This window comes from Atopomonas hussainii, assembly GCF_900109735.1.
Lineage (GTDB): Bacteria > Pseudomonadota > Gammaproteobacteria > Pseudomonadales > Pseudomonadaceae > Atopomonas > Atopomonas hussainii.
The window spans coordinates 1-215,245 of sequence record NZ_FOAS01000007.1 but is presented as its reverse complement, the minus strand read 5'-3'; the positions used below and the strand labels follow the sequence as shown (position 1 = coordinate 215,245).

The window sequence follows — 215,245 nt, the reverse complement described above, 5'->3', positions numbered from 1 at the left end:
CGCGAATAGCCTGACTGTCGTAAACCGCATCTTCTGTGCCTTCGTCCGAAAGACCAAAGCACTGCTGCACAACGTACAAGCGAAGCATGCGTGGCAAACCAATGCTGGGACGCCCACGCTTGCCCGTGTTGTCTGCATAGAAGGGGGCAATCTGAGCTTCAAGCAAGGTCCAAGGCGTGAGCTGCTCAAGATCGCTGAGAAATCGATCGCGGCGTGTCAGCTTTTTCTTGCCGGCATATTCGGCTTCGGAAAAGGTTTTTTGCATGCGGCTGACTCAGGCGATGGGCTTCCCGCGATTGTGCCAGCCAAGAGAGCTGCTGAGGAATAAATCAGCGTTTCCTTAGCTCCCGTGCAAGCTTTACGCTGGAGTTATTTGCGTAAGGCCTTGCGTTTGCTGCTCGGGGGCTGATATGCGAGTCCTGGTGCTGACCGCTGCTGCTCGTGAACCCGATTTCTCTGCAGTGTATCAGGGGCTCTCGGAGTGCTTGGACGTCGATCTGCGTGTGCTGGCTAAGCCACAGCAACGTCATTTAAGGCGCTACTTGAGGGGGCTTGAGCTGCAAAGCTATCAACGCATTTTGCTGGACCTGCCTTTCAAGCATGTAGTGTCTCAGGCGTCCCTTTTGGCGCGTTTACCTGGACTGCTGATTTATGAAGAGGACGCTTGTCAAAACTACTTGGCGACGTCTAAGTGGCGCGGCGAGTTTTCTCGGTTCTATCGACAGCTGCCTTCTGCACGTTTAGTAGTCACTGGGGCTTCGGTCGCTCAGCGGCTGCGTGCGGAAGGGTTTGATGCCGTGTTTATGCCTAAGGGCTATGCCGCGAGTCTTTTGTTTAATGAGCAGGGGGCTCGTGATATCGAGTTGGGCTTTGTCGGTCGCACTGCCAGTCGTGACTATGCTGGGCGCAAGGCCATGCTAGAAAGCCTTGCAGCGGTTGAGCCGTTGCAGTTGTTGCGTACCGAGCCAGGCGTTGATTATCGGCGAATACTTAACCGTATCCGCTACTTTGTCAGCGCGGATGTTGGTCTCGGAGAGTACATGGCTAAGAACTTTGAAGCGATGGCCTGTGGCTGCGTATTGCTGGCCTGGCGCCAAGGCGTCGAAGAAGAAATGATTGGCTTGCAACATAATGAGCACCTGCTGCTGTACTCCTCGCTGGATGAGCTGCGTGAGCAGCTGGAGCGCTTGCGCCGTGAGCCGCGCTTAGCTGAAAGGCTCGCCTGTGCCGGCCAGGCCTTCGTTGCTAGGGAGCTCAGTCATGAGCGCTTGGCGCGACGCTTGGCTCTTATGTTGCGGGAGCCTTGGCCAACGCTACCTGCTCTCCGGCGTTGGCAGCGTTTGCGCTCTTTATTTGTGTGGAGAAGTTGATGTTGCGGCCTAGTGAAGCGCCTTTGGTCAGTGTGATTATTGCCTCATACAACCATGCGCCTTATATCGAGGCGAGTATCGAGAGTGTACTGCGACAAAGTTACCCACATATTGAGCTGCTAGTGGTTGATGATGGGTCGCAGGATGAAAGTGTTGAGCGTATTCGGCGGCTGCAAGAGTTGCATGGCTTTGACTTCCGTATACAGAAAAATCAAGGGTTGTCGCGCACCCTGAATGAAGCCATAGAGCGGGCGAGTGGTAGCCTAATTGCGCCTTTTGGCTCCGACGATATTATGCTCCCGGAGCGTATAGCCAAACAGGTGGCCTATCTGGCCGATAAGCCAGAAGTGGGTATTTGTGCTGGCAATATTCAGGAGATAGATGAGCATGGAAAGCTTTGCCGCCTGCCCAAGGCGTTACCGCAGCGCCGTTTGAATTTTGAGGATGTCTTCCTCGATCGAAAGCCTGGTGCGCCGGCACCTACGTTGCTATTTCGCCGTGAAGCGCTGGAGTGCGTGGGCGGTTTCGATCCGCAGATTCGCTTAGAAGATCTGCTGATTGAGTTGAAAATAACCCGTGCCGGTTACAGTTTAGATATTTTGCCAGACGTGCTGGCCTTATATCGGGTGCATGGCCGCAATACCTATAAGAACTACCGATTCATGGTCGACAACGTACTGAAGACCTATGCACAGTTCGCTAGCCATCCCGCTTACCCTCAAGTGTGCGCACGCTTTCGCAACTCCATGCTGCTTAAGTGTGCAGCTAAAGATCGTCAGTTGGCCAGAGAGCTGTTGGATGACTTGCCATGGCGTTTTTGGCGAGTAAAAACGTTACGCGCTTTGTGGCGGATGCGACAAGCCGAACTTCGCTCGAAACATTAATCGGATGACTTGCCACTTATGAGCCATGCACATCAAGAATTGCATCTGATGATTATTTGGAATCGCGCGTCGGTGCTGCGCCAGAATATTCTTGCTGATCTAGCGGCGAACTTTCAGATCGTCGAAGTGTTTGACGTGGAATGGCCGCATAAAGATTTTTCTAGGAATATCAATCGATTCTATGGCAAGAAACTGCCAGATCTTGCGCGCAAGGTGCGGGAGTGTGGTAATGGCCCCTTTACGTTGATTACTTTTATAGATTCGGAGCCTTGTTATGAAGTGCGCGATACCACGGCAGGCGTAGAGTCGGTTAATACGCATGTTTTTGACTTCAAGAAATCTTATCGTGAGGGCAGAAACAGCCATTTCAGTGTGCATGCAACCAACAGTCCAGATGAGACGCGGCGAGATATCTATTTGTTGTTACAGGCTGATTATGATGACTACTTGGCCCAAGCCCTACCGTGGGAAGGGGTGGTGCGCCGCTGGCGAAAGAATACTGCGCATTTTTCAGGGTTTTCTAGTCTTGATGAGTTGTTCGCATTGTTAAATGCGTGCACTAGTTATGTAGTCTTGCACAGTGAAGAAGTGTTGCTTGAGTCGTTTTCGGGGGGCGATCATGGCGATATAGAGCTGCTGGTTGAGGCCGTCTCCGAAGTGGTGGCTTTACTGGGGTTGCATAAGGAGCGTGAGCAGGGGGTGCGGGCTCGCTATTATTTGACGCTGGATTCTGGTGAGGTTAAGTACTTTAACCTGCGTAGCCCAGAGGATGGTTACTACGATGTGGCTTGGAGTCAGCGCATCTTGCAGTACCGCCGCCTTGATGAGCGCGGTTTTTATGTGCCTGATGCCGAATCTTTTTGCTTTGCCCTCATGTATAGGGTCTTAGTCCATAGCGCACATCTTGCTGAAGACCACCTGCCTCAACTGCGTCAGGCCTATTCGCAGCTGTTTTCTGGACAAGAGCTGTCGGTGGAGTTAATGCCGAAAATTCTGGAGAGCTACATGCGAGAAAATGGTTTTTCTTACACGCAGCCCCAAGACCCTTCTGTGCACTTTAACGAGCAAAATATTTGTTCTGCCGAACTGATTAAGCGGTTGCCCGTTAGAGTCTTTAATTGGCGCGACTATGTTGACCTGCGGGTCAAGATGAACCGACTGCAGCTATATCTGCTGAAGGGGTGCGTACACAAAGCGAAACTCCGCCTTTATTTGTCGCTTGGCGGGATCTACAAGATTGATATCGCGATCGGTCGAGTTAAGGACCTTTAAGTGGCGTATTTGGTTTTCGAGGAGCAGGGAGAGTTCTATCTGCTGGTAGTCGCTGCGGCAGTACGCAGGCATCCGATTTTTTTCGCCAATCTACTATCGGGCTGCCTGCTAAAGGATGCGCAGGGGCGTCGACTGGACCCGTTAGATGTTTGGCAGGCAACCAAGGATGGGAGCTGGCCGGATTTTTTGGCGCGTTATCTGACACCGCATGTGCCTAGCGTAGTGCAGCAAGCGCTGCCCTCGGGCATGGTCGCAATTAAGCGGGCGGTATCGCGCCAAGATGGCGTCTGTACGATATTTCAGGAGCGGGATGCGGTGGTGTGGGTGCGTAAAAGCACTCTCGTGGAGGCGGCAGAGCAAGCAGTGGCTGGGCAGCCGATTTTTCCGGGAGTGGCTTACAATATTCATTTGCGTCAGCTGGCTGCGCGAGGTGACTGGACGGCTTGGCTTCAGGCGCTTGAGCATTTTGTAGAGACTGTTTTTATGCGCTTTGCCCTGTCTGGAGACGCTTTGCAGGGGCAAGCGATCGATGCGATTGCACGCAATGCCGTGCTGGACGAACGAGCAGGCATTACTTTTTTTGATCTGGAGTTTTCTAATTACACTGCGCCGGCTAAGACCTTCTTGATTTACCGTCTGTGCCTTTCACTGGTGGGGCGCCGGGGTGAATACCTGGCTGATAGTGGGTTTACCTGTTTATATGAGTTGTATTGCCACCTTTGCTCGCGCTTTGAGTTGGATCCTGCTGCTTATGTTGTGGATGTGCGGCGTGAAGCTGCTTTTCAGGCATGGGTCTGTGTTCAGCCGAGTAAGGCTGTGAAGTACTTTAAAGGCCTGCAAACCTTTGCGCCGCGACAATCGTTTACGCAAAGGTTGCGGCGGCTGAGGTATGCATTTCGGCTGTTGGTTCAGGCAGCAGTCAAAAGCTAGGCAGGTGGGCGGCGAAGACCCGGTTGCCTGCATTTTATGGCCGTTTAGCCACTCGTGGCGCCGTGTGAGTGACTGATTGCAGGCTTATGATCAGGTATGGGGGCGCCTGTCAGGCAAGCTCGGCAGTATCAGCTTTGCAGTGCAGTGGTTCAGCTGCTGATGGTAAGCAGGGTGATCGCGCTTAGTTGATTACCTAATATCGCTTCGGTGGGGATATAATTGCCGGTTTTACCCTGTCGCACGCCAACAGGCGGTAACGAATACGTTTTAGCGGTGGCCCAGCGGCCACACAACCAAGAGGCAAACCCAGTGGCATTGACCGTACTTGGCCTTTCCGGCGCCTTAAGTCACGACCCTTCCGCAGCCTTGTACATCGACGGCAAGTTGATTGCAGCGGTGGAAGAAGAGCGCTTTGTGCGCGACAAGCACGCCAAGAACCGCATGCCCTACGAGTCGGCCAAGTTCTGCTTAGAACAGGCCGGCATTAAGCCCAGCGATGTCGATGTGGTGGCGATTCCCTTCGCGCCCATCAGCCTGTTCGAGAAGGCCCGCTGGCACTACGCCAAGCGTTACTGGTATGCCCCAGACCGCGCGCTGGATGCCATCCTGATGGGTAACCGCCGCTACAAGCGCTACCACAAGAAAATTGTCTGGTGCCTCGAGCAGTTGGGCTTCGACACCAAGAAAGTCAAAATCCAGCCGGTGGAACACCACTTGGCCCACGCCGCGAGCGCTTACTTGTGCTCCGGTATTCAGGAAAAAACCGCGATCCTCGGTATCGACGGCAAAGGTGAATACGCCACTACCTTCTTCGGTTGGGGCGAAAACGGCCAGATCCACAAGATCAAAGAATTCTACGACCCGGATTCGCTCGGCGGTTTATACGGCGCGATGACCGAGTTCCTCGGCTTTGAGATGCTCGATGGCGAATTCAAAGTCATGGGCATGGCGCCCTACGGCGATGCGAGCAAGTACGATTTCTCGCGCTTGGCCAGCTTTGAGAATGGCGAGCTGGTGATCAACACCGACTACGCCAACGTGATCGGCCTGCGCCGTTATAAAGAGAAGGGCAAGGGCTTCTACTTCTCGCCCAAGCTGATCGAATGGCTCGGCCCCAAGCGCGAAGGCGATATCGCCGACGACCCGTACATTCATTACGCGGCCAGCATGCAGGCGCTGTTTGAAAAGCTCGCCCTGCAAATGATGGATTACTACTTAGGCGACATTCTTAAAGAAACCGGCAAGATCGCCTTTGCCGGCGGCTGCGCGCTGAACGTTAAGCTCAACCAGAAAATCATCGCCCGCGATGAGGTTAAAGAGCTGTTCGTGCAGCCCGCTTCGGGCGATGCCGGTACCGCCGTCGGTGCGGCGGCTTATGTGTCGCAGCAGCGCGGCGTGGCGGTGGAGAAGATGGAGCACGTCTATCTCGGCCCCGCGTACAGCAACGAAGACGTGATCGCCGCCTGCGCCCGTCACCCCAACAAGCCGGTGTTCAAGCAGATCGACAACGTCGAGCAGCGCATCGCCAAGATCATGGTCGAAGGCAATCCGGTGGCCTGGTTCCAAGGGCGTATGGAGTTTGGTCCGCGTGCTTTGGGTGGCCGCTCAATCATTGGCTGCCCCAGCGTGCCGGGCGTGGCTGACCGCATCAATGAACAGATTAAGTTCCGCGAGCGCTGGCGCCCCTTCTGCCCGTCGATGCTCGACACCGTGGCGCCGCAGATGCTCAAGGTCGATCATCCAAGCCCGTTCATGACCTTCACCTTCGAGGTCAATGAAGAGTGGAAAACCCGCGTCAGCGAAGTGGTGCACGAAGACGGCACATCGCGCGCGCAGGTGCTCAAACGCGAATACAACCCGCGCTGGTACGACCTGATGCTGGAGCTGGAAAAACACACCGGCAACGGCGTGTCGCTGAACACCTCGCTGAACCGTCGTGGCGAACCGATGGTGTGCTCGCCCACCGACGCGCTGAACATGTTCTATGGCTCCGACCTGCAGTACCTGATCATGGAAGATATCTTGGTGGTCAAGGACGGTTGTGATTGGTATGACAGCCTCTAATGCCGCCGAACACGCCCAGCCCGAGCGCTGGGTGTTGCAGTTCTGTCACGGCTACGATGGCCCTTTTATGGACTGCGCTCGGCAATACGCCGCGCTGTTTAAGGGCACGTCGTACAAGGTCTGTACCGTTTACCTAACGGGCAAACCGAGTGAGGCCGTGGTGCGCGGCTCGGCCTCCGACGAGGTGCTGTTTTTAGATTATTCCAGCCGTGATGTGCGCGGCCTTAAGCTCAAAGCGATTCGTGATATCCGCCGCATCGCCTCCAGCCGCGACTTTGCCTTGTGCATCGCGCACCGCTTTAAGCCTATTTATGTAGCGCTGCTGGGCACTAAGCTGCCGGTGATCGGCGTGCACCATGCTTTTGGCGATTACCAGCGTCGCTCGCGACAGTGGTTTGCCAATGCCTTTCGTGCGCGGTTGAAGTTGCTCGGCGTCTCCAATGCGGTGCGTGATGACATGCGTGCTTGCCTGCCTAATTGGCCGCAGGATGCCATCCAAACCTTGTATAACCGCATCGATGTCGCCGCTGTGCAGGCCGAGCAAGTCACTCGCCACCAGGCGCGTGAGCATCTCGGCTTGCCACAAGATGCTTGGGTGGTCGGCAATGTTGGCCGCCTGCACCCGGATAAAGACCAGGCCACTTTGATTCGCGGCTTTGCCCAAGCCTTGCCTAATCTGCCGGTCGGCAGCTTGTTGGCCATTATGGGCAGCGGGCGTTTAGAGGCCTCACTCAAGGCTTTGGCGGCAGAGCTGGGCGTGGCTGACTCGGTACGCTTTCTGGGGCAAGTCGCTCACGGGCTGCGCTACTTCAAAGCCTTCGATGTGTTCGCGTTAACCTCCGACCATGAACCTTTTGGCATGGTGCTACTCGAAGCCATGGCCGCTGGCGTGCCGGTGATCTGCAGCGATTGTGGTGGCGGCCGAGAGGTAGTGGAGGGCGTGGGGCAGTTGTTTGCGTTGGGTGATAGCGCTGCCTTGGCTGCCTGTATGCAAGCGGCCGTGTCTGTGCCGCCATCTGTGAGTTTTGATGTGCATTTGCAGGCCCTCTTTAGTGATCAGGCCGCGATTACGCGTTTCAAACCGTTGATCGACGCTATCGCGCCGCGCTCATCGTTTTCCTGAGGTTGGGTTGTGACTAACGTGCCAAGGATTTGTTTTGTAATTCCATACTTCGGGCGTTGGCCGTTCTGGATGCCGCTGTTTTTAGAAAGTTGTCGGCATAATGCAGACATTGATTGGTTGCTATTCAGTGACTGTGGCCAGCCAGAGAATGTGCCGGACAACGTGCGTATTGAGGCGATGGATTATGCAGCGTATTGCTCACTGGTATCCCAGCGCTTAGGTATAGCGTTTGCGCCGGAGAACCCTTACAAGCTCTGCGATATCAAGCCTGCCTTAGGGTTTATCCATGAGGAGCACTTGCGCGGTTATGACTTTTGGGCCTTTGGTGATCTTGATTTGATTTATGGCCGCCTGCGGGACTATTTCACGGCTAGCCGGCTAGCCCGTTATGACCTCTTAACCACCCATGCGCGCCGGGTTTCCGGGCACCTCACGCTATTGCGTAACACGCAAGCAATGCGCGAACTGTTCAAGCGAATGCCGCGCTGGCAAGAGCGCTTTGCTGATCAGCCCCATCATGCGCTTGACGAGGGGGCGTTCAGTCGATTGTTCCTGTGGCGGAAAAATTTCCCCAAACCGCTGTTTAACTTGGTTGGCTTTTTCAATCCATTACGTAGGCGCTCCGAGTTCGTGGAGGCCTTTAGTACGCCGGATGGTTGTATCCCCTGGATTGATGGCAGCTTTACGTTCCCGCGTCGCTGGTACTGGCGTGAAGGAAGTTTGACCAACGATCACGATGGCGATCGACAGTTTCCGTATTTTCACTTTGCTATTTGGAAACGAGGTGCGTGGAGTAAGAAAGCGCATCCGGCTGCGGAGGCGGTGCAGATCTTGGCTAAGGAGCAGGCGTGGATGATGGATGAGCAGGGTTTTTCTCGGTGGAAATAAACATGGCGCGGCGCATTAAAGTCCTGCAGTTACATCCCGACTACAACATTAAAGCGCATGACTTTGCTGATTTGGGGGAGCAGGTTTTTCATGCTCTTCCTGTGGATCGCTTTGAAACGGTTAATGCATTTTTGCGTGGTCGCCCAACTGCTGGGCAGCCCGAAAGCCGTGCGGACCGTTCAGTCTACTTTGAGTTTTCTGATGCTCAGCTTAAAGGGTTGCGCATTAAGGCCATGTGGGCTCTGTATCGCTACTGTCTGCAAGAACAGTTTGACGTGGTCATCTGTAATCGCTTTAAGCCGGTGAACATGCTGCTGATGCTCAATCGCTGGTTAAAAATTCCGCTGTGTATTGGTATCGCCCATGGCTTTGGTGAGTACGACCGCTCTTATCGCCGCTTTCAAACGGCCCGCCTTGTTACTAAGTCCTGGCGCTTCGTAGGGGTTTCTCCTGCGGTACGGGAGTATTTGCTGGGCTGCCAGTGCGGTTTTACTGAGGCCAATACGGTGGCAATTACCAACGCCATTGATATTGAACTAGCGGAGAGGCTGCAGCTTACGCGTGCTGAGGCTCGCGCGTCTCTGGGGCTGAATTCGCAGGCGCGATTGATTGGCGCGTTAGGCAGGCTTGTTCCTGTAAAAGGACATATTTACTTAATTCGCGCTTTTGCTCAGCTTGCGGAGAGCTATCCCGACGTGCAGCTAGCGATTATTGGGGCAGGGCGTGAACATGATCGCTTAGTTGAAGAGGTTAAAACCCTTGGTTTAGTTGGGCGTGTGCATCTTTTGGGGTTCCGAGAGAATGCGCTGCGCTATGTGCGTGCTTTTGATATTTGGGCTATGCCATCTTTGGCAGAGGGCTTGGGGCTGGCCCTCCTTGAGGGAATGAGTGGGCACTTGCCAGTGATAGCTAGTGATGTGCCGGCTATGCGCCCATTAATTCATGGTGCAGGAGGGCTCGCTGTGCCGCCTGCAGACGTCAGTGCGCTAAGGAATGCATTGGAACAATACCTTATGCTCAGTGCTGAGAGGCTGAGTGAGAAAGGTGAGCAAGCGTATCGCTATTTACAACAAGAGCATGATATTGAAGTGTTTCGTCAGCAATATCTTGATTTGATTGAGTCTGCACTAAGCGAGGTGCTGAAGTGACTGCGCAGCAGCCATTGGTTACCGTGATTATAGCTTCTTATAATCACGGTCCCTATATTGAACAATGTATTCTTAGTGTTGTTCAGCAAACGTACCCACATATTGAGCTGTTGGTTATTGATGATGGTTCTTCAGATGATAGTGTTTTAAGGATCGAGCGTCTGCGTGAGCAGTACGGGTTTGACTTTCGGGTGCAAAAGAATCAAGGACTTACGCATACGCTTAATGATGCTGTTGCTCGTTCAAAAGGCAGTCTGATTGCACCGTTTGGATCCGATGATGTGATGCTGCCCGAGCGTATCGCTAAGCAGGTTGCTTACATGCAGGATAAGCCAGAGGTTGGTATCTGTGCTGGTAATATTGAATTAATTGATTCTCAAGGGGGGCTTTACTCTGAAGATCGCCAGCGTAGAGATATTGCGTTTCGTCGCTTGGATTTCGATGATGTGTTTATGGAGCGCAAGTCTTACCCGCCGGCACCTACGTTATTATTTCGTAAGCAGGCATTGGAGCAGGTGGGGGGGTTCGATCCGGAAATTCGCTTAGAAGATTTGTTGATTGAACTTAAGATCACCCATGCGGGTTACTATATTGACTGCCTGGGCGAGGTGCTTGCTCAGTATCGTAAGCATGGTGCTAATTCTTCTAAGAATACGCCATTCATGGTTGATAGCATCTTGCGTAGCTATGCGCTCTTTAAAGAGCATCCGCAGTATGAGTTTGTAAGGACTCGTTTCCTTAGCTCTATGTTTTTAAAGTGTGCTAATCGTGATCGTTCTTATGCACGGCAGCTGCTTAAGCAGATACCTTTCCGTCACTGGAATAAGAAAACCTGGCGTGGTCTGGCGAGGCTTTACTTCGCTCCTTTAGAGCGGCGTTCGTAAGATGGCTTTTTGGGCGCGATTTCAAGAGCGGCGAATCAAGCGAGCGATTCGTAAGCTGCCGAAGATTTATCGTGGTCAGGCACGCTTTCTTCATCGCTACCCTCAATATTCGATGGGCGTGGGTAGCTATGGCTTGCCTCTCGTTCATGATTGGAATGAAGGCGCAGGGCTCAGTATTGGTTCGTATTGCTCCATTGCAGAGCAGGTTGAAATTTTTCTAGGCGGTCATCACCGTACGGACTGGGTAACGACCTACCCCTTCCCTGCTATGGTGGCAGAGGCGGCGAATGTAGAGGGCTATGCTTTTTCTCGAGGCGATGTGGTTATCGGGAATGATGTTTGGCTGTGCACTGGAGCGGTGATTCTCTCCGGTGTTACGGTTGGTGATGGAGCAGTCGTTGCGGCAGGGGCTGTAGTGAGCCAGAACGTTGCTCCGTATTCTATTGTGGCCGGAAATCCTGCAAGACATATCCGCTGGCGCTTTCCCGAGTCGGTCAGAGAGGCGCTGCTTGATGCGAAGTGGTGGAGCTGGCCTGAAGACGAAATACGTGAAATCAGCCCATTGTTATGTAGCAATGATTTGAGTGCGTTTTTTCAGTATGTTAAGCAGCGAGAAAACAAAGGGCTTGTTTAGTTAATTTCTGCGAACAGGCTCTGGGCATATTTCGCGGAGTGCAGGGTGTAGCCAGCAATAAGCGCAAGCTTATGTGATTCAAATAGCCAGTGTGTGTCCTGCTTGTATCGACGCATGTGCTTTAGGTTGCGTAGTCGCTTGGCGAGGCTGAGCGGTGTTCTTTGGATCTTCAGGTCAGCAATATCGATTAGGCCCAGTGTGCCGTCTGGTAGCAGCAGTACATTGCCGAGGTGGGCTGAGCGAAAGTAAACCCCCTTTTCGTGGAGAAGGGAAAGCAGCTGGCCAAGCTGATTGATTAGCGTGCTTTGTTGTTCTGCTTCAACTTGTTGCAGAGCATGCCTTAATGTGTTGCCGGGTAGGGGGGTGTAGCGTACCGCGGTGCCGTTGATGTCGTTTTCCAGGCGATAGACTTTGATTATTTCTGGGGTAATAAACCCAAGCTCTCTAAGTTTTTTTGCGTTTTCGGCAAAGCGCTTGGCATAAGGTTTCAGTGTTTCGCTTGAAAGCAGTCGGCGTTTGCGAAATAGTTTCAGAAAACTGCCGTCGCTTAAATGCAATACTTTAGGGCCTAAGCCATCTTTCTCAAGAACTTCTGCATTGAGAGTTAGTTCCTGAAGCTCTGCTGCGGATAAAGGGGTCATGTTAGCGCTGACCTAGCTTGTGTTGGGTGTTTACTGCGATCACTAATGCAAGCGGAATCCAGATTAGAAACCAGTGCTCTTTGGGGCGGGATAGTATGCCGCCACCCTCAGTCAATCCGGCGCCAAGACCATAAATTACCAATGCTCCGGCTACGGCAAAATAGGGGGCGGCTCGGTTTTTCCAGCATGCCCAAAGTGCAAAGGCGTGCATGCTCAGCCAGAAAATGGCTCCAATGACTCCTGTGTAGTAGAGGGTGCCTAGAAAAAAGCTGTGGGGTTCACTGAATACTGAGTTGAGTTCAGGCACTGGGATTGCCAGTGGACTGCCAAGGCCGTGTCCTGCCCAGGGGTGGATGCTGATTTGCTCTAGCGCAAATTGCCATATCTCGAACCGATAAGATGTTCCGCGGTTAAGTATTAGCTCAGGATAAATAATCAGTAGCGCGATGCCGGCGCATGTGCAAAGGGCCGCTAGAAGAAGAGCTCGCCTATTCCATAGGTTGATAGCGAGCCAGCCACACGCGAAAGCTATGGCAAGAAGAGGGGTGCGAGAGCCGGTAGCCAGCAGGGTGGCTAGAAGTAAGGCGAGGGCGGGGAGTGTTAATAGGCTTTTGTTATAGGGGGCCGTCATCGCATAGCCTAGCCATAAGATGAAAAATATACCGAATAGATGTGAGCTGAGTAGTGGATTGTCTAAGGCGCCACTGCCGACTAATCGGGCGCCATCCGTGTAGTTAAGAGTAAAGTCAGCCAGGGCATAAAGTGCTATAGGTAGAATGGTTAAAGCGGCTAAGCTGAGAACGCTTATAAAGCGCTGCCAGCTGTGCTTGACAATGATGAAAGTCGCCATGAATAGCATGAGTATATAGAGGGGTCTTTTGGCTTGGGAGCTGAATGAGTCTTCAGCTGCTGACCAGCTAAAGCTAATTAATGCCCAGCTTGAAAAAGCTAAAAAAGCTAGCACTACGGGATTTTTAAATAGACCTGCAATCTGCTTGGGGTGAATTAGAAATGCTATGAGTGCTGGGGCGGCTAACAATGCGTAAAACAATTTATGGTATTGGCTGCGTTCGTCTAGCCAAGCAAGGCCCGTCAATAGGCAGAAGTACCCTAGCGGTAAAACCCATGAGCTGATGAAAGTGAGTGATTTGTCGGGCCATGTATGCGTGGCAAATGACATGGAAAGGGTGTTCCTAACAGTTGAATCTGGCAGGGATTCTACGGGATACAGGCGTGCTTGCGTATGGCCAATCGCTTTAGCCAGCTGTGATAGCATGTGCGCCCGATCAGCCTGTGGTCTAACTCTTCCATGACTGGTGTTTCTGTGGATTCGCGATCGAGTTCAAGCTTAAAAATATACTTCCGCCTCCTGGGGTACGTCAGGCCTTACGTGGGGCTGTTTTTAATAAGCATCCTCGGCTTTCTGATCTTCGCCTCTACCCAGCCGATGCTGGGTTACATGCTCAAGTACTTCGTCGACGGGCTGTCGAACCCCGAGGCTAGCCTGTTCGCCAATGTGCCATGGGCGGTCGCGCATGCGCCTTGGCTGGCGGAGCTTAAGCTGCTGCAGGCGGTGCCTTTGCTGATTGTGTTGATTGCCGTGTGGCAGGGCTTGGGCTCGTTTTTGGGTAACTATTTTCTGGCTAAGGTGTCGCTGGGCTTAGTGCAGGACTTACGCATCGCCCTGTTCAACAACCTGATGACCTTGCCGAATCGTTACTTTGACACCCACAACTCCGGCCATCTGATCTCGCGCATCACCTACAACGTGACTATGGTCACCGGCGCGGCCACTGATGCGATCAAGGTGGTGGTGCGTGAAGGCATGACGGTGATTTTTCTGTTTGCCTCGCTGCTCTGGATGAACTGGAAGCTGACCATGGTGATGCTGGCGATTTTGCCGGTGATTGCCTTGATGGTCGGTAGCGCGAGTAAGAAATTCCGTAAGCAAAGTAAGAAGATTCAGGTAGCCATGGGCGATGTGACGCACGTGGCTTCCGAGGCCATTCAGGGCTATCGCGTGGTGCGTAGCTTTGGTGGCGAGCCTTACGAGCAGGCGCGCTTTTTGGCCTCTAGCAAAGACAACACCGCGAAGCAGCTGCGCATGGTGCGGACCGGCGCGGTGTATACCCCCAGCCTACAGTTGGTGATCTACAGCGCCATGGCGGTGCTGATGTTCTTGGTCTTGCTGTTGCGTGGTGATGCTTCGGCCGGTGATCTGGTCGCCTACATCACCTTGGCTGGCCTGCTGCCTAAGCCGATTCGCCAGCTCTCCGAAGTGAGCTCGACCATTCAAAAAGGCGTCGCCGGCGCGGAGAGCATCTTCGAGCAGCTGGATGAAGCGCCGGAAGTGGATCACGGCACGGTGGATAAAGACCGCGTTAGTGGTCGCCTTGAGGTGCAGAACCTCACCTTTGCCTATCCGGGCACCGACAAGCCGGTGCTGAAAGACATCAACTTCACCGTTGAGCCGGGGCAGATGGTGGCACTGGTGGGGCGTTCTGGCAGTGGTAAGTCGACACTGGCCAGTTTGATTCCGCGCTTCTATCACCACACTGAGGGCAAGATTTTGCTCGATGGCGTGGACGTTGAAGAGTTCACCCTGCGCAGCTTGCGCCGGCAGATTGCTTTGGTCAGCCAACAGGTCAACCTGTTTAACGACACGGTAGCCAACAATATTGCCTACGGTGACTTAGCCGGTGCCCCGCAGGCTGAGATCGAGCGCGCCGGCAAAGCGGCTTACGCCCATGAGTTTATCGAGCGTATGCCCAATGGCTATCAGACGTTGGTGGGCGAAAACGGCGTGCTGCTCTCCGGCGGGCAGCGTCAGCGCTTAGCCATTGCCCGTGCGCTACTCAAAGATGCGCCGCTGCTGATTCTTGATGAGGCGACCTCAGCGCTGGATACCGAGTCGGAACGGCATATCCAAAAAGCCCTAGAAACCGTGATGCAAGGTCGCACCACCTTAGTGATTGCCCATCGCCTATCGACCATCGAAAAGGCCGATCAGATCATCGTCATGGAAGATGGCTGCATCGTCGAGCAAGGCCCGCATGCTGAGCTGCTGGCTAAAGGCGGGGCCTATGCTCGCCTGCATGCCACGCAGTTGGAAGAAGAGCAGCAGGGCCATTTATGAGTTGGTTGAATCGCTTGCCAGCGTGGCGCGAGCGCGGTTGGCAGGCCATCGCGGCCAGCGACTATGCCGCCGCTTATGCTGAGTTTGGCGGTAGCGTACTGACCCATCCGCTGGTGGTGGCTGAGTTATCGCAGCTGGCCGACGTTACCCCGCGTTATCTGGGCTGGTATGCGGATGGCCAGCTGCAAGGCGCTATCGCCACCTGGGGGCGCTTTATCGCGTGTAGCAAAGAGGCGCTAAAAGCCCTCGGCAAGAAAGGCCTGTTTGACTTGGGTAATGGCGAAATTATTTTGCCGATTAGGCCAGCGGCTAACTTGCCGGTGCGGCATGCCGGGCGTTATTGCAGCGAGCTGAACCAAGGCAAGGTCGCCACCCTCAAGGCGCAGGCTGAAGAACTGGCCATGGCCCGTGCGCCAGAGGATTACAGCAAGAAATTTCGCTACAACCAGCGCCGTGAACTGCGCTTGCTGGAAGAGGCCGGCGGCTTGATCAAGCCCGTTGCGGACTACGGTCCCGAGCAGTTTGCGGCGATTTACTGCCAATTATTCGCCGAGCGTTGGGGCTTTACCGCCACCGGTGCGGCGGCCATGCCGGAGGTGCTAAGGCGCTTGTGGCCCTTGGTGACTGGGCATGTGCTAGAGCTGGACGGCCAGCCGATTGCCATTCAATTGCTCTACGCGGCTGAATCGCCCGCTTGGTTAAGCGTGGAGTATGTCAACGGCGGTGTTGATCCGCAGGCGCGCGACTTTAGCCCCGGTTCGGTACTGAGCTTTATCAATACCCAAGCCCTGTGGGAGCGCGCGCGTGCGGCCGGTAAGCCGCTGCGTTACTCGTTTGGCCGCGCCGACCGCGAATACAAAGAACGCTGGTGCCATCGCGTGCCGGTGTTTCAACTCTAAGTAGGTTCGTTATGCAGCAGCGCAAACAACAATTGCTCCGCCGTCACCGGCAGCGTAAACGCGTAGCGCTGTTGCTGGGCTTGCCGCTCTTATTCAGTAGCGCGTTGTGGTTCTGGTGGTTACCGCTGCCCTTGCTGCTCGCCGCTTGGGTGCTGCACGAAGCCTACTTTGCCGATCACCTGTTTTATGCGCCCGGCGATGACTATGACTACCGCTTTGCCGGGGCGGGCGTCAGCGTGTCAATTACTGCTGATGGGCGCTTAGGGCTGGCGCAGCTAGAGGGCATTGCTGAGGCCGACACGCTGTTGTTAGAGGTGACGATTAAGGCCGATTGGCGCGGATGCTGGGTCGACCCACGCGTGCTGATCGATGTGGCGCAGCCGCACGATCAACAAACCTTCGAGCGCGGCTGCGCCGGACGACGGGTGGTGAATCTGTCTGGTCTTGGGCCTGCACTGGCGGCAGGGCAGGTGCGACTGCGTGGGCGTTATTGTCGCCTTGCCGGGCAAGCCACGCTGCATGTGTTGCGTAATCCGGATTACGCCTGCCAGCGCATGCTGATTCTCGCCCCGCATGCCGACGATGCCGAGCTAGCCGCCTTTGCGCAGTATCAGCGCGGCGCAGAGGTGACCATCGCCACCCTCACCGTGGGTGAGCTAGAGGCAGAGCCTTATCAGCAGCTGGGCTTGAGCGCTATCGAAGCGGCACGCCTGAAAGCCCGCCTGCGCAGTTGGGATAGTCGTCATGCGGCGAGCTGGGGCGGGGTGCCGGCAGAGCGGTGCTTCCAGCTGGGCTATTTCTGTATGCAGTTACCGGCGATGCGCGCCGAACCGCTGTTGGGGCATCCGTCTAAGGTGGCGCAGACTGGCGATATTCGTCCGCTGCGCAAAGGCAACGCGCTGCCGCTGCCGGGCGATGTCGATGGTCAGCCGAGCTGGTTTAACTTGCTGGGGGATTTGCGTGGCCTGATTGAACACTATCAGCCGCAGGTGATTGTCACCCCGCATCCGCAGCTTGACCCGCACGCCGACCACCAAGCCACCACTGCCGCGCTGTATGAGGCCTTAGCCGTTAGCCATCACCAGCCGCAAACCCTGTTGTATTACGCCAACCATCTGCACGATAACGATCGCTGGCCGATGGGTGAGCAAGGCGAGGGCGTTGCCCTGCCGCCCGCGCTGGAGCCGCTTACTGTGGCCGGGGTGTGGAGCCCTAGCCTGAGCGGCGCCGCGCAAATCGATAAGAGCATGGCGCTGGGCCTGATGCACGACCTGCAAACCCCGCTGCCCGGCAAGAAAAAGCTCCGCCGCGTACTGCAGCATTACCTTGCCGGACGCCGCTGGCCGCGCTGGGGTGTCGATGAGTTTTATCGCAAGGCCATACGCCGGCATGAGCTGTTTTTCGTCCAGCCATGGCCGATCAAAGATCAGGCACAGCGGCCCGAGTAAGACACGCCTTAATCGTCACCCGCACTGAATATTTCGCAGAGCCCGCCGATACAGCCTAGAGTTCAAGAACAAGAACCGTGCGTGGTCGGCGCGGCAGCAGCGAAAGGGGTCAAGCATGTACAAGCGTGGCATGTGGGTGGTGAGTGCGGTGGTTGTGGTGCAGCTGATTTGGCTGTCATTAGCTGCCGAGGCGCCCTCTTTATGGCGGCAAGCACTGATGGCCGTGGTGCTCGGGGCCGTGGCGATGGTGGTGTGGTTATGGTTCGCCGGCCAAGGCGGCGGCGCCAATACCGCGCAGGTGCTGGCCAAGCTGCAACGCAATCAATTGACCAGTCGCGAGCTGGCGGCGGCGCTAGGCTGCGCCGAGGCCGAAGCGGCGCAGTGGTTAGCCGCTTGGCAAAGCTTGCAAAACGGCAGCAGTGCGGTGAAGGCGATCGCCGAAGAGGCCGGTAGCGGCATCGGCGAAATCATTCAGCGCTCGCAAAAGGCCGACCAGTCAGCCCGCCATCAACAGCAAGACGCCGAGCAGGTTCGCCATGCCCTAGAGGCCATGCATGTCAGCTTAGGTCGCGAAGGCGAGGCCGTGCAGCAAGCCCTCGAGCGGGTTAAAGACATCGCCCGCGACACGCAAAGCAACGAAGAAATCAGCCGCGAAGTCGCCCGCCTGATCGGCCAGTTAGTCACTATGGTGCAGGAGGCGGCGACCTCCGTGGGCAAGTTGGCCGAGCAAACCGAGCAAATTGAAGTGGTGCTGGATGTGATTAACGGCATCGCCGCACAAACCAACTTGTTGGCCTTGAACGCCGCAATTGAGGCGGCCCGTGCCGGTGAAACCGGGCGTGGCTTTGCCGTAGTGGCGGATGAAGTGCGTGCGCTGGCCAGTAAAACTCAGCAATCCACTGGCGATATTCAGCAGCACATTCGTGGCCTGCAAGATGGCGCGCAGCAAGCGGTGGAAATTATCGAAGAGGCCTCGCGGCAGGCCGACTCCAGCATCAAGAGTCTGCGCCGCTCTGATGAGCTGCAGCTGACCATTCACCAAGGCATTGACGACCTGCGCGCCGTGATTGGCAGCATCGCCGGCATGGCTGATGAACAAGCACAGACCTCTCGGACCATGGACCAGAGTGTGGCAACCTTATGCCAAACCGCTGTGCACACGGTGGAGCACACCGCGCAGGCGCTGGTCACGGCCCAGCACTTGCGTGAATTGGCCAAGCGTTTGGATACTGGCCGCCAGTAAGACTTGATGGAGTGGGTCAATGAGTAATCAGCGCAATCATCCGCGCACGTTGTTTCGCTGCCGCATTCGCTTGTGGCTGCCCGAAGGGGATGAGCTGGTGGTACACACGCGGGATATTTCCGACGGCGGCGTGTATATCCTCATCGACCAGCAAGCCCTGCCGGCTGGGCTGGGCTTGCGCCTTAAGGGGCAAGTGATCGACATGCCCATTGAAGCGCCAGTGGTGGATCTGGAAGTGGTGCGGATTGAGCCCGAGGGCCTCGGCCTGCGCTTTTTGCGCGACGAAGCATAGCGCCGGCTTAGCCGGCGGCCGGGCGCATAATGCTGGGGATGGGAATGCTCAGGCGCTCGGCAAACGCGGCGATCGACAGCGGTGGGCTGTACCAGAAGCCTTGCCCCAGCGGGCAGCCCATGTCGATCAAGAACGCCGCTGCTTCTGGGTCTTCAATGCCTTCGGCGACCACCTGCAGGCGCAAGTTTTCCGCCAAATTCATAATGCTGCGTGCAATGGCGCGCGCGTCATCGGCGCGGTTTAAATCGTGAATAAAGCTGCGGTCGATTTTCAGCACATCAATCGGTAGCCAGCGCAGGTAGTTCAGCGATGAATAGCCGGTGCCGAAGTCATCTACCGCCACCCGCACGCCAAAATTGCGCACTTGCTCTAGGAAGTGACTGGCTTGTTCGCGATTGCTCATCAGCATGCTTTCGGTGACTTCTAGCTCTAAGCGCTGCGGCTCGAGGTTGCGTAGGCTCAGCCAGCTCAAGAGCCGCTGGGGTAGTTGCGGGTCTTCCAGCTGCCGGGCCGACAGATTAACCGCCACGCTGAGCTGGCGATCATCTTGGCTGGCCAGCCATTCCAGCGCCTGCTGCAAAATCCAGTCACCCAGCTCAACGATGAGACCGGTTTGCTCGGCCACCGGAATAAAGTCCATGGGGCTCACGTGCTGGCCACTGGCGGTGGTCCAGCGCATTAACGCTTCGGCGCCGACAATGCGGCTATCGGCGAGGCTGATTTTCGGTTGCAGCACCATGCTGATTTCGTTGCGCAGCAGCGCGCCTTGCAGTTGGCTTTGCAGATCAACGCGGCGCAGCACTTGTTGCTCCAGCACCGGGGAGAAGGCTTGAGCGTTGTTTCGTCCGCGCGATTTGGCGTGGTACATGGCCATGTCGGCTCGGCTGATCAACTCGCTGGCGCTGCGGCCATCCTCGGGGTATTGCGCCAAACCGAGGCTGGCATGCACCCACAGGCGTTTACCGTCGACTAATAGCGGCTGGCGCAGTACGTCCAGCAAACGCTGCGCCACGCGCTGAGCCAAGTCGGGGTCATCTAGGCAGTCGATCAGCACTAAAAACTCGTCGCCGCCGACTCTGGCCAGCAGATCGTCTTCGCGCAGTGCGCCTTGCAGGCGCTCGGCCACGGCGCAGAGCAGCTTATCGCCAGTGTGATGGCCGGCGCTGTCGTTGATCAGCTTGAAGTTGTCGAGGTCAATAAACAGCACGCCCACTTGCCATTGGCGCTGCTCGGCGCGCTCCAGTGCGGCTTGCAGGCGCTGATTGAACAGGCCGCGATTAGCCAGCCCGGTAAGGCCGTCGTGCTCGGCTTGATGGCGGATCAGCAGCTCGTTTTGGTGCTGACTGCTGATGTCGCGAAAGCTCCACACGCGGCCAATTTCTTCGCCGTCCAGCACGTGCGGCTGGGTATGAAAGGCCAAGTGACGGCCGTCGCGCAGGCTAAGCTCGCCCGCGCTGCTGGCGCCGGCTTGATCCCACAGCTCGCGCAGATGACGCAGGTGGCGGGCCGGATGACGCAGTTGGCGCAAAATATGGCTGAGCAATTTTTGTGGGGTGAGTTGCCCGCCGGGCAGTTGGAACAGTTGCAGCAGTTGCGGGTTGTGCTGGCGCATGTGGCCGCGAGTATCGACCACCAGTACGCCTTCGCCGGTGGCTTCGAGCGTGGCGTGCAGAATGGACAGCGAATGCTGTAAATCCGCTTGGCTGCGTTCTAATTCTTGCAGGCTGTGCTGCGCCAGCTCGTAGCGCTCGATCAGCTCTTGCGAGGTGATATCCAGCGAGCGCTCCAGCAGTTCACGGTCGTAATCGCTCTGCGCATAAACCTGACTGATCGCTGCCAACAGCGGGGCCAACGCGGCTTGCTGGCTGGCATCGGGCAGGTGGCGGCGCAGCTGGCGTTGCAGCAGACGGTGATAACTCATGCTTCACCGAATAACGTGATGGTCATGGTTTGGTTGTGCAGCGAGCAGGTGGTGGTGTCTTGCAGTGGGGATATTTCCCCGTAGGAGTAAAACCCACACAACACGGGCTGCTCGCCTAGGGTGGCGCGTACGGCCTCGACTTCTTCTTCCACCGCTTGGCCAAGCACCACGCGCCGCCCCACGCACGAAATCAACAGGGCTAACTGCGCATTGCTGCCGCGCAGCGACTGCAAACTGTGTTCCGCTGCGCCGGCGGCGCCATCCAGCAAGCGCTCAAAGTTGGCGCGCATCAGACGGGCATAGGTGCCTTCGGGCATGTCGCCGGCAAAGGTCATGCTGCCGTCGCTTTCGTTCACCGCCAAAATGGCGCGCACCACGCCCGGTTTGCCGGCAGGGCCGCGCAAGCACAAGGGGAACTTCAAACCAATCGCCGGCAGCTCACTGGCATGTTCGCCCAAGTAGCGTTTGTACAGCTCCAGCGCGGGTTGCTCATCGAGGCTGTACAGCACATTGCCTTCGCTGCGGGTGATGAGTCGCTCGGGGCCAAAGCTGTCCCAGCCGCCTTGCGAGCCATGGCCAATCTGCAGTGCATCGCCATACAGGCCAACCGCCAACAAGGCGCGGCTGCCGACTTGCTCGTTGCAGTACACAAAGGTTTGCCCAAAACGTTCGCCATCGCCGGCTAAGCCGCCAGTCACCAGCACGCCTTCCGGCAGGGCGCTGAGCATGCCGCTCACAAGCGCAGAGCCATTCACCTGCAAGCCCTCGGCAAACAGCAGCACATGCCGTAAGTCGCTGTGGGGGAGTTGCGCCGCCAGTGCATGCCCGGCGCGTTGGCAGTCGTTCTGGTGATCGGTTAAATCAACCCACGCATGGCTGATCCGGCAGCGCTCAAACTGCACGGCAGTGGCCACCAGCGGAAAGTCATCCACCTGCTCGCCGGCAATTAACCCGGCGCTGCTACAACCGGCCAGCAGAGCATTGGGAAAGGCCGCACGCAGGTCGGCAACGCGGCTGCGATAAGCGTCGGGCTGGGCAAAGGCCAGTACGAGCTGAACATCAGGTTGGGCGTTGGCAGGTAGGTCGTTGAGGTACTGCATCACCTGCATGAGCGGCTCCTGCGAAGGCGTGATGGCGGAATGCTTTTAGTCTAGGAGTTGCGTGAGTAATCGTCGAGCCAAGGGCGGTGAGTGGTAGACGGGCGTGCTAACATGCCGGCACTTTTTTGCCGGCGCGGGCGATGCGCTTGGCCCGTTTTAGGAGTGGTTATGAAACTCAGCATGCCGCGCTTTGATCAGGCGCCTGTTTTAGTGGTTGGCGACGTGATGCTGGATCGCTATTGGCATGGCCCGACCCAGCGTATTTCGCCCGAGGCTCCGGTGCCGGTGGTGCGAGTCGACCAGCGCGAAGACCGCCCCGGTGGCGCGGCTAACGTGGCGCTGAATATTTCCGCCTTGGGCGCGCCGGCGTATTTAGTTGGCGTGACCGGTAACGACGAAGCCGCCGATGCGCTCACCGAGCGCCTTACTGCGGCCGGTGTGGCCAGCCAGTTTCAGCGTCGCAGCGAGCAGCCGACCATCGTTAAGTTGCGCGTGATGAGTCGTCATCAACAGCTGCTGCGCTTGGACTTCGAAGAGCCCTTCAATACCGACACCCAAGCCTTAGCGGGCGATGTCGAGCAGCTGCTGGATAAGGTCAAAGTGCTGATTTTGTCCGACTACGGCAAAGGCGCCCTGAAGAACCATCAGCAGCTGATTCAGCTGGCGCGCGCCCGTGGCATTACTGTGCTGGCCGACCCCAAAGGCAGCGATTTCAGCATCTACCGTGGCGCCAGCCTGATTACCCCCAACCTGCACGAGTTCGAAACCATTGTCGGCACCTGCCGCGATGAGGCCGAATTGGTCGCCAAGGGCGAGGCGCTGATGCAAGAGCTTGAGCTCGGCGCGCTGCTGATCACCCGTAGCGAGCAGGGCATGACCTTGCTGCGCCCCGGCCAGCCAGAGCTGCACCTGCCGGCGCGTGCGCGTGAAGTGTTCGACGTCACCGGCGCTGGCGATACCGTGATCTCCACCTTGGCCGCAGCCATTGCCGCCGGTGAAGAGCTGCCGCAAGCCGTGGCGCTGGCCAACTTGGCCGCCGGCATTGTGGTCGGCAAGCTCGGCACCGCAGCGATCAGTGCGCCAGAACTGCGCCGTGCCGTGCAGCGCGAGCAAGGCTCCGAGCGCGGCGTGATGAACGTCGAACAGCTGTTAGTGGCCATCGAAGATGCCCGCGCGCATGGCGAGAAGGTAGTGTTCACCAACGGCTGCTTCGACATCATTCATGCCGGTCACGTGGGCTATCTTGAAGACGCCCGCCGTGAGGGCGATCGCTTGATTGTGGCGATTAACGACGATGCTTCTGTGTCACGCCTAAAAGGCCCCGGGCGCCCAATTAACAGCGTCGACCGCCGCATGGCCGTGCTGGCTGGTTTGGGCGCGGTGGATTGGGTGGTGAGCTTTAGTGAAGACACCCCCGAGCGCCTGCTGGAAGTGATCCGCCCCGATGTGTTGGTTAAAGGCGGCGACTACGGCATCGACGGTGTGGTGGGCGCGCCGATTGTGCAGTCGTATGGCGGCACGGTGAAGGTGCTGAGTTTTGTCGATAGCTGCTCGACCACGGCGATTGTCGAGAAGATCAAAACCCAGCGCGATTAATCGCTGCGCGACACAATCACAACGCAGTCACGACGTTACGCGGTGATTGCGGTGTTCGTCGACGCAATCGACTTGCTGACGCAACACCACTGACTGCGCTGCCAAAGTAATTTGGCGGTGCGGTCATAGCCAGCGCGCCATCAGCTGCCACACTGCTTGCATCACCTGCGGAGGATTCAGGCATGTTGATGCAACTGCAAGGCCGCGCGCTGGCGCTGCTGAATAAAATCGCCGGCGCCCAATGGCCCGACCGACTGCGCTTACGCAAGCCCATCGAGCGCTGGCTGTATCAAGGCAGCAAAACCAGTTTTAGCCTGATGACTCAGCGCGGCGGCCAGTCGCGCCCGCGCCCGGCGAGCAGCGCTAACCCCAGCGGCCTGTTTGACCTAACCCTCAGTGAAGACCAGCGCCTGCTGCAAGACACCTTGCAGCAAGTAGCCGCCGAGCTGCTGCGCCCCGCTGCGGCGGATGCTGACCACAACGCCCGTTGCCCCGCTGAACTGCGCGCCAGTCTGGCCGAACTTGGCCTAACCCATTACGGCGTGCCGCAAGCGCACGGCGGTTTGGCCGATGACGCCGCCTGCGTGACCGGCGCCCTATTGACGGAAACATTGGCCCACGGCGATGTATCGCTGGCCTTAGTCAGCCTGCAAGGCTTGAGCGTGGCGAACCTGCTGCGCCGCTTCGCCACCGCCAGTGCACAAGCGCAGTGGTTGCCGGCGCTATTAACCGAGAATGCACCGCAGATCGCCTTGGCCTTGGCCGAGCAGCAGGTGTTGGCCGACCCGCATCGCCTGCGGTGCCGTGCCGAGCGTAAAGGCAAGGGCTATGTGCTAAGCGGCAGCAAGGCCATGCTGGTGGGTGGTGCCGAGGCCAGTCACCTGATTGTTAGCGCCTATGCCGATGGTGAGCCGGCGCTGTTTATCGTCGAGCGCAACAGCGCCGGGGTCAGCTGCCGTGCACAACCGGCGATGGGTCTTAAAGGCGCGGCGCTGGCGCAAGTTCAGCTGACCAAAGTGCGTGTACCGCAAGCGGCGCGGCTTACCGATCAGCACTTTGCCTATCAACAGTTGCTCGATGTGCTGGCGCTGGGCGGTTGCGCGCTGGCCGTGGGCGTGGCGCAAGCGGCGTTGGATTACGTGATTCCCTACGTCAACGATCGCCACGCCTTTGGCGAACCGATTAGCCATCGCCAAGGCGTGGCGTTTCCCGTCGCCAATATGGCTATCGAGCTGGAAGGCGTGCGCTTATTGCTCTGGCGTGCCTGTGCACGGATCGATCAGCAGCAAAGTTTCACCCGCGAGGCCTATCTGGCCCGCCTGCAAGCTGAAGACAAGCTGATGCGCATCGCCAGCGATGCGGTGCAATTACTCGGTGGCCACGGCTTTACCCAAGAGCACCCCGTCGAGCGCTGGTATCGCGATGTGCGCGGCTTTGCCGTGTTAGCCAACAGCTTAGTGTTGTAAGGAGCAGGCCATGATCAATCTGGAAACCCCGCGTAAATTCCGCGGCCTGATCGCCCAAGCGCGTCAAGTGGCAGGTCAGTATTACCGGCCCATCTCGCGCAAATACGACTTGGCCGAGCACGACTACCCGAAAGAGCTCGACATGCTCGCCGCGCTGCTCGACGGTATGAATGCCGGCAGCCCAGAAAGCGCCGGCGCGCGCACCAGCAAACGGCAAAGCAGCGAGCACGAAGAGGGCGTGCGCAACGGCAGCAACCTGTCGACCTGCTTAGGCATTATGGAGCTGTGCTGGGGCGATGTCGGCCTGCTGCTCGCCATGCCGCGCCAAGGCTTAGGCAACGCGGCGATTGCCGCCGTGGCCAACGACGAGCAGCTCAAACGCTTCGACGGCATTTGGGCGGCGATGGCGATTACCGAGCCGGACTGCGGCTCCGACTCGGCGGCGATTCGCACCACCGCCGTGCGCGATGGCGATCATTACGTGCTCAACGGCGAGAAGATTTTTGTTACCTCCGGCGCTCGTGCCGGTGCTGTGGTGGTGTGGGCGACCTTAGATAAAGGCTTAGGCCGTGCGGCGATCAAATCCTTTGTGGTCGAACACGGCACGCCGGGTATGGAAGTCACGCGGCTGGAGAAAAAGCTCGGCATCAAAGCCTCGGACACCGCAGCGATTCGCTTTAGCGATTGCCGCGTGCCAGCGGAAAACCTGCTCGGTAATCCCGAGGTCGACGTGGCCAAAGGTTTCGCCGGGGTGATGGAGACCTTCGATAACACCCGGCCCATGGTGGCGGCGATGGCCGTGGGCTTGGCCAAGGCCTCGCTGGATCGCGCCCGCGAACTGCTGCAAGACCACTGTGCGCTGGACTACCGCAAGCCGCTATTAAGCGTCAGCCATGCCGAAGCGCAGCTGTATCAGCTGGAAGCCGAATGGGAAGCCTCGCGCTTGCTCACCTTAAAAGCCGCGTGGATGGCCGATAACCGCCTGCCCAACTCCAAAGAAGCCTCCATGGCCAAAGCCAAGGCGGGGCGCATGGCCACCGATGTGGCACTTAAATGCGTGGAGCTGTGTGGGCTGAGTGGCTACGGCGAAGATGAGCTGCTGGAGAAATGGGCGCGCGACGCGAAGATTCTCGACATCTTCGAAGGCACCCAGCAAGTCCAGCTATTAATTGTGGCGCGCCGTTTGTTGGGGAAAAGCTCGAAAGAACTGAAATAAAAAACTAGCGGCTATTAACTCGGCGAGTGTTGTAAGCGCAAGGCGCCCGGCGCGCAGCAACCGAGACATACCGTCTGGTAGGCGAGGTTGTGAGCACCGCGTAACGCAGCGATTGCAGTACGCAGCCAGTTAATTAGTGTGCCCGCGCGTGATAATCAGCCCAATGAATATGACTGTCCTGCACCAGCCAATGCTGGCGCGGGGCAAACCCCTCGCTGAGCCAGATATCGCGGGTGTCGGCGGCAATCAGCTCGCCGTTGTGCAGGCTGAACAGCTGATTGGCCATGCCGTGTTCGGTCAGTGGGGCTAAAAACAGCTTGGGGTGGCGGCGGTCGAGGCGGGCGACTAAATGCTGGCCTTCTAAGTGCTCATCCACATGCCAGAGACTGATCGGCCCGAGGTTATCTGGCAGCTGCAGTTGCAGGTCATACACCAGTTGTAGCGAGGCCGTCGGGGTATGCACATAAGCGCTGGGGCGCTCTTGCAGGGTTTGTCGCTGGTTACGCACGGTGCGTGCGCTGCCGCACTTAGCCTGCAGCTGATAGCTGGCTTTTTTGTGGTGCGGCAAATGGTCGGCATAGGGCGTGGGCAGCCACACGCAGTCAAAACGCCCGGGCAGAAAGCCGTGCGGGGTTTCGATCAGGCATTCTTCGGCGACTTCTTCTAACGCGCACAGCAGGGGCAGCTCTAGCAGGTGCGAGGGCACGTAACCCGAGATCAGCTTGAGCACGCAGTCGCCACGGTCGGGGCGTTCTTGCTGCACCACGATGGCGTAATCCTGCCCTTGCCAGCGCAAGGTCAGGCGCACGGAGACGCCTAAATTGGCCACTTCGGTGGTGAACTGCTCGGCACAGGAAAGCTGCAGCGGCACGCGCCGCGCCTGCATTTGGCCAAAGCTCAGTGACTGCGCTAACGGCTGATACAACAACTGCTCGGCATTGGCCTCAACCAGCAAAGGCTGGGTGATAAAGCGCTGCGGGTCTTTGCTGAGCAGGAGTTCGGTCATAGGTAGTTAGGCGCTCATACAATGGCTGCACGAATCAAACGCAAGTCGCCGTTTGCCGATTGTCTAAGCGCTTCTAGTGTTAGTCCTTTACGTTTAGGAAAGGCGCGCCAACACCTGACACGCAGTAGTCACATTATGGGACAGGTGCGCGGGGGTGATGGTTCCGACGATCACGCTGCTGACCGACGGTTGGCGCAAGATCAGCTCGAAGCTGGCCTGCACAGGGTCTTGGCCGTCTTGCAGGCACACATGGCCGCTGGCTAAGGCTTTCTTAATCAAGATGCCTTTGTGGTGCGCGGCAGCGTAATCCAGCACGCCTTGCTCGCCTTGCTCGTTGAGGTTGAAGGTGACCATGGCACAGTCGCCGTCTTGCAGCGCGGCGATGCCGCCCGCCAGGGTTTTGCCAGAAAACCCAATGGCGCGAATCAGGCCTGCGGCTTTCAGTTCCAGCAGGGTGGGGTAGACGTCGGTCTGCTCAAGAATCGCCATGTCGTTGCCGTCGGAATGCACCAGCACCATGTCCAGATAGTCGGTGCCGAGGCGTTTTAGGCTGCGCTCGATGGAGTAGCGGGTGTGCGCGGCAGAAAAATCGAATGACGACTGCCCATCGGTGAACTCTTCACCAACTTTACTGCAAATCAGCCACTGCTCTCGTTGGCCTTTGAGCAGTGGGCCGAGGCGTTCTTCACTCTTGCCGTAGGCCGGTGCGGTGTCGAGCAGGTTGATGCCTAAATCGTGGGCTTGGGCGAGCAGGTTGCGCACCGCGTTGTCGTCGGGCAGCTCAAAGCCGGTTGGGTATTTCACCCCTTGGTTGCGGCCGATTTTTACTGTGCCTAAACCCAGCGGCGAAAGCTTAAGGCCAGTGTTGCCCAGTGCGCGGTAGTAAGGCTTAAGGCTCATGGCAACAGACGCTCCCACGGGGCTTGCGCCATCGGTGGCTGCGGCAAGTCGGGGCGCTGGCCGTTGGCCTGCGGGCAGATCTGTTGCTCATCAAGGGCAGCAAGCACTTGATCGGCCAAATTGGGCGTCAGCGCTAGCTTGGTCGGCCACGCCACCAGCAGTGCGTTGTCGCAGTGTAGGAAGGCGTTATCCGGGCGCATCAGGCTGTTTTGCGCAGGCTCGGCGCGCTCGACCCGCCATGTGGCGAAACGGGCGGCGCTTAAGTCGATCCACGGCAGCAGGTCAGCCAGTTCTTTTTGCGCTTGGGCAATTTGGCTCGCTTCATCGCGTGCTACGCCGTCGGCTTCGGCCAAATCCCCGCCTAAGTTCCACACGGTTTGCCCGTCGCTGGCGATATGTGTGGTGATGGTGGTGCGCGGCTTAGTGCCGGCGCCTAAGGCGTGGGCATAGAGCGCGGGCAGGTTGGGCGCTTTGACCAACACCTGATGCAGCGGACGTACTTGCTGCTGCGGCTGGCTAACGCCTAGCTCGCTGAGTAGCTGCGCATTGCCGCGCCCAGCAGTGCAGATTACTCGCTGCGCGCGAATCTCTACGCCATCGGCGCGCAGGCCACAGAGCACGCCGCCTTCGCGTAGCGGCAGCAATTGCTCGGCGTGTACAAAGGCATCGCCACCGAGGGCGACAAGGCACTCGACCAACTGCGGTACATCGATCACCACTTCGTTAAGGCGATAGGCCTTGCCTTTGAATTGCTTGTGCTGGAAGGCGCTGGGTAAGTCGGCCTTGCTGCACGCCTCGGCGCGGCCGCGTACGCTTTTGCTGGCAAAGAAGCCCGCCAAGCCGCTGACCAAGCTGCCTGGCGACCACAAATAATGTGCCTCGGACAAACGCCGCACACCTTGTAAATCCAGCTCGCCAGTGCCTTCTAAGCAGGCTCTCCAGCGGCTGGGCATATCGGCAATCGCCTCGCTGGCGCCGGTGAGGCCGCCGCTTAGGGTGTATTTGATGCCGCCGTGGATAATCCCTTGCGAGCCTAAAGTCTGCACGCCGCCTAAGCCGGTTTTTTCCACCAATACGGTGTGAAAGCCTGCGGCGCGTAAACGGGCGTTGAGCCATAAACCGGCGATGCCGCCGCCGACGAGCAGAATGTCGGTGGTTAAGACGGACGAGGATGCGTTGCCAACTGCGCTCATAACAGGCCCCAAAAAAATTTGCGCCAGTATACCGCGAACCGCTTAGTGCACCTGCCATCGATACAGGCAGCAATCTCGCATTGCCAAGCCGAAGCCGCTAAGCTGCGCGCCCATGAATAGAAGCCTTTACACCCTGATTTACTGTTTGCTGCTGCCGCTGATTGGCCTGCGTTTAGCGTGGCGTGCGTGGCGGGCGCCGGCCTATGCCAAGCGCGTGGCCGAGCGTTTTGCGCTCTATCAGCAAGCGTTTAAACCCGGCGGTATTTGGATTCACGCCGTGTCGGTGGGTGAGAGCATTGCCGCGGCGCCTATGCTGCGCGAATTAGCTAAGCGCCACCCGGACTTGCCGATTACCGTGACCTGCATGACGCCCACCGGCTCGGAGCGGATTCAGGCCATGTTTATGCAGGGTGAGCTGGCCGGGCGCGTGCAGCATGTCTATCTGCCCTATGACTTGCCGTGGCTGGCGCGGCGCTTTATTCGCCGTATCGCGCCGCGTGTGGCGATCATCATGGAAACCGAGCTGTGGCCGAACCATATTGCCGTGTGTGCCGAGCTGGGCGTGCCGGTGGTGTTGGCCAATGCGCGGCTGTCGGAGCGTTCGGCACGCGGTTATGCGCGCTTAGCCGGTTTGACCGCACCTATGCTGGCGAGCCTGTCGGCGATTGCCGTGCAGACACAAACCGAGGCTGAGCGCTTTCGCGCCTTGGGCGCCCGCGCTGAGGCGGTGCAGGTGACGGGCTCGATTAAGTTCGATATCAGCGTGGCCGAGAGCGTGTTGAATGCCGCGCAAGCACTGGCCGAGGCATGGCAACTGACTGAGCGCCCAGTGTGGATTGCCGCCAGCACCCATGCCGGTGAGGACGAACAAGTGCTCGCTGCGCATCAGCAGCTGCTCACGCAGTTCCCTAAAGCGCTGCTGCTCTTGGTGCCGCGTCACCCGGAGCGGTTTAGCGCTGTGGCGCAGTTGTGCCGTAGCGCGGGCTTAATCACCCGCTGTCGCAGCGAGAATGTGCCGGTCACAGCCGATACGCAGGTCTTTGTCGGCGACAGCATGGGCGAACTGATGCTGTTTTTCGCCTTGGCCCAGCAAGCGTTTGTTGGCGGCAGCTTGGTCGAGCGCGGCGGACATAACTTGCTCGAGCCAGCGGCCTTGGCGCTGCCGGTGCTCAGCGGCCCGCATGTGTTTAATTTCTTAGAAATTGCCGCGCTATTGAGTAGCGCCCATGGCCTGACCACAGTGCAGAATGCCGATGGCCTAGCGGCGGCGCTCATCGCCGGCTTTGCCGAACCCGCCAAAGCCCAGGCGCAAGGTCAGTGCGCGTTGGCGGTGGTCAAAGCCAATCAGGGAGCTTTGCAGCGCTTGTTGGCGATTATCGACCAGCAAATTGCCTAAAGCAGTCAGAAACAGCGAGCAAAGCAGTGCTGCTTAACGTGCAACATCCGTGGGGTACAGGCTTTGCCACAAGGTAAAGCCGCCATCCAAGCTGTACACCTCATCAAAGCCTTGCTCGGCTAAATAAGCGGCGGCCTGCTGGCTGGAGTTGCCGTGGTAGCAGACCACGATCAGCGGCCGATCGTGATCGGCTTCGATCAGGTAGCGGGCCAAGTTGGTATTGTCCAAATGCACGCACTCGGGGATATGCCCGGCGGCGAAGCTGGCTTCATCGCGAATATCCACCCACTGCGCTTCACGTTCACGCAGGGCTAGGGCTTGTTCGGGGCTGATGCGTTGGTAGTTCATCTTAGTCTCGGGTTGGGCAGTCGCAGGCGATGCGTTCTTCGCTGTGCAAGTTGAGTAAAGTCAGTTGGCCGCCCCATACGCAGCCGGTATCCAGCGCAAACAGGCCGGGCACTTCGCAGTGGCCCTCGAGCGCCGCCCAGTGGCCAAAAATAAGCCGTTCACCGGCCATTTTGTGCGGGTGGCTAAACCACGGGGCGAAACCTTCGGGCGCGCTGTCGAGGCCTTCCTTGCTGGTCAGGTCGAGGGTGCCGTCGGCTTGGGTAAAGCGCATGCGGGTGAAGTAGTTAGTGATCAGGCGCAGGCGGTCGAAGCCTTCAAGGGCGTTATCCCAGCAGGCCGGCTGATTGCCGTACATGTGGCGTAGAAAGTCGATGACGGTCGCGTCATCACGCAGCACGGCTTCGACTTCCGCCGCACGCTTGAGGGCTTTGTCGCGCGTCCAGATTGGCGGCACGCCGGCGTGGCTCATCGAGAAACCCAAGCGACGGTCGTCATGCATCAGCTTGTGTTGGCGCAGCCAGTGGATGAGCTCGTCGCCGTCGGGCGCTTGCAAAATCGGCGCTAGGGTGTCGCTGCGGCGCTGGCGCTCGTTGACCAAAGCGCAGGCGATCAGATGCAGGTCGTGATTGCCCAGCACGGCGATCACCGCGTCATCCATAGCGTGTAAAAAGCGTAAGGTTTCCAGCGACTGCGGGCCGCGATTAACCATGTCGCCGGCCACCCACAGAGTGTCGCGACTGGGGTTGAAGTCGACCTGTTTGAGTAAGCATTGCAGGGGCTTTAGGCAACCTTGGATGTCGCCCACTGCGTAATGCGCCATCAGTTTAAAACGCCGGGTTTAGCCAAGCGGAACGGCGCAATCGGTGCATCGAAGCCATGCTCGTCGCCGGCTTGCATGCGATAGCTGCCGTGCATGCTGCCGACCGGCGTATCCAGCAGGGTGCCGCTGGTGTAGGTGTGACTTTGCCCCGGTTGCAGTAACGGTTGTTCGCCGATCACCCCAGCGCCACGCACTTCCTGCACCTTGCCGTTGCCGTCGGTGATGATCCAGTGGCGGCTGAGCAGCTGCGCGGGCAACAGGCCCAAGTTGCGGATGGTCACTGTGTAAGCAAAGGCAAAGCGGTTGTCGTCCGGTTCGGACTGCTCGGCCAAGTAGCGGCTGACCACCGTTACATCGACGTGATAGCGCGGGTCGTTGCTCATTCGGGCTCCCCACTGCCGGCCGCGTTTTGCAGCGTGTGCAGGCGATTCGCTAAGGCAACAAAGTTGGCCAGCGAGAGTTGCTCGGGGCGCAGGCCCGGGTCGATATCGCAGGCCGCAATGTCATCGGCGCTGAGCAGGCTTTTGAGCGTGTTGCGCAGGGTTTTGCGGCGTTGGTTAAAGGCTTCGCGCACCAGGGTTTCCAGCAGCGCGGCGTCTTTGGCCGGGTGGGGCAGCTCAGTGTGTGGGGTTAAGCGCACGATGGCCGAGTCAACTTTAGGTGCCGGGTTAAACGCGCCGGGGCCCACGGTAAACAGGTAATCCACGCGGCAGTAGTACTGCACCATGATCGACAGACGGCCCCAGTCACCGCCGCCGGGGCTGGCAGCCATGCGCTCGACCACTTCTTTCTGCAGCATAAAGTGCATGTCGCGGATGATGCCGCTGAACGACAGCAGGTGAAAAATCAGCGGCGTAGAGATGTTGTACGGCAAGTTGCCGACCACGCGCAGCGGCTGCTCAGGGCTGCCGAGGCTGGCGAAGTCGAACTTCAGCGCATCGCCAGAATGCAGGGCAAAGTTGGGCTTTAAACCAAAGCGCAGCTTGAGCAGCGGGATCAGGTCTTGGTCGAGTTCGACCACATCGACTTGCGCGCCGGTGTCGATCAGCCCTTCGGTGATCGCCCCTTGGCCGGGGCCAATTTCGACCAAGCGCTCACTGTCTTTGGCGCTGATGGCGCGCAAGATGCGGTGGATGACGCCTGCGTCATGCAGGAAATTTTGCCCAAAACGCTTACGCGCGCGGTGTTGATACAGTTCTGCCATGTGAAGCTCCGCCAATTCGCCTCGTAGTGTAACCCACGTAGCGCCGCTTACGCGTGGCGGCGCTGGCTTTGCGCCATGTGGTAGGCGGTGTGCAGGGCGACTTTAAGGCTGCCGTCGTCGATCTTGCCGGTGCCGGCTAAATCCAGCGCGGTGCCGTGATCGACCGATGTGCGAATAATCGGCAGGCCCAAGGTGACATTCACCGCGCGGCCAAAACCTAAGTACTTGAGCACGGTCAGGCCCTGATCGTGGTACATGGCCAGCACCGCATCGGCGTGTTCGAGATATTTGGGCGTAAACAGGGTGTCGGCCGGCAGTGGGCCAATCAGGTTTAAGCCTTCTTCGCGCAGCTTGGCCAGCGTCGGTTCGATGACCTCGATTTCTTCACGGCCTAGATGGCCGCTTTCACCGGCGTGCGGGTTTAACCCACAGACCAAAATGCGTGGTGCGGCGATGCCGAACTTGGTCTTTAAGTCGTGATCGAGAATGCGTGCCACGTCGCTGAGCGTGTTGGGGGTGATGGCATCGGCCACCGCGCGCAAGGGCAGGTGAGTGGTGACTAAGCCAACGCGCAAGCCTTCAGTGGCCAGCAGCATGACCACTTGCGCGGTGTTGGTCTGCTCAGCAAGAAACTCGGTATGCCCGCTAAAAGCGATGCCGGCGTCGTTGATCACGCCTTTATGCACTGGCGCGGTGATCATCCCGGCGAAGTCGCCGTTCTGGCAGCCTTGGCAGGCGCGAGTCAGGGTGTCCAGCACGTACGGGCCGTTGCGTGTGTCTAATTGGCCGGGTTCTACAGGCGCGGCCAGTGGGGTGTCCCACACATACAGCTGGCCCGCTTGGGCAGGCTCGCTGGGCCAGTTAGCGGGGCTAACGTTGATCAGCTCGACGCTTAAGTTAAGCGCTTTGGCGCGCTCGGCGAGCATGTTCAGGTTGGCAATACAGATCAGCACATGCGACTGAGCCTGCTGGGTTAGCAGCAGGCTCAGGTCGGGGCCAATGCCCGCCGGCTCGCCGGCGGTTAAGGCAAAACGTAAGGCCATTAGAGCTTAACTTCGACGAAGGCCTCGTCGCGGATCTGCCGCAGCCACAGCGACAATTCTTCGTCGTATTTGCGGTTGCGCAGCGCGGTGCGAGCTTGGTGCTCGCGCAGGTCTTCACTGCGGTCGGTGGCGCGGCGGCCTTCAACACGCAGCACGTGCCAGCCAAATTGGCTGCGGAACGGCTTCGACACTTCGTTGACCGCAGTCTGCTGCATCATGGCGCGGAACTCCGGCACCATCGCATCGGGGCTAACCCAGTTCAGGTCGCCGCCATTTAAGGCGCTGCCCGGGTCTTCGGAGAAGTTTTTCGCCAGCTTGGCGAAGTCTTCACCGGCCATAATGCGGTCATAGACGCGCTGAGCTTGTTTCTCGGTCTCTTCTTCACTGCGAATCGCGCTGGGCTTGAGCAGAATGTGGCGGGCGCGAACCTCGTCCACCAACGCATTCACTTCGCCGCCGCGTTTCTCCAGCAGTTTGACCAGATAGAAACCGCCGGGCATGCGCACCGGTGCGGTGGTTTCGCCCACGGCCATTTTCGGCACGATTTCGCTGAATACGCCGGGCAGCTGCGCGGCTTTACGCCAGCCAATTTCGCCGCCTTCTAAGGCGTTCTCACCGGCTGAGCGGGCAATTGCCAGCTGAGCGAAGTCGGCGCCGTTCTGGATTTGTCGATACAGATCATCCGCGCCGCTTTCGGCTGCGCGGATTTGCTCCGGTGACGCGCCTTCCGGCAGTGGCAGGAAGATCAGCGCTAAACGCAGCTCTTCAGCCAGCTGGATTTGCCCCAAGTCAGAAGCGAGGAAGTTGGTGACTTCCTGATCGCTGATCTGAATGCGGTCGGCCACGCGGTATTCACGCACACGGCTGATAACCATCTCGCGACGCACTTGATCGCGCGCTTCTTCGTACGACACGCCGTCGTTAGACAGCGCCTGACGGAATTGCTCCAGCGTCATGCCGTTGCGCTGCGCGATGGTACCCAGCGCGCCGTTCAGTTCGTCATCGGCGATGCGAATGCCGGAGCGGTCGCCAATCTGCAGTTGGATGTTTTCGATAATCAGACGCTCGAGCACTTGCTGCTGCAGCACGTGCTCCGGCGGCAACGCATTGCCGCGCTTGGAGAGGGTCTGACGCACTTCGCGCATGCGGTCATCCAGTTGGCTCTGCATGATCACGTCGTTGTCGACAATCGCGACGACGCGGTCAATGCTCTGGAATTGTGCGTGTGCGCTGCCGGCCAATAGCGCAGAGGCCATGGCCAGCGGGGCAAAAATCTTAGAAAGCTTGTTCTTCACGTTCACGATAACCCTGAATACCTTGGTCAAGGAAAGATTCAACCTTGTTACCGACAACCCCGCCTAAGCCCTTGAGGACGATTTGCAGGAAGATGCCGCGGTCGCCTTCTTCGTTAAGCGCAGGCGAGAGGCTGAATTCGTCGTAATCCACCCAGTAGCGGTTGATCAGACGCAGTTTCCAGCAGCAGCTGTCGTACTCGAAACCACCGTAGGCTTCCAGCGTGCGGCTGCGGTTGTAGTCGTATTGCCAGCGAGCAATGGCGCTCCACTGCGGCACGATCGGCCAAATCACTGAGGCGTCGTGCTGCTCGACTTTGTAGTAGTCCTTGATCACACGGCCGGTGACCGGGTCGGTGTAATCGCCGCCAGTACGCCAGCTGCCTGTGGTGCTGTCGTAAATGACTGTGTCATTGCGGTAGCGGAAGCCTAGGTTAACCACCTTGTTGACTTCTTTTTCAGGCTGATAATGGAACATCAGGCTGCCCGAGCGGGTTGAGCCGGTGTCCGGGTCCCAGTTGAAGTCAGAGCTGACACGCCAGTCGCGGTTAAAGCGGTACAGGTAGTCCAGTGCGTAGGGCGAAACGTTGGCCTGCGAGGCTTCGACGTCTTTGAAGTTAACCCCGGGCATCTGCACTTCGCGGTCGCGGAAGTAGAAGATTTGCCCGATCGAGAAGCGCTGGCGCTCAAAGCCGTTGCTTTCGATCCAGCGGTTGGTCACGCCCAGCGACAGTTGGTTGGCATCGCCGATGCGGTCACGACCGTTGAAGCGGTTCTCACGGAACAGCGACGAATAGTTAAAGGTCGGCTCGCTGGAGTCGAAGTTCGGAATGTCTTCCTGATCTTCATGCGGTACGTACAGATAGAACAGGCGCGGTTCTAAGGTCTGGCGATAGTTGTTGCCGAACCACGTGCTGTTGCGGTCGAAGTACAGGCCGCCGTCGAGGCTCAACATCGGCAGGCCACGGCTTTGGCTGCTCTTGAAGTTTTCCCCAGCGCGCAGGGTGTTCTTGCCTTGCTGGTCGAGGTCTAGGTCGTAGCTGGTCGCCAGGTATTTGAGGCTTGGTTTGAAGAAACCGTAGCTCCAATCCATCGGCAAGCTGACGCCCGGCTCGGTGTGGAAGCGGCTGCCATCAGCACGGTCGAGACCGGTGATGCGGGTATCCGGGCGGGCGCTGACATTGCCATCCACGTCGGTGAAGTTGCCTTTACGCAGGCTGCGTTCGAAACGCACGGCTTCGGCGGCACCGGTAAAGTGCAGGCCCATAGGCTGATAAGGCAGGGCGCCTTTAATGCTCAGCTGTGGCATGCGGTTGTACGGGGTGACATCCACCACAGTGGCCATTTCGTAAGCATGCGCGTTGAGCTGGGCGGTGAAGTTGTCGCCGCGCCAAGTCAGGGTGCCACGCTGATCGATATAGCTTGGCGTGTTGATGCCCAGCTCGGTATCTAGGTCTTGGAAGTAGTACGGATCGCTGATGTCGGTGTAATCGACTTCGCCGAGCAGGCGGCTGTCGAGGCCGGTTTTGTGCTGCCAGCTGTACATCCAGCGGTCTTTGGAATAGTCGGACTGCTTTTTGCGCTCGTCTTCGCTGTCATTCAGCCAGCTAGCGCCGATTTGCCCTTCGCTGCTGCGCGTCAGGTAACGGCCTTCACCTTCTAGCTGCAGGCCGCGTTTGGCCATATAGCGGGGGTACAAAGTAGCGTCGTAGTTTGGCGCAAGGTTGAAGTAGTACGGCGTGACGAGGGTGAAACCGTTGTCACTGGAGCTGCCAATGCTCGGCGGCAAGAAGCCGGACTGACGACGGTCGTCAATCGGGAAATAAATGTACGGGGTGTAGAACACCGGAATGTCTTTCACCCGTAGGGTCACGTTGGTGGCGCTACCAAAGCCCGTGGCCGGGTTTAGGCGCACGTTATTGCCCTTCAGGTGCCAGGTGTTTTCGCCCGGCTCACAGCGGGTGTAGGTGCCGTCTTTGAGGCGGATGATGCCGTCTTCGTCGCGCTTGGCGTACAGCGCCGAACCACGAACGTGGCCTTCGTGCACGACGTATTCGGCGTTTTCGACTTCGGCTTCACCGTTGTCCAGTTGCAGGGTGGCTTTATCGCCGACCACCAGCATGCCTTGGTCGCGCAGTTTGACCTTGCCGATCAGCTCGCCACGGTTCTCCAGTTGCAGCAGACGCGCTTCGTCGGCCTCAACCTGCATGGTGCCTTGGCGTAGCACGACATCACCGGCCAAGGTGGCCACTTGCTGGTCTTGCTCGTAGCGCGAGGCTTTGGAGGAAGCAAACATCGGTGCTTCGTCCATCGGCGTGTCGCTATCGAGGCCAGCGCGCTGCGGCTCAACGTAGCTGCCTTTGCAGTACGGGCCGACTTCTGCCAGTTGCGAGGCGGTTAGTTGCTCGCGGGGCACCCAGTCCAGATAGGCGTAATTGCCACTTTGCGCAGCGGCTTGGGCCAGTGACGAGCCTTTGGCGGCGGCGCCATCGAGCTTCTTCGCCGGTTTGCCGGCGACCGCCTTGCTGCCTTGTGCCGGGCTGCTGACCGCGGTTGCGCTATGCTGCGGGCGCGGCGGCACCACATTGCTGCTTTGCTGTGTGCTACAGGCCCAGCCGCCGGTGGCGCTGGGTTTGCAGTCAAACTGCTCAGCAGCCTGCACGGATAGGCTGGTAAATGGCTGTAGAGCCAAGAGACTGCCGGTAATCAGCAGAGGGAACTTGCTGCGGAACTGTGGTTTCACTGCCATTGTTATGTGTGTCCGGGCTTCCTGCGCGCGACGGGCCAAAACGAGGCCTTGCGCCTTTCGCTGGGCTAAAAAGATTCTGGATAATAAAACAATGATGCATAAGGCGGCTAGGGCCGGGGGATTGATGACAACGTGTGAAGATGGCCGCGAGTTAGCGTGCCGGCAATGGGTAGAGGGCTGTTTAGCGCAGTTGTGGCCTGAACAAAATTGGACATTGGCGCAGGGCCGATGGACGCCAGCGAGCAGCGATGCGAGCTTTCGGCGCTATTTTCGCTGGGAGCACGCCGGGCAAACGCTGATCGTGATGGACGCCCCGCCGCCGCAAGAAGATTGCCGCCCCTTTGTGGCAGTGGCCGAGCTATTGGCGCAGGCCGAGGTGCCGGTGCCGCAGATTTTGGCCCAAGACCTAGAGCGTGGTTTTTTGTTGCTCAGCGATTTAGGCCGGCAGACCTATCTAGATGTGCTGACCGAAACCAACGCCGATTTGCTGTTTGCCGAAGCGGTACAAGCCCTGTTGGCGCAGCAAAAAAGCAGCGTGCCTGCAGGGTTTCCCGTCTATGACCGCGCCCTGCTAGAGCGCGAGCTGCAGTTATTCCCTGAGTGGTATCTCGGTCGCCATCTGGACTTGGATGTGGCGCAGTGGCAGGCGCGTTTGCGCCCGTTGTTTGATCTGCTGATTGATTCGGCACTGGCGCAGCCGCAAGTGTTGGTGCACCGCGATTTTATGCCGCGCAACCTGATGCTCAGCTCGCCCAACCCTGGCGTGTTGGACTTTCAAGACGCCGTGCTTGGGCCGGTGACCTATGACATCACCAGCCTGTTTAAAGATGCGTTCATTAGCTGGCCGGCAGAGCGCGTCGAGCGCTGGCTGCACAGTTATTGGCAGTTGGCGGGCGCTGCTGGCATTGCCGTAGGCGATGATTTTGCCGAGTTCTATCGCGCCTCCGACCTAATGGGTGCGCAGCGGCACTTAAAAGTGATCGGTATTTTTGCCCGTATCTGTCACCGCGATGGCAAGCCTAAGTACTTGGCCGATGTGCCACGCTTCTTTAATTATCTGCGCGAAGTCTGCGCGCGCCGCCCTGAGCTGGCCGAGCTGATGCCTTGGCTAGAAGAAATCGCCGCGCAGGCAGCGGCCGAGGCCAACGCATGAAGGCGATGATTCTCGCCGCCGGGAAAGGCGAGCGCATGCGCCCGCTGACCTTGCATACGCCCAAGCCTTTGCTGCCGGTGGCGGGTAAGCCGTTGATCGAGTACCACCTTGAGCGCTTAGCGGCGCTGGGTGTGCGCGAAGTGGTGATTAACCACGCTTGGTTGGGCGAGCAAATCGAGCAGCATTTGGGTGGTGGTGCGCGCTTTGGGCTGGTGATTGCCTATTCGCCCGAAGGCGAGCCGCTAGAGACCGGTGGCGGGATTTTTCGCGCCTTGGCGTTACTCGGCGATGCGCCGTTTTTGCTGATTAATGGCGACGTGTGGTGTGAAGAGTCGCTGGAAAACCTGCCGCAGCAGATAACGGGTTTGGCACATTTGTTGTTGGTGGATAACCCCGCGCACAACGGCAAAGGTGACTTTCATCTGCAAGCTGATGGTTGTGTGCGTCAAGCGCAAGCGGGCGACAGCACGCTGACCTACAGCGGCATCGCCGTGTTGCATCCGCAGTTGTTTGCCGGCTGTAAAGACGGCGCGTTTGCTTTGGCGCCCTTGCTGCGTGCGGCCATGGATCGGGGTTTAGTCACGGGGCAGCGTGCCACCGGTCACTGGGTGGATGTGGGCACGCCAGAGCGTTTGGCCGACATTGAACAGCGAGTGCTGGCAGCATGCCCTGGCCGCTGACTTGGCTAGGTGTGTTGCTCGGGGCTTGGTTGGCGAGCATTCCCGGCGCTTTGCTCGGTGCGCTGCTCGGCCATGCACTGGATCGGCGCTTGCGCTTTTCCAGCGCTGAGCGTGTGCAGTGGTTGTTGGCTAAGCGTGGTTTGTGGCCGGCGGGTAAATTGCAGTGGCAATTTCGCTTGCTCGGCGCGCTGGCTAAAGCCGATGGGCAGGTTAAGCCCGAGCATATCCAGCAGGCGCGGGAGGAAATGGCCACGCTTGGCCTCGATGCGCTGGGGCGTGAACTGGCCATGCATGCCTTTGCTGAAGGCAAGCGACGCGGCCTTAGCGTACTTGGTGGCTTGCGTCGTCGTGGTCGTTGGTTGAATGCCGAGCAACGTCAAGCTTGGCTGGCCAGCGCTTGGCGTATGGCGTGGGCCGATGGGCGGATTGCCGAAGGCGAGCGGCATTTGCTCGCCCGGGCCGGCGCAGCGCTGGGTGCCTCCGGCGAAGAGTTGCGCGCACAAGCGCAGCAAACCCGCCGCCAAGCCCAGCAACAACAGGCCAGCGGCGGCGCGGACAGCTTGACCGCCGCGCTGCATCTGCTCGGCGTACCGGCTGAGGCGGATGAAGCCGAGGTGAAGCAAGCCTATCGGCGTCTACTCAGCCGTCATCACCCGGACAAACAAGCGCAGCAGGGCGAGGCCGCCGTGCAGCAAGCCACTGAGCTGACCCGCCAGCTGCGCGAGGCGTATCAGCTGGTCTGTCAGCGCCGTGGTTGGCGCTGAGTGGTGCGCCGGTTATGGCGTGGCGCGGGTGGCTTGCAAGCGTAAGTCCAGCCAGCCGCGTACGCGCCGATAGAGCTGCTCTTGCTCGACTTTGGGGTTGCCGGGCAGTGCCTTCATGGCGATTTGAATGTAATTGGGCTGCGCCTGTTGCTTGGCAGCGTTCATGCGCAGGCGGGCGGCATTGCGGTCGGCGGGTTTGTCTTTGTAGTAGAAGTCGCCACTGACCACGTTTTTCAGTTCTTTCAGCGTTTCCGGCAGCGGCTCGCTGGCTTCGGCTGGCTGTTGCGCGGCGATTAGTAGCAGGTTAACCACGCCGCTGTTGGGGTTGCTTTTGAGATACTGCGCGGCCCAGTAAGCGCCGCTGCCATGCCCGAGCAGCACCACCGTCGGCAGGTTGCGCGCCATAGCGTGATCTATGCCGGCTTGAATGCGTGCCTGCACTAAGCTGCCGTAGTCGGCTTCTTCCATGCCGGCGCTTTCGCTGGCGTCGTTACCAGCCGTCGAGCCGCTTTGCACGCTGCTGGCTACTTCGGCGGCTATGTCGTCCGCCGCTTGGCTATCGTTGCTTGAGTCGGCGGCGCTGCTGGCAGGCGCTGGCTCATCGGCAGGGCGCGCTTGCGGCGCGTCGCTCGGGTCATCGGGCAGGCTCAGGCTGAGGGTTGCCCAGCTGTTGTCCGGCAGGCGTTGGCGCAGCGGCGCTATGGTTTTTGGCCAGTCGGCATGTTCGCCGGTGCCGGGCACCAGAATCACCACGCCAGCGGCTTGCGGGGCGTTGGCGGGTTTCCACAGGGCGAGAAACTCTTTGTGGCCATCGGAGAGGCGCTGCTGCTCGTCATCGGTAATCACGCGAGCGATTTCCACTTCGGCCACTTCGCTGCGCTCCGGAAGCTCTGCGCGCTCAACTTCAGCCTCAGTTTCAGTTTCCGTCCCAGCTTCTGGCTCTGCGGTGGTGCTTGCTGCGTCGCTATCGGGCTCTTGCGTGTCGCTGGTGCTGTTGGCATCGGCTGGCGCGGCGGTATCGGCACTGTCGGTGTTATCGGCCGGTGGCGCATCGGCACTTGGGCTGGGCGCGGCGGCGCTGCTGGCGTCGGCTGCGGCGGCAGGTTCCTCGCTCAGTGCGGTGGTGCCGTAAGCGAGCAAGCTCAAGGATAGGGTCAGTGGTAGCAAGCGAAGCGGTGACATGGCGAACTCCAAAGGGCCGATGGCAACAATGTCGGCCAAGTGGCGAAAAAATTGACCGGCATAAGGGTTAGAATAGCGGCCTTTTTCGTTGTGGAGCCGCCCATGCAACCCTTTGCCATTGCCCCGTCGATTCTTTCCGCCGACTTTGCCCGCCTAGGCGAAGACGTAGACAAGGTGCTGGCCGCCGGCGCGGATATCGTCCACTTCGACGTGATGGACAACCATTACGTGCCCAACCTGACCATCGGCCCGATGGTGTGCACCGCGCTACGCAAATACGGCGTGACTGCGCCGATTGACGTGCATCTGATGGTTAAGCCGGTGGATCGCATCATCGGCGACTTCTTGGAAGCTGGTGCCAGCTACATCACCTTCCATCCCGAAGGCAGCGAGCACATCGACCGCTCGTTGCAGCTGATTAAAGACGGCGGCGCCAAGGCCGGTTTGGTATTTAACCCGGCCACCTCGCTGGATTGTCTGAAATACGTGATGGACAAGGTCGATATGATCTTGCTGATGAGCGTGAACCCGGGCTTCGGCGGACAAAAATTTATCCCCGGTACTCTGGATAAGCTGCGTGAAGCGCGTGCGCTGATCGATGCCTCGGGCCGCGAGATTCGCTTAGAAATCGACGGCGGCGTGAATGTGCAGAACATCCGCGCGATTGCCGAGGCTGGTGCTGATACCTTTGTTGCTGGCTCGGCCATCTTCAATCAACCGGACTACAAAGCCGTGATCGACGCCATGCGCAGCGAGCTGGCACAAGCCCGCGTATGACCGCGATTGAGCGCTTATGTGGCGGCTGGCCTCAGTTGGTGATGTTTGATCTGGACGGCACCTTAGTGGATTCCGTGCCCGATCTGGCCGCAGCGGTCGACAGTATGCTGGCCCAGCTGGATCGCCCAGCGGCCGGCATCGACAAGGTGCGCGACTGGGTGGGCAATGGCGCAGTTGTGTTGGTGCGCCGTGCGCTGGCGGATGATTTACACGCGCAGGGCGTGGACGACGCGCTCGCCGCACAGGGCTTGGCGCTGTTTGAGGCGGCTTATGCCAGTAGCCACCACGCCACGCGGGTCTATCCCGGTGCGTTGGAATTCCTCCACGCACTGCATGCGCGCGGCACTCCGCTGGCCTTAGTGACGAACAAAACCAGCCGCTTCTTGCCCGAACTGCTCGCGCAGGTCGGTATGGCCGAGCTGTTCCGCTGGCAAATCGGCGGCGACACCTTCGCGCAGAAAAAGCCCGACCCGTATGCGCTGCACTGGTTGCTGCAGCAAGCCGGAGTGCGCGCCGAGCAGGCGCTGTTTATCGGTGATTCGCGCAATGACGTGCTCGCGGCTAAGGCCGCCCAGGTGCCGGTGGCGGCGGTTACGTATGGCTATAACCATGGTCAGTCGATTGCCAGCGAGGCGCCGGATTGGCTGGGCGATGATCTACGCCTGCTGTTGGCCGTTGCGTAAAGTGGGCGGCTTGGTTAGGGTTGAGCCCTACGCATCGGAGAACACCGCGTGGCTACCTTTCGCACTGCAATGATCCTACTGGCCTTACTCAAGGCCTTCGCGCGTTGGCGCTGGCGCGCCTAATCACGCCCGCCGGCTGTGCCGGATTGCTTTGCTCACGTTTCCGAACGCTTAGCGCGCCTTGCGCAAATACAGGCCGCGCCTGATCTCTGAGGTTGTTATGACTCGCGACGAATTTCTCCAGCTGGCCAGCGCCGGCTATACCCGTGCGCCGCTGGTGCGCGAAGTGCTGGCTGACTTAGATACCCCGTTATCCACCTATTTAAAGCTCGCCGACGGCCCGTATTCCTATTTGCTGGAGTCGGTACAAGGCGGTGAGAAATGGGGCCGTTACTCGATTATCGGCCTGCCGTGCCGCACGCGGATTCGCGTGCAAGGCCAGTGCGTGTTCTTAGAGCGCGACGGCGATGTGCTGGAGCAGTGCGAAGTGGCTGACCCGCTGGCGTGGATCGAAGCCTACCAAGCGCGCGAGAAAGTCGCGCCGCTGGCGCAGATGCCGCGTTTCTCCGGCGGTTTAGTGGGTTATTTCGGCTACGACACCGTGCGCTATATCGAGCCGCGCTTAAAAGACGGTGTGCCGGAAGATGTGCTCGGCACGCCGGATATCCTCTTGATGGTGTCGGACGAGCTGGTGGTGTTCGATAACCTCTCCGGCAAATTGCTGCTGATCGTGCATGCCGACCCGCGTGATGCGGCGAGCTTCGACGCGGCGCAAGCGCGCCTCGATGAACTGGTCACGCAGCTGCGCGATGCACGCATTCAGCGCCCCACGCATAGCCCGCGTGACGTCGCCGAAGATGCGTTTCGCTCCAGCACTGGCGAGCAGCCGTTCCATCAGGCCGTGGACACCATCAAAGACTACATTCTGGCCGGCGATGTGATGCAGGTGGTGGTCGCCCAGCGCATGAGCGTCGAGTACCAAGCGCCGCCGCTGGATTTGTACCGCGCGCTGCGTTCGCTGAATCCCTCGCCGTATATGTTCTATTTGAACTTGGACGGCTTCCACGTGGCTGGTTCGTCGCCAGAGATTTTGGCCCGCTTGGAAGACGGCATCGTCACTGTGCGACCGATTGCTGGCACGCGCAAACGCGGCGCCACGCCGGAGAAAGACAAAGCGTTAGAAGCCGACTTGCTCGCCGACCCGAAAGAAATCGCCGAGCACCTGATGCTGATCGACTTAGGCCGTAACGACGTGGGCCGTGTGGCGAAAACCGGCACCGTCGAACTCACCGACAAGATGGTGGTTGAGCGTTATTCGCACGTCATGCACATCGTCTCCAATGTCGAAGGTGAGCTGAAAGAGGGCATGGGCGCACTGGATGTGCTGCGTGCCACCTTCCCAGCCGGCACCTTGTCGGGCGCGCCGAAGATTCGCGCGATGGAAATCATCGACGAGCTGGAGCCGGTCAAGCGCGGCGTGTACGGCGGCGCGGTGGGTTACTTGGCCTACAACGGCAACATGGACACGGCGATTGCTATCCGCACCGCCGTGATCAAAGACGGTCAGCTGCATATCCAAGCCGGTGCCGGTGTGGTGGCCGACTCGGTGCCTGCACTGGAGTGGATGGAAACCCTCAACAAGGGCCGCGCCGTGTTCCGCGCGGTGAGCTTGGCTGAGCGTGGGTTGGACCAAGCGCAGTGAGTGACGCGCCCGCCAAACGTGGTCGTAAGGCGCTATTGCGCTCGACCATTATGGAGGCCGCCGTCAGCGTGCTGGCGGCGCAGCCGGCAGCCACCTTGCAAGAGGTGGCGGCTGCGGCTGGCGTCGGGCGGGCCACGCTGTACCGTTACTTTCCTAATCGTGAAGCGCTGATTTTGGCGCTGGCGCAGGCCAGCCTCGATGATGCGCAGGCGCTGAGCGATGAGCTGGCCGCGCAGCACGAAGATTTGCGCGAGTATTTTGAGGCGCTGCTTGGCGCCTTGATTGCCCAAGGCCAGCGCTATCACTACCTCGCCAGCGACAGCACCGCGCTGCAAGACCCGCAGATTCAACAAGCCTACGACGCGCAGCTGGCCAGCATGCACGACCTGCTTGCCGAGATGCAGACCGAAGGCTTGTTGGCCGCCGACCTGCCAACCGCGTGGCTTAACCAATGGCTCGACGGCTTGATCTACAGCGCTTGGCAATTTGCCCGCGAAAACCCCGCCGCCGATGTATTGGCTTTAACCCTGCGCAGCTTTTATCAAGGCGCCGCGCAGCAGTAAGCCATACTCAATCCGCCGTCTTTAGCGGTAGTGAAACAGGCGAATCTGCTCCACATGGCCTTGGGCTTCTAAACGAAACGCGCTTTCCTCAAAGGTCGGCATGCTCACGCGGCCGCGCTGTTTAGAAAAGCCAAACGGCTCGGCGGGAAAACCGCTGTCTTTTAAATCCACCTGCGCGTTGTCGTTGCTGTCCTGATACACCATCACGGCGTAGTGGCCGGCGGGTAAGTCATGCAGGGTGACTTTCTGGCTTGCCGTTTGCGGGCTGAACGACCACTCGTGCAGGCCTTGGCCCATGGCTTCAAAGTTGGCCTTGCCGTGATAGAGCATCAGCCAAACACGGCCCTGTTCGGGGATTAAGCGCTTGAGCTCAATGGTTAAGTCAGCCGCTTGCAGGGTGCTGCTTAGGCATAGGCCGTTGAGCAGAATGCTGAGGGATTTCAGACGGGCTAGCGTTTTCATCGGTTGGCCTTCATGTCTTTCAGGTAGCTCAAAATGGCTTGTTGGAAGTGCGCGAGCGGCGCTTCGAGCTCTTCGGCCAGTGCGCCGACTTGGTAGGCTGGGGAGTGCATAGAGCGCTGAATGGCCTCGCACACGGCGATGTCTTCGCCCATCAGGTCGCCGGTTTTCACCGGGTGGTCGGCGCTGCCGGGGCTTTTCGGCTCGCGCAGCATTAAGTAGCGCAGCGTGGACACCGGCATGGCCCAGCTGCGGATGGTCACCCGAGTGGTGAGCGCATCCAGCGGTTCGATGTGCAGTAGCGACCAGCTTTCCTCGCTGGCGGTAATGCCTAAATTGGGAAACAGCAAATGCACATAGGCACCTAAGTGCTTCGGGTCTTGGCCGGGAATCAGCGGGTAGCTGCTACTGCTTAAGGCTGCTTTATGGCCCTCGGCGGTTAGCGGCTGATAGAAGTACCAGTGCGGGCCGAGTTGGCCCTGTGCGATGGCGTCGTGGTCGTAGTGCTTGCCGAGACTCACCGAGTGCAAGTGGCGCAGGTGATAGCCGTCCATGTAGTTCTCAACAAACACTTTCCAGTTGGCCTTGAGGGTGTGTACCTCCACCGGTTGCTCTTCGCAGGCGCTTAAGTCGTGCGGGGCGAGGGTGTCTTCAAGGCCGGCAAACCACTGCGCCAGAGGCACGGCATCGGGTTGGGTGTGGCCAAACATCAAACCCTGCCATTCGTCCAAGGCGCCACGCTTTAACCCCATCTCTGCTTTATTCAAACAAGGGAAGCGCTCGGCTTGCGGTAGCGCACGCAGGCTGCCGTCTTGCTGATACGTCCAGCTGTGATACGGGCAGCGCAGGTGTTGCGGCAGTGCGCCGCTGCCTTCCAGTAGCGGCATGCCGCGGTGTCGGCAGAGGTTGTGCAGCAAACGCAGGGTGCCGTCTTGGTCGCGCAACAGCAGCATGGGGTAGCTACCCAGTTGCACGCAGCGGTAGTGGCCGGCGGCGGGCATTTCATCGGCAGGGCCGAGGTACTGCCAGCTGTGGCCAAACAGGTACTGCTGCTCGGCGGCGTACCACTCGGCGCTTAAATAGGCTTCGCGGGGTAGGGTTTGTTGGGGTTGCGACATAGGTCCTCCAAAAAAATAACGAGACATGCGTGTTTCAAATATATATGATGCACGCGTGTCTCACAATGAGGATAGGTTATGCAGGCCTTGAAGTACGTCTTAGGCACCGCCGCAATCGTGGCCTTGGTCGTGGCCTTGGTCGTGGGTTTGGTGTGGTTGCAGCCGCACAACACTGTGTTGCCGGTGACTGTCGCGCCAGAGGTGATCGTGCCGCAAACCGTGGCGCCGCAAGCCAGCGTGCCGGCAAAGCCCGCGGCGCAGCAGCCGGTGCGTCAGGCAGCTATCAATAGCCAGCAGGCTGCCGTGCAGACGGTAGTCGGGGTTACGCAAACCCTGTCGCTGGTGGCGGTAGATCAACTCTGGCAGCGCTTTGAAGACAACACGGCCTTGCATGCCGCGCTAAAGCCCGGTGAGGCCACGGTGTGGGTGTGGTATCGCGATTTCTCCGCCGACTTTGCACAAGCCAAAGTCACCATCGGTTATCCGCAAGAGCGCTTGTTTACCGCCAGTGAGCCTGCGGTGCAGGTGCCCAATGCGCGTTTGCAGAAGGTGGCCAGCAGCAGTGCGCAAGGCGTGTGGCAGCAGTTGGATTACGCTCGTGGAGTCATCGGCGTGGTGGAAAAACACCGCCTGGATTACCAAGGCGAGTTACTGAGTAGTGAGTTTTCGGTGTTGTACACCAGTGAGGTGCAGTGATGGAGTGGCTTAACGCGTTAGTCAGCCGCGTCAGCGAGCAAGAGCTGTTTGGTTGGGAGCTGTGGGTGGATGACGGCTTCTTTGTCGTGGCTATGTTGGTGTTTGTCGTCGAGCTGATTCGCTTGGCGATTAAACGCAAGCTGAGCTGGAACATGCTCGGCGACTCGGTCACCAACTTTATAACCTTGGCGGCGTTTATCACCCTTTCGGCGGTGTTGATTGCCGGCTTCTACACCACAGTGTTCTACGTGGTGTACGAGAACTTTAGTCTGTTCCAGCTGCCGATGACCTGGTGGACGGTGCTGGGCTGCTTGATTCTGGCCGACCTTGCCTATTACTGGGAGCACCGCTTTCTGCACCGCGTAGGCTTTGCCTGGGCCACGCACACGGTTCATCACAGCTCGCCGTATTTCAATATCTCGGTGGCTTATCGCTTTGGTCCGCTGGATGGTTTCTTCCCGCTGTTCTTCTACTTGCCGCTGGCGGCGTTGGGCTTTCACCCGGCGATGATCTTTCTCTGCGAAGTGGTGGTGCAGGTGTATCAAACCCTGCTGCACACCGAAGCCGTGGGCAAGCTGCCAAAGCCGATTGAGGCGGTGATGAACACCCCGTCGCACCATCGCGTGCACCACGCCACTAATCGTCAGTACTTGGACAAGAACTACGCCGGCATCCTAATTATTTGGGATCGCCTATTCGGCAGCTTTGCCGAAGAACAAGAGACTGTGCGTTATGGCGTGTATCCGCGCATCAACAGCATTAACCCGCTGGTGGTGTTCTTCCATGGTTACACCAAGCTATTGCGCCAAGTGGTGAATGCTAAAAGTGTCGGTGAGGCGATCAATTATCTGATCAAACCGCCGGGCTGGGCGTGGGAGCAAGCGCAGCTGCGCGAGCGTGAGGCGCAATCGGCCGCTGTGCATAAACCGATGTCCGCTGAGGCAAAGCAATAAATCCCAGCCTCTCTATACTGAACGCCAGTCATTATGGAGAGGTTTTCAATGAGCAATACTCACGTAGAAACCGCGCCCAAAGCGCGGTTTCACGCGCCGGTGTTCTATCCGGCGTCGGCTTTGGTGATAGTGCTGGTGTTGTTTGCCGCGCTGGCGCCAGAACTTGCGGACAGCCTGTTTAAGCAGCTGCAAGGCACGATTGTGACCAACGCCGGTTGGTTTTATGTGCTCGCCGTGGCGCTGATTCTGCTCACGGTGACCTTTCTCGGTTTGTCGCGCTATGGCGAGATCAAGCTAGGGCCAGATCACTCCACGCCGGATTACTCCAACGTCACTTGGTTTGCCATGCTGTTTTCTGCCGGTATGGGCATTGGCTTGATGTTCTTTGGTGTGGCCGAGCCGGTGATGCACTTTATGGCGCCGCCGGTGGGCGATGCGCAAACTGTGGCTGCCGCGCGTGAGGCGATGAAGATCACCTTCTTCCACTGGGGCCTGCATGCGTGGGCCATCTACGCGATTGTGGCGCTGATTCTGGCCTTTTTTAGCTATCGCCACGGCCTGCCGCTGACCCTGCGCTCGGCCTTGTACCCCTTAATTGGCGAGCGTATTTACGGGCCGATTGGCCACGCGGTGGATGTCTTCGCGGTGATCGGCACGGTGTTCGGTGTCGCCACTTCGCTGGGCTATGGCGTGATGCAGGTGAATGCCGGGCTTAACCATCTATTCGATGTCCCGGTGGGTGTGACCACGCAAATCATGCTGATTGCGGGCGTGACCTTGCTGGCGATTATCTCGGTGACCACCGGTTTGGATAAGGGCATTAAGCTGCTGTCTGAGCTCAATATGGGCTTGGCAGTGCTGTTGGTGGTGGTGATTCTGCTGCTCGGCCCCACGGTGTTTTTGCTGCAAGCCTTTGTGCAGAACACCGGTGCTTACGCGGCAGATATCGTCAGTCACACCTTTAACCTGTTCGCCTACGAGAAGACTGACTGGATTGGCGGCTGGACGATCCTCTACTGGGGCTGGTGGATGAGCTGGGCGCCGTTTGTCGGCCTGTTTATCGCGCGGGTTTCCCGTGGTCGCACCATTCGCGAGTTCGCCTTGGGCGTGCTGTTTGTGCCGACCGGCTTCACCTTGCTGTGGATGACTGTGTTCGGTAACTCCGCCATCGAGCTGATCCTCAATCAAGGTCAAGCGGCACTGGGGCAGGCGGTATCCAACGATGTGGCGCTGGCGCTGTTCGCCTTCTTAGAACACTTCCCCTTCTCGGGGCTGCTGTCGATTATCGCCATGGTCATGGTGGTGGTGTTCTTTGTTACCTCGTCGGACTCAGGCTCCATGGTGGTGGATATGCTTTGCTCGCGTGGGCACGACAACACCCCGCTGTGGCAGCGCGTGTACTGGGCCGCCGGCGAAGGCGTGGTGGCTGCTGTGCTACTGCTGGCCGGTGGTTTGGGAGCGCTGCAAACCATGACCATTGCCAGCGCCTTGCCGTTTGCCGTGGTGCTGTTGGTGGCCACTTACGGGCTGATTAAAGCGCTACGGGTCGACCTGTATAAGCGCGAAAGCTTGCAGCTCAACGTGCAGCCGATGGGGGCAGTGGCGAGCGGCGGCTCGTGGAAAGAGCGCCTGCACAGCATCATCGACTATCCCTCGCAGGATGTAGTAGTGCGCTATATCGAAGACACCGTGCGCCCAGCCATGGAAGAAATCGCCAGCGAACTCAACGGCAAAGGCATCGAGGCCCGCGTCAGCAGTGTCGGTGCCGGTCGCTACAGCTTAAATGTGGGCCACGGCGAAGAAATCGACTTCCTCTACCGCGTTTGGGCGCGTGGGCATATCAAGCCGGCGTTCTTAAACCCCGATGTAGCCGAAAGCGATGTCGACGAAGCGCAAAAATACTACCGCGCCGAAGTGCACCTGCGCGAAGGCGGGCAAGACTACGACATCATGGGTTGGTCAAAAGACGGCGTGATCAGCGATATCGTCGACCAGTACCACAAGCACCAGCATTTCTTGCATTTGCTGCGCTGATTAGCCTTGGCTTAGCCACAAGCCGCGTGCGTCCTGCGCGCGGCTTGTTTGCTTTAGGAGCGTGGGGTAAGGTTGCGCTGTTGAAGTGAGACTTTACCGTGACTGCGATTCGTAACTTCCCCTGCCTGTTCAAGGCTCTGGCGCGTTGGCGCTGGTGCGCCTGATCTCTCTTCGCCGCGCTCTGCGGCTCTCGTGTGTTGCCTGCCGTTTTGCCCGCTATTGAACAGTTCAGCGCCCAGCGCTGATGAGGAAGCCAGCATGTTGCTGATGATCGACAATTACGACTCTTTTACCTACAACGTGGTGCAGTACCTGGGCGAGTTGGGCGCCGAGGTCAAAGTGGTGCGCAATGACGAACTGAGCGTGGCGCAAATTGAAGCGCTGCAGCCTGAGCGCATTGTGATCTCCCCCGGCCCGTGTACCCCCAATGAAGCCGGCGTATCGCTGGCGGTGATCAAACACTTTGCCGGCAAGCTGCCGATTTTGGGCGTGTGCTTGGGCCATCAAAGTATTGGCCAAGCCTTTGGTGGCGAAGTGGTGCGTGCCCGCCAAGTGATGCACGGTAAAACCAGCCCTGTGCTGCATGCCGATCACGGCGTGTTTGCCGGTTTAAATAACCCGCTTACCGTGACGCGTTACCACTCGCTGGTGGTGAAGCGGGAAACCTTGCCCGATTGTTTAGAGATCACCGCGTGGACGGCCCATGAAGACGGCACGCCGGATGAAATCATGGGCTTGCGCCATCGCGACTACGTGATCGAGGGCGTGCAGTTTCACCCCGAGTCGATCCTCACCGAACAGGGCCACGAGCTGTTCGCTAACTTCTTAAAGCAAACCGGCGGCCGTCGCTAAGCGGCGCTGCGCACACAGGGGGCGCCCATGGATATCAAACAGGCACTGAGTCAGGTGGTCAGCGGGAAGAGTTTATTAACCGCCGACATGCAGATGGTGATGCGCCAGATCATGACCGGCCAATGCACCGATGCGCAGATTGGCGCCTTGCTAGTGGCGCTGCGCATGAAAGGCGAGAGCATCGACGAGATCGTCGGCGCTGCCAGCGTAATGCGTGAGCTGGCCCATCAAGTCAGCGTGCCCGGCACCGCCAAATTGGTGGATACCTGCGGCACCGGCGGCGATGGCGCGAATATCTTTAACGTGTCTACCGCAGCGGCGTTTGTAGTCGCGGCGGCGGGCGGCAAAGTTGCCAAGCACGGCAATCGGGCGATTTCCGGTAAGAGCGGCAGTGCCGACTTGCTAGAAGCCGCCGGCGTGTACCTAAACCTAACCCCCGAACAAGTGGCGCGTTGCATCGACACCGTTGGCGTCGGCTTTATGTTTGCCCCCGCGCACCACGGCGCGATGAAGCACGCCATCGGCCCGCGCCGCGAGCTGGGCCTGCGCACCGTATTCAATATGCTTGGCCCGATGACTAACCCGGCTGGGGTGAAGCACCAAGTGATTGGTGTGTTCGACAAAGCCCTGTGCCGCCCGATGGCCGAAGTGCTCGGTCGCTTGGGCAGTGAGCACGTGCTGGTGGTGCATGCCGAAGATGGTTTGGATGAGTTCACCTTGGCTGGCGCGACCTTTGTGGCTGAGCTAAAAAACGGCCAAGTCAGCGAATACAGTGTGCGCCCCGAAGACGTCGGTTTGCTCAGCCAAACCTTAGACGGCTTGGGTGTGGATGATGCGCAGGCCTCGCTGGCGCTGATCCGCGATGCGCTGGGCAAGCGCCAGAGCGATAAGGCGAAAAAAGCCGCCGATATGATCGCTCTCAATGCTGGTGCGGCCTTGTATGCCTGCGACTTGGCAGAAAGCCTGCGTGAAGGCGTGCACTTGGCCCAAGACGCCCTGCAAACCGGCCTGGCGCGCGAGAAGCTCGACGAGCTGGCGGCCTTTACCGAAGTATTCCGCGAGGAAGCGCAAGCATGAGCATGCCCACCGTGCTGGAAAAAATCGTTGCCCGTAAGCACGAAGAAATTGCCGCGCGCAGCGCCCGCGTGAGTCTTGCCGAGTTGGACGCGCAAGCCAAAGCCGCCGACCCGGTGCGCGGCTTTGCTGCTGCCTTGCAAGCGCGGGCGGACAAACAGCAGCCGGCGGTGATCGCCGAAATCAAAAAAGCCTCGCCGAGCAAAGGCGTGTTGCGTGAGCACTTTGTGCCCGCCGAGATTGCCCAGAGCTATGCCGCCGCCGGTGCGGCGTGCTTGTCGGTGCTTACCGATGTGGATTTCTTCCAAGGCGCCGATGCTTACCTGCAAGAGGCCCGCGCGGCCTGCAACCTGCCGGTGATTCGCAAAGACTTCTTGATCGACCCGTACCAAGTGGTTGAAGCCCGCGCCTTGGGCGCAGACTGCGTGCTGCTGATCGCCGCCTGCTTAGACGACGCGCAACTGGTGGATTTGTCGCAAGTGGCCAAAGACCAAGGCCTCGACGTGCTGGTGGAGGTGCACGATGGTGAAGAATTAGAGCGCGCCCTCAAGCACACCGACACGCCGCTCTTGGGCATCAATAACCGCAATCTGCATACCTTTGAGGTGAGCCTAGAAACCACCTTAGACCTGTTGCCACGTGTGCCGCGTGATCGCTTGCTGATCACCGAAAGCGGCATCCTCAACAAGGCCGATGTCGAGTTGATGCTGCTCAGCAATGTGTACGGTTTTTTGGTCGGTGAAGCCTTTATGCGCGCCGATAGCCCCGGTGATGAGCTGCAGCGTTTGTTCTTCGGTGGCCATAAGCCGGTGTTTGCGCCGGACGTCGGTTAATCGCATCACACTAAAGCATCAGGCCGCTCTCGTAGCGGCCTGATTGTTTTGGCTTAAGCGTTTTTCTGCTGCCGCCACAGCCAGCTGATCAGCAGCAGGGTGGGGATGCCTAGCACAGTGGTGAGCAAGAAGAAGTCGATGTAGCCCAGCTGCTCGACCATCACCCCTGAATAACCGCCTGCCAAGCGCGGCAACAGCAGCATAAACGAGCTGAACAAGGCGTATTGCGTGGCCGAGAACTGCACATTGGTCAGGCTCGACAGGTAAGCAATAAACGCTGCGCTGGCTAAGCCGCCGGAGAAGTTATCCGCGCTGATCGCCACCACCAAGCCTAAGGTGTCTGGGCCAAGATGCGCCAAATAAGCGAACAGCAAGTTGGTCAGCGCGCTGAGCAAGCCGCCGGCAAATAGAATCGGCAGAATGCCGTAGCGGGCAATCAATAAGCCGCCGGCTGCCGCGCCCACTAAGGTCATGATCAGGCCGAAGACCTTGCTCACGCTGGCGATGGTGTCTTTGCTGTAGCCAATGTCGATATAGAACACATTGCTCATCACGCCCATCACCGTATCGGACATCCGATAGGTGGCGATCAGCGCGAGCAGCAAGATTGCCTGCTTGCCGTAGCGCTGAATAAAGTCGCTAAACGGCGCGATGATGGTTTGCTGTATCCACTGTGCGCCGCTGCGTTTCTCCGGCGTGGGTGGTAGTGCAATGTTTGGCTCTTTGATCCACAAGGTGGTGGCGATGCCGGGAATCATCAGCAGAGCCAACACTAAATAGCTGCTCTGCCACGCGCTGGCGCTGTAGCTGCTGACACTGGAACCAAACCCCTCGGCCAGATACAAAGCCCCCGCGCCAGACACCAGCGCCGCCACGCGATAACCGGTCATGTAGGTGGCTGCCAAGGTGGCTTGCAGGCTGTCTTCGGCAATCTCGATACGGTAAGCGTCGATGGCGATATCTTGCGTGGCCGAAGCGAATGCCACTAGGACGGCTAAGCCAATCAAGGGCAGTAGTGCTTGTTGCGGGTCGAGTAAGGCCATGCCAGCCAGCCCGGCACTCACTAATAACTGGGCGAATAACAGCCATGAGCGGCGTCGGCCTAAACGGTGCAGCACGGGTAAACGCAGGTGGTCGAGTAACGGCGACCAGATCCATTTAAAGGCATAGGCCAAGCCAATCAGACTGGCGAAACCGATATGTTCGCGAGCGATGCCTGCCTCGCGCAGCCACACCGACAGGGTAGAAAACACCAGCATATACGGCAGGCCAGCGGCAAAGCCGAGGGCTAATAAGGCCAGTGCGGATGGGGATAAATAAGTACGGGCGGCTTCGCGCCAAGTGGTTTGCGTCATGCGGCGGGGCTTCCAAAGTCAGCGCGCACTGTAGCGTGCTCAGCCTGCTCAGGGCCAGCCGTAGCGGCGCAGGTTAACGCGGTCGTTGTGTAACACGATGCCCTCGGCAGCTAAGCGTTGGCGCTGTTCACTGCCGCTGGCGCTGCCGGCCGGCAGGCTAATGCGTCCGCCGGCGGCAATCACCCGGTGCCAGGGTAAGTGCGTGCCCTCGGGCAGGGTGCTTAAGGTGCGGCCTACCCAGCGCGCGGCGCGGCCTAACCCCGCTAGCTCGGCAACTTGGCCATAGGTGCACACGCGCCCCTCAGGAATCTGCGCTAACACGCTAAAGAGTGCTAAACGGCGTTCATCGGCGGCGGGCGGTAGTGGCTTTTGCATGCAATGGCTGGATAATTGGCGGCTGATTTTTTGGGGGGGCTTGGATGGTGCGGTATTGGATAGCCGGCTGGCTAGTGCTGGCGGCTACAGCGGTGAGCGCTGACACAGTGTGGTTAAAAAATGGCGATCGCCTAAGTGGCGAAGTGATTCTGCTTGATGGCGGCACGTTGGTATTTCGCACCCCCTATGCGGGGCGCCTGCAGATTGAGTGGGCAGACGTCGAAACCTTGAGCTCCAGTAAAGAGCTGCTGGTTAAAGAGGGCGTTGATGCCAGCGAGCGCAGCAAAGAGCTAGAAGCTGCCGGCAGCGGCATGGTGCGCGTAATGAATGGCGAGGCGCCACGCACGGTGCCCTTGGCCAGCATTACCCAGATGATGCCGCCTAAGCCTTTTGTGGAAGACTTCCTCTGGGAAGGCAATATCGATGGCTCGTTGGATGTGAAGCGCAAAGAAGACGACTCCGATAAGCTGCGCTTTAAAGCCAATAACCGCCTACAGCATGGGCGTTGGCGGCATCGCTTTAATGCAGAAACTGAATACGAAACCAAGAACAGCGAGAAGAAAGAAGACAACTACACGCTGGAATATAGCCTCGACCGCTTTTTGACCGATCAGTGGTTTTGGACCACCGGCTACAAATACCAGCGTGATCGCTTTGAGGAGCTGGAGCGCCAGCGCGAAATCGGTACCGGTCCCGGTTATCGCTTTTGGGATAACGAGCTAGGCCGCTTTGAACTGACCGCCGAACTGAATCGACTGATCTACGACCAGAATCTCGATGATGAAAACGGCCGACGGCACGAGCGCGAGTCTATCGATACCGGCAGTGTGAACTGGGATTACAAGCGTTTGCTGTGGGGCAGTCAGTTCGAATTAACCGCAACAGGGGTGATTCACTTCCCGTTCACCCAGCAAGTGGATTACGCCACGCGCGGCGATATGGGCTTGCGTTATCGGATTAACGATTGGGCGCGCCTGTCGCTGCTCTACGAGTTTGATCAGGTGCGCGGCTTAGAAGAAACCTACACCGAGAAACGCTACCTGTTGGGCCTAGGCGTGGGCTGGTAGCGTTTACCGTCGGGCATAAAAAACGCCGCTGGGGTCAACCGCAGCGGCGTTTTTTTATCGCGGGCGAATTACAGGCGCAGGCCGCCGTCGAGCTCCAGAATACGACCGGTGTAGTAGTCGTTTTCGAAGATGTAGGCCACCGAGTGGGCGATCTCAGCCGGCTTGCCCATGCGGCGCAGCGGGATGCCTGAGGTCATCTTCTCCAATGCCTCGGGCTTCATGCCAGCGGTCATTTCGGTTTCGATAAAGCCCGGCGCAACGCCTGCTACGCGAATGCCGTAGCGCGCCAGCTCTTTGGCCCACACCACCGTATCGGCAGCCACACCCGCCTTGGCGGCGGAGTAGTTGGCTTGGCCCATGTTGCCAGCGCGGGAGATCGAGGAAATATTCACGATCGCGCCTTGTTGCTTCAGTTCGATCATCTTCGCCGCGACTTCGCGGGTGCACAGGAACACGCCGGTCAGGTTGACGTCGATCACCGACTGCCACTGCGCCAACGGCATCTTGGTCAGCTCGCCGTCTTTCACTTTAATGGTCAGGCCGTCGCGCAGAATCCCAGCGTTGTTGACTAGGCCATTGATAGCGCCGAAGTCTTCAGCCACTTGCGCCACCATGTGGGTGACTTGCTCTTCGTTGGCCACGTTGCACAGGTAAGCACGGGCATCGCCACCGGCGGCTTTGCAGGCAGCCACGGCGTCGTCGAGCTTCTCTTGGTTGAGGTCGACCAGCGCCAGCTTGGCGCCTTTGCCGGCTAAGTATTCGCCCATAGCGCGACCTAAACCTTGGCAGCCGCCAGTGATAATGATGACTTTGTCGGTCAGATTCATACAGGTAACCTCACATGAGTTGGAACGGATGGTGCTGCCTGCGGGCGCTTGATAGTGCGTGACTGGCAAGGGTGCGCCGGTTCTTAATGAGTTCGAACCTATCGTCAGGAGTCAAAAGGTGAGCAATGCTGCGATCAAGGATGCCCGAGAATTCCTTCTGAAGGAATACCAAGGGGTGCTCAGCACCCACTCGCAAAAATTCCCCGGTTATCCGTTTGGCTCGGTCGCGCCGTACTGTTTGGATGCCCAAGGCTTGCCGCTGCTGCTGATTAGCCGCATCGCCCAGCACACCCATAACTTAACCGCTGATGCGCGCTGCTCGCTGTTGATTGGTCAGCGCGGCGCCGAAGACGCGCAAGCCGCCGGGCGGCTGACCTTGCTTGCCGATGCCGCCCCGTTAACAGCGGCAGAAGTGGATGCGGCAGCGGCGCGCTATTACCGGTTTTTCCCCGAGGCGCAGGATTTTCATCGCATCCACGACTTCGACTTCTGGCGCTTAACCCCAGTGGCATGGCGCTTTATCGGCGGCTTCGGCGCAATTCATTGGCTGCCTGCGACGGGCGTGGCCGAAGCCAACCCGTTCGCCGGCGAAGTGGAAGAGGGCATGCTGGCGCACATGAACAGCGACCATCAGACCGCGCTGGAGCACTATCGTCAGGTCGCCGGCTTGCCCGCCGGGGCGATCAGCTTGGTCGGGCTGGATAGTCGCGGCCTGCATCTGCGTATCGGTAAAGGCGTGCACCGGCTGGCCTTTGCCGAGGTCTGTGAGACGCCCATGGCCGTGCGCCAAGCGCTGGTGCACATGGCGCGCAGCGACGACTGGGCTTGATAACCCCCGGCGGCGCCCCCACTTAATAGGCATGACAATCGGGAGGCGCCAATGCCCTTAGTGATTTTTTTACTGCTGCCGCTGGTTGAGCTGGCTTTGTTGATCCAGCTCGGGCAGGCCTGGGGCGTGTCGGGCGTGCTGATCGAGATCGTCGTCAGTGGCTTTATCGGCGTGTGGTTTATGCGTAACGCGGGCCTAGCTACTTTGCTGCAGAGCCAGCAAATGTTCGCCCGGGGTTATTTCCCCGAGCAAACCTTGCTGCGCGGCCTGTTGGCGGCGCTGGGCGGCTGGCTGCTGTTTATGCCCGGCGTGCTGACCGACGTTATCGGTCTGCTGCTGGTGTTGCCGTTTGGTCAAGGCTGGCTGGGCGCCTGGTTGCTGCGGCGCATGCAGCAGCGTCGACCACAAGGGGCTTACCAGCAGGGCGAGCCGAATCGCAGCGGCCCGCAAACGCTGGATGGCGAGTGGCGCCGGCTCGACTAAAAACCACATTTTTTTTCCGGCTGCCCTTGAAATGTGCGGGGCTGGCCCCACCTATCAAACACCGTAAGGTCCTGTCCCGTTTTTGGCAGGCATATTTTGTGATGCGCTCAGCGTGTCACGACCGGCGCCAAGCCGGCATTTGACAGTACGGCCGGGTTATCCCGGCGCGACAAACTCATTGGGAGAAATCGAGTAATGAAAATCCGTCCTTTGCATGACCGTGTTGTCATTCGCCGCAGTGAAGAAGAAACCAAAACTGCAGGTGGCATCGTTCTGCCGGGTTCTGTGGCTGAAAAGCCCAACCAAGGCGAGATCGTGGCAGTGGGCAATGGCCGCGTGCTGGACAACGGCGAAGTGCGTCCGCTGGCGGTCAAGGTAGGCGACAAAGTGGTGTTTGGCCCCTACTCGGGCAGCAACACCATCAAGGTCGACGGTGAAGACCTGCTGGTGATGAGCGAAAGCGAAATCCTGGCGGTTGTTGAAGCCTAAGCGTCTGCCAACCTGATTGACTTGATTTAACGAGGATTAAAGAGAATGGCTGCTAAAGAAGTGAAATTTGGTGATTCCGCCCGCAAGAAAATGCTGGTGGGTGTAAACGTTCTGGCTGACGCTGTGAAAGCCACTCTGGGCCCAAAAGGCCGCAACGTGGTGCTGGACAAGTCTTTCGGCGCGCCGACCATCACCAAAGACGGTGTGTCCGTAGCCAAAGAAATCGAACTGAAAGACAAGTTCGAAAACATGGGCGCGCAGCTGGTTAAAGACGTTGCCTCTAAGGCCAACGACGCTGCCGGTGACGGCACCACCACCGCCACCGTACTGGCTCAAGCCATCGTGAACGAAGGCCTGAAAGCCGTTGCTGCTGGCATGAACCCGATGGATCTGAAGCGCGGCATCGACAAGGCCACCGTGGCCATCGTTGCTGAGCTGAAGCAGCTGGCTAAGCCGTGCACTGACACTAAGGCCATCGCTCAAGTCGGTTCGATCTCGGCTAACTCCGACAGCTCCATCGGCGACATCATTGCCGAGGCCATGGCTAAAGTCGGTAAAGAAGGCGTGATCACCGTTGAAGAAGGTTCGGGTCTGGAGAACGAGCTGTCTGTGGTTGAAGGCATGCAGTTCGACCGTGGCTACCTGTCGCCCTACTTCGTCAACAAGCCAGACACTATGGTGGCCGAGTTGGACAACCCGCTGCTGCTGCTGGTTGACAAGAAAATCTCCAACATCCGCGAACTGCTGCCGGTGCTGGAAGCCGTTGCCAAGGCTGGTCGCCCGCTGCTGATCGTTGCTGAAGATGTCGAAGGCGAAGCGCTGGCCACTCTGGTAGTGAACAACATGCGCGGCATCGTGAAAGTGGCTGCGGTTAAGGCCCCGGGCTTCGGCGATCGCCGTAAGGCCATGCTGCAAGACATCGCTGTGCTGACTGGCGCCACTGTGATCAGTGAAGAAATCGGTCTGAGCCTTGAATCCGCGACGCTGGAAACTCTGGGCAACGCCAAGCGCGTGGTGCTCAGCAAAGAAAACACCACCATCATCGACGGTGCTGGCGTGCAGGGCGACATCGAGTCGCGCGTACTGCAGATCCGCAAGCAAATCGAAGAAACCACCTCTGACTACGACAAAGAGAAACTGCAAGAGCGTCTGGCCAAGCTGGCTGGCGGTGTTGCCGTGATCAAGGTTGGCGCAGCCACCGAAGTCGAAATGAAAGAGAAGAAAGCCCGTGTCGACGACGCCCTGCACGCTACCCGTGCAGCCGTTGAAGAAGGCGTGGTGCCTGGCGGCGGCGTAGCGCTGGTGCGCGCTCTGCAAGCTATCAGCGAACTGAAAGGCGACAACGCCGATCAGGACGTGGGCATCGCTCTGCTGCGTCGTGCGGTAGAAGCTCCGCTGCGTCAAATCGTCGCCAACGCTGGCGACGAGCCGAGCGTCGTGGTCGACAAGGTCAAGGGCGGCGAAGGCAACTTCGGTTTCAACGCAGCCACTGGCGTGTACGGCGACATGATCGATATGGGTATTCTCGACCCGGCCAAAGTAACCCGCTCTGCGCTGCAGGCGGCCGCTTCTATCGGTGGTCTGATGATCACTACCGAAGCCATGGTTGCTGAGATCCCAGAAGAGAAGCCAGCCATGCCGGATATGGGCGGCATGGGTGGTATGGGCGGCATGGGCGGCATGATGTAAGCCGAGCCCCGCTCACGAAAAACCGCGCTTCGGCGCGGTTTTTTTATGCGCCAAGAGTTAGCGGGCTAACGCGTTTAAGTCGATGTGGGTTGAGTCAGCGGCGTAGCGGCTTAATACTCGGCGCGCTGTGGTGTTTTCAGGTTGGAGAGATGAGTGTGACTGCGTCGTTTTCCCCAAGCCGTTTATCGGCGGGTACGGTGGTGCTGCTGGCGTCTTTGTACTGCGCGCAGGGCTTGCCGTCGGGTTTTATCGCCCACGCGTTGCCGGTGCTGTTACGCCAGCAAGGCGTCGATTTGGCTTTGATCGGTTTGCTGAAGCTGCTGGCCTTGCCGTGGCTGCTGAAGGTGCTTTGGGCGCCGTGGGTCGACCGTATCAGCTCGGCGCGGTTCGGCCATCACCGCGGTTGGATTGTGCCGCTGCAAAGCACCTTGCTGCTGGCACTGTTGGCGATGGCGTTGATGACACCGAGCTTTTTATTCGGCACCGGTTTTTGGTTATTGCTCGGCCTGTTGCTACTGGTGAATGTGGCGGCTGCTACGCAAGATATCGCCACCGACGGCTTGGCGGTGCGCTTATTGCCGGAGCGTTGGCGTGGGCTGGGTAACAGCTTGCAGGTGGGTGGTTACAAGGTGGGCATGCTGGTCAGCGGTAGTGGCCTGTTATTGGCCATCGATGCGCTGGGTTGGCATGTCAGCGTGGGTGTGGTGGCGGGGCTCTTGCTACTGATGCTGCTGCCGGTGCTGCTCTTTAATGAAAAACGCCACTTACCGCGCCAAGCCCGGCACGCGGAAACCGCCTTAGGGCCGCGCTTGTTGTGGCAGCACTACCAAGGCTTGTTGGCGCAGCCGGGTATGTGGGCGTGGCTGGCGGTGGTGTTGAGCTTTAAGTTGGGCGATGCCTTGGGCTCGCCGATGCTCAAGCCCATGCTGGTGGACCAAGGTTGGAGTAACATCGCACTGGGCCAACTGACCCTGATCAGTAGCCTCGTGGGCATTGGTGGTGCGTTGTTAGGTGGCCTGCTCTACGCCCGCTTGGGCGCTAAACGCTCATTGCTGAGCTTTGGTGCGCTGCAAGGGTTGACGATTGCGGCGCTGGCACTACTGGTGAGTCGCGGCAGCGATGTGTATTGGGTGTATGGCTTAAGTCTTTTTGAGCAGTTGGCCGATGGCATGTCCACCGTGGCGCTGTTCGCGGTGATGATGAACCACTGCCGTCCCGAGCACGAAGGCGCCGACTTCACCCTGCAAGCCAGTGCGCAGCTGTTACTGGCCGGCGTGGTGGGTGCGCTGAGTGGGGTGGTGGCTGCGCAGTGGGGCTATGCCGCACTGTTCGTGCTGGCCGGGGGCTTAGGTTTGGCGGTGTTGGTGATTGTGCTGAGGTTTTTCAGTCGGCAGAGGTTGGCGCCGAGTCAGGCTTAGGCGCTGAGGTTGTTGGGCAGTCTGTGCAGGTGCGGGTTTTTACCGGTCGCCCTGCACGGTCAGCTCCATGCGGTGCAAGGTCTTCGTAGGGGAAAGAAAGGCCGACTGCTAAACTGCGCGGGAATTTTCTTAAGGTACGCCCCGTGACTGACGCTCTGGCTTTTGCCCAACTCCCGCTGTCTGCCGACCTGCTGGCCAATCTCGATGCTTTGGGTTTTGCCCAGATGACGCCGATTCAGGCCGCCAGCTTGCCGCTGATGCTCAAAGGCCGCGATGTGATCGCGCAGGGTAAAACCGGCAGCGGCAAAACCGTGGCCTTTGGTTTGGCCTTGCTGGCGCCGCTTAATCCGCGCTTTTTCGGTTGTCAGGCGCTGGTGTTGTGCCCCACCCGTGAGCTGGCCGACCAGGTGGCCAAGTCACTGCGCCAACTGGCGCGCGCCGCGGGCAATATCAAGATTCTCACTCTGTGCGGCGGTGTGCCGATTGGCCCGCAGATTGGCTCGCTAGAGCACGGCGCGCACATCATCGTCGGCACGCCCGGCCGTGTGCAGGAGCACCTGCGCAAAGGCACCTTGGTGGTCGATGGGCTGAACACCTTAGTGCTCGACGAAGCCGACCGCATGCTCGACATGGGTTTCTACGACAGCATCGCTGAGATCATCAATCAGACCCCCAGCCGCCGTCAGACCTTGCTGTTCTCGGCGACCTATCCCTCGGGCATCCAGCAGCTAGCAGCCAGCTTTATGCGCAACCCCGAGCAGGTCCAAGTGGCCAGCCAGCACGACGAGCAGCAGATTGAGCAGCGCTTTTACGAAATCGACCCGCGCGAGCGTCTGCCGATGGTGGCGCGCCTGCTAGAGAAAACTCGGCCAAGTTCATGCATTGCCTTCTGCCACACCCGTCAGCAGTGTCAAGAGTTGGTTGATGTGCTGCGCGCGCAGCATATCGCTGCCTTGGCGCTACACGGCGATTTGGAGCAGCGCGAGCGCGACGAAGTGCTCACCCTGTTCGCTAACCGCAGCTGCACGGTACTGGTGGCCACCGATGTGGCCGCGCGCGGGCTGGATATCGCCGAGCTGCAGTTGGTGATCAACGTCGAGCTGGCCCGTGACCCTGAAGTGCATGTGCACCGCATTGGTCGCAGCGGCCGCGCTGGCGCAACCGGCTTGGCGTTTAGCTTAGTGGCCCCAGCGGAAGGGCAGCGCGCCCAGGCGATTGAAGAACTGCAAAAGCGTCCGCTGAACTGGTGCGACGTGGCTAGCTTGCCTGCCGCCAGTGGTGCGGGCTTGGAGCCTGTGATGCAAACCTTGTGCATTGCCGCGGGGCGCAAAGACAAACTGCGCCCCGGCGATATTCTCGGCGCGCTCACCGGCGATGCCGGCCTTGCCGGCGCGCAAGTCGGCAAGATCGCCATCTTCAACTTTCAAGCCTATGTGGCCGTGGAGCGCAGCGTGGCCAAGCAGGCGCTGAAACGTCTGACTGCCGGCAAGATTAAAGGGCGTAACTTGAAGGTGCGTTTGCTGAGCGTATAAGCAGCCCGCCTTGTTCTTAAATCGGCGAGCGGCTTAAGCACAAGGCGCCCGGAGCGCAGCAAACGAGACATACCTTTAGGTAGGCGAGTTGTGAGTACCGCGTAACGCAGTGACTGAGCGGTGCAGCCATTTAAGCAGTGCCTGACTAAAGCCCGCCTTGCACACGCAAACCCACGCCCAACTCGGCGGCAATCGCAAAGGGCAGCAGCAAGGTATCCAGCAAGGCGCTGGCCGGTAGGTCGAGTGCCGGGTAGGTCGGTGCTTCGGCGCCGAAGCGGTCGAGCGGGCAGCAACCGCCATTGATGCCGTACCAGTCGAGGCGCGTGCCGGCATAGATAATCGGCGCGCCGTCTTTGCTGGCGTTTAAGGTGCTCACACTGGCGCAGCCGTTCAGCAGCAGGGCGGCGAGGGCGGCCAGCACGAAGCGCTTAGTCATCGTGACTGCCGAGGTTTTGCTCGCCCCAGCGCGGCAGCAAGTCTTGGCTGATGCCCAGCTGGTTGAGAATGCGCGCGACGATAAAGTCGACCAAGTCATCTACGCTTTGCGGCTGGTGATAGAAGCCCGGCGCGGCGGGCAGAATCACTGCGCCTAGGTTGGATAGCTTGAGCATATGCTCCAGATGAATGCTCGACAGCGGCGTTTCGCGCGGCACTAAGATCAGCTGGCGGCGCTCTTTTAACGCCACATCGGCGGCGCGTTCGATCAGGTTGTTGCAGGCGCCGGTGGCAATCGCCGACAGGGTGCCGGTCGAGCACGGGCACACCACCATCGGCGCCGGATGGCTGGAGCCACTGGCCGGCGGGGCCATCCAGTCATTGAGGCCAAACACGCGAATCTGCCCTTCATCGGCGCCGGTGTATTGGCTTAAAAACGCCTGCATGGCCTGCGGTTTGGGCGGCAGGGCGACGTCGGTTTCGGTGGCGATCACCAAGTGCGCGGCCTTGGAAACCATCACATGCACTTCGCATTCGGCCTGTACCAAACTGTCGAGCAAGCGCAGCGCGTACTGCGCGCCCGAGGCACCGGTGATCGCAAGGGTGATGCGTGGGCGCATGGAGCCTCCGTTAGGCGCTTAAGGCGCTGGCCAGTTTGCCGTGCAGGCCGCCAAAGCCGCCGTTACTCATAATCAGCACATGGCTGCCGGGCGTGGCGAGGGCTTGAATGGCGGCGATCAGGCTGTCGAGGTTGTCGTGCACTTGCGCGGGGCTGCTGCAGTCGCGGGTCACCTCGTTTAAGTCCCAACCCAAGTTAGCTGGGGCAAACCACAACACCTGATCGGCCTGCGCCACGCTGGCGGCTAAGCCGTCGCGGTGTGCGCCGAGTTTCATGCTGTTGGAGCGCGGCTCCAGCACGGCGATGATTGGCGCGTCGCCAACGTTTTTGCGCAGGCCATCCAGCGTGGTGGCAATTGCGGTGGGGTGATGGGCGAAGTCGTCGTACAGGCAGATGCCGCGCGGCTCGGCGTACTTTTCCATCCGTCGTTTTACGTTCTTAAAGCGGCTCAGTGCTTGGGTGCCGATATCGCCGGTCACGCCCACATGACGCGCGGCGGCAAGCGTCGCCAAGGCATTGGCCACGTTATGGGCGCCGTTCAGCGTCCAATGCACTTCGCCCTGTACTTGGCCGTTAAACAGCACGCGGAAGGCGCTGCCGTCGGCGGCCAGTAGCTCAGCTTGCCAATCACCCTCAGGGCCAGTGGTCTGGATCGGGCTCCAGCTGCCCATGTCTAGCGTGCGCTTCAGGTTGCCATCGTCGGCAGGGCGAATAATCAAGCCGTCACCGGGGATGGTGCGCACCAAGTGGTGGAATTGCCGCTCGATGGCCGCCAGATCCGGGAAAATGTCCGCATGATCGTATTCCAAGTTATTGAGGATGGCGGTGCGCGGGCGGTAGTGCACGAACTTGCTGCGCTTATCAAAGAAGGCACTGTCGTACTCGTCGGCCTCGACGACAAAAAACGGCGTGTCGCCTAAGCGTGCCGAGATGCCAAAGTTCTGCGGCACGCCGCCAATCAAGAAGCCCGGCGCCATGCCGGCGTCCTCCAATACCCACGCCAGCATGCTGCTGGTGGTGGTTTTGCCGTGCGTGCCGGCCACGCCCAGCACCCAACGGCCTTGCAGTACGTGATCGGCCAGCCACTGCGGGCCGCTGACATACGCCAAGCCTTGGTTAAGCACGTACTCCACCGCCGGGTTGCCGCGCGACAGGGCATTGCCGATTACTACTAAGTCCGGCGCGCTGGCCTTGATGTGTTCGGCGCTGTAGCCCTCCATCAAGGTGATGCCTTGGGCTTCCAGCTGGGTGCTCATGGGCGGGTAGACGTTGGCGTCGCTGCCGCCGACTTCGTGCCCCAGCTCTTTGGCCAGTACCGCCAAAGAGCCCATAAAAGTGCCGCAAATACCCAAAATATGCAGTCGCATGACAAGCCTTGTGTCGAGAGAAGTACGCGCCAGCGCGTGATGGCGGCAGGTTAGCACAGCCGCTAAGGGGCTGTTGAGCACCGTGCGGCAGCGTCATTCATCATATTGATGGCGGGTTATGGCGTAGAAAATGACGGAATGCGGCGGGGATTTTTTTATCAAACGCTTGTTTGGATTGTGCTTTCCATTGGCCATCGTGCAGGATTAGTTCGCCTCAGGCTTTTGCCTCGGGTACCTCTAACGTCCAAGAAGTAGAGATAGACCTATGAGAATCCTGCCCGCCACCTTTGAGCACTTGGATGCGCTCGCCCCGTTATTCGTGACGTATCGCGAGTTTTATCAGCAGTTACCGAGCCCCGAAGCTTCGCGGCGCTTTCTGGAAGAGCGCATCAAGAATCAGGACGCCCGCCTGTTTTTGGCCATGGCTGATGATGAAGACAAAATTCTCGGCTTTATTCAGCTGTTCCCCAGCTTGTCGTCGTTATCGCTGAAGCCGGTGTGGGTGCTGAACGATATTTACGTGATTCCTGAGGCGCGCCGTCAGTTGGTTGCCGATCGGTTGATCTTAAAGGCGCGTGAGTTAGCCCAGCGTGAAGGCGTGATCGGTTTGCGTGCGGCCACCCGACAAGACAACGAAGTCGGCCACGAGCTGTACCGCTCGATGGGTTTTCAGGACGACGATATGTTCAAGCATTTCTCGCTGACGTTCTAAGCATCGCGAGCTAACTAAAACGGCGAGCCTAGGCTCGCCGTTTTGCTGTGTGGCCGATTAAGCGAATTGCTTAAGGCAGCGGTGTCGGTTGAGCGCCCAGCGGGGCGTTGGCCGGTAGCGACTGCAATTCATCGAGGTAGCGGCGGAAGATATCGCCCAGCACTTGAGTAGCAATGGCCAACTCGCTGCGCTGCATTTGTTCGGCCAGATGATCGGCATCATCCATCGCTTGGTCGGAACCGTTGACGGCGGCCATCTTCAAAATCACATAGGCCTGCACGTTATTGCCGTCGACACCTTGGCCTTGCCAGTACATCAGGCCTAGCAAGCGCTGCGCTTCGGCGTGGCCTTGCAGTGAGGCGAGCTCTAGCCAGTGCAAAGCTTGCGGCAAGTCTTGGCGCTCTAGCGGCTGCTTAAGCCAGTATTGACCCAGTTCGAATTGCGCTTGGCGGTCACCTTGAGCGGCCCAGTCGCTGCACTGACTCAGCGCTTGGGCGGCGCTCTCGGTGCTGCTTAAGCTCAGCAGGCAGCGCTCATCGCTGGGCAGCAGCAAGGTGTTGCTGTCGTCCAAGGCAAACAGCTGTGCGCTAAAGCACAGGCTAACAGGGATGAGCAGGCGGCGAACCAAAGTCACAACAGGGGGTTCCACAGTTTGATTAATCAGGCTCGAATCCGTACGAGCCTGACCATTATGCGGCAATTAGTCGGTCGGTGACAGTTCTGCGGCAGGCAGTGCCGGCAGGCGCAGCAGCACCCATAGCCACAGCGGATAGGCCAGCGTCAGTAGCGCATGGAACACATCGACACTGTAAAACGGCCCAAAGGTGCCTTGTGTGCCAATCCATAGCCCAGCGACGCTCAATAGCCCAGCACAGCCGAGGGCCGCGCCAAGCAGTGCTTTGTCGCGCCCATGCAGTAGCGCTGCATAGAGCAATAAACCCAGCGTGAGCAGATTCAGCAGCAGGCGATAGTGTTCGAACACGCCCGCTTGCCGGGCCAATTCAAAGAAGGCGCACAGACCTAAGATGGCGCGCCCCCAGCTGGATTTCTCCCAGCGCCAACCCCGCGCCAACACTAACGCAGCTAAGCCCAGTAGCGGCAAACCGAGCAAACTGCTGGCTTGGCTTAGCCAGCTATGCGCTGCTTGCACCGGTAGCTGCGGGCCATAGCGCAGCGCGCCTAAGGTGGCCGCGCTGGCGGTGAGCGCAAAGGCGAGAAACACGCAGAACCACAGTGGCTGCTCTATGGCCGCACGGCGACTTTGCTGACGTAGGGCGAGCACCGCGCAGACGGCGCAGGCCAAGGCCAATACGCCGTCGCTCACAAAGGTGCTCCACTGGGCCATTGGCACCATTAGCTGTTCTGCAGTGCAGCGAAGGCGCGTTCGGCGGCATCCAAGGTCAGTTTCAGCTCCGCTTCGCCGTGGGCAATGGAGGTAAAGCCGGCCTCGAAGGCACTCGGGGCTAAATACACACCGCCGTCGAGCATCAGGTGGAAGAAGCGCTTGAAGCGCTCGACATCGCTGGCCATCACATCCTCAAAGGTGACGATATCGTCGGCACCGCTGAAGTACAGGCCAAACATGCCGCCGGCTTGTGTGGTGACAAACGGAATGCCCGCCGCATCGGCACGCTCTTGCAGGCCTTGCAGCATGCGCGTGGTGTAGGTCTCCAGCTCGGCGTGGAAGCCATCACGGCTGATCAGCTTGAGGGTGGTCAAGCCGGCAGCCATGGCCAGCGGATTGCCCGACAAGGTGCCGGCTTGATACACCGGCCCCAGCGGCGCGATGCATTCCATAATCGCGCGCTTACCGCCAAAGCAACCGACCGGCATGCCGCCGCCGATGATCTTGCCGAAGGTGGTCAGGTCGGGGTTCACGCCGTAACGCGCTTGCGCGCCACCTAAGGCGACGCGGAAGCCGGTCATGACTTCGTCAAAAATCAGCACCACGCCGTGCTGGTCGCACAGCGCGCGCAGGCCTTCCAAGAAGCCCGGTGCCGGCGGTACGCAGTTCATGTTGCCGGCCACCGGCTCGACGATGATGCAGGCCACGCTTTGGCCCACGTCGGCCAAGGCGTTGGCCACGGCGTCGATGTCGTTAAACGGCAGGGTCAGGGTGTGCTTGGCAAAGTCTGCCGGTACGCCAGCCGAGCTAGGCACACCTTGGGTGAGCAGGCCGGAGCCGGCTTTCACCAGCAGGCTGTCGGAGTGGCCGTGGTAGCAGCCTTCAAACTTGATGATCGCGTCGCGGCCGGTGTAGCCACGCGCTAAGCGAATCGCGCTCATGGTCGCTTCGGTGCCGGAGCTGACCATGCGCACCAGCTCCATCGACGGCACCAGCTCGCAGACCAGATCGGCCATTTGCACTTCCAGCGCGGTCGGCGCGCCGTAGGACAAACCGTGCTCCAGTTGCTTGCGCACCGCATCTAATACGTCAGGATGGCTGTGACCGAGGATCATCGGGCCCCATGAGCCGACGTAATCGACATAGCGCTTGTCATCTTCGTCAATCACATAGGCGCCTTGCGCGTGCTTAAAAAACAGCGGTGTGCCGCCGACGCTTTTAAACGCGCGTACCGGTGAGTTTACGCCACCGGGGATATGGGCTTGGGCTTGTTCAAACAGGCTGGCTGAGCGGGACATGGCAGTTCTCGTAAACGGTCAGGAATGAATCAGCTCGACAAACGCACGCGCGCGGCGTTCTACCTCGGCGGCGTTGTCGGCGGCGAATAGGCTGTTGACCACCGCAAGGTAGTCGGCGCCGGCATCGAGCAGGGATGCGGCATTATCCAAGCTCACGCCGCCAATCGCCACCTTAGGCAAACGGCTTTGTTGACCGGCGTCATGCAGAATCGACAGCGGCGCGGCGGCAGCGCCGGGCTTGGTTTTAGACAGAAAAAAACGCCCGAAGGCTAAGTAGTCGGCGCCAGCCTGCTCGGCAGCGGCGGCCAACTCCAGATTGGCGTGGCAGGTGGCGCCCAGCAACGCGCCTTGCGGCAAGCGCGCGCGGGCCTCGCTCAGCGAGCCATCGGTTTGCCCCAAGTGCACGCCGTGCGCTTCTACGGCTAAGGCCAGCGCCACGTCATCGTTAATAATTAGCTGCGCGCCGTAGCGTTCGCACAGTTCGCGTAGGCGCAGCGCTTCATCGTGGCGGCGAGCTTGGTCGCGGGTTTTATCGCGGTATTGCAGCAAGCTGGCGCCGCCTTTGAGCACCGCCTCGCAGTAGGGCAGCAAGCGGTCGTCGGCTAATAGAAGGCTGTCGGTGATGGCATACAGGCCGCGAGTGAGGCTCATGCTTGCTCCGGGCGAATACGCCGTGGCAGCCATTGGCCGCTGCCGGGTTGGTCGGCATTGAGTAAGCACTGCCAGGTGTAGTCCAGCGCTTGTTGGCAGGCGCTGGGCAGGCTAATGCCTTGGGCAATTAAACCGGCCACGCTGGCCGCTAAGGTGCAGCCGGAGCCGTGATAGCTGCCGGGCAGACGGGCGCAGTCCCAGCTGTGATTGCCATCGTGGCGGGTAAACAGGCGATTGGTGACGTTCACCGTGTCGTCATGCGCGCCGGTAATCAACACCGCTGGGGTGAGCTTAAGCAGTTGCTCGGCGCAGGCCTGTACACTGGCTTGCTCATCAAGGCCGGCGAGCTTTTGCGCTTCCGGCAGATTGGGGGTGATCAGCGTGGCGCGCGGTAGTAATTGCTCGCGCAGCACGCTTAGCAATTCGCTATCGGCCAAAGGCGTGCCGCCACCGGCGCGCAGCACCGGGTCGATAATCAGCGGTGCGTTAATGCCCTGCGCAATCTCAGCGACTTGCAGGGCCATGGCGGCGCTGCCGAGCATGCCAAGTTTTATCGTTGCGATCGGTTGATCGGCCTGCAACAGCGCCACACAGCGTGCCACCCATGCTGGGTCTTGCGGTAGCACGGCGGCGACATTGTGGGTGTCTTGGCAGGTGAGCGCGGTGATCACTGGCAGGGCGTGACAATTCAGCGCTGCCAGCGTTTCGATATCGGCTTGAATGCCGGCGCCGCCGCTGGGGTCGTGGCCGGATAAACACAGCACGCCGGGGCGGTGAGGGTAGTGATTGATCATGCCGCGCAGCTTATCACTTTGCGCGCGGCGGATGGCTCGCCAAAGCAAGCGCTGATTGAATCGCCGAACGGTTCAAGCACAGCGCAGTGATTGGATTAAATCAGTGCTTCCCTAACGCAAGCCGTGGCGCAGCAAGATGGCGTCTAGCTCGCCGCTGTCTTTGAGCTGTTGCAGGCCTTGGTCGAAGCTCTGCAGCACAGTTTGGCCGCGCGCTTGGTTTTTCATGGTGACTAAGTGCAGGGTTTTGCTTTCAAACGCGGGCTCCACGGCAATCAGCTCTTCGGCAAACCACGGGTAGCGACGGGCGATCCAATAGCGGGCGACGAAGAAGTCGATAAAGATCAGGTCGACACCGCCGCGAAACAACTTGGCGAGGTTTTGCTCGTCGGAGACGGCCAGATCACGCTCGAACAGTTCCGAGGCATCGAGCACCGGATGATTGATATAGCCACGAACCAAGCCGAGGGTTTTCCCTTGCAGTTCAGCCACTGCGGCGTTGGGGTCGCTTTGCGGGTTATGCACCAGCGTAAAGCCGCTGTCTTTGCGTGCATATAAGCCCACTGGGCCGCCGGGAAAGGCTTGTGAATAGCTCAGGCTGGGTCTTTGTTGCGGGTCGTAGTATTCGGGAAATAAGCCGTCGACTTCGCCTTTGCGCACCATGCGCAGCGCGCGTGCCCAAGGGGCGAAGCGGATCTCCACGGTTTGCCCGCTGGCGGCAAAGGCCAGTTGCATCACTTCGCTGGCGTAACCCTGCGCTGGCAGGGTTTGCCCCACATAAGGCGGCCAGTCGAGGGTGACTAAACGCACCGGCGCCGGCGTTTCGGCCCACGCCCAAGGGCTTAACAGCGCCACGCAGAGCAGATAGCAACAGCGGCGTAAGCGGATCATGCAAGCGAGCCTCTACGACAATGCTGGGGTGTTGAATCAAATAAAGTATAGCGCCTGCATTTTGGCCGGCAGGGACAGTTCATCGCACTTGAGCCAAGCCGCACCTGTGGCCAGACTGGAGGTATAACAACGCGACGAGGAGCCTTGTGATGCGAACCTTGGATCAATGGTTAGATGACTACGCCGATAGCCATCAAGACCCTGTCAATAAAGCCTTTCACTGGGTGTGCGTGCCGCTGATTACTTTCAGCTTGCTGGGCATGCTGTGGGCCTTGCACCCGGCGGTGATGCTGGCCTTTATCGGCGTGGCGCTGGCGTTTTATTTCAGTCTGTCGTGGCGGGTGGCCGTGGTGATGGCGGCGCTGAGCGTGCTGGTGATCGCTGTGCTAACCCAGCTGCAGCAGGTGTTTTGGCCGTCGTTGATTATCTTTGTGCTGGCTTGGGTGGGGCAATTTATTGGCCACCATGTGGAAGGTAAAAAGCCGTCGTTCTTTAAAGACGTGCAGTTTTTGCTGGTGGGGCCGGTGTGGTGTCTGACCTTTTTGTATCGCCGTATGGGCTGGCGCTACGCCTAAAGTCGCCTAGTTTTACCCCTGAAACGGCCCGCCTTGTGCGGGCCGTTGCGTTTATAGCCACGATTGGCCGTGCCGCCTGTGCTAGAGTCGCCTATCCTTTTATTGAACTAATCAGTCTGTTTGTGTGGTGGGGTGGCAATGGGTTTTCTCTGCAAGCGCGGGCTGGTGTTCGTGGCGTTATTGAGCCTGTTGCTGACTTTGCCGGCCAAGGCGTTGACCTTTGACGAGTTCTTGCAAAGCGAGCCCTTGGGCCAGCATGTGGAAGTGTTGGAGGATGTGCGCGGTGAGTGGACCATTACCGACGTGGCCTCGCCGCAGTTGCTGCGTAGTTTTCGCCCGCTCAGCCAGCCGGTGCTCAATGCCGGTTATTCAAACTCGGTGTTCTGGCTGCGCTTAGTGCTGGATTACCAGCCGGTGACCGAGCAACGCGATGCCCGCTGGTTGCTCGAACTCGCTTACCCGCCGCTGGACAGCGTTAAGCTGTATGTCACCCAAGAGGGCCAGTGGCGGGAGATTGCCAGCGGCGATAGCCTGCCGTTTGCCGCACGGCCGATCAAAGCGCATACCTATTTATTCCCCTTACCCTTAGCCGCCGGGCAGAGCGAGGTGGTGTACCTGCGCCTGCAGTCGGAGGGTTCGCTGCAGGCGCCGTTAACCTTGTGGTCGCCGATCAGTTACCTAGAAGAACAGCCCGGGCGCATCTATGCCTTGGGCATGATCTACGGCGTGCTGCTGGTGATGCTGGTGTACAACCTGTTCATCTTCATCAGTGTGCGCGACTGGTCGTACCTGTTTTACATCCTCTATATCGGCTCATTCGGGCTGTATCAGCTGTCGGTCAATGGCGCGGCAATCGAATACTTCTGGCCGGATAACCCCTGGTGGGCCAACGCCGCGACGCCGTTCTTGGTGGGGATGGCCGGGGTGTTTGGCAGCCAGTTCGCACGCAGCTTCTTGCACACCAGTGAGCACTCGCCGTGGCTCGACCGCCTGTTGCTGGCGTTGATGCTCTGGGCGGCCGGCTGCATGGTGCTGGCGCTGACCAGTAGTTACAGCGTCGCTATGCCATTGGCCACCTTAATGGCCTTGGTGTTCTCGGTGTTGGTGTTCACCGCCGGCTTAGTCGCCTTGTGGCGCGGCATGCGTGTGGCGCGCTACTTCTTATTTGCCTGGACGGCGTTCCTCTTGGGCGGGGTGATTAATACCCTGATGGTGATGGGCTATCTGCCCAACATGTTCCTCACCATGTACGCCAGCCAGATTGGCTCGGCAATTGAGGTGGCGCTGCTGTCGTTGGCCTTGGCCGACCGCATCAATGCACTGAAAGAAGAACGTGCGCGCATCCTGCATGAGGCCAGCGAAAAACTGCAGGTGCTGAACAAAGAGCTGGCCAACAGCAACCGCTTGAAGGACGAGTTTTTAAGCAACCTGACCCACGAGCTGCGCACGCCGATGAATGGGGTGATTGGCGCCTTGGAGCTGATGCAGACCGTGCCCATGAGCACGGAATTGCAGGAGTACCAACGCACCGCTACCGGCTCGGCGCGCGACATGCTGCGCATGGTGGATGACATTCTGGCCCTGACGCAGTTGCAGGCCAGCAAGCTATACGCCTTGCACGAGCCCTTTAGCCTGCGCAGTTTGCTCGATGGCTTGCGCCAAGACTTCGCCCCCAAAGCGCAAGCGCGCGGGCTGACCTTTACCGTGCAGCTGGATGAAAAGCTCCCCGATATCGTGGAAAGCGATGCCGGTAAGCTCGCTCAAGCGCTGAGCTATTTGCTCGATAACGCGCTGAAATTTACCCGCAAGGGCCATGTGCGCTTGCAGGTTAGCCAAGCCAGTGCCGAGCCCGGGCGTTCCCTCACCCTGCGTTTTGAGGTGAGCGATACAGGCATCGGTTTTGATGAAGAGTTTGGCCAGCGCATCTACGACAACTTCCGCCAAGCCGATGGCTCGCATTCGCGCGCCTATGCCGGGCTGGGCATTGGTTTGAGCCTGTGCCAGCAGCTGGTCGGTTTGCTGCGCGGCGAGCTGAGCCACACCTCGACGCCCAATGTGGGTAGCTGCTTTACCTTAAAGCTAAAGCTAGGTTTGCCGCACACCGGCCGGCCGCTGCACGAATTGCCCAAGCGACTGCCGGACGAGACCTTAACCCTGCACCGTGAACCGCACGAGTGCAAAGTGCTGTTGGTCGAGGACGACCCAGTGAACCAGCTGGTGATTCGCGGCATGCTGCTGCGTTTGGGCTATCAGGTGCGCACCGCCGATAACGGTGAAGAGGCGCTAACCATCGTCGGCCGTGAAGCCTTCGATGGCGTGCTGATGGATTGCCAAATGCCCTACATGGACGGCTTTGCCGCGTGTCGCGCCCTGCGTGAACTGCCCAGCGGCAAGCAGCTACCGGTGCTGGCGGTGACTGCTTACACACAAAACGCCGACCGTGAGCGCTGCTTGGCTGCTGGCATGGATGACTACTTGGCCAAGCCGGTGCGGCTAGAAGAGCTCAAGTTGCTCTTGCAGCGCTGGGTGTTGGCGCGGCCGCACGTGGGGCAATAAGTGCCGATGCTGCACAAACTTGGCCTTTTTGTCGCAATGACTGGCTGAACTCGCGCTTCTGTGAAAGTATGAATCCTGATTCACTTCTTGCCTCAAGAAACAGGATTCTCCATGGCTTATCGACACACCCCTGAACGCCAAGCGCGCGACCGTGCGCAGCGTGAGCATGTGCTGCAGTTGGCGCTGGCGCTGGTGGTAGAAGGCGGCTTTGCCAGCCTCACCATGCAGCGCTTGGCCAAGGCCGCTGACATGGCCACCGGCAGCTTATATCGGCATTTTGCCGGTAAAGGCGAGCTGGCGGCGGAAGTGTTTTGCTTGGCCAGCCAACGCGAAGTAGAGGCTCTGCAGGAGGTGCTCGCCACCGACGGCAGCGCACTGCAACGCCTGCGTGCGGGTATCGAACGCTTTGCCCGGCGTGCTTGGGATAGCCGCCAACTGGCTTGGGCCTTGATTGCTGAACCGGTCGATCCGCAAGTCGAAGAGCAGCGCCTGCGCTACCGCGAAGCCTACGCCGAGCTGTTTGCCGGGGTGCTGCGCGAGGGCGAGCAGCATGGCGAATTCCGCGTTTCTCATCCGCACCTTGTCGCGGCATGCATGGTTGGGGCGATCTCCGAGGTACTGGTCGGCCCGCTGTCGCCACAGGCGCGCGCGCAGCGTAGCGAAGCGCAAGTCGAAGATGACTTGCAGCAGGTGCGCAGCACGCTCATCCATTTTTGTTTAGGCGCCTTGGCCAGCTAAGCCGCCAGCGCCTAATTAATTCACCGGAGTGAATCGCATGTCCGCCAGCCAATTTGCCGAAACCCACGAAGTGTTTAATCAGGTGCCGAGCCTCGACGGCGCCAACCTGTACCGCTTAGACACGCCGTTGCAGGCCTGGGTTAAGCACTACGGCGGCAGCTTTGCCGAGGCGCAACTGCAAGCGTACGGCGCCTTGGCCGGCGGCCCACTGATGGCGGCGGGCTTTTTAGCCAACGAAAACAAGCCGGTGTTTAAAACCCACGACCGCTATGGCCACCGGGTCGACTTGGTGGAGTTTCACCCGGCCTACCATGAGCTAATGCGCACTGCGATTGCCCACGGTATTCCTTCATCGCCCTGGCAGGACCCGCGCGAAGGCGCCCACGTGGCCCGCGCGGCGATGAACTACCTGCATAACCAAGCCGAGGCCGGCAATGCCTGCCCGTTGACTATGACCTTCGCCAGCGTCGCCAGCCTGCGTTTGCAGCCAGATTTGGCCGAGGTCTGGCTGCCCAAAGTACTCAGCCGTGAATACGACCCGCGTAACTTACCGATCAACGAGAAAACTGGCGCCACTATCGGCATGGCGATGACCGAGAAGCAAGGTGGCACCGACGTGCGCGCCAACACCACGCGTGCCACGCCAGTGGGTGTTGGCGGCCCGGGGCAGGCTTACGAGCTGGTCGGGCATAAGTGGTTTTGCTCGGCGCCGATGTGCGATGCCTTCTTAACGCTGGCTAATACCGACAAGGGTTTGTCGTGCTTCTTGCTGCCGCGTCACCGCCCGGATGGCACGCGCAATCAGTTTTATGTACAGCGGCTGAAAAACAAGCTGGGCAACTGGGCCAATGCCTCCAGCGAAGTGGAATACCGCGGCGCGCTGGCGTGGATGGTCGGCGAAGAAGGCCGAGGCGTGGCGACCATTATCGAGATGGTCGCGCTGACCCGTTTCGATTGCATGATTGGCTCCAGCAGCCTGATGCGCCAAGCGCTGACGCAAGCCACCCACCACTGCGCGCACCGCAAAGTGGGTGGCCGTGTGCTGGCCGAACAGCCGCTGATGCAGAATGTCTTGGCTGATTTGGCGCTCGAAAGCGAAGCCGCGTTGGCGCTGACCTTGCGCCTTGGCCGCGCGCTGGATCGTCAGCACGACGAGCAAGAAGACAAGTTCATGCGCCTGATGACCGCTGTGGGTAAATATTGGATCTGCAAACGTGCGCCGACCATGATCGCCGAGGCCTCCGAATGCCTAGGCGGCGCCGGTTATGTGGAAGAAACCATCATGCCGCGCCTGTACCGTGAGGCGCCGGTGAACTCCATCTGGGAAGGCTCCGGCAATGTGCAGTGCCTAGACGTGCTGCGTGCCTTATCGAAAGAGCCGGGCGTACTCGAAGCGTTGTTTCATGAGCTGGGCGATGGCAGCGGCGATCGCTATTTGCAGGCGCATATCCAACAGCTAAAAAACGACTTTGCCGACACCGCTGATATTCAGTACCGCGCCCGGCAGCTCACCGAAGATGTCGCTGTGGCCATGCAGGCCAAATTGCTGTTGGAGGCCGGCAATAGCACCGTCAGTGATGCCTTTATCGCCAGTCGCATCGCCGGGCGTGGCCGGGTGTACGGCACCTTGCCGCGTGGCACGGATGTCGAAGCCTTGTTGGCGCGCAGCACGCCGCTGGTTTAATGGCGCGGCGCTGGACGCCACAGATACCAACCACCGGCCGCCAGTAAGCTGGCCGCCAGCGCAGGCCAGAGCAGCGCGTTGTAGCTGTGCGCGAGGTAACTCAGCGTGCCCAGCACGCCGCCGACAATAAAGCCGCTGGCCAACAGCAAGTACAGCCAGATGCGCCGGCGGTCGGCGCGCTGACCGCGCAGGCGTTGCCCCAGCATGATGCCTAAGTCGGTAAAAATGCCGGTCACATGGGTGGTGCGCAGCAACGCGCCGCTGTAGGTGGTGGTCATGCCGTTTTGCAGGCCGCAAGCCAGCGAGGCCAAGTAATGGCCGGCGCTATGGTTGTACTGCAGCAACAATGCCGCGCACACCAGTAGCAAGGCTTCTAGGCCCAATACCCCGCTGTAACGGCGGTCGGCGCGCAAGGCTTGGTGGTTAATCAGCGCGGCACTTAATGCGGCGCCGAGCACAAAGCTCAGCATGATGGCCAAGAGGTGCAGCGCTGCCTGCCATTGCCCTTGCGCCAACTCAACGCCCAATAGCGAAGAGCTGCCGGATAAATGCGACACCCCTTGATGGTTAAACCCCAGCAAGGCAATGGCATTCACGCTGCCAGCCACCAGCGCCAAGGCAAAGCTGCCCAGCTCCACCCAGCGTGGGAGTTGTTTCAACATAGCGGGGCCTCTAGGCAACAACGACTGGCGACGTTATGCCCTAGCGGCCCCGCCTCTGCCAAGTGTTAGCTGGCTTTGGCCAGCGGCATGCGCGGCCACGGATGCGGCGCATTGAGGCGCTGGCGCAGCTGCTCGGCAAATTGCTCGGCCGCCGCCTGATTGGGCATGCGGATACGTTGCTTGGCAAAACACACCAGCCAAAGATCCCCTTCGGGGCGAACGGTCACGTGCATGAGGCAATCCTCCTGAGCTTTGTCTATCGCCAGTCTAGAGGGCCATGGTGTTAAAAAGATGACCTGCATCAAGCCTGCGCGCATGTCACATAAGCTTCATTAAATGACCCCTCTGCAGGGTGCAAGGCTGCGCTAAAACGGCGACACTGAAGACGACAATCGGCGAGGGAGTGAGCCCGTGAGTGCTGTGTTAATTCACGAAATGGTGGTGGTCGCCACCGCAGAAGAAGCCGTGCAGCGGCTCGATAATCTGTACCAACAAGCGCAGGCCGCTTTACGCCAAGCCTTGGCGGAATACCTGCGCAGTCGGCGCCAACCCAGTCGCAGCGAACGCGAGCGGTTTTGTTACCCGCAGCTGCGCCTGACCTATCGTTGTCAGGGCGAAGTGCCGAGCACCGTGCGTGCGTATGCCAAAGTGCAGTTGCCGGGCGTGTATCAAGTCACGGTCACCCAGCCGCAGGCCTTTCGACGCTATTTGCTCGATCAGCTGACGCCCCTGATGGCCGACTTCAGCGTCACCGTCGAGGTCGGCGCTAGTCAGCAATGCATTCCTTATCCGTATGTGATGGAAGGCAGCGACGAGCTGGCCGGCAGTGGCGTCAGTGCTGCCGAGTTGGCGCGGGTCTTCCCGAGTGCGGATTTATCCACCGTCAGTGATAGCGTGGCCGACGGTCTGTATGACTGGAGCGATAACGAGCGCTTGCCGCTGGCGCTGTTCGATGCGGCGCGCACCGACTTTTCGTTACGCCGCCTCGTGCATTACACCGGCAGTGATTGGCGCACGGTGCAGCCGTGGATTTTGCTCACCAACTACCACCGCTATGTGGATCAGTTCATTCGTTATGCGCTGGAGCAACTGCGCAGCGATACGCGCTATCAGGCGCTGGTGCTGCCCGGCAATGTGCGGGTCACGCGTGAGCAAAGCCCCGCCGAACAGCAGGCCTTGGTGGATGCCGTGGAATGGCACCGCTTTCAAATGCCCGCCTACCACCTGCAAACCAGCGATAGCCAAGGCATCACCTTAATCAATATTGGCGTGGGGCCGGCGAATGCGAAAAACATCACCGATCACTTGGCCGTGCTGCGCCCGCATTGTTGGCTGATGATTGGCCACTGCGGCGGCCTGCGTCAGTCGCAGACCATTGGCGACTATGTGCTGGCGCATGCCTACATGCGCCGCGATGGCATTCTCGACCGCGTGCTACCGCCGAATATTCCCATCCCCGCGCTGGCTGAAGTGCAACAAGCCCTGCAAGAAGCCGCCGCGCAAGTCACTGGTGAGCAAGGCGATGCGCTGAAGAAACGTCTGCGTACCGGCACTGTGCTGACCTACGACGACCGCAACTGGGAGCTGCACTGGGCCCACGAACGGGCGCTGATTAACCTGTCGCGCGCGGTGGCGGTGGACATGGAAAGCGGCACCATCGCCGCGCAGGGTTATCGCCTGCGAGTGCCCTACGGCACCTTGCTGTGCGTGTCGGATAAGCCACTGCACAGCGAAATCAAACTGCCTGGCGCCGCTACGGGCTTTTATCAGCGCGCGGTGAGCCAACACTTAGCGATTGGTATTGCCACCTTGCAGCGTTTACAGGGCCAGCTGAATAACCTGCACTCGCGCAAGCTGCGCAGTTTCGACGAGCCACCGTTCCGTTAAGCGGCAGCGTGCGGCGCTTTGGTTGCGCGTGCAGCAGCGGCATAATGGCGGCCGTTTTTATTCAGGGGGCGTTATGCCGCGTTCACGTCGGCCCACAGTGGGGGCCGCTTTTGCCAAGGCCCGCGCTGCCAGCAAGGGGCAGGCCAAGGCAGCACCGCGTCGCCAAGCCAAACCAGCACCGCTGGAGCCCAAGCTGATCCTGCTGAATAAGCCCTTTGATGTGCTCACCCAGTTCACCGATGGCCAAGGGCGGCAAACGCTCAAGGATTTTGTCAGCGTGAGCGGGGTTTACCCGGCAGGCAGGCTCGATCGTGATAGCGAAGGCCTTGTGCTGCTCACCAACGATGGCCAGTTGCAGGCACGCATCGCCGACCCTGCGCACAAGTTGGCAAAAACCTACTGGGTACAGGTCGAAGGTGAGCCGAGTGATGTGCAGCTGCGTCAGCTGCGCAAAGGGGTTGAACTCAAAGACGGCTGGACGCTACCGGCGGTGGTGGAGTGCATGCCCGAGCCAGAGCTGTGGCCCCGTAACCCGCCAGTACGCTTTCGCAAAAACGTACCGACCAGCTGGTTGTCGCTGACTATTCGTGAAGGGCGCAATCGCCAAGTGCGGCGTATGACGGCGGCAGTCAATCTGCCGACCCTGCGCTTAGTGCGGGTGAAAGTCGGTCCGTGGCAGCTAGATGACTTAGCGCCCGGACAGTGGCGCGAGGTGCCCGCGCAGCTGTAGCGCGGGCTGGCTGGCACGGCGCTTAAAAGCCGCCTTCCATGCTTTCAATCACCACAGTTTTAATCACAAAACCGAGCACGCCTAAGCCTAACGCGAAGAACAGTACTAGGGTGCCCCAGCGACCTGCTTTAGAGCGTTTGGCCAAATCCCACACGATAAAGCCCATAAAACCGACCAAGCCGGTGATCATCGCGACCATCAGCCACTGTTCGATGGCTTCGTAATTTTCCACGTGCATTACCTCGTCTTGCAGAACCGTCGGCACTCAACCGGGCGCGATTATACCGGCATTTCTAGCGGCGTAAGTGCTCCAAGGGTAACTGCGTAGACTCCAGTACCGGACGCAAGATAAAGCTCGAACGCACACTGGAGACGCCCTCAATGCGGGTTAAGGTGCCGAGCAAGAATTGCTGGTAGTGATCCATATCGGTGGCGACTACTTTGATTAAGTAGTCGGCCTCCATGCCGGTGATCAGGCAGCACTCCAGCACCTCGGGGCATTTAGCCAGCGCGTCTTCAAAGTGGCTGAAACGGTCGGGGGTGTGCTTATCCATGCTCACCATCACGTAGGCGCTTAACGTCAGGCCCAGTTTGCGCTGGTCCAAAATCGCCACGCGGCGACGAATTAAGCCTTGTTCTTCCAATTGACGCACACGGCGCAAGCAGGGCGAAGCCGACAGGCCGATGCGTTCGGCCAAGTCTTGGTTGCTCAGGCCTGCATCGCGCTGTAATTCGCGCAAAATCTGCAGGTCGTAGCGATCCAGTTGCAGGGAATTTACTTGGGTGTTGTGCATGATTGCTGATTTCTGGTTAAGGAGAGAATTTAATTGCTCATTTGTGGCCTTATAGTGCCATATTCGATCAGCAATTGCGTGCGTGGCGCTCTAGAATTCTCATCAAGCTTGAGGGCCGGGACACATGTCCTTCAGCGCAGTCGCCAACCAGCGCACTGCCAGCTGCTACGCTTACCGGCGTTCGCAGTATCCGGCCTGCCGTTACCCACAAGGCAACGAGATCAGCACTGCGCTACCCGCGCTGGACAGGACGACTAAAAAAGGAGGCTCATGAGCCTCCTTTTTTTATGCCGGTTATTTTTGCTCAGCTGGGCCGTCAGGCCTACTGCTTCCAGTGTTGCGGCTGGTTAATAAAGTCCACCAGCTCACGCAGGCGACCATGGTCGCGGCCATTGAAATGGAAGGCCAGACGGATCATGTCGGAAAACTCCGGTTCATCCGCTTCGCTGCTGGAGTAAGGCTGCTGAGTGAAACCGTGGCTGTTACACAGATCAGCAAACTCATGCTTTAACTCAGCTATGGCTTGCTCATTGAGTGCGTGATTCATGCGGATCACAAAGGTGTCTTTCAACCAGCGCGAGGAGTGGAAGTTACGGTAGAAGCCGGTAATTTCCTCGGCGGCTTGCTGCGGCGTGGTGGCAATGCGAATCAGCTTTAAGTCGCTGGCGCAGATATAGCCGTTATCGCGCAGTTGGGTTTGCATAAAGGCCAGCGCGTCCAACCAGTAACGGCCTTCGGGGGCGTCCAGCAAGACCACCGGCACCAGCGGGCTTTTGCCGGTTTGGATCAGGGTCAGCACCTCTAGGGCTTCATCCAGCGTGCCAAAGCCACCGGGGCACAGCACTAGGCCGTCGGCCTCTTTGACAAAGAACAGTTTGCGCAGAAAGAAAAAGTGAAACGGCAGCACATGGCTGGTGCCGTGCACGGTTTTGTTGGCGTGCTGTTCAAACGGCAGGGTGATGTTAAAGCCCAAGCTGTTTTCATAGCCGGCGCCTTCGTGAGCGGCGGCCATAATACCGTCGCCGGCGCCGGTGATTACCATCAGCTCGGATTGCGCCAGGGTATGCCCAAGGTCGCGCGCTAAGGCATACAGCGGGTGATCTTGCGGGGTGCGTGCCGAGCCGAACACGGTGACTTTGCGGCGGCGTTTGAACTGCGCCAGCATGGCGAAGGCGCCTTCCATCTCGCGCAGGGTTTGCAGCATGATCTTGGCGTCCCAGCGGTCACGGTCGGCCTGCGCCATGCGAATCACCGTGCTGAGCATTTCGCGGTACAGATCAAAATTGGCGCTGTCGGCGGGTACGGCTTGGTGCAGCAGCTCATCCACGTGCTTTTGCAGGTCGATGGCGCTGGTCTGCACGTGGCGGGCAAGGTAGTCGTCTGTTTCGTAGGGCATAGAAAACTCCTGTTAGCTCCTACGTAAAGCTTAACAGGCGCGGCCAAGTTTGCTGGGCCGCGCTTGTGATTGCTGAGTTAGCGGTGCTGACGGGTTTAAAAGGCGATCTGTTCGTCCTGCTCGGGGATGTTGGCATCCCAGTCAAAGTGCTGTTTGACCGCCGCCTGTAGCGCCTTGGTTTTTTCCAGTTCGCCATGCACCAGATACAGCTCGGGGCGCTTGTCGAAATGGCCGACCCACTCAAGCAGCTGATTTTGCCCGGCATGGGCGGAGAAGCCGCCTAGGGTATGAATCTTCGCCTTTACCGCTAAGCGTTGATGCAGCACGCGCACCACCGGCTCGCCATCGACAATCCGCCGTCCTAGCGTGCCTTTGGCCTGAAAGCCGGGGAACACGACGTGGCATTCTTCGCGCCACAGGTTGTGCTTGAAGTGGTGGGTGATGCGCCCGCCGGTGCACATGCCGCTGCCGGCAATGATGATCACGCCGCTTTTGAAGCGGTTGATGGCCATGGAGTCTTCGGCGTTGGGCGTGCAGCGCAGCACGGGCAGCCATTTTTCCAGCGTGTCGGCGCCTTGGCTGCGGATTTCTGCCTTATCGGCCTCATTAAACTGGTCACGGAAGCGCGAATAAATGGCGTTGGCACGAATCGCCATGGGGCTGTCGAGAAACACTGCCTGCTGCGGCAGTTTGCCTTGGTGATAGAAACGTCCTAAGTGGAATAACAAGTCTTGCGTGCGGCCCACGGCAAACGAGGGAATCAGCACGTTGCCGCCATCGCGGTGCGCTTGCTGGAGAATCTCGAGCAGTTCTTGCTCGGTGGCCTCGCTACAGCGGTGATCGCGATCGCCGTAGGTGGATTCGAGCATCACCAAGTCGGCGTCTTGCAAGAAGGTAGGGTCTTGCATCAGCGGTGTGCAGTCGTTGCCTAAGTCGCCGGAGAACACCAAGCGTCGGGTGAGGCCGTGATCGTGCACCACCAGCTCGACAATCGCCGAGCCAAGAATATGCCCAGCGTTATGGAAGGTGATATCCACGCCTTTGGCCACGCGCACGGTTTTGCCGTAGGGCACGGGGCTGCGTAATTTCAGCGCCTTTTCCGTTTCTAGCGTGGTGTACAAAGGCTGCACTGGTGGACGGCCTTGGCGTGCGCGCCAGCGGTTTTCCCACTCGGCGTCTTTTTCTTGAATATGCGCCGAATCGAGCAGCATCAGTTCAAGCAGTTCGCAGGTCGCTTCGGTCGCGTAAATAGGCTTGTTGTAGCCCATGCTGGCGAGCTTGGGCAGCAGGCCGCTGTGGTCTAAGTGCGCGTGGGAAATCACCACCGCATCGAGGCTGTTGGGGTCGAAAGGGAAGGGCGCGGCGTTCTGCGCCTCTTGATCGCGCAGGCCTTGGTGCATGCCGCACTCCAACAGCACGCGCGCGCCTTCGTGGGTTTCTAGCAAGTAGCACGAGCCAGTCACCTGACGAACCGCACCGTAAAAAGTCAGCAGGGCCATAAAACCTCCTTTTTTAACAGCATGCCGCAGTCAACAAGGCGTGTTTTGATGCAGATCATCGGTTTGTTGCTTGCGCGGCTTAGCGCTGCTCTACAGTGTATGCAGATAAGCACAAAGGTCTGTGACACGGAGGTTAGCCATGGCAGAACTGAAATTGGAGGTAGCGCCGGCGTTGCTACGCATGCTGCAACAATCGGCGCGGCTCAATGGCCTAAGCCTTGAAGACGAATGCCTGCGCCGCTTGGAGGGGCATGTGCGCCGCTCGCGCCGCTTAGAAGAGGTGATGGAGGAAATGCGCCATTTGCGCGGCCAAACCGGCGCGCCGCAAGGCCAGTGAGCGGGCTTACAGCTGGCAGTCGATAGCGGTAAAGCGTTCTTCAATCAGCGGGCGATTGCTGTGCTGCTCGCTGAAGCGGTAGCTCAGCACGGCGCCTTGGTTGAGTAATTCCCGAAAGCCTTGATTGCTGCACACGCTGCTGCGCAGTTGTTCGCGCATGCTGTGCCGATTGAGCTGCATTTGCTGGCCGTGGTGGGGCTCAACGCTGAGGTAGTTGATCAGCATGATGTCTTCCACGGCATAACCTTGATCGGTAATGAACTCGTTGATGGCGCGCGGTGTGCCTTCGCTGCTGCGTTTCGCCACTTGAGTGAGCGTGCGGTTGAGTTGGTAATCCGACAAATTGGCGGCGAGGCTAGCGGGGGCGAAGACGCTAAGGCACAGCAAGGCAACAAGAGAGCGGCGCATAACAGAGGGAGTCCAGAAGTGGGCGATCGGCCCTAGGGTGCGCTAACCCTGTGGTGCGGTAAAGGCTTGTGTGTTGTTTAGGCGGCCACGCAGGCGGCAGGGTAGGCCAAGTCGTAGTCGAAGGTCATCTCCGCCAGCGCATCACGCACCACTTGCTTAGCTTGGCAGGCGCAGCGGCCGCATTGGCTGGCAACGCCGGTTTTTAAACGCACTTCTTTATAGCTATTGCAGCCGTCAGCCACTGCGTTGCGCAGTTGCGTATCGGTGACGCCTTCACACAGACAAACGTACATAGCTAGCTTCCTAATCAGTGTTGAGTGGATGCTAAAAAGAATGAGAATGATTGTCAAAGACTATTGTTTTGATAGTCATTCTCACCGACGAGCGGCGCGGCCATGACTCACAGCGCCGTGCCATAGGCCTTTGGTGTGTGTGTTGGCCGTCTTGCATCAGTGGCGTGCGCGGCTCGGCACGTCTGCCATACTGAGCGGCGTGGTGTGGCCGCAATGGCTGGCGCCGGTTAACTCTTAGGAGGCATGGAATGAGCGTTCTCGTAGGTAAACAAGCACCCGATTTCGACGCTGCTGCAGTGCTGGCTGACGGCCAGATTGTCGACAGCTATAAGCTGAGCGAGGCCATTAAGGGCAAGTACGGCTTAGTGTTTTTCTATCCGTTGGACTTCACCTTTGTGTGCCCTTCGGAGCTGATTGCGCTGGATCACCGCACGCCGGAGTTTCAAGCCCGTGGCGTGGAGGTGATTGGCGTGTCGATTGACTCGCAGTTCACCCACAGCGCTTGGCGCAACACGCCGGTCGACAAAGGCGGGATTGGCCCCGTGAAGTACGCCTTAGTCGCCGACATTAAGCACGACATCTGCCGTGCCTATGATGTGGAGGCTGCCGGTGGCGTAGCGTTTCGTGGCGCGTTTCTGATCGATAAGCAGGGCGTGGTGCGCTCGCAGATCGTTAATGACCTGCCGCTGGGGCGCAACATGGACGAGTTACTGCGCTTGGTGGATGCCCTGCAATTCACCGAAGAGCACGGCGAAGTCTGCCCGGCGGGTTGGAAGAAGGGCGACAAGGGGATGACCGCTTCTGCCGAAGGTGTCGCGCAGTATCTGGCGGAAAATGCCGGCAAGCTATAAGTGTTGGCGGGCGCCGGTTTTCTCCGTTTGCAAGCCAATGGCTTAAAGCTTTGTAAGCATTTGCTGACACGCGCTGTCAGCAGAGTGAGCAAAAGCCTATCGGCGATGTTCGTCTGTTAGCGTGTATGGCTTGTAACTTATTGAAATATAAGGGCTCTTGGTTTTCTTTTGGGGCTCTGATGGGTGCCGCAGAGCGATCTTGCGTGGTTTGCGGCAACTCAGGGCTTGGGCGACACTAGCCCTGCGTTCAAGGACAACGCGCTTCAGCAGGACGCTGATAGGACACCGCAGGACGCGGCTTCACCAGGATGGTGAGAAGGACAAAGCAGGGAACAGGGAAGAAAAAGTGGGCGGGTTTACCCCGCCCCTTTTTTTGTCTGCGTTTTTTGCCGGGCGCTTACGGCTCGATGCTGACCTTGGGCATCGCCGGCATATCCAGCGTTTGCGCGCTGCGCGGGGCTAGCACTTCGGCTTCGCCATCCACCACTTGCTCGCCCAGCTGGTTAAACACGCGCGTGGCCAGCTTTACGCGGCCTTTGGGCAGTTTCTCCAGCACTTCTAATTCCACTTTTAGCGTATCGCCGAGTTTTACCGGGCGGGTGAATTTTAGGTGTTGGCCTAGATAAATCGTCCCCGGCCCCGGCAGCTGGCAAGCAATCGCTGCGCTAATCAGTGCGCCGGAAAACATGCCGTGGGCAATCTGCTCTTTAAATAAGGTGCTGGCGGCGTATTCGGCATCTAAATGCACCGGGTTGTTGTCGCCGGATACGGCGGCAAACAGTTGTACGTCGCGTTCGCTAACGCTGCGTAGCAGCTCGGCGCGTTGGCCGATGTCCAGTTGGTCGTAAGCAAAGCTGGTGACTTGAGTCATGCCATTTCCTTAGGGCTGCAGGCGCGCTGATGTTCTAGGCGGGCGTCGAGCCAGCTGAGTACTTCGGCGGTCACTTCAGCGCGGTTGGTTTCGTTGAGTAATTCGTGGCGCGCCTCGGGGTACAGGTTCAGCTGCACGTTCTTGAGCCCCGCTTCGCGCAGCTTGGCGGCGAGCGTTTCTAGGCGCTGGCCATCGCTGACCGGGTCTTTAGCGCCGCCGATCACCATAATGGGTAAGTCTGCATCAATGGCGCGCAGCGCTTCGACGCTGCTGATTTCAATCAGGCCACCGAGCAGGTCGATCCACAGCTGGGTGGTGCAAATAAAGCCGCACAGCGGGTCGTTGACGTATTTGTCGACTTCTTCAGGCTCGCGACTCAGCCAGTCAAAGCCAGTACGGGTGGGCTTGAAGGCTTTGTTGAACGAGCCGAAAGAGAGAAAGTCGATCAGCTTGCTGCGCCCTTGGCCGCCCAAGCGCCATTTTTCTAACTTGGCAATCCAGCGGCCGGCCTTAAATTGCAGCGGCTCGCCAAAGTTGGAGCCCGACAAAATCGCCCCTTGCAGACTGCAGCTGTGCTGCATCAAGTAGGCTTGGGCAATGTACGAGCCCATGCTGTGGGCAAACAGGAAGATGGGCGCTTTGGGGTGCGTGGTACGAATGTGGTGATTAAGCAGCGCCAGATCGCCCACCACTTTGTCCCAGCCGTCGCTGTCGGCGTAGTGGCCCAGTACGCCGCGCTCGGCGCTGGCGCCATGCCCACGTTGGTCGATGGCATACACCTCAAACCCTTGGCTGGTCAGGCTTTCGGCAAAGCGTGCGTAGCGCAGGCTGTGTTCAGCCATGCCGTGGGCAATCATTACCACGGCCTTGGGGGCGCTAGCGCCGCACCAGCGGTTAATGTGCAGGTCGGTGTGGTCGGGGGCGGTGAGCCAAAAGCCTTCGTGGCGCATGGGGATGTCCTTGTACCTGTGCTCAGGTCTTCGTTCTGTGTTTTGTGATGATAATTCATCAGATCAATCGGTGAGGTCGCCTCTTGGCCGATTTTTAGCGGCCTGCTAACGTGCAATGGCTCATGAAGAGCCCATCGCATCAGGTCAAGAGGAACAAGAACAATGCAACCTGAATTCTGGAATGGCAAGCGCGCCGCGGGTGTCCCTGACCAGCTGGACCTTGGCCAATACCATTCAGTGGTCGAAGTGTTTGAGCGCTCATGCAAGCGCTTCGCCGACCGCCCCGCCTTTAGCAACATGGGCGTGACCCTGACGTACGCCGAGCTAGACCGCCTGTCGGCCGCCTTTGCCGGCTACCTGCAAAACCATACCGATTTAAAGCCCGGCGACCGTATCGCCGTGCAAATGCCGAATATTCTGCAGTACCCGATTGCCGTGTTCGGTGCCATGCGCGCCGGGCTGATCGTGGTCAACACTAACCCGTTGTACACCGCGCGCGAGATGCGCCACCAGTTCACCGATGCCGGCGTGCGTGCCTTGGTGTACGTGAACCTGTTTGGCTCGCTGGTGCAGGAAGTGCTGGCCGATACGCAGATCGAATACCTGATCGAAGCGCAAATGGGCGATATGCAGTCGGCCCTTAAAGGCCTGCTGATCAATACCGTGGTCAAACACGTGAAGAAAATGGTCCCGCCGTATCAGCTGCCGCAAGCCTTGCCGTTTAAGCAGGTGTTGGCCAAGGGCCGTGGCTGCAGCTTGAAGCCGGTGCAGGTCAATCTTGAAGACATCGCCGTGCTGCAATACACCGGCGGCACCACCGGCGTGTCGAAGGGCGCCATGCTGACCCACGGCAACCTCGTGGCCAATATGCAGCAGATTCATGCCTGCTTATCGCAGGAAGGCCCGGACGGCCATCCGCTGCTTAAAGAAGGTCAAGAAGTGATGATTGCGCCACTGCCGCTCTATCACATCTATGCCTTCACCGCGAACTGCATGTGCATGATGGTGACCGGCAACCACAACGTGCTGATCACCAACCCGCGCGATATTCCCGGCTTTATTAAAGAGCTAAAGCAGTGGCGCTTCTCCGCCTTGCTGGGCCTGAACACCCTGTTTGTGGCCTTGATGGAGCATCCTGAGTTTAAAGACTTGGATTTCTCCAACCTCAAAGTCACCAACTCCGGCGGCACCGCCTTGGTGAAAGCCACCGCCGAGCGTTGGCACAAGATGACCGGCTGTACCGTAGTAGAAGGCTACGGCCTAACCGAGTGTGCGCCGGTGGTGACCACCAACCCGTATGGCGATCTGGTGCGTTTGGGCACTGTCGGTGTGCCGGTGCCGGGCACGACCTTGAAGGTGATTGATGACGATGGCATCGAGCAGCCCATCGGTGAGCGCGGCGAGCTGTGCGTGAAAGGCCCGCAGGTGATGAAAGGCTACTGGCAGCGCCCGGAAGCCACCGCAGAAATCCTCGATAACGAAGGCTGGCTGCGTACCGGCGACGTGGCGATCATTGATGAAGACGGCTTTACCCGTATCGTCGATCGCAAGAAAGACTTGGTGATCGTGTCCGGCTTTAACGTCTATCCCAACGAGATCGAAGACGTGGTCGGTGCTCACCCGAAAGTCGCCAACTGTGCGGTGATCGGCGTGCCGGATGACCGCTCGGGCGAGGCGGTAAAGTTGTTTGTCGTGCCGCGTGAAGGCGGGCTGGATGTGGATGAGCTGAAGCAGTACTGCAAAGCCAATCTGACCGGCTACAAGATGCCCAAGCACTACGAGCTGCGCGACAGCCTGCCGATGACCCCGGTGGGCAAAATCTTGCGCCGCGAGCTGCGCGACAGCACGCCCGCGTAAACGCTCAAACCGCTAACAAACCCCGCATTTGGTCTAGGCTAAATGCGGGGTTTTTGTTGGCTAAATCACGGCGCCGTTCGCCGCTTTCTGGCAGTACGGCAGGCTCTACTGCCTAGGCGCTCGCGGTAAATCCTGCTAACCTCGGGCAGTTTTTGGCGCCCGTTGCCGCCAAATTCCAGATGATCACAACAAACCGCCGGAACCAGTGTGTGAGTCGGCGGATGGACATTGCTTCAGTTTTTGAGGAGTGGGCGATACATGAGCGACAACTTCTGGGCGGACAAGTATCCGGCTGGTATCCCGACCGAGATCAACCCTGATCAGTTCCCTAACATTCAGGCCGTGTTTCGCCAAGCGTGCGAGCAGTTTGCTGACAAGCCTGCCTTTACCAACCTGGGCCGCACCATTACTTACGGTGAGCTCTATCAACTGTCTGCTGCCTTTGCCGCTTACCTGCAAAAGCACACCGACTTAAAGCCCGGCGACCGCATCGCCGTGCAAATGCCGAACGTTCTGCAATACCCCATCGTGGTATTTGGTGCTATGCGCGCCGGCCTCGTGGTGGTCAATACCAACCCGCTGTACACCGCGCGGGAAATGGAACACCAGTTCAATGACTCCGGCGCTAAAGCGCTGGTGTGCTTGGCCAACATGGCGCACTTGGCTGAACAAGTGGTACCTAAGACCGGCATTCGTCACGTAGTGATCACCGAAGTGGGCGACATGCTGCCGGCGCTTAAGCGTCTGCTGGTCAACACTGTGGTTAAGCACGTGAAGAAAATGGTCCCGCCGTTCCGCATTCCGGGTGCCGTTAAGCTGAACGATGCACTGGCTAAAGGCGCTGGCCAGATGGTCACCGAAGCCAGCCCAGACAGTGGCGACGTTGCTGTGCTGCAATACACCGGCGGCACCACTGGCGTGGCCAAAGGCGCGATGCTGACGCACCGCAATTTGGTCGCCAACATGCTGCAAGCCAAGGCGCTGATGGCCTCCGGTATGGGCGAAGGCAACGAAATCATCGTCGCGCCGCTGCCGCTGTACCACATCTACGCGTTCACCTTCCATTGCATGGCGATGATGATCACTGGTAACCACAACCTGCTGATCACCAACCCGCGCGACCTGCCGGCCATGGTCAAAGACCTGAGCAAGTTCCGCTTCACCGGTTTTGTTGGCCTGAATACTTTGTTCGTTGCCCTGTGCAATAACGAAGACTTCCAGAAGCTCGACTTCAGCGGTCTCAAGCTGACCCTGTCTGGTGGTATGGCACTGCAGTTGGCTACCGCCGAGCTGTGGCAGAAAGTCACCGGCAGCCCGATCTGCGAAGGCTACGGCATGACTGAAACCAGCCCGGTGGCCTCGGTGAACCCGCCGCAGAACATCCAGATTGGCACCATCGGTATTCCGGCGCCGTCGACCCTGTGTAAGGTTATCGACGACGAAGGCAAAGACCTCGGCATCGGCGCAGTGGGCGAGCTGTGTGTGAAAGGCCCGCAAGTGATGAAAGGCTACTGGCAGCGCCCAGAAGCCACCGACGAAGTGCTCGATGCCGAAGGCTGGCTGCGCACCGGCGACATCGCCATCATCCAAGAAGACGGCTTCATGCGCATTGTCGATCGTAAGAAAGACATGATTCTGGTGTCGGGCTTCAACGTGTACCCCAACGAACTGGAAGACGTCTTAGTGACTCTGCCGGGCGTGGTACAGGTTGCCGCCGTGGGCATCCCGGATGACAAGTCTGGCGAAGCGATTAAAGTCTTCATCGCCGCCAAGCCGGGCGTGACACTGACCAAAGAGCAAGTGATCGAGCACATGCGTGCCAACGTCACCGGCTACAAGGTGCCGCGTTACGTCGAGTTCCGCGAGAGCCTGCCGACCACCAACGTCGGTAAGATTCTGCGCCGCGAACTGCGCGACGAAGAGCTGAAGAAGCTGGGTAAGAAGTAACTGCTTGCCTGCGATAAAAAAACGGCTGCCTTAGGCAGCCGTTTTTTTATCTTGCGTGTTCGCCCAGCGGCGCTGGTGGTAGCTGGCTGAACAGATCTTCTAACCACTGGCAAAAGGCTTGTGTTTGCCAGCGGCCTTGACTGCTCTGATGCACGAGATAGCCCCAGCGGCTACCGGGTATAGCTAGGCCGGTGGCGTGCAAAATGCCTTGTTCGCGCAGTGTGCTGCTCAATAGCCAGCTGCCCAAGGCCTCGCCTAGCCCTTGCGCGGCGGCGTCCAGCAAGACGCCGGGGTCGGAGAAATTAAACCCTTGGCAGTCCGTGGGTGGCTGGGTTTTCCCCAGCGCATGCCAGCGGCTCCAGTCATACAAGCCTTCGCCATACAGGCGTGTGTGGCTGGGCGCCTGTGCGCTGCGCAGCGGCAACAGGGCGTCGCTAAACAGCGCTTGATAGTGGCAGTGGGCTTGTTCGCTGAGCTCATCGCGTAGGCACAGGTCGATCTCTTGGCTGGCCATATCAGGCACGCTATCGCTGGTGTACAGCCACACATCGATCTCGCTGTGCTCGGCGCGAAACACAGCCAAGTGCGGCAGCAATACATGCCGCGCCAGTGCTGGGCTGGTGTTGACGATCAGCTGATTGGGCTTGCGGTATTGCTCCAAGCGATGAATGCCAGCGGCCAAGTTCAGCAGCAGCTCATCCACCGTGGCATATAAATCAGCCCCGGCATCGCTGAGGCTGATGCTGCGTCCTTGGCGGTGAAACAACGGTTGCTGCAGTTGTTCTTCTAGCTGGCGAATTTGCTGACTAATAGCGGATTGGGTGAGGTGTAGCTCTTCGGCGGCGCGATGAAAGCTGCCCAGCCGAGCGGCGGCTTCGAAGCCGCGTAAGGCGTTAATAGCGGGCCAGTGTTTGAGCATGCTAATTAGCTCTGCTTATCAGTTGTGCGGAAAATAACTCGTTTGTCCGCTGATTTTGCCCGTCATAGCATCGTTCTTGAAGCGGTTTAACCGATTTCTGGTTAAACAAAACTGATCAAGGGCGAGTTATGTTGATAGGTAAAGAGACGGGTTGGCGGATGCCGGCTGAATGGCAACCGCATACCGCAACGTGGATGGTTTGGCCGCATAACCAAGGGTTGTGGGAGAGCACCTGGGGCGTGTCACTGGCTGCCGTGCAGGCGGATTTTGCCGCGGTGGTGAAAGCCATTGCGCGCTTTGAGCCCGTCATGCTGGTGGTTGCGCCAGAAGCGCGTCAGCAGGCTGAGCAGCTGTGCGGCGGTGTGGCCGAGCTTATTGAATTACCCGTGGATGATAGCTGGTGCCGCGATAGCGGCCCGACGTTTATTACTCACCCGCAGCATGGTTTGGCTGGGGTTAGCTGGCGCTTCAATGCTTGGGGCAACAAGTCGGCGCACGTGCAAGATTCTGTCTTGGCGCGGCGCATTCTCGACGGCCTTGGCCTGTCCTGTTTGGGCCTGCCGTTGGCCAACGAGGGCGGGGCGATTCATGTCGATGGCCAAGGCACGCTGATCACGACCGAGTCGGTATTACTCAACCCAAACCGTAATCCGGGTTTGAGCAAAGCAGAGATTGAAGCGGTGTTTGCCGAGGTGCTCGGCATTCGCAAAACCATTTGGCTGCCCGGCGATTTGGCCGGCGTCACCGGCGATATGACCGACGGCCATGTGGATGGCGTGTGCGCCTTTGCTCGCCCGGGCGTGCTGTTGGTGGATGCCACCCATGCGCAGGATTCAGTGTATGCCGAGGTAGTGCGAGAGAATCGCCGCGCCTTGCAGCTAGCCCTCGATGCGCAAGGGCGTGCCTTCGAGCTGATCGACTTGTACGAAGCCACAGCGGCGGTGGATGACAGCGCCGAGGTGTTTTGCGCTTCCTACACCAACTTCTATCTGTGTAATGGCGCGGTGATCATGCCGGCCTATGGCGTGCCGAGCGATCAAGCAGCTGCGTGCACCTTGCAGCAGGCTTTTCCCGAGCGCGAAGTGGTGCCGGTGCGTATCAATCAGCTGGCGCATGGCGGTGGCGGTATTCACTGCATCACCCAGCAGCAACCGGCGTGGGAGGCACAGTGATGAGCTTGCTCACTGTGGCCACCTGTCAGTTCGCCTGCAGTTGGGATATCGAGAGCAACCTGCGCGCCGCTGAACGGCAAGTGCGCGAAGCCGCCGCACAAGGCGCGCGTTTGATTCTGCTCCCTGAGCTGTTTGCCACACCGTACTTCTGCATCGAGCAGGACCACCGCCATCAAGCCTTAGCGCAGCCCTATGTCGATAGCCCGTTGCTCAAGCGCTTTGCCGCGCTGGCTGCGGAGCTGTCGGTGGTGCTGCCGCTGTCGTGGTACGAGCGCGCCGGCAATGCCTTCTTTAATTCGCTGACGGTGGCCGATGCCGATGGCCGCCTGCTCGGGGTGTACCGCAAAACCCATATCCCCAATGCCGTGGGCTATCAGGAGAAGGACTATTTCAGCCCCGGCGATACGGGCTTCCGCGTATGGGATAGCGCCGTAGGACGCTTGGGTGCCGGCATCTGCTGGGATCAGTGGTTCCCGGAAACCGCACGTTGTTTGGCCCTGCAAGGTGCGGAGGTTTTGCTGTTTCCCACCGCCATCGGCAGTGAGCCGGGCGATGCCGAGCACGACTCCTGCGCGCATTGGCAAATCGCTCAGCGCGGCCAAGCGGCGGCCAACTTAGTGCCATGGCTGGCGGCAAACCGTGTGGGGGAGGAGCGCGCGCCCAGCGACAACGTTCTGGCTATGACCTTCTACGGCGCGTCGTTTATCTGCGATCACCACGGCCAATTACTCGCCAGCGCGCCGCGCACGGGTGAGGCAGTGCTGGTGCACACCTTGGACTTGGCCAAGATGCGCGAAGACCGCCTGAGCTGGGGCGTGTACCGCGATCGTCGCCCCGAGATGTATGCGCCGTTACTCGGTTTGGACGGCGGCCTCAACCTAAGCGGAGACCACTCATGACACGCAACTTCATCGTGGCAGGCGCATTGCTTGCCTGTTTTACCAGCACACAGGCGGCCGAACCGGTGGTGCGGGTACTCAATTGGGCGGATTACTTTGCCCCCAATACTCTGCACGACTTCCAACAGGAAACCGGCATCCGCGTCATCTACGACGTGATGGACAGCAGCGAAGTGCTCGAAGCTAAGCTGATGACCGGCGGTAGCGGTTACGACCTGATCTTCCCCGGCGACACCGTGGCCGAGCGCCTGGCCCGTGCCGGCAGCTTACAGCCGTTGGCGCGCGAGCAATTGCAGCACTACGCCGATGTCAGCGCCGGGCTGCGCGCACTGCATGCGCAATACCCGCAATCGCAAGCGGCGACCGTGCCCTACACCTGGGGCAGCATCGGTATCACCTTCAATGCCGAGCAAGTGGCCAAGCGCATCGCCAATCCGCCGCTGGCTAGCCTCGACTTGCTGTTTAAGCCGGAATACGCCGCCAAGCTGGCCGACTGCGGTATTTCCATCGTCGACTCGCCCGATGAAGTGCTGGCCGTGGCGCTCAACTACCTAGGCCTCGATCCGCGCAGCGGGCAGGCCGATGACCTGCGCGCCGCCGAGCAGTTGCTGCTCAAGCTGCGCCCCTATGTGCGCAAGTTCCAGTCGCAGCCAGTGACCGAGCTGGTCAATGGCGACTTATGCGTGTCGCTGGGCTACAGCGGCGATGCCATTCAGGCGCAGCGCGCCGCTGTCGAAGCGGGCCGCACGGCGGACTTCCAATACCGCCTGCCCAAAGAGGGCACCACGGTATGGATGGACACTATGGCCATCCCCAACGATGCGCCGCACCCCGAGGCTGCCTACGCGCTGATCAACTTCCTCATGCGCCCCGAACGCATGGCCGAGATCACTAACTTCACCGGCTACCCCACCGCCAACGGCAAGGCGCAAGCCTTGATCGACCCGCAACTGGCCAACAACCCGGATATCTACCCCAGTGCCGAGGCCTATCAGCGCCTGATTCCCGGGCAGGACATTCCGCTCAAGGTGATGCGCAAACGCCTACGCACCTGGAACAGCATTAAAACGGCACGCGCTGACTAAGCGTGTGCCTTAACCCTCCGCGCGCTCAGCGCCGGTTTGCCACGAGGAAATAGCCATGACCAATCGTCGAGGTTTTTTGCAGGGGAGTTTGGGCCTCGGGCTGGTCAGCCTGATGGGCCTTGGGGGTAGTGTGCCTAGCCGTGCCGCTACGCCGCTGGTGGGTTGGCGGATGCCCGATGAACTGGCGCCACACAGCGGCAGCTACTTGGCGTTTGGCGCCCAACGCAGTGTGTGGGCTGACTGGACACCTGCCGTGCAAGCTTGCCTGGGGCGCTTGGCCAAGGCGATCGCCAAATACGAGCCGGTCACCGTGCTGTGTCGTGCTCATGAATTGGCCTTGGCTAAGCGCCACTGCGGCACACGCAACACGCGTTTTGTCACCTGCGCGCTGGATGACATCTGGCTGCGCGATACCGGCGGTTGTTTTGTGCGCGATGGCCGTGGCCAGCTAGGCAGTGTCGATTTCAACTTCAATGGCTGGGGCAACAAACAGGCGCACTACAACGATGCCTATGTCACCAGTCATGTCAGCTACGACGCGCGCGCCAGTTACTTGCGCAGCGAGTTAACCGGCGAAGGCGGCGGTATCGAAGTCGATGGCGAAGGCACTGCGATACTCACCGAAAGCTGCTGGCTGAATGCCAACCGTAACCCTGGTTGGAGCCGTGCCGAGATCGAAGCCGAACTCAAAGCGCTACTGGGGCTGGAGAAAATCATCTGGCTGCCGGGTATTCGCGGCAAAGACATTACCGATGGGCACGTGGACTTCTACGCACGCTTTGCCCGCCCCGGCGTGGTGGTGGCGAACTTGGATAACGATCCGGCCTCTTATGATTACGCCGTTACCCGCGAACACCTAAAGATTCTGCAGCGCGCCACCGATGCCCAAGGCCGCGCGTTGCAAGTGCATACCTTGCCGCCGCCCACACGCCTGCGGCGCAATCAGTTCACTCAGAAAAACCCAGATTTCGCCCCCGGTTACATCAACTACTACCCCGTTAATGGCGCAGTGATTGCCCCGCAATTTGGCGATAGCCAAGCCGATGGCTATTGCCGCGACCTGTTAAAGCAGCTTTACCCGGAGCGGCAGATTGTCCAGCTGGATATCGACGCCATCGCCGCCGGCGGTGGTGGTATCCACTGCGTCACCTTGCATTGCCCCGCATAGCTTTTGATTCGGTGCGGCTAACGATCTGGTCGCCGCGCTGATCGTCTTTACTCAATGGTATTGCCGCCTTAAACGGCGGCACTCAAACGCATAGAGGAGTTTGTCATGCGTATTGCACTGAGCTTACTGCTGGCCGCGGCCAGTTCCATCGTCTGCGCACAAAGTGCCGAGCGCATTCTGTACAACGGCACGCTGTACACCGTGAACGCGCAACAGCCTTGGGCGCAAGCCATCGCCATCGATAGCGATGGGCAGATCCTCGCCGTGGGTGACGAGCAAACCGTGATGGCCTTCGCCGATGACGACAGCGAGCTGATCGACCTGCAAGGGCGCTTGGTGCTGCCGGGCTTTCAGGACACCCACGCGCACGTGCTGGATGCCTCCAGTGCTGCGCAAGGCGACTGCCAGCTTGACCCACAAGCAGAGTTAGCGGACTGGCAAGCAACCTTGGCAGACTGCCAAGCCGCTAAGCCAGACGGTTGGTTACTCGGCTGGGGGCATAGCTTGCATACCTTGCTGGAGCAGGCGGCGTCGCCGCGCGCGGTGCTGGATGAGATCAGCCGCGAGCAGCCGATCGCCATCATGGAAGAAACCTCGCACTCCTACTGGCTGAACTCCGCCGCTTTAGCGCAGGCCGGCATTCATGCTGATACGTCCGACCCGCAGGGCGGGGTGATTCTCAAAAATGCCGACGGCGAGCCCACCGGCGTAGTGCTGGATAACGCGGGTGACTTGGCGATGGATAAAGCTCTGGCGCCCTCGCAAGCGCTACAAACGATTTACTACCAAGCGGTGCTGGATGGCCAAGCCGCGCTGGCTGAAAACGGGATTACCTCGGTGGCCGATGCCCGGGTGTTTTGGCGTCGCGGTCATCTTGAAGCTTGGCAGCAAGCAGCTGCGCAAGACCAGCTGTTGGCGCGCACTACGCTGGGGCTGTGGGCGTATCCGGGGCTGGACGACGCTGCACAACTGGCCGATCTGAAAGCGCTGTATCACGCTGCTCAAGACGATGAGCTACTGAGCGTCAGCCAGATCAAGTTCTACGTCGATGGCATTGTGCACAACACCACCGCGCGGCTGGCCGAGCCTTACGACGACAGCCTGCCGGGCGTAGACCCGCGCGGTGTGTATTACTTCACCCCGCAGCGCCTTAAGCGTTATGTGCGTGAGCTGGCGCAGGTGGGCTTCGATGCGCATATCCACGCTATCGGCGATCAGGCGGTGAGCGATGCCTTAGACGCCGTGGCTGGTGCCGGCCAAGGGCGGCATCGCCTGACCCACGTCGAACTGGTCAAAGCAGAAGACATTCCGCGTTTTGCCAAGCTGGGGGTGATTGCCGATTTTCAGCCTAGTCAGTATTTCCAGCCTTCGTTCTTGGCCGATAACTACCCGCTGATCGGCAAGCGCGCGGACCAGATGCTGCCGATGCGCGCGCTGTATGACAGTGGTGCGCATGTCACGCTCAGCTCCGACTGGGACGTAAACCCCTTGTCGCCACTAGGCATTCTGCAAAACGCCCTGAGCCTCGGTAAGCGCAGCTTGCCCAACCTAGAGGCAGCGATTCGCGCCTATACCTTGGATGCCGCCTACACCTTGCGCCAAGAGCACACCACCGGCTCGCTGGAAGTGGGCAAGCAAGCCGATTTAGTGGTGCTGTCGGATAACCTCTTCGAGCTGCCGGTGGCGCAGATCGGCGAGGTAGAGGTGCTTTGGACCTTGCTCGGCGGCGAGGAAACCTTCCGCCATAGCGAGTTCTGAGCTTTGTAACACTTCGCAAAACATGCCTGTGTAAAGCTTGTTGCGCCTGCACTTCGCCGGCCACTAGGATGCCGCGCCACGCTAACAGGAGGTTACCCAGCATGTCGGCTCAGCAGTTATGCACTATCGCGCGTTATTCCTTTCCGCATGAGGCGCACATTGCTCGCGCGAGCCTCGAGGCAGCCGGCATCGCGGCTTATGTGCAAGACGAGCACACGGTCAATATGAACTGGTTGTATTCCAATGCCTTGGGCGGCGTGCGCCTGCAAGTAGCGGCTACGGACGTTGCCCAAGCCTTGGCCCTGCTGGGAGAGGACTTTTCCACCACGCTGGCGCCCAGTGACGAAGCCGAACCACACACTCCGCCAGCCTGCCCGCGCTGTGCTGGGCAGCAATGGCAGCCCTATACCCAAGGCAAGCGCCCGGCGTTTGTGGTGTTTTTGCTGCTGGGCTTTCCGCTGTTTTTCTATCGCCATGGCCAGCGCTGCCAAGGCTGCGGGTATTTTCGTCGCGGCTGAGCTGCGCAGTGCTCAGGGCGCGGCAGCGCGCCCCGAGGGCTAATTTCTGCGACAATCGCAGCCCCTGTTAGCCCGTCTGTACCGAGTCATGAGTCAAGCCGATCTGCGTCAACTGCAAGCCAATCTCGACCGCGTGATGTTGGCCGACTGCCATCGTCTGCGCCGCCAATTACAGGCGCTGAGTAAACAGCCCGAGGCGGATAAGCTGGCGCAATGGCAGGCGCGTTTTGCTGAGTCTGAGGGCAAGGTAACGGCGCGGCGCGCAAGCGTGCCAGCGGTACGTTACGACGACGCGCTGCCGATTGCTGCCAAGCGTGACGAAATCAAAGCCGCGATCAGCGCCCACCAAGTGGTGGTCATCGCCGGCGAAACCGGCTCGGGCAAAACCACTCAGCTGCCGAAAATTTGCCTAGAGCTAGGCCGTGGCGTGCACGGTTTAATCGGCCACACCCAGCCGCGCCGGTTAGCCGCGCGCAGCGTGGCCAGCCGCGTGGCGGAAGAACTCGCCGTGCCGCTTGGCGAGCAAGTTGGTTTTCAGATGCGTTTTGAAGACCAAAGCCATGACGGCACGCTGGTCAAGCTGATGACCGACGGCATTCTGCTCGCCGAAACCCAGCGCGACCGCTTTCTGGAACGTTACGACACGCTGATCATCGACGAAGCCCACGAACGCAGCCTGAACATCGACTTCCTCTTGGGCTACCTGAAAACCCTGCTGCCGCGCCGGCCTGACCTCAAACTGATCATCACCTCGGCAACCATCGATCTAGAGCGCTTTGCCGAGCACTTTAACGACGCGCCGATTATCGAAGTGTCAGGCCGCACCTATCCGGTGGACGTCTGGTATCGCCCGCTCACCGCCGAGGTAGACGAAGACGGCAACCGCGTTGAAGACGACCTAAGCGCCGAACAAGGCATTCTCGCCGCGCTGGACGAGATCGAAGCCTTCGAGCGCAGCGAAAAAAAGCGCCCCGGCGATGTGCTGGTGTTTTTGCCCGGCGAGCGGGAGATCCGCGAAACCGCCGACCACCTGCGCAAAGCCCAGTTGCGCCACACCGAAGTGCTGCCTTTGTATGCACGGCTGTCTGCCGCCGAGCAGCAGAAAATCTTCCAGAGTCATCCGGGGCGTAGGGTAGTGCTGGCCACCAACGTGGCGGAAACCTCGCTCACCGTGCCGGGCATTCGCTATGTGATCGACACCGGCACCGCGCGCATTAGCCGCTACAGCTACAAGGCCAAAGTGCAGCGTCTGCCGATTGAGGCGGTGTCGCAAGCCAGCGCCAACCAGCGTAAGGGCCGCTGCGGGCGGGTCGAACCGGGCATCTGTATTCGCCTGTACAGCGAGGAGGATTTCCTCGCCCGCCCGGAATTTACCGATCCGGAGATTCTGCGCACCAACCTCGCCGCGGTGATTTTGCAGATGCTGCACCTGCGCTTGGGGCGCATCGAAGATTTCCCGTTTATCGAGCCGCCGGAAGGCAAGGCGATCAAAGACGGCTTCACCTTGCTCGGCGAGCTGCGCGCCGTTACCGAGCAAGGCGAGTTGACCGAGATTGGCCGCCAACTGGCGCGCTTGCCGATTGATCCGCGCTTGGGCCGCATGCTGATCGAAGCGGTCAAGCAGGGCAGCGTTGATGAGGTGCTGATTGTCGCCAGCGCGCTGTCGGTGCAAGACCCGCGCGAGCGCCCCGTCGAGCGCCAACAGGCCGCCGACCAAGCCCATGCACAGTGGAAAGACCCAGATTCCGACTTCGCCGCGCTGATAAACCTGTGGCGCGGCTTTGAAGAACAACGTCAGGAGCTCGGCAGCAATGCGCTGCGCAGCTGGTGCCGCAAGAACTTCCTCAACTATTTACGTTTGCGCGAATGGCGCGACGCGCACCGTCAGCTGCTGCTGATTCTGCGTGAGCTAAAACTACCTGCCGCCAAGCAAGCGAGCAAAACAGCCGAGCAGGCCGGCGAGCCAACGCCCGAGCAGCTGCGGGAAAACTACGCCGCGGTACACAAGGCGATTCTCGCCGGCTTGCTCAGCCAGATCGGGCAAAAAACCGAAGACGGCGACTACTTAGGCGCACGGCAACGGCGCTTTTGGATTCACCCCGGCTCCAGCCTTGGCCGCAAACGCCCGCAATGGCTGATGGCCGCCGAGCTGGTGGAAACCAGCAAGCTATTCGCGCGCATGGTGGCGAAAATCGAGCCGGATTGGCTCGAGCCGTTGGCTGGTCATTTGCTGAAAAAGACCTACCTCGAACCGCACTGGGAAAAGAAGCGCGGCCAAGTGGTGGCTTACGAGCAAATCAGCGTCTACGGCCTGATCATCGTCGGTCGCCGTGCTTGTCACTACGGCCCGCACGACCCGGTGGTGGCGCGCGAGCTGTTTATCCGCGAAGGCTTAGTGCGCGGCGATATTCTCTCCCGCGCGCAGTGCTTAACCGCCAACCGCCAGTTGCTCGAACAACTCGATGCGCTGGAGGCCAAAGCGCGCCGCCGCGACATTCTTGCCGACGAAGAAACCCTGTTCGCCTACTACGACGCGCGCCTGCCGGCGGATATCTACCAAACCGCCAGCTTCGATAACTGGTACAAGCGCGAGCGCGCCAAACAGCCGCAACTGCTGCACATGACCGAGGCCGACGTGCTGGCCCGCGATGCGGCAGAAGTGACCGCCGCGCAATACCCCGACACCTTGCAAATCGGCGAGCTGACCTTGCCGCTCAGCTACCACTTTGAGCCGAATCATGCGCGCGACGGCGTTACCCTGCGTGTACCCGCGCCGCTGCTGCCGCAGTTACCGGCCGAGCGCCTGCAATGGCTGGTGCCGGGCTTGCTGAAAGACAAATGCGTGGCGCTGGTGCGCAGCCTGCCCAAAGCCATCCGTAAGAATTTTGTGCCCGTGCCGGACTTTGTCGATGCGGCGCTCGCCAAACTGGTCTTCGGCCAAGGCGCGCTGCCGCAAGCCCTCGGCCACGAACTGCTACGCATGACCGGCGTGCGGGTGAGTGAAGAAGCGTGGCAAGAAGCCGAAAACGCCGTGCCCGAGCACCTGCGGATGAACATCGAAGTGGTCGATGCGCGCGGCAAAGCCCTCGGCGAAGGCCGCGACTTGGTCGAGCTGACCGCGCGCTTTGCCAAGGCCAGCCAAGCTGCGTTGGAGTTGCCAAGCAACAAAACCAGCCCCGCGCCGATCAAGAGTGACGACTTTGCCGTTAAAGCCAGCACCCAACACAAGGTCGCCGGGCTGGCGATGACCGTTTACCCCGCGCTGGTGGATGACGGCGGGCACGTCAAAGAAGAACGCTTCGCCACCCAAGCCGAAGCCGCCTACCAACACCGCCGCGCGGTGCAGCGCTTGCTGCTCCAGCAATTGCCCGAGCAAGCCAAGTTCCTGCGCAGCAAACTGCCCGGGCAAACCGAGCTGGGCCTGCTCTATCGCGATATGGGGCGGCTAGAGGCGCTGGTCGAAGACATCCTCCTCGCCAGCCTCGACGCCTGCATGCTGGAAGGTTTAACCGAACTGCCGCGCGATGCCGCCAGCCTCGCCAATCTGGCCGAACGCGGCCGCGCCAACTGGCCCGCCGAGGCCGACGCCTTGGCCAAGCTGCTGCTGGACATTCTCAAGCGTTGGCAGGCCCTGCAAAAACGCTTCAAAGGCCGCATCGACCTCGCCATGGCCGTGGCCCTCAACGACATCAAAGCGCAACTGGCCGCGCTGGTGTACCCAGGCTTTGTGCGCCACACCCCGCTCACTTGGCTCAAGGAATACCCGCGCTACCTCAAAGCCATCGAACAACGCCTCGACAAAGTCGCCAGCCAAGTGCAACGCGACCGCGTCTGGGCTGGCGAGCTGGCCGGTTATTGGGAGCAGTACCAAGCGCGCTTGGCCAAACACAGCCAAGAGGGCAAGCGCGACCCCGAGTTACAGCTGTATCGCTGGATGCTCGAGGAATACCGCGTGTCGCTGTTTGCCCAGCAGCTGGGCACTAAGATGCCGGTGTCGGATAAGCGGCTGAATAAGCAGTGGGGGAGTGTGGAGGGGTGAATGTTTTTTTCAGGGACGTTGAGGTGGTGCATGAAAATAAATGCTAGACAGCTAATAGCCATTAGCCTCGCGCTATTTCCAGCGATGGCTTATGCGAACGGCGGCGGCTCTTTGTTGCTGCTTATTAGTGCGGGTGTCTTTGTTTACGGCCAGATCTGGATATTGCTGGTAGAGACGCTTTTTTTGAAAAGAGCTTCGGGTCAAGGCACGAGTGTGTCTTTTAAGCAAGTGTTTTTGGCTAATCTCTGCTCAACGATTGTTGTAGGGTTCGGTTTGCCACTGTGTTTGGCGTTAATTACGCTGGGCGCTATGGAGTTGCCAGCTCCTTATGGAGGGTATGCCTCACTGCTAGGAACATGGATTTATGAGGGCGCTCCGCATTTGGAGTATCTGGGCTATGTTTCGATTGTCTGGCTTTTTATTACGCTGCTGCTGACGGTGTTCTGTGAAAAGGCGTTCTATCAGCGGTATTGGCGTAAGGTTGGTTTTGTGCCGGAGTTTTCTGTTGATAGATTTATTTGGCAGGCGCATGCGGTTAGTTATTCAGGGCTGCTTGTTGTTGTGTTGGTGATGTGGCGGGAGTTGCTCTTTTAAGGTGTGATTGCTTAGGCGAGGTTGGAGGCTTTCTTTATTTTCTTGGCTCGTTTCGTGAGGTCTTATGTGGGTAGTCGTGCCGCTATTAATATTGTTTGCTCACTTGGTTTTCAGTGCTTGGCAAAAGGGTGAGGGCTATTTTTACTCTACACAGGTGTCATTGTGGGGCACTTTTTTATGTTGGCTGGTCGCTTTTGATGTTAGTGAAGCTGAGGGGGTTAGTGGGCTGTTGATTGTTTTTTCTCTGCTGTCGCTAATGGTCAATATGCGTTTTGTGACGATGACGTCGATTTATGATCTTAAGTATCAAGGCTTGACTGAGTTCAAGAGGTTCTGTCTGCGTAAGGGTTACTTGACGAGGTTTGAGTCTTTCACTGTGGCTGGTTTGTATTGGGTGGTTGGTGGTATATGGGTGTTTGCGTTGGTAAAGATAGCGGAGAAGTTTTTAATTAGCTAATTACTGGCGTGCTGCGCAAATTGGCTGTTTCGCCTCCCGGCGACCTTCTTTTCTTTGGCGCAAAGAAAAGAAGGCAAAAGAAACATGCCCCCGCCATTGGCTCGGCTGCGCCGAGTTCCCTCACTGCATCATTGTTTCAGAGGCCCTCCGCGAAGGGCCGTCCTGGCCCATCGCGGCTTTCGCGGCATCCCTGCCGCTCAACCTCTTACACAACGACTCCGTTCGGCCTGCTGAAGGGGGCGTTGGTGCAGGTCGAGGGTTTGGCGATTTGCAAATTTTGCTTGTTACTTAACTGTTATTGCCTCACCCCAGCCCTCTCCCAGTGGGAGAGGGGGAAATACGGCTGATTAGTTTGTATTTGGCTGTTGCATTTAAGCCCTCTCCCTTGAGGGAGAGGGTTGGGTGAGGGTGTTGAATATGAATGCCAATGGTTCAGCTTGCACCAATCGCCCCTTTTATCCGGCTGAGCGCAGGCTGGCTGTAGTGGGGTAAGCCGCAGGGATGCGGCGCAAGCGGCGATGGGCTAGGGATAGCCCTTCGCCGTGGCCCCACGTAAGCCTGCCGGAGCGAAGGGACTCGGCGCAGCCGAGGCGGATAGCAGGGGCTGTACGGAACACTCACATGGGTTACAAAAAAGTTCAGTCACATAGGTGACACATTGAGCGTTACATAACCATCCTGAGCGTTTCTTATATCGAACCGTCCAAGGATGATTGAGCCAAAAATAACATCCCAAACGCCGTCGCAAATCTCCTCCAGCCCGATGGTTTGATGCTGGAGTACATGCCCGACATAGATCCGCATGTTGCGACGTCTCACCACTCCCGAGCAGCCCACCAAAGCATTCTCGATATGGCTTGGATAGACCATCTCGGGCAGCTTGCTGGGAAAGACTCGTGGCGAGCGTGTGTAACAGGACGCTGGTGTTCGCTGCTGTAAGGCCTCGTGTACCCGTTCGTGGTTATAGAACTGGCGGAACCGATCAAGATGCTGCTGTTGCGCTTTCCATGCTACCGCCGGTGGTGATGGCAAGGTGCTTTTTAATGTGCGGTGCATCCGTTCATGGCGGCCGTTTTGTTCCGGTCTGCCCGGTGCTATGCGTTCTGGGATGATGCCGAGGCGCAACCACCAAATCGATAACCGCGACAGCCCCGCACGGCCCTTGCTGGCAAAGGGTGCGCCGTTGTCGGTGCGTATGCGTTCTGGCAAACCGTACTCACGGAAGACCTGGGTAAATATCGCCTGTGTCTCTTTGAAGTTGGTGTTGCGCATGCCGTGGCAAGCCAGCAAACAACGGCTGGCGTGATCCATGATGGTCAGCGGATAACACCAGACACCGGCGCCAGTTAAGTACTGACCTTTGAAGTCTGCGGTGAACAACTGATTAGGCTCATCGGCCTTCTGCAGTGGCCTAGGGTAAACAGCCACGCGCTGACGTAAGCGCCGTGGTTTCACCAAGTTAGCCTTCTTCAAGATGTTGTAGATCGTTGTTTTAGAAGGCGGCTCTTGGTCGGGGAAGCGCTTAATCAGATCGGCCTGGATCTTCTTCGGGCCCGGCGTGGTTTCCCCGATGCCGCGTAGCTCGATCACTGCATCACGAATGGCCTGCGGCACGATGCGGTCTTGCGATAAGCGCCGTCGGCTGCGCTCTTCTAACCCGGCTGGGCCTTCGTGCTCATAGCGATCAAGCCACTTGTAACCCGTTTTGCGACTGATCTCGTAGGCCTGACACAAGGCGCTAAAGCTAGGCGCGCCTTTGAGATAATCCGCAATGAAAAGGAGTTTCATGTCCATAGGTTTCAGCTCTTGCCAAGGCATGGTCAGATCCTCAAAAAAACGACCATGCCAGTTAAAAACTGTTACCTATGTGCGTGAACCAATTTGTTACCTATGTGAGTGAGTCATACCGGGCAAGCGTTTTTGCTTACTTTTGTCGCAATGACAAAAGTGAGTCGCCCGGGAAGGGCGAAACAGAAGGGGTCGACAAACTCAGTAGTCAGCCTAACGCAATAACGCAGACGCCCACCGCTTTACAGACCAAATGCACCTATTGGTGAGTCAAGCTACAAGGCGCTAATCCAACATAGCAGTCACGCCTGATCACTAAACAGCAACCCCCCTCCCTTGGTTGGCCTGCATGTCATCCCCGCTTCATGCACCTTGCGTACTCTTGCGCCGCCTGCCGTGGCGCAGGCCTTGAAGAATAATTCCAATATAAGGACCTCACCCATGCGACTGCTCGCCTGTTGCGTACTATTGGCAGCCACTGCCACCAGTTACGCCCAACCACAATGCCCCGATATGAATGCTGCACTTAACCCGCCGGCGCTCACTAAGCCGGCGAAGAAATCCTTCCGCCACTTTGGTAATCGCATCTTGGCCAAGTTTTATAAGCCGTGGCACATGGTGCATGACGAGATGGTGCGCGCTGGTCAGGCGGCCACCGTCACGGCTAAGTTCGATTACGACGCCGTGCTGCATAAAGATCTCGAAGATGAAACCGTGCACGCCTACCTGTTCGGCCCCGGCATGCAGCAGTGGCAAGCCATCGGCAGTTACCGCACCGACAGCGACGGCAAAATCCGTGTGCCGGTGGGTGTGCGCCCTGTGGGGGAATACCGCCTGCGCTTTGTGGTGGAAGGTGACTTAAGCCAAGTGGATGGCTACCTGAGCGTGGTCGAGGCGGGGCGTAAAGCCGTGCTGTTTGATATCGACGGCACGCTGACCATTAACGACTTCGAGGCCTATGCCGATTATGTGGGGGTGAAAACCGCGCAGGCGTATTACTACGCGCCAGAAACCGTGCGTGCCTACCGTGACAAGGGTTATCAACTGGTGTTTCTCACCGCACGCCCGTACTGGGTGACCAAAGATGGCCGCGAGTGGTTTGTGACACAGAATTTGCCGCAGTGGCATTACCGCTCTAACCCCTACGGCGACGGGCCGATTCCGCCGAACACCGTGGCGCATAAGCAGGGTTATATCCAATACCTGCGTGAGCACGTGGGCTTAGACATAGTGCGCGCCTACGGCAATGCCAGCACCGATATTGAGGCCTACGCCGGTGCGGGCCTGCCCAAAGCAGAAACGTGGATCATCGGCAAAAACGCCGGTAACAACGGCACGCAAGCCGTCAGTGGTGATTACAGCTACCACTTCAGCACTGTGGTGCAAAACACCCCAGCCGCCTGTCCGTAATACGGAGTGGGCGGCGCTGGCCGTCCATTTTCCTTGGCCTAAATCAAGGTTTCCCGCGCGCTGCGCTTTTAGTCTGAAGCTATTTAAAAGGGGCAGCGTATGGCACGGATTCTTTTGCTCTACTCCACCACCGACGGGCACACGCGGCGCATTGCCGAGGTCATGGCCACGCAGTGGCGTGCTGCCGAGCATGAGGTGTTGGTGCACGATGTGTCGTTACCACTGCGTTCGGCGTTGAGCAGTTTCGATGCGGTGGTCTTGGGCGCCAGTGTGCGTGGCGGGCGCCATCAGGTGTTTGCCAGCGAATTTGTTGGCGCGCATTTGGATGAGCTGCAGCAGATGCCCAGCGCGTTTTTCTCGGTGAATTTGCAAGCGCGCACCCCGCCCAAAGACACCGCCGAAGGCAATCCGCACGTGCAGCAGTTTTTAGCCAGCACGCCGTGGCGGCCCAGCTTAGTCACGGTGTTCGCCGGCAAGTTGGATATGCGCCGTTATCGCTGGAAAGACCGCCTGATGGCCATGAGCGCCATGTGGGCGACCGGCGACCGAGTGTGGCCGTGGAGCGTGCGCGAATACACCGACTGGGCCGCTGTACGCGCGTTTGCTGAGGCGATTACGCAGGCTGAGGCCGCGACTTAAATCTTGCGCCAGTCCGGGTTGGTTTGTTTGAGCGCTTGTAAGTCAAAGTTCTCGGCGCTTAACGGTGGGCCTTGATACAGCAGAGTGTCGTGTGCGCCGGCGCCTAAGGCCAGCTCACGAAACGCGCGTGCCTCAATCATGGTGAGGCCGCCTTCAGTTTTCGCCATCGGGTGAATAATCACGAACGGGGGCGGGGTAAACCAAGCCTTGCCGCTAATGCGCTTCACCAGCAGCTGTAAGAGTTTTTCTGCGGCGGCGAAGTCTGCCAGCAAGGTTCGCGGGTGGGTGAAGGGGCTAAGCACTTGGCTATCTGGCTTGGCGCGTAAGCGTGCCGCTTGGCCGAAGGTGACCAAGGGTTTGCCGTTGCTCTGCTCGACGACCAGCACCGGCTCATCGCTAAAAATGTCGCCGCTGGTTAAGTCGAGCAGCTGGATGTTGTCCGGCCAGATTTGCACGTAGAGCGTGCGGCTAAAGCGGTTCATCAAGTGTTTCAACATGCTCTTAGCGCCTTACCTATCAGGATGGGGTGTTGTTATTCGGCTTTTGCAGCCAGCATTTAAACGGATACAAAAACTGCCCCAGCATGCCCGCTGGAATTGGGTCGTTGACGGTGCCGTAAGTGCTGGCCAGCGGCCCTGGCATATAGGTGGTGCGGAAAATAACGTCGTAGATGGGCAAGAAGCCGGCGTAATTTTTATCAATGGCCGCCTCTTCAGAGGAGTGGTGCCAATGGTGAAACTCGGGGGTGGCCAATATCCAGCGCAACACCGGGAAGCGCAAACGCAGGTTGGCGTGAATAAAAATCGCGTGGAATGAGATAAACACTAAGTAGGCATACACCGCCGAAGGCGCAAAGCCGAGGACAAAAATCGGCAAGTAGCCGGCGAGGCGATTGGTGAGGATTTCCAGCACGTGCAGGCGCGATGAGGCGAGCCAATCCATGTGCGTGGTGGAATGGTGCACGGCGTGAATCTTCCACAAGGCCGGCACCTCGTGCATGGCGCGGTGAATCCAATAAGTGCCGAAGTCGACCACCAGCAAAATGGCGATAAATTGCAGCCACAGCGGTTGTGCGGCGACCCATTTTTGCAGCTCCCAACTCGTGCTTTCATGCAGAAACACTTGCACGGGAATGATGGTGAAAAAGCTGATCAGCTGCAGACCCAGATGGCTGAACATGAAGTATTTAAGGTCGGTGATCCAGCCGGGGCGGAAGACTTTTTGCTCGCGCTCTTTGCTGAACAGGCGCTCTAGCGGGATGAAGATAAGCGCCAGAACCACCAGCGTTAGGATGAAGTAATCCAAACCGACATACAGGCCGCGGGTATTGATATCCGGCGCTTCAATTTTGCCCGAGCCAATTAAAGCGGCAGTGGTGGCGAGCAACATGCCAAACACGCCATAGCGAATCGACTCATGGCGCAGCATCGATATCAAGCCGCAAGCAAAGCCGATGGCGATGCTGATCTGTAGGCTAACGCGCAGCACGTCGAGGTTATAAAAGCCGCGAAAGTCGGGGGTGGTGAACAGTTCCGGCCAAATAAAACACACCGAGGCGAGCACTGAGAGCAAGCCTAAACCGACTGACAGCGCGGCGCTGGTTTTGCCTTGGCCGGGGGTGAGGTCGACGTTTTCATAGCGACTGCGAAGGCGTTGGCTCATAACAAATCCTTGTGAAGGTAACGATCCCTGTGACGGCCTACGGTGCTAGGCAGGCCACGCGCGCCGCGCATTATGCGGATTTTTGCCTGGGCTTGTGTGGCTGTGCGGCACATTTTGTTGGCCTGCACTGCGCTTGGCGAGTGGTCGTGAGGGTGTTCATTGGCATTCTTACGGTGAATAAGAGCGGCGCAGTGAGCGGCGCTTTTTCTATAGTGCAGGTTCGAAGGTTGGCTAGGCGAGGTTAGCTATGCAGGGCTTTGATCATCAGTTGCTTGAGGTCAACGGTATTACCTTGAGCGTTTATCACTGCGGCCCGACCAGCGCTAAGCCGCTGTGGTTGCTGCATGGTTTTCCCGAGTGTTGGTACAGCTGGCGGCACCAAGTGGCCCCGTTGTTGGCGGCGGGTTATCAGCTGTTTATGCCGGAGATGCGTGGCTACGGGCAGACCAGCGCACCGCGCGAACCGGAGGCCTATGACCTGTTCACTATTGGCGACGATATTCGCGCCGCGTGGGATGCCCTAGGTCAGCAGCAGGTAGCGGTGATTGCCCACGATTGGGGTGCGCCCGTGGCGTGGCAGTTGGCGCTGCGCGAGCCGACGCGAGTGCAGGCCGTGGTGGGCATGGCGGTGCCCTATGGTGGGCGGCCTAAGCAGCCGGCCACCACCATCATGCGCAAGTTGTATGCCGAGCGCTTTAATTACATTCTGTACTTTCAAGACGTCGGCGCTGCCGAAGCCGAGATGGATGCCGACATCGACCGCACCCTGCGTGTGATGTTGCACAGCCTGAGTGCAGCGGTGCCGCAAGACTTCTTTCTGCAAGAAAAACCCGCCAGCGCACGGCTGCTGGATGGCCTGCAAGCAGCCAGCGAGTTACCAGTCTGGTGTGAGCCAGAAGCCTTTGCCCGTTACCGCGCCACCTTTGCCGAGCGTGGCTTTTATGGCGCGCTGAACTGGTATCGCAACTTCGAGCGTAACTGGGCGCAAAGCGAAGTGCTGGCTGAGGCCAAGGTTGAGCAACCGGCGCTGTTTTTACTCGGCGATAAAGACCCGGTCGGCACGCTGGAAGCCTATACCCTAAAACAAATGCCGCACTGGGTGCCGCGCCTAGAGCAGCACGTAATCGCCGATTGCGGGCACTGGCTGCAAAGTGAGCAGGCAGACACAGTGAATAGCTACTTAGTGGATTTCTTAGCTCGGCACTATCCGGCCTGATGAGCGCGTTTGGGGGGCGCGGGATTAGTCGAGTAGCAGACCAATCTGGCGCTTCTTCGCCAGCTTGCGCACCACCAGCTGGTGCGAGCGCGTAAGACATGCACGCAGCTCGTCATCACCCATGGCAAACGGCGCTGGCAGGCTCACCCAGTGGGCGCGGGCTAGATACGGAGCAGGGCGAATGCCGGGGCGGTCGGTAAAGCCGAGAAACAGATCGCTATCGACTTTAAACGCCAGCTCGCCGCCTAAAAAGTCGACGATGGCGAACATCTTGGTTTCAGCAATCGAAAACACCCGATTGCTGCCCCATTTATAGTCCTCCCGCGCGCCGGGCAGGCTCAGGCAAAACTGGGCAATCTCATCGCGGGTCATGGCAGTGTCCTAAGGGCTCTAGTCAGGAGGCTTTGATTTAATGGTCGAACGGGTCAAGCGCAAGGCGTACGGAGCACAGCAACTCTGGTAGGCGGTTTGGTAGGTGACGTTGCGAGCACCGCACAACGCAGTGATTGGCTGGTGCGGGTATTAAAGCAGTTGGGCTAACCTTAGAACGCTAATTATCCCCCTCGCAAGGAGTGCTCTATGTCGTCCATGTACCAAACCTCGCTGCCGATGTTTATCCACATGCTCGGTAGCATCAGCAAGATTCTCCACAAGGCCGAAAGCTGGGGCGCGGAGAAAAACATCGCCCCCGAGGTGCTACTTAACGCTCGTCTAGCACCGGATATGTACCCGCTGACCAAGCAAATCCAGATTGCCACCGACGTGGTTAAAGGCTGCGCGGCCCGCTTAGCCGGCGTTGAACCACCGAGCTATGCCGATAACGAAGCCAGCTTTGCCGAGCTGCAAGCGCGGCTGGAGAAAACCATCGCCTTTCTGAAAGCCTTCACCCCCGAGCAAATCGACGGCAGCGAAAACCGCAGCATCGAACTGAACTTCCCCAACTTGCAGCTCAAGCTTAACGGGCAGGAATACTTGGTCGGCTTTGTGATGCCCAATTTTTACTTCCACCTAAGCACCGCCTACGGCATCTTGCGCCACCAAGGTTTGGCGGTCGGCAAGATGGATTTCTTGGGGCGCACGTGATGATGCTTTCTTGGGCGACTGTGCGTTGTTTGGCTATTGGTCGCAGTCAGTCGCGCTAGAAACTGGCATGCTGCGCCGCCACTGGTTTTGGCAAATTTGATGATCTACAGGCCGTCCTTGACGGCCTGTTTCTTACAGGAAGTAGCTTTTGAACAAGAGTGTTTTTGGGGTAGGTGGTGTGCTGGTTGTGCTGTTGGTGGGCGGTTTTGCATGGCAGCGTGATGACGCGCTTAGTCCTGAAGCTGAGGGTTGGTTAAAACAGTTTAGCGAGCGACCCAAGCACAGCGACGCTTATCTCTACCTGAATGGTTTGGATGCGCCTGCTGACGAAGAGCCTGCCGAGTTAGGGGCGGCTCGATTGGCGCATTACCAGCAATGGCTGGCTACGTCGGAGCCTAGCGATCAGTACTGGGAACTCCAGCAGGCGACATTGCCATTGCCGCAAGGGCCCGCCTTCTGTGCGCGTGAAGAGTCGGCCTGCTGGCGTGATTTGTTCGCCAGTGATCCGAGTGAGGTCTTGGCAGAGCATGCGGTTTTGTTAGAGCGCTATCGGCACTTAATGACGCTCGATGACTACGCAACGCTAACGTCGCCAACGCTTTCAGATCCATTGCCGCCGTTTTTCTATTTGCGGCGCGGGCATCAGTTGCAGGCACTCTATGCCTTGCAACTGGCTAAGAGCGGTGCAGGTAGCGAAGCTTTGCGTCTTCTTGAAAGCGATCTTGTTCAGCTGCGACGGCAGTTGGCCCAGGCTGATCACCTCGTTTTGAAGATGATCTTGATCGCTATGTTGGATGAGCACCTTAACTGGCTGGCGCTGTTGTATCGCGAGGGGTTGATTGTTGCCCCCCAGCCCATCCAGCCATTAAGTGAAAGTGAGCGCTCTTTGCATCTCGCCTTGCAGCGCGAGTTTGCTGGTAGTGCGGAGATGTATGCCCAACTGGGTGCTGGAGACTTAGGCTCTGGAGAGCCAAAGGTGCTGGAGCATGTGGCGTTGGTCTTGGTTTATAAGCCGCAGATGACCATTAACCGCGCGTTGTTGCCTTATCAAACCTTGTCTGCTGTTTCACTGCTGAAGCCAGCTGCATTTCGCCAGTCATTGGAAAACGACAGACAAAAGACCGCGATGGAGCGGTCGTGGCGTAACTATGTGGGCGTGGTGTTAAGCGATATCGCCTTGCCCGACTTCAATATCTATATCGGGCGAGTACTAGACTTAGACGCTAAGTTTAAGTTGTTAAACCTGCTGCCTCAGCTACCAAAGAATACGCCGCCCAGCGCCGCGCAATTAGCCGCGTTAGAGCAAGCTGATAACCCTTATCAGCGCGGCCAGCTGCCCTTCTGGCAGGCAGATATAGCCAAGCTGTGTTACCCCGGCCCGTTGCCGCAGCACAAGGGTAGCCGCTGTTTATAGGACCGTTGCTAAGGTGAACAAAAAGGGGCCACGCAGGCCCCTTTTCTTATCGAGAAGCATCAGCCGTTCTTGAGCTGTTCCAGCTCTGCATCTTTTGCCACCCACAGCTCATTCACCCACTGCTGAAACTTCAGACGGTAGGCCTCGTCGCTGTCGTAGCGTTGGCCGATAAACTCAGCCGGAATCTCGGTGAGCTGCACACGCACCACTACATTGCGTACGCGGCCGCAGAGTAAGTCCCAGAAGGTAGGCACGCCGTCGGGGTAGTGGATGGTGGTGTTGACCAGGCCTTGCAGTTGGTCGCCCATGGCGTCGATCACGAAGGCGATACCGCCAGCCTTGGGTTTCAGCAAATGCTTAAACGGCGACTGCTGACGGGCATGCTTGGCCGGCGTTAAACGGGTGCCTTCAAGGAAGTTAAATACCGCCACGGGATTGGAGCGGAACTTAGCGCAGGCCTTGCGGGTGGTGTCTAAGTCGGTGCCGGCTTTTTCTGGGTGCTTGGCCAAGTAGGCCTTGCTGTAGCGCTTCATAAAGGGGAACTCCAGCGCCCACCAGCAGATGCCAATCACCGGCACCCAGATCAGTTCTTGTTTTAAGAAGAACTTCAAAAATGGAATGCGCCCCAAGCCTTGATGTTGTAGCACCAGAATATCCACCCAGCTTTGGTGGTTGCTGGTGATCAGGTAAGAGTGCTGCATGTCCAGCTGTTGCATGCCTTGGGTGTCGAAACGCACTGGGCCGACCAGCCACATCCAGAACATGTTGACGCGAATCCAGCTGTTGGCGATCCACGTCATGATGGTGCGGCAGTGGCGTTGCACGGGTGCAAAAGGCAGGGCCAGCTTAAGCAGCGAGAAGCTCAACAGCGGCACAAACCAGAAGATGGTGTTAACGGCCAGCGTTAGGCCGGTGAGCACGCCACGCAGTGGCGCAGGCAGGAACGACAGCATTAAATCCCCCTTAATAAACAGGCCGGCGTTTATGCCGGTGCAGCGCCGAGCTTAACAGTGCTGCGCCGGCAAGTCAGACTGTGCGAAAACTACTGCACTTGGCGATGCGGCGTTAAAAACAGGCTCAAATGCTCACAAACCCGCAGGAGCGGGTTTGAACAGCTTTAGCTGGCCCGCAGGCGGAGCACAGGATGTGCGGAGTATTTACCACACGTAAACTGCGCTTTTTCGCCTGTTTTTGCCTTGCCTAGCCTGCGCTCGCGACGTTTTCACACGGCCTGAAGTGGCCGACCTTATTACGGGCTCAGACTTTTTGGCTGGCGGCCTGAATGGCGGTCAGGGCGATGGTGTAGACGATGTCATCTACCAACGCGCCGCGCGACAAGTCATTCACCGGCTTGCGCAAGCCTTGCAGCATGGGCCCCACACTGATGCAGTCGGCACTGCGCTGCACCGCTTTGTAGGTTGTGTTGCCGGTATTCAGATCGGGAAAGACAAACACGGTGGCACGCCCAGCCACCGGGCTGTTGGGCGCCTTCTGCCGACCGACACTGGCAATGGCCGCGGCATCATACTGCAAGGGGCCGTCGATCAGTAGTTCGGGCTGGGCCTCGCGGGCTAGCTGGGTGGCTTCGCGCACTTTTTCGACTTCCGCACCGCTGCCGCTGGCGCCGGTGGAGTAGCTGATCATTGCCACGCGCGGGTTAACCCCAAAGGCGGCTGCGGAGGTGGCGCTTTGTACGGCGATTTCCGCCAGCTCTTTCGCGTTGGGTTCGGGGTTTACTGCGCAGTCGCCGTAGACCAGCACTTGCTCGGGCAGCAGCATAAAGAAGACCGACGACACTAAGTTAAAGCCCGGTGCGGTTTTGATCAGCTGCAGCGCCGGGCGAATGGTGTTGGCGGTGGTGTGGATGGCGCCGGAAACCAGTCCGTCCACTTCATCCAAGGCCAGCATCATAGTGCCGAGTACCACAGTGTCTTCCAGCTGCTGCTCGGCCATCGGCGCGTTGAGGCCTTTGTGCTTACGCAGCTCGACCATGGGCGGCACGTAGCGGGTGCGCACGCTGTCGGGGTCAACGATTTCCAGTCCCGGCGGAATCTCCAGCCCTTGGGCGCGGGCCACCACGGCGACTTCTTCGGGCTTGGCCAGCAGTACGCAGCGGGCAATGCCACGGGTTTGGCAAATGATCGCCGCCTGCACGGTACGTGGTTCGCTGCCTTCGGGCAGCACAATGCGCTTGTTGGCGGCTTGCGCGCGCTTGACCAGCTGATAGCGGAACGCCGCCGGCGACAGGCGCAGCTCGCGGTCGGTGCCGCAGCGCTGGCGCAACCATTCGTGATCAATATGGCTGGCGACGAACTCAGTGACTTTCTCGGCACGCTCGCGGTCGTCCACCGGGATCTCTTTGTTCATGCGGTTGAGTGTGGTGGCGGTGTCGTAACTGTTGCTCGGTACCGACAAAATTGGCAGGCCGGTTTTCAGCGCCGGCATGCACAAATCGACAATATTTTGGTTGGGCGCAAAGTCGGTGGTGAGCAATACACCGGCCAGCGGCACGCCGTTTTGCGCCGCTAGGGCGCTGGCCAGCAGCACGTCATCACGGTCGCCGGGGGTGACCACTAAGGTGCCCGGTTGCAGGATGGGCACAATATTGGCCACGGTGCGCGCACACAGCGAAATATGCTTCACGCGGCGCTGCTCACGTTCGCCGGCATTCAGCCATTTGGCGCCGATCAGCTTGCCAACATCCAGCGTGCGCGGCGCGTTGAGGTCGGCTTGCCACGGTACGCAGCCAATCAAGTGGAAGTTGTCGTGGCGCAACAACGACGAGCGCGCCTTGAGTTGCTCGGTAAAGGCGGCGATAGCCGCCTCGTCGGCCTGTGCCGCTACGCTGCTGTCGGCGGCGGTAAGCAGGTCGGCGTCTAGACGTACTTTGTTAAGGATCACGCCGAGCACTTTGGGGTCGCTCGGGCCGCCAAACAGCTGGGCTTGAATCTCGATGCGGTCGGCCATTTCTTCCAGCGATTCGTCATCCTGCGCGGAGACCAAAATCACTTCGCTATCCAGCGTGCTGGCCAAGTGGTAATTAAAGCGCGCGGCATAGGTGGCGTGGCGGGTTGGCACCATGCCTTCCACAATCACCACGTCGGCGCCTTCGGTGGCCTCTTGGTAGAGGCTGACCACTTCTTCGAGAAGCTCATCGAGCTGGCCATCGCCGAGCATGCGCTCGACCTTCGATAGCGACAGCGAGCGCGGCGGGGTGATGCCTTGCATGCGTGCGATCAGCTCGCTAGAACGCTCAGGGCCATCGTCGCCGGGGTGCGGCTGGGCGATGGGCTTAAAGAAACGCACCTTGAGGCCGGCGCGATCCAGTGCGCGCACCATGCCTAAACACACCGAGGTGAGGCCCACACCAAAGCCGGTGGGGGCGATAAAGAAGTTATGCATGGGCTGCTCCGTGCGGCTGAATCAGGTTCAGGGTGTCGAGGGCGATTTGCAGTTCTTCATTGGTTGGCACCACCAGCACGCGCGGGCTGCCGCTGGCTTGAATTTCGCCGGCTACGCCGCGAATGCAGCGCAGGTTGGCGGCGTCATCCAGTTGCAGGCCCAACAGGCGTAAGTGGGCCACGGTTTTGCTGCGGATTAGCGGTGAGTTCTCGCCAATCCCGCCGGTAAAGATCAGGCCGTCGAGCTGCGGCAGCGCGCAGGCCATGCTCGCTAGCGACTTGGCTAAGCGGTAGCAGAACACTTCCATCGCCAATTGTGCGCCGGCATGCCCTTCGCCAGCGGCTTCTTCCAGCGTGCGCATGTCGTTGGAGAGCCCCGACAAACCTTTCAGGCCGCTTTCGTTATTCAGCACGCGGGTGACTTCGGCTAGCGTCCAGCCCATCACGTTGGCCAGATGGCTGTGCAGGTTGGGGTCGACATCGCCGCTGCGGGTGCCCATTACCACGCCTTCCAGCGGGGTAAGGCCCATGCTGGTGTCGCGGCTCTGGCCGTTAACAATCGCGCAGGTTGAGCATCCGTTACCTAAATGCGCGGTGAGCCAGCTGCTTTGTTGGTAATCGGCGTTCATCAAGCGCGCGGCTTCGGCACTCACGTAACGGTGGCTGGTGCCGTGAAAGCCGTAACGGCGCACACCGTGTTGCTCGTAAAGGCTTGTCGGGATGGCGTAGCGGTAAGCGTAATCCGGCAGGCTTTGGTGGAAGGCGGTATCGAACACCGCCACTTGCGGCAAATCGGGGAACACTGCCAGCGCCGCTTCGATGCCCATTAAGTTGGCTGGGTTATGCAGCGGGGCGAGGGGAATGGTGGCGCGAATGGCGTCTATCACGCTGTTATCAATCAGGCACGAGCCGGTAAACGCTTCGCCACCGTGCACCACGCGATGGCCGACGCCCTGTAAGCCCTCTGGTGCGGCGTTTTGCACCAGCGGCAGGAGTTCGGCCAGTGCTTGTTGGTGGCCGGCTTTGCTGATCGCCTTGCTGTGCTTGCCTTGGCTGTCTTTCCAGCTCAGGCCGGCTTCGACACTGCCCAAACGCTCGGCCAAGCCGCTGATGCGCGGGTTGGCTTCTTGGTCGTTGATGAGGGCGAATTTCAGCGACGAACTGCCGCCATTGATAACCAGAATATTGTTACCCGTCATGCCGGGTGGTCCTCCAGGTGCAACTGGGTTGATGCGTGCATTGTCGGCGGTCTGCAGACTTAAGCCGCTGACTTCTATCAAGAAAATACCGTGATTTAGCGCGCTTGGTGCGGCAAATGTGTGGCAAAAAGTGCCACATCGCCGCTTGCTTGCTCGACGCTCTTACCCCAACAGCCTAGACTAAGGCCTGTTTCGGTTGTGCTGAATTGTCAGCAGAGCCAAGCCACTCATTCGCTATTACCGAAAAAGGTTGTTCTCATGCAGATTGCTGCCAACAGCGCCGTTTCTATCCACTACACCCTGACTAACGACGCCGGCGAGGTGCTGGATAGCTCGCAGGGTGGTTCGCCACTGGTCTATCTGCACGGCGCGAGCAACATCATCAGCGGCCTCGAAAACGCGCTGGTCGGCAAGCAAGCCGGCGACAGCCTGAAAGTCTCCATCGAGCCGGCTGATGCCTACGGCGAAAAAGACGCCAGCCTGATCGCTGAGCTGTCGCGCAATATGTTTGAAGGCGTTGATGAGCTGGCAGTCGGCATGCAGTTCCACGCTTCTGGCCCGGATGGCGGTCTGCAGATCGTGACTATCGTGGGTCTGGATGGCGACAAGGTCACCGTCGACGGCAACCACCCGCTGGCCGGCCAGCGTCTGCACTTTGATGTGCAAGTGGCTGAAGTGCGTGAAGCCACCGCCGACGAACTCGCCCACGGCCATATCCATGGCGAAGGCTGCAATCACTGATTGAGGTGTCTATGTCGGCATTGCATGCCATTACTCTGAATGCCATCGACGGCAGCGAGTTGCCGCTGGCGCAGTTCAAAGGCAAGCCGTTGTTGATCGTCAACGTGGCCTCGCAGTGTGGGCTCACGCCGCAATACGCCACCTTGCAGCAGCTGCATGCGCAGTATGCCGACAAGGGTTTGGTGATTCTCGGCGTGCCGTGCAACCAGTTTGCCGGGCAAGAGCCGGGCACTGAGGGCGAGATCGCTAAGTTTTGCGAAACCACCTATCAAGTCGGTTTTCCGCTGACCAGTAAGGTCGAGGTCAATGGCCCCGGTCGTCATGGTCTGTACACCTACTTGGCCGGTGAGGGCGCGCCGTTCCCCGGCGACATTACCTGGAACTTCGAGAAGTTCTTGGTCAATGGTCAGGGTGATGTGGTAGCACGCTTTAGCCCGCGCACCACGCCGGATGATCCAGCCGTGATAGAGGCGATCGAGAAGCTCTTAGGCTAAGGAACCACTGATTTAATGTCTGCACGACCCAATCACTGCGTTGTGCGGTGCTCGCAAGCTCGCCTACCAGACGGTATGTCTCGCTTCCTGCGCTCCGTACGCCTTGTGCTTGAGCCGTTCGCCGATTAAATCAGCGCTTCCTGAACGGATTCGCCAACAAAAACGCCCGCGCTCTTACGAGTCGCGGGCGTTTTTGTTCATGCCGTGCGTATTACAGCAGTTCGATAGCCACCGCAGTCGCCTCACCACCACCGATGCACAGCGAAGCAATGCCGCGCTTGCCGCCTTTCTTTTGCAGGGCGTTGATCAGGGTGAGGATGATGCGCGAGCCGGTCGAGCCGACCGGATGACCCTGCGCGCAAGCGCCGCCGAACACGTTGACCTTAGCGTGATCCAGCCCGTGCTCACGCATGGCCAGCATGGCGACCATGGCGAAGGCCTCGTTGATTTCGTACAGGTCGACGTCGTCTTTGTCCCAGCCGGTTTTCTTCAGCAGGTTGGTGATCGAGCCGATCGGCGCGATGGTGAACTCGCTCGGGTCTTGGCTCTGGGTGGCATGGCCGGCGATTTTCGCCAGCGGCTTAAGACCACGCTTGGCGGCTTCTGCCGCGGTCATCAGCAGCAAAGCGCTGGCGCCGTCAGAGATCGAACTGGCGTTGGCGGCGGTGATGGTGCCGTCTTTCTTAAACGCTGGGCGCAGGGTGGGGATCTTGTCCAAGTTGGCGGTCAGCGGCTGCTCGTCATCGCTAACGACGACGTCGCCTTTGCGGGTGCTCACGGTGACCGGCACGATTTCACTGGCCAAGCTGCCATCTTTAATCGCCGCTTGGGCGCGCTTGAGCGATTCAATCGCGTAGGCGTCCATCTCTTCACGGGTGATGCCGTACTTATCGGCAGTCTCTTGCGCGAACGAGCCCATCAGACGGCCGGTGCGGGCATCTTCCAGACCGTCAAAGAACATGTGGTCTTTGATCTCGCCATGGCCCATGCGCAGGCCAGTGCGGGCTTTCTCGATGATGTATGGCGCGTTGGACATGCTTTCCATGCCGCCGGCGATCATGATCTGGTTGCTGCCGGCTTTCAGCGCGTCGTGGGCCATCATCACCGCTTTCATGCCCGAGCCGCACAGCTTGTTGATGGTGGTGCAGCCAGTGGCTGCAGGCAGTCCGGCATTCAGCGAGGCTTGACGTGCCGGGCCTTGCTTAAGGCCGGCGGGCAGCACACAGCCCATGATCACTTCCTGAACGTCGGCAGCGTCGATGCCAGCGCGCTGCACCGCTTCACGAATCGCAGCCGCGCCCAAATCAACCGCGCTCACTGCGCTTAGGCTGCCTTGAAAACCGCCCATGGGGGTGCGCGCACCGGCAACGATGACAATAGTGTTATCAGACATTTCAGGAGTTCCTCTTGCAAAAACGCATGGCTCACGGCGCCATGGGGAGCTTAATTGCCGGTTGGGCGGCGCTGAGAAGGCCGCCGTGCAGGCAATCATCGGTGCTTAGGCGGTCTGCGCAATAAACGCAGCGCTACGCCTAGGCGAACGACGGAATTGTACGTCTGTGACCGAAATAGGTAAAACGGTCACATTTAGAAATAATGCTTAAGAGTGATGTTTCACCCTAGCCGGTCAGAATACCGTGCAATTAACTCGGTCAATACCGCTGGCGCCCCCTTCATCATCAGGAGAATTCGATGATCCAGACCCGTGTTCTGCCCCCCGCGCAGGAAGCCTATCAATATCCCTTGCTGATCAAGCGCGTGTTCCAAACGGGCCTGCGTTACGAAACACAGCGGGAAATCTGCTACCGCGGCGAGAAACGCTTTACCTACCGCGAGTTTGGCGAGCGCGTGCATCGCCTCGCTAATGTGCTGACAGAAGCAGGGGTCAAGCCCGGCGACACCGTGGCCGTGATGGATTGGGACAGCCACCGCTACTTAGAGTGCATGTTCGCCATCCCGATGATTGGCGCGGTGCTGCACACCCTGAACGTGCGCCTGTCGCCGGATCAGCTGCTGTACACCATCAACCACGCTGAAGATAAGCTGGTGCTGATCAACGACGAGTTTTTGCCGCTGTTCAAGGCCATCGAAGACAAGATGACCACAGTGGAAAGCACCCTGCTGATCAGCGATGCCGGCAACACCACGGCCGATCTGCCCAACCTTAAGGGCGAGTACGAAGCCCTCTTGGCGGCGGCAAGTACCAGCTATGAGTTCCCGGACTTCGATGAAAACTCCGTTGCTACCACCTTCTACACCTCCGGCACCACGGGTAACCCGAAGGGTGTGTATTTCACCCATCGCCAGCTGGTGCTGCACACCTTTGCGCTGGCCACCAGCTGCGGTTCGTTCGATAACAACCGCCTGTTTGGCAGTAACGATGTGTACATGCCAATCACTCCGATGTTCCACGTGCACGCGTGGGGCATTCCGTATGCCGCCACTATGCTCGGCATCAAGCAGATTTATCCCGGTCGCTACGAGCCCAACTTGCTGGTGCGCTTGATCAAAAATGAAAAAGTCACCTTCAGCCACTGCGTGCCGACCATTCTCGGCATGGTGCTCGGCGCCGACGAGGCCAAAGGCCACGACTTTGGCGGCATCAATATCATCATCGGTGGCAGCGCGTTGAATAAGTCGCTGTACAAACAAGCCAAGTCTGCGGGTATCCAACTCACCGCCGCCTACGGCATGAGCGAAACCGGCCCGCTGATCGCCTTCGCCTACCTTAACGATCAAGTGCTGGCCGGCAGCGAAGACGAGAAAATCTCCACGCTGGTCAAAGCCGGCATGCCGGTGCCCTTGGTGGATGCGCGTGTGGTGGATGCCAACGGCAATAGCCTGCCGCACGACGATAAATCCCAAGGCGAACTGGTGCTGCGTGCACCCTGGCTGACCCAGGCCTACTTCAACGAGCCAGAAAAAAGCGCCGAGTTGTGGGAAGGTGGTTGGCTGCACACCGGCGACGTCGCGGCTATCGATAGCATGGGCTACGTGGATATCCGTGACCGCATCAAGGACGTGATCAAAACCGGCGGCGAGTGGCTGTCATCCCTAGAACTAGAAGATTTGATCTCCACCCACGAAGGCGTGCGCGAAGTGGCCGTGATCGGCCTGCCCGACCCGCAGTGGGGCGAGCGCCCCTACGCGGTGATCGTGCCGCAAGCCGGCGCCACGATTACCGCGCAAGTGGTCAAAGAACACTTGGCCCCTAGCGTCGAGGCTGGAGTGATCAATAAGTGGGGGATTCCCACTCAGATCGCCGTTGTTACTGAAATTCCCAAGACCAGTGTGGGCAAGTTGGATAAGAAACGTATCCGCACCGACATGACCAGCTGGAAAGAGCAGAACAGCCCGTTCCTCTCTGCGCTGTAAGCGCGTCAAGGCTGCGTCATCCGGCGCCTGTAGCCCTAAAAGGCGACAGGCGCTTTTTTTATGCGGCGCGCTAAAAACGACTGGCGCGGTAATTGCTCGAATCAAACCGGCCTGTCTATTCAGGGCTCAAGAGGCCGTTTGCGCGTGGTCACTCAGCTTGTCTGGGGGGAGATTTCATCCTTTGGAGTGATTAAGGCGAAACCGGCGCCTCGCTTATAGTCTGGTCACCATAAAAACAAAATCCTTCAACGGAGTAGCGTCGATGACAAAAACAACACCGACCTGGCGTCTAGCTAAGCTACCGCTAGCCGTCAGCCTCGCCACTGCCCTGTCTGCCCCGGCAGCCATGGCCGTTAACTTCAACATCGGGGAAATCGAAGGCCAGTTCGACTCACAGCTGTCTGTGGGGGCGAGTTGGTCGGTTCGCGGTGCCGATAAAGATTTGATCGGCAAGAACAACGGCGGGCGTGGTCTGTCGCAAACCACTGATGATTTGCGCCTGAACTTCAAGAAGGGCGAAACCTTCTCGAAAATCTTTAAAGGTATTCATGACCTTGAGCTGAAATACGGCGATACTGGCGTGTTCCTGCGTGGTAAATATTGGTACGACTTCGAGCTAAAAGACGAACAGCGCCTGTTTAAAGATATCGACGACTCTAACCGTAAGGAAGGCGCCCAAGCCTCCGGCGCAGAGCTGTTGGATGCCTTTGTTTACCATAACTACGATATCGGCGGTCTGCCGGGTAGTGTGCGTTTAGGTAAGCAAGTAGTCAGCTGGGGTGAATCGACCTTTATTTTTAGTGGTATTAACTCGGTCAATCCGGTCGATGTGGCCGCCTTCCGCCGTCCCGGTGCTGAGATTAAAGAAGGCTTGATCCCGGTTAATATGTTTTATGTGTCGCAGAGCTTGACCGATAACTTGTCGGCTGAATTCTTCTATCAGTTGGACTGGGAACAGACCGTAGTCGATAACTGCGGCACTTTCTTTGCTCAGGCAGATATTTTTGCGGATGGTTGTGATCAGAATCTTGCTGTATTAAGCAATAGTTCGGCAGCCTTGAATGCTATCAATGGCGCATTAAATGCCACGGGGGGCGGTGCTTATGTGGCAACGGCTTCTCCTTGGAATGAAGGTGTTGTTGTTCCCCGAGGGAAAGACCGAGATGCTCGTGATGATGGGCAGTGGGGGGTCGCGTTCAGATATTTTGCAGATCCGCTAAATACTGAATTTGGTGCCTATTTTATGAATTATCATAGTAGGAGTCCGATTTTTAGTGGAACGGGTATTTCTCAGCAGGCTTTAAATGCAATTCAGACTGCTGCTTTAACTAATGCTGCTGCGCTTGCTCCGTTGGCTCCTTTGGCTGTTGCAGGTAATGGTAGTTACTTTATTGAGTATCCTGAAGATATTAAGCTATATGGCCTGAGTTTCTCTACTACCCTGCCAACAGGTACTGCTTGGTCTGGAGAAATTAGCTATCGTCCAAATGCTCCGGTTCAACTTAATACCACGGATGTTTTGTACGCAGGGCTTAAGCCGCTAACAACGCTTTCTGTTTTGGGGGGGACCTATACGGCTAGCGGCGTTAATAATGTTTCTTTGTTGGATGGCGTTACAGGGCAAGACTTGCATGGTTATCGTCGTAAGGAAATTACCCAGCTGCAAACCACCTTTGTTCACTTCTTTGATCAGGTGATGGGGGCAAGCCGCTTGAATTTGATCGGTGAAATTGGTTGGACGCATGTTGGTGGTCTAGAGAACTCTTCAGAGGCTCGTTATGGCCGTGACCCTGTGTTTGGACCGGGTGAGCTGCCGGGTAATTACACTACTGGTGGAAATGCATACGCAGCTTGCGTGGGCTTAAACACTAGTACCTTGGGATCAACTACTGCTGAAAATCGCACTAAAAACTGTAACGACGAGGGCTTTACCACCAGCGACTCGTGGGGCTACCGGATGCGGGCTATCTGGGAATACAACGACGTTTACGCCGGTGTAAACCTGAAGCCGAGTATTTCTTGGTCGCATGACGTTGACGGTTTCTCCCCTGGCCCTGGGGGTAACTTTGAAGAAGGCCGTAAGGCTGTCAGTATTGGTTTAGACGCTGACTACCTGAACACCTACACCGCTGGTATTTCGTACACCGATTTCTTTGGTGGCGACTTTAATACCTTGGCTGACCGTGACTTCGTGTCCGTTAACTTCGGCATGAGCTTCTAAGTTAGAGCCTGTGTGCTGGCTGCCGTTTAGGCAGTCAGCAACTTGCCCTCTTGATTGTGCTTACAAGGAAAATAACAAGATGAGCGTACATAAGCAGATTCTTCAGGGCGGCGCGTTCGCGCTGTCGCTGCTGGCCACCAGCGTTATGGCCGCTGTCTCGCCCGCCGAGGCAGAAAAGCTGGGTACTACCTTGACCCCTATTGGTGCTGAAAAAGCCGGCAATGCCGACGGCAGCATCCCAGAATGGACTGGTGGTTTGCCCGCTAATGCTGGCACTGCAGACAGCAAGGGCTTCCTGAGCAATCCCTTTGCCAGCGAGCAGCCGCTGTATAGCATCACCGCCGCCAACGCTGATCAGTACAAAGATAAGCTAACTGCGGGTCAGATGGCGCTGTTCAAGCGTTATCCGGAAAGCTACAAGATGAATGTGTACCCGAGCCACCGCACCGCGGCTTATCCGCAGCACATTCTGGATGCCACCAAAAAGAACGCTGTTAGCACTAAGCTGGTAGCCGGTGGTAATGGCTTGGAAAACTATGTGGAAGGCGTGACCTTCCCGATTCCAGCTAACGGTATGGAAGTCATCTGGAACCACATTACCCGCTATCGTGGCGGTTCTGTGCAGCGTTTCATTACTCAGATGGCGGTGCAGAGCAACGGTAGTTATTCGCCGGTAGTGTTCCACGACGAGTTTACGTTCCGCGCAAACTTGAAAGGCGTCGATACCAGTAAAGCCAGTAACGTGATGTTCTACTTCAAGCAGCGTGTGACCGCGCCGTCGCGTTTGGCTGGTAACGTGCTGCTGGTACACGAAACCATCGACCAAGTGAAAGAGCCGCGCTTGGCATGGGTGTATAACGCTGGTCAGCGTCGTGTGCGTCGTGCTCCGCAGGTAGCCTATGACGGTCCGGGTACCGCAGCTGACGGCCTGCGTACTTCCGATAACTTCGACATGTACAACGGTGCGCCAGATCGTTACGACTGGAAGCTGGTTGGCAAGAAAGAGCTGCTGATTCCTTACAACGCTTACAAGTTGGATGATCCCAAGCTGAAGTACGATGAAATCGTACAAGCCGGTCACCTGAACCCGGAGCACCTGCGTTATGAGTTGCACCGTGTGTGGGAAGTTGAAGCGACACTGAAGTCTGGTCAGCGTCACATTTATGCTAAGCGTCACTTCTTTATCGATGAGGATACTTGGCAAGCTGCTGTGATTGACCACTATGACGGCCGCGGTAACCTGTGGCGTGTGGCTGAAGCCCATGCTCAGTACTACTACGACCAAAACATTCCGTGGTACACCGCTGAAGCACTGCATGACCTGCAGAACGGTCGCTACTTGGTGACTGGTCTGAAGAACGAAGAGTCGAAGAGCTACGACTTCTCGTACCAGGCATCAGAAGCCGACTACACCCCGGCAGCGTTGCGTAACGCGGGCATCCGCTAAGCAATTAGTTGGGTGAAAAAACGGCCTCTAATGAGGCCGTTTTTTATAGTCGATAAGAAAGCAACGATAAGATTATTGCTACTCTGTCAGTGACAGCGGATAAGGTGCAGTGATTCAGTGATTAGAAGAGGCGCGGGCTTGGTAGTTTTAGCTTTTGTCCGCACATCTGTAAGCACACTTGGGTAATTAGCAACCAAGGGTCACCTGCCGCTTGGCCTTTGATTTGTGCATCAATGTGCTGGGCGTCCTGCAAAAGCGCCGTCCAGCGACTGCTGGAGAGGCGATTGAGTGCGCGGCTGACCAAGGGTTTACGTTTGTCCCATATCGGCGGCTTCATTTGGCTGCAAGCGCGATCAAAGGGAGTGCCTTGGCTAGTCAGTTGAGCCAAGTTGGCCAGCGTGCGTAGCTCGCGGCTTAGCGCCCAAAGCAGTACAGGTGGTTCGACGCCTTCGCCACGTAGGCCTTGCAGCATACGCAGTACGTGTTCGGCATCACCCGTGAGCAGTGCATCTATCAAGCCAAAAACATCGTAGCGGGCACTGTCGCCCACGCTAGCTTGCACGGTATCGAGGGTGATGCTGTTGCCTTCGGCCAATAGTTTCAGCTTTTCGACTTCTTGCGCCGCAGCCAGCAAGTTGCCTTCGACGCGGTGGCAGAGCACTTCAATGGCTTCTGGGTTAGCGCTTAAGCCGCTTTGCGCCAAACGCTGGCTGATCCAGCTGGGCAGTTGGCTGGCGTCGATGGGCCAGAGCTGGATAAAGCCGCAGTGCGCGCTGTCTTGTAGGACTTTGGCCCACTTGCTGCGCGCAGTGGTTCCGTCGAGTTTGGGCAAAATTAACAGGAGTAGGGTGTCTTGTGGCGGGCGCTCGATGAGCGTAAGTAGCGCTTTGGCGCCGGCATCACCGGGTTTGCCGGTGTTTAGGCGCAGCTCCATGAGGCGTTTGTCGGCAAATAGCGACAGGCTATTGCCGGCCTCCAGTACCTGAGTCCAGTCAAAGTGCTGGTTATCGACGTGGAATACTTCGCGTTCGGCGAACCCCTGCTGGCGCGCTTGTTGGCGAATGGCGTCGCAGGTTTCTTGGCTTTGCAGCGGGTCATCGCTACTGACCACATACATGGGTAGTAGCTCGCCTTGTAGGTGGCGATTGAGCTGATTGGCGTTGAGCTTCATGGGGCAAAAAAGCGGGCCGCTAGCTAGCCTGGCTAGAGAGAGCGGCCCGTTTTCGTTACTCAGTCGCGGGTTGCGCTTGTTGCTGCGCGGCGCGGGCTTCTTGCTCCGCGCGCTGCTTAGTTTCTTCTTGACGCTGCAGGGCTTCCAGCTGGCCTTGGGTAAGCGGCTGAATGCGCAGCAGCAACTGTTGAATCATGTCGCGGCGCATTTCGCTATCCAGCATGGCTTCTTGCTCGGTGTTGCTGACAGCGTTATAGGTGCTGTAGAAGCGTTCTAAATCGATGCGGTCGGTAATCAGCACAAGGCCGCGGCGATCGAGAATTTGGTAGTTCAGCGAACGTATCAGGCGGTTTTCCGCGCTTTGTGTCGAGTACGCATAGCTGGCAGTACGGATCTCACGGGTCTCTTGCGCAAGATGCAGGGTGAACGGTGCATTAGCGGAAACATTCATGCCGCCGTTTTGTAAGGCTTCGCGCACGTCTTTTTGTAGCGCGCCAAAGCTGTCGCGGGCAGTCACGTTGAGGGCGTCCAGTTGAAAAGCTGCAGCGCCAGTGCCGCGCAGTTGGAAGCCGCAGGCGGCCAGCAGGCTGGATATGACCAGTACCAGCAGGGCGGACAGCGTGTTGTTCTTCATGCTCGACTCTCCTTGAGTCTGATTGTTCTTAGAAACGGTTTCGGCGCGGCCTAGGGCGGCGCCGACGAGTTTAGTTAGCAACGATATTGACCAGTTTGCCGGGCACCACAATGACCTTGCGCACGGTCACACCCTCGAGGAAGCGCGCGGCGCTTTCGCAAGTCAGCGCACTTTGCTCGATGATTTCACGACTTGCGTCGGCGGCGACCTGAATATGCCCACGCAGTTTGCCGTTGACCTGCACCACCAGCTCTAGAGTGTTTTGCACTAAGGCTTGTTCATCCACAGCGGGCCAAAGGGCGTCGATCAACAGGTCGCTGTGGCCGAGTGCTTGCCACAAGGTATGGCCGATGTGCGGGGTGATCGGGCCGAGCAGTAGCACAACGGCTTCTAGCCCTTCTTGCAGCAGGGCGCGGTCTTGTGCGCTATCGGTGGGGGCTTTTTCCAGCACGTTCATCAAGGTCATCACGGCGGCGATGGCGGTGTTGAATTTGTGGTGCTGGCCGATGTCTTGGCTGGCTTGTTTGATGGCCAAGTGAATGCTGCGGCGGATGTCTTTCTGCGCATCGTTTAGAGCGCTAACGTCCAACGCGCTGACTGGGCCGGCGCTCACGTGCGCTTGCGCCAAGCGCCATACGCGACGTAAGAAACGGTTGGCGCCTTCGATGCCGGCGTCTGACCATTCGCAGCTCATGTCGGGCGGCGAAGCGAACATCATGAACAGGCGGCAGGTGTCGGCGCCGTAGGCGTCGATCATGGTTTGCGGGTCGACGCCGTTGTTCTTCGACTTGGACATCTTCTCAGTGCCGCCGATTTCCACCGGCAGGCCGTCGCTTTTCAGCATGGCGGCAATGATTTTGCCTTTGCTGTCGCGCTCGACCTCAACGTCGGCTGGGTTGAACCAGTCTTTGCCGCCGTTATCCAGCGTGCGGTAGTAGGTCTCCGCGACCACCATGCCTTGGGTGAGCAAGTTTTTAAACGGCTCGTCGGAGTTGACCAGGCCTTCGTCACGCATCAGCTTGTGGAAGAAACGCGCGTAGAGCAGGTGCAGAATCGCGTGCTCAATACCGCCGATGTATTGGTCGACGGGCAGCCAGTAGTTGGCGGCGTCTTTGTTGACCATGCCTTGGCTGTCGGTCGGCGAGGCGTAGCGCGCGTAATACCAAGACGATTCGACGAAGGTGTCCATAGTGTCGGTTTCGCGCTTGGCCGGTGCGCCGCACTTCGGGCAGCTGCACTGATAAAACTCGGGCATTTTCGCCAGCGGGCTACCAGCGCCATCGGGAATCACGTCTTCCGGCAGCACCACCGGCAGTTGCTCGGCCGGTACTGGTACGTCGCCACAGCTATCGCAGTGAATGATCGGAATCGGGCAGCCCCAGTAGCGCTGGCGGCTGATGCCCCAATCGCGCAGGCGGAATTGGGTTTTGCGCGCACCGTGGGCGTTGGCTTCGAGGTCGGCGACGATGGCGTCGAAGGCCTCGCTAAAGGTCTTGCCGTCGTACTGGCCGGAGTTCACGGTGCTGAGGCCGTCTTTGTCGCCATACCAGCTCTGCCACTGCGCCGCATCGTAGCTGTGCTCGGCGTGCTGGTAGACCTGCTGAATCGGCAGGCCGTACTTGTTGGCAAACTCAAAGTCGCGCTCATCGTGCGCCGGTACGGCCATCACCGCGCCTTCGCCGTAGCCCCACAGCACGTAGTTGGCGACGAACACCGGCAGCTTGTCGCCGGTCAGCGGGTGAATCACAAACTGGCCAGTGGCGAAGCCTTTTTTCTCCATGGTGGCCATGTCGGCCTCGGCCACGGAGCCGGCTTTGCATTCGGCGATAAAGGCTTGCAGCTCGGCATTGCCTTCGGCGGCGCGCTGCGCCAGCGGGTGCTCGGCGGCTACGGCCACGTAAGTGGCGCCCATCAGGGTGTCGGGGCGGGTCGAGTACACCTTCAACTGGCCGTCGATGCCGATGCTGGCAGCGTCGTAGTCGAACACGATGTCGGCACCGAAGCTCTTGCCGATCCAGTTGCGCTGCATGGTTTTGACCTGCTCAGGCCAGCCATCCAGCTGATCCAAATCCGCCAGCAACTCTTCGGCATAGGCAGTGATGCGGAAGTAGTACATGGGGATTTCGCGTTTTTCGATCAGCGCGCCAGAGCGCCAGCCGCGGCCGTCGATGACTTGCTCGTTGGCCAGCACGGTCTGGTCGACCGGGTCCCAGTTCACCGTGCCGTTCTTGCGGTAAATCACGCCTTTTTCGAACAGGCGGGTGAACAGCCACTGCTCCCAGCGGTAGTAGTCGGGTTTGCAGGTGGTGACTTCACGCGACCAATCAATCGCCAGACCCAGCGACTTCAGCTGGCTCTTCATGTAGTCGATGTTTTCGTAGGTCCACTTGGCCGGGGCGACGCCGTTTTTCATTGCGGCGTTTTCTGCCGGCATGCCGAAGGCGTCCCAGCCCATCGGTTGCAGCACGTTTTTGCCCTGCATGCGCATGTAGCGGCTGATCACGTCGCCGATGGTGTAGTTACGCACGTGGCCCATGTGCAGCTTGCCGCTGGGGTAGGGGAACATCGACAGGCAATAGAATTTTTCTTTGCCGGGTTGTTCGCTGACCTTGAAGGAGTGGGCGCTGTCCCACGCTTGCTGGGCTTGGGCTTCGACGTCGAGATGCTGGTATTGCTCGTGCATGGCGGGCAGGGAAGAACCTGATGATGGAAAAACAGCAAGGATACCTGACTCGCGCGCCGAGACGGTAGCCCGCAGCAGCAGTCTGCGCGGCTAGGCCGCTGGGCAGACCGTTTGTCGCAGCTAACCAAGCGGGTGCTGCAAGGCGGCTACTCTGAATCTAGTGGATGAAGTTGAGGATTGAGGCTTGACCATGGCGACTGTGAAAACTCACGAAGTCTTCGCCGACGGTCTCTACGAACGCTTGCTGGAACGTGTCGCGCATGCCCTTGAGGACGCCGATGATCTCAGTGCGAAGGGTGGAGTGGCGCCGGCAGAAGTTGATCTGGAAGGACTATCCGCCGAAGAAGTAGCGTGGTTGCGCGCCTTTGTGCAGCGCGACCTGCAATGGTTGCGCGGCTGGCATGCCGCGGCACGGCGCATGCGTGCGCTGAGCTTGGCGCAAGCTGAGGCTGAGCCGCCCAAAGAGCTCGTCGACGGCGGCGAGCCATTTGGCTTGGTTTGCGCCTTGTGCGAAACCACCCTAATTCAACAGCCGCGCAAAGGCGTGGAACCTTGCCCTAGTTGTGGCTCGCGCTTGTTTCGGGCGGTGAACAGACGCTGATACTCTTGCCGTTTTCTCGTTCGGCGCCGTGCTTGCTGCGCCATGTTAAGGATTCGGCATGGAATGGCGCTACCTGATTAGGGCCCTCATGCTGCCGCCTGGCAGCTTGCTTTTATTACTGTTACTGGCCTGGTGGCTGCGCGTGCGTTGGCCAAAGTTTGCCACGGCAGCGCTATTGCTAGCCGTAGGTGGCTTGTGGCTCATGGGTGCGCCACGCATGGTGCAGTGGCAAGCGAGCCTATTAGAAAGCGAACCGGCGCTAGATTGGCGCAGCGACTGGGCTGAGCAAGCGCAAGCCATTGTGGTGCTGGGCGGTGGGCGTGAGCGTGGCGACCCCGGTTGGGGGGGGATGCGCCGAGTCAGATGGCCGCTGAGCGGGTGCGCTATGCGGCGCGACTGGCCAAACACAGCGGTTTACCGATTTTAGCCAGCGGTGGTTTGCACTACGGCGAGCCGCCCAGTGAGGCCTATCTTGCCGGGCAGATGCTCCAGCAAGATTTCGCCGTGACGCTACGTTGGCAAGAAGGCCTAAGCCGGACTACTTGGGAAAACGCCACTTACAGCGCGGCGCTTCTCAAGCAGGCGGGTGTTCAGCGCATTGTCTTGGTCACGCAGGCGTGGCACATGCCGCGTGCACGCTGGTGTTTTGAGCAGCAAGGCTTAACCGTGCTGGCCGCGCCGATGGGTTTTCTCAGTGTGTCGCATGGGCGTCCGTGGGGCGGCTGGCTGCCAGAGGGCAAGGCCTTCTGGCAGAACCAATTGCTGCTCAACGAATGGTTTGGCTTGCTGAGCTATCCGTGGCTTTATGCGGTGACAGCGTCGTCCAGCGCTTCACGCTGACGGCGAAAGGCAGCAAAGCCCAAAATGCCTAAGCACAACATGCTCAGTGGCCAGCTTTGCCAGCGCAGGTAAGGCGTGAGGCCTTGCATAGGTTGCACTTCGCCGCGCAGCACGCCTTGCGTAAAGCTGGGGATGCGCTGGGCGATGCGCCCTTGCGGGTCGATCAAGGCGGTGACGCCGGTGTTGGTGGCGCGCAGCATCCAGCGACCGGCTTCTAAAGCGCGCATTTGTGCCATTTGCAGGTGTTGTAGCGGGCCGATGGAGTCGCCAAACCAAGCATCGTTGCTCACCGTGAGCAGCAGGCTGCTGTCAGCCGCCAGGCGTGCGGCAAAGTCGGGATAGACCACTTCGTAACAGATGTAGCTGGCCAGACGTTGGCCTTGGGCGAGCAGTAAGGTTTGCTCGGCATGCCCGCGCGAGAAGTTGCTCATGGGCAAGTCAAAGAAGGCAATCAGCCCGCGTAGAACGTCTTCGAGTGGTACGTATTCGCCAAAAGGCACCAATTTTTGCTTCAGATAAGTGCCTTCGCCTTGGCCCAACACAGTGATGCCGTTGAAGTAGCGCCAACCGTGCGGCGCCGCCTCGCGCAGCGGAATGCCGGTAATCAGCGCGCGGTTACTGCTGGCCATGAGGCTGTCGAGCTCGTTGAGATAGCCTTCGGCGTAGTCACGCAGCACAGGTACGGCGGTTTCTGGCCATACGATCAGGTCACTCTCTTCATTGATCGACAAATCGCGATACAGGCGCAGTGTGTTGGTCAGCTCTTCGGGCTGCCATTTCATGGCTTGGTTGATATTGCCCTGCACCAGACTGGTGCTCAGCGGTTTGCCTAGCGGACTGGTCCACTGCTGATTGACCAGTGCCAGCGCCGCTAGCCATGGCAAAGCCAATAAACCGGCGATGGCGAAGCGCGCTGGCGGCTGATGGCGACGCGTACATAGCTCGGCCAGCCCAGCACCGGTGAGCGCTAAGGCAAATGAGATCAGCCAGACGCCGCCAATCGGAGCTAACGCGGCGAGCGGGCCAGCTAGCTGGCTGTAGCCGCTGTATAGCCAAGGGAAGCCAGTCAAGAACCAGCCGCGAAACATCTCTTGCGCGACCCACAGCGCAGCAAACGCCAAGGGGTTAAAGAGCCCCGGTGCTTGCCGCAGCCAGCGTGCCCATAGATAGGCAGGCAGGGCAAAGAACAGCGCCACGCCCGCGCAAAAGGCGAAGGTGAGTGAGCCAGCCAGCACGGGTGAGGCCGCGCCGTAATCGTGAATGCTGACGTAGATCCAGCTGGTGCCGGCCAGAAACGCTCCCAGACCGTAGCTCCAGCCGCGTAGCAGCGCTTGGCGTGGGCTCAAGCGCTGCAGCAGCAAATACAGCAGGGCGATGCTCAGTGGCGCGATAGGCCAAATATCAAAAGGCGCCAAGGCGAGCGGCGTAATAGCGCCAGCCAGCCCGGCGAGGCCATGACCGGCAAGGCCCGGCTGAACGAACACGCGCATGATGATTCTCAGTTGCTAGGGGTGACGCGCAGTAGATGTACCCGACGGCTGTCGGCATGCAGTATGCGGAAGCGGAAGCCCTGAATTTCCACCACCTCGTTGCGCTTGGGCAGATGGCCAAAGTGGTTCATCACTAAGCCGCCGATGGTGTCGAATTCTTCTTCGGAGAACTCACTGTCGAAGTGCTCGTTAAAGTCTTCGATCGGGGTTAGCGCTTTAACGATGCAATCGCCGCTGGGGAGCGGCTTGACGTAGCTGTCTTCGGCAACGTCGTGCTCGTCTTCGATCTCGCCGACGATTTGCTCCAGCACGTCTTCAATAGTTACCAAGCCCGCTACGCCGCCGTACTCGTCAATCACAATAGCCATGTGATTGCGCGTGGTGCGGAACTCTTTCAGCAGCACGTTAAGACGCTTGGACTCGGGCACGAAGGTGGCCGGGCGCAGCAGGTCTTTGAGGTTGAAGTCGTCGTCGCTTTTCAGAATCAGCGGCAGCAGGTCTTTGGCGAGCAAAATGCCCAGCACTTCATCGTTGCTGTCGCCTACCACCGGGTAGCGGGAGTGGGCGGCTTCCAGCACGTCGGGCAGGAAGTCGCGCGGTTCTTGGCCGGCTTTAATGGTGGTCATTTGCGAGCGCGGCACCATGATGTCGCGCACTTGCAGGTCAGAAACCTGAATCGCGCCTTCGACAATGGCGAGGGCTTCGCTGTCCAGCAGCTTGTTTTGATGGGCTTCGTGGAGCAGTTCCAGTAGCTCCTGACGATTTTTCGGCTCATGGGCAAAAGACTGCATTAGCTTTTCCAGCCAGGACTTTTGCCCGTTGCTCGATCGCTCTTCGCTCATCGTGGTGTCACTCTTCCTCGTGGTAGGGGTCAGGATAGCCGAGTTCGGCGAGCAGCTTACGCTCCAGCGCTTCCATGACATCGGCGTCACTGTCTTCAATATGGTCGTAGCCCTGCAAATGCAAGCAGCCATGGATCACCATGTGCGCCCAATGGGCTTCGACCCCTTTGTTGTGTTCGCCTGCCTCGCGCAGCACTACTGGCGCGCAAATGGCAAGATCGCCAATCAACGGCAGGCCCAGCTCTGGTGGCAGGTCAGCCGGGAAAGACAGCACATTGGTGGCGTAGTCTTTGTGGCGATAGGTGTTATTCAGCTCGCGGCCTTCGGCTTCGTCAACGATACGAATGGCTAGCTCGCTGGTCTCACGCTCGCGCAGGGCGATGGCGCACCACTGCTCGAACTGCGCCTCGCTGGGAATGCCTGAGCAGTCGCTGGCAATCTCGATATCCACCTGCACACTCATTCGCTCGGCGCCTCAGGCTTAGGTTTGCGCGATGGGGCTTTGTCTTCGTAGGCCTCGTAGGCTTCGACAATGCGCTGCACCAGCGGGTGGCGTACCACGTCTTTGGGGCGGAAATGGGTGAAGCCGATGCCCGGCACCTCGCCCAAGACATTCACCACATGGCTCAGGCCCGAGCGGGTGCCGCGCGGCAAGTCGACTTGGGTAATGTCGCCGGTAATTACTGCGGTAGAGCCAAAGCCAATCCGGGTGAGGAACATTTTCATCTGCTCAACCGTGGTGTTTTGGCTTTCGTCCAAAATAATAAAGCTGTTGTTCAGCGTGCGGCCGCGCATATAGGCCAGCGGAGCGACTTCAATCACGTTGCGCTCGATCAGCTTGCTGACATGCTCAAAGCCGAGCATTTCATACAGTGCGTCGTACAGTGGGCGCAGGTAGGGGTCGATCTTTTGCGCTAAATCGCCGGGTAGAAAGCCGAGTTTTTCGCCGGCTTCCACCGCTGGGCGCACCAGCAGAATGCGGCGGATTTGCTCGCGTTCTAGGGCATCCACAGCGCAAGCCACGGCCAGATAGGTCTTGCCGGTACCGGCTGGGCCGATGCCGAAGTTGATGTCGTGGCTCTGGATCGACTTAACGTACTTCTGCTGATTAGCGCCGCGCGGGCGAATATGCGCCTTGCGGGTTTTTAGCGTAATCGGTGCGCCTTCGCTGGGCTCGTCGAGATCTTCTAGCGCTGACTCTTGCAGGTACAAGTGCACCAGCGCTGGGGTGAGTTCGGTGCCGTTGCGCGTTTCGCGGTACAGGCGTTTGATCAGTCGTGCCGCCGCTTTGAGGCGTTCTTCTTCGCCAGACAGCTCGAAATCCATACCGCGATTGGCGATATGAATATCCATGCGCTTTTCAATTTGGCGCAGGTTTTCATCGAATTGGCCGCACAGGTTGGCGAAGCGTTGGGCGTCGCTGGGCTCCAGCGTGAAACTTAAAGAAGGTAGTGGACTGTTCAAGGGCGTTGGCTGAGCCGGTAACCGGCAGGGATAAGGTGGTCAGAATACCCCGCGCCATGCACGATGCAAAGTGCGGCGCGGGGTGGCGTGAAGGGCTGTTTAGTGCACGAGCGTGCCGCGTAGAGAATGCGGCATGGCTTCTTCGATGCTGACTTGGACGAACTGGCCGATCAGGCGCGGGTTATCGCTGCGGAAGTTGACCACGCGGTTGTTGTCGGTGCGGCCTTGCAGCATGCCGGGGTCTTTCTTCGAGTAGTCGGTCACCAGAATGCGTTGGGTGGTGCCGACCATGCGGCGGCTGTTCTCAAAGCCTTGCTGATTAAGGCGCGCTTGGAGAATTTGCAGGCGCTGCTTTTTGACCTCTTCAGGCGTGTCGTCGACGAGGTCAGAGGCTGGCGTGCCGGGTCGCGCGCTATAAACGAAGGAGTAGGAGAAGTCGAAGCCGACGTCTTCAACCAGCTTCATGGTTTGCTCGAAATCTTTGTCGGTTTCGCCGGGGAAGCCGACGATAAAGTCCGAACTGATACAGATGTTCGGCGCCGCTGCTTTGAGCTTGCGAATTTTCGACTTGTACTCCAGTACGGTGTGGTTGCGCTTCATCGCTGCCAGCACGCGGTCGGAGCCAGACTGCACCGGCAAGTGCAAATGGGCGACCAGTTGCGGGACTTCGGCATGCGCTTGGATCAGGCTGTCAGTGAACTCTACCGGATGGCTGGTGGTGTAACGAATGCGCTCGATGCCGTCGATGGCAGCAATGGTGCGCACTAGCTCGGCCATGTCGGCGGTGGTGCCACCGTGGGTTTCCGCACGATAGGCATTAACGTTTTGGCCCAGCAAAGTGACTTCGCGCACGCCGTTTTCCGCCAGGTGCAGCACTTCGGCGAGCACGTCATCGAACGGACGGCTGACTTCTTCGCCACGGGTGTAGGGCACCACGCAGAAAGTGCAGTACTTGCTGCAGCCTTCCATGATCGACACAAACGCGGTGGGGCCGTCGACGCGCGGCTCTGGCAAGCGGTCAAATTTTTCGATTTCCGGGAAACTTACATCCACCTGCGCGCTGCCGGTACTGCGTGCGGCGTCGATCATTTCCGGCAGGCGGTGCAAGGTTTGCGGGCCAAACACGACATCCACAAACGGGGCGCGTTCGCGCAGTGCTGCACCTTCTTGGCTGGCTACACAGCCGCCCACGCCAATCACTAGGTCAGGGTTCTTTTGCTTCAGCGGGCGCCAGCGGCCCAGCTCGGAGAACACCTTTTCTTGGGCTTTTTCGCGAATCGAACAGGTGTTGAGGAGGATGACGTCGGCCTCATCGGGGTTCTCCGTCAGCTCCATAGCATCGTGTTCGCCAAGCAGGTCGGCCATGCGCGATGAGTCGTATTCGTTCATCTGGCAGCCGTGGGTCTGGATGTAGAGTTTCTTAGCCATGGTGGGTAGGTAAAACCGCTTGAGTCATTACTGAACCGCGCATTATAGGGATGCTCGTCGCTGCTTCCTAGCGTCGCTTGTCTGCGCTTTGTTATGCTCGCCGGCCATTTTTACCGTGTGAGTTTGTTTAGCCCATGAAGCACAGTGATGAGCCGATTTTTCGGGTGATCTTTCATAACCAAGGGCAAGTGTTCGAGATGTACGCGCGGCAGGTCTATCAAAGCGACCTGTGGGGCTTTTTGGAAGTGGAAGAGTTTATCTTCGGCGAGCGTTCGCAACTGCTGGTCGATCCGGCCGAAGAAAAATTGAAAACCCAGTTTGAAGGCGTAAAGCGCAGCTTTGTGCCGCTCAATGCGATTGTGCGCATTGATGAAGTGCAGCGCTTAGGCGTGGCGAAGATCAGCGAAGCCAAAGGCAACGTGATGCCCTTTCCAATGCCGGCGCCGAGTGATCGCAGTTAGGCAGTGGCTGCTTATTAGTAGAAAAGGCCTTGGTGATTGAGAAATCCCAAGGCCTTTTTCTTGGGTTACGGAGCGGGGTTGGGTTGCTCGCGGTGAATGGCTTCAATGCTGGCCAAAAGCTCGTCGCTTAAGGTCAGCTCGCTGCTGGCAAGGTTTTCTTCAAGCTGTGCAAGGCTGGTGGCGCCAATGATGTTGCTGGTCACAAACGGGCGGCTGGTGACAAAGGCTAGGGCCATTTGGCTGGGGCTCAGGCCGTGCTGCTGGGCGAGTTCGACATAACGTGCGCAAGCGGCTTCGGCTTGCGGGTTGGTGTAGCGCTGGAAGCGGGTAAAGAGCGACAGGCGTGCGCCGCTGGGGCGGGCGCCATTGGCGTATTTGCCACTCAATACGCCAAATGCCAGTGGCGAATAGGCGAGCAGGCCCAGCTGTTCGCGCATAGCGATTTCTGCCAGGCCGACTTCAAAGGTGCGGTTCAATAAGTTGTACGGGTTCTGAATGCTCACCGCGCGGGGCAGGCCGCGTTGCTCGGCGTGCTGCAGATACTGCATGGCGCCCCAGGGTGTTTCGTTAGAGATGCCAATGTGGCGAATCTTGCCCGCTTGCACGTGGCGCTCCAGCGCGGCCAAGGTCTCTTCGATGGCGGTGAGGGTTTCGTCGCTGTTGTGCTGGTAGCCCAGCTGGCCGAAAAAATTCGTGCTGCGATCTGGCCAGTGCAGTTGATATAGGTCGATGTAGTCGGTCTTGAGCCGTTCAAGGCTGGCATCGATGGCGGCATCGATGTGTTGCTGGTTAAGGCGCGGCTGGCCATCACGAAAATAGCTAAGCCAGTCGCCGGGGCCAGCTACTTTGCTGGCGATGATCCAGTCTTCGCGGCCGCCGCGTGCTTCTAGGTACTGGCCGATAATCCGCTCGGTGGCGCCGTAGGTTTCTGGGCGCGGCGGTACGGAATACATTTCTGCGGTATCAATAAAGTTCACGCCATGGGCTTTGGCGCAGTCAATCTGGGCAAAAGCATCTTCGGCGGTGTTTTGCTCGCCCCAGGTCATGCTGCCTAAACACAGGCTGCTAACGGTGAGTGAAGTGCGGCCAAGCGGTCTTTGCTGCATGTGTGATGTCCCTTTGTGCTTGAATTTCTCTCTGAGCTAGGCATAATGCCGCAACTTTTCGGCGGGGGATGCCTAGCCTGCTGAATTTTTGCCCAGTACTGATGCTCGACCCGAGCCCCACTTGGTGCGTCAGTCCGTGGCTGTTGGCTTGTTTTGGCAAGCGCTGTCCAGTAAGATGTGCCGCCCTGAATTCGTGGCGGCCCTTGAGGCTATTTAAATGAAAACTTTTTCTGCAAAACCGGAAACGGTCAAGCGCGACTGGTTCGTAGTCGACGCTGAAGGTCAGACCCTGGGTCGTCTGGCTACTGAAATTGCTTCCCGCCTGCGTGGTAAGCACAAGCCTGAGTACACCCCGCACGTTGATACTGGCGATTACATCGTCGTTATCAATGCTGAGAAAGTGCGTGTAACTGGCGCTAAAACCAGCGACAAGATTTACTACAGCCACAGCGGCTTCCCGGGCGGCATTAAGTCCATCAGCTTTGAAAAGCTGATCGATCGTGCGCCGGAGCGTGTGATTGAGACCGCTGTTAAGGGCATGCTGCCGAAGAACCCGCTGGGTCGTGCCATGTACCGTAAGCTGAAAGTGTATGCCGGTACTGAGCACCCGCATACTGCTCAGCAGCCCCAAGAACTGAAGTTTTAACGGAGTAGGTTGATTATGTCGGCGACTCAAAACTACGGCACTGGCCGTCGTAAGACAGCTACCGCTCGCGTCTTCCTGCGTCCGGGTACTGGTAACATTCGCATCAACAACCGCTCGCTGGAGCAGTTCTTTGGTCGCGAAACTGCACGCATGGTTGTGCGTCAGCCGCTCGAGCTGACTGAGACCGTGGAAAAGTTTGACATCGTGGTCACCGTTGCTGGTGGTGGTATCTCCGGTCAAGCCGGTGCCATCCGTCACGGTATCACTCGCGCTCTGATCGAGTACGACGAGACTCTGCGTTCGCCGCTGCGTAAAGCTGGCTACGTAACTCGTGACGCTCGTGAAGTTGAGCGTAAGAAAGTGGGTCTGCGTAAAGCGCGTAAGCGTCCGCAGTTCTCCAAGCGTTAATTCGCTTTTCGCAAGAACGCCCGGTGCTTTGCATCGGGCGTTTTTGTTTGTCTGGGAAAAAGTTAAAAGGCTCTGCTGCGCTTATTTGCCGTGGCTTAACCGGCCTTTTACCTTGCGAAATACAGGGGTTTTCTTTACCATGCCCCGGTTTTTTGGGCGCTTGTTCCCAACCCGATTAGACTCTGTAAAGGGTCACGTAAAGCCGATGGGGAGACACATAAAATGAGCAATGACGGCGTGAATGTAGGCCGGCGTCGCCTCCTGATCGCATCCACTTCGATAGTGGGTGCAGCAGGGGCGGTCGGTGCTGCTGTCCCGTTCGTGGGGTCATGGTTCCCGAGTGCCAAGGCGAAAGCCGCTGGTGCTCCGGTCAAGGTGAATGTGGGTAAGCTTGAGCCCGGCCAGCAGATGGTGGCCGAATGGCGTGGCCAGCCGGTATTCATCGTGCGCCGTACCGAAGACACCTTGAAGACTTTGGCCGGCATGACAGAGGTCGTGGCTGACCCAGAATCGCAAAAGTCGGTACAGCCGACTTACGTCGACCCACAGGTTCGCTCGATCAAGCCTGAGCTGCTGGTGCTGGTTGGTTTGTGCACCCACTTGGGTTGTGCGCCGACCTTCCGCCCCGAAGTGGCCCCGCAAGATTTGGGTCCGGAGTGGAAAGGTGGCTACTTCTGCCCCTGTCACGGTTCGCGCTATGACTTAGCTGGTCGCGTTTATAAGGCCCAGCCTGCGCCGCTGAACCTCCCCGTGCCGCCGCACCGCTATGAAACTGATGACGTTATCGTCGTTGGTGAGGACCAGGAGAAAGCATGATGGAAAAGTTCATGGCCTGGATCGATGCTCGCTTCCCTGCTACGCAAATGTGGGAAGAGCATCTGAGCAAGTACTACGCTCCGAAAAACTTTAACTTCTTCTACTTCTTCGGCTCGCTGGCGCTGTTGGTTCTGGTTAACCAGATTCTGACCGGCGTATGGCTGACCATGAGCTTCGAGCCGTCGGCTGAAGGCGCGTTTGCCTCGGTCGAATACATCATGCGTGATGTGGAATACGGCTACATCATCCGCTACCTGCACTCCACTGGCGCTTCGGCGTTCTTCGTGGTGGTGTATCTGCACATGTTCCGTGGTCTGATGTACGGCTCGTACCGTCAGCCGCGTGAGCTGGTGTGGATCTTCGGTATGCTGATCTACTTGGCGCTGATGGCGGAAGCCTTCATGGGTTACCTGCTGCCGTGGGGCCAGATGTCCTACTGGGGCGCGCAGGTGATCATCTCCTTGTTCGGCGCTATTCCGGTGATCGGTGATGGCCTGACGGAGTGGATCCGTGGTGACTACCTGATCTCTGGTATCACCCTGAACCGCTTCTTCGCCCTGCACGTGATTGCCCTGCCGATCGTGATTCTCGGCTTGGTAGTGATGCACATCATTGCCCTGCACGAAGTGGGTTCCAACAACCCGGATGGCGTTGAGATCAAGAAGCACAAAGACGAGAACGGCGTACCGCTGGACGGCATTGCCTTCCACCCGTACTACACCGTGAAAGATATCGTCGGCGTGGTGGTGTTCTTGTTCATCTTCTGCACCATCGTGTTCTTCTTCCCGGAGATGGGCGGTTACTTCCTCGAGAAGCCGAACTTCGAAGCGGCGAACCCGTTTAAGACCCCCGAGCACATTGCCCCGGTGTGGTACTTCACCCCTTACTACGCGATCCTGCGCGCCGTGCCGGATAAGCTGCTGGGTGTGATTGCCATGGGTGCGGCGATTGCCATTCTGTTCGTGCTGCCGTGGCTCGACCGTAGCCCGGTGAAGTCCATGCGCTACAAGGGCTGGATGAGCAAGATCTGGCTGGTGGTGTTCGTGATTTCGTTCATCATTCTGGGCGTGTTGGGTGTACTGGCGCCGACGCCGGGCCGCACCTTGCTGTCGCAGGTATGTACCTTCCTGTACTTCGCGTTCTTCCTCCTGATGCCGTTCTACACCAGGATGGAAAAAACCAAACCGGTTCCGGAAAGGGTGACAGGCTAATGAAAAAGCAATTCTTTGCATGGATTATTGCCCTGATGCCAGTGGTTGCTCTGGCTGCGGGCTCGGGTTATCCGCTGGATAAAGCCGATATCGATTTGCGCGATCAGGCTGCTCTGCAAGATGGCGCGAAAACCTTCGCCAACTACTGCATGGGCTGTCACTCGGCGCAATACCAGCGCTATGAGCGTGTGGCTAACGACATCGGTATTCCGCATGACCTGATGATGGAAAACCTGGTCTTCACCGGCGCCAAAATTGGCGACCACATGAAGATCGGTATGCGCCCGGATGATGCCAAGGTATGGTTCGGCGCAGCGCCGCCGGATCTGACTCTGGTCGCTCGCGTACGTGGTGCTGACTGGCTGTACACCTACCTGCGTACCTTCTATGAAGACGCGACCCGCCCGCTGGGTGCCAACAACAAGCTGTTCCCCAACGTGGGTATGCCGAACGTGTTGGCTGACCTGCAAGGCCGTCAGGTGATTGGCTGCAAGCAAGTGCCGCTGCGCGACGACAACCACAAGGTGGTGTACGACCCGCTGACTGCCAAGCCGGTGACCAAGGAAAGCTGTGAAGAGCTGACCATTGTGCCCAACACTGGCAAGCAGACTGCTGAAGAGTTCGACACCACCGTGCGTAACCTAGTGACCTTCTTGGCTTATTCGGCTGATCCGAACAAGCTGGAGTCGCAGCGCATTGGTATGTATGTCCTGCTGTACCTAGCCTTCTTCTTTATTTTCGCTTACCTACTCAAGCGCGAATATTGGAAGGATGTGCATTAATCGGCAGCTAGTGTGCCGATAGCAACGCGCGCTCCGCGAGGGGCGCGCGTTTGCGTTTCTAAATTTCGTAGTAAATAGGGGATACCCCATGGCGGTAGCCAATAAGCGTTCGACAATGGCGTTGTTTTCCGACCCGAGTGATCACTACTGTCACCGGGTTCGTATTGTTCTGGCCGAAAAGGGCGTGACGGTCGATGTGATCGACGTGCAAAACGGCAAGTATCCGGAAGAGATGCTCGAAGCGAACCCTTATGGCACCACGCCGACGCTGCTCGATCGTGAGCTGAACCTGTACAACGCCAACGTGATGATGGAATACCTCGACGAGCGTTTTCCGCATCCGCCGTTGCTGCCGGTGTATCCGGTAGCGCGTGCTAACAGCCGTCAGCTGGTGCAGCGTATTGAGCGTGACTGGTGCCGCTTGGCGGACATTATTCTGGCTGCCAAGAGCAAGCCCGCCGAAGTCACTGCTGCGCGCAAAGAGCTGCGTGAAAGCCTGATTGGCGTGTCACCGATTTTTGCCGAAATGCCGTTCTTTATGAGTGAAGAATTCAGCTTGGTGGATTGCTGTTTGATTCCGATTCTGTGGCGTTTGCCGCTGCTGGATATCGAGCTGCCGCGCCAAGCCAAGCCGCTGCAAGAGTACATGGAGCGCATGTTTGCCCGTGAGGCGGTGCAGGCAAGTCTGTCGAAGTTTGAGCGGGATCTGCGCTAACCATGAGCGAGATGACCTCCAGTCGGCCCTACATGCTGCGTGCCTTGTACGAGTGGATTCTCGATAACCAAGCTACGCCGCACATTCTGGTCAACGCCCAGTGGCCGAACACCGAAGTGCCACGCGCCTATGTGAATGACGGGCAAATCGTCCTTAACTTGGCGCCCAGTGCAATCCGTAATTTATTTATGGATAACCAGTGGGTGACTTTCGATGGTCGCTTTGGTGGTCAGGCGCATGCGCTGCGCATTCCGGTTGAGGCCGTGATGGCGATTTACGCGCGTGAAAATGGTCAGGGCATGGTGTTCGATCTGGAGCCGGCGCAACCTGAGCAGTTGGCCGATGCAGAGGCCGAACCAGTCGATGACAATGGCCCGGACGATGACGGGCCTAGCGGCGGTGGCCGCCCGCGCTTACGCGTGGTGAAGTAATCGGCTAGGCACAAAAAAGGCGACCATTGCGGTCGCCTTTTTTATCCGGCGCTGTTTAGTTGATGTACTCAAACACGCGCACGATGCGCTGCACGCCAGCGACGCCCTGCACCAAACTGGTCGCTAGGCTGGCTTCTTGGCGGGTGACTAAGCCCATCAGGTAAACCACGCCGTTCTCGGTGATGACCTTGATGCGGCGGCCCGGAATGCTGTTGTCAGCGAGCATTTGGGTTTTGATCTTGGTGGTCAGCAGGCTATCGCTGCTGCGTGCGGTGAATGGAATGACCGGACCAACCGTCAGCTCATTTTGCACGCGCTTCACGCGCTGCACGTTTTGTGCGGCGCGGGCGGCGAGGTCTTTAAGCTCGGCGCGCGGTACTTGGCCAATCAACAGCACCACACCGTTGTAGCTGATGTTAATTACCCGGCTGGCGGTGGCCAGATCTGGGTGCGCTTTATCGATGTTCACCGTGACCTTGGTTTCGATCAGGGTGTCGTCGATGGCGCTGCCGGTGGTGCGGGTGCCGCGGTTATCGTGAATTGGCTCGTCACGGGTGGCGCTTAAAAGGCTGCCGCAGCCGCTCAGGCTGACGATAAGCGCTAGGCAGAATAAGTGCTTTAACGGATGGGTCATTCTTCACTCCCAAACAATTGACGATCAATCAGGTCGCACAAGCAGTGGATAGCCAGTAGGTGGACTTCCTGAATGCGTGCGGTGACGCGCGACGGCACGCGGATTTCCACGTCGTCAGGCAGCAGCAGGGCGGCCATTTCACCACCGTCGCGGCCAGTCAGTGCGACTACATGCATGTCGCGGTCGTGAGCGGCTTGAATGGCTTGCACTACGTTGCCGGAGTTGCCGCTGGTGGAGATAGCCAAGAGGATGTCGCCGGGCTGACCCAGGGCGCGGATCTGCTTGGAGAACACTTCGTTGTAGCTGTAGTCGTTAGCGATTGAGGTGATGGTGGAGCTGTCGGTGGTCAGGGCAATGGCCGGCAGGCTTGGGCGTTCGCGCTCGAAACGGTTGAGTAACTCGGAGGAGAAGTGCTGCGAGTCACCCGCGCTACCGCCGTTACCACAGGCGAGGATTTTGCCTTCGCCCAGCAGTGCATTGACCATCAGCTGGCTGGCTAATTCGATTTGCGGGGTGAGCACGTCTACCGCGCGGGCTTTGGTCTCAATGCTGTCGTTGAACAGTTGACGGATACGAGCTTGCAAATCCATGGAGTCACCTTAGTTACGGGCGGAAGGCGTCGCGGAGCCATTCCAGTTGAGGCTGATGTTCGGGGCCGCTGGCGCTGATGGTATCGAAGCGGCAGGCCAGATGCGACCATTTCGCATTGGCTTGCAGCCAAGCCTGCGCGCTGTTGATCAATTTGTGTTGCTTGCGCTGATCGATGCTCGCCAGTGCACCGCCAAAGCGGTTGTCGCGCCGGTAGCGTACTTCGATAAACACCACGGTGTCGCGTTCGCGCATCACCAGATCCAGCTCGCCATAACGGCAGTGCCAGTTTTGGCTGAGTAAGTTAAGGCCGGCGCGACGCAAATAAGCACACGCGGCTTGCTCGATCAGCTCGCCGCGTGCGCGGGTGTGCGGTGGGTTAGTCAAGCGGGCGCACTTGGCCGTCAACAAACTCAGCCCAAGGCAGGCTGCGTTGAATGCGACGGTCAGCGGTTAGGCTGAGGCGGCCGGTTTCGCCATCCACCGGGGCGTCCGGCATCAGTAGCAGCTGATTGAGGCGCGGCGTCAGGCGGTAAGCGTCGATGCCCATGGCGTACAGGCGCCCTAAGCCGCCGGTGGCTTGCGGCCAGGCGTTGCTCAGTTGTTGGCGCATGCTGTCGTCTTGATTGAGCAGCCACGGCGTTTCGTTAAAGCGAATGCCGTTCATGTCTTTGATTTCTTGCGCGCTAAAGCCGCTATTCACATGCGAGGTGGCGTACACCGGCAGGTCGCCAGCGTATTGGAAGGTCAGCGTCGGCTTGATCTGTCGGGCCTGAATGGGGCTCGCAGCGAGGAAGACAAAGTCGATGTCCTGACGGCGTGTCGGCAGGGCGTTGATGTCTTTGCCTAGGGCGGCCGAGAGGCGTTTGGCGCGCTGTTCGCTGCTGCGCAGGTCCATCAGTTCGGCAATTTGGTTAGCCAGTTGCACCGGCTGGTCGACATGGCTGGTGGCGAGTAATTGGCCGCCCAGTTGCTGCCACTCTTGCTCAAAGGCGGCGACCACACGTCGCCCCCAATGGCTGTTGGGCACCATGGCGATGGCGCGGCGATGGCCGTCCAGCCACGCCTGCTGGGCGGCAGAGCGCGCTTCATCTTCGGCGGCTAGGCCGAACTGGAACATCTGTGCCGGCGCTTGGCTGGCGCCTTCAGCGTAGTTCAGCGCTAGGGTCGGCAGGGGCAGGCTTTGGCGGCGAGCCAGCTCGCTCACTTGGGCTTTATCCAGCGGGCCAACAACGAGCTGAATGCCGTCGGCGCTAGCTTGCTGGTAGAAGGCATCTAAATTGCTCAGGCGGCTGCTGTCATAAAAGGTGACTTCCGGTACTGGCGCGCCTTGTTGCAGCGATTGCAGGCGGGCGGCCATGAAGCCATCGCGTAGGGCGCGACCGACGCCGGCCAGCTCGCCTTCAGCCGGTAGCAGCAGGGCGATATGCTGCAGCGGTTGGCTGGCGCTGTTCATCAGCTTTTCGAGCTTGCTTGGAAGCTCAAGTGCAGCCGGGTGATTGGGGTGGATATTGCGCCACACGGTAACGTTCTGCTGGAGCAATTCGGCGGAGGGGCTTTCGCGCACGGTTAAGGCTAGTTGCATCCAGCCGTCGAGATCCGCCTCATTGGCAGCGCCGGCTTGCAGGGTGTCGGTCGACAGTTGGCTGACCAGCGACCAAATCGCTTGGTGATTGCTATGGGCGTTGCGGTCTTTTAATAGCGGCGCCAAGTACAGGCGCTCGCGCAGGGCTTGCAAGGTTTTGCCGTTGGCTTCCAGCGCGGCAACACGGGCTAGCTGGGTGCGCTCTTGTTGCGCTAACGGCAGTTCAGCGAGGTGCGCCATTACTGGGTGTTCTAGGGCACGTAGTGCGCTGCGCGGACGTTTGCGTGCCAGCATGGATTCGGCATCTAAGGTCAGGGCGAAAATCTGCTGCGCGGGCTTGAGCTGGTCAACCGTGACCAGATCTAGCACTTGGCTGGCGCGCTTGGCATCGCCTTGCTGCAGGGCGAGGTTCGCGGCAGAGAGACGCAGCAAATCAGCTGCTTCGCCGCTTTGGCTGCTGGCTTCTAGCAGTAGCTGATCGACACTGGCTTGTTCGGGGACGCTGGGCAGCTGGCCAAGGGTGGAACTGGGCTGGCTGGCGCAAGCGGCGAGCAGACTGGCCAAGCTAAGAGTGGCCAGCAAACGCAAAGATGAGGGCATGGGGCTTTCCCGTAGGCTTTTTTATGCTGCGCCGATTGTAACCAAAGCCAGCCGCTGGGTGCGATTGCTGTGCAGGTTAAGTGCGTGGTCGGGCCTGGCTTGCGGTTACACTGTGCGCTCTTTCACGGGGAGGTGGCGCATGGCCGCACACGGGCAGCTGTTTATTGTCGCAACGCCGATCGGCAATCTAGAAGACATCACCGCTAGGGCTTTGCGCGTGCTGGCCGAGGTGGATGTGATTGCCGCAGAAGACACCCGGCACTCGGCCAAATTAATGCAGCACTTCTCTATTAATACCCCGTTGATTGCTTGCCATGATCATAACGAGCGCGATTTGGCAGAGCGCTTGATTGCGCGTATGCAGGGTGGCGACTCGGTGGCGCTGATCTCCGATGCTGGCACGCCGTTGATTTCTGATCCGGGTTATCACTTAGTACGGCAGGTGCGTGAGGCTGGACTTAAGGTGGTGCCTGTGCCCGGTGCCTGCGCCATGGTCGCGGCGTTAAGTGCTGCCGGTTTGCCGTCAGATCGTTTCGCCTTTGAAGGTTTTTTGCCGGCAAAAAGCGCCGGGCGCCAAGCGCGTTTGGCGGCGTTGGCAGAGGATGAGCGCACCTTGATCTTCTACGAGGCGCCGCATCGTTTGCTGGAGAGCTTAAAAGATATGCAGGCCGCCTTTGGTGAGCAGCGCCAAGCCGTATTGGCGCGTGAGCTGACCAAAACCTTCGAGACCCTGCACGGCGCGCCGCTGGCTGAGTTGGTGGCCTGGGTGGCGGCGGACAGTAATCAGCAGCGTGGTGAGTGCGCAGTGCTGGTTGCGCCTTGGCAGCGCCCGGAAGGTGAAGAGTCGCTGGATGCGCACACATTAAAAGTGCTGGATGCCTTGCTGGCCGAATTGCCGGTCAAAAAAGCCGCTGCGCTGGCCGCGCAAATTACCGGCGCGCGAAAAAATCTGCTTTATCAGCAGGCACTTGAGCGTAAAGGTTGAGCTTACCCAAGGCAGAGGATAAGCTTGCGCGCAGAGTTGGTTGGACAGTCGCTGCCGCAAGGTGGAGGAAAGTCCGGGCTCCATAGGGCAAAGTGCCAGGTAACGCCTGGGAGGCGCGAGCCTACGGAAAGTGCAGCAGAAAGCAAACCGCCTAAGCGCGTAAGCGCCGGTAAGGGTGAAAAGGTGCGGTAAGAGCGCACCGTGCGACTGGTAACAGTTCGTAGCGTGGTAAACCCCACTTGGAGCAAGACCAAATAGGAACCCGTTGGCGTGGCCCGCGCTGGGTTCGGGTAGGTTGCTAGAGGTCGTCAGTGATGGCGATCCCAGAGGAATGACTGTCCTCGACAGAACCCGGCTTATAGACCAACTCTTTCTTTTTCCCTCGATCTGCCCGCTGCGGCATATCTATTCGCTAATCAAGACCAAAAAAATCTTACTCTTAAGAACTTACTTTAAGTTCTTAAGCCAATCGTTTGTTGGTCAAAAAGTATCCTCCGAAAGCTGTCGCGTAATTCCCTCCCACTTTCCCCCATTTTTGCTAACCCACCGTCAGATAAGGATTTTTTCCTCTGCGGGGTGCTTGCGTGGGCGTATTGGCATACCTATAGTGTGCTCAAGTGGCATGAAGTGGGTAGAAGTGGGATCACTTGGGCATGGATAGCTAATAAACGGGGGCAAACACAACGTGTTTCGCGGAGCTAACGCCATCACATTGGACGCCAAAGGGCGCTTAGCGATGCCAAGTCGGTATCGCGATGCTCTGCTGTCCGCCTGTGAGGGCCAGCTGATCGTGACCCTCGATACCGTTGACCCTTGCCTGCTGGTCTACCCGCTCCCGGAGTGGGAAATCATCGAAAGCAAACTGCGCAGCCTGCCGTCACTGAATGAGCAAGCGCGCCGTTTGCAGCGCGTATTAATCGGTAATGCGGTGGAGATGGAGCTCGACGGCAGTGGCCGCTTCCTCGTTCCGCCGCGTCTGCGCGACAAAGCCGGTCTGGATAAAAAAGCCGTGCTGGTTGGCCAGATCAATAAGTTTCAGTTGTGGAACGAAGCCGCTTGGGATGCCCAGTGCGAGGCTGACTTGGCGGCGATTACCGGGCCTGAAAGCCTTCCTGAAGAAATGCAGAGTCTGACCCTGTGAGTAACGTCGATCATCAACATATCAGCGTCATGCTGGAGCCCTGCCTTGAGGCGCTTAACCTCGTGGCGGCCGGCTGCTATGTCGATGGCACGTTTGGGCGTGGCGGTCACACCCGCGCCGTGTTGGCGCAGCTGGGTGCCGACGGTCGCATGCTGGGTTTTGATAAAGACCCGCAAGCCATCGCTACGGGGCAGCAGTTGGCCGCCGAAGATGCGCGCTTTGCCATTGTGCAGCGCAGCTTTGCCGAGATGGCCGATGAGCTGGCACAGCGCGGTTTGCTCGGTAAAGTCGATGGCGTATTGCTGGACTTGGGCGTGTCATCGCCGCAGTTGGACGACGCCAGTCGCGGCTTCAGCTTCTTGCAAGATGGCCCGCTGGACATGCGCATGAACCCGGATGCCGGTGAAAGCGCTGCGCAGTGGATTGCCCGCGCCGACGAAGAAGAAATCGCCCGGGTGATTTATGAATACGGCGAAGAGCGCTTCTCGCGCCGTATGGCGCGCGCCATTGTGCAGCGCCGCGAGCAGGAGCCCTTTACCCGTACCTTGGACTTGGCTGAGGTGATCAAGCAAGCCAATCCGGCTTGGGAGAAGGGGAAGCACCCGGCCACTCGGGCCTTTCAGGCGCTGCGGATTCATGTGAATCAAGAACTGGAAGACTTAGAGCGCGGCCTAGAGGCCGCGCTGGACGTTTTAGCCGTGGGTGGCCGTTTGGCGGTGATCAGCTTCCATTCGCTGGAAGATCGCATCGTCAAACACTTCATGCGCAAGCAAGTGAAAGGCGAGCAAATCAATCTGCCGCGCAATTTGCCGGTGCAGGTCGAGCCCTTTAAGCCGCGGGTCAAACTGATCGGCAAAGTCCTGAAAGCCAGCGATGCCGAAGTGCGCGCCAACCCGCGTGCGCGCAGCGCTGTCTTGCGCATTGCGGAGAAGCTGCGATGAACGCGCAGAAGCTGGCCGGCGCTATGCCCAACGGCAGTTTGCTGCTGTTGGTGCTGTTTGTGCTGGTGCTCGGCTCGTCGATTGCCGTGGCGTACACCCAGCATTGGAATCGCCTGCTGCTCAATGATTTGTTCGGCGAGCTGAGTGTGCGTGACCGCGCACTGGCAGAGTGGGGCCGCTTGGTGCTGGAGCAAAGCACCTGGACCTCGCATGCGCGTATCGAAAGCCTGGCGGCCAGTCAGTTAGGCATGCAAGTGCCTGCCGCCACCGATGTGCAGTTGGTGAAACCATGAGCCGCTTAAGCGAAGCCCGTTATCCGTGGCGCTTTGGCTTAGTCTGCTTTGCCGTGGTGGCAATGGCGGGGGCGATTGGCTGGCGCATTGTTGATCTGCATATTTTTGATCGCGAATTTCTGCAAGCCCATGGCGATGCGCGCAGCGTGCGCCATGTGACTATCCCCGCGCATCGCGGCCTGATTACCGACCGCAACGGCGAGCCGCTGGCGGTGAGCACCCAGCTGATGACCCTGTGGGGCAACCCGCAAGAGCTGATGGGCGAGAAAGCCCGTTGGGGCGAGCTGGCCAGCACCTTAGGGGTCGATGGCCAAGAGCTGGCCAAGCGTATCGAAGCCAACGGCAAGCGCAGCTTTATGTACCTGCGCCGTGGCTTAAGCCCCGAACAAGGCGTTGAAGTGCTCAAGCTCAACTTGTCCGGCGTGTATGCCCGTGACGAGTTTCGCCGTTTCTACCCTGCCGGCGAAGTGGCCGCGCACGTGGTCGGCTTCACCAACGTGGACGAGCAGGGGCAGGAAGGCGTCGAACTGGCCTTCGATGAATGGCTGCGCGGCGTGCCGGGTAAGCGTCAGGTGCTGAAAGATCGTCGCGGCAAGCTGATTAAAGATGTGCAGGTAGTGAGTAATGCCCGCCGTGGTCGCACGCTGGCATTGTCGATTGATCTGCGCATTCAGTATTTGGCGCACCGTGCGCTGCGTCAGGCCTTGATCGATTTCGATGCCAAAGCCGGCTCCATGGTGTTGGTCGATGTGCACACCGGCGAGATTCTCGCCATGGCTAATCAGCCCACCTACAACCCGAATAACCGCAGCAATCTCGACCCCTCGGCCATGCGTAACCGTTCGCTGGTGGATGTGTTCGAGCCCGGCTCGACGGTCAAGCCGTTTACCGTGGCGCTGGGGTTGAACTCCGGCAAATACCTACCAGAAACTGTGGTGGATACGCGCCCCGGCTATATGTCGGTGGGCCGTAAAACAGTGCGCGATGTGCACAACTACGGTGTGCTGGATATCACCGGGGTGATCAAGAAATCCAGCAACATCGGTGTGGTGCGGATTGCCTTGGATTTAGGCGGGGAAAACCTCTACGCCATGCTCCAGCAGGTCGGCATGGGCCAAGATACCGGCTTAGGCTTCCCGGGTGAACGCGTCGGCAACTTGCCGAATTTTCGCGTTTGGAAGCCGGTAGAAACCGCGGTGATGTCCTACGGCTACGGCTTGTCGGTGACTGCCGCCCAGCTGGCGCATGCCTACGCCGTGCTGGCCAACGAAGGCAAAACCGTGCCGCTGTCGCTGCTGCGCTTAGATCAAAAGCCCGAAGCCGTCGGCGTGATGGACCCGGCCGTGGCCAATCAAGTGCTGAGCATGCTGCGTACTGTGGTGGATGAAGACGGCGGCACCGGTAGCCGCGCGCGCATTCCCGGTTATCAGGTCGGTGGTAAGACCGGCACAGTGCACAAGGTGGCTGCCGGTGGTGGCTACGAAGAGAAAAAATACCGTTCGTTATTTGCCGGCGTTGCGCCGATCAGCAAGCCACGCATTGCTGGTGTGGTGGTGATCGACGAGCCGCGGCCCAAATTCGGTGAGTACTACGGCGGCTTTGTCGCCGCACCGGTATTTGGCCAAGTGGTCGGCGGCGCGCTGCGCCTGATGAACGTGACCCCCGATAATTTGCCTGCGCCTGAGGCCAAGCCAGAAAAACTGGCGAACAAGGCGCCGGCAACCGCAGGAGGGCGAATTTAATGCCCATGCCGTTAAACCAATTGCTGGTTGAAGCCAGCAGCAGCACGCTGATCCGCGAGCTGACCTTAGACAGCCGCAAAGTGCGCGCCGGTGATTTGTTCCTCGCCTTGCCGGGCGTGAACAGTGATGGCCGCAGCCACATTGCCGATGCCTTAGCGCGCGGCGCCGCTGCGGTCGCGTATGAAAGTGAAGGCGCTGGCGAACTGCCGCAAACCGAAGTGCCCTTGGTTCCGGTTAAGCATCTGGCGCAGCACCTATCGGCCATTGCCGGGCGCTTTTATGGCGAGCCAAGCCGCAACTTGGCGGTGGTCGGCGTCACCGGCACCAACGGCAAAACCAGCGTCAGCCAACTGCTGGCGCAAGTGCTGGGCCGTTTAGAAACCCCGTGCGCGATTATCGGCACGCTGGGCAATGGCTTCTTCGATGACTTAAAAGCCGGCGTGCACACCACACCGGATGCCCTCTCGGTGCAGGCTGAGCTGGCGCGCTTTAAACAAGCCGGCGCCCAAGCGGTGAGTATGGAAGTGTCGTCGCATGGTTTAGAACAAGGTCGCGTGGCGGCGCTGCATTTTGATGTGGCGGTACTGACTAACCTGTCGCGCGATCATCTGGATTACCACGGCAGCATGCAGGCCTATGCCGCCGCCAAAGCCAAGTTGTTCCAGCGTCCAGAGCTGCGTGCGCGGGTGCTGAATTTAGATGACGCCTTTGGTGTTGAGCTGGCCGAACAGGGCGGCGAAGGCCGTTTACTCAGCTACAGCGTGGATAACCCCCAGGCTGATCTGTATTGCACCGCGGTGAGCTTTAGCGATGACGGCATCGAAGCGCGCTTGGCCGGTCGTTATGGCGAGGCCATGCTGCGCAGCCCCTTGCTGGGCCGTTTCAATTTAAGCAACTTGCTGGCGGTGATTGGCGCCTTGCTGGCGCTGGATTACCCGCTGGCCGATGTGTTGCGCGAGCTGCGCAGCGTACAAGGCCCGCAAGGCCGTATGCAGCGCTTGGGCGGTGGTGACAAGCCGCTGGTGGTGGTCGATTACGCCCACACCCCCGATGCGCTGGAAAAAGTACTCGAAGCGCTGCGCCCGCACTGCCATGGCCGCCTGCTGTGCTTGTTTGGTTGTGGCGGTGATCGTGATCGCGGCAAGCGCCCACTGATGGCGCAAATCGCCGAGCGCTTGGCCGATCAAGTGATCGTCACCGATGACAACCCGCGCACAGAAGCGCCAGAACAGATCTTCGCTGACATCCAGCAAGGCTTTAGCGATGCCGGTGGTGTGCAAGTGATTGCTGGGCGTGCTGCCGCGATTGCCCAGACGATTGCCGCAGCCAAAGCGGCCGATGTAGTGCTGTTGGCCGGTAAAGGTCACGAGCCGTATCAAGAAATTAACGGCGTGCGCCATGCCTTCTCGGATCTTGAGCAGGCACAGGCGGCGCTGGAAGGCTGGGAGGCCGCCGATGCTTGATGCCCTGCGCTTGAGTCAAATCGCCAGCGTGGTGAATGGCCAACTACAGGGCCTCGACGCCAGCTTTGGTGAAGTGAGCACCGACAGCCGTGCCCTGCGCGCTGGCAGTTTGTTTGTGGCGCTGCGCGGTGAGCGTTTTGATGGCCATGCCTACCTCGGCCAGGTGGCGGCGCAAGGTGCGGCGGCGGCGTTGGTGGAGCAAGCCGACAGCAGCGTGAATTTGCCGCAGCTGGTGGTCGCCGATACGCGTATCGCGCTGGGTAAGTTGGGGCAATTTAACCGTCGTTTATTCCGTGGCCCGGTGGTCGCGGTGACTGGCTCCAGCGGTAAAACCACCGTTAAAGAAATGCTCGCCGCTATCTTGGCGCAGCGTGGCCCGGTGCTCGCTACGCGCGGTAACTTGAATAACGACCTTGGTGCACCGTTGACGCTGTTAAGCATCAGCCCCGAGCACAAGCACGCAGTGATCGAGCTGGGTGCCAACCATGTTGGTGAAATTGCCTACACCGTGGCGTTAACCGAGCCGCAGGTGAGCATTCTCACCAACGCCGGCACCGCGCACGTGGGCGAGTTCGGTGGGCCGGAGAAAATCGTTGAGGCCAAGGGCGAGATTATCGACGGCCTCGCTGCCGACGGTATCGCCGTGCTGAACGCCGATGATGTGGCCTTCGATATTTGGTGCAAGCGTGCTGGCGAACGCCGCGTGCTGAGCTTTTCGATGAACGGTCAGCCTGCCGATTTCCGTGCCGAGCACGTTGAAATCGGCCCTCGTGGCTGCCCGCAGTTTGATCTGGTGTGTGCCGCAGGTCGGCAAGCTATCCAGTTGCAGTTGCTCGGTCAGCATAATGTCGCCAACGCGTTAGCGGCAGCCGCCGCGTGCTCGGCGCTGGGCCTGAGCTTGGACGAAATCGCCCAAGGCTTGGCGCAGCTAGAGCCAGTGCGGGGTCGTGGGGTGATTTCGCTGGGGCATAACGGCGTACGCCTGATCGACGATACCTACAACGCTAACCCGGTGGCGGTTAAAGCGGCCATCGAGACCTTGCGCCAATACAGTGGTCGCAAGGTGCTGGTGCTCGGCGACATGGGCGAGCTAGGACAATGGGCACAAGCGTCGCACCACGAAGTGGGCGCTTATGCCAAGGGCAAGGTGGATGCCCTGTATGCCGTAGGCCCGTGGATGGCCTATGCGGTGAAAGCGTTTGGCGCACAAGGCCGACACTTTGCCGATCAGGCGGCGCTGATTCAGGCGCTGGCCGACGAAACCAATAAAGACACCACCATTTTGCTTAAAGGCTCACGCAGTGCGGCGATGGACAAAGTCGTGCAGGCGCTCGGCGGCGCGGGGGAGGCGCACTGAGGCATGTTGCTATTTCTAATTGATTACCTAAAAGAGCTGCACTCCGGTTTTGGGGTTTTCCAATACCTCACCCTGCGCGGCATTTTGGGCGTGCTGACTGCGCTGGCGCTGTCATTGTGGCTGGGCCCGTGGATGATCCGCACCTTGCAAATCCGCCAGATTGGCCAAGCGGTGCGTAACGACGGCCCGCAGTCGCACCTCTCCAAAAAGGGCACGCCCACCATGGGCGGTGCGCTGATTATCACCAGCATCGCGATCAGCACTTTGCTGTGGGCCGATCTGACCAATCGCTACGTGTGGACTGTGCTGGCGGTCACTGTGCTGTTCGGCGCCATCGGCTGGGTGGATGACTACCGCAAGGTGATCGAGAAAAACTCGCGTGGCCTGCCGAGCCGCTGGAAGTACTTCTGGCAGTCGGTGTTTGGTTTGGGCGCGGCGGTGTTCCTCTATATGACCGCGCAAAACCCGGTGGAAACCACCTTTATCATGCCGCTGCTGAAAAACGTCGAAGTGCAGCTGGGCGTGTTGTTTATCGTGCTGACCTACTTCGTGATTGTCGGCTCGAGTAACGCGGTGAACTTGACTGACGGCCTCGACGGCTTGGCGATCATGCCTACGGTGATGGTCGGCGGTGCGCTGGGCATCTTCTGTTACCTGTCGGGCAACGTGAAATTTGCCGAATACCTGCTGATTCCTTACGTGCCGGGCGCGGGCGAGCTGATCGTGTTCTGCGCGGCGATGGTCGGTGCTGGTTTGGGCTTCTTGTGGTTCAACACCTACCCGGCTCAAGTGTTTATGGGCGACGTCGGCGCGCTGGCGCTTGGCGCGGCGCTGGGCACTATCGCGGTGATCGTCCGTCAAGAAGTGGTGCTGTTCATCATGGGCGGTGTGTTCGTGATGGAAACCCTGTCGGTGATGATTCAAGTCGCCAGCTTCAAGCTGACCGGCAAGCGCGTGTTCCGTATGGCGCCGATTCATCACCATTTCGAACTCAAAGGCTGGCCGGAGCCGCGCGTGATCGTGCGCTTCTGGATCATCACCGTGATTCTGGTGCTGATCGGCCTTGCCACCCTGAAGCTGCGTTGAGGAACACGCCATGAGCCTTATCGCTACCGATCAGTTCCGCATCGTTGTCGGCCTCGGCAAGAGCGGTATGTCGCTGGTGCGCTTTTTAGCGCGTCAGGGGGTGGCGTTTGCCGTGGCTGATACCCGCGACAACCCGCCGGAGCTAGAAACCCTGCAGCGCGACTACCCGCAGGTCGAAGTACGCTGCGGCGTGTTAGATGTCGAGTTCCTGTGCCGCGCCCAAGAGCTGTACATCAGCCCCGGCCTGAGCCTGAAAACCCCGGCCCTGCAAGAAGCCGCCGCGCGTGGAGTGAAGCTCTCCGGCGATATCGACTTGTTTAGCCGCCACATGCGTGCGCCCTTAGTGGCCATCACCGGCTCTAACGCTAAGAGCACCGTGACCACGCTGGTCGGCGCCATGGCGGCTGCCGCTGGTAAGAAGGTCGCGGTGGGCGGCAACTTAGGCACTCCCGCGCTGGATCTGCTCAGCGATGACGTCGAGCTGTATGTGTTGGAGCTGTCGAGCTTCCAGCTGGAAACCTGCCAGCAGCTGAATGCCGATGTGGCGACTGTGCTGAACATCAGCGAAGACCACATGGACCGCTACAGCGGCATCGCCGAATACCACTTGGCCAAGCACCGGATTTTCCGTGGCGCTAAGCAGGTGCTGATCAATCGTGACGATGCGCTGACCCGCCCGTTGGTGGCCGATGATCTGCCGCGCTTCACCTTTGGCCTCAGTAAGCCGGATGTCAAAGCCTTTGGCTTAGTCGACGTGGATGGCGAAAAGCACTTGGCTTATGAATTCCAAGCCCTGCTGCCAGCGCGCGCGCTGAAAATTCGCGGTGCGCACAACCAAGCCAACGCCTTGGCCGCGCTGGGTTTAGGTATGGCGGTCGGTTTGCCGCTGGAGCCGATGCTCGACACTTTGCGTCAGTTCACCGGCCTGCCGCACCGCTGCCAGTGGCTGCGCGAGCGCCGTGGCGTGACGTATTACGATGACTCCAAAGCCACCAATGTCGGTGCGGCGTTGGCAGCGATTGAAGGCCTAGGCGCCGACATCGACGGCAAGCTGCTGCTGATCGCCGGTGGCGATGGCAAAGGCGCCGATTTTAGCCCGCTGGCTCCGGCGGTGAAGGCCCATTGTCGTGCTGTGGTGCTGCTGGGGCGCGATGCCGAACTGCTGGAAGCGGCGCTGGCTGATGGCTGCGAGCTAATCCGCGTTAACACGCTGGAAGAAGCGGTGGGTGCTTGCGCCGAGCGTGCTCAGCGTGGCGATGCCGTGCTGCTGTCGCCGGCCTGTGCCAGCCTGGATATGTTCCGTAACTTTGAAGAGCGCGGCCAAGTATTCGCCCGCGCTGTCGAGGGGTTGAGCTGATGTTTGGCCTGCGCCTCGTCCCGTCCCCCTTATTCGGCCCGCGTGGGCTGGATCTGGACTTCCCGCTGCTGGCGGGTTGCCTGGCCCTGCTGGGCTTGGGTTTGGTGATGGTGACGTCGGCGTCTTCTGAAGTGGCGGCGGCTAACTTAGGCTCGCCGCTGTATTACTTCTGGCGGCATGCGATTTATTTGCTCATCGGGCTTGGCATAGCGGCGGCGATCATCATGGTGCCGCTGGATTTGTGGCGTAAGGGCTCGCCCTTAGTGCTGCTCGGCGCATTCGTGCTGTTGATTGCGGTGATCGTGCCGGGCGTCGGTCGTGAAGTGAACGGCGCTATGCGCTGGATTGGCTTTGGCATGTTTAACGTGCAGCCGTCAGAGCTGGCCAAAGTGGCAGCGATTTTCTTCTTGGCCGGCTATTTAGTGCGCCGTCAGGACGAAGTGCAGGGCAGCTGGATGGGTTTCTTCAAGCCCTTTGTAATCTTGCTGCCAATGGCTGTGTTGCTGCTGATGGAGCCCGACTTCGGCGCCACTGTGGTGTTGATGGGTACCGCGATTGGCATGTTGTTCTTAGGCGGCGTGGGCATGCTGCGCTTCTTGTTCATGGTGGCTTTGGCGGTGGGTGCCGTGGCCTTGCTGGTTGTGCTGGAGCCTTACCGGATGCAGCGCATGACCACCTTCACTGATCCGTGGTCCGATCAGTTCGGCGCGGGTTATCAGCTGGCGCAGGCGCTGATTGCCTTTGGGCGTGGCGGCTGGTTGGGCGAGGGCTTAGGCGCCAGCGTGCAGAAACAGTTCTACCTGCCCGAAGCGCATACCGATTTCGTCTTTGCTGTGCTAGCCGAAGAACTCGGCGCTGTCGGCGCCTTGCTCACCGTGGCGCTGTTTGTCTTCGTCACCTTGCGCGCCCTGTATCTGGGACTGCTGGCCGAGCGTAGCGATCAGCTGTTTGGCGCTTATGTGGCCTATGGCATCGGCATCATGTGGATTGGTCAGTTCTTGATCAACGTCGGCGTGAATGTTGGCCTGCTGCCGACCAAGGGCCTGACCCTGCCGTTCTTAAGTTACGGCGGTAGCTCGTTGATTGTTTGTTGCATCTGTTTAGCCCTGTTGCTGCGCATCGACTGGGAACGCCGTCATGCGCTGGGCAATGCCGAGGTTGAGCTCACTGAAGAGGACCTGGCACATGGCTAAGGGCAAGGTATTGATCATGGCCGGCGGCACCGGCGGGCACGTGTTCCCGGCGTTGGCTTGTGCGCGTGAGTTTCAAACCCGTGGCTATGAGGTGCACTGGTTAGGCACGCCGCGCGGCATTGAAAACGAGCTAGTGCCGCAAGCCGGTCTGCCGCTGCACTTGATTAACGTCACTGGTCTGCGTGGCAAAGGCATCAAGAGCCTGCTGAAAGCCCCGCTGGAGCTGCTCCGCGCCCTGTGGCAAGCGCGCAAGGTAGTGCGCAAACTTGAGCCAGTCTGCGTGCTGGGCATGGGCGGCTATGTCACTGGCCCCGGTGGTCTGGCGGCTAAGTTGGCGGGCATCCCGCTGATCATCCACGAACAAAATGCCGTGGCGGGCACCGCCAATCGCACCTTGGCGCCGATGGCAACGCGTGTTTGCGAAGCCTTCCCCAACACCTTTGCGGCCTCGGCCAAGTGCTACACCACCGGCAATCCGGTGCGTGAAGAGCTGTTTATCGCCACCCCGCGTGCACCGCTGGCGGGCCGGGCGATTCGTCTGCTGGTGCTGGGCGGCAGCTTAGGCGCCGAGCCACTGAATAAGTTGGTGCCTGAAGCCGTGGCGCAACTGCCCAGCGAAAAGCGCCCGAAGATTAAGCATCAGTGCGGCAAAGCGCATGTTGAGCTCAGCGTGCAGCGCTACCGCGAAGCCGGTGTAGAGGCTGAAGTCATGCCGTTTATTCGTGACATGGCCGCTGCCTACGCGTGGGCCGATCTGGTACTGTGCCGCGCCGGTGCGTTGACCGTCAGCGAGGTGGCCGCTGCAGGCTTGCCAGCCCTGTTAGTGCCGCTGCCGCATGCGATTGACGATCACCAAAGCAAGAATGCCGAATTCCTTGTGCAGCACGGCGCCGCGCGCTTGCTGCCGCAACATCAAACAGGGGCGCCGGAACTGGCGGCTCTGTTGTCTGAGGTAGCTATGCAACCTGAATTACTCACCACCATGGGCGCCCAAGGGCGTGCCGTGGCGTTGCCCGATGCCACGCGTCGGGTTGTTGATGTGTGTCTGGAGGTGGCTCATGTCGCACAATGACCAGCGCTTCCAACAGCCGGAAATGCGCCGTATTCGCCGCCTGCACTTTGTCGGTATCGGCGGCACAGGCATGTGCGGCATTGCTGAGGTAATGCTCAACTTGGGCTACGAAGTCTCCGGCTCTGACATTAAGCATTCCGCCGTCACCGAGCGCCTCGAGCAGTTCGGCGCCAAAGTGTTTATCGGTCACAAGGCCGAGAATGCCGAGCAAGCCGACGTGATCGTCGTCTCCTCCGCCATTAACACGCAAAATCCGGAAGTGGCTGCTGCCATTGAGCGCCGCATTCCGGTGGTGCGTCGCGCAGAAATGCTCGCCGAGCTGATGCGTTACCGTCACGGCATTGCCGTGGCAGGCACCCATGGCAAAACCACCACCACCAGTTTGCTGGCGGCGGTGTTTGCTGCCGGTAAGAAAGATCCAACTTTCGTGATCGGCGGCCGTTTAAACGCCGCCGGCACTAACGCGCAGCTGGGCGAAAGCCGCTACCTGATTGCCGAAGCGGACGAAAGCGACGCGTCATTCCTGCATTTGCAGCCGATGGTTGCGGTGGTCACCAACATCGACGCCGACCACATGAGCACCTACGAGGGTGACTTCAACAAGTTGAAGAAAACCTTCGTCGAGTTCCTGCACAACCTGCCGTTCTACGGCCTGGCGGTGATGTGTGTGGATGACCCGGTGGTGCGCGAGATTCTGCCGCAAGTGAGCCGTCAGGTGATCACCTACGGCACCAGCGAAGACGCCGATGTGCGCGCCATTAATATCAGCCAAAACGGCATGCAGACCTCGTTCACCGCGCTGCGCCGCGATCTGCCGCCGCTGGATGTGACGGTGAACATGCCGGGCAAGCACAATGTGCTCAATGCCCTGTCGGTGATTGCGATTGCTACCGACGAAGGTTTAAGTGATGAAGCCATCACCCAAGGTCTGTCCGGTTTTACCGGCGTGGGCCGGCGTTTTCAGGTGTATGGCGAGCTGCCGGTGGACGGTGGCAGCGTGATGCTGGTGGATGACTACGGCCACCACCCGCGTGAAGTGGATGCAGTAATTAAAGCCGTGCGTGATGGCTGGCCAGAGCGCCGCTTGGTGATGGTCTATCAGCCGCACCGCTATTCACGTACCCGCGATTTGTACGATGACTTCGTGCAAGTGCTCAGCGGCACTAACGTACTGTGCCTAATGGAGGTTTACCCGGCGGGCGAAGAACCCATTCCCGGTGCCGACAGCCGTCACCTGTGCCACAGCATTCGTCAACGCGGCCAGCTAGACCCGATTTATATCGAGCGCGACGCCGAACTGGCACCGCTGGTGAAGCCCATGCTGCAACCGGGTGACATTCTGCTCTGTCAGGGCGCTGGTGATATCGGCGGTCTTGCCCCGGCCCTGTTGGCTCATCCACTGTTTAAAGGAGGCCAAGCATGAGTGCTGTGCTGACCTCTACTATCGCCGTGCAAGACTTTGGCCGTGTCGCCGTGCTGTTTGGCGGCCGTTCAGCCGAGCGCGCGGTGTCGCTGAAGTCCGGCAATGCCGTGCTCAGCGCCTTGCAAGCCGCTGGCGTGGATGCCTTCGGTATCGATGTCGGTGATGACTTCGTGCAGCGCTTGGCCAGCGAGAAAATCGACCGCGCCTTTATCGTGCTGCATGGCCGTGGCGGTGAAGATGGCACCATGCAAGGTCTGCTGGAGTGCTTGAACATCCCTTACACCGGCAGTGGTGTATTGGCCTCGGCTTTGGCGATGGACAAGCTGCGCACCAAGCAAGTGTGGCTGAGTAATGGCCTGCCGACGCCGCGTTATGCTGCCGTGGCCAGCCTCGAAGAATGCACACTGGTGGCCGAAAGCTTGGGCTTCCCGCTGATCGTCAAGCCCTCGCACGAGGGTTCGAGCATCGGTATGGCCAAGGTCAATAGCCTGGCGGAGTTTGAAGCGGCTTGGCAAAGCGCCGCCAAGCTCGACCCGCAAGTGCTGGTCGAACAAGTCATTCAAGGCCCCGAGTTCACCGTGGCGGTGCTGCGCGGCGAAGTGCTGCCGCCGATTCGCCTCGTCACCCCGCATACCTTCTACGACTACGACGCCAAGTATCAGGCCAATGACACCCAGTACCTGATCCCCTGCGGGTTGGCCGCCGACAAAGAGGATGAATTGAAGCGCCTGTGCGCCGCCGCTTGCGAAACCGTGGGCACGCAAGGCTGGGCGCGGGTCGATGTGATGCAAGACGCCGATGGCCAATTCCATCTGCTGGAAGTGAACACAGTGCCAGGCATGACCGATCACAGCCTAGTACCGATGGCCGCCAACGCGGCTGGACTGGATTTCACTCAGCTGGTGCTGAGCATTCTGGCCGACAGTTTGGAACAGCGAGGCTAAGCCGATGCGCGCCGATCCGAGTTTACGTCACAGCCATAGCCCAGCCCGCAAGAGCAAGAAAGCTCCTGTGCGCGGGGCTAGCCGTGTCGTGGCTCGTCCGCCACTGCGCGAGCGGCTGAACCTGAGTTTGCCGGCGCTGAATATCGCGTGGTTGAAGCAAGTCAGCTGGCCGTTGCTGTTAGCGGTGCTGGGCTATGGCAGCTATGAGCTGGCCGAGCGCGTGCTGCCGTATGCCGATCGGCCCATTGCGCGCATCAGCGTGCAGGGCGATTTGAGCTACGTCAGCCAAGACGCGGTGCGTGAGCGCATGGCGCCGTTTATCAAGGCCAGCTTCTTCGCCGTGGATATCCCCGGCATGCAGGCCAGCCTTGAGCAAATGCCGTGGATCTCGCGCGTGGAAGTCCGCCGGGTATGGCCCGATCAAGTGCAGGTGCGTTTGGAAGAGCAACTGCCGGTGGCGCGCTGGGGCGATGAAGCCTTGCTGAACAACATGGGTAAAGCCTTTGCGCCTAACGAGGTCACCAACTATCAGCACTTGCCTAAGTTGTGGGGGCCGCGCCGGGCGCAAGTTCAGGTCATGCAGGAGTACCAGCTACTCAGCCAGATTCTGCGCCCGTATGGCTTCAGTATTTCGCGCCTCGAGCAGCGCGAGCATGGCAGTTGGTATTTGCACACCCACCAAGGCATCGAGTTTGTGCTGGGGCAGGGTCGCTTGATCGAGAAAATGCGCCGTTTCGTGACCATTTACGAGAAGGCATTAAAAGAAAAACAAGACCAGGTAGCACGCGTCGACCTGCGTTACCCGCAAGGACTGGCGGTAGCGTGGCGCGCACCGGCTAACCCGGAGGCGCCTGAGCAAGCGGCTCAGGCCCTGTAATGGAGTGAGACAACAGATGGCAAACGCACAGCAGAACAGGATGATCGTCGCACTGGATATCGGTACCAGTAAGGTGGTGTGTCTGGTGGGTGAGGTCGGCTCTGACGGCGAGCTGGAGGTGGTCGGCATCGGCACCCAGCCGGCGCGTGGGATGAAAAAAGGCGTGGTGGTGAATATCGAGTCCACCGTGCAGTCGATCCAGCGCGCCGTGGAAGAAGCCGAGCTGATGGCCGGCTGCCGCATTCATTCCGCCTATGTGGGGATTTCCGGTAATCACATTCGCAGCATGAACAGCCACGGCATCGTGGCGATTCGTGATCGCGAAGTGAGCCCCGCCGATATCGAACGGGTGATGGACGCCGCGCAAGCCGTGGCCATCCCGGCGGATCAGCGTGTGCTGCACACCCTGCCGCAAGATTACGTGATCGATAACCAAGAAGGCGTGCGCGAGCCGCTGGGCATGTCCGGCGTGCGCCTAGAAGCCAAAGTGCACGTGGTGACCTGCGCCACCAACGCCGCGCAGAACATTGAAAAGTGTGTGCGCCGCTGTGGTCTTGAGGTCGATGACATTACCCTTGAGCAGCTGGCATCGAGCTTCCCGGTACTGACCGAAGATGAGCGCGAGCTGGGCGTGTGCTTAGTGGATATCGGCGGTGGCACCACCGATATCGCGATTTTTACCGAGGGCGCCATTCGGCACACTTCGGTTATCCCAATTGCCGGCGATCAAGTGACCAACGATATCGCCATGGCGCTGCGTACTCCGACGCAATATGCCGAAGAAATTAAAGTGCGTTACGCCTGCGCGTTGGCCAAGTTAACCGGCGCCGGCGAAACCATCAAAGTGCCCAGTGTGGGCGACCGTCCACCGCGTGAATTATCCCGCCAAGCATTAGCTGAGGTGGTTGAACCGCGTTATGACGAACTTTTTACCTTAGTTCAGGCCGAATTACGCCGTAGTGGCTATGAGGCATTAATTCCAGCTGGCATAGTACTCACTGGGGGAACGGCGAAGATGGAAGGCGCCGTCGAACTGGCTGAGGAAATCTTTCACATGCCAGTGCGCTTAGGCATGCCGCAAGCGGTTAAAGGTTTGGCGGATGTCGTGCGTAATCCGATTTATTCGACGAGTGTGGGGCTATTGCACTACGCCATGCGCAAGCAGGCCGAGGGCAAGCCATCCAGCTCGTTCCACCAAGAACCTGATGTCCCAATGCTGGAAAGGATCAAGCGTTGGGTACAGGGGAATTTCTAATCACGCTGCCCGAGCATGATTAGAAGTAGGCGACAATAAGAGAAAAAGGAGAGGGGCAATGTTCGAATTAGTTGATAACAACGGACAAAGTGCAGTTATTAAAGTTATCGGTGTTGGTGGTGGCGGCGGTAATGCCGTAAACCACATGATTAAAAACAACATCGAAGGTGTTGAATTTATTTGCGCTAACACCGATGCCCAGGCATTGAAAAGTGTTGGTGCGCGTACCGTGTTGCAGCTGGGCCCCAGCGTAACTAAAGGCCTTGGTGCTGGTACTAACCCGGAAATCGGCCGCAGTGCGGCACTGGAAGACCGTGACCGCATCATGGAAGTGCTGCAAGGCGCTGACATGGTGTTCATCACCACCGGTATGGGTGGCGGTACCGGTACCGGTGCAGCCCCGGTGATTGCCGAAGTAGCCAAAGAAATGGGCATCCTGACCGTAGCCGTGGTCACTCGCCCGTTCCCCTTCGAAGGTCGCAAGCGTATGCAAGTGGCAGAAGAAGGTATTCGCGCGCTGTCCGAGTGTGTCGATTCGTTGATCACTATCCCCAACGAAAAACTGCTGACCATTCTCGGTAAAGACGCCAGCTTGCTGTCTGCCTTCGCTAAGGCCGATGACGTGCTGATGGGCGCCGTGCGTGGCATCTCCGACATCATGCAGCTGCCGGGCTTGATGAACGTCGACTTCGCTGACGTACGTACTGTGATGAGCGAAATGGGCATGGCGATGATGGGCACTGGTTCAGCCAGCGGCCAGAACCGTGCGCGTGAAGCCACTGAGGCGGCGATCCGCAACCCGTTGCTGGAAGACATCAACCTGCAAGGTGCGCGCGGCATTCTGGTGAACATCACCGCAGGTCCGGACTTGTCCTTGGGTGAATACGCCACTGTTGGCGAAATCATCGAAGACATCGCCTGTGACGCCGCCACTGTTAAGGTCGGCGCGGTGATCAATCCTGAATTGGGTGATGAACTGCACGTGACTGTCGTGGCGACTGGCCTGGGGCAGCGCATTGAAAAGCCGATGAAAGTGGTCGACAACACCGCAGCGCAAGCGGCGGCGACGGCACCGGCTCAGACAGCACGCCAACAGCCAGCGGACCATGCCGCGGTGAATTACCGCGATTTGGATCGCCCGACGGTGATGCGTAATCAAGGTGGTGCAGCAACGGCCGCCAAACTGAACCCGCAGGATGATCTGGACTATCTGGACATTCCCGCGTTCTTGCGCCGCCAGGCTGATTGATTGTTTCAATCAGCCGCATAGCGGTGCTTGGTATTCAACTTTGGTTGGCTCTGCTAACATGTCCGACCTTTGTTGATAATGGTTCGCAGCCAGCACAAGTAGTAGTGACTGAATGATCAGACAACGCACGCTCAAAAATACCATCCGCGCCACTGGCGTGGGCTTGCACTCTGGGGAAAAGGTCTACTTGACCCTGAAGCCTGCTCCGGTGGATACCGGTATCGTTTTCTGCCGTACCGATCTGGACCCTATGGTGCAGATCCCGGCACGCGCCGAGAACGTGGGCGAAACCCTGTTGTCGACCACCCTGACCAAGGGTGATGTCAAAGTAGATACGGTTGAACATTTGCTGTCGGCCATGGCCGGGCTGGGTATCGATAACGCCTACGTCGAAATCTCAGCCTCTGAAGTGCCAATCATGGATGGTAGTGCCGGGCCGTTCGTGTTCCTCCTGCAGTCTGCAGGGATTCAGGAGCAGGACGAGCCGAAGAAGTTCATCCGCATCAAGCGCGAAGTCACCGTAGAAGAAGGTGAAAAGCGCGCCACTTTCTTGCCCTTCGATGGCTTTAAAGTGACCTTTGAGATCGATTTTGATCATCCGGTGTTCCACGGGCGCACCCAGAAGGCCAGTGTTGATTTCTCCAGCACCTCGTTTGTGAAAGAAGTCAGCCGCGCACGCACGTTCGGTTTCATGCGTGATATCGAATACCTGCGCGGGCAAAACCTAGCTTTGGGTGGCAGTGTGGACAACGCCATCGTGGTGGACGAGTTCCGCGTGCTTAATGAAGACGGCCTGCGTTATGAGGACGAGTTTGTTAAGCACAAGATTCTCGACGCCATTGGCGACCTGTACTTGCTGGGCAATAGCCTGATTGGCGAGTTCCGCGGCTATAAGTCTGGCCACGCGCTGAACAATCAGTTGTTGCGTACCCTGATTGCTGACACCGATGCGTGGGAAGTGGTGATTTTTGATGACGCGCGTACCGCGCCCATTTCTTACATGCGTCCGGCAGCAGCAGGTTGAGTTAGCTCTCTCCTTGAAAATACCCCGCCATCGGCGGGGTATTTTTTTGCGCGCATGAAAAAGCCCGCCGAAGCGGGCTTTGGTTGGCCTGTCGAAGTTACTCGACTTCCAAGGGTTCTGGGGTCGGCACGGGCGTGGCTTTAACTTCGTCCACTTCACGCTGGATTTCTTCCAGCAGGCTGCTCGGTGCTGGGCGCTCTTCGCTGACCGGCTGCGCAGGGCTGCTACCGTCATCGACTTGCGTGCTGCTGCCGCTGCCCATGATGGCCTCGTTACGGCTGACGCCCGGCATAAAGTCGCCAGACAGGCCTGCCAGCGTTAGCTCTTGGTTGAAATACAGCGCGACGCGCTCTTGTTGGCGTGCACTGCCACCGGGCTGAATGCTGTACAGGTAGTCCCAGCGTAGCGGGTGGAAGGTGTCTTGGATCAGCGGGTTGCCCATAATAAACCGCACTTGGCGTTGGGTCATTCCTGGGCGCAACTGGTCTATCATGTCTTGCGTGACAACGTTGCCCTGTTGGATGTCGAGTTTGTAGACACCGGGAAAGGAAAACGAGCAGCCGGAAAGGGCGAGGGTGCTGCCAAGTACGGCGGACAGGATCTTCAGCTTTTGCATCGGTTGGCGACTTCCACTATCTTGCGGGGCAATCAAAGCCCAAGATCATACCTGTATATTCCGGCGCTGCGAAGCGCGGGATACCGAGAACGAATGACTATGGAAAACAACGAACTGCGTAAGGCCGGACTGAAAGTCACTTTGCCGCGGGTAAAAATCCTACAAATGCTTGATCAAGCGGATCAGCGTCACATGAGCGCTGAAGACGTTTACAAGTCGCTGATGGAGGCGGGCGAAGATGTTGGCTTGGCCACGGTTTATCGTGTGCTGACGCAGTTTGAAGCAGCTGGCCTGGTTGAGCGACACAACTTCGATGGCGGCCATGCGGTGTTTGAGCTGGCGGACAGCGGTCATCACGATCACATGGTGGATGTCGATTCCGGCGAGGTGATTGAGTTTTGTGATCCTGAAATTGAGCGCCGTCAGCGCGAAATTGTTAAGGAGCATGGCTTCGAGCTGGTGGACCACAACTTGGTGCTGTACATCCGTAAGCCGAAGAAAAAAGACTAAGCGCCACGCACTTCAATAGATGCGCAGGGCAGATAAAAAAGGCGACCACTCGGGTCGCCTTTTTTATGCGCGAATTGCTCTGTGACCGTGGTCAGTGATTGGCACTACCGACCATTTGTCGTGCGTGGGCTAGCGAGGCCTCGGTAAGGTCGATGCCGCCGAGCATGCGTGCGACTTCTTCGATACGTTCATCGTGGCTCAGCTCGCGCACAGCGCTTTGTGTGCTGTGCGCGGTGCGCTGTTTGTAAACAAACAGCTGTTGGTGGCTCTGTGCGGCCACTTGTGGCAAGTGGGTAACGGTGAGGACTTGGCCGCGCGCGCCGAGTTGGCGCAGCAACTGGCCGACCACTTCAGCGGTTGGGCCGCCGATGCCGACATCGACTTCGTCAAATACTAAGGTCGGCACGCGTGAGGTTTGCGCGGTAATCACCTGAATCGCCAAGCTGATGCGCGAAAGCTCGCCGCCGGAGGCCACCTTGGCCAATGGCTTGGCCGGTTGGCCCGGGTTGGTGCTAACCAAAAACTCCACGCGTTCGGCGCCGTTAGGGTGCGGGTCGGTGCTCTCGTGTGCGCTCAAATGCACGCTAAAGCAGCCGCCGGGCATGCCAAGGCGCTGCATTTGCTCATCGACGGCGCTGCTCAGGCTGCTGGCAGCTTGACTGCGTAGCTGGCTGAGTTCTGCAGCTTTGCTCTGGTAATGCCGAGCGTAGGCGTCGAGTTCTTCTTGCAGGTGTTCGCCGGCTTGATCGTTGGCGTTGAGGCTTTCCACTTCATTGAGCAGTTGCTGCTGTAGGCTCAGCAGCTCGTCGGGATGCACTTTGTGTTTGCGCGCCAGTTGATAGATCAGGCTCAGGCGCTCTTCAATATCTTGCAGGCGCTGCGGGTCGGCTTCGAAATGATCCAAAAAGCGGTGCAGCTCGCCGATGGCTTCTTCTACTTGGATTTGCGCGCTGGCCAGTAGGTTGGCCGCTTCATTGAGGGCTGGGCTGTTGCTTTGAAAGCCGCCTAGGCGATTGAGGCTGGTGTTGAGTGCTGACAGCACGTTGCCGGCATCGCTGTCGGCGCACAGGTCGATCACTTGCTGGCAGCCGGCCAGCAGGCTCTCGGCGTTGCTCAGCTCGCGCTGTTGTTGTTCTAGCTCTTTGAGTTCGTTGTCACCAAGGCTCAGCGCTTCGAGCTCTTCCAGTTGGTAGGTCAGTAGTTGCAGGCGGGCTTGTTGTTCGTCGCTGCTGCTGTTGGCTTTATCCAGCGCTTGCTGGGTTTGTCGCCAGCGCTGGGCGGCTAACTGCACTTGGCGGGCGAGGTCGGCGCAGCCGGCGTATTCATCTAATAAGCGCCGATGGGTGTCGGTTTTAAGCAGCGACTGGTGCTCGTGTTGGCTGTGAATGTCGATGAGTAATTCACCCAGCTCGCGCAAATCGGCTTGCGGGCAGGGCGTGCCGTTGATGTAACCGCGCGAGCGACCCTCGGCGGTGATCACGCGGCGCAGGATGACTTGCTCGTCGTCGCCAAGGTCGCGTTCGGCTAGCCAGTCGCGTGCTTCGGCGATGTCGGCAAGATCGAAGGTGGCGAGAATGTCGGCCTTATCGCTGCCGGGGCGCACCACACCGCTGTCGGCGCGGTCGCCTAGGGTTAGGCCCAGCGCATCGAGCATGATGGATTTGCCGGCGCCGGTTTCGCCGGTAATCGCGGTCATGCCGCTGCGCAGTTCAAGGTCGAGCTGTTCAACAATCGCGTAGTTGTGAATGGCCAGGTGCACCAGCATGAGCGGCTCTCCGTGCTGTCTGGTTATTTGTACAGTAGTTTGGCTGGCTGTTGGAATTTGCGCAAGCCTGAACAATAACCCCTTGAAATGCCGGGAGATGCCCCCATAACTGTGGCCAAGCCGAGCCCTGGGCTCGCAGATGATTGGTTGAAGGAGTGGATGATGGCTGACGAGCAAACCTTAGATAACCAGCCCGAAGAGCTAAACCCGCAGGTCGATGATGTGTCCGGCGAGGCAGAGGGTCGCGTGGGCGAGCTGGAAAACCAGCTGGCCGAGGCGAAAGAGCAATTGCTGCGCGCCGCGGCTGATGTGCAAAACGCCCGTCGCCGTGCCGAGCAGGATGTGGAGAAGGCGCACAAGTTTGCGCTGGAAAAATTCGCCAACGACTTGCTGCCGGTGGTCGATAGTCTGGAGCGCGGTCTGGAGCTGTCCAATGCCGACGACGAAAGCATCAAGCCCATGCGCGAAGGCATGCAGCTGACGCTGAAGATGTTCCTCGACACCCTGGAGCGCTTCCAAGTGCAGCAGCTCAACCCAGTCGGCGAGCCGTTTAATCCTGAGCACCATCAGGCCATGGTGATGGAAGAAAGCGCCACCATGGAGCCCGGCAGCGTGCTGAAAGTGTTCCAGAAAGGTTTCACCTTAAGTGGTCGTTTGCTGCGCCCGGCGATGGTCGTGGTCAGCAAAGCGCCGGCCGATGCGCTGCCATCGATTGATGAGCAGGCCTAACGCGGGCTTGAAATTACTCTCAGTGCCCCCACTTCTAGGGCATAGGCAAAGTTAAGGCTCAAGTCACGAGCCAGTTCATTATTACGAGGTATTTATGGGCAAGATTATCGGGATCGACCTGGGCACCACCAACTCCTGCGTATCGGTGTTGGAAAACGGCAATGTGAAAGTGATTGAAAACGCCGAAGGTGCGCGTACTACGCCGTCGATCATTGCGTACACCAATGATGGTGAAACCTTGGTAGGCCAGTCTGCCAAGCGTCAGGCGGTGACCAATCCGCAGAACACTCTGTTCGCGGTGAAGCGTTTGATCGGTCGTCGTTTTGAAGAAGACGTCGTGCAGAAAGACATCAAGATGGTGCCGTACACCATCGCCAAAGCCGACAACGGCGACGCCTGGGTTGAGGTGAAGGGCAAGAAGATTGCACCGCCGCAAATCAGCGCCGAAGTGCTGAAGAAGATGAAGAAAACCGCTGAGGACTACCTTGGCGAAACCGTCACCGAGGCGGTGATCACTGTGCCGGCCTACTTCAACGACAGCCAGCGTCAGGCCACCAAAGATGCTGGTCGCATTGCAGGCTTGGACGTTAAGCGCATCATCAACGAGCCTACCGCCGCAGCGCTGGCTTACGGTATGGACAAAGCGCAAGGCGACTCCACCATCGTGGTGTACGACTTGGGCGGCGGTACCTTCGATATTTCCGTGATCGAAATTGCCGAAGTGGACGGCGAGCATCAGTTCGAAGTGTTGGCCACCAACGGTGACACCTTCTTGGGTGGTGAAGACTTCGATATGCGTCTGATCGAGTTCCTCGCTGACGAATTCAAGAAAGAAGCTGGTATCGACCTGAAAGGCGATCCGCTGGCCATGCAGCGTCTGAAAGAAGCCGCTGAAAAAGCCAAGATCGAACTGTCTTCCAGCAGCCAGACTGATGTGAATCTGCCGTACATCACTGCAGATGCCACCGGTCCTAAGCACTTGAACGTGAAGATCTCCCGCGCCAAGTTGGAAGCGCTGGTTGAGGACTTGGTTGAGCGTACTATCGAGCCGTGTCGTGTGGCGCTGAAAGATGCTGGCCTGAACGTGGGCGACATCAAGGAAGTGATTCTGGTCGGTGGCCAGACCCGTATGCCGCTGGTGCAGAAGAAAGTTGCTGAGTTCTTCGGCAAAGAAGCGCGTAAAGATGTTAACCCCGATGAAGCTGTGGCCATGGGTGCGGCGATTCAGGGCGCGGTGTTGTCTGGCGACGTGAAAGACGTGCTGCTGCTGGACGTGTCCCCGCTGACCTTGGGCATCGAAACCTTAGGTGGCGTGATGACGCCGCTGATCGACAAGAACACCACCATTCCGACCAAGAAATCGCAGGTGTTCTCTACCGCTGACGACAACCAAGGCGCCGTGACCATCCACGTGCTGCAAGGTGAGCGTAAGCAGGCTGGGCAGAACAAGTCGCTGGGTCGTTTCGACTTGGCCGACATTCCGCCGGCGCCGCGTGGCGTGCCGCAGATCGAAGTGACCTTCGACATCGATGCCAACGGCATTCTGCACGTGTCGGCCAAAGACAAGGCCACCGGCAAAGAGCAGTCCATCGTGATCAAGGCCAACTCCGGTCTGTCCGATGACGAAATCGAAGCCATGGTGCGCGACGCCGAGGCGCATGCCGAGGAAGACCGTAAGTTCGAAGAGCTGGCGGCCATCCGCAACCAAGGCGATGCATTGGTGCATGGCACCAAGAAGACCTTGACTGAAGCGGGCGACAAAGCCACTGCCGAGGAAAAGAGTGCGATCGAAGCGGCTGTTGCGGCCCTGGAAGTGGCTCTGAAAGGCGACGACAAGGCCGAGATCGAAGCCAAGATCAATGCGCTGTCCGAGGCTTCCTCGCCGCTGGTGCAGAAGATGTACGCCGAGCAGGCGCAGCAGCAAGGCGCCGAGGCGCAAGCCGAAGACGCTGCCAAGCCGGCTGACGACGTGGTTGATGCTGAGTTCGAAGAAGTTAAAGACTCCAAATAAGCGGGTCGCACTGTCCTGAACGATGCCGGCGCGGGAGATTCTCCCGCGTTGGCATATCTGGACCACCCGTGAGGAGGGGTAATGGCTAAGCGTGATTATTACGAGGTGCTGGGTGTCGCCAAGGGCGTCAGTGATGCGGAGCTGAAAAAGGCTTACCGCCGCTTGGCGATGAAATATCACCCAGACCGCAACCCAGATGACAAAGAAGCCGAAGAGAAATTCAAAGAGGCCAACGAGGCCTATGAAGTGCTCTCCGATGCCAGCAAGCGTCAGGCTTACGACCAATACGGTCATGCCGGCGTAGACCCGCAAATGGGTGGCGGCGGCTTTGGTGGCGGCGCCGGCGCGGGTAGTTTCTCGGATATCTTCGGGGATGTGTTCAGCGACTTCTTTGGTGGCGGCGGTGGCCGTGGTCGTGGCGGTCCGCAGCGCGGCGCTGACCTGCGCTACACGCTGGAGCTAGATCTTGAAGAAGCGGTGCGCGGCACTACCGTGACCATTCGTGTGCCCACGCTGGTGGCGTGTAAGCCGTGCGATGGCACTGGCGCGAAAAAAGGCACCAGCCCGACCACCTGTACCACCTGTGGCGGTATTGGCCAGGTGCGTATGCAGCAGGGTTTCTTCTCGGTGCAGCAGACCTGTCCGCGTTGTCATGGCAGCGGCAAGATGATCACCGACCCGTGCGGTAGTTGTGGTGGCCAGGGGCGCGTAGAAGAGCAAAAAACGCTGTCGGTGAAAGTGCCGGCGGGCGTGGATAATGGCGATCGCATTCGTCTGACCGGCGAAGGCGAGGCGGGCAGCTCCGGTGCGCCGGCGGGTGACTTGTACGTGGTGGTGCAGGTGCGCGAGCACGCGATCTTTCAGCGTGATGGGCGTAACCTGTACTGCGAGGTGCCGATCAGCTTTGCCGATGCCGCGTTAGGTGGCGAGCTGGAAGTGCCGACGCTGGATGGTCGCGTTAAGCTGAAAATCCCTGAAGGCAGCCAGACCGGTAAGCTCTTCCGCCTGCGCGGCAAAGGCGTAGCACCGGTGCGCGGTGGCGGGCCGGGTGATTTGCTCTGCCGCATTGCGGTAGAAACACCGGTGAATCTCACCAAGCGCCAGCGCGAACTGCTCGAAGAGTTCCGTGGTTCGCTCAAGGGTGACGGCACGCATTCGCCCAAGGCGGATAGCTGGTTTGAAGGCGTGAAGCGCTTCTTTGGTGATCTGTAATCCTGATGGTCGGCCGCTGATGCGGCCGGCGATCATTTAGCCTGGAGCTAAATCTATGCGACGTATTGCAGTAATGGGCGCCGCCGGGCGCATGGGCAAAACCCTCATTGAGGCGGTGCAGCAGGCGCAAGGCGCGGGCTTGACCGCAGCCGTCGACCGCCCTGACAGCAGTTTGCTTGGCGCCGATGCTGGCGAGCTGGTGGGTATTGGTCGCTTGGGCGTGGTGTTGTCCGGTAGCTTGGATCAAGTGTTGGATGACTTCGACGTGCTGATCGATTTCACCCATCCCAGTGTGACTATGGCCAATCTGGCGCTGTGTCGCAGTGCGCACAAGGCCATGGTGATTGGTACGACGGGCTTCACCGATGAACAAAAAGCCGTGCTTAACGAGGCAGCGAAAGAAATCCCCATCGTGTTTGCGGCTAACTTCAGTGTGGGGGTAAACCTGTGCTTTAAGTTGCTCGACTTGGCTGCGCGTGTGCTGGGTGACGATGTGGATATCGAAGTGCTCGAAGCCCATCACCGTCACAAGGTCGATGCTCCGTCCGGCACGGCGCTGCGCATGGGTGAAGTGGTGGCGCAGGCGCTGGGTCGTGATCTGAATAAAGTCGCGGTATACGGCCGCGAAGGGCAAACCGGTGCTCGTCAGCGCGACACCATTGGCTTTGCCACCGTGCGTGCTGGCGATGTGGTGGGCGACCATACCGTGCTGTTTGCTGCCGATGGCGAGCGTGTGGAGATTACCCATAAGGCCAGCAGCCGTATGACCTTCGCTCGTGGCGCGGTGCGCGCGGCGCAGTGGTTGGCAGGTAAAGAGCCGGCGCTGTATGACATGCAGGATGTGCTGGAGCTGCGCTGATCTAATGGCTGCACAGCTCAATCGCTGCGTTGTGCGGTGCTCTCAGCCTCGCCTACCAAGGCGGTATGTCTCGGTTGCTGTGCTCCGTACGCCTTGCGCTTGAGCTGTTCGCCAATTAGCTCGGCAGCTCTTTAGTCGCCAATCTGGCAATGTGTGGCGGTTAAGCGGTAGACCAAAAAAGGCTTTTTCGGTAGACTACTGCTTTAGTGTGCCTCCGCGGTGCGCCACACAATTCGCATAAAAAGCGGGATGACGTTGTCTGAAATGTCATTCCGCTTTTTTACAACCTGCGATTTCTTAAAGACTTGCTTATGCTTTTCGGGAGGCCTTCTTGAGCAAGCCAGCCATTCTCGCCCTCGCAGACGGTAGTATTTTTCGCGGTGAGGCAATCGGTGCTGACGGGCAAACCGTCGGTGAAGTGGTATTTAACACTGCCATGACCGGTTACCAGGAAATCCTCACTGACCCGTCGTACGCGCGCCAAATCGTAACACTGACTTATCCCCATATCGGCAACACCGGCACCACGCCGGAAGATGCTGAAGCCGACCGCGTGTGGGCCGCAGGCTTGGTCATTCGTGACCTGCCGCTGCTGTCCTCCAACTGGCGTAACAAGCAGCCGCTGGATGAGTACCTAAAAGCCAATAATGTGGTCGCCATTGCCGGTATTGACACGCGTCGCCTGACCCGCATCCTGCGTGAGAAAGGCTCGCAAAACGGCTGCATTCTTGCCGGTGACAACATCACCGACGAGCAAGCGCTGGAGCTGGCGCGTGGCTTCCCGGGCCTCAAAGGCATGGACTTAGCCAAAGAAGTCACCTGCGCTAAAGCGTACGAGTGGCGCTCTGGCGTGTGGAGTCTGGAAACCGACAGCCATCCCGAAGTGGCTGCCGATCAGCTGCCCTACCACGTGGTGGCCTATGACTACGGCGTTAAGCTGAACATCCTGCGCATGTTGGTCGCGCGCGGCTGCCGCTTAACCGTAGTGCCGGCGAAAACCCCGGCCGCAGAAGTGCTCGCGCTGAATCCCGACGGCGTGTTCCTGTCCAACGGCCCTGGCGATCCGGAGCCGTGCGATTACGCCATCAAGGCGATTCAGGAAGTGCTGGAAACTGAGATTCCGGTATTCGGCATCTGCTTGGGTCACCAGTTGCTGGCACTGGCCTCCGGCGCAAAAACCGTGAAGATGGGCCACGGCCATCACGGTGCTAACCACCCTGTGCAAGATCTAGACAGCGGTGTGGTGATGATCACCAGCCAGAACCACGGTTTCGCCGTGGACGAGGCGAGCATGCCGAGCAACCTGCGTGCTACCCACAAGTCGCTGTTCGACCACACCCTGCAGGGTATTGAGCGCACCGATAAGGCCGCGTTCAGCTTCCAAGGTCACCCGGAAGCCAGCCCCGGCCCGCACGATGTTGCGCCGCTGTTTGATCGTTTCATCGACAGCATGGCCAAGCGCCGCTAAGCACGGGATTTGAGAGTAAGCACATGCCAAAACGTACAGACATTAAAAGCATCCTGATTCTTGGTGCCGGCCCCATCGTGATCGGCCAAGCCTGTGAGTTTGACTACTCCGGCGCACAGGCGTGTAAAGCGCTGAAAGAAGAAGGCTTCCGCGTCATTCTGGTCAACTCCAACCCGGCGACCATCATGACCGACCCGGCGATGGCCGATGCCACTTACATCGAGCCGATCAAGTGGCAAACCGTCGCCAAAATCATCGAAAAAGAACGCCCCGATGCGCTGCTGCCCACCATGGGCGGCCAGACCGCACTGAACTGCGCGCTGGAGCTAGAAAAGCACGGCGTACTGGAGAAGTTCGGCGTCGAAATGATCGGCGCTAACGCCGACACCATCGACAAAGCCGAAGACCGTTCGCGCTTCGATAAAGCCATGCGCGCCATCGGCCTTGAGTGTCCGCGTGCTGGTATCGCGCACACCATGGAAGAAGCCTACGGCGTGCTGGAACAAGTAGGTTTTCCGTGCATTATTCGCCCGTCGTTCACTATGGGCGGCTCGGGCGGTGGTATCGCCTACAACCGCGAAGAATTCGAAGAAATCTGCAACCGTGGTCTGGACCTGTCGCCGACCAACGAGCTGCTGATCGACGAATCGCTGATCGGTTGGAAAGAATACGAGATGGAAGTGGTCCGCGATAAAAAGGACAACTGCATCATCGTCTGCGCCATCGAAAACTTTGACCCGATGGGCGTGCACACCGGTGACTCGATCACCGTGGCTCCGGCGCAAACCCTTACCGATAAGGAATACCAAATCATGCGTAACGCCTCGCTGGCGGTGCTGCGTGAGATTGGTGTGGAAACCGGCGGCTCTAACGTGCAGTTCGGTATTTGCCCGAACACCGGCCGCATGGTGGTGATCGAGATGAACCCGCGCGTGTCGCGTTCCTCGGCGCTGGCCTCCAAAGCCACTGGCTTCCCGATCGCTAAGATCGCCGCCAAGCTGGCCGTGGGTTACACCTTGGATGAGCTGCAGAACGACATCACCGGCGGCGCGACCCCGGCCTCGTTCGAGCCGGCCATCGACTACGTGGTGACTAAGATCCCACGTTTCGCCTTCGAGAAATTCCCCAAAGCCGACGCACGCCTGACCACGCAGATGAAGTCGGTGGGTGAGGTAATGGCGATCGGTCGCACCTTCCAAGAGTCCATGCAGAAAGCCCTGCGTGGTTTGGAAGTGGGCGCCAACGGCTTTGATCCCAAGCTGGACATGGCCGACAGCGAAGCCGACAGCATTTTGAAGCGTGAGCTGACTGTGCCGGGCGCAGAGCGCATTTGGTACATCGGCGACGCCTTCCGTGCTGGCCTGACCATCGACGAAGTGTTTGCCCTGACCAAGATCGACCCCTGGTTCCTGGTGCAGATCGAAGACCTGATCAAAGACGAAGAGCGGGTGAAAACCCTCAGCCTGTCGAGCATCGAGCGTGATGAGATGTTCAAGCTCAAGCGCAAGGGCTTCTCCGATGCGCGTCTGGCCAAGCTGCTGGGCGTGACCGAGAAAACCCTGCGTCGTCAGCGTCAGAAGCTGGAAGTCTTCCCGGTGTACAAACGTGTGGATACCTGTGCGGCTGAGTTCGCCACGTCCACTGCGTACATGTACTCCACCTATGAAGAAGAGTGCGAAGCCAACCCCAGCAGCCGTGAAAAAATCATGGTGCTCGGCGGTGGCCCGAACCGTATCGGCCAAGGCATCGAGTTCGACTACTGCTGCGTACACGCGGCATTGGCGATGCGCGAAGACGGTTACGAGACCATCATGGTCAACTGTAACCCTGAGACCGTTTCCACTGACTACGACACCTCCGACCGTCTGTATTTCGAGCCGGTGACGTTGGAAGACGTGTTGGAAATCGTTCGCGTTGAACAGCCCAAGGGCGTGATTGTGCAGTACGGCGGGCAAACTCCGCTGAAACTGGCGCGTGCCTTGGAAGAAGCCGGCGTGCCGATCATCGGTACCACGCCGGATGCCATCGACCGCGCGGAAGACCGCGAGCGCTTCCAGCAGATGGTAGAGCGCCTCAATCTGCGTCAGCCGCCGAACGCCACTGCGCGTAGCGAAGACGAAGCGCTGCGCTGCGCCGGCAACATCGGCTACCCGCTGGTGGTGCGTCCGTCCTACGTACTGGGCGGCCGGGCGATGGAAATCGTCTACAGCGATGACGAGCTGAAGCGCTACATGCGCGAAGCCGTGCAAGTGTCTAACGACAGCCCGGTACTGCTCGACCACTTCTTGAACTGCGCCATCGAAGTCGATATCGACGCCGTGTGCGACGGTAAGCAAGTGGTGATCGGTGCCATCATGCAGCACATCGAACAAGCCGGCGTGCACTCCGGTGACTCCGCCTGTTCGCTGCCGCCGTACTCGCTGCCGGCGCACATCCAAGACGAAATCCGCGCGCAGTGCGCCAAGATGGCCTTGGAGCTGGGCGTGGTCGGCTTGATGAACGTGCAGATGGCGGTGCAGGGCGAAGATATCTACGTCATCGAAGTGAACCCGCGTGCCTCGCGTACTGTGCCGTTCGTGTCGAAGTGCATCGGTCTCTCGCTGGCGAAGATTGCTGCGCGTGTGATGGCGGGCAAAACACTCGAAGAGCTGGGCTTTACCAGTGAAGTGGTGCCGCCGTACTACAGCGTTAAAGAAGCCGTGTTCCCGTTTGCCAAGTTCCCCGGCGTAGACCCGATTCTCGGCCCCGAGATGAAGTCCACCGGTGAAGTGATGGGCGTTGGTGACAGTTTCGGCGAAGCCTTTGCCAAGGCGCAGTTCGGTGCCAGCGAGCCGGTGCCGTCTGGTGGTGTGGCGTTTATCAGCGTGCGCGAAGCCGACAAGCCGGATGTGGCTAAAGTGGCGCGCAGCCTAGTTGAGCTGGGTTTCGAAGTGGTCGCCACTGCAGGCACTGCGAAGATGATCGAAGCCGAAGGCCTGCCGGTGCGCCGTGTGAACAAGGTCACCGAAGGTCGTCCGCATGTGGTCGACATGATTAAGAACAAAGAAGTGAACTTGATCATCAACACCACCGAAGGTCGTCAGTCGATTGCTGACTCCTACTCCATTCGCCGCAACGCGCTGCAGAACAAGGTGTTCTGCACCACCACGCTGGCCGCTGGTGAAGCGATTTGTGAAGCCCTCAAGTTTGGTCCGGAGCGCACCGTGCGTCGTCTGCAGGACCTGCATGCAGGAATCAACAAAGCATGAGTAAGTTCCCCATGACCCTCCAAGGCTCGCGTGCCTTGGAGGAAGAACTGAAACACCTCAAAGGCGAAATGCGCCCGAAGATCAGCCAAGCCATCGCCGAAGCGCGTGAGCTGGGTGATTTGAAGGAAAACGCCGAATACCACGCCGCGCGCGAGCAGCAAGGCTTGGTGGAAGCGCGCATTCGCGATATCGAGGCCAAGCTGTCCAATGCGCAGGTGATCGACGTCACTACGATTGCGCACAGCGGCAAGGTGATCTTCGGCACGACCGTGGATATCGCCAACGTTGAAACCGGCGAAGAAGTGACCTACCAGATCGTCGGTGATGACGAGGCGGACATTAAAGTGAGCAAGATTTCCGTCAGCTCTCCGATTGCTCGCGCCCTGATCGGCAAGGAAGAAGGCGAAGTGGTCAATGTGCAGACCCCAGGCGGCCTCGTGGAGTACGAGATTGTCGAGGTTAAGCATCTCTGATGAGCTGCGCCCAGCGTCACCGGCGGTGATGCTGGGCTGGCCCCTGCTGCAAATGCTCTGGGTAGGCGGCCTGTGGGCGCTGCAGTTTATGCTGCTGCCGGCACTGGAGCAGTATCAGCTGGCGCCTATGTTAGTGCACGGCTTAGTGGATTATCTGCGACAGTTGGTGGTCGGCGTGGCGTTGGTTGCCTCGCTGCTGCAGGCTTTGCTGCTGGTGCGCGTGCATCGTTTGAATAGTCTGTGGCGCGAGTTGCGCGGTCAGCTGTTGTTGGCGTGTGTGTTGTTGGCGGCGGTGTATCTGGCTGTCGCAGCACTCGGCATGGCTGCCGAGCGCTGGTTGACCTTCAACTACACCGTGCTGGCCCTGCTGGGTCTAATGCTGGTAATGCAGCCGGTGCCGGGCTTTATTCAGCGTAACGCTTAAGGTTCGACAGCTTTGGGTTGGCCTTGGGGTTGGCGCGGTAGATTAACGCCAGCTTGCCGATGATCTGCACGAGATCGGCGCGGGTTTGCTTGCACAGCTCATGCATCAGCTCAAGGCGCAGCTCACGCTCGGTGATGCTGAAGCGCACTTTAATCAGCTCGTGATCAACTAAGGCGCGTTCGGTTTCTGCCACAACGCCTTCGGTCAAGCCGTTGCCAGCGACCATAACCACGGGCTTTAAGTGGTGGCCGATTTGCTTGAAGCGTTTTTTCTGGTCCTGAGTCAGCGACATAATCTTGGGTATCCGGTCAAAGGGCGCAGATTCTACCTTAGCGGCTCTTAAGCGCCTAGCAACACAGGCTAGCCGGTCAGTCTTGTTATTTCTGCAGATGCCCCCATATAGAGTTGTTAGATGCCTGAATGCGCCGGTCTTGCGTGAGTTGCTGCGCGGCTTAGTGCTACAGCAGTGCTTTTTCGGGCTTATGGATACATTTACTTACATCTACGCCTGCCGAGCGCGGCGCTCTGGTGTAAGGTAAACGGATAGTGTTTTAACTGGCGTACGTGCGCCTTGAGGGTAGTTCATTGAACGATATGGCAAAAAATCTTGTCCTGTGGCTGATCATCGCTGCGGTGTTGGTCGCTGTGATGAATAACTTCTCCAGCACCAGCGAGTCGCAAGGTCTGAACTATTCCGACTTCATTGAGCAGGTGAAGCAGGGGCAGGTTGAGCGCGTGACCGTGGACGGTTACATGATCACTGGCGTGCGCCGTGATGGCCGTTCCTTCAAAACTGTGCGTCCAGCCATTCAAGACGGCGGCCTGATTGGCGATCTGTTGGACAACAACGTGATCATCGAAGGCAAGCAGCCTGAGCAACAAAGCATCTGGACTCAGCTGTTAGTCGCCAGCTTCCCGATTCTGGTGATGATTGCCGTGTTTATGTTCGTCATGCGCCAAATGCAGGGTGGTGGCGGCGGTCGCGGCGGCCCGATGAGCTTTGGTAAGAGTAAAGCGCGCCTGCTGTCGGAAGACCAAGTAAAAACCACGCTGGCTGATGTGGCTGGTTGTGATGAAGCTAAAGAGGAAGTCGGCGAGTTAGTCGAGTTCCTGCGCGACCCGGGCAAGTTCCAACGCTTGGGCGGCAAAATTCCGCGTGGCGTGCTGATGGTTGGCCCGCCCGGTACCGGTAAGACCTTGCTGGCCAAGGCTATTGCTGGCGAAGCCAAAGTGCCGTTCTTCACCATTTCCGGTTCGGACTTTGTTGAGATGTTTGTCGGCGTCGGCGCTAGTCGTGTGCGCGATATGTTTGATCAGGCTAAGAAGCACGCGCCGTGCATCATCTTTATCGACGAGATTGACGCCGTGGGCCGTCATCGTGGTGCCGGTTTAGGCGGTGGTCACGACGAGCGTGAGCAAACCCTCAACCAGTTGCTGGTTGAGATGGACGGCTTTGAAATGAATGACGGGGTGATCGTTGTTGCTGCGACAAACCGTCCGGATGTCCTTGACCCGGCACTGTTGCGTCCAGGGCGTTTCGACCGTCAAGTGGTGGTTGGTCTGCCGGATATCCGTGGCCGCGAGCAAATCCTTAAAGTGCATATGCGCAAAGTACCGCTGGGCGAAAATGTTGAAGCAGCGGTGATAGCGCGCGGTACCCCGGGCTTCTCCGGTGCCGATTTGGCCAACTTGGTGAACGAGGCGTCACTGTTTGCGGCGCGCGCCAATAAGCGCTTGGTCGAAATGAAAGAATTCGAGCTGGCGAAAGACAAAATCATGATGGGCGCTGAGCGCAAATCCATGGTGATGTCCGATAAAGAAAAGCTCAACACCGCCTACCATGAGGCTGGTCACGCGATTGTCGGTCGCATCGTGCCGGAGCACGACCCGGTCTACAAAGTGTCGATCATTCCGCGCGGTCGTGCTTTGGGCGTGACTATGTTCCTGCCGGAAGAAGACCGTTACAGCCTGTCTAAGCGTGCGCTGGAAAGCCAAATTTGCTCGCTGTTCGGTGGTCGTATCGCTGAAGAAATGACCTTAGGCTTTGATGGCGTAACCACCGGCGCGTCGAATGATATTCAGCGTGCCACGCAGATCGCGCGCAACATGGTGACTAAGTGGGGCTTGTCGGAAAAACTCGGCCCGCTGATGTATGCCGAAGAAGAAGGCGAAGTGTTCTTGGGGCGCAGTGCCGGTAGTCAGCAGACTAATGTCTCTGGTGACACGGCCAAGCTGATTGACCAAGAAGTGCGCCGCTTTATCGACGAAAGCTACGCCACGGCTAAGCGCATTCTTGAAGAGCACCGCGATAAGCTGGATGTCATGGCTGAGGCGTTGATGAAGTACGAAACCATCGACTCAGACCAGATCGACGACATTATGGCGGGCAAGCCGCCACGTGAGCCGAAGGATTGGACGTCCGGCGGTGGCGATGGTGGTGCGCCGGCAACAGAAGCGAAGCCGGATAAGCCCAGCTCGCCGATTGGCGGTCCTGCCGGCGAACACTAAGCATGTCGCTGCATAAGCAAAGCTCTCGGCTGCCTTGCGGCAGTCGGGAGCTTGATCTTTCCCGGCCCAATGTTATGGGCATCCTTAACGTCACTCCAGACTCGTTCTCCGATGGCGGCCGCTTTGCGCGGCGCGATGCGGCGCTGCGTCATGCGCAAAGCATGTTGGATGCGGGGGCCGATCTGATTGATGTCGGTGGCGAGTCGACACGTCCCGGTGCTAAGCCCGTTTCGCCCGTGGAAGAGTTGGAGCGCGTAGCGCCGATTGTTGAAGCGTTGGTACGTGAGTTGGGTGCTGTGGTGTCGGTGGATACCTCAACGCCAGCGGTGATGCGCGAATCTGCACGTTTGGGTGCGGGGTTGATTAACGATGTGCGTGCCCTGCAGCGTGAGGGTGCGCTCGATGCCGCAGCTGATACCGGTTTACCGATCTGCCTGATGCATATGCAGGGAGAGCCGGGCAGCATGCAGCAAGCGCCGCATTACGCCAGCGTGGTGGATGAGGTGCAGGCGTTTTTATTCGACCGTGTGGCGGCGTGTGAAGCGGCAGGTATTGCCCGTGCGCGGCTGTTGTTGGACCCGGGGTTTGGTTTTGGCAAAACCTTGGCGCATAACCTGAGCTTATTTAAAGCCTTGCCGCAGATGCTGGCATGGGGTTATCCCCTATTGGTCGGTGTATCGCGCAAGAGCATGATTGGTCAGGCGCTGGGTCGCGAGGTCGAGCAGCGTTTGGCAGGTGGTTTGGCGCTGGCGGCACAAGCAACTTTGGCCGGTGTGCAGATTTTGCGTGTGCACGATGTGGCGGAAACCGTCGATGTGGTGCGCATGCTGCGGGCAGTGGCGCAGGCAGAATAACAATACGTAACGGAATTCAATGATGGGCAGAAAGTACTTTGGCACCGATGGCATTCGCGGGCGCGTGGGCGATTTCCCGATTACACCTGAGTTCGTGCTTAAGCTCGGTTGGGCGGCGGGGCAGGCGTTTCGTCGTCAGGGAATCTGCAAGGTATTGATCGGTAAGGACACGCGCATCTCTGGCTATATGTTCGAGTCGGCCTTAGAGGCGGGCTTGTCCGCAGCCGGCGCGCAAGTGCTCTTGCTAGGCCCTATGCCGACCCCGGCGATTGCTTATTTGACGCGCACTTTTCAGGCGCAGGCGGGCATTGTCATCAGTGCCTCGCACAATCCGTATTACGACAATGGCATCAAGTTTTTCTCCGGTGACGGCACTAAGTTGCCGGATGAGGTAGAGCTAGCCATTGAAGAGCTGCTCGATGCGCCGATGACGGTGGTGGAGTCCGCTGAGTTGGGCAAGGTGTCGCGTATCGTCGATGCGCCGGGGCGCTATATCGAGTTCTGCAAAAGCTCCGTATCGTCATCCATCACCCTCAAGGGCATGAAGCTGGTGCTCGATTGCGCCAATGGCGCGACCTATAAAGTGGCGCCTAGCGTGTTCCGTGAGCTGGGTGCGCAAGTGACGGTGATTGGTGATGAGCCGGATGGCTTGAACATCAATCGTGATTGCGGCTCTACCCATCTGGCGGCTTTGCAGGCTGCTGTGGCTGAGCAAGGCGCAGATATGGGGATTGCCTTCGATGGCGATGGCGATCGCGTGTTGATGGTGGATGCCGATGGTGGCGTGGTCGATGGTGATGAGTTGTTGTACATCATCGCGCGCGATTTAAATCGCCGTGACAAGTTGCAGGGCGGCGTTGTTGGCACCCTCATGTCGAATTTGGGGCTTGAGCTGGCCTTTAAAGAGCTGGGCATTCCCTTTGTGCGCGCTAAAGTCGGCGACCGTTATGTGATGGCTGAGCTAAAAGCCAATGGCTGGTTGTTGGGTGGTGAAAACTCCGGGCATTTAGTGTGCGGCAATCACACCACCACCGGCGACGGCATTATCGCTGCGCTGCAAGTGCTGCAGGCGCTCAAGCGTCATGATGAATCGTTAGCGCAGGCGCGTGCGGGGCTCAAAATGTGCCCGCAAGTGCTGATTAATGTGCGCCTAAAAGGCGCCGTGGATCCGCTGCAGAGTGAGCAGGTTCAGCAAGCAGTGGCTGCCGCTGAGGCGCAAATGGCCGGTGCTGGGCGCGTGTTGTTGCGCAAAAGCGGTACCGAGCCGTTGGTGCGCGTGATGGTGGAAGGCAGTGATGCCACGCAAGTCCACCAACATGCCGAGCAGTTGGCGCAAGTTGTTGAAAATGTTTGCAGTTAAGCCTTGAATTGGCTTGCCTGAGGCTAACCCCTTGGGTAATATCTGCGCCCACTTTGCACTGAGAGGTTTGGCATGCGACGTCCACTGGTAGCCGGCAATTGGAAAATGCATGGCAGCCGTGAATCGGTAGCGCAGCTGGTGCAGGGTTTGCTCAGCGAGCAGGTTGGTGAAGGAAATGTTGATTGCGCGGTGTTCCCCGTCGCTATCCATTTGTCATCAGTGCTCGCGCAAGTGGCAGGCTCGAAGCTCTCTGTAGGGGCGCAGGTATGTGCTGCGCAGTCGGGGCAGGGCGCCTTTACCGGCGAGGTCGCTGCTGAGCAGTTGCAGGATCTTGGTTGTAAGGCGGTGTTGGTTGGCCACTCTGAGCGTCGTCAGTTGTTTGCTGAAACGGATGCGCTAGTGGCAGGGAAGTTTGCCGCAGCATTGCGTGCTGGTTTGACCCCGGTTTTGTGTGTGGGTGAGTCGCTGGCAGAGCGCGAAGCGCAGCAAACTGAAGCGATTGTTTTGCAGCAGCTGCGCGCAGTGATTGAGTTGTGCGGTGCTGAAGCGTTGCGTCAGGCAGTGGTGGCTTATGAGCCGGTTTGGGCGATAGGCACAGGTTTGACAGCGACGCCCGAGCAGGCGCAGGCGGTGCATAAGGTGATCCGTGATGAGATTGCTGTGCATGGCTCTGAGATTGCCGCTCAAGTGCGAATTGTTTATGGCGGTAGCGTTAAGGCCGCCAATGCGGCGGAACTGTTTGCGATGCCGGATATCGATGGGGGGCTGGTAGGTGGTGCCTCTCTGGATGCTAAAGAATTTGCAGCCATTTGCAGGGCTGCGGAGCAGTAAAGATGCTTGAGACAGTAGTGATTGTGTTGCACTTGCTGGCTGCCATCGCCGTGATTGGCTTGGTGTTAATTCAGCAGGGCAAAGGTGCGGATGCCGGTGCGTCGTTTGGTTCTGGTGCTTCCGCCACCGTATTTGGTAGCCAGGGTTCGGGTAATTTCCTGAGTCGCATGACGGCAATTCTGGCCACTGTGTTCTTCGTAACAAGTTTGGGTTTGGCTTATTACGCCAAGCAAAAAGCTGGTCTTGCGGGTTCAGAAGGTTTGCCGGATCCGGCGCTTCTTGAGCAGCAAGCCGAGCAGGCTGCTGAGCTGCCGGAGCTGAAAGAAGCCCCGAAAGCTGTAGAAAAAGCAGCCAGTGAAGACGTGCCGGCAATCCCGGCAGAATAAAACTGTTTTAGCCGAAGTGGTGGAATTGGTAGACACGCTATCTTGAGGGGGTAGTGACCGTAGGTCGTATGGGTTCGAGTCCCATCTTCGGCACCAAATATCAATAAGGCCCGCAATCGCGGGCCTTATTGTTGGCGAGGTTGACCGCCTAACTAGGCGACGCCTATAATCTCGCCCCAGCTTTGACGCGGGGTGGAGCAGTCTGGTAGCTCGTCGGGCTCATAACCCGAAGGTCGTTGGTTCAAATCCAGCCCCCGCAACCAGTTGTACGAAGCCCCTTGTTAGGGGCTTTTTGCTAGCTGGACAGTGCGTGCCGGTCGCCTGACTAGGCACATGTTGGATGGGCGTTTCGCCCATTTTTTGTTTCAGCCAAGAAAGGTTCTCTGTGGCCAAACTGGATCAATTACACGCCATGCTGGCGCCCGTGGTCGAAGGCCTGGGTTACGACTGCTGGGGTATTGAATACCTCGCGCAGGGTAAGCACAGCTTGCTGCGTGTGTATATCGACCATGCCGACGGCATTGGTGTCGAAGATTGCGAAAAAGTCAGCCGCCAAGTCAGTGGCGTGCTGGATGTAGAAGACCCGATCAGCGCTGAGTACACCCTTGAGGTGTCATCGCCGGGTATGGATCGCCCGTTGTTCACCTTGCCGCAGTTCGCGGCGTGGGCTGGCAGTCAGGTGAAGATTAAGTTGCGTGTGCCGTTTGAAGGTCGGCGCAACTTCCAAGGGCTGCTCAAAGGTATTGAAGAGCAGGATGTCGTGGTGCAAGTGGATGATCACGAGTTCCTGTTGCCTATCGACAGTATCGATAAGGCACAAGTCATTCCCCGTTTTGATTAATGGCTGCGAAATTCGCAAGACCCAAGGATTGCGTTAGCGAGGCTTATGATGAGTAAAGAAATTCTGTTGGTTGTGGAGTCCGTCTCCAACGAAAAAGGCGTCCCAGCGGCTTTGATTTTTGAAGCGCTGGAAGTGGCGTTGGCCACGGCGACCAAAAAACGCTACGAGACTGAAGTGGATATCCGCGTTGCCATCAACCGCGCTAACGGCAGCTATGAAACCTTCCGGCGCTGGACCGTGGTTGCCGATGAAGATTTAGAAATTCTTGGTGCCCAGCTGACCCTTGATGAAGCGCACGAGAAAGACCCGGCGCTGAAACTGGGCGACGTGGTGGAAGAGAAGATCGAGTCCATCGAATTCGGTCGTATCGCGGCGCAAGTGGCTAAGCAGGTCATCGTACAGAAAGTACGTGAAGCCGAGCGTGCCCAAGTTGTCGACGCTTACCGCGATAAAGTCGGCGAAATCATCGCCGGAACAGTGAAGAAAACTGGCCGCGACAGCGTGATTATCGACTTGGGCAATAACGCCGAAGCACTGCTGGGGCGTGAAAACCTGATCCCACGGGAAATCTTTCGTGTTGGTACTCGCGTGCGTGCGCTGCTGAAAGAAATTCGCAGCGAAAACCGTGGCCCGCAGCTGATTCTGTCGCGCACTGCGCCGGAAATGCTCATCGAGCTGTTCCGCATCGAAGTGCCGGAAATCGCCGAAGGCCTGATCGACATCATGGGCGCCGCGCGTGACCCAGGTTCGCGCGCCAAGATTGCCGTGCGTGCTAAAGACAAGCGTATCGACCCACAAGGTGCCTGTATCGGTATGCGCGGTTCGCGTGTGCAGGCCGTCTCTGGCGAGTTGGCTGGTGAGCGTGTGGACATCGTGCTGTGGGATGAAAACCCCGCGCAGTTCGTGATCAACGCCATGGCTCCGGCCGAAGTGGCGTCGATCATCGTCGACGAAGACAGCCACACCATGGATGTCGCCGTTGCCGAAGACAATCTGGCCCAGGCCATTGGCCGCAGTGGGCAGAACGTCCGTTTGGCCAGCCAGCTGACCGGCTGGACGCTGAACGTGATGACCGAAGACGAAATTCATGCTCGTCAGCAAGCCGAAACCAGCGACATCCTCAGCAACTTTGTTGCTGAGCTGGGCGTTGACGAAGAGCTGGCCGGCATTCTGGTGGAAGAAGGTTTCACCAGCTTGGAAGAAATCGCCTACGTGCCCATGGAAGAAATGTTGGAAATCGACGGCTTTGACGAAGACATCGTCAACGAGCTACGTGCTCGCGCCAAAGACCGTCTGTTGACCCGCGCCATCGCTACTGAAGAGCAGCTGGTGGACGCGCACCCCGCCGAAGACCTGCTGACCCTAGACGGTATGAACAGCGAGTTGGCGGTGGCCTTGGCTGGTCGTGGCGTGGTTTGCCGTGAAGACCTGGCCGAGCAGTCCATCGACGATCTGCTGGATATCGACGGTATGGATGAAGAGCAAGCAGGCAAGCTAATCATGGCTGCCCGTGCCCATTGGTTTGAGTGAGTCGTCCGGCGGCTTGAGGAGAGAAGTGCATGACACAAGTCACGGTTAAACAACTGGCCGAAACGGTCGGTACCCCGGTCGACCGCTTACTGCAGCAGATGCAGGAAGCCGGGCTTAAGCACAGTAGTGCTGATGCTGCGGTCACCGATGCGCAAAAGCAGACCTTGCTGGCGCATTTGAAGAGCAGTCACGGCGAGAAGCTGGAAGAGCCGCGCAAAATTACTCTGCAGCGTAAAACCACCACCACCATTAAGGTGGCGGGCAGCAAAACCGTCAGCGTAGAAGTGCGTAAAAAGCGTACCTACGTGAAGCGTTCGCCCGATGAGCTAGAGGCTGAGCAAGCTAAAGAGCAAGAAAATCAGCGTCTGGCCGAAGAAGCCGCACGCATGAATGCCCAGGAAGAAGCCCGTCGCCGCGCTGATGAAGATGCCAAGCGCAAGGCCGAAGACGACGCCAAGCGTAAAGCTGACGACGAAGCCAAGCGCAAGGCCGAAGAAGAGCTGGTTAAGCAGCAAGCGGCTGCCGCTGTTGCTGACCGCGACTCGAAGAAGGCCAAAGAGGCTCCGGCTCCGGTGCGTACCGAGCGTGAGTTCACCGCGAAAGTTGAGCGCGTAAACCGTCGCGAAGAAGATCGCGGCGAGCGTAAGCCGGCGCAACATCGTCCGCAGCCGAAAGGTCCGAGCCGTGGTCGCGCTGATGATGAAGAGTTTGGTGGTCGTCGCGGCGGTCGTCGTGGTGGCAAGAAGAAGCCGAACAAACATGGCTTCCAGGCGGCTACTGGCCCGATCGTGCGTGAAGTCAGCGTCGGTGAAACCATCACCGTGTCTGAACTGGCCGCGCAGATGGCGATCAAGGCTGCCGAAGTCATCAAGTACTTCTTCAAGCAAGGCACTATGGTGACAATTAACCAAGTGCTGGATCAGGACACCGCGCAGATCATCATTGAAGAGTTTGGCCACAAGGTGAAACTGGTCAATGAGAACGCGCTGGAAGACCAACTGGCCGAATCGTTGAAGTACGAAGGCGAGCTGGCTAACCGTGCCCCGGTAGTGACCGTGATGGGTCACGTTGACCACGGTAAAACCTCGCTGCTGGACTACATTCGTCGCGCCAAAGTGGCTGCCGGCGAAGCCGGTGGTATTACCCAGCACATCGGTGCCTACCACGTAGAAACCGATCGCGGCATGGTGACTTTCTTGGATACCCCCGGTCACGCGGCGTTTACCGCTATGCGTGCACGCGGTGCCAAGGCCACCGACATCGTGATTCTGGTGGTCGCAGCCGACGACGGCGTGATGCCGCAGACCCAAGAAGCCGTGCAACATGCTCGCGCTGCGGGTGTGCCGCTGGTTGTGGCGGTGAACAAGATCGATAAAGAAGGTGCCGACCCGGATCGCATCAAGAACGACCTGTCCGCGCTGGAAGTGATTCCGGAAGCGTGGGGCGGCGACACTATGTTCGTGCATGTGTCGGCGAAAACCGGTGAAGGTATCGACGAGCTGCTCGAAGCGGTACTGCTGCAAGCTGAAGTATTGGAGCTGGCTGCTGCGACTGACGCACCGGGTCGTGGTCTGGTGGTTGAATCGCGTCTGGACAAAGGCCGTGGCCCGGTGGCTACCGTGCTGGTGCAGAACGGTACCCTGCGCCAAGGCGACATCGTGCTGGCTGGCGTTAACTATGGCCGCGTGCGTGCCATGAATGACGAAAACGGCAAGCCGATTAAAGAAGCGGGCCCGTCGATTCCGGTCGAGATCCTCGGTTTGGATGGCACCCCGGACGCCGGTGATGAAATCTCCGTGGTCACCGACGAGAAAAAAGCGCGTGAAATCGCCCTGTTCCGTCAGGGTAAGTTCCGCGAGGTCAAACTGGCCCGTCAGCAGTCCGCGAAGCTGGAAAACATGTTCAGCAACATGGGCCAAGACGAGAAGAAGACCCTCAATATCGTCCTCAAGTCGGACGTGCGTGGTTCTTTGGAAGCGCTGCAAGGAGCCCTGGCGGACCTGGGTAACGACGAAGTTCAAGTGAAAGTGATTGGCGGCGGCGTCGGTGGTATCACCGAGTCTGACGCTAACCTGGCGCTGGCTTCCAATGCGGTACTGTTTGGCTTCAACGTGCGTGCCGATGCCGGTGCGCGCAAGATTGTCGAGACCGAAGGTCTGGATATGCGTTACTACAACGTGATCTACGACATCATCGAAGACGTCAAGAAAGCCCTGACCGGTATGCTCGGCAGCGATCTGCGTGAGCAGATTCTGGGTATTGCCGAAGTGCGTGACGTGTTCCGTTCGCCGAAGTTCGGCGCGGTGGCTGGCTGTATGGTGGTTGAAGGCCACGTACACCGTAACCGTCCGATCCGTGTACTGCGCGACGACGTAGTGGTCTTTGAAGGCGAGCTGGAATCGCTGCGCCGCTTCAAAGACGACGTCGCCGAAGTACGCTCCGGTATGGAGTGCGGTATCGCAGTGAAGAGCTACAACGACGTGAAAGTGGGCGACAAGATCGAAGTGTTCGAAAAAGTTGCCGTTGCACGTAGTCTGTAAGCAGTAACAAGCGGAAGCTGGGGGCGTTAGGTGGGCTGGAAGCAGCCTGCCTGATACCCCCGGCTTCTGGCTTTTTAACGAGAAAGTGGTAATGGCTAAAGAATACAGTCGCACCCAGCGCGTGGGTGATCAGATGCAGCGTGAGCTGGCCGTGCTGATCCAACGCGAAATGAAAGATCCGCGTGTCAGCTTAGTGACCGTCAGCGCTGTGGAAGTCAGTCGTGACTTGGCGCATGCGCAGGTGTTTGTGACCTCCCTTGGCGCAGAAGACCCCGCGCAAATCGCCGACATGCTGGGCGTATTGAAAGGCGCCGCCGGATTTTTGCGTACTCAGCTGGGACGCTTGATGAAGCTGCGCCAAGTGCCGCAGTTACACTTCCGCTATGACGAAAGCATCGCCCGTGGCGCGCATTTGTCGGCGCTGATCGAGCGCGCGGTCGCCGAAGACCGTGCCCACGAAGACGGCGAGCCGAGCGAAGGCGAGGGCAAGGCGTGACGCAGAAGAAACGAATCCGCCGGCCGGTCAATGGCGTGCTGGTATTGGATAAGCCGCGTGGCATGTCATCGAACGCGGCACTGCAAAAAGTGCGCTGGTTATTGAATGCCGAGAAGGCCGGACATACCGGCAGTCTCGACCCGTTAGCCACCGGCGTATTGCCGTTGTGTTTTGGTGAGGCGACCAAGTTTTCGCAGTTCTTGCTCGATGCCGACAAAGCCTATGACACCGTATTGCAGTTAGGCGTAACCACCACCACCGCCGATGCCGAAGGCGAAGTGCTGGAGCGCCGCGCCGTGAGCAGTGGTCAAGCCGAGTTAGAAGGTGTTCTGCCGCGCTTTACTGGCCCGATTAAGCAAGTGCCGCCGATGTATTCGGCGCTGAAGAAAGACGGCCAGCCACTGTACAAACTGGCCCGCGCCGGCGAGGTGGTGGAGCGCGAGCCGCGTTCTGTTACTATTCATCGCTTGCAATTACTGGCACTGGACGCCGATCGCGCTAGTCTGCATGTGGCCTGTAGCAAGGGCACCTATGTGCGCACATTGGCTGAAGATATCGGCGCTGCCTTAGGCTGTGGTGCACACGTGGCTGAGCTGCGTCGCACGCAAGCCGGGCCTTTCTCGTTGCCGCAGGCGATTACCTTGGCGCAACTGGAAGAAGCCTTCGAGGCGGGCGGTAATGAGGCGTTAGATGCCTTCTTGCTACCGGTCGACAGTGGTTTGCAAGATTGGCCGCAAGTCCATTTAAGTGAGCACAGTGCTTACTATTGGCTCCACGGCCAGCCGGTGCGTGCACCGGGCGCGCCTGCCTTTGGCAGTGTGCGGGTCTATGATCATCAAGGTCAGTTCATCGGTATCGGTGACATGACCGACGACGCGCGCGTAGCGCCGCGTCGACTGATTCGCTCGCAGTAACGCGAGCGATACGAGGGTGGCTGTCAACAGGCACGGTCATACCTCTTTTATCACACAGAGAAAACTCTGGCCTGTTATGTAAGGAGCCCATCATGGCACTGAGTGTTGAAGAAAAAGCGCAAATCGTTAACGACTACAAGCAAGCTGAAGGCGACACCGGTTCTCCGGAAGTACAAGTTGCCCTGTTGACGTTCAACATCAACAAGCTGCAAGGCCACTTCAAGGCAAACGCCAAGGATCACCACTCCCGTCGTGGTCTGATCCGTATGGTTAACCAGCGTCGTAAGCTGCTGGATTACCTGAAGTCCAAGGACGTAGCTCGTTACAGCGCTCTGATCGGCCGTTTGGGCCTGCGCCGTTAATGGCTTTGGACATGGCCCGGGTCGATACCCGGGCCATGCCCCTTTTTTCCCCAAGGACAAAACAAAGAAGGTAAAGACACCGTGAATCCGGTTACCAAATCATTCCAATTCGGTCAGCAGACCGTCACCCTCGAAACCGGGCGTATCGCTCGTCAGGCCTCCGGCGCTGTGCTGGTTAACATGGGTGGAGTCAGTGTGCTGGTGACCGTAGTCGGTGCCAAGCAAGCTGATCCGGGCAAGGGCTTCTTCCCGCTGTCCGTGCACTATCAAGAAAAAACCTACGCCGCTGGCCGTATTCCCGGCGGTTTCTTCAAGCGTGAAGGCCGTCCTTCCGAGAAGGAAACCCTGACCTCGCGTCTGATCGACCGTCCGATCCGCCCGCTGTTCCCAGAAGGCTTCCTTAACGAAGTGCAGGTGGTCTGTACCGTTGTTTCCACCGACAAGACTCAGGATCCGGACATCGCGGCGATGATCGGTACCTCTGCTGCGCTGGCAATTTCTGGCCTGCCGTTTGATGGCCCGATCGGTGCTGCGCGCGTTGGCTTCAGCCACGACAAAGGCTACGTGCTGAACCCCAGCTATGCCGAGCTGCAAGATTCGCTGCTGGACATGGTGGTGGCCGGTACTAGCGATGCAGTGCTGATGGTTGAATCCGAAGCGCAAGAGCTGACCGAAGACCAAATGCTGGGCGCTGTGCTGTTCGCTCACGAAGAACTGCAAAGCGTGATCAACGCCGTTAAAGAACTGGCTGCTGAAGCCGGTAAGCCGCGTTGGGAATGGCAAGCTGCTGCCGCTAACACTGCTCTGCAGAACCAGCTGAAAGCCGAGTTCGGCAATGCGGTTTCTGAGGCTTACACCATCACCGTTAAGCAAGACCGTTACGCGCGTCTGGGCGAACTGCGTGATGCAGCGGTTGCTGCACTGTCTGGCGACGAAGAAGGCAAGCCTTCTGCCGGTGAAGTGAAAGACGCCTTCGGTGAGCTGGAATACCGCACCGTGCGCGAGAACATCGTTAACGGCAAGCCGCGTATCGACGGCCGTGACGCGCGCACTGTACGTCCGCTGCAGATCGAAGTCGGCGTGCTGGGCAAAACCCACGGTTCTGCGCTGTTCACCCGTGGCGAAACGCAGGCGCTGGTTGTCGCTACTCTGGGTACCGCGCGTGATGCGCAGCTGCTTGACACCCTGGAAGGCGAGCGTCGTGACAGCTTCATGCTGCACTACAACTTCCCTCCCTACTCGGTAGGTGAGTGTGGCCGTATGGGCGGCGCTGGCCGTCGTGAGATCGGTCATGGCCGTTTGGCGCGTCGTGGCGTGCAGGCTATGTTGCCGAAGGGTGACGAGTTCCCTTACACCGTGCGCGTGGTATCGGAAATCACCGAATCTAACGGTTCCTCGTCGATGGCCTCGGTGTGTGGCGCGTCGCTGGCGCTGATGGACGCTGGTGTACCGATGAAAGCACCGGTGGCTGGTATCGCCATGGGCTTGGTGAAGGAAGGCGACAAGTTTGCCGTTCTGACCGACATCCTGGGTGACGAAGACCACCTGGGCGACATGGACTTCAAAGTAGCCGGTACCGACAAAGGTGTGACCGCGCTGCAGATGGACATCAAGATCAACGGTATCACCGAAGAGATCATGGAAATCGCTCTGAATCAGGCGCTGGAAGCGCGTCTGAACATTCTCGGTCAGATGAACAAGGTGATCAGCGGTTCGCGTACCGAGCTGTCGGAAAACGCTCCGACTATGGTTGCCCTGAAGATTGATCCGGAGAAAATCCGTGACGTCATCGGTAAAGGTGGCGCGACCATTCGCGGTATCTGTGAAGAAACCAAAGCGTCGATCGATATCGAAGACGACGGCAGCGTGAAAATCTTTGGTGACACCAAAGAAGCTGCTGAAGCCGCTAAGGCGCGCGTACTGGCGATCACTGCCGAAGCCGAAGTGGGCAAGATCTACGAAGGCAAGGTTGAGCGTATCGTTGATTTCGGTGCGTTCGTGAACATCCTGCCGGGCAAAGACGGCTTGGTGCACATTTCGCAAATCAGCGACAAGCGCATCGAGAAAGTCACCGACGTGCTGCAAGAAGGTCAGATGGTTAAAGTATTGGTGCTGGACGTGGACAACCGCGGCCGTATCAAGCTGTCCATCAAGGACGTCGCTTCGGCGGAAAACTCCGGCGTTTAATCACGCTTGAGTAACACAAAGGCTCCTTCGGGGGCCTTTGTTGTTTCTGGGTGATGACAATTTATTCAGCGGGGCTTGGCAAATTTCAGGCAAAAAAAGGCCCGGCAAATTGCCGGGCCAAACCGTGATTAGCCTGATGAGGAGATAAGCTGAGAGCCTGATACATGGCTGACTTTCAGATTATCCAATCTGGTCGAGGACCAGATGTGCAAATAATAACAATTATCATTTGCGAGTCAACCGCTTTTACGCATTTTTTTCATAGTGCCGCTGATGGGTTTCCCGCAAGCAGAAAAAAGCCCGCCAAGAAAGCGGGCTTTGTATCAATCGGGCTGCTTAGTTTTCGCCAATCTGACGACGCAGCGCGGTGATTTCTTTGTTCATTAAGTCAATACGCCGCGCCATGCCTTCAATCAGGCTGTGGGCAATGCGCGGATTGCTGTTCATCAGGCCCAAGAACTGCTCTTTGGGGATGACCATCACCGTGCACGGCTCGCTGGCAATCACAGTAGCGGTGCGCTTCTCTTGGGTGAACACGGCCATGGCGCCGAAGATCTCATCTTTATGCACGTCGCCCACTTTCATGCCGTTTACAAAGGCTTCGGCGTGGCCTTCGATGATCACGAACACATGCTCGGCATCGTCGCCTTCGTGGATCAGCTCTTCGCCAGCGGCGTAGTACTGAAAGCCCGTATTGGGACGAATATCTGGCAGTTTAGTGCGGGCGAAGGCATCCGACAGCAGTGCGGCTTGGCCGATCAGGTATTGGGTAAACAACTCTTGGCGCTGTTCGTCGGCGTGAATGTGCTTGAACACTTCGGCGCGCGGGTAGGGCTGCAGAGCCAGAGGCTCGTCACTGCTGTATTGCCAGTGCGGCAGATCGCTACCTTGGCGCAGACCCAGGAGATCGCCTTCTTGCAGGTAAAACAGCGGGCGGCCATCAATGCCGGCGTGCAGTAAGCCGTCTTTGATCAAATACAGGTTGTCGCCGTGCAGTTGCTCGCTGAGGTTGCCGATGTGCTCTAGCTGCAGCACTGGCTCGGTAGCGGCCAAACCTTGCAGGAACTGCTCAGGCAGTGTCTGCAGGCGGGCAATCAGTTGATCAACATAGGTGGGTTGCTCACCAAGCACATACATGGACGTACTTCCTTCTCAAACAGCATGATGCGTGACGTGTACCGACGAGGCCAAAGCCCTGTTGCTCACAATAGGGGGGCAAGCGCAGGAGAACAATGTCGCATGTGCCACGCTGTGATGGAATCTGTGAAATGGCGCAAATTTTTTCAATGGGCTTGCGCATGATCCAGTTGAGCCAATAGGGCTTCCTTGTGGGTCTCGGAGAGGTTATTCCACGGTACGTTAAGCAGTGCTCCCTCGATGGCGTAGAGCAGCACTTTGCTGGCACGAAAGCCACGCGACTTCACCGCTTGGTAAGCGGCAATACTGCCCAGTTTGCGTAGCTCGTCGGGGCTGTGAATGCCGCTGGCGTGCAGCCACTGCACCGAGGTTTTGCCGAGGTTTTTCATCTCCAACAGTTCGTCTTGCATAGGCAGTACCTTCATGTGGCGGGCCAGTCTGGACTACCCAGCAGGAGGGTGATGGGCCAGTCAAGTGCTAGACGTGGCGACTCCTGCGGCCAGCAGGCCTCTAGTTGCGCGGCCAGTTGTGGCAGCGGATCTCCCTGTTGCTGGCGGTACTGCGCGGTGGCCGACCAGCTACTGATATAGCCTAGCAGCTCACTGGGCAGCCAGTAGCGGCTGATGCCAAGTGCGGGGGCTGGGCGATGGGCAAAGGGGAAGGGCACGTCGCGGTAGCCATTGACGACATGCTCGCGACCAGCAGGCCAATAGGGGCCCAACAGTTGGTCGTGGGTGCTGCGCAGCCATGCGTTTACCTTGGCGTTGGCGCACACCGGTAAGCCGTAACTCCAGGCGCAAAAGATGCCTTGTGGGCGCAGCACGCGGCGCACCTCTTGATAGAAGGTTGGCGTGGCAAACCAGTGCAGGCCTTGCGCCACGCTGACTAAATCGACGCTGTGGCTGCTCACTGGCAGTGCTTCGGCAGGGCTTTGAAAGTACAGCACTGGGCTGTGCTCGGGGCTTAGTTGCAGGCTGGCAAAACTGAGATCGCAGGCCAGCACTTGCTGAAAATAAGTTGGCCACACTTCACTGGCTTGGCCACTGCCACAGGCAATATCGAGAACGCGCTCATGCTGCCGACACTGCTGCGCGACCCAGCGGAACAGTTCGGCAGGGTAGTCGGGGCGATAGCGCTGATAATCGCCGGGGTTTTGCGCAAACAGCGCGGCCGCTTGGCTCATCAGCGATAGCGCAGGCGGGTGCCGTGGTTGACCGACATCAGCACTTCTTCGGCAGATAGCTCTTTGGGGAAGTACGTGCCGGAGATTTGCGCATGCGCCAGGCTCGCGCCTTCTAGATTGGTGCGGCGGAAGTCGATGCCGCGCAAGTCGGCGCCGCGAAAGTACGCGTCGGCAAAGCTCACGCCGTCGACTTCGATGCCGCGCAGGTCGGCACCGCGAAAGTCGCCGCCGGATAAGTCCACGGGATGATGGTTTTTGCGCTGCTCGTTGAACTCTTTGATTTTTTCGTTGTGCAGCAGCTGGTAGAGCGGATGGTCAATTGGGTGTGGCGCGCGCATGGCAGTCTCCAGTCAAGGCCTGACTGAAGTATAGAAGCTCGCCAGCGGCTTGCTGGCGAGCTGCATCGTTGCGCTTAGAGGCTGGGGTAACGCTGGCGAATGCGTTTGACCAGTGAGGCAATGCTGCTGGCGTCGTGGGTGTCGATAAACTTGGCCAGTTGTTGCTCGTCGCTGGTCAGTGGTTCGCGGCTGGCTTGCTGCGCGCGCATCACCTCAAGGCTGGCATCGGACGGATCGTCACCTTGTGCGCGGCGTTCTTCCAGCCACTGGGCGATGACTTCGTCCGGAGCTTGGCAGTCGAGAATCAGCAGCGGTGCGGCGTGATCTTCGGCCACATCGGCGGCGCCTTGGCGCTGTGCTTGTTTCAGGTACGTGGCGTCGAGCAAGGGCGAGAAACCGGCTTCTAGCACTTGCGCGGCTAAACCGTGCAGATGTGCATAGGTTTTGCTGCTGGCCTCTGCGTTATAGATGCCGCTGCCGATTTGCCCTTCGTGGCTGGCATCTTGCTCGCCGAATAGGCGTTTGCGCTCGACGTCGGAGCGAATGCGAATGGCGCCCAGTTGCTCTACCAAGGTGAGGCCTACGGTGCTTTTGCCCACGCCCGATACGCCATGGGTGATGGCGACAAAGCGTGAGGGAATGGCGCTGTAGCTTTCCGCCAAATTGGCGTAGCTGCGGTAGCGGGTGAAGCACTGGCCGCGCGCCGCGTCATCCGGCGCATGGGCTAAGCCAAACAGGGCGATCTTGGCGCGTACTAAGGCGCGGTAGGCGGTGTAGAACGGCAGTACGGCGAGGCCGGAATAATCGCCGGTCAGCTCCAGATACTGGCTGAGCAGTAAGTTGGCCAAGCCTTGTTGCTGGCGGTCTTGCAGGTCCATCACCAAGAACGCGATATCGGCCATCACATCGGTGCAGCGGAACGGTTGGTTGAATTCGATGCAGTCAAACAGCGCCACTTGGCCGTCGATCACCGCCGCGTTGGCGAGGTGAATATCGCCGTGGCATTCACGCACAAAGCCCTGCGCTTTACGCGCAGCGAGCACGGGCTCAAGCCGCGCGAAGCTGTCTTCGGCCCAGGCTTTCAGCTGCTCAAGCTGGCGCTTGTCGGCGTTGGTTTCTAGAAACGGTGCGATCTGCTCGAAGTTTTGCAGCACCGGCTCCATCACTACCGCCGGGGAGCCAAACGGCTCGCTGGCCGGCACGCTGGGGGTGGTTTGGTGGAACTGCGCAATTTGTTCGGCCAGCTCGCGAATGTGCTGGCTGGTCAGGTTGCCTGCGGCCAGCAAGCGATCAAGCAGTTGGCCCTGCGGGAACTGGCGCATCTTGAGCAGGTATTCAAAGGCCTCGCCAGTACCGCCGATGACCGGTGCGCTTTCGCTGCCGCTGATCGGGAGCACGTCAAGGTATAGGCCTTGGGTCAGGCGCTGGTTTAGGCGCAGCTCTTCGCGGCAAAAGTGCTCGCGGTCGCTTAATTGGGTGAAGTTTAAAAAGCCAAAATCCACCGGCTTTTTAATTTTGTAGGCGTACGGCCCTGTGAGCAGAACCCACGAAATATGCGTTTCGATCAGTTCAAAGCGCTCTACCGGGTGCGGATAAAGGGCGGGATTCTGCAGGGCTTGCAGCAGGGCCTGGCTCACGGTGTGTCCTTGGGTTATGGGCTTTGCAGGGGCGTCATTATGGCGGTTATGCCGCAGTGAGGAAACCTAGCTATTTTGCCAAGGCAAAGCCCGTATAATGCCGGCCCATGACTCGATCCTCTTCTTCTCGTAAACGCCGCCAAGCGGGCCCGTCGCTACTGCGCCGCCTGCTGGGCTTAGGCTTTAAACTCGCGCTGGTTGGCCTTGTGCTGCTGATCGGCGTGGCGATTTATTTTGATGGTGTGGTGCAGGAGAAATTCTCCGGCAAGCGCTGGACCATTCCTGCCAAGGTGTATGCACGGCCGCTGGAGCTGTTCGTCGGCCAGAAGCTTAAACGCGATGACTTGCTCACTGAGCTAGACGCCTTGGGTTATCGACGTGCCAGCCAAGCCTCGGGGCCGGGATTGATCTCGGTGGCCGGCAGCGCGGTCGAGCTGCACAGCCGTGGCTTTACCTTTTATGAAGGGGTGGAGCCTGCCCAGCGCATTCGCGTGACTTTCTCCGGCGATTACGTCACTAGCCTGACCCGTGCCGGCAGCACTCTGCCGGTGGCGCGGCTAGAGCCCATGCTGATCGGCGGGATTTACCCGGCGCATAACGAAGACCGTATTTTGGTGCGCTTGGATGAGGTGCCGCAGTTCTTGACCGACGCGCTGATTGCCGTGGAAGACCGCGACTTCTACGACCACTTCGGCATTTCGCCCAAAGGCATTGCGCGAGCCATGTGGGTGAACTTGACCGCCGGCGAAATGCGCCAAGGCGGCAGTACGCTCACCCAGCAGTTGGTGAAGAACTTCTACTTAACCAACGAGCGCTCGTTGGTGCGTAAAGCTCGCGAAGCCATTATGGCGCCGCTGTTGGAGTTGCATTACAGCAAGCAAGAAATCCTCGAGGCGTACCTTAACGAGGTGTTCTTGGGCCAAGATGGCCGCCGTGCTATTCATGGTTTTGGCTTGGCCAGTCAGTACTTTTTCTCTCAGCCGGTGAACGAGCTGAAGCTGCACCAAGTGGCGCTGCTGGTCGGCATGGTCAAAGGCCCGTCTTATTACAACCCGCGTCGTCATCCTGAGCGTGCCTTGGCGCGGCGCAACTTAGTGCTCGATTTGCTCGCCGAGCAAAACTTCGCTGCCCCCGAGGTGATCGAGAAGGCCAAGCAATTACCGCTGGGCGTCACCGCGCAGGGTAGCTTGGCCAATACCTCGCACCCGGCGTTGCTGGATTTGATCAAACGCCAGCTGCGTGAGGATTACCGCGAAGAAGACTTAACGGGAGAAGGCCTGCGGGTGTTCACCAGCTTCGACCCGATTCTGCAGAAGAAAGCCGAAGCCGCGCTGGCGGAAACCTTCGCGCGCTTTAAAGGCCGTACCGGCATTGATCAGGTGGAAGCGGCCATGGTGGTGGCCAACCCGGAAACCGGCGAACTGCAAGCCTTGCTCGGCAGCCGTAAGCCACGCTTTGCTGGGTTTAACCGTGCGCTGGATGCCAAGCGGCCGATTGGCTCGCTGGTAAAACCGGCGATTTACTTAACCGCCTTAGAGCGCCCCAGTCAGTACACCTTAACCAGCTTGATTGAAGATCAATCGTTCGAGGTTAAAGGCGCCGATGGCAAAGTCTGGCGGCCGAAAAACTACGACGGGCAGCCGCACGGCACCTTGTTCCTGTATCAAGCCTTGGCCAACTCCTACAACTTATCCACTGCGCGGTTGGGCTTGGATATGGGCGTGCCGCAGGTGCTGAAAACCATCGAGCGTTTAGGCGTGGAGACCGATTGGCCGGCGTATCCGTCTATGCTGCTCGGCGCGGGGGCGATGACGCCCTTGGAAGTTGCGACCATGTACCAAACCATCGCCAATGGCGGCTTTAACACGCCGCTGCGGGTGATTCGCAGTGTGCTGGATGCCAACGGTCAGCCGCTCAAGCGTTATCCGTTCCAGTTGCAGCAGCGTTTTGATCCCGGTGCCATTTACCTGCTGCAACAAGCCATGCAGCGCGCCATGCGTGAAGGCACCGGTCGCTCGGCGTATGCGCAGCTGCCCGGCAGCATTAACGTGGCGGGTAAAACCGGTACCACTAACGATGGCCGCGACAGTTGGTTTGCCGGCTTCGGCCAAGACTTGCTGGCCGTGGTGTGGATGGGCCGCGATGACAACGGCAAGGCCGGTTTGACCGGCGCCAGTGGCTCGCTGCAACTGTGGAGCCGCTTTATGGCGGCGGCTGGGCCAAGTTCGTTAAGTGCGCCGCCGCCGGATAATATCGTCACAGCGTGGGTCGACTCGCGTAATGGCCTAGGCTCTGAAGCCAGTTGCCCCGGCGCGGTGCAAATGCCCTATATTCGCGGCAGCGAGCCGGCACAAGGCGTACGCTGTACACCGGAGAACCCGGTGAATCAGGTCATGGATTGGGTTAAAGGCTGGCTGGAATAACCACGCTAGCCCTAAAAAGGTGAGAGGACGTTCGTGAACAAATCAATGATGTCGTTGCTGGCGCTAACCGTGTTGTTAGCCGGTTGTGCCAGCAATCAGCGTGGCGCCGTGCCCGTGGTAGATGCCGGGCAGACCGTGCAGCAGGGTGATAGTTACGGCCAGCACAGCGCTGCCAGTGCCCCGCAAGCCCAGCCGCAAGACAGTGGTGTGGTGGTGATGGTGCCGAATGCGCCGCAGAGCAGCCAGCCGATTCAAGTCTCGCCTGCCGGTGATTCTGGCTTTGTGCCGCCAGCTGACAGTGGCTGGACACCGCCCGCCGCTAGCCCCATGACTAGCCCTGCGCCGATGGCTGCGCCGCAAAGCAGCCAGCCGCTGAGTACCTCGCTGGCCGGTGACGAACAACTGGCCGGCCCCGTGCTGGCGCTGTTGACCACCGCCAAGCAGCAAGAAGGCTCGGGCGATTTAGGCGGCGCCGCTGCCAGCCTTGAGCGCGCCCAGCGCATTGCCCCGCGTGAGCCGCAGGTGCTGTATCACTTAGGTCGGGTGAACTTGGCCCAAGGCAATGCCGCGCAAGCCGAGCAGTTTGCTCGTCAGGGTTTGGCCTATGCGCAGGGCCGCCCAGCGTTACAGGCCGAACTGTGGAACCTGATTGCCAATGCCCGTGAACGCCAAGGCGATGCCGCTGGCGCTGCCGCCGCGCGGCAAAATGTCCGGGTGCCGATGTAATGCCAGTGGATGAGCGTTTGCTGGCGATTGCCGATCAGCTGCTGCTCTTGGAGCACGAGTTGCGCCGTCTACAGCTGTGGCGTGACACGCCGCCGACCGAGCAAGAGCTCAGCAGCCAGCAGCCGTTTTGTGTCGATACGTTAAGTTTCGATCAATGGCTGCAATGGCTGTTTTTGCCGCGCCTGCAGCAGATGGTTGCCGAGGGCAAGGTGTTTAGCGGTAAGTCAGCCATGCGCAGCATGGGCGAAGTGGTGTGGCGTGAGCGCATGGTCGAAGCGCGCCCGCTATTGGATGTGTTGGGCAAGTTGGATGGCCTGATCAGTTATGGACAACTTAAATAGCGTCGAACTTAAAGCCTTTGTACCGGCCAAAGATTTCGCCTTAAGCAAACAGTTCTATCAGGACGTCGGCTTTGTTATGGCGTCTGATGGGGATGGCGTCGCTTACTTTCATCACGGCCAGTGCAGCTTTCTGCTGCAAGATTATTTTCCGCCTACCTTGGCCGATAACCTGATGCTGCACTGGCTGGTCGAAGATGTCGCCGCTTGGCATCAGCTGCTGACGCGCAAGGCGGTGGCAGCAACCTATCAGGTCAAGATGACCGACATCGTCGAGCAACCGTGGGGCATGCGCGAGTTCTTCCTGTATGACCCCAGCGGGGTGCTGTGGCGCATTGCGCAAAATATCTAAGCGGCGCTCGCTGCGGCGCTGCGGCGCTGAGTCAGTAGCCGTGGCGCTTTAGCACCGCTTGGTTGCGGCCATTTTCTTTCGCCAGATACAGGGCTACGTCAGCCAAGCGCTGCGCTTCTTCATTGGGAATATGCGGGCGCGGGGTTAAGTAGGCGATGCCAATACTGATGGTCACCACTTGGGCGGCATCAGATTGCGGGTGGGCCATGTGCAGTTGTTCCACACCACGGCGCAGGTCTTCGGCAATCTCGCGGATGGCCATTTCGCTGACGTTGAACCACAAGCCAATGAACTCTTCGCCGCCATAACGGGCCACCACATCCAGCGGGCGCTTGGCGTGTTCGGCCAGTACGCCGGCGACTTTCTTTAACGCTTCATCGCCGGCACTGTGGCCAAAGTGGTCGTTGTAGCGCTTGAAGAAGTCCACATCGATCATCATCACCGCTACCGGCACTTGTTCGCGACTGGCTTGGCGCCAACTGCGTTCGGTGTATTCGTTAAACGCACGGCGGTTGAGCAGGCCGGTGAGGCCGTCTTTCTCGGCCAAATCTTGCAGCAAGCCTTGGGCGAGAAAGTTCTCCCGCGAGGCGTATTCAAGGAAGTAACAGCCCACCGAGCCAATCACGTTGGCGGTGGCGAGAAAGAAACAGTTAAAAATCAGCGTCTCAGCCGGCATGCCCATCAAGAGTTCCATGCTCAGGTAGGCCAAGAATGTCAGCCAGCCGCACACAGAGGCGGCGACAAAGCGCAGCCCAGCGAGAAAATAAAAGAACACGATGACCAGAATCAGCCCTTCATAGGGCAGCGGGAAGTCGTGCGCTCGCGCGGTGCCAACAATCGCCACCACGCCAAGGCCGGCAGCTAAAGCGCAGAAACCGCCAATTAATTGCAGGTGTTTCACTAGGCGTTCGTGGTAGGTGCTCCACCACGTGAGCAAGAGCATCGGCACGATTAGGCCAAGGCGCAAAAGCACCACAGGATTGCGCACTTCGCTGGGCATGGTCAGGGCGTCGAGCAGGGCGAACATGCCCATCAAGAACACGGCAACCAGCAAGGCCCAGCGAATGCGGATGAGGTAAACGTCGGTGTGATAACGGTCGAACGCACGCTCCATATCGGCGTAAAAACGCAGCAAACGGAAGCCGTCCTTGTGTTGGCGCAGGTAGGGGGAGTCCTGATTCACCCAGTCAAGATGCGGTAGTTTCAAAGCAGATTCTCATTGTTGTTAGCGCCAGTTTAGGTGCTATTGGCGTGCTCGGCGAATCATAGCGGCGCGGTGCTCAAGGTTGCACAGCATTATCGTTGCCGGCGAGTGCATCGAGGATCGGGCATTCGGGCCGCTCATCGCCGTGGCAGCAGTGGGTGAGCTGCTCCAAGCTGGCTTTCAGCTGCTGTAGTTCGGTGATGCGCTGTTCCAGTTCGACGATATGCGTCTTGGCGAGCTGTTTAACCTCGGCGCTGGCGCGCGCTTGGTCGTCCCACAGGGCCAGCAGGCGGCTGACTTCGTCTAACGAAAACCCCAGTTCGCGGGCGCGATGAATAAAGCGCAGACGGCGCAAGTCGCTGGCTTGGTAGTGGCGATAGCCGTTGTCGCTGCGTTGCGCCTGCGGCAGTAGCCCGTAGTTTTCGTAGTAGCGGATCATCTTGCGCGATAGGCCCGACTTGGCCGCCGCTTCGCCGATATTCATTGTGCAGTCTCCTTCAGGTTCGGCTGCCAGCGTTTGAGCAGCAGGGCATTACCTACGACACACAAGCTCGAGGCCGCCATCGCCGCTCCGGCGAGCATGGGGTTGAGCAAGCCAAAGGCGGCCAGCGGTAAGCCGATCACGTTATAGATAAACGCCCAAAACAGGTTCTGGCGAATTTTGCGGTAGGTGCGGCGGGCGATATCCAGCGCGGCGGGCACTAAGCGCGGGTCGCCGCGCATTAAGGTGATACCGGCAGTTTGCATGGCCACATCGCTGCCTTCGCCCATCGCGAGGCTCACGTCGGCGGCGGCGAGTGCGGGGGCATCATTAATGCCATCGCCCACCATCGCCACATGCCGGCCTTGCTCGCGCAGTTGATTGACCAGCGCGGCTTTGTCGGCGGGCAGTACTTCGGCATGCCAGCTATCGAGCTGTAACTGCTTGGCGAGGGCGCCGACGCTGCCGCGGTTGTCGCCGCTGATCAGCACCCGTTGAATGCCGTCGTGTTGCAGCTGCGCCAGTGCCTGCGGGGTGCCCGTCTTAATGGCATCGCCAAAGGCCAGCATGGCGAGTACCTGTTGGGCGTTGACGTCGATCAGCCACGACACGCTGCGCCCTTGGCTCTGTTCGTTGTTGCGCGCAGCGGCGAGTTCGCCGTGCAGCGGTTGGCCCTCAGGCAGCAAGCGATCACTACCCAGCTGCAACAACAGCCCATCCACCGCGCCTTGCGCGCCTTTGCCCGGTAGCGCCTGCACGTCTCTGCTGGGCAATAGGGCGATGTTTTGTGCTTTGGCTGCGGCTAACACTGCGCGGGCTAAGGGGTGTTCGCTACCGTGCTGCAAGCTGGCGGCCAGTTGTAAAACGCGGCTTTGCTCGCCGTTGAAGCTGTGTAAAGCCAACAGCTGCGGCTTGCCTTGGGTGAGGGTGCCGGTTTTATCGAAGGCCACGCAGTCCACCGCTTTGGCGCTTTCTAAGATGCGCGCATCGCGAATCAGAATGCCGTGGCGCGCGGCGCTGCCGGTGCCCACCATGATCGCCGCCGGTGTGGCCAAGCCCAAGGCGCAGGGGCAGGCAATCACCAGTACGCTGACCGCGTTAATCAGTGCGACCTCCAGCGGGCTGCCCACCGCCAGCCAGCCGAGTAAGGTCAGCAGCGCCAACACCAAGACCAGCGGCACGAACACCGCGCTGATGCGGTCGACCAATTTTTGAATCGGTGCCTTGGCTGCTTGCGCTTGCTCGACCAAGGCGATGATGCGGGCGAGCAGGGTATCGCCACCCAGCGCGGTGACTTCTAGAGTGAGCACGCCTTCACCGTTGATGCTGCCGGCGCTTAACGTGGCGCCGGTGCTGCGCGCCACCGGCAGTGGCTCGCCGGTGAGCATGGATTCATCCACATGGCTGCTGCCGCTGACGATACGGCCATCCACCGGCACGCTGGCGCCGGGTTGCAGCAATAGCTGATCGCCCAAGGCGAGTTGGCTTAATGGCACGCGCTCGCTGTTGCCATCGGCGGTCAAGCGTAGCGCGCTGTCGGGGCGTAAGGCTTGCAGGGCAAGAATCGCCTCGCGGGTGCTGTGCTTGGCGCGTTCTTCCAAATACTTACCGAGCAGCACCAGGGTAATCACCACACTGCTGGCCTCGAAATACAGTACCGGCATGCCTTCTTGCACCGCCCAGTGGTACAGCGACAGGCCGTAAGCGGCGCTGGTGCCGAGGGCTACCAGCACATCCATATTGGCGCTGCGGGCTTTAAGCGCGGCCCACGCGGCACGGTAAAAACGTGCACCCCCGGCAAATTGCACGGGCGTGGCGAGAAGAAATTGCAGTACAGCCGGCAGCATCCAATGCCCGCCGCCCAGCTCGAAAAACATCGGTACAACCAATGGCAGGCTGAGTAGGGCGCAGAGGATTAACAGCCACGGCGTGCTTTGTGCGCTGGCCTGCTTTTGTTCGGTGTCGATCAGCGTGGCGGGGTAGCCGGCGCTTTTGAACGCAGCCAGCAGGGCCTCGCTACTGTGCTCGGCCAACCAAGTGACATGCGCTTGATTGCTCGCCAAATTAACGCTCACTGCCAGCACGCCGGGCACGGCGAGCAGGGCTTTCTCAATGCGCGCCACGCAACTGGCGCAGCTCATGCCGCTCACGGCAAAGGCCGCGCTTTGCTGGCGCAGTTGGTAGCCGGCGTGTTCGATGGCCTGTTGCAGCGCGGCGCTATCCACCATGCCGGTGAGTTCTAGCTGCGCTTGGGCGCTAACGGCATTGACGCTGGCGCTGTGCACGCCGCTGACCTTGAGCAGGGCGTTTTCCACCCGTTTGGCACAGCTGGCGCAGGTCATGCCGTCGATGGGGAGTGTCAGTGCGCTCATGGTGTTGTCCTCAGATCATCCATGCGTCGAGTTTCAAGCTTAACCTTACGGCAAGGTCAAGCCTGCGCTGTCGATGGCTCTGAACTAGTCTGTGGGTAGGCTTGAGGAGATAACCCGATGCAGACATTGAACGTGGTGGGCATGACCTGTGCGCATTGTGTCAGCGCCATTAAAGCGGCCATTCAGGCGCAGGATGCCGAGGCTAAGGTCGAGGTCGATTTAGACAGCGGACGAGTACAAGTAGACAGTGTGCTGAGTGCCGCCGTGCTGCGCGCACTGATTACTGAGGCAGGGTATGTGGTGAGTTAGCAGGCGCAGGGTGGCCGCGCCTGCTGGGCAGTGCTTAGTCGCCGCACTGAATAATTTGATTCACCTCTTCAGCACGAATTTGCCCTTCGCGGCCTTCGCTGTCTTCGTACTTTAAGGTGTTGGTGTCTTCGTCCAGCTTAGGTTTGCCTTGGGTCATGATGGCGTTACCGCTCTTAGTCGTCATGACATACGGTGAGCTACAGCCAGCCAGTAAGGTGGCGGCAGCCAGCAAAGCGGTGAGTGGAAGAATGCGACGCATGGTTTCTCTCCTTAGTAGTTTTCCCTGCTCGTTCAAACTAGCCCGGCACAACGGCTATTGCCAATGTGAATATCAAACCGCGCAAATCTTGACCTGCGGCAGCTGAGTTAGCAGGATGCGCGGCATACTGCGGCCAACCCCCGCAACCTAATGCATAACCAAGAGGTGCCCCATGAGCCGTGGCAGTCAGACTTTTGTACCGCTGAATGTGGCTGTACTTACCGTCAGCGATACCCGTGATTTCCCCGAGGACACCTCTGGGCAGCTGCTTGTCGACAAACTCACCGAGGCCGGCCACGTGCTGGCCGACCGCGTGTTGGTGCGCGATGACGTGTACCAAATTCGCTCGGTGGTTTCGCAGTGGATTGCCAATCCGCAGGTGCATGCCGTGCTGATCACCGGTGGCACCGGCTTTACCACCCGCGACAGCACGCCAGAGGCGGTCATGCCGCTGTTGGATAAACACGTCGAAGGCTTTGGCGAGCTGTTCCGTCAGGTGTCTTATGAAGAAATTGGCACCTCCACCGTGCAGTCGCGTGCGCTGGCGGGCTTGGCCAATTTCACCCTGATCTGCTGCGTGCCGGGCTCGACCAACGCCTGCCGCACCGCGTGGACGCGCATCATTGCCGAGCAGTTAGACGCCCGTCATCGCCCGTGCAACTTCGTCGGCCTGCTGACGCAAAAGCCGCAGGCCGATCAAGGCGTGCGCCGCTTGGATAATTGCGGGCCGCGCGAATGAGTGATGGCGATTGCTGCGCACGCGGCGCCTTGCAGCCCGTCGAGCAGGCGCTAGCGCAACTGCGTGAGCGCGCCGCAGCGCTGGCTGCGCAGCGTGCTACCCAGCGAATGAGTTTGTTGGCGGCGCTCAATCGCGTCTTGGCCGACGATGTGATCTCGGCCATCGATGTGCCGCAAGCCGACAACAGCGCGATGGATGGCTACGCCGTGCGCGCTGCCGATACTTCAGGTGGCGAGCCGCTGCCGGTAAGCCAGCGGATTACCGCCGGGCATATCGGTACTGAGCTAGCGCCGGGTACGTGCGCGCGCATCTTCACCGGCGCAGAAATCCCGCCCGGGGCCGATTGCGTGGTGATGCAAGAAGACGCCGAAGTGCTGGCCGATGGCCGCGTGCGTTTGCCCGCCAGCGAGCGCGGCAACAACGTGCGCCCGCAGGGGCAAGATATCCGCCAAGGCAGCGTGCTGCTGAGTGCGGGTCGTCGTTTGCGCGTCGCCGATTTAGGTTTGCTGGCCTCGGTGGGTATCGCCGAGGTCGAGGTGTATGTGCCGCTGCGCGTGGCAATTGTCTCCAGCGGCGATGAGCTGCTCGAACCCGGTCAGCCGCTGGCGCCGGGCAAGCTGTTTAACAGCAACCGCTACACCTTGCAGGGCGTGCTGGCGGGGTTTGATTTTCAGCTGATCGACGGCGGCATTCTGCCCGATGAGCACGCCGCCAGCGTACAGCGCTTGGGTGAGCTAGCGGCGCAGTGTGATGTGCTGATCTCCAGCGGTGGCGTGTCGGTGGGTGAAGAAGATCACCTCAAAGCTGCGCTGCAAACCCACGGCGAACTTTTACTCTGGAAGCTAGCCATTAAGCCTGGCAAGCCACTGGCCTTTGGTCAGCTGGGCGAGGCGGCGTATTTAGGCTTGCCGGGTAACCCCGTGGCGGTGTTAGTCACCGCCTTGGTGGTGGCGCTGCCGTTTATGCGTTGGTTGGAAGGGGAGCATTATCAACTCCCTGTGCCGCAGCTGTTGCCTTACCCCAGTGCGCGCCGCGCCGGTAAACGCCGCGAATACCTGCGTGTGCAGCGCGTCGATGTCGACGGCCAAGCGCGCTTGCTGCCGTTTGCCAATCAAAGCTCCGGCGTACTTAGCTCGGTGAGTTGGGCGCAAGGCTTGGCGTGGCAAGAGGTGGGGCAGAGTGTGGCGGCGGGCGACTGTCTGCCCTATGTCAGCTTCGCCGACTGGTTGGCCTGATGCGTTTGGATCGGCTGCTGGCTAACCAGTCGCAGTACAGTCGTAAACAGGTGCGCGAGCTATTACGCGCTGGCGTGGTGCAGGTCAATGGCGCGGTGTGCCACGATGGCACGCAAGCTATCGACCGCTTTGCCGAGGTCGCCATTGGCACGCAGGTGGTGCGTGCCGGGCGTGCGGCGCACTATTTTATGCTGCACAAGCCCGCCGGCTGCGTGAGCGCCACCGCCGACAATGAACACACCACCGTGTTGGACTTCTTCCCCGAGGCGCTGCGCAGCGAACTGCATATCGCCGGTCGGCTCGACTTAACCAGCACCGGCCTGATGCTGCTGACCAACGATGGTCTGTGGTCGCGGCGTTTAACCTTGCCGGGGCAGCGCTTGGGCAAGGTGTACCGAGTGCGTACCGAGCAGCCGATCAGCGCCGAAACTGCCGAGGTGTTCGCGCGCGGCATTTATTTTGCCTTCGAAAACCGCACTACCTTGCCCGCCGAGCTGGAACTGCTCGGCAGTCACGAGGCGCGCCTCACCCTGCACGAGGGGCGTTACCATCAGGTCAAGCGAATGTTTGGCCATTTGCGTAATAAAGTGCTCAGCCTGCACCGTGAACAAATGGGTATGCTGCACTTAGACCCTGAATTAAAGCCGGGGCAATGGCGTGCGCTGAGCGCCGCAGAAATCGCTAGCGTGTAATACATGGCCGCGCCGAGGGTCTGTTGTGTGACAGGCTCTTGATCTAGCGCAAGGGCGCGGTTGGCCGCTGGTCTACAGTGGCAACAGTGGTATCCAACGGCCGATTGAGTAGGCTGAAAAAGTAAACGCGTTGCTCGGCATGTCGCAGCGCACCGTAAAAAAGAGGCCGGATGTGAGCACAAGCCTGCTGCAAGACAGCTTTGCCCGCCAAGTAGAGTACCTGCGCATCTCCGTGACAGATCGCTGCGATTTTCGCTGCGTGTACTGCATGGCTGAAGACATGCAGTTTTTGCCGCGTCAGCAAGTACTTAGCCTCGAAGAAATCGAAACCCTGGCGCGCACCTTCGTTAGCCTTGGGGTGAAAAAGATTCGCTTAACCGGCGGCGAGCCGTTGGTGCGCCGTGGTGTGGTCCAATTGTGCGAGCGCATTGCCGCGCTGCCGGGCCTGCGTGAGCTGGTGATGACCACCAATGGCTCGCAGCTGATCCGCTACGCCAAGCCGCTGGCGCAGGCCGGGTTGAAGCGTCTGAATATCAGCCTCGATAGCCTAAACGCGGAAAAATTCCGCCAGATCACCCGCACCGGTGATCTGCAGCAAGTGCTTGATGGCATCGACGCCGCGCGTGAAGCCGGCTTTGCGCGCATCAAACTTAATGCAGTGATCATGAAGGGCCGCAACGATGAAGAAGTCCTCAATCTGGTCGATTACGCCGTGGCGCGTGAGCTGGACTTAACCTTTATTGAAGAAATGCCGCTGGGCGCGATCAACGAACACAGCCGAGCCGAGGCCTTTTGCTCCAGCGCCGAAGTCCGCGAGATCATTAGCCAGCGTTATGACTTGCTGGAGTCCACCGAGTCGACCCAAGGCCCGTCGCGTTACTGGCGCATTCAAGGTGTGGCCAACTCCCGTCTTGGTTTTATCTCGCCCCACAGCCATAACTTCTGCGCCACCTGTAATCGCGTGCGCTTAACTGCCGAAGGGCGCTTGCTGCTGTGCTTGGGTAACGAACATTCGGCGGATTTAAAAGCCGTGCTGCGCCGCCATCCCGGTGATGAAGTACGCTTGCGCGAAGCGATCTTCGAGGCCATGGCGCGCAAGCCGTGGTCGCATGACTTCCGTGTGAGCGATGACGTGCAAGTGGTGCGCTTTATGAACATGACCGGGGGTTAATCTTGTCACCCGTTTGGTCGCGCCTACTGCTGGTGCTGTGTTGTTTGTCCCCTGCTGTTTTCGCCGAAACGCCTTTGCGTGTTGCGGTCGCGGCGAATTTTTTACCCACTGCTGAAGTGCTACGCGCTGAGTTTGGTGCCGAGCGCATGACCCTGCACCCCGGTGCAACCGGGCAGTTGTATGCGCAAATTAGCCAAGGTGCGCCGTTTGACGTGTTTTTAAGCGCCGATCAAACCACCGCGCAGCGCTTGTATGACGAAGGCAAGGCGCTCACGGCCCCGCAAACCTATGCCATTGGCCGCTTGGCGCTGTGGACGCCCGGGCAGCCGGCACCGGAGTTCAGTCAGTTAGCGGGCTTTGCTCGTTTGGTCATGGCCGACCCTAAGCTGGCCCCCTACGGCGCCGCAGCCTTGAGTTGCGTGCAGCGCTTAGTCCCAACATGGCAAGGCCAATGGCTCAAAGGTACCTCCGTGGCACAGGCGCACCAGATGCTCATCAGTGGTGCTGCGCCGGCCGGGTTTGTCGCGTGGTCGCAAGTGCTTACAGCGCCTGAGGCCGAAGTGCGCCTGCTGCCTGAGACGTGCCATGCGCCGCTGATCCAACAGGCGGTATTGCTTAAGCGCCCGGCGCCACATCCGGCGGCGCAGGCTTTCTGGGACTTCTTATTCAGCCCTACAGCGCGTCAGCAGATTGCTGCAGGTGGCTATGCTGCACCCTGATGACTGGCAAGCGCTGGCGTTAACGCTGCAACTGGCGGCGCTCAGTACGGTTTTGCTCTTGCTGCTGGGTACTCCGCTCGCGTGGTGGCTGGCGCAAGGGCAGGGCCGTGGCCGCGCGCTGATCCAAACGCTAGTGGCCTTGCCCTTGGTGTTGCCGCCCACTGTGCTGGGTTTTTATTTATTACTCTTAATGGCGCCAAGCGGCCCGCTGGTAGCGCTGGGCTTGCCGATGCTGGCGTTTAGTTTTAGCGGTTTGGTGCTGGCCTCAGTGCTGTATTCGTTACCCTTTGTGGTGCAGCCGCTCACCGCAGCGTTTCGCGCGCTGGATCGCGACTGGTTAGAACTGGCCTACACCCTGCGCGCCAACCGCTGGCAATGCTGGCGCGAAATCATTCTGCCGCTGACTCGACCGGCGTTTATTACCGCCGCAGTGTTGGCTTTCGCACATACCTTGGGTGAGTTCGGTGTGGTGCTGATGATTGGCGGCAGTATTCCCGGCGAAACCGAGGTGCTCTCGGTGGCCTTGTTCCGCCATGTGGAAAGTTTGGATTACGCCCGCGCCCACCAATTGGCCGCCGTGCTATTGGGCATGAGCTTGATCGCGCTGTTTATTGCCTACCGGGGTGATCGCCGTGTTGCGCTGTGATTTTCGCCTCACTCGCGGCAGTTTTGCTCTGAGCTTCAATACGGAGCTGACGCCGGGGATCACCGCGCTCTGGGGTGACAGCGGTGCCGGCAAAACCAGCGTGCTGCGCGCCTTGGCCGGGCTTGATTCTGTTGCTGGGGTTATTCCACGCAGCGCGGTGGGCTATGCCCCGCAGGGCGCGCGGCTCTTTCCTCACTTAACCGTGCTAGAGAATCTGCGCTTTGGCTTGCGCCGTGTGGCTGTGCAAGACCGCTGGTGCGCCGAAGCTGAGGTCATCGAGCAGCTAGGCTTGGCCGCTTGGCTGCCGCGTAAACCGCATGAACTGTCTGGCGGTCAGCAGCAGCGCGTAGCGCTGGGCCGCGCCTTGTTAAATCAAGCACCGTTACTGCTGCTGGACGAGCCGTTTTCCGCCTTGGATGGCGCAACTCGCGAGCGGTTGGGGCATTGGCTGCGTGACGTGGTGCAGCAGCATCGGCTCACTTGCCTGCTGGTCAGCCATGATCGTGATGAAGTCCTGCAGTTGGCCGATCGCCTCATCTGGCTGCAACAAGGGCGCGTCACCCAGCAGGGCGAAGCGTTGACATTGGCAGCCGACTGGGCAGGGCCTTTTGCAGATCAGCAAGCCTGCTCGGTACTGCCTGCACGGCTACAGCCAGAGCGCGCCGAGCATGGCTTGGTACCAGCACAGTGTGCCGGCGGTACCTTGTGGCTGGCGCAGCCGTCAGTGGCGATCAGTGAGGCGCGTTTACTGATCCATGCGCGTGATGTGGCGCTGAGTCTCGAACCTTTGCCGTCCGCTTCCATTCAAAACACTTTGCCGGTGCAGGTAGAAAGCTGGCGCGAACTGAATGCAAGTAGTGTGCTGGTGCGCTTACGCTGTGGCGACTATGCGCTGTGGTCGCAAATTACCCGCCGCGCCCTTAATCAGCTGAATTTGCAGCCCGGTCAGCACGTGCACGCCTTGATTAAAGCCGTGGCTATGGTGCGACATGGTTGAGTGGCCTTCATATAGCGCGGCGGTGTTGGCAGGCGGTAAAGCGCAGCGCATGGGCGGCGTCGATAAAGGCTTGCTCGACTGGCACGGCCAGCCGTTGGTGGAGTGGGTGCGACAAGCGCTTGGCGAGCCGCAAGCCTGGCTGGTCAGCGCCAATCGTAATCAAGCGCACTACGCCGCACTCGGCTGGCAAGTGGTTGAAGACCCCGCTTTGGCCGGTGTCGAGCCCTTCGCTGGGCCGCTATTGGGGTTATTAGCACTGCTGCGGGCTTGTCCAACCCCGTGGCTGTTGGTCAGCCCTTGCGATACGCCTGATCTGCCGGCTGACTTTGCCCAGCGCTTAATCGGTGCTGGCGCCCAAGTGGTGTGTGCAACCGATGGCGAGCGTATCCATCCTTTGCACTTATGGCTGCCAACACAGCTTGCAGATTCGCTCGAAGCCTATCTGCGCAGCGGCGAGCGTCGCGTTATGGGTTGGGTAATGGCGCAACAGCCAGCCTTGGTCAGCTTTGCGGATCAGCCGCAAAGCCTGCGTAACCTCAATAGCCTGCCGGGCTGACCAACGGCCTTGCGTGGTCTAATCCAGAAACTAATCTTAAAAAACTCGCAAAAAACAGTTGACCGCAAAAATGCCGTCCCTATAATGCGCCCCACTTCGCAGCGAGTCGTAACTGATTGACTTAGTTAAGGTTTTTGCGAGGTGAGGCGGCAATAGGAGCTGTCCTGAGGGTTTTCTAGCTCGCTTCGGTGAGGCGTGAAAAGGCTCGAAAATGAGGTGTTGACACAGAGCTTGCTCAGTGTAGAATGCGCCTCCCGCTGACGAAGCCGGCTTTAACGAGTGGCTTTTTTAAGTGGCTGAATCGAAAGAAAAAATTCTTCGAAACAGTGCTTGACAGCGAAATGAGGTGCTGTAGAATGCGCCCTCGGTTAAGCGAGCTGCTTAGCCAAATTGCTCTTTAACAACCTGAATCAAGCAATTCGTGTGGGTGCTTACGATGAATGATGATCGCATGATTATCAGTAAGAGTAAGTAACTCTGTGAATTCACAATGAGTTTATTTGCGATTACTGAGCCAAGTTTAGGGTTTTCTC

At 58.9% G+C, this 215,245-nt stretch carries 203 protein-coding genes, 2 tRNA genes, 1 other RNA gene and 1 pseudogene; 133 read left to right on the top strand and 74 right to left on the bottom strand.

What is annotated here, in order from left to right:
• On the bottom strand, window positions 1-265 hold a 265-nt coding region (locus tag BMX80_RS08830; RefSeq protein WP_139214060.1), incomplete at its 3' end, for a transposase.
• Between the two features lie 145 nt (window positions 266-410).
• Between BMX80_RS08830 and BMX80_RS08825 the strand changes: the two genes are divergently transcribed.
• From BMX80_RS08825 to BMX80_RS08780, 10 genes are all read left to right on the top strand, one after another.
• Entirely contained in the window at window positions 411-1,370 is a 960-nt protein-coding gene (locus tag BMX80_RS08825) for a glycosyltransferase family protein (protein ID WP_074867353.1), read from the top strand.
• Complete coding sequence (locus BMX80_RS08820) at window positions 1,370-2,254, top strand: glycosyltransferase (protein ID WP_074867351.1); 885 nt, start codon at window positions 1,370-1,372, stop codon at window positions 2,252-2,254. Before BMX80_RS08825 ends, BMX80_RS08820 begins: the two co-directional genes overlap by 1 nt.
• An 18-nt stretch (window positions 2,255-2,272) precedes the next feature.
• Window positions 2,273-3,526: a hypothetical protein gene (locus tag BMX80_RS08815; RefSeq protein ID WP_139214058.1), complete on the top strand. Its 1,254-nt coding sequence runs from the start codon at window positions 2,273-2,275 to the stop codon at window positions 3,524-3,526.
• The gene (locus BMX80_RS08810) at window positions 3,527-4,456 is read left to right on the top strand and encodes a hypothetical protein (RefSeq protein ID WP_074867348.1); all 930 of its coding nucleotides are present in this window, start codon (window positions 3,527-3,529) and stop codon (window positions 4,454-4,456) included. It begins immediately after the preceding gene.
• Window positions 4,457-4,765: 309 nt separating this feature from the next.
• On the top strand, window positions 4,766-6,520 hold the full coding sequence (locus tag BMX80_RS08805) for a carbamoyltransferase family protein (protein ID WP_074867346.1): 1,755 nt from the start codon (window positions 4,766-4,768) through the stop codon (window positions 6,518-6,520).
• Window positions 6,507-7,643, top strand: coding sequence for a glycosyltransferase (locus BMX80_RS08800; protein ID WP_074867344.1), 1,137 nt, complete (start codon window positions 6,507-6,509; stop codon window positions 7,641-7,643). Before BMX80_RS08805 ends, BMX80_RS08800 begins: the two co-directional genes overlap by 14 nt.
• Before the next feature lie 9 nt (window positions 7,644-7,652).
• Window positions 7,653-8,531 carry a DUF6625 family protein gene (locus BMX80_RS08795; protein WP_074867342.1) on the top strand — a complete coding sequence of 293 codons (879 nt, stop codon included), beginning with the start codon at window positions 7,653-7,655 and terminating at the stop codon, window positions 8,529-8,531.
• 2 nt (window positions 8,532-8,533) lie between these two features.
• Entirely contained in the window at window positions 8,534-9,679 is a 1,146-nt protein-coding gene (locus tag BMX80_RS08790; protein ID WP_074867340.1) for a glycosyltransferase, read from the top strand.
• A complete protein-coding gene (locus BMX80_RS08785) occupies window positions 9,676-10,563 on the top strand; it encodes a glycosyltransferase (RefSeq protein ID WP_074867338.1) in 888 nt (295 codons plus the stop codon). The genes BMX80_RS08790 and BMX80_RS08785 overlap by 4 nt, the downstream gene beginning before the upstream one ends.
• A 1-nt stretch (window position 10,564) precedes the next feature.
• The gene (locus tag BMX80_RS08780; RefSeq protein WP_074867336.1) at window positions 10,565-11,197 is read left to right on the top strand and encodes a CatB-related O-acetyltransferase; all 633 of its coding nucleotides are present in this window, start codon (window positions 10,565-10,567) and stop codon (window positions 11,195-11,197) included.
• On the opposite strand, the gene BMX80_RS17635 is transcribed toward BMX80_RS08780, so the two are convergent.
• Both BMX80_RS17635 and BMX80_RS17630 read right to left on the bottom strand, forming a co-directional pair.
• Window positions 11,194-11,838, bottom strand: coding sequence for a BUD32 family EKC/KEOPS complex subunit (locus BMX80_RS17635; protein ID WP_083394282.1), 645 nt, complete (start codon window positions 11,836-11,838; stop codon window positions 11,194-11,196). The two genes, BMX80_RS08780 and BMX80_RS17635, sit on opposite strands and share 4 nt — an antisense overlap.
• A 1-nt stretch (window position 11,839) precedes the next feature.
• A complete protein-coding gene (locus tag BMX80_RS17630; RefSeq protein ID WP_175474892.1) occupies window positions 11,840-13,018 on the bottom strand; it encodes an O-antigen ligase family protein in 1,179 nt (392 codons plus the stop codon).
• Window positions 13,019-13,147: 129 nt separating this feature from the next.
• On the opposite strand from BMX80_RS17630, the gene msbA reads away from it, so the two are divergent.
• From msbA to BMX80_RS08750, 5 genes are all read left to right on the top strand, one after another.
• On the top strand, window positions 13,148-14,974 hold the full coding sequence (gene msbA / locus BMX80_RS08770; RefSeq protein ID WP_074867333.1) for a lipid A export permease/ATP-binding protein MsbA: 1,827 nt from the start codon (window positions 13,148-13,150) through the stop codon (window positions 14,972-14,974).
• Window positions 14,971-15,873: a GNAT family N-acetyltransferase gene (locus tag BMX80_RS08765; RefSeq protein WP_074867331.1), complete on the top strand. Its 903-nt coding sequence runs from the start codon at window positions 14,971-14,973 to the stop codon at window positions 15,871-15,873. The genes msbA and BMX80_RS08765 overlap by 4 nt, the downstream gene beginning before the upstream one ends.
• Before the next feature lie 11 nt (window positions 15,874-15,884).
• Complete coding sequence (locus BMX80_RS08760; RefSeq protein ID WP_074867329.1) at window positions 15,885-17,321, top strand: PIG-L deacetylase family protein; 1,437 nt, start codon at window positions 15,885-15,887, stop codon at window positions 17,319-17,321.
• Between the two features lie 115 nt (window positions 17,322-17,436).
• The gene (locus BMX80_RS08755) at window positions 17,437-18,564 is read left to right on the top strand and encodes a methyl-accepting chemotaxis protein (protein WP_074867327.1); all 1,128 of its coding nucleotides are present in this window, start codon (window positions 17,437-17,439) and stop codon (window positions 18,562-18,564) included.
• Between the two features lie 19 nt (window positions 18,565-18,583).
• Window positions 18,584-18,856 (top strand): PilZ domain-containing protein, encoded by a 273-nt coding sequence (locus tag BMX80_RS08750; protein ID WP_074867325.1) that lies wholly within the window; start codon window positions 18,584-18,586, stop codon window positions 18,854-18,856.
• A 7-nt stretch (window positions 18,857-18,863) separates the two neighbouring features.
• On the opposite strand, the gene BMX80_RS08745 is transcribed toward BMX80_RS08750, so the two are convergent.
• Window positions 18,864-20,777, bottom strand: a complete 1,914-nt coding sequence (locus BMX80_RS08745) for a putative bifunctional diguanylate cyclase/phosphodiesterase (RefSeq protein ID WP_074867324.1) — start codon at window positions 20,775-20,777, stop codon at window positions 18,864-18,866.
• Window positions 20,774-21,886: an FIST signal transduction protein gene (locus BMX80_RS08740; protein WP_074867322.1), complete on the bottom strand. Its 1,113-nt coding sequence runs from the start codon at window positions 21,884-21,886 to the stop codon at window positions 20,774-20,776. The genes BMX80_RS08745 and BMX80_RS08740 overlap by 4 nt, the downstream gene beginning before the upstream one ends.
• Before the next feature lie 159 nt (window positions 21,887-22,045).
• Between BMX80_RS08740 and hldE the strand changes: the two genes are divergently transcribed.
• The 3 genes from hldE (at window position 22,046) to BMX80_RS08725 (ending at window position 26,155) form a co-directional block, all read left to right on the top strand.
• Window positions 22,046-23,473: a bifunctional D-glycero-beta-D-manno-heptose-7-phosphate kinase/D-glycero-beta-D-manno-heptose 1-phosphate adenylyltransferase HldE gene (gene hldE, locus BMX80_RS08735; protein ID WP_071870828.1), complete on the top strand. Its 1,428-nt coding sequence runs from the start codon at window positions 22,046-22,048 to the stop codon at window positions 23,471-23,473.
• A 182-nt stretch (window positions 23,474-23,655) separates the two neighbouring features.
• Complete coding sequence (locus tag BMX80_RS08730) at window positions 23,656-24,939, top strand: acyl-CoA dehydrogenase family protein (RefSeq protein WP_074867320.1); 1,284 nt, start codon at window positions 23,656-23,658, stop codon at window positions 24,937-24,939.
• A gap of 13 nt (window positions 24,940-24,952) precedes the next feature.
• Window positions 24,953-26,155, top strand: coding sequence for an acyl-CoA dehydrogenase family protein (locus tag BMX80_RS08725; protein WP_074867371.1), 1,203 nt, complete (start codon window positions 24,953-24,955; stop codon window positions 26,153-26,155).
• Between the two features lie 133 nt (window positions 26,156-26,288).
• Here BMX80_RS08725 and BMX80_RS08720 read toward each other — a convergent pair whose 3' ends face one another.
• The 3 genes from BMX80_RS08720 to BMX80_RS08710 form a co-directional block, all read right to left on the bottom strand.
• Window positions 26,289-27,161 carry a metal ABC transporter ATPase gene (locus tag BMX80_RS08720; protein ID WP_074867318.1) on the bottom strand — a complete coding sequence of 291 codons (873 nt, stop codon included), beginning with the start codon at window positions 27,159-27,161 and terminating at the stop codon, window positions 26,289-26,291.
• Between the two features lie 93 nt (window positions 27,162-27,254).
• Entirely contained in the window at window positions 27,255-28,061 is an 807-nt protein-coding gene (locus BMX80_RS08715; RefSeq protein WP_074867316.1) for an aldo/keto reductase, read from the bottom strand.
• Window positions 28,058-29,254: an FAD-dependent oxidoreductase gene (locus BMX80_RS08710; protein ID WP_074867314.1), complete on the bottom strand. Its 1,197-nt coding sequence runs from the start codon at window positions 29,252-29,254 to the stop codon at window positions 28,058-28,060. Before BMX80_RS08710 ends, BMX80_RS08715 begins: the two co-directional genes overlap by 4 nt.
• A gap of 112 nt (window positions 29,255-29,366) precedes the next feature.
• Here BMX80_RS08710 and waaA point away from each other — a divergent pair, with 112 nt between their 5' ends.
• Window positions 29,367-30,650, top strand: a complete 1,284-nt coding sequence (gene waaA / locus BMX80_RS08705) for a lipid IV(A) 3-deoxy-D-manno-octulosonic acid transferase (RefSeq protein ID WP_074867312.1) — start codon at window positions 29,367-29,369, stop codon at window positions 30,648-30,650.
• A gap of 33 nt (window positions 30,651-30,683) precedes the next feature.
• Here waaA and glpE read toward each other — a convergent pair whose 3' ends face one another.
• Genes glpE through BMX80_RS08670 form a run of 7 tightly spaced genes read right to left on the bottom strand, consistent with a single transcriptional unit; the run spans window position 30,684 to window position 38,106 of the window.
• A complete protein-coding gene (glpE, locus tag BMX80_RS08700) occupies window positions 30,684-30,998 on the bottom strand; it encodes a thiosulfate sulfurtransferase GlpE (RefSeq protein ID WP_074867310.1) in 315 nt (104 codons plus the stop codon).
• A gap of 1 nt (window position 30,999) precedes the next feature.
• A complete protein-coding gene (locus BMX80_RS08695) occupies window positions 31,000-31,818 on the bottom strand; it encodes a symmetrical bis(5'-nucleosyl)-tetraphosphatase (RefSeq protein ID WP_074867308.1) in 819 nt (272 codons plus the stop codon).
• Window positions 31,818-32,201, bottom strand: coding sequence for a Co2+/Mg2+ efflux protein ApaG (apaG, locus tag BMX80_RS08690; protein ID WP_071870820.1), 384 nt, complete (start codon window positions 32,199-32,201; stop codon window positions 31,818-31,820). Before apaG ends, BMX80_RS08695 begins: the two co-directional genes overlap by 1 nt.
• The gene (gene rsmA / locus BMX80_RS08685) at window positions 32,198-33,022 is read right to left on the bottom strand and encodes a 16S rRNA (adenine(1518)-N(6)/adenine(1519)-N(6))-dimethyltransferase RsmA (RefSeq protein ID WP_074867306.1); all 825 of its coding nucleotides are present in this window, start codon (window positions 33,020-33,022) and stop codon (window positions 32,198-32,200) included. The genes apaG and rsmA overlap by 4 nt, the downstream gene beginning before the upstream one ends.
• A gap of 47 nt (window positions 33,023-33,069) precedes the next feature.
• Complete coding sequence (gene pdxA / locus BMX80_RS08680; protein WP_074867304.1) at window positions 33,070-34,065, bottom strand: 4-hydroxythreonine-4-phosphate dehydrogenase PdxA; 996 nt, start codon at window positions 34,063-34,065, stop codon at window positions 33,070-33,072.
• On the bottom strand, window positions 34,065-35,360 hold the full coding sequence (locus BMX80_RS08675; protein WP_407922785.1) for a peptidylprolyl isomerase: 1,296 nt from the start codon (window positions 35,358-35,360) through the stop codon (window positions 34,065-34,067). Before BMX80_RS08675 ends, pdxA begins: the two co-directional genes overlap by 1 nt.
• A complete protein-coding gene (locus BMX80_RS08670) occupies window positions 35,341-38,106 on the bottom strand; it encodes an LPS-assembly protein LptD (RefSeq protein WP_074867302.1) in 2,766 nt (921 codons plus the stop codon). The genes BMX80_RS08675 and BMX80_RS08670 overlap by 20 nt, the downstream gene beginning before the upstream one ends.
• A 124-nt stretch (window positions 38,107-38,230) precedes the next feature.
• Between BMX80_RS08670 and BMX80_RS08665 the strand changes: the two genes are divergently transcribed.
• Genes BMX80_RS08665 through BMX80_RS08655 form a run of 3 tightly spaced genes read left to right on the top strand, consistent with a single transcriptional unit; the run spans window position 38,231 to window position 40,703 of the window.
• Complete coding sequence (locus BMX80_RS08665; protein ID WP_074867300.1) at window positions 38,231-39,259, top strand: aminoglycoside phosphotransferase family protein; 1,029 nt, start codon at window positions 38,231-38,233, stop codon at window positions 39,257-39,259.
• Window positions 39,256-39,939: an N-acetylmuramate alpha-1-phosphate uridylyltransferase MurU gene (gene murU / locus BMX80_RS08660; protein WP_074867298.1), complete on the top strand. Its 684-nt coding sequence runs from the start codon at window positions 39,256-39,258 to the stop codon at window positions 39,937-39,939. Before BMX80_RS08665 ends, murU begins: the two co-directional genes overlap by 4 nt.
• Window positions 39,924-40,703, top strand: a complete 780-nt coding sequence (locus BMX80_RS08655; protein ID WP_074867296.1) for a TerB family tellurite resistance protein — start codon at window positions 39,924-39,926, stop codon at window positions 40,701-40,703. Before murU ends, BMX80_RS08655 begins: the two co-directional genes overlap by 16 nt.
• Before the next feature lie 12 nt (window positions 40,704-40,715).
• On the opposite strand, the gene BMX80_RS08650 is transcribed toward BMX80_RS08655, so the two are convergent.
• Complete coding sequence (locus BMX80_RS08650) at window positions 40,716-41,885, bottom strand: DUF3530 family protein (protein WP_139214056.1); 1,170 nt, start codon at window positions 41,883-41,885, stop codon at window positions 40,716-40,718.
• Between the two features lie 102 nt (window positions 41,886-41,987).
• Between BMX80_RS08650 and rpe the strand changes: the two genes are divergently transcribed.
• From rpe to BMX80_RS08630, 4 genes are all read left to right on the top strand, one after another.
• The gene (gene rpe, locus BMX80_RS08645) at window positions 41,988-42,662 is read left to right on the top strand and encodes a ribulose-phosphate 3-epimerase (RefSeq protein ID WP_074867292.1); all 675 of its coding nucleotides are present in this window, start codon (window positions 41,988-41,990) and stop codon (window positions 42,660-42,662) included.
• The gene (locus tag BMX80_RS08640) at window positions 42,659-43,345 is read left to right on the top strand and encodes a phosphoglycolate phosphatase (protein WP_074867290.1); all 687 of its coding nucleotides are present in this window, start codon (window positions 42,659-42,661) and stop codon (window positions 43,343-43,345) included. Before rpe ends, BMX80_RS08640 begins: the two co-directional genes overlap by 4 nt.
• A 220-nt stretch (window positions 43,346-43,565) precedes the next feature.
• Window positions 43,566-45,047, top strand: coding sequence for an anthranilate synthase component I (trpE, locus tag BMX80_RS08635; RefSeq protein ID WP_074867288.1), 1,482 nt, complete (start codon window positions 43,566-43,568; stop codon window positions 45,045-45,047).
• A complete protein-coding gene (locus BMX80_RS08630) occupies window positions 45,044-45,610 on the top strand; it encodes a TetR/AcrR family transcriptional regulator (RefSeq protein ID WP_139214054.1) in 567 nt (188 codons plus the stop codon). The genes trpE and BMX80_RS08630 overlap by 4 nt, the downstream gene beginning before the upstream one ends.
• Window positions 45,611-45,631: 21 nt before the next feature.
• Here the strand turns inward: BMX80_RS08630 and BMX80_RS08625 are convergent, their stop codons facing one another.
• Together BMX80_RS08625 and BMX80_RS08620 are read right to left on the bottom strand one after the other, a co-directional pair.
• Entirely contained in the window at window positions 45,632-46,072 is a 441-nt protein-coding gene (locus BMX80_RS08625; RefSeq protein ID WP_074867284.1) for a DUF2141 domain-containing protein, read from the bottom strand.
• Window positions 46,069-47,187: an aromatic ring-hydroxylating oxygenase subunit alpha gene (locus tag BMX80_RS08620; protein WP_074867282.1), complete on the bottom strand. Its 1,119-nt coding sequence runs from the start codon at window positions 47,185-47,187 to the stop codon at window positions 46,069-46,071. The genes BMX80_RS08625 and BMX80_RS08620 overlap by 4 nt, the downstream gene beginning before the upstream one ends.
• Window positions 47,188-47,265: 78 nt before the next feature.
• Here BMX80_RS08620 and BMX80_RS08615 point away from each other — a divergent pair, with 78 nt between their 5' ends.
• From BMX80_RS08615 to trpC, 6 genes are all read left to right on the top strand, one after another.
• A complete protein-coding gene (locus BMX80_RS08615; protein WP_074867280.1) occupies window positions 47,266-47,883 on the top strand; it encodes a hypothetical protein in 618 nt (205 codons plus the stop codon).
• Window positions 47,883-48,836 carry a sterol desaturase family protein gene (locus BMX80_RS08610; RefSeq protein WP_074867278.1) on the top strand — a complete coding sequence of 318 codons (954 nt, stop codon included), beginning with the start codon at window positions 47,883-47,885 and terminating at the stop codon, window positions 48,834-48,836. Before BMX80_RS08615 ends, BMX80_RS08610 begins: the two co-directional genes overlap by 1 nt.
• 48 nt (window positions 48,837-48,884) lie before the next feature.
• Complete coding sequence (gene betT, locus BMX80_RS08605; RefSeq protein ID WP_074867276.1) at window positions 48,885-50,870, top strand: choline BCCT transporter BetT; 1,986 nt, start codon at window positions 48,885-48,887, stop codon at window positions 50,868-50,870.
• 258 nt (window positions 50,871-51,128) lie between these two features.
• Window positions 51,129-51,722 carry an aminodeoxychorismate/anthranilate synthase component II gene (locus tag BMX80_RS08600; protein ID WP_071870803.1) on the top strand — a complete coding sequence of 198 codons (594 nt, stop codon included), beginning with the start codon at window positions 51,129-51,131 and terminating at the stop codon, window positions 51,720-51,722.
• 27 nt (window positions 51,723-51,749) lie between these two features.
• Complete coding sequence (trpD, locus tag BMX80_RS08595) at window positions 51,750-52,799, top strand: anthranilate phosphoribosyltransferase (RefSeq protein ID WP_074867274.1); 1,050 nt, start codon at window positions 51,750-51,752, stop codon at window positions 52,797-52,799.
• Window positions 52,796-53,629 carry an indole-3-glycerol phosphate synthase TrpC gene (gene trpC / locus BMX80_RS08590; RefSeq protein WP_074867272.1) on the top strand — a complete coding sequence of 278 codons (834 nt, stop codon included), beginning with the start codon at window positions 52,796-52,798 and terminating at the stop codon, window positions 53,627-53,629. Before trpD ends, trpC begins: the two co-directional genes overlap by 4 nt.
• Before the next feature lie 53 nt (window positions 53,630-53,682).
• Here trpC and BMX80_RS08585 read toward each other — a convergent pair whose 3' ends face one another.
• A complete protein-coding gene (locus BMX80_RS08585) occupies window positions 53,683-54,984 on the bottom strand; it encodes an AmpG family muropeptide MFS transporter (RefSeq protein ID WP_074867270.1) in 1,302 nt (433 codons plus the stop codon).
• A gap of 48 nt (window positions 54,985-55,032) precedes the next feature.
• A complete protein-coding gene (locus BMX80_RS08580) occupies window positions 55,033-55,359 on the bottom strand; it encodes an MGMT family protein (RefSeq protein ID WP_071870799.1) in 327 nt (108 codons plus the stop codon).
• A gap of 44 nt (window positions 55,360-55,403) precedes the next feature.
• On the opposite strand from BMX80_RS08580, the gene BMX80_RS08575 reads away from it, so the two are divergent.
• The gene (locus tag BMX80_RS08575) at window positions 55,404-56,426 is read left to right on the top strand and encodes a DUF481 domain-containing protein (RefSeq protein WP_074867268.1); all 1,023 of its coding nucleotides are present in this window, start codon (window positions 55,404-55,406) and stop codon (window positions 56,424-56,426) included.
• Window positions 56,427-56,494: 68 nt separating this feature from the next.
• On the opposite strand, the gene BMX80_RS08570 is transcribed toward BMX80_RS08575, so the two are convergent.
• Entirely contained in the window at window positions 56,495-57,253 is a 759-nt protein-coding gene (locus BMX80_RS08570) for an SDR family oxidoreductase (protein WP_071870797.1), read from the bottom strand.
• Window positions 57,254-57,371: 118 nt separating this feature from the next.
• Between BMX80_RS08570 and BMX80_RS08565 the strand changes: the two genes are divergently transcribed.
• From BMX80_RS08565 to dbpA, 6 genes are all read left to right on the top strand, one after another.
• Window positions 57,372-58,082 carry a HugZ family pyridoxamine 5'-phosphate oxidase gene (locus BMX80_RS08565; RefSeq protein WP_074867266.1) on the top strand — a complete coding sequence of 237 codons (711 nt, stop codon included), beginning with the start codon at window positions 57,372-57,374 and terminating at the stop codon, window positions 58,080-58,082.
• Window positions 58,083-58,133: 51 nt separating this feature from the next.
• Complete coding sequence (locus tag BMX80_RS08560; RefSeq protein ID WP_071870795.1) at window positions 58,134-58,565, top strand: FxsA family protein; 432 nt, start codon at window positions 58,134-58,136, stop codon at window positions 58,563-58,565.
• A 195-nt stretch (window positions 58,566-58,760) separates the two neighbouring features.
• Window positions 58,761-59,054: a co-chaperone GroES gene (locus tag BMX80_RS08555; RefSeq protein ID WP_071870794.1), complete on the top strand. Its 294-nt coding sequence runs from the start codon at window positions 58,761-58,763 to the stop codon at window positions 59,052-59,054.
• A gap of 45 nt (window positions 59,055-59,099) precedes the next feature.
• Complete coding sequence (gene groL, locus BMX80_RS08550; protein WP_074867264.1) at window positions 59,100-60,743, top strand: chaperonin GroEL; 1,644 nt, start codon at window positions 59,100-59,102, stop codon at window positions 60,741-60,743.
• Window positions 60,744-60,892: 149 nt separating this feature from the next.
• Window positions 60,893-62,161 carry an MFS transporter gene (locus BMX80_RS08545; protein ID WP_074867262.1) on the top strand — a complete coding sequence of 423 codons (1,269 nt, stop codon included), beginning with the start codon at window positions 60,893-60,895 and terminating at the stop codon, window positions 62,159-62,161.
• A 155-nt stretch (window positions 62,162-62,316) separates the two neighbouring features.
• Complete coding sequence (gene dbpA, locus BMX80_RS08540; RefSeq protein ID WP_175474893.1) at window positions 62,317-63,693, top strand: ATP-dependent RNA helicase DbpA; 1,377 nt, start codon at window positions 62,317-62,319, stop codon at window positions 63,691-63,693.
• Window positions 63,694-63,838: 145 nt separating this feature from the next.
• Here the strand turns inward: dbpA and BMX80_RS08535 are convergent, their stop codons facing one another.
• From BMX80_RS08535 to mpl, 3 genes are read right to left on the bottom strand one after another with little or no spacing between them, the layout of a single operon-like run.
• Window positions 63,839-64,129, bottom strand: coding sequence for a YceK/YidQ family lipoprotein (locus BMX80_RS08535; protein WP_074867258.1), 291 nt, complete (start codon window positions 64,127-64,129; stop codon window positions 63,839-63,841).
• Entirely contained in the window at window positions 64,122-64,748 is a 627-nt protein-coding gene (gene ubiX / locus BMX80_RS08530; RefSeq protein ID WP_071870789.1) for a flavin prenyltransferase UbiX, read from the bottom strand. Before ubiX ends, BMX80_RS08535 begins: the two co-directional genes overlap by 8 nt.
• Window positions 64,749-64,758: 10 nt before the next feature.
• A complete protein-coding gene (mpl, locus tag BMX80_RS08525; RefSeq protein ID WP_074867256.1) occupies window positions 64,759-66,114 on the bottom strand; it encodes a UDP-N-acetylmuramate:L-alanyl-gamma-D-glutamyl-meso-diaminopimelate ligase in 1,356 nt (451 codons plus the stop codon).
• A gap of 265 nt (window positions 66,115-66,379) precedes the next feature.
• Between mpl and BMX80_RS08520 the strand changes: the two genes are divergently transcribed.
• Entirely contained in the window at window positions 66,380-66,826 is a 447-nt protein-coding gene (locus BMX80_RS08520) for a GNAT family N-acetyltransferase (RefSeq protein ID WP_071870787.1), read from the top strand.
• Window positions 66,827-66,896: 70 nt separating this feature from the next.
• On the opposite strand, the gene BMX80_RS08515 is transcribed toward BMX80_RS08520, so the two are convergent.
• From BMX80_RS08515 to BMX80_RS08490, 6 genes are all read right to left on the bottom strand, one after another.
• Entirely contained in the window at window positions 66,897-67,460 is a 564-nt protein-coding gene (locus BMX80_RS08515) for a tetratricopeptide repeat protein (RefSeq protein ID WP_139214052.1), read from the bottom strand.
• Window positions 67,461-67,526: 66 nt separating this feature from the next.
• Window positions 67,527-68,150: a hypothetical protein gene (locus tag BMX80_RS08510; RefSeq protein ID WP_235821624.1), complete on the bottom strand. Its 624-nt coding sequence runs from the start codon at window positions 68,148-68,150 to the stop codon at window positions 67,527-67,529.
• A gap of 29 nt (window positions 68,151-68,179) precedes the next feature.
• Entirely contained in the window at window positions 68,180-69,469 is a 1,290-nt protein-coding gene (gene hemL, locus BMX80_RS08505; protein ID WP_074867254.1) for a glutamate-1-semialdehyde 2,1-aminomutase, read from the bottom strand.
• 18 nt (window positions 69,470-69,487) lie between these two features.
• Complete coding sequence (thiE, locus tag BMX80_RS08500) at window positions 69,488-70,120, bottom strand: thiamine phosphate synthase (RefSeq protein ID WP_074867253.1); 633 nt, start codon at window positions 70,118-70,120, stop codon at window positions 69,488-69,490.
• Window positions 70,117-70,911, bottom strand: coding sequence for a bifunctional hydroxymethylpyrimidine kinase/phosphomethylpyrimidine kinase (thiD, locus tag BMX80_RS08495; RefSeq protein ID WP_074867366.1), 795 nt, complete (start codon window positions 70,909-70,911; stop codon window positions 70,117-70,119). The genes thiE and thiD overlap by 4 nt, the downstream gene beginning before the upstream one ends.
• A 114-nt stretch (window positions 70,912-71,025) precedes the next feature.
• Window positions 71,026-71,802 carry a substrate-binding periplasmic protein gene (locus tag BMX80_RS08490; RefSeq protein ID WP_074867251.1) on the bottom strand — a complete coding sequence of 259 codons (777 nt, stop codon included), beginning with the start codon at window positions 71,800-71,802 and terminating at the stop codon, window positions 71,026-71,028.
• A gap of 149 nt (window positions 71,803-71,951) precedes the next feature.
• On the opposite strand from BMX80_RS08490, the gene BMX80_RS08485 reads away from it, so the two are divergent.
• From BMX80_RS08485 to BMX80_RS08470, 4 genes are all read left to right on the top strand, one after another.
• A complete protein-coding gene (locus tag BMX80_RS08485) occupies window positions 71,952-72,377 on the top strand; it encodes an Mpo1 family 2-hydroxy fatty acid dioxygenase (RefSeq protein WP_071870783.1) in 426 nt (141 codons plus the stop codon).
• 138 nt (window positions 72,378-72,515) lie between these two features.
• The gene (locus BMX80_RS08480) at window positions 72,516-74,933 is read left to right on the top strand and encodes a hybrid sensor histidine kinase/response regulator (RefSeq protein WP_074867248.1); all 2,418 of its coding nucleotides are present in this window, start codon (window positions 72,516-72,518) and stop codon (window positions 74,931-74,933) included.
• Window positions 74,934-75,044: 111 nt separating this feature from the next.
• The gene (locus tag BMX80_RS08475) at window positions 75,045-75,671 is read left to right on the top strand and encodes a TetR/AcrR family transcriptional regulator (RefSeq protein ID WP_074867246.1); all 627 of its coding nucleotides are present in this window, start codon (window positions 75,045-75,047) and stop codon (window positions 75,669-75,671) included.
• A gap of 37 nt (window positions 75,672-75,708) precedes the next feature.
• Entirely contained in the window at window positions 75,709-77,355 is a 1,647-nt protein-coding gene (locus tag BMX80_RS08470; RefSeq protein WP_074867243.1) for an acyl-CoA dehydrogenase family protein, read from the top strand.
• On the opposite strand, the gene BMX80_RS08465 is transcribed toward BMX80_RS08470, so the two are convergent.
• Window positions 77,352-78,017, bottom strand: a complete 666-nt coding sequence (locus BMX80_RS08465; RefSeq protein WP_074867241.1) for a YoaK family protein — start codon at window positions 78,015-78,017, stop codon at window positions 77,352-77,354. The two genes, BMX80_RS08470 and BMX80_RS08465, sit on opposite strands and share 4 nt — an antisense overlap.
• A gap of 65 nt (window positions 78,018-78,082) precedes the next feature.
• A complete protein-coding gene (locus BMX80_RS17825) occupies window positions 78,083-78,250 on the bottom strand; it encodes a hypothetical protein (protein WP_175474891.1) in 168 nt (55 codons plus the stop codon).
• Between the two features lie 202 nt (window positions 78,251-78,452).
• Between BMX80_RS17825 and amn the strand changes: the two genes are divergently transcribed.
• A complete protein-coding gene (gene amn / locus BMX80_RS08460) occupies window positions 78,453-79,904 on the top strand; it encodes an AMP nucleosidase (RefSeq protein WP_071871085.1) in 1,452 nt (483 codons plus the stop codon).
• A gap of 73 nt (window positions 79,905-79,977) precedes the next feature.
• Window positions 79,978-80,634 carry a pseudouridine synthase gene (locus tag BMX80_RS08455; protein ID WP_083394279.1) on the top strand — a complete coding sequence of 219 codons (657 nt, stop codon included), beginning with the start codon at window positions 79,978-79,980 and terminating at the stop codon, window positions 80,632-80,634.
• A gap of 22 nt (window positions 80,635-80,656) precedes the next feature.
• Here the strand turns inward: BMX80_RS08455 and BMX80_RS08450 are convergent, their stop codons facing one another.
• The 4 genes from BMX80_RS08450 to BMX80_RS08435 form a co-directional block, all read right to left on the bottom strand.
• A complete protein-coding gene (locus tag BMX80_RS08450; RefSeq protein WP_071870777.1) occupies window positions 80,657-80,872 on the bottom strand; it encodes a DUF2788 domain-containing protein in 216 nt (71 codons plus the stop codon).
• Window positions 80,873-80,927: 55 nt separating this feature from the next.
• Window positions 80,928-81,428 carry an Lrp/AsnC family transcriptional regulator gene (locus BMX80_RS08445; RefSeq protein WP_071870776.1) on the bottom strand — a complete coding sequence of 167 codons (501 nt, stop codon included), beginning with the start codon at window positions 81,426-81,428 and terminating at the stop codon, window positions 80,928-80,930.
• Between the two features lie 322 nt (window positions 81,429-81,750).
• Window positions 81,751-82,824, bottom strand: a complete 1,074-nt coding sequence (locus BMX80_RS08440) for an LOG family protein (RefSeq protein ID WP_074867239.1) — start codon at window positions 82,822-82,824, stop codon at window positions 81,751-81,753.
• 95 nt (window positions 82,825-82,919) lie between these two features.
• A complete protein-coding gene (locus BMX80_RS08435) occupies window positions 82,920-84,323 on the bottom strand; it encodes an MBL fold metallo-hydrolase RNA specificity domain-containing protein (protein WP_074867237.1) in 1,404 nt (467 codons plus the stop codon).
• 139 nt (window positions 84,324-84,462) lie between these two features.
• Between BMX80_RS08435 and BMX80_RS08430 the strand changes: the two genes are divergently transcribed.
• Window positions 84,463-84,660 carry a hypothetical protein gene (locus BMX80_RS08430; protein WP_074867235.1) on the top strand — a complete coding sequence of 66 codons (198 nt, stop codon included), beginning with the start codon at window positions 84,463-84,465 and terminating at the stop codon, window positions 84,658-84,660.
• 6 nt (window positions 84,661-84,666) lie between these two features.
• Here BMX80_RS08430 and BMX80_RS08425 read toward each other — a convergent pair whose 3' ends face one another.
• Together BMX80_RS08425 and BMX80_RS08420 are read right to left on the bottom strand one after the other, a co-directional pair.
• The gene (locus BMX80_RS08425) at window positions 84,667-85,068 is read right to left on the bottom strand and encodes a PA3611 family quorum-sensing-regulated virulence factor (protein WP_071870772.1); all 402 of its coding nucleotides are present in this window, start codon (window positions 85,066-85,068) and stop codon (window positions 84,667-84,669) included.
• A 77-nt stretch (window positions 85,069-85,145) separates the two neighbouring features.
• Window positions 85,146-85,361, bottom strand: a complete 216-nt coding sequence (locus BMX80_RS08420; protein ID WP_071870771.1) for a bacterioferritin-associated ferredoxin — start codon at window positions 85,359-85,361, stop codon at window positions 85,146-85,148.
• Between the two features lie 248 nt (window positions 85,362-85,609).
• Between BMX80_RS08420 and BMX80_RS08415 the strand changes: the two genes are divergently transcribed.
• Window positions 85,610-86,212 (top strand): peroxiredoxin, encoded by a 603-nt coding sequence (locus BMX80_RS08415; RefSeq protein WP_071870770.1) that lies wholly within the window; start codon window positions 85,610-85,612, stop codon window positions 86,210-86,212.
• A gap of 397 nt (window positions 86,213-86,609) precedes the next feature.
• On the opposite strand, the gene BMX80_RS08410 is transcribed toward BMX80_RS08415, so the two are convergent.
• Window positions 86,610-87,083, bottom strand: coding sequence for a MaoC family dehydratase (locus BMX80_RS08410; protein ID WP_074867233.1), 474 nt, complete (start codon window positions 87,081-87,083; stop codon window positions 86,610-86,612).
• A complete protein-coding gene (locus BMX80_RS08405) occupies window positions 87,080-88,033 on the bottom strand; it encodes an alpha/beta hydrolase (RefSeq protein WP_074867231.1) in 954 nt (317 codons plus the stop codon). Before BMX80_RS08405 ends, BMX80_RS08410 begins: the two co-directional genes overlap by 4 nt.
• 162 nt (window positions 88,034-88,195) lie before the next feature.
• On the opposite strand from BMX80_RS08405, the gene fadD2 reads away from it, so the two are divergent.
• Window positions 88,196-89,890, top strand: coding sequence for a long-chain-fatty-acid--CoA ligase FadD2 (fadD2, locus tag BMX80_RS08400; protein WP_074867229.1), 1,695 nt, complete (start codon window positions 88,196-88,198; stop codon window positions 89,888-89,890).
• A 258-nt stretch (window positions 89,891-90,148) separates the two neighbouring features.
• Window positions 90,149-91,837, top strand: coding sequence for a long-chain-fatty-acid--CoA ligase FadD1 (gene fadD1 / locus BMX80_RS08395; RefSeq protein ID WP_074867227.1), 1,689 nt, complete (start codon window positions 90,149-90,151; stop codon window positions 91,835-91,837).
• A 46-nt stretch (window positions 91,838-91,883) separates the two neighbouring features.
• Here fadD1 and BMX80_RS08390 read toward each other — a convergent pair whose 3' ends face one another.
• The gene (locus BMX80_RS08390) at window positions 91,884-92,756 is read right to left on the bottom strand and encodes a LysR family transcriptional regulator (protein ID WP_074867225.1); all 873 of its coding nucleotides are present in this window, start codon (window positions 92,754-92,756) and stop codon (window positions 91,884-91,886) included.
• 128 nt (window positions 92,757-92,884) lie between these two features.
• Here BMX80_RS08390 and BMX80_RS08385 point away from each other — a divergent pair, with 128 nt between their 5' ends.
• The 9 genes from BMX80_RS08385 to BMX80_RS08345 all read left to right on the top strand — a co-directional run bounded on the left by BMX80_RS08385 (window position 92,885) and on the right by BMX80_RS08345 (window position 104,446).
• The gene (locus tag BMX80_RS08385; protein ID WP_074867223.1) at window positions 92,885-93,928 is read left to right on the top strand and encodes an agmatine deiminase family protein; all 1,044 of its coding nucleotides are present in this window, start codon (window positions 92,885-92,887) and stop codon (window positions 93,926-93,928) included.
• Window positions 93,928-94,827, top strand: a complete 900-nt coding sequence (gene aguB, locus BMX80_RS08380) for an N-carbamoylputrescine amidase (protein ID WP_074867221.1) — start codon at window positions 93,928-93,930, stop codon at window positions 94,825-94,827. Before BMX80_RS08385 ends, aguB begins: the two co-directional genes overlap by 1 nt.
• Window positions 94,824-95,912, top strand: coding sequence for an extracellular solute-binding protein (locus BMX80_RS08375; protein ID WP_074867219.1), 1,089 nt, complete (start codon window positions 94,824-94,826; stop codon window positions 95,910-95,912). The genes aguB and BMX80_RS08375 overlap by 4 nt, the downstream gene beginning before the upstream one ends.
• A 55-nt stretch (window positions 95,913-95,967) precedes the next feature.
• The gene (locus BMX80_RS08370) at window positions 95,968-97,080 is read left to right on the top strand and encodes an agmatine deiminase family protein (protein WP_074867217.1); all 1,113 of its coding nucleotides are present in this window, start codon (window positions 95,968-95,970) and stop codon (window positions 97,078-97,080) included.
• Between the two features lie 105 nt (window positions 97,081-97,185).
• Entirely contained in the window at window positions 97,186-98,838 is a 1,653-nt protein-coding gene (locus BMX80_RS08365; RefSeq protein WP_074867216.1) for an amidohydrolase, read from the top strand.
• A gap of 101 nt (window positions 98,839-98,939) precedes the next feature.
• On the top strand, window positions 98,940-99,356 hold the full coding sequence (locus BMX80_RS08360; protein WP_074867214.1) for a putative signal transducing protein: 417 nt from the start codon (window positions 98,940-98,942) through the stop codon (window positions 99,354-99,356).
• Window positions 99,357-99,444: 88 nt separating this feature from the next.
• On the top strand, window positions 99,445-103,395 hold the full coding sequence (gene hrpA, locus BMX80_RS08355) for an ATP-dependent RNA helicase HrpA (RefSeq protein ID WP_074867212.1): 3,951 nt from the start codon (window positions 99,445-99,447) through the stop codon (window positions 103,393-103,395).
• A gap of 30 nt (window positions 103,396-103,425) precedes the next feature.
• Complete coding sequence (locus tag BMX80_RS08350) at window positions 103,426-103,989, top strand: hypothetical protein (protein WP_139214048.1); 564 nt, start codon at window positions 103,426-103,428, stop codon at window positions 103,987-103,989.
• 64 nt (window positions 103,990-104,053) lie between these two features.
• Window positions 104,054-104,446: a hypothetical protein gene (locus BMX80_RS08345; RefSeq protein WP_074867208.1), complete on the top strand. Its 393-nt coding sequence runs from the start codon at window positions 104,054-104,056 to the stop codon at window positions 104,444-104,446.
• 642 nt (window positions 104,447-105,088) lie between these two features.
• Here BMX80_RS08345 and BMX80_RS08340 read toward each other — a convergent pair.
• Window positions 105,089-106,264, bottom strand: a complete 1,176-nt coding sequence (locus tag BMX80_RS08340; RefSeq protein WP_074867206.1) for an integrase core domain-containing protein — start codon at window positions 106,262-106,264, stop codon at window positions 105,089-105,091.
• 411 nt (window positions 106,265-106,675) lie between these two features.
• Between BMX80_RS08340 and BMX80_RS08335 the strand changes: the two genes are divergently transcribed.
• Together BMX80_RS08335 and hemG are read left to right on the top strand one after the other, a co-directional pair.
• Entirely contained in the window at window positions 106,676-107,644 is a 969-nt protein-coding gene (locus BMX80_RS08335) for a lipin/Ned1/Smp2 family protein (protein ID WP_074867204.1), read from the top strand.
• 99 nt (window positions 107,645-107,743) lie between these two features.
• Window positions 107,744-108,283: a menaquinone-dependent protoporphyrinogen IX dehydrogenase gene (gene hemG / locus BMX80_RS08330; RefSeq protein WP_074867202.1), complete on the top strand. Its 540-nt coding sequence runs from the start codon at window positions 107,744-107,746 to the stop codon at window positions 108,281-108,283.
• Here the strand turns inward: hemG and BMX80_RS08325 are convergent.
• Together BMX80_RS08325 and BMX80_RS08320 are read right to left on the bottom strand one after the other, a co-directional pair.
• Window positions 108,280-108,780, bottom strand: a complete 501-nt coding sequence (locus tag BMX80_RS08325; RefSeq protein ID WP_083394278.1) for a rod shape-determining protein — start codon at window positions 108,778-108,780, stop codon at window positions 108,280-108,282. The genes hemG and BMX80_RS08325 overlap by 4 nt on opposite strands.
• A gap of 19 nt (window positions 108,781-108,799) precedes the next feature.
• Complete coding sequence (locus tag BMX80_RS08320) at window positions 108,800-109,945, bottom strand: sterol desaturase family protein (protein WP_074867200.1); 1,146 nt, start codon at window positions 109,943-109,945, stop codon at window positions 108,800-108,802.
• Between the two features lie 247 nt (window positions 109,946-110,192).
• Between BMX80_RS08320 and BMX80_RS08315 the strand changes: the two genes are divergently transcribed.
• Window positions 110,193-111,161, top strand: a complete 969-nt coding sequence (locus BMX80_RS08315; protein ID WP_074867198.1) for an alpha/beta fold hydrolase — start codon at window positions 110,193-110,195, stop codon at window positions 111,159-111,161.
• Between the two features lie 24 nt (window positions 111,162-111,185).
• Here the strand turns inward: BMX80_RS08315 and BMX80_RS08310 are convergent, their stop codons facing one another.
• Window positions 111,186-111,533 carry an MmcQ/YjbR family DNA-binding protein gene (locus tag BMX80_RS08310; protein ID WP_074867196.1) on the bottom strand — a complete coding sequence of 116 codons (348 nt, stop codon included), beginning with the start codon at window positions 111,531-111,533 and terminating at the stop codon, window positions 111,186-111,188.
• 207 nt (window positions 111,534-111,740) lie between these two features.
• Between BMX80_RS08310 and BMX80_RS08305 the strand changes: the two genes are divergently transcribed.
• Together BMX80_RS08305 and BMX80_RS08300 are read left to right on the top strand one after the other, a co-directional pair.
• Window positions 111,741-112,244, top strand: a complete 504-nt coding sequence (locus BMX80_RS08305; RefSeq protein WP_074867194.1) for a DUF1993 domain-containing protein — start codon at window positions 111,741-111,743, stop codon at window positions 112,242-112,244.
• Window positions 112,245-112,422: 178 nt separating this feature from the next.
• On the top strand, window positions 112,423-113,658 hold the full coding sequence (locus BMX80_RS08300) for a hypothetical protein (protein ID WP_139214046.1): 1,236 nt from the start codon (window positions 112,423-112,425) through the stop codon (window positions 113,656-113,658).
• A gap of 59 nt (window positions 113,659-113,717) precedes the next feature.
• Here BMX80_RS08300 and BMX80_RS08295 read toward each other — a convergent pair whose 3' ends face one another.
• The 3 genes from BMX80_RS08295 to BMX80_RS08285 form a co-directional block, all read right to left on the bottom strand.
• A complete protein-coding gene (locus BMX80_RS08295; protein ID WP_074867190.1) occupies window positions 113,718-114,611 on the bottom strand; it encodes an acyltransferase in 894 nt (297 codons plus the stop codon).
• 304 nt (window positions 114,612-114,915) lie between these two features.
• Window positions 114,916-117,060 carry a phosphate acetyltransferase gene (gene pta / locus BMX80_RS08290; protein WP_074867188.1) on the bottom strand — a complete coding sequence of 715 codons (2,145 nt, stop codon included), beginning with the start codon at window positions 117,058-117,060 and terminating at the stop codon, window positions 114,916-114,918.
• Window positions 117,053-118,258 carry an acetate kinase gene (locus BMX80_RS08285; RefSeq protein WP_074867186.1) on the bottom strand — a complete coding sequence of 402 codons (1,206 nt, stop codon included), beginning with the start codon at window positions 118,256-118,258 and terminating at the stop codon, window positions 117,053-117,055. The genes pta and BMX80_RS08285 overlap by 8 nt, the downstream gene beginning before the upstream one ends.
• A gap of 258 nt (window positions 118,259-118,516) precedes the next feature.
• On the opposite strand from BMX80_RS08285, the gene BMX80_RS08280 reads away from it, so the two are divergent.
• Complete coding sequence (locus tag BMX80_RS08280) at window positions 118,517-118,999, top strand: FKBP-type peptidyl-prolyl cis-trans isomerase (RefSeq protein ID WP_071873090.1); 483 nt, start codon at window positions 118,517-118,519, stop codon at window positions 118,997-118,999.
• A gap of 11 nt (window positions 119,000-119,010) precedes the next feature.
• Complete coding sequence (locus BMX80_RS08275; protein WP_074867185.1) at window positions 119,011-119,493, top strand: glutathione peroxidase; 483 nt, start codon at window positions 119,011-119,013, stop codon at window positions 119,491-119,493.
• A 211-nt stretch (window positions 119,494-119,704) separates the two neighbouring features.
• Here BMX80_RS08275 and BMX80_RS08270 read toward each other — a convergent pair whose 3' ends face one another.
• The gene (locus BMX80_RS08270; RefSeq protein WP_074867183.1) at window positions 119,705-120,886 is read right to left on the bottom strand and encodes a thiolase family protein; all 1,182 of its coding nucleotides are present in this window, start codon (window positions 120,884-120,886) and stop codon (window positions 119,705-119,707) included.
• 299 nt (window positions 120,887-121,185) lie between these two features.
• On the opposite strand from BMX80_RS08270, the gene BMX80_RS08265 reads away from it, so the two are divergent.
• From BMX80_RS08265 to BMX80_RS08255, 3 genes are all read left to right on the top strand, one after another.
• On the top strand, window positions 121,186-122,868 hold the full coding sequence (locus BMX80_RS08265) for a fatty acid--CoA ligase (protein WP_074867181.1): 1,683 nt from the start codon (window positions 121,186-121,188) through the stop codon (window positions 122,866-122,868).
• A 262-nt stretch (window positions 122,869-123,130) separates the two neighbouring features.
• Entirely contained in the window at window positions 123,131-125,089 is a 1,959-nt protein-coding gene (locus BMX80_RS08260; protein ID WP_074867179.1) for a DUF1302 domain-containing protein, read from the top strand.
• A 79-nt stretch (window positions 125,090-125,168) separates the two neighbouring features.
• Window positions 125,169-126,536: a DUF1329 domain-containing protein gene (locus BMX80_RS08255; RefSeq protein ID WP_074867177.1), complete on the top strand. Its 1,368-nt coding sequence runs from the start codon at window positions 125,169-125,171 to the stop codon at window positions 126,534-126,536.
• Window positions 126,537-126,657: 121 nt separating this feature from the next.
• On the opposite strand, the gene holA is transcribed toward BMX80_RS08255, so the two are convergent.
• From holA to leuS, 3 genes are all read right to left on the bottom strand, one after another.
• Window positions 126,658-127,707 carry a DNA polymerase III subunit delta gene (gene holA / locus BMX80_RS08250; protein ID WP_074867175.1) on the bottom strand — a complete coding sequence of 350 codons (1,050 nt, stop codon included), beginning with the start codon at window positions 127,705-127,707 and terminating at the stop codon, window positions 126,658-126,660.
• 55 nt (window positions 127,708-127,762) lie between these two features.
• Entirely contained in the window at window positions 127,763-128,341 is a 579-nt protein-coding gene (locus BMX80_RS08245) for an LPS-assembly lipoprotein LptE (RefSeq protein ID WP_074867173.1), read from the bottom strand.
• A gap of 70 nt (window positions 128,342-128,411) precedes the next feature.
• On the bottom strand, window positions 128,412-131,024 hold the full coding sequence (gene leuS / locus BMX80_RS08240; RefSeq protein ID WP_074867171.1) for a leucine--tRNA ligase: 2,613 nt from the start codon (window positions 131,022-131,024) through the stop codon (window positions 128,412-128,414).
• 190 nt (window positions 131,025-131,214) lie between these two features.
• Here leuS and BMX80_RS08235 point away from each other — a divergent pair, with 190 nt between their 5' ends.
• Together BMX80_RS08235 and BMX80_RS08230 are read left to right on the top strand one after the other, a co-directional pair.
• Window positions 131,215-131,625, top strand: coding sequence for a zinc ribbon-containing protein (locus BMX80_RS08235; protein WP_074867169.1), 411 nt, complete (start codon window positions 131,215-131,217; stop codon window positions 131,623-131,625).
• Window positions 131,626-131,683: 58 nt separating this feature from the next.
• Window positions 131,684-132,465: pseudogene (locus tag BMX80_RS08230) on the top strand (YdcF family protein).
• On the opposite strand, the gene lnt reads toward BMX80_RS08230, so the two are convergent.
• From lnt to miaB, 5 genes are all read right to left on the bottom strand, one after another.
• Window positions 132,429-133,955: an apolipoprotein N-acyltransferase gene (gene lnt, locus BMX80_RS08225; RefSeq protein ID WP_074867167.1), complete on the bottom strand. Its 1,527-nt coding sequence runs from the start codon at window positions 133,953-133,955 to the stop codon at window positions 132,429-132,431. The pseudogene BMX80_RS08230 and the gene lnt sit on opposite strands and share 37 nt — an antisense overlap.
• A gap of 8 nt (window positions 133,956-133,963) precedes the next feature.
• Window positions 133,964-134,797 (bottom strand): HlyC/CorC family transporter, encoded by an 834-nt coding sequence (locus BMX80_RS08220; RefSeq protein ID WP_071873078.1) that lies wholly within the window; start codon window positions 134,795-134,797, stop codon window positions 133,964-133,966.
• Between the two features lie 7 nt (window positions 134,798-134,804).
• The gene (gene ybeY, locus BMX80_RS08215) at window positions 134,805-135,260 is read right to left on the bottom strand and encodes an rRNA maturation RNase YbeY (RefSeq protein ID WP_074867165.1); all 456 of its coding nucleotides are present in this window, start codon (window positions 135,258-135,260) and stop codon (window positions 134,805-134,807) included.
• Window positions 135,257-136,261, bottom strand: a complete 1,005-nt coding sequence (locus BMX80_RS08210; protein ID WP_074867163.1) for a PhoH family protein — start codon at window positions 136,259-136,261, stop codon at window positions 135,257-135,259. Before BMX80_RS08210 ends, ybeY begins: the two co-directional genes overlap by 4 nt.
• Before the next feature lie 99 nt (window positions 136,262-136,360).
• Window positions 136,361-137,689, bottom strand: a complete 1,329-nt coding sequence (miaB, locus tag BMX80_RS08205) for a tRNA (N6-isopentenyl adenosine(37)-C2)-methylthiotransferase MiaB (protein WP_074867160.1) — start codon at window positions 137,687-137,689, stop codon at window positions 136,361-136,363.
• Between the two features lie 134 nt (window positions 137,690-137,823).
• On the opposite strand from miaB, the gene BMX80_RS08200 reads away from it, so the two are divergent.
• Window positions 137,824-138,150, top strand: a complete 327-nt coding sequence (locus BMX80_RS08200) for a DUF1820 family protein (RefSeq protein WP_074867158.1) — start codon at window positions 137,824-137,826, stop codon at window positions 138,148-138,150.
• Window positions 138,151-138,215: 65 nt separating this feature from the next.
• Here BMX80_RS08200 and BMX80_RS08195 read toward each other — a convergent pair whose 3' ends face one another.
• A complete protein-coding gene (locus BMX80_RS08195; protein WP_074867156.1) occupies window positions 138,216-139,256 on the bottom strand; it encodes an NADP(H)-dependent aldo-keto reductase in 1,041 nt (346 codons plus the stop codon).
• 217 nt (window positions 139,257-139,473) lie between these two features.
• Here BMX80_RS08195 and rplM point away from each other — a divergent pair, with 217 nt between their 5' ends.
• From rplM to BMX80_RS08160, 7 genes are all read left to right on the top strand, one after another.
• A complete protein-coding gene (rplM, locus tag BMX80_RS08190; RefSeq protein WP_074867153.1) occupies window positions 139,474-139,902 on the top strand; it encodes a 50S ribosomal protein L13 in 429 nt (142 codons plus the stop codon).
• 15 nt (window positions 139,903-139,917) lie between these two features.
• A complete protein-coding gene (rpsI, locus tag BMX80_RS08185) occupies window positions 139,918-140,310 on the top strand; it encodes a 30S ribosomal protein S9 (protein ID WP_074867150.1) in 393 nt (130 codons plus the stop codon).
• A gap of 222 nt (window positions 140,311-140,532) precedes the next feature.
• A complete protein-coding gene (gene petA, locus BMX80_RS08180; protein ID WP_074867148.1) occupies window positions 140,533-141,126 on the top strand; it encodes a ubiquinol-cytochrome c reductase iron-sulfur subunit in 594 nt (197 codons plus the stop codon).
• Entirely contained in the window at window positions 141,126-142,337 is a 1,212-nt protein-coding gene (locus BMX80_RS08175) for a cytochrome b (RefSeq protein WP_071873071.1), read from the top strand. The genes petA and BMX80_RS08175 overlap by 1 nt, the downstream gene beginning before the upstream one ends.
• Window positions 142,337-143,119: a cytochrome c1 gene (locus BMX80_RS08170; RefSeq protein ID WP_071873070.1), complete on the top strand. Its 783-nt coding sequence runs from the start codon at window positions 142,337-142,339 to the stop codon at window positions 143,117-143,119. Before BMX80_RS08175 ends, BMX80_RS08170 begins: the two co-directional genes overlap by 1 nt.
• A gap of 88 nt (window positions 143,120-143,207) precedes the next feature.
• The gene (locus BMX80_RS08165) at window positions 143,208-143,834 is read left to right on the top strand and encodes a glutathione S-transferase N-terminal domain-containing protein (protein WP_071873069.1); all 627 of its coding nucleotides are present in this window, start codon (window positions 143,208-143,210) and stop codon (window positions 143,832-143,834) included.
• 11 nt (window positions 143,835-143,845) lie between these two features.
• The gene (locus BMX80_RS08160) at window positions 143,846-144,265 is read left to right on the top strand and encodes a ClpXP protease specificity-enhancing factor (RefSeq protein WP_071873106.1); all 420 of its coding nucleotides are present in this window, start codon (window positions 143,846-143,848) and stop codon (window positions 144,263-144,265) included.
• Between the two features lie 55 nt (window positions 144,266-144,320).
• On the opposite strand, the gene BMX80_RS08155 is transcribed toward BMX80_RS08160, so the two are convergent.
• From BMX80_RS08155 to BMX80_RS08140, 4 genes are read right to left on the bottom strand one after another with little or no spacing between them, the layout of a single operon-like run.
• A complete protein-coding gene (locus tag BMX80_RS08155; protein WP_074867147.1) occupies window positions 144,321-144,899 on the bottom strand; it encodes a BON domain-containing protein in 579 nt (192 codons plus the stop codon).
• A complete protein-coding gene (locus tag BMX80_RS08150; protein WP_071873067.1) occupies window positions 144,896-145,489 on the bottom strand; it encodes a phosphoheptose isomerase in 594 nt (197 codons plus the stop codon). The genes BMX80_RS08155 and BMX80_RS08150 overlap by 4 nt, the downstream gene beginning before the upstream one ends.
• 13 nt (window positions 145,490-145,502) lie before the next feature.
• The gene (locus BMX80_RS08145) at window positions 145,503-145,874 is read right to left on the bottom strand and encodes a YraN family protein (RefSeq protein ID WP_071873066.1); all 372 of its coding nucleotides are present in this window, start codon (window positions 145,872-145,874) and stop codon (window positions 145,503-145,505) included.
• Window positions 145,867-147,672, bottom strand: a complete 1,806-nt coding sequence (locus BMX80_RS08140) for a penicillin-binding protein activator (RefSeq protein ID WP_074867146.1) — start codon at window positions 147,670-147,672, stop codon at window positions 145,867-145,869. The genes BMX80_RS08145 and BMX80_RS08140 overlap by 8 nt, the downstream gene beginning before the upstream one ends.
• 139 nt (window positions 147,673-147,811) lie before the next feature.
• Between BMX80_RS08140 and rsmI the strand changes: the two genes are divergently transcribed.
• The 18 genes from rsmI (at window position 147,812) to lpxC (ending at window position 167,074) form a co-directional block, all read left to right on the top strand.
• On the top strand, window positions 147,812-148,657 hold the full coding sequence (gene rsmI / locus BMX80_RS08135) for a 16S rRNA (cytidine(1402)-2'-O)-methyltransferase (RefSeq protein ID WP_074867144.1): 846 nt from the start codon (window positions 147,812-147,814) through the stop codon (window positions 148,655-148,657).
• A 32-nt stretch (window positions 148,658-148,689) separates the two neighbouring features.
• An RNA gene (rnpB, locus tag BMX80_RS08130) (RNase P RNA component class A) lies at window positions 148,690-149,032 on the top strand.
• A 310-nt stretch (window positions 149,033-149,342) separates the two neighbouring features.
• A complete protein-coding gene (gene mraZ / locus BMX80_RS08125) occupies window positions 149,343-149,798 on the top strand; it encodes a division/cell wall cluster transcriptional repressor MraZ (RefSeq protein ID WP_071873063.1) in 456 nt (151 codons plus the stop codon).
• Entirely contained in the window at window positions 149,795-150,739 is a 945-nt protein-coding gene (gene rsmH, locus BMX80_RS08120) for a 16S rRNA (cytosine(1402)-N(4))-methyltransferase RsmH (RefSeq protein ID WP_074867142.1), read from the top strand. The genes mraZ and rsmH overlap by 4 nt, the downstream gene beginning before the upstream one ends.
• On the top strand, window positions 150,736-151,032 hold the full coding sequence (gene ftsL / locus BMX80_RS08115) for a cell division protein FtsL (RefSeq protein WP_074867140.1): 297 nt from the start codon (window positions 150,736-150,738) through the stop codon (window positions 151,030-151,032). The genes rsmH and ftsL overlap by 4 nt, the downstream gene beginning before the upstream one ends.
• Window positions 151,029-152,774: a peptidoglycan D,D-transpeptidase FtsI family protein gene (locus BMX80_RS08110; RefSeq protein ID WP_074867138.1), complete on the top strand. Its 1,746-nt coding sequence runs from the start codon at window positions 151,029-151,031 to the stop codon at window positions 152,772-152,774. The genes ftsL and BMX80_RS08110 overlap by 4 nt, the downstream gene beginning before the upstream one ends.
• The gene (gene murE, locus BMX80_RS08105) at window positions 152,774-154,237 is read left to right on the top strand and encodes a UDP-N-acetylmuramoyl-L-alanyl-D-glutamate--2,6-diaminopimelate ligase (RefSeq protein WP_074867137.1); all 1,464 of its coding nucleotides are present in this window, start codon (window positions 152,774-152,776) and stop codon (window positions 154,235-154,237) included. The genes BMX80_RS08110 and murE overlap by 1 nt, the downstream gene beginning before the upstream one ends.
• The gene (locus BMX80_RS08100; RefSeq protein WP_074867134.1) at window positions 154,230-155,594 is read left to right on the top strand and encodes a UDP-N-acetylmuramoyl-tripeptide--D-alanyl-D-alanine ligase; all 1,365 of its coding nucleotides are present in this window, start codon (window positions 154,230-154,232) and stop codon (window positions 155,592-155,594) included. The genes murE and BMX80_RS08100 overlap by 8 nt, the downstream gene beginning before the upstream one ends.
• 3 nt (window positions 155,595-155,597) lie before the next feature.
• Complete coding sequence (gene mraY, locus BMX80_RS08095) at window positions 155,598-156,680, top strand: phospho-N-acetylmuramoyl-pentapeptide-transferase (protein ID WP_074867132.1); 1,083 nt, start codon at window positions 155,598-155,600, stop codon at window positions 156,678-156,680.
• A gap of 10 nt (window positions 156,681-156,690) precedes the next feature.
• Window positions 156,691-158,037: a UDP-N-acetylmuramoyl-L-alanine--D-glutamate ligase gene (murD, locus tag BMX80_RS08090; protein WP_074867130.1), complete on the top strand. Its 1,347-nt coding sequence runs from the start codon at window positions 156,691-156,693 to the stop codon at window positions 158,035-158,037.
• Window positions 158,034-159,230, top strand: coding sequence for a putative lipid II flippase FtsW (gene ftsW, locus BMX80_RS08085; protein WP_407922786.1), 1,197 nt, complete (start codon window positions 158,034-158,036; stop codon window positions 159,228-159,230). Before murD ends, ftsW begins: the two co-directional genes overlap by 4 nt.
• On the top strand, window positions 159,223-160,302 hold the full coding sequence (gene murG, locus BMX80_RS08080; protein ID WP_074867126.1) for an undecaprenyldiphospho-muramoylpentapeptide beta-N-acetylglucosaminyltransferase: 1,080 nt from the start codon (window positions 159,223-159,225) through the stop codon (window positions 160,300-160,302). Before ftsW ends, murG begins: the two co-directional genes overlap by 8 nt.
• On the top strand, window positions 160,289-161,725 hold the full coding sequence (murC, locus tag BMX80_RS08075) for a UDP-N-acetylmuramate--L-alanine ligase (RefSeq protein WP_074867124.1): 1,437 nt from the start codon (window positions 160,289-160,291) through the stop codon (window positions 161,723-161,725). Before murG ends, murC begins: the two co-directional genes overlap by 14 nt.
• Window positions 161,722-162,669: a D-alanine--D-alanine ligase gene (locus BMX80_RS08070; RefSeq protein WP_071873052.1), complete on the top strand. Its 948-nt coding sequence runs from the start codon at window positions 161,722-161,724 to the stop codon at window positions 162,667-162,669. The genes murC and BMX80_RS08070 overlap by 4 nt, the downstream gene beginning before the upstream one ends.
• A 4-nt stretch (window positions 162,670-162,673) precedes the next feature.
• Window positions 162,674-163,546, top strand: coding sequence for a cell division protein FtsQ/DivIB (locus tag BMX80_RS08065; RefSeq protein ID WP_074867122.1), 873 nt, complete (start codon window positions 162,674-162,676; stop codon window positions 163,544-163,546).
• A 16-nt stretch (window positions 163,547-163,562) separates the two neighbouring features.
• Window positions 163,563-164,801 (top strand): cell division protein FtsA, encoded by a 1,239-nt coding sequence (gene ftsA, locus BMX80_RS08060; RefSeq protein ID WP_071873050.1) that lies wholly within the window; start codon window positions 163,563-163,565, stop codon window positions 164,799-164,801.
• Between the two features lie 58 nt (window positions 164,802-164,859).
• The gene (gene ftsZ, locus BMX80_RS08055; protein ID WP_071873049.1) at window positions 164,860-166,050 is read left to right on the top strand and encodes a cell division protein FtsZ; all 1,191 of its coding nucleotides are present in this window, start codon (window positions 164,860-164,862) and stop codon (window positions 166,048-166,050) included.
• 112 nt (window positions 166,051-166,162) lie between these two features.
• Window positions 166,163-167,074: a UDP-3-O-acyl-N-acetylglucosamine deacetylase gene (lpxC, locus tag BMX80_RS08050; RefSeq protein WP_071873048.1), complete on the top strand. Its 912-nt coding sequence runs from the start codon at window positions 166,163-166,165 to the stop codon at window positions 167,072-167,074.
• 97 nt (window positions 167,075-167,171) lie between these two features.
• On the opposite strand, the gene BMX80_RS08045 is transcribed toward lpxC, so the two are convergent.
• Window positions 167,172-167,690 (bottom strand): outer membrane protein assembly factor BamE, encoded by a 519-nt coding sequence (locus tag BMX80_RS08045; protein WP_074867121.1) that lies wholly within the window; start codon window positions 167,688-167,690, stop codon window positions 167,172-167,174.
• A 99-nt stretch (window positions 167,691-167,789) separates the two neighbouring features.
• Between BMX80_RS08045 and fur the strand changes: the two genes are divergently transcribed.
• Window positions 167,790-168,200, top strand: a complete 411-nt coding sequence (fur, locus tag BMX80_RS08040; RefSeq protein ID WP_071873046.1) for a ferric iron uptake transcriptional regulator — start codon at window positions 167,790-167,792, stop codon at window positions 168,198-168,200.
• A gap of 91 nt (window positions 168,201-168,291) precedes the next feature.
• On the opposite strand, the gene recN is transcribed toward fur, so the two are convergent.
• Window positions 168,292-169,965, bottom strand: a complete 1,674-nt coding sequence (gene recN / locus BMX80_RS08035; protein ID WP_074867119.1) for a DNA repair protein RecN — start codon at window positions 169,963-169,965, stop codon at window positions 168,292-168,294.
• A gap of 162 nt (window positions 169,966-170,127) precedes the next feature.
• Here recN and grpE point away from each other — a divergent pair, with 162 nt between their 5' ends.
• From grpE to BMX80_RS07995, 8 genes are all read left to right on the top strand, one after another.
• Complete coding sequence (gene grpE, locus BMX80_RS08030; RefSeq protein WP_074867118.1) at window positions 170,128-170,694, top strand: nucleotide exchange factor GrpE; 567 nt, start codon at window positions 170,128-170,130, stop codon at window positions 170,692-170,694.
• Between the two features lie 94 nt (window positions 170,695-170,788).
• Window positions 170,789-172,705, top strand: coding sequence for a molecular chaperone DnaK (gene dnaK, locus BMX80_RS08025; RefSeq protein WP_074867116.1), 1,917 nt, complete (start codon window positions 170,789-170,791; stop codon window positions 172,703-172,705).
• An 81-nt stretch (window positions 172,706-172,786) separates the two neighbouring features.
• Entirely contained in the window at window positions 172,787-173,917 is a 1,131-nt protein-coding gene (dnaJ, locus tag BMX80_RS08020; RefSeq protein WP_074867115.1) for a molecular chaperone DnaJ, read from the top strand.
• Between the two features lie 55 nt (window positions 173,918-173,972).
• Entirely contained in the window at window positions 173,973-174,776 is an 804-nt protein-coding gene (dapB, locus tag BMX80_RS08015; protein WP_071873041.1) for a 4-hydroxy-tetrahydrodipicolinate reductase, read from the top strand.
• Window positions 174,777-175,107: 331 nt separating this feature from the next.
• A complete protein-coding gene (gene carA / locus BMX80_RS08010; protein ID WP_074867113.1) occupies window positions 175,108-176,244 on the top strand; it encodes a glutamine-hydrolyzing carbamoyl-phosphate synthase small subunit in 1,137 nt (378 codons plus the stop codon).
• A 23-nt stretch (window positions 176,245-176,267) separates the two neighbouring features.
• Window positions 176,268-179,492: a carbamoyl-phosphate synthase large subunit gene (gene carB / locus BMX80_RS08005; RefSeq protein WP_071873039.1), complete on the top strand. Its 3,225-nt coding sequence runs from the start codon at window positions 176,268-176,270 to the stop codon at window positions 179,490-179,492.
• Window positions 179,489-179,965 (top strand): transcription elongation factor GreA, encoded by a 477-nt coding sequence (gene greA / locus BMX80_RS08000; protein ID WP_074867111.1) that lies wholly within the window; start codon window positions 179,489-179,491, stop codon window positions 179,963-179,965. The genes carB and greA overlap by 4 nt, the downstream gene beginning before the upstream one ends.
• 28 nt (window positions 179,966-179,993) lie before the next feature.
• Window positions 179,994-180,389: a DUF4149 domain-containing protein gene (locus tag BMX80_RS07995; protein WP_074867109.1), complete on the top strand. Its 396-nt coding sequence runs from the start codon at window positions 179,994-179,996 to the stop codon at window positions 180,387-180,389.
• Here the strand turns inward: BMX80_RS07995 and BMX80_RS07990 are convergent.
• Entirely contained in the window at window positions 180,370-180,681 is a 312-nt protein-coding gene (locus tag BMX80_RS07990) for a YhbY family RNA-binding protein (RefSeq protein ID WP_074867107.1), read from the bottom strand. The genes BMX80_RS07995 and BMX80_RS07990 overlap by 20 nt on opposite strands.
• A gap of 302 nt (window positions 180,682-180,983) precedes the next feature.
• Between BMX80_RS07990 and ftsH the strand changes: the two genes are divergently transcribed.
• From ftsH to pnp, 14 genes are all read left to right on the top strand, one after another.
• On the top strand, window positions 180,984-182,897 hold the full coding sequence (ftsH, locus tag BMX80_RS07985; RefSeq protein WP_074867105.1) for an ATP-dependent zinc metalloprotease FtsH: 1,914 nt from the start codon (window positions 180,984-180,986) through the stop codon (window positions 182,895-182,897).
• Window positions 182,898-182,971: 74 nt separating this feature from the next.
• Window positions 182,972-183,751: a dihydropteroate synthase gene (gene folP / locus BMX80_RS07980; protein ID WP_407922784.1), complete on the top strand. Its 780-nt coding sequence runs from the start codon at window positions 182,972-182,974 to the stop codon at window positions 183,749-183,751.
• Between the two features lie 22 nt (window positions 183,752-183,773).
• Window positions 183,774-185,111 (top strand): phosphoglucosamine mutase, encoded by a 1,338-nt coding sequence (gene glmM, locus BMX80_RS07975; RefSeq protein ID WP_074867101.1) that lies wholly within the window; start codon window positions 183,774-183,776, stop codon window positions 185,109-185,111.
• Between the two features lie 72 nt (window positions 185,112-185,183).
• Window positions 185,184-185,942 (top strand): triose-phosphate isomerase, encoded by a 759-nt coding sequence (gene tpiA / locus BMX80_RS07970; RefSeq protein WP_074867099.1) that lies wholly within the window; start codon window positions 185,184-185,186, stop codon window positions 185,940-185,942.
• 2 nt (window positions 185,943-185,944) lie between these two features.
• Window positions 185,945-186,328, top strand: a complete 384-nt coding sequence (gene secG, locus BMX80_RS07965) for a preprotein translocase subunit SecG (RefSeq protein ID WP_071873031.1) — start codon at window positions 185,945-185,947, stop codon at window positions 186,326-186,328.
• Window positions 186,329-186,338: 10 nt separating this feature from the next.
• Window positions 186,339-186,424 (top strand) — tRNA-Leu (locus BMX80_RS07960).
• Between the two features lie 90 nt (window positions 186,425-186,514).
• Window positions 186,515-186,591: transfer RNA gene (locus BMX80_RS07955), tRNA-Met, on the top strand.
• Between the two features lie 122 nt (window positions 186,592-186,713).
• On the top strand, window positions 186,714-187,169 hold the full coding sequence (gene rimP, locus BMX80_RS07950) for a ribosome maturation factor RimP (RefSeq protein WP_268875129.1): 456 nt from the start codon (window positions 186,714-186,716) through the stop codon (window positions 187,167-187,169).
• 48 nt (window positions 187,170-187,217) lie between these two features.
• Window positions 187,218-188,699 (top strand): transcription termination factor NusA, encoded by a 1,482-nt coding sequence (nusA, locus tag BMX80_RS07945; protein ID WP_071873029.1) that lies wholly within the window; start codon window positions 187,218-187,220, stop codon window positions 188,697-188,699.
• Between the two features lie 29 nt (window positions 188,700-188,728).
• Window positions 188,729-191,239 (top strand): translation initiation factor IF-2, encoded by a 2,511-nt coding sequence (infB, locus tag BMX80_RS07940; RefSeq protein ID WP_074867097.1) that lies wholly within the window; start codon window positions 188,729-188,731, stop codon window positions 191,237-191,239.
• Window positions 191,240-191,330: 91 nt separating this feature from the next.
• Window positions 191,331-191,735 (top strand): 30S ribosome-binding factor RbfA, encoded by a 405-nt coding sequence (gene rbfA / locus BMX80_RS07935; protein WP_071873027.1) that lies wholly within the window; start codon window positions 191,331-191,333, stop codon window positions 191,733-191,735.
• Window positions 191,732-192,649 carry a tRNA pseudouridine(55) synthase TruB gene (truB, locus tag BMX80_RS07930; RefSeq protein ID WP_074867095.1) on the top strand — a complete coding sequence of 306 codons (918 nt, stop codon included), beginning with the start codon at window positions 191,732-191,734 and terminating at the stop codon, window positions 192,647-192,649. Before rbfA ends, truB begins: the two co-directional genes overlap by 4 nt.
• Window positions 192,650-192,741: 92 nt before the next feature.
• A complete protein-coding gene (gene rpsO / locus BMX80_RS07925) occupies window positions 192,742-193,011 on the top strand; it encodes a 30S ribosomal protein S15 (protein ID WP_071873025.1) in 270 nt (89 codons plus the stop codon).
• An 81-nt stretch (window positions 193,012-193,092) separates the two neighbouring features.
• On the top strand, window positions 193,093-195,198 hold the full coding sequence (gene pnp / locus BMX80_RS07920) for a polyribonucleotide nucleotidyltransferase (RefSeq protein WP_074867094.1): 2,106 nt from the start codon (window positions 193,093-193,095) through the stop codon (window positions 195,196-195,198).
• A gap of 336 nt (window positions 195,199-195,534) precedes the next feature.
• On the opposite strand, the gene BMX80_RS07915 is transcribed toward pnp, so the two are convergent.
• From BMX80_RS07915 to BMX80_RS07895, 5 genes are all read right to left on the bottom strand, one after another.
• Window positions 195,535-196,335 carry a Crp/Fnr family transcriptional regulator gene (locus tag BMX80_RS07915; RefSeq protein ID WP_074867092.1) on the bottom strand — a complete coding sequence of 267 codons (801 nt, stop codon included), beginning with the start codon at window positions 196,333-196,335 and terminating at the stop codon, window positions 195,535-195,537.
• 146 nt (window positions 196,336-196,481) lie between these two features.
• A complete protein-coding gene (locus BMX80_RS07910) occupies window positions 196,482-196,745 on the bottom strand; it encodes a TfoX/Sxy family protein (protein ID WP_074867091.1) in 264 nt (87 codons plus the stop codon).
• Between the two features lie 11 nt (window positions 196,746-196,756).
• Window positions 196,757-197,518, bottom strand: a complete 762-nt coding sequence (locus tag BMX80_RS07905) for a class I SAM-dependent methyltransferase (RefSeq protein WP_074867089.1) — start codon at window positions 197,516-197,518, stop codon at window positions 196,757-196,759.
• The gene (locus BMX80_RS07900) at window positions 197,518-197,856 is read right to left on the bottom strand and encodes a pentapeptide repeat-containing protein (protein ID WP_071873020.1); all 339 of its coding nucleotides are present in this window, start codon (window positions 197,854-197,856) and stop codon (window positions 197,518-197,520) included. The genes BMX80_RS07905 and BMX80_RS07900 overlap by 1 nt, the downstream gene beginning before the upstream one ends.
• A 74-nt stretch (window positions 197,857-197,930) precedes the next feature.
• Window positions 197,931-199,493 (bottom strand): bifunctional aminoglycoside phosphotransferase/ATP-binding protein, encoded by a 1,563-nt coding sequence (locus BMX80_RS07895; protein WP_074867087.1) that lies wholly within the window; start codon window positions 199,491-199,493, stop codon window positions 197,931-197,933.
• A 107-nt stretch (window positions 199,494-199,600) separates the two neighbouring features.
• Between BMX80_RS07895 and mrcB the strand changes: the two genes are divergently transcribed.
• Genes mrcB through BMX80_RS07875 form a run of 4 tightly spaced genes read left to right on the top strand, consistent with a single transcriptional unit; the run spans window position 199,601 to window position 203,332 of the window.
• Complete coding sequence (gene mrcB / locus BMX80_RS07890) at window positions 199,601-201,916, top strand: penicillin-binding protein 1B (protein ID WP_083394277.1); 2,316 nt, start codon at window positions 199,601-199,603, stop codon at window positions 201,914-201,916.
• A gap of 33 nt (window positions 201,917-201,949) precedes the next feature.
• Entirely contained in the window at window positions 201,950-202,642 is a 693-nt protein-coding gene (locus BMX80_RS07885; RefSeq protein ID WP_328586305.1) for a tetratricopeptide repeat protein, read from the top strand.
• On the top strand, window positions 202,642-202,983 hold the full coding sequence (locus tag BMX80_RS07880; RefSeq protein WP_235821623.1) for a YqcC family protein: 342 nt from the start codon (window positions 202,642-202,644) through the stop codon (window positions 202,981-202,983). Before BMX80_RS07885 ends, BMX80_RS07880 begins: the two co-directional genes overlap by 1 nt.
• Window positions 202,967-203,332 (top strand): VOC family protein, encoded by a 366-nt coding sequence (locus BMX80_RS07875; RefSeq protein ID WP_074867085.1) that lies wholly within the window; start codon window positions 202,967-202,969, stop codon window positions 203,330-203,332. The genes BMX80_RS07880 and BMX80_RS07875 overlap by 17 nt, the downstream gene beginning before the upstream one ends.
• A gap of 31 nt (window positions 203,333-203,363) precedes the next feature.
• Here BMX80_RS07875 and BMX80_RS07870 read toward each other — a convergent pair whose 3' ends face one another.
• The 3 genes from BMX80_RS07870 to BMX80_RS07860 all read right to left on the bottom strand — a co-directional run bounded on the left by BMX80_RS07870 (window position 203,364) and on the right by BMX80_RS07860 (window position 207,389).
• The gene (locus BMX80_RS07870; protein WP_074867083.1) at window positions 203,364-204,539 is read right to left on the bottom strand and encodes a GGDEF domain-containing protein; all 1,176 of its coding nucleotides are present in this window, start codon (window positions 204,537-204,539) and stop codon (window positions 203,364-203,366) included.
• A 73-nt stretch (window positions 204,540-204,612) separates the two neighbouring features.
• Window positions 204,613-205,020: a Cu(I)-responsive transcriptional regulator gene (gene cueR / locus BMX80_RS07865; protein WP_074867081.1), complete on the bottom strand. Its 408-nt coding sequence runs from the start codon at window positions 205,018-205,020 to the stop codon at window positions 204,613-204,615.
• Complete coding sequence (locus tag BMX80_RS07860) at window positions 205,017-207,389, bottom strand: heavy metal translocating P-type ATPase (protein WP_074867080.1); 2,373 nt, start codon at window positions 207,387-207,389, stop codon at window positions 205,017-205,019. The genes cueR and BMX80_RS07860 overlap by 4 nt, the downstream gene beginning before the upstream one ends.
• Window positions 207,390-207,506: 117 nt before the next feature.
• Here BMX80_RS07860 and BMX80_RS07855 point away from each other — a divergent pair, with 117 nt between their 5' ends.
• Window positions 207,507-207,698, top strand: coding sequence for a heavy-metal-associated domain-containing protein (locus BMX80_RS07855; RefSeq protein ID WP_071873014.1), 192 nt, complete (start codon window positions 207,507-207,509; stop codon window positions 207,696-207,698).
• 34 nt (window positions 207,699-207,732) lie between these two features.
• On the opposite strand, the gene BMX80_RS07850 is transcribed toward BMX80_RS07855, so the two are convergent.
• On the bottom strand, window positions 207,733-207,957 hold the full coding sequence (locus BMX80_RS07850) for a YgdI/YgdR family lipoprotein (protein WP_071873013.1): 225 nt from the start codon (window positions 207,955-207,957) through the stop codon (window positions 207,733-207,735).
• Between the two features lie 172 nt (window positions 207,958-208,129).
• Between BMX80_RS07850 and moaB the strand changes: the two genes are divergently transcribed.
• The 8 genes from moaB (at window position 208,130) to mobA (ending at window position 214,712) form a co-directional block, all read left to right on the top strand.
• Window positions 208,130-208,696 carry a molybdenum cofactor biosynthesis protein B gene (moaB, locus tag BMX80_RS07845; protein WP_074867078.1) on the top strand — a complete coding sequence of 189 codons (567 nt, stop codon included), beginning with the start codon at window positions 208,130-208,132 and terminating at the stop codon, window positions 208,694-208,696.
• Complete coding sequence (locus BMX80_RS07840; RefSeq protein WP_074867076.1) at window positions 208,693-209,931, top strand: molybdopterin molybdotransferase MoeA; 1,239 nt, start codon at window positions 208,693-208,695, stop codon at window positions 209,929-209,931. The genes moaB and BMX80_RS07840 overlap by 4 nt, the downstream gene beginning before the upstream one ends.
• Complete coding sequence (locus BMX80_RS07835; RefSeq protein WP_074867074.1) at window positions 209,931-210,623, top strand: pseudouridine synthase; 693 nt, start codon at window positions 209,931-209,933, stop codon at window positions 210,621-210,623. The genes BMX80_RS07840 and BMX80_RS07835 overlap by 1 nt, the downstream gene beginning before the upstream one ends.
• Window positions 210,624-210,795: 172 nt before the next feature.
• On the top strand, window positions 210,796-211,794 hold the full coding sequence (gene moaA, locus BMX80_RS07830) for a GTP 3',8-cyclase MoaA (RefSeq protein WP_074867072.1): 999 nt from the start codon (window positions 210,796-210,798) through the stop codon (window positions 211,792-211,794).
• A 74-nt stretch (window positions 211,795-211,868) separates the two neighbouring features.
• Entirely contained in the window at window positions 211,869-212,513 is a 645-nt protein-coding gene (modA, locus tag BMX80_RS07825; protein WP_175474890.1) for a molybdate ABC transporter substrate-binding protein, read from the top strand.
• Window positions 212,500-213,159 carry a molybdate ABC transporter permease subunit gene (modB, locus tag BMX80_RS07820; RefSeq protein WP_074867068.1) on the top strand — a complete coding sequence of 220 codons (660 nt, stop codon included), beginning with the start codon at window positions 212,500-212,502 and terminating at the stop codon, window positions 213,157-213,159. Before modA ends, modB begins: the two co-directional genes overlap by 14 nt.
• Window positions 213,146-214,156, top strand: a complete 1,011-nt coding sequence (locus tag BMX80_RS07815; RefSeq protein ID WP_175474889.1) for a molybdenum ABC transporter ATP-binding protein — start codon at window positions 213,146-213,148, stop codon at window positions 214,154-214,156. The genes modB and BMX80_RS07815 overlap by 14 nt, the downstream gene beginning before the upstream one ends.
• Entirely contained in the window at window positions 214,149-214,712 is a 564-nt protein-coding gene (mobA, locus tag BMX80_RS07810) for a molybdenum cofactor guanylyltransferase MobA (protein ID WP_074867065.1), read from the top strand. The genes BMX80_RS07815 and mobA overlap by 8 nt, the downstream gene beginning before the upstream one ends.
• Window positions 214,713-215,245 lie beyond the last annotated feature (533 nt).

What these genes read in the sequence shown, in the direction of transcription:
- BMX80_RS08825 (WP_074867353.1), top strand. Translation starts at nt 411, where the DNA reads ATGCGAGTCCTGGTGCTGACCGCTGCTGCTCGTGAACCCGATTTCTCT.
- BMX80_RS08820 (WP_074867351.1), top strand. Translation starts at nt 1,370, where the DNA reads ATGTTGCGGCCTAGTGAAGCGCCTTTGGTCAGTGTGATTATTGCCTCA.
- BMX80_RS08815 (WP_139214058.1), top strand. Translation starts at nt 2,273, where the DNA reads ATGAGCCATGCACATCAAGAATTGCATCTGATGATTATTTGGAATCGC.
- BMX80_RS08800 (WP_074867344.1), top strand. Translation starts at nt 6,507, where the DNA reads ATGACAGCCTCTAATGCCGCCGAACACGCCCAGCCCGAGCGCTGGGTG.
- BMX80_RS08790 (WP_074867340.1), top strand. Translation starts at nt 8,534, where the DNA reads ATGGCGCGGCGCATTAAAGTCCTGCAGTTACATCCCGACTACAACATT.
- BMX80_RS08780 (WP_074867336.1), top strand. Translation starts at nt 10,565, where the DNA reads ATGGCTTTTTGGGCGCGATTTCAAGAGCGGCGAATCAAGCGAGCGATT.
- BMX80_RS17635 (WP_083394282.1), bottom strand. Translation starts at nt 11,838, where the DNA reads ATGACCCCTTTATCCGCAGCAGAGCTTCAGGAACTAACTCTCAATGCA.
- BMX80_RS17630 (WP_175474892.1), bottom strand. Translation starts at nt 13,018, where the DNA reads ATGTCATTTGCCACGCATACATGGCCCGACAAATCACTCACTTTCATC.
- msbA (WP_074867333.1), top strand. Translation starts at nt 13,148, where the DNA reads ATGACTGGTGTTTCTGTGGATTCGCGATCGAGTTCAAGCTTAAAAATA.
- BMX80_RS08765 (WP_074867331.1), top strand. Translation starts at nt 14,971, where the DNA reads ATGAGTTGGTTGAATCGCTTGCCAGCGTGGCGCGAGCGCGGTTGGCAG.
- BMX80_RS08760 (WP_074867329.1), top strand. Translation starts at nt 15,885, where the DNA reads ATGCAGCAGCGCAAACAACAATTGCTCCGCCGTCACCGGCAGCGTAAA.
- BMX80_RS08755 (WP_074867327.1), top strand. Translation starts at nt 17,437, where the DNA reads ATGTACAAGCGTGGCATGTGGGTGGTGAGTGCGGTGGTTGTGGTGCAG.
- BMX80_RS08750 (WP_074867325.1), top strand. Translation starts at nt 18,584, where the DNA reads ATGAGTAATCAGCGCAATCATCCGCGCACGTTGTTTCGCTGCCGCATT.
- BMX80_RS08745 (WP_074867324.1), bottom strand. Translation starts at nt 20,777, where the DNA reads ATGAGTTATCACCGTCTGCTGCAACGCCAGCTGCGCCGCCACCTGCCC.
- BMX80_RS08740 (WP_074867322.1), bottom strand. Translation starts at nt 21,886, where the DNA reads ATGCAGGTGATGCAGTACCTCAACGACCTACCTGCCAACGCCCAACCT.
- hldE (WP_071870828.1), top strand. Translation starts at nt 22,046, where the DNA reads ATGAAACTCAGCATGCCGCGCTTTGATCAGGCGCCTGTTTTAGTGGTT.
- BMX80_RS08730 (WP_074867320.1), top strand. Translation starts at nt 23,656, where the DNA reads ATGTTGATGCAACTGCAAGGCCGCGCGCTGGCGCTGCTGAATAAAATC.
- BMX80_RS08720 (WP_074867318.1), bottom strand. Translation starts at nt 27,161, where the DNA reads ATGACCGAACTCCTGCTCAGCAAAGACCCGCAGCGCTTTATCACCCAG.
- BMX80_RS08715 (WP_074867316.1), bottom strand. Translation starts at nt 28,061, where the DNA reads ATGAGCCTTAAGCCTTACTACCGCGCACTGGGCAACACTGGCCTTAAG.
- BMX80_RS08710 (WP_074867314.1), bottom strand. Translation starts at nt 29,254, where the DNA reads ATGAGCGCAGTTGGCAACGCATCCTCGTCCGTCTTAACCACCGACATT.
- waaA (WP_074867312.1), top strand. Translation starts at nt 29,367, where the DNA reads ATGAATAGAAGCCTTTACACCCTGATTTACTGTTTGCTGCTGCCGCTG.
- glpE (WP_074867310.1), bottom strand. Translation starts at nt 30,998, where the DNA reads ATGAACTACCAACGCATCAGCCCCGAACAAGCCCTAGCCCTGCGTGAA.
- BMX80_RS08695 (WP_074867308.1), bottom strand. Translation starts at nt 31,818, where the DNA reads ATGGCGCATTACGCAGTGGGCGACATCCAAGGTTGCCTAAAGCCCCTG.
- apaG (WP_071870820.1), bottom strand. Translation starts at nt 32,201, where the DNA reads ATGAGCAACGACCCGCGCTATCACGTCGATGTAACGGTGGTCAGCCGC.
- rsmA (WP_074867306.1), bottom strand. Translation starts at nt 33,022, where the DNA reads ATGGCAGAACTGTATCAACACCGCGCGCGTAAGCGTTTTGGGCAAAAT.
- pdxA (WP_074867304.1), bottom strand. Translation starts at nt 34,065, where the DNA reads ATGGCCTTACGTTTTGCCTTAACCGCCGGCGAGCCGGCGGGCATTGGC.
- BMX80_RS08670 (WP_074867302.1), bottom strand. Translation starts at nt 38,106, where the DNA reads ATGGCAGTGAAACCACAGTTCCGCAGCAAGTTCCCTCTGCTGATTACC.
- BMX80_RS08665 (WP_074867300.1), top strand. Translation starts at nt 38,231, where the DNA reads ATGACAACGTGTGAAGATGGCCGCGAGTTAGCGTGCCGGCAATGGGTA.
- murU (WP_074867298.1), top strand. Translation starts at nt 39,256, where the DNA reads ATGAAGGCGATGATTCTCGCCGCCGGGAAAGGCGAGCGCATGCGCCCG.
- BMX80_RS08655 (WP_074867296.1), top strand. Translation starts at nt 39,924, where the DNA reads ATGCCCTGGCCGCTGACTTGGCTAGGTGTGTTGCTCGGGGCTTGGTTG.
- BMX80_RS08650 (WP_139214056.1), bottom strand. Translation starts at nt 41,885, where the DNA reads ATGTCACCGCTTCGCTTGCTACCACTGACCCTATCCTTGAGCTTGCTC.
- rpe (WP_074867292.1), top strand. Translation starts at nt 41,988, where the DNA reads ATGCAACCCTTTGCCATTGCCCCGTCGATTCTTTCCGCCGACTTTGCC.
- BMX80_RS08640 (WP_074867290.1), top strand. Translation starts at nt 42,659, where the DNA reads ATGACCGCGATTGAGCGCTTATGTGGCGGCTGGCCTCAGTTGGTGATG.
- trpE (WP_074867288.1), top strand. Translation starts at nt 43,566, where the DNA reads ATGACTCGCGACGAATTTCTCCAGCTGGCCAGCGCCGGCTATACCCGT.
- BMX80_RS08625 (WP_074867284.1), bottom strand. Translation starts at nt 46,072, where the DNA reads ATGAAAACGCTAGCCCGTCTGAAATCCCTCAGCATTCTGCTCAACGGC.
- BMX80_RS08620 (WP_074867282.1), bottom strand. Translation starts at nt 47,187, where the DNA reads ATGTCGCAACCCCAACAAACCCTACCCCGCGAAGCCTATTTAAGCGCC.
- BMX80_RS08615 (WP_074867280.1), top strand. Translation starts at nt 47,266, where the DNA reads ATGCAGGCCTTGAAGTACGTCTTAGGCACCGCCGCAATCGTGGCCTTG.
- BMX80_RS08610 (WP_074867278.1), top strand. Translation starts at nt 47,883, where the DNA reads ATGGAGTGGCTTAACGCGTTAGTCAGCCGCGTCAGCGAGCAAGAGCTG.
- betT (WP_074867276.1), top strand. Translation starts at nt 48,885, where the DNA reads ATGAGCAATACTCACGTAGAAACCGCGCCCAAAGCGCGGTTTCACGCG.
- BMX80_RS08600 (WP_071870803.1), top strand. Translation starts at nt 51,129, where the DNA reads ATGTTGCTGATGATCGACAATTACGACTCTTTTACCTACAACGTGGTG.
- trpD (WP_074867274.1), top strand. Translation starts at nt 51,750, where the DNA reads ATGGATATCAAACAGGCACTGAGTCAGGTGGTCAGCGGGAAGAGTTTA.
- trpC (WP_074867272.1), top strand. Translation starts at nt 52,796, where the DNA reads ATGAGCATGCCCACCGTGCTGGAAAAAATCGTTGCCCGTAAGCACGAA.
- BMX80_RS08585 (WP_074867270.1), bottom strand. Translation starts at nt 54,984, where the DNA reads ATGACGCAAACCACTTGGCGCGAAGCCGCCCGTACTTATTTATCCCCA.
- BMX80_RS08580 (WP_071870799.1), bottom strand. Translation starts at nt 55,359, where the DNA reads ATGCAAAAGCCACTACCGCCCGCCGCCGATGAACGCCGTTTAGCACTC.
- BMX80_RS08575 (WP_074867268.1), top strand. Translation starts at nt 55,404, where the DNA reads ATGGTGCGGTATTGGATAGCCGGCTGGCTAGTGCTGGCGGCTACAGCG.
- BMX80_RS08570 (WP_071870797.1), bottom strand. Translation starts at nt 57,253, where the DNA reads ATGAATCTGACCGACAAAGTCATCATTATCACTGGCGGCTGCCAAGGT.
- BMX80_RS08560 (WP_071870795.1), top strand. Translation starts at nt 58,134, where the DNA reads ATGCCCTTAGTGATTTTTTTACTGCTGCCGCTGGTTGAGCTGGCTTTG.
- BMX80_RS08555 (WP_071870794.1), top strand. Translation starts at nt 58,761, where the DNA reads ATGAAAATCCGTCCTTTGCATGACCGTGTTGTCATTCGCCGCAGTGAA.
- groL (WP_074867264.1), top strand. Translation starts at nt 59,100, where the DNA reads ATGGCTGCTAAAGAAGTGAAATTTGGTGATTCCGCCCGCAAGAAAATG.
- BMX80_RS08545 (WP_074867262.1), top strand. Translation starts at nt 60,893, where the DNA reads ATGAGTGTGACTGCGTCGTTTTCCCCAAGCCGTTTATCGGCGGGTACG.
- BMX80_RS08535 (WP_074867258.1), bottom strand. Translation starts at nt 64,129, where the DNA reads ATGACTAAGCGCTTCGTGCTGGCCGCCCTCGCCGCCCTGCTGCTGAAC.
- ubiX (WP_071870789.1), bottom strand. Translation starts at nt 64,748, where the DNA reads ATGCGCCCACGCATCACCCTTGCGATCACCGGTGCCTCGGGCGCGCAG.
- mpl (WP_074867256.1), bottom strand. Translation starts at nt 66,114, where the DNA reads ATGCGACTGCATATTTTGGGTATTTGCGGCACTTTTATGGGCTCTTTG.
- BMX80_RS08520 (WP_071870787.1), top strand. Translation starts at nt 66,380, where the DNA reads ATGAGAATCCTGCCCGCCACCTTTGAGCACTTGGATGCGCTCGCCCCG.
- hemL (WP_074867254.1), bottom strand. Translation starts at nt 69,469, where the DNA reads ATGTCCCGCTCAGCCAGCCTGTTTGAACAAGCCCAAGCCCATATCCCC.
- thiE (WP_074867253.1), bottom strand. Translation starts at nt 70,120, where the DNA reads ATGAGCCTCACTCGCGGCCTGTATGCCATCACCGACAGCCTTCTATTA.
- BMX80_RS08490 (WP_074867251.1), bottom strand. Translation starts at nt 71,802, where the DNA reads ATGATCCGCTTACGCCGCTGTTGCTATCTGCTCTGCGTGGCGCTGTTA.
- BMX80_RS08485 (WP_071870783.1), top strand. Translation starts at nt 71,952, where the DNA reads ATGCGAACCTTGGATCAATGGTTAGATGACTACGCCGATAGCCATCAA.
- BMX80_RS08480 (WP_074867248.1), top strand. Translation starts at nt 72,516, where the DNA reads ATGGGTTTTCTCTGCAAGCGCGGGCTGGTGTTCGTGGCGTTATTGAGC.
- BMX80_RS08475 (WP_074867246.1), top strand. Translation starts at nt 75,045, where the DNA reads ATGGCTTATCGACACACCCCTGAACGCCAAGCGCGCGACCGTGCGCAG.
- BMX80_RS08470 (WP_074867243.1), top strand. Translation starts at nt 75,709, where the DNA reads ATGTCCGCCAGCCAATTTGCCGAAACCCACGAAGTGTTTAATCAGGTG.
- BMX80_RS08465 (WP_074867241.1), bottom strand. Translation starts at nt 78,017, where the DNA reads ATGTTGAAACAACTCCCACGCTGGGTGGAGCTGGGCAGCTTTGCCTTG.
- BMX80_RS17825 (WP_175474891.1), bottom strand. Translation starts at nt 78,250, where the DNA reads ATGCACGTGACCGTTCGCCCCGAAGGGGATCTTTGGCTGGTGTGTTTT.
- amn (WP_071871085.1), top strand. Translation starts at nt 78,453, where the DNA reads ATGGTGGTGGTCGCCACCGCAGAAGAAGCCGTGCAGCGGCTCGATAAT.
- BMX80_RS08455 (WP_083394279.1), top strand. Translation starts at nt 79,978, where the DNA reads ATGCCGCGTTCACGTCGGCCCACAGTGGGGGCCGCTTTTGCCAAGGCC.
- BMX80_RS08450 (WP_071870777.1), bottom strand. Translation starts at nt 80,872, where the DNA reads ATGCACGTGGAAAATTACGAAGCCATCGAACAGTGGCTGATGGTCGCG.
- BMX80_RS08445 (WP_071870776.1), bottom strand. Translation starts at nt 81,428, where the DNA reads ATGCACAACACCCAAGTAAATTCCCTGCAACTGGATCGCTACGACCTG.
- BMX80_RS08440 (WP_074867239.1), bottom strand. Translation starts at nt 82,824, where the DNA reads ATGCCCTACGAAACAGACGACTACCTTGCCCGCCACGTGCAGACCAGC.
- BMX80_RS08435 (WP_074867237.1), bottom strand. Translation starts at nt 84,323, where the DNA reads ATGGCCCTGCTGACTTTTTACGGTGCGGTTCGTCAGGTGACTGGCTCG.
- BMX80_RS08430 (WP_074867235.1), top strand. Translation starts at nt 84,463, where the DNA reads ATGGCAGAACTGAAATTGGAGGTAGCGCCGGCGTTGCTACGCATGCTG.
- BMX80_RS08425 (WP_071870772.1), bottom strand. Translation starts at nt 85,068, where the DNA reads ATGCGCCGCTCTCTTGTTGCCTTGCTGTGCCTTAGCGTCTTCGCCCCC.
- BMX80_RS08420 (WP_071870771.1), bottom strand. Translation starts at nt 85,361, where the DNA reads ATGTACGTTTGTCTGTGTGAAGGCGTCACCGATACGCAACTGCGCAAC.
- BMX80_RS08415 (WP_071870770.1), top strand. Translation starts at nt 85,610, where the DNA reads ATGAGCGTTCTCGTAGGTAAACAAGCACCCGATTTCGACGCTGCTGCA.
- BMX80_RS08410 (WP_074867233.1), bottom strand. Translation starts at nt 87,083, where the DNA reads ATGACTCAAGTCACCAGCTTTGCTTACGACCAACTGGACATCGGCCAA.
- BMX80_RS08405 (WP_074867231.1), bottom strand. Translation starts at nt 88,033, where the DNA reads ATGCGCCACGAAGGCTTTTGGCTCACCGCCCCCGACCACACCGACCTG.
- fadD2 (WP_074867229.1), top strand. Translation starts at nt 88,196, where the DNA reads ATGCAACCTGAATTCTGGAATGGCAAGCGCGCCGCGGGTGTCCCTGAC.
- fadD1 (WP_074867227.1), top strand. Translation starts at nt 90,149, where the DNA reads ATGAGCGACAACTTCTGGGCGGACAAGTATCCGGCTGGTATCCCGACC.
- BMX80_RS08390 (WP_074867225.1), bottom strand. Translation starts at nt 92,756, where the DNA reads ATGCTCAAACACTGGCCCGCTATTAACGCCTTACGCGGCTTCGAAGCC.
- BMX80_RS08385 (WP_074867223.1), top strand. Translation starts at nt 92,885, where the DNA reads ATGTTGATAGGTAAAGAGACGGGTTGGCGGATGCCGGCTGAATGGCAA.
- aguB (WP_074867221.1), top strand. Translation starts at nt 93,928, where the DNA reads ATGAGCTTGCTCACTGTGGCCACCTGTCAGTTCGCCTGCAGTTGGGAT.
- BMX80_RS08375 (WP_074867219.1), top strand. Translation starts at nt 94,824, where the DNA reads ATGACACGCAACTTCATCGTGGCAGGCGCATTGCTTGCCTGTTTTACC.
- BMX80_RS08370 (WP_074867217.1), top strand. Translation starts at nt 95,968, where the DNA reads ATGACCAATCGTCGAGGTTTTTTGCAGGGGAGTTTGGGCCTCGGGCTG.
- BMX80_RS08365 (WP_074867216.1), top strand. Translation starts at nt 97,186, where the DNA reads ATGCGTATTGCACTGAGCTTACTGCTGGCCGCGGCCAGTTCCATCGTC.
- BMX80_RS08360 (WP_074867214.1), top strand. Translation starts at nt 98,940, where the DNA reads ATGTCGGCTCAGCAGTTATGCACTATCGCGCGTTATTCCTTTCCGCAT.
- hrpA (WP_074867212.1), top strand. Translation starts at nt 99,445, where the DNA reads ATGAGTCAAGCCGATCTGCGTCAACTGCAAGCCAATCTCGACCGCGTG.
- BMX80_RS08350 (WP_139214048.1), top strand. Translation starts at nt 103,426, where the DNA reads ATGAAAATAAATGCTAGACAGCTAATAGCCATTAGCCTCGCGCTATTT.
- BMX80_RS08345 (WP_074867208.1), top strand. Translation starts at nt 104,054, where the DNA reads ATGTGGGTAGTCGTGCCGCTATTAATATTGTTTGCTCACTTGGTTTTC.
- BMX80_RS08340 (WP_074867206.1), bottom strand. Translation starts at nt 106,264, where the DNA reads ATGCCTTGGCAAGAGCTGAAACCTATGGACATGAAACTCCTTTTCATT.
- BMX80_RS08335 (WP_074867204.1), top strand. Translation starts at nt 106,676, where the DNA reads ATGCGACTGCTCGCCTGTTGCGTACTATTGGCAGCCACTGCCACCAGT.
- hemG (WP_074867202.1), top strand. Translation starts at nt 107,744, where the DNA reads ATGGCACGGATTCTTTTGCTCTACTCCACCACCGACGGGCACACGCGG.
- BMX80_RS08325 (WP_083394278.1), bottom strand. Translation starts at nt 108,780, where the DNA reads ATGTTGAAACACTTGATGAACCGCTTTAGCCGCACGCTCTACGTGCAA.
- BMX80_RS08320 (WP_074867200.1), bottom strand. Translation starts at nt 109,945, where the DNA reads ATGAGCCAACGCCTTCGCAGTCGCTATGAAAACGTCGACCTCACCCCC.
- BMX80_RS08315 (WP_074867198.1), top strand. Translation starts at nt 110,193, where the DNA reads ATGCAGGGCTTTGATCATCAGTTGCTTGAGGTCAACGGTATTACCTTG.
- BMX80_RS08310 (WP_074867196.1), bottom strand. Translation starts at nt 111,533, where the DNA reads ATGACCCGCGATGAGATTGCCCAGTTTTGCCTGAGCCTGCCCGGCGCG.
- BMX80_RS08305 (WP_074867194.1), top strand. Translation starts at nt 111,741, where the DNA reads ATGTCGTCCATGTACCAAACCTCGCTGCCGATGTTTATCCACATGCTC.
- BMX80_RS08295 (WP_074867190.1), bottom strand. Translation starts at nt 114,611, where the DNA reads ATGCTGTCGTTCCTGCCTGCGCCACTGCGTGGCGTGCTCACCGGCCTA.
- pta (WP_074867188.1), bottom strand. Translation starts at nt 117,060, where the DNA reads ATGCATAACTTCTTTATCGCCCCCACCGGCTTTGGTGTGGGCCTCACC.
- BMX80_RS08285 (WP_074867186.1), bottom strand. Translation starts at nt 118,258, where the DNA reads ATGACGGGTAACAATATTCTGGTTATCAATGGCGGCAGTTCGTCGCTG.
- BMX80_RS08280 (WP_071873090.1), top strand. Translation starts at nt 118,517, where the DNA reads ATGCAGATTGCTGCCAACAGCGCCGTTTCTATCCACTACACCCTGACT.
- BMX80_RS08275 (WP_074867185.1), top strand. Translation starts at nt 119,011, where the DNA reads ATGTCGGCATTGCATGCCATTACTCTGAATGCCATCGACGGCAGCGAG.
- BMX80_RS08270 (WP_074867183.1), bottom strand. Translation starts at nt 120,886, where the DNA reads ATGTCTGATAACACTATTGTCATCGTTGCCGGTGCGCGCACCCCCATG.
- BMX80_RS08265 (WP_074867181.1), top strand. Translation starts at nt 121,186, where the DNA reads ATGATCCAGACCCGTGTTCTGCCCCCCGCGCAGGAAGCCTATCAATAT.
- BMX80_RS08260 (WP_074867179.1), top strand. Translation starts at nt 123,131, where the DNA reads ATGACAAAAACAACACCGACCTGGCGTCTAGCTAAGCTACCGCTAGCC.
- BMX80_RS08255 (WP_074867177.1), top strand. Translation starts at nt 125,169, where the DNA reads ATGAGCGTACATAAGCAGATTCTTCAGGGCGGCGCGTTCGCGCTGTCG.
- holA (WP_074867175.1), bottom strand. Translation starts at nt 127,707, where the DNA reads ATGAAGCTCAACGCCAATCAGCTCAATCGCCACCTACAAGGCGAGCTA.
- BMX80_RS08245 (WP_074867173.1), bottom strand. Translation starts at nt 128,341, where the DNA reads ATGAAGAACAACACGCTGTCCGCCCTGCTGGTACTGGTCATATCCAGC.
- leuS (WP_074867171.1), bottom strand. Translation starts at nt 131,024, where the DNA reads ATGCACGAGCAATACCAGCATCTCGACGTCGAAGCCCAAGCCCAGCAA.
- BMX80_RS08235 (WP_074867169.1), top strand. Translation starts at nt 131,215, where the DNA reads ATGGCGACTGTGAAAACTCACGAAGTCTTCGCCGACGGTCTCTACGAA.
- lnt (WP_074867167.1), bottom strand. Translation starts at nt 133,955, where the DNA reads ATGCGCGTGTTCGTTCAGCCGGGCCTTGCCGGTCATGGCCTCGCCGGG.
- BMX80_RS08220 (WP_071873078.1), bottom strand. Translation starts at nt 134,797, where the DNA reads ATGAGCGAAGAGCGATCGAGCAACGGGCAAAAGTCCTGGCTGGAAAAG.
- ybeY (WP_074867165.1), bottom strand. Translation starts at nt 135,260, where the DNA reads ATGAGTGTGCAGGTGGATATCGAGATTGCCAGCGACTGCTCAGGCATT.
- miaB (WP_074867160.1), bottom strand. Translation starts at nt 137,689, where the DNA reads ATGGCTAAGAAACTCTACATCCAGACCCACGGCTGCCAGATGAACGAA.
- BMX80_RS08200 (WP_074867158.1), top strand. Translation starts at nt 137,824, where the DNA reads ATGAAGCACAGTGATGAGCCGATTTTTCGGGTGATCTTTCATAACCAA.
- BMX80_RS08195 (WP_074867156.1), bottom strand. Translation starts at nt 139,256, where the DNA reads ATGCAGCAAAGACCGCTTGGCCGCACTTCACTCACCGTTAGCAGCCTG.
- rplM (WP_074867153.1), top strand. Translation starts at nt 139,474, where the DNA reads ATGAAAACTTTTTCTGCAAAACCGGAAACGGTCAAGCGCGACTGGTTC.
- rpsI (WP_074867150.1), top strand. Translation starts at nt 139,918, where the DNA reads ATGTCGGCGACTCAAAACTACGGCACTGGCCGTCGTAAGACAGCTACC.
- petA (WP_074867148.1), top strand. Translation starts at nt 140,533, where the DNA reads ATGAGCAATGACGGCGTGAATGTAGGCCGGCGTCGCCTCCTGATCGCA.
- BMX80_RS08175 (WP_071873071.1), top strand. Translation starts at nt 141,126, where the DNA reads ATGGAAAAGTTCATGGCCTGGATCGATGCTCGCTTCCCTGCTACGCAA.
- BMX80_RS08170 (WP_071873070.1), top strand. Translation starts at nt 142,337, where the DNA reads ATGAAAAAGCAATTCTTTGCATGGATTATTGCCCTGATGCCAGTGGTT.
- BMX80_RS08165 (WP_071873069.1), top strand. Translation starts at nt 143,208, where the DNA reads ATGGCGGTAGCCAATAAGCGTTCGACAATGGCGTTGTTTTCCGACCCG.
- BMX80_RS08160 (WP_071873106.1), top strand. Translation starts at nt 143,846, where the DNA reads ATGACCTCCAGTCGGCCCTACATGCTGCGTGCCTTGTACGAGTGGATT.
- BMX80_RS08155 (WP_074867147.1), bottom strand. Translation starts at nt 144,899, where the DNA reads ATGACCCATCCGTTAAAGCACTTATTCTGCCTAGCGCTTATCGTCAGC.
- BMX80_RS08150 (WP_071873067.1), bottom strand. Translation starts at nt 145,489, where the DNA reads ATGGATTTGCAAGCTCGTATCCGTCAACTGTTCAACGACAGCATTGAG.
- BMX80_RS08140 (WP_074867146.1), bottom strand. Translation starts at nt 147,672, where the DNA reads ATGCCCTCATCTTTGCGTTTGCTGGCCACTCTTAGCTTGGCCAGTCTG.
- rsmI (WP_074867144.1), top strand. Translation starts at nt 147,812, where the DNA reads ATGGCCGCACACGGGCAGCTGTTTATTGTCGCAACGCCGATCGGCAAT.
- ftsL (WP_074867140.1), top strand. Translation starts at nt 150,736, where the DNA reads ATGAACGCGCAGAAGCTGGCCGGCGCTATGCCCAACGGCAGTTTGCTG.
- BMX80_RS08110 (WP_074867138.1), top strand. Translation starts at nt 151,029, where the DNA reads ATGAGCCGCTTAAGCGAAGCCCGTTATCCGTGGCGCTTTGGCTTAGTC.
- murE (WP_074867137.1), top strand. Translation starts at nt 152,774, where the DNA reads ATGCCCATGCCGTTAAACCAATTGCTGGTTGAAGCCAGCAGCAGCACG.
- BMX80_RS08100 (WP_074867134.1), top strand. Translation starts at nt 154,230, where the DNA reads ATGCTTGATGCCCTGCGCTTGAGTCAAATCGCCAGCGTGGTGAATGGC.
- mraY (WP_074867132.1), top strand. Translation starts at nt 155,598, where the DNA reads ATGTTGCTATTTCTAATTGATTACCTAAAAGAGCTGCACTCCGGTTTT.
- murD (WP_074867130.1), top strand. Translation starts at nt 156,691, where the DNA reads ATGAGCCTTATCGCTACCGATCAGTTCCGCATCGTTGTCGGCCTCGGC.
- murG (WP_074867126.1), top strand. Translation starts at nt 159,223, where the DNA reads ATGGCTAAGGGCAAGGTATTGATCATGGCCGGCGGCACCGGCGGGCAC.
- murC (WP_074867124.1), top strand. Translation starts at nt 160,289, where the DNA reads ATGTCGCACAATGACCAGCGCTTCCAACAGCCGGAAATGCGCCGTATT.
- BMX80_RS08070 (WP_071873052.1), top strand. Translation starts at nt 161,722, where the DNA reads ATGAGTGCTGTGCTGACCTCTACTATCGCCGTGCAAGACTTTGGCCGT.
- BMX80_RS08065 (WP_074867122.1), top strand. Translation starts at nt 162,674, where the DNA reads ATGCGCGCCGATCCGAGTTTACGTCACAGCCATAGCCCAGCCCGCAAG.
- ftsA (WP_071873050.1), top strand. Translation starts at nt 163,563, where the DNA reads ATGGCAAACGCACAGCAGAACAGGATGATCGTCGCACTGGATATCGGT.
- ftsZ (WP_071873049.1), top strand. Translation starts at nt 164,860, where the DNA reads ATGTTCGAATTAGTTGATAACAACGGACAAAGTGCAGTTATTAAAGTT.
- lpxC (WP_071873048.1), top strand. Translation starts at nt 166,163, where the DNA reads ATGATCAGACAACGCACGCTCAAAAATACCATCCGCGCCACTGGCGTG.
- BMX80_RS08045 (WP_074867121.1), bottom strand. Translation starts at nt 167,690, where the DNA reads ATGCAAAAGCTGAAGATCCTGTCCGCCGTACTTGGCAGCACCCTCGCC.
- fur (WP_071873046.1), top strand. Translation starts at nt 167,790, where the DNA reads ATGGAAAACAACGAACTGCGTAAGGCCGGACTGAAAGTCACTTTGCCG.
- recN (WP_074867119.1), bottom strand. Translation starts at nt 169,965, where the DNA reads ATGCTGGTGCACCTGGCCATTCACAACTACGCGATTGTTGAACAGCTC.
- grpE (WP_074867118.1), top strand. Translation starts at nt 170,128, where the DNA reads ATGGCTGACGAGCAAACCTTAGATAACCAGCCCGAAGAGCTAAACCCG.
- dnaK (WP_074867116.1), top strand. Translation starts at nt 170,789, where the DNA reads ATGGGCAAGATTATCGGGATCGACCTGGGCACCACCAACTCCTGCGTA.
- dnaJ (WP_074867115.1), top strand. Translation starts at nt 172,787, where the DNA reads ATGGCTAAGCGTGATTATTACGAGGTGCTGGGTGTCGCCAAGGGCGTC.
- dapB (WP_071873041.1), top strand. Translation starts at nt 173,973, where the DNA reads ATGCGACGTATTGCAGTAATGGGCGCCGCCGGGCGCATGGGCAAAACC.
- carB (WP_071873039.1), top strand. Translation starts at nt 176,268, where the DNA reads ATGCCAAAACGTACAGACATTAAAAGCATCCTGATTCTTGGTGCCGGC.
- greA (WP_074867111.1), top strand. Translation starts at nt 179,489, where the DNA reads ATGAGTAAGTTCCCCATGACCCTCCAAGGCTCGCGTGCCTTGGAGGAA.
- BMX80_RS07995 (WP_074867109.1), top strand. Translation starts at nt 179,994, where the DNA reads ATGCTGGGCTGGCCCCTGCTGCAAATGCTCTGGGTAGGCGGCCTGTGG.
- BMX80_RS07990 (WP_074867107.1), bottom strand. Translation starts at nt 180,681, where the DNA reads ATGTCGCTGACTCAGGACCAGAAAAAACGCTTCAAGCAAATCGGCCAC.
- ftsH (WP_074867105.1), top strand. Translation starts at nt 180,984, where the DNA reads ATGGCAAAAAATCTTGTCCTGTGGCTGATCATCGCTGCGGTGTTGGTC.
- folP (WP_407922784.1), top strand. Translation starts at nt 182,972, where the DNA reads ATGGGCATCCTTAACGTCACTCCAGACTCGTTCTCCGATGGCGGCCGC.
- glmM (WP_074867101.1), top strand. Translation starts at nt 183,774, where the DNA reads ATGGGCAGAAAGTACTTTGGCACCGATGGCATTCGCGGGCGCGTGGGC.
- tpiA (WP_074867099.1), top strand. Translation starts at nt 185,184, where the DNA reads ATGCGACGTCCACTGGTAGCCGGCAATTGGAAAATGCATGGCAGCCGT.
- secG (WP_071873031.1), top strand. Translation starts at nt 185,945, where the DNA reads ATGCTTGAGACAGTAGTGATTGTGTTGCACTTGCTGGCTGCCATCGCC.
- nusA (WP_071873029.1), top strand. Translation starts at nt 187,218, where the DNA reads ATGAGTAAAGAAATTCTGTTGGTTGTGGAGTCCGTCTCCAACGAAAAA.
- infB (WP_074867097.1), top strand. Translation starts at nt 188,729, where the DNA reads ATGACACAAGTCACGGTTAAACAACTGGCCGAAACGGTCGGTACCCCG.
- rbfA (WP_071873027.1), top strand. Translation starts at nt 191,331, where the DNA reads ATGGCTAAAGAATACAGTCGCACCCAGCGCGTGGGTGATCAGATGCAG.
- rpsO (WP_071873025.1), top strand. Translation starts at nt 192,742, where the DNA reads ATGGCACTGAGTGTTGAAGAAAAAGCGCAAATCGTTAACGACTACAAG.
- BMX80_RS07915 (WP_074867092.1), bottom strand. Translation starts at nt 196,335, where the DNA reads ATGTATGTGCTTGGTGAGCAACCCACCTATGTTGATCAACTGATTGCC.
- BMX80_RS07910 (WP_074867091.1), bottom strand. Translation starts at nt 196,745, where the DNA reads ATGCAAGACGAACTGTTGGAGATGAAAAACCTCGGCAAAACCTCGGTG.
- BMX80_RS07905 (WP_074867089.1), bottom strand. Translation starts at nt 197,518, where the DNA reads ATGAGCCAAGCGGCCGCGCTGTTTGCGCAAAACCCCGGCGATTATCAG.
- BMX80_RS07900 (WP_071873020.1), bottom strand. Translation starts at nt 197,856, where the DNA reads ATGCGCGCGCCACACCCAATTGACCATCCGCTCTACCAGCTGCTGCAC.
- mrcB (WP_083394277.1), top strand. Translation starts at nt 199,601, where the DNA reads ATGACTCGATCCTCTTCTTCTCGTAAACGCCGCCAAGCGGGCCCGTCG.
- BMX80_RS07880 (WP_235821623.1), top strand. Translation starts at nt 202,642, where the DNA reads ATGCCAGTGGATGAGCGTTTGCTGGCGATTGCCGATCAGCTGCTGCTC.
- BMX80_RS07875 (WP_074867085.1), top strand. Translation starts at nt 202,967, where the DNA reads ATGGACAACTTAAATAGCGTCGAACTTAAAGCCTTTGTACCGGCCAAA.
- cueR (WP_074867081.1), bottom strand. Translation starts at nt 205,020, where the DNA reads ATGAATATCGGCGAAGCGGCGGCCAAGTCGGGCCTATCGCGCAAGATG.
- BMX80_RS07860 (WP_074867080.1), bottom strand. Translation starts at nt 207,389, where the DNA reads ATGAGCGCACTGACACTCCCCATCGACGGCATGACCTGCGCCAGCTGT.
- BMX80_RS07855 (WP_071873014.1), top strand. Translation starts at nt 207,507, where the DNA reads ATGCAGACATTGAACGTGGTGGGCATGACCTGTGCGCATTGTGTCAGC.
- BMX80_RS07850 (WP_071873013.1), bottom strand. Translation starts at nt 207,957, where the DNA reads ATGCGTCGCATTCTTCCACTCACCGCTTTGCTGGCTGCCGCCACCTTA.
- moaB (WP_074867078.1), top strand. Translation starts at nt 208,130, where the DNA reads ATGAGCCGTGGCAGTCAGACTTTTGTACCGCTGAATGTGGCTGTACTT.
- BMX80_RS07840 (WP_074867076.1), top strand. Translation starts at nt 208,693, where the DNA reads ATGAGTGATGGCGATTGCTGCGCACGCGGCGCCTTGCAGCCCGTCGAG.
- BMX80_RS07835 (WP_074867074.1), top strand. Translation starts at nt 209,931, where the DNA reads ATGCGTTTGGATCGGCTGCTGGCTAACCAGTCGCAGTACAGTCGTAAA.
- modB (WP_074867068.1), top strand. Translation starts at nt 212,500, where the DNA reads ATGCTGCACCCTGATGACTGGCAAGCGCTGGCGTTAACGCTGCAACTG.
- mobA (WP_074867065.1), top strand. Translation starts at nt 214,149, where the DNA reads ATGGTTGAGTGGCCTTCATATAGCGCGGCGGTGTTGGCAGGCGGTAAA.